The organism is Nonomuraea sp. B208 (genome assembly GCF_057536035.1).
Map to the genome: position 1 here is coordinate 1 of NZ_BAAJOU010000010.1, position 220,985 is coordinate 220,985.

The window sequence follows — 220,985 nt, forward strand, 5'->3', positions numbered from 1 at the left end:
GGCAGTCCGTGCTCCAGGTCCGCGCCGCGTTCGACGAGGCCGTCAGAGACCTGGAGGAGGCCGAGGCGCGGGCCGAGGAGACCGCGGCGGCGCTGGACGAGGCGATCGCCGGGGAGCAGCGCGCGCAGGCCGCGCTGGAGGCCGCCCAGGCCGGGGTCAACGAGGCCCAGACCGCCGTCACCACCGCCCAGTCCGGCGTGAGCGCCGCCCAGGGCGCGCTCGACCAGGTCAGGGGCCGCCAGCGGGAGGCCGACCAGCGCACGGCCGCCGCCGCCCGGCGGCTCGCCCAGCTGGAGGCCGCCGAGGGCGCGGCCCGCGCCGAGGCCGAGCGCCTGACCGCGAGCGTGACCAAGGCCGAGGCGGCCCGCGCCGAGGGCCTGGAGGAGCTGGCCGAGCTGGAGATCCGCCTGGCCGAGGCCGAATACGCCCAGGAGCTGGAGACCGAGCCCACCACCGACCTGCGCGACGAGCTGGCCGCCGCCTGCGAGGCGGCCAGGCAACGCGAGATGGACACCCGCCTCCAGGTCCGCACGGCCGAGGAGCGCGTCAAGGGCGTCGAGGGCCGCGCCGACGGCCTGCTGCGGGCCGCCCGCCGCGAGCGCGAGGAGCGCGCCCAGGCCGCGGCACAGCGGGCCAGGCGGCGGCGTCAGGCGGCGCTGGCCGAGGCCGTGAGCAAGGGCGCCCAGCGGGTGCTGGCGGCCCTCGCCGAGTCGGTGGCGCTGGCCTCCAGGGAGCGCGACGAGGCCGACCTCGCCCGCGTCGCGATCGACGCCGAGCTCAAGCAGGTGCGCCTGCGGGTGCGCGAGCTCGGCCAGGAGCTCGACAAGCTGGTCAACCGCGTCCACGGCAGCGAGGTCGCGCGCACCGAGCAGCGGCTGCGGCTGGAGCAGATGGAGCAGCGGGCGCTGGAGGAGGTTCGGCGTCGAGGTCGAGTCGCTGCTCGCCGAGTACGGTCCCGACGCCCCGGTGCCCGGCGACCCGCCCGTCCCCTACGTACGCGAGGAGCAGGAGAAGCGGGCGCGGGCCGCCGAGCGGCAGATGAACCAGCTCGGCAAGGTCAACCCCCTCGCGCTGGAGGAGTTCGCGGCGCTGGAGGAGCGGCACGCGTTCCTGACCTCGCAGCTGGAGGACCTGAAGAAGACCCGGCGCGACCTGCTGACCGTGGTCAAGGAGGTCGACGACCGGGTGGAGCAGATGTTCGCCTCCGCCTACGAGGACGTCGCCCGCGAGTTCGAGCAGATCTTCACCCGCGTCTTCCCCGGCGGCGAGGGCCGGCTGGTCCTCACCGAGCCGGACGACATGCTGACCACCGGCATCGAGGTCGAGGCCCGCCCGCCGGGCAAGAAGGTCAAGCGGCTGTCGCTGCTGTCCGGCGGCGAGCGCTCGCTCACGGCGGTGGCGTTCCTGATCTCGATCTTCAAGGCGCGGCCGTCGCCGTTCTACGTGATGGACGAGGTCGAGGCGGCCCTCGACGACACCAACACGCAGCGGCTGCTCACGCTCTTCGAGGAGCTGCGGCAGAGCTCGCAGCTGATCGTCATCACGCACAACAAGCGCACGATGGAGATCGCCGACGCCCTCTACGGCGTGTCGATGCGCGGCGACGGGGTGACGCAGGTCGTCAGCCAGCGGCTCAGAGAGCGCGAGTCGGCCTGAACGGTGTGGCCCTGGGCGTGACCATGACAGTCGATCTGGAAAACTGACATGTTGTGGAGAGTTACCTCGGCGTCATCGTGATCGTGGCCGTCGTCGCCCTGCTGGCGGCCGGCGGTCTCTTCCTGCTGCTGCGGCCGAGCCGTAAGGCCCCGCCGGTCAAGCCGCCCGAGACCCTCCCGATCCCGGAGGAGAAGGAGCAGCCGCCCGCGGCGGGCGAGGAGCGCGAGGGTGGCGCGACCACCACGCTGCCGCCGCCCGCCCCGCCCGCGGAGCCCATGGTCGTCGCCCCCGCGATCGAGGTGCCGCCGCCGTCCGCCGGCCGCATGGTGCGGCTGCGCTCGCGGCTGGCCCGTTCGCAGAGCGCGCTCGGGCGCGGCCTGCTGGAGCTGCTGTCCCGCGACCGGCTCGACGACGAGGTGTGGGACGAGATCGAGGAGCGTCTCATCACCGCCGACGTCGGCATCGCGCCGACGCAGGTGATCGTCGAGGAGCTGCGCACTCGCGTCAAGGTGCTGGGCACCCGCACGCCCGCGGAGGTGCGGGAGCTGCTGCGTGAGCAGCTGCTCGCCCAGATCGACCCCGATCTCGACCGCACCCTGCACGTGCAGAAACACGGCGAGCGGCCGGCCGTGGTGCTCGTCGTCGGCGTCAACGGCACCGGCAAGACCACCACCACGGGCAAGCTCGCGCGGGTGCTGGTCGGCGACGGCAAGAAGGTCATGCTCGGCGCCGCCGACACCTTCCGCGCCGCCGCGGCCGACCAGCTCCAGACGTGGGGCGAGCGCGTGGGCGCCGACACCGTGCGCGGCCCCGAGGGCGCCGACCCGGCCTCGGTGGCCTTCGACGCGGTCGCCAAGGGCATGGAGGAGCACGTCGACACGGTCATCGTCGACACGGCCGGCCGCCTGCACACCAAGACCGGCCTGATGGACGAGCTGGGCAAGGTCAAGCGGGTCATCGAGAAGAAGGCCACGGTCGACGAGGTGCTGCTCGTCCTCGACGCGACCACCGGGCAGAACGGCATGCGCCAGGCCCAGGTGTTCGCCGAGGTCGTCAACATCACCGGCATCGCGCTGACCAAGCTCGACGGCACCGCCAAGGGCGGCATCGTGATCTCGGTGCAGCGGGAGCTGGGCGTCCCGGTCAAGCTCGTCGGGCTCGGCGAGGGCCCCGACGACCTGGCGCCGTTCGACGCGGAGGTCTTCGTGGACGCGATTCTGGGTGAGTGATCGATTACGGTCAGGACCTATCAGGTCATGTAAGGGCCCTTACCAGAAGATGCCTTGATGGGTGAGTTTTGCGTGTGCTGACATGTACCGGTCATCAATGATCCTCTGGTCATGAGCACGTGAAAGGGCGCCACCATGAAGAAGATCGTCGTTCACCGGCCAGGAACCATGAAGGTCACGGCCGCGGCCGCGCCGAGGCACATGTCCTGAGCCGACCGCGCCGGCGCCTCCCCGCACAGAGGCGCCGGCCGCACCGGAAGAGGTCGCGTGAACACGATCGTCATCGACGCGGACCGCCGCGTCGCAGGCCCCTACACCTTCGCCGCCGCGCTCCTCGGCCGCCTCGTCCCCGAGGCGCTGGAGAGCGGGTCCGGGCTGCCCGCCGCGTACGACATCGAGATCAGGGCGGCGGCGCCCGCCCTGCGGCCCCTCGTGCCGGCCCGCAGGCGCTCGCTGGCCGACGCGCTGCCCCGGTCCCAGCGGGTGCTGGTCCCCGGGGCGCGGCGTACGCTCCGGCTGGCCAACGGGCTCGCCGAGTTCGTCCGTGACCACCTGGCGAGGACGGGCCCGCTCGCGGTCACCGTCACGAACCTGGCCGAGGCCGACCCCACCGACGCCGAGCTGGTCGCGGTGCTGCGCCGCCGGCTCGACCCCGCGTTGCTGCGGATCGAGGAGGGCCCGTCCGCGCCGTCGGCGGGGCCGCTGCCCGAGGACTTCGACCGCTACCGCGACGAGGGCTTCCACCACGCCATGGCGGAGTCGGGGCTGGCGAGGCTGCGCGCGACGGCGTACGAGGACGACCCCGGCGGCTGGGAGCGGCTGCTGCAACGGGTCGCCGGCGCGCTGGAGGCCGTCGAGCGCGAGGACGAGGCCCGTGCGCTCTACGACGAGGCCCGCCGCCGGGTCACCGACCCGAGGCACCGCGCCACGATGGCCTACGCCACGGCCATGATCCTCGTCCGGCACCACGACCCGGCCCGGCGCGACCCCGAGGAGGCGCTGGCCTGGGTCAACGAGGCCGTCACCATCACCTCCCTGCTGCCCGACCCGCGCGAGCGCGCCTTCCACCTGGGCTTCGACCTCAACGGCAAGGCCCTCGTCGAGGTGCGCAGGGGCCGCGCGGAGGCCGCCATGGAGCTCGTCGAGCGGGCGATCGACCTGGCCGAGACCGACCTCGCCGGCGAGCACCCGATCCACCGGCTCGTGCTGTACGCCAACCGCGCCCAGCTCCACGCCATGGCCGGTCGGCATGAGGAGGCGCTGGCCGACTACGGGCGGGCGATCGCGGCCGATCCCGGCTACCCCGACTACTACCTCGACCGGGGCAACCTGCTGCACAGGCTCGGCCGCCCGGCGGAGGCGCTGGCCGACTACGAGGCCGTCATGCGGCTCAGCCCGCCCTTCCCCGAGGCGTACTACAACCGCTCCGAGCTGCGTTACGCGGCGGGCGATCTGGCGGGCGCCCGCGCCGACCTGGACCACACGCTGGAGCTGGACCCGGCCTTCGCCCCCGCCTACGTCAACCGGGCCGGGATCCACGCGGCGACCGGGGCGTACGCGCTGGCCAGGAAGGACGCGCAGGCCGGGCTGGCGGCCGCGCCGCGCGACCCGCACCTGTTGTGCGTGCTCGGCCAGGTCGAGCAGGCCGAGGGCCACCCCGAGCAGGCGCGGGCCGCCTACGACCGGGCGCTGGAGCTGGACCCGCGCCTGGTGGCAGCGTGGGCCGGCCGCGCCGAGCTGGCCCACGAGCGCGGCGACCACGAGGGCGCCCTGGCCGACCTGGACCGCGCGCTCGCCGTGGAGGAGAGCGCGGAGCTGCTGTTCAACCGGTCGGTGGTGCTGCGGGCGGCGGGCCTGCCCGAGCGGGCGCGCCGGGATCTGCTGCGCGCCGCCGACCTGGCACCGGACGACGAGGACGTGGGACGCGCGCTGACCGAGGTGTGAGTCGGCGTCCGCACGGGGTACGTGGCGGCGATGGGCAAGATCCTCGTCGGCACCGCGTCGTGGACGGACAAGTCGCTGCTCGCCTCCGGCTGGTATCCGCCGGAGGCCAGGACCCCTGAGGCCAGGCTGGCCCACTACGCGAGCCGCTTCCCCCTCGTCGAGGTGGACGCCACCTACTACCACCCGCCCGCGCGGCGCACCGCCGAGCTGTGGCGCGAGCGCACGCCGGACGGGTTCACCTTCAACGTCAAGGCGTTCTCCCTGCTCACCCAGCACCCGACCCGGCCGGACGCGCTGCACAAGGACTTACGCGCGGCGCTCGGCGACAGCCCCAAGCGCACCCTCTACCAGCGCGACCTGCCGCCGGAGATCGTGGAGGAGGTGTGGGACCGGTTCCTGAGCGCGCTCGCGCCGCTGCACGAGGCGGGGCGGCTGGGCGCTTTACTGTTCCAGTTCCCGCCGTGGTTCCCGCCGGGCGAGAGCAACCGCCGCTATCTCCTGCGCTGCCGCGACCGGTGCCGGCCGATGCGGATCTGCGTCGAGTTCCGCAACGCCGCCTGGATGGACGACGCGCACCGGGAGGACACGCTCGACTTCCTGGCCGCGCACGACCTGCCGTACGTGTGCGTGGACATGCCGCAGGGGCACCCGTCGTCCGTGCCGCCCGTGCTCGCCGCCACCTCGGACCTCGCCGTCGTCCGCCTGCACGGGCACTCCGAGCGGTGGACGAGCAAGGTCATCGAGGAGCGGTTCGGCTACCTGTACGACGAGGACGAGCTGCGCGACTGGGCGCAGCGCATCGCCGGGCTGTCGGAGCGGGCGGCCGTGACGCACGTGCTCACCAACAACTGCTGCGGCGACAACTCCCAGCGCAACGCCGCCCGGCTGGCGGAGCTGCTGGGCGCGGACCGCTGAGCGGCGCTACTGGTCCAGCCAGGCGCGCAGCTCGGCGAGGTGCGGCTCGATGTCGAGCGACTGCGCGGCGAGCCAGTCCGGGTTGCCGTAGGTGCCCTTGTAGCGGTCGCCGCTGTCGCAGACGAGCGTGACGACGCTGCCGCGCTCGCCCGCCTGGCGCATCTCGTCCACGAGCTGCACGCAGGCGGCCAGGTTGGTGCCCGTGGAGCCGCCGACGTCGAGCCCCGTGACCTCGCGGGTCCAGTGCATGGCGGCGATGGAGCGGGCGTCGGGCACCGCGATCATGCGGTCGATGACCGACGGCTGGAACGACGGCTCGACGCGCGGCCGGCCGATGCCCTCGATCCGCGAGCCGGGCGCGGTGAGCGTGGCGTCGCCGGTGGTCCAGCTCGGGTAGAAGGCCGAGCCCTCGGGGTCCACCACGGCGAGGCGCGTGGGGTGGCGGCGGTAGCGGATGTAGCGGCCGATGGTGGAGGAGGTGCCGCCGGTGCCCGCCCCGACGACGATCCAGGCCGGCTCGGGGTGCGGCTCCATCGCCATCTGGGAGTAGATGGACTCGGCGATGTTGTTGTTGCCGCGCCAGTCGGTGGCGCGTTCGGCGTAGGTGAACTGGTCCATGAAATGACCGCCGGTCTCGGCCGCCAGGCGGTGAGATTCGTCATAGATCGTGGCGGGATCGCGTACGAGATGACATTTGCCGCCGTAGAACTCGATGAGGTGGATCTTCTCCGGCGAGGTGGTGGCGGGCATCACCGCGATGAAGGGCAGGCCCAGCAGCCTGGCGAAGTAGGCCTCGCTGACCGCCGTGGAGCCGCTGGAGGCCTCGACGACAGTGGTCGTGGGCCCGATCCAGCCGTTGGCCAGACCGTAGAGGAACAGAGAGCGAGCGAGTCGGTGTTTGAGTGAACCTGTAGGGTGCACCGACTCGTCTTTCAAGTAGAGGTTTACTCCCCAGTGCGAGGGCAGCGGAAAGACGTGAAGGTGTGTGTCGCAACTCCGGTTGGCATCGGCCTCCACCTTGAGTATGGCCTCCGCCACCCAGCGGCGCGTACGCGAGTCGTGACGGTCTACGAAAATCATGCTCTTACGCTATCCCCTGTGATGCTGGCCACTATTACTGCGGAATTGGGTGGGTAGTGTTATGATAACGAGACTTGTCCGGCCGTGGACGTGATGACGCACGCCGCGAGCAGATGGACGGAAACCCCTTCTGACCTTGGCGGACTCTCGCTAACGCGTCCCTTAGCAGGGACTTGCCATGATGAGAACGTCGGCAGACGGCCTTTGCCGAGACGGGGGACAGCGCAAGGGGGAATGAAACTTTGATCACCATGACCGATGAGCAGCGCCAGGACTGGTTCGAGCGCGATGTCGTGCCCGTGACGTCGCAGCTTTTCGCGTCCGCCATGCGCTTGACCCGGAACGCCGCCGACGCGGAGGACCTCGTCCAGGAGACGGTGGCCAAGGCGTACACGTCCTACCACCAGTTCCGTGAGGGCACCAACCTCAAGGCGTGGCTGCACCGCATCCTCACGAACAACTTCATCAACGACTATCGCAAGAAGCAGCGTTCGCCGAAGCTGTCCGCGGCCGAGGAGATCGAGGACTGGCAGCTCCACGCCGCCGAGTCGCACAGCTCGACGGGTCTGCGCTCGGCCGAGACCGAGGCGCTCGACCGGCTGCCCGACAGCGTGGTGATGAACGCGCTCCGTTCCCTGCCGGAGGACTTCCGGGTGGCCGTCTACCTGGCCGACGTGGAGGGGTTCGCGTACAAGGAGATCGCCGAGCGGATGGGCACGCCCATCGGCACCGTCATGTCCCGCCTGCACCGGGGCCGCCGCCAGCTCCGCGGCATGCTGGAGGACTACGCCCGCGAGGAGGGCGCGCTGCGCGTGCCCAGCCCGCGCGCCGCCTGAGCGCTCACGCGCCCAGGGACAGATGAAGGCGGACGCGCAGCACGCCGCCTTCCGCGCGCAGCTCCACCAGGTCGCAGAGCTGCCTGCTGATCCAGAGCCCGTATCCCCTGGGGGACTCGGGCTCGGGTGGTATGTAGCCGGGTAAGGGGTCGTCCAGAGCCCCGCCGGGGTCGGCGATCTCACAGATCAGCTCACCGCCGTCGTTCCACATCGTGATCGTGCCGAACCCGGCGCCGTGCTCCACGCTGTTCGCGGCGATCTCCGAGACGCTGATGACCAGCGACGTCACCAGTGCGTCGGCCATCCCGGCGGTCCGCGCCCACTCGCCGACGCTGTGGCGCAGCCGTCTCAGCTCGCGGGCGGTGAAGCGGATCGTCACCGCGCCGGGCCCCGGGTCGGGCAGCGGCGCGCGGTCGCCGCTCAGCACCAGCTCTCCCGGCGGGACGAAACCGGCGCTCGGCGTCTCGCCCGCCGCGTCGAGCAGCAGCGGATGGTTGGCCTCGCGGTACTCCAGCGCGGCCGGGGGAGCCCGGCGCAGGTCGTACATGCAGAACAGCAGCGCCGCGTAGGGGGCGAGCGCCGCGTTGAGCACCGACTCGTGGCGGATCAGCTCGCGGACCTCGCGCTCGCTCCTGCCCTCCCAGGCCGGCTCGCCGACGACGAGCGTGCGCCGGCCCCGGGTGTAGTCGTGCAGGGCGGCCACGGTGCGGTAGGGGTGCGCGTACCAGGAGGCCGCCACCCGCCGGTCCACGTGCCCGGCGTCCCGGCCCAGGGCGTCGGTCAGCCGGTCCAGGTTGTCGGGGCAGGCGATCACCAGGACGCGCCGGCCCTCGGTCAGGGCGGTCCGCACGCGCGGCACCACGAGCCGGACATAGGCGTCCTCGGAGTCGTACGGCACGCCGACGTGCCTCAGACCCTCGCCATTGATCCGTGCCCGGTCGGGCCGCACGGGCGAAACGTAACAAGCGCGCCGGGGCTACGCAACGGCTATCAGGGCCACCGCGCCGAGCGCGCATGCCACGCCCGTCACCTGGATGCCGTTCAGCCGCTCCCCGAGCACCCGCCTCGCCAGCAGCAGCGTGCTGGCCGGGTAGAGCGAGACGAGCACGGCCACGAGGCTGAGCAGCCCCTGCCGCTGCGCCAGCAGGTAGAGGACGTTGGCGACCATGTCCAGGACGCCCGCCGCCACGATCACGCGCAGCGCCCCCGCCCCCGCCCGAGGCCGCAGCGCGCGCCCGGTGGCGAGCGCCACCAGCGTCACCGCCGTCACCGACGACAGGCGCGCCCCGACCAGCGGCCACAGCCCGGCGTCCGAGGGGGCCATGGCGAGCAGGATGAAGAACCCGCCGAACCCGGCGCCGGCCAGCAGCGCGGTCGCGAGCCCGCCGGAGGGGCTCTTCTCTCCGCCGGCCGAGCGGTCCTGGCTGACCAGCAGCACCGAGCCGAGCGCCAGCGCCACGCCCACCAGCGCCCAGAACTCCGGCCGCTCGCCGGTCGCCAGCCCGAACAGCACCGGCAGCGCCGCCGAGGTCACCGCCGTGGTCGGCGCGACCACCGACATCACGCCCGTGGCGAGCGCCCGGTAGAACAGCGCCAGCCCGGCCGCGCCCGACAGCCCGGCGGCCAGGCCCCACAGCAGCGCCGGCCCGCCGGGCGTGCCGGGCAGCACCGGCAGCAGGACGAGGATCAGCGCCAGGCCGGCGAGCTGCGAGAGCACCACGACCGCGAGGACCTGGGTGCGCCGGGTGGCCAGGCCGCCGAAGAAGTCGGCGGTGCCGTACACCACCGCGCAGGCGGTCGCGAGGATCACCGCGGTCATCCGTCAGCTCCTTCCGGGAGTCCAATGTGTTGCTCATCCAGTACAACACATTGAGTGCAGTGCGTTGTCCCTGAATATCACTACACTGCACTGCATGGAAGACCCCGAGCTCATGAACCAGGCCATCGCCAGCAACGTCCGCTACCTGCGCTCCTACCGGGGGCTCACGCTGGACCAGCTCGCCGCCCGGTCGGGCGTGAGCCGGGGCATGCTCGTCCAGGTCGAGCAGGGCCGGACGAACCCCAGCGTGTCCACGCTCACCAGGATCGCCTCCGCCCTCGGCGTGACCGTGGCCCGGCTGGTCGAGGTCGGCGACGCGCCCGTGGTGCGCATCGTCGACAAGTCCGACGTGGTCACCTTCACCCAGGACGGGGTGCAGGCCCGGCTGCTCGTCGGCGCCGACTCGCCGATGATCCTGGAGCTGTGGGACTGGCGCATCGCCCCCGGCGACCACCACGACGGCGACGCCCACCCGCCCGGCACCCGCGAGATGGTGACCGTCCTGGAGGGCGAGCTGACCCTCACCGTGTACGGCAAGAGCCACGTCGTCGGCAAGGACGACGCCGTGCTGTTCACCGCCGACCGCCCCCACCGCTACGCCAATCAGGGCACCGCCGAGCTGCGCATCGTCATGGTCGTCGCCGAGCCGCGCGAGACGCATGACCAATAACGTCGAACGACCTGCGGATCACCCGCCGGAGTTTCATGATTACCCCGTGTCCTGGACGAGCCGCAGGTAGGAGGTGGCGTATGAGTGAGGCCCGAGCGGCGACGGAGAAGCTGCACGCCGAGCTTCATGGCCGGGGCGTCGTCAGCGCGTACGAACTGGGCGACGACGAGACCATCCCCGTGTGGATCGGACTGGTCGTGCGCTATAGAGATGGTTTTTACCGATGGCAGGAAGGACTGGTGAAACGTCGGCATCTGGGTACGGATCCGGTCGGATGTGCCATACGCGTGGCGCGCCGCTACCAGGAATTGCAGGCCGATATCCCACTCTGGTGGGACGACCTGGCCAGGGAGCTGCGGGGGACGCCGGCCCGGGACTATCCATGATGTGAGCCCCCCGCCTGTGGCGCCTCGGGGGGAATCATGCGTGTATGGGCCTTGCCGCTGGCCCTGCTCGCCCTGGTGGCCTGCGTCACCCAGTCGGCGGCGCACCGGCGCGCGGCCAGGCCGCCCGCGATCGTGCCGATGCGGGCGGCCCACGTCGATCCCGAGCGGCTCGCCAAGCGGCTGGCGGCCATCCAGCCCGGCTGGCCGCGCACCCGCTCGTACGACTGCGGGCGGATCAAGTGCGTGGCCCTCACCTTCGACGACGGGCCGGGCGAGCACACCGGCCGGCTGCTGGACATGCTCAGGCGGCGCGGCGTCCTGGCCACCTTCTTCGTGCTCGGCCAGATGGTGGCCGCCGACCACGGCCCGCATCTCGCCCGGCGCATCGTGCGCGAGGGCCACGAGATCGGCAACCACTCCTGGAGCCATCCGGCGCTGACCGGGCTGTCCGACGACGGGGTACGGCGCGAGCTGCGGCGTACCGGGGAGCTGGTGCGGCGGCTCACCGGGGTGCGGATGCGGCTCATGCGGCCGCCGTACGGGGCCACCGACGCGCACGTGGCCAGGGAGGCCCGCCGCGAGGGCCTGGCGCAGATCCTGTGGAACCTCGACACCCTCGACTGGCGCGACCGCGTCTCCGAGATCGTGGCCCGGCGGGCGGGGCGGGCCAAGGCCGGCTCGATCGTCCTCATGCACGACATCCACCCCACGACCGTCCGGGCCGTGCCCCACCTGCTGGACACGCTCGCCCGCAGGGGGTTCACCTTCGTCACGGTCTCCGAGCTGTACGGGCGGCCGCCCGTGCCCGGCAGGGAGTACACCGAGCGCCGGTGATCGGATTGCCGCCCTGTCGGTGCGGCGTGGCACTCTGGCGGCATGGGTTTCACCGGTTTTCCCGACGAGGCGTTCCTGTTCTACGAGGGACTTGAGGCCGACAACTCCAAGACCTACTTCGCCGAGCACAGACGCGGTTACGAGGAGGCCGTGCGGGCGCCCATGCTCGCGCTCACCGACGAACTGGCCGCCGAGTTCGGGCCGGCCCACCTGTTCCGGCCGCACCGGGACGTGCGGTTCGCCAAGGACAAGTCGCCGTACAAGACGCATCAGGGGGCGTTCGTCGAACGCCTGCCCGGCATCGGGCTCTACGTGGAGATCAGCGCGGCGGGCCTGTACGTCGCCGGCGGCTGCTACACGCAGGCGTCCGACCAGGTCGCCCGCTACCGGGCGGCCGTGGACGAGGACCTGTCGGGGAAGCCGCTCGCGGCCCTCGCCGACGCCCTCACCGCGGCCGGCTACGCCGTGGAGGGCGCGCGGCTGAAGACCCGGCCGCGTGGGTTCGACGACGACCATCCGCGCATCGGGCTGCTACGCCACAAGTCGCTGTACGCGGGCATCCGCTTCGACCCCGAGCCCTGGGTGTCCACGGTCGAGGCGCGGGAGCGGGTGGCGGCGGCGTGGCGCGACTTCGCGCCGCTGGTCGACTGGCTCTGCGCCCACGTGCGGGGCAGCGAACTGCCCCGCCGGTGAGCGTCAGGCCCGTTGTGCGGGCACTCAGCCCTGCGCGCGGGCGACAGGCCCGCTGACGTGCGGCTCAGGCTCGCTGTGCGCGGGTGTCAGGCGCGCTTGGCGCGGGCCGCGGCGCGGGCGCGGGAGGAGGCGTCGAGCACGACCTTGCGGATGCGCACCGCGTCGGGGGTGATCTCCACGCACTCGTCCTCGCGGATGAACTCGAGAGCCTGCTCCAGCGACAGCACGCGCGGCGGGATCACCTTCTCGGTCTCCTCCGAGGTGGAGGAGCGCATGTTGGTGAGCTTCTTCTCCTTGGTGATGTTGACGTCCATGTCGTCGGAGCGGGAGTTCTCCCCGACGATCATGCCTTCGTAGACGTCGGTGCCGGGGGAGACGAACAGCGCGCCGCGCTCCTGCAGGTTGAGCATCGCGAACGCCGTCACCGGGCCGGAGCGGTCGGCCACCAGCGAACCGCTCGCGCGGGTGCGCAGCTCGCCGAACCACGGCTCGTACGAGTCGAACACGTGGTGCACCAGGCCGGTGCCGCGGGTCTCGGTGAGGAACTCGGTGCGGAAGCCGATCAGGCCACGCGCCGGCACCACGAACTCCATCCGGATCCAGCCGGTGCCGTGGTTGGTCATGTGCTCCATGCGGCCCTTGCGCACCGCCAGGAGCTGGGTGATCGCGCCGAGGTATTCCTCGGGGCAGTCGACCGTCAGCCGCTCGACCGGCTCGTGCACCTTGCCGTCGATCTCCTTGGTGACCACCTGCGGCTTGCCGACGGTCAGCTCGTAGCCCTCGCGGCGCATCTGCTCGACCAGGATGGCCAGCGCCAGCTCGCCGCGGCCCTGCACCTCCCAGGCGTCGGGCCGGTCGGTCGGCAGCACGCGCAGCGACACGTTGCCGACGAGCTCCTTCTCCAGGCGGTCCTTCACCATGCGGGCGGTGACCTTCGTGCCCTTGGCCTTGCCGACCAGCGGCGAGGTGTTGGTGCCGATCGTCATCGAGATGGCCGGCTCGTCGACCGTGATCAGCGGCAGCGGGCGCGGGTCCTCGGGGTCGGCCAGCGTCTCACCGATCATGATGTCGGGGATGCCGGCGATGGCGATGATGTCGCCGGGGCCCGCCTCCTCGGCCGGCTTGCGCTCCAGCGCCTCCGTCATCATCAGCTCGGTGATCTTGACGCGCTGGATCGAGCCGTCGGTGCGGCACCAGGCCACCTGCTGGCCCTTGCGGATCTGGCCCTGGTGGACGCGGCAGAGCGCGATACGGCCGAGGTAGGAGGAGGCGTCGAGGTTGGTGACGTGGGCCTGCAGCGGGGCGCTCGGGTCGTAGGTGGGCGCCGGGATCGTCGACTTGATGATGTCGAACAACGGCTCCAGGTCCTCGGAGTCGGGCATGCCGCCGTCGTCGGGACGGTTCATGGAGGCCCGGCCGGCCTTCGCCGAGGCGTAGACGATCGGGAAGTCGATCTGCTCCTCGGTGGCGTCGAGGTCCATGAACAGCTCGTAGACCTCGTCCACGACCTCCCTGATGCGGGCGTCGGGACGGTCGACCTTGTTGATGCAGAGGATGACCGGCATCTTCGCGCCCAGCGCCTTGCGCAGCACGAAGCGGGTCTGCGGCAGCGGCCCCTCGGAGGCGTCGACCAGCAGCACCACGCCGTCCACCATCGACAGGCCGCGCTCGACCTCGCCGCCGAAGTCGGCGTGGCCGGGGGTGTCGATGATGTTGATGGTCATGCCGCCGTGCTGCACGGCCGTGTTCTTCGCGAGAATGGTGATGCCCTTCTCGCGCTCAAGGTCGTTGGAGTCCATGACGCGGTCGTCGACGTCCTGGTTGGCGCGGAAGGCCCCGGACTGCCAGAGCATCGCGTCGACCAGTGTGGTCTTGCCGTGGTCGACGTGCGCGATGATCGCGATGTTCCGCAGGTCGTCGCGGCTGTTCAGAGGCATGATGACTTCTCGCTCTTTGTCGTGGGGGCGGCCGCGCGAACTCGCGACCCACCAATTCTAGTTGATTCCCTTCTGTGGGCAGGTTCGGTCGCCCGTCCCTCCGGGGACGGACCTACATACCCGGCTGCACATTTGTACGCATGGCAAGCGCGGGCCCGCTCCCTAAATTGGCGGGCATGACGTGGACAGAGCTGGTGACGGCGTCGGCGCCGATCAAGGGCGACGATCCGGCGGTGAGCGACGTCAGGACCGGCGAGGTGCTGTCGTACGCGGGGTTCGTGCGGCGGGTGACGCGGGCCGCGGCCGGGCTGCGTCACCACGGCCTGCGGACCGGCGACCACGTGCTCGTCGACGTGCCGCTCGGGGCCACGCTGCCGGTCGCCGTCCACGCCGTGGCCTGGGCCGGCGGCGTCACCGTGCTCGGCAACGCCGGCAAGGCCCGCATGATGATCACCCAGGGCTTCCACGACCCGTCCGCCGTACAGGTCGAGCAGGTCTTCTCCTTCCAGCGCGCGCCGGGCGCCCGGCCGTTCGGCGACCTGCTGACCGCAGGGGCCGTCGAGTTCGGGCCGCTGGCGGGGCCGGCCGTCGCGTTCGACGGGGGGCGGGTGCTCGACCACCTGCAGCTCGCGGGCGACCTGCGGCGGCTGGCCACCCGGCTCGTCATCGACAAGGACGACGTCGTCGTCAGCGCGGTCAGCGAGCCCTTCCGCGGCCTGCGGGTCATCGATCTGGCCATGATGGCGGGGGCCCACGTCGTGGTCGCCCACGACCCCAGCTTCGTCGGGTGCCGCGTGCTCGCCGAGGAACGGCGGGCGACGGTGGTCGTGGCGCCGTACGACATGGCCAGGCGGCTGCTCGGCGATCCGCTGCTGCGGGTCGTGGACGAACGCGCGATCGTGAGCTCACTCGGCCTGTGAAAGTGCGACACTGCTGTGGGAGAGTGTGATCCTTCCGCGACACAGGGTGACCGCATGCCAGAGCCCCCCAGGCACAACCTTCCGGCAGAGCCCAACCGGTTCGTCGGGCGTGAGCGTGACCTCGACGACCTGCGCGGGCTGTTCGGGCGGACGCGGGTCGTCACCCTGTGCGGGGTGGGCGGCATCGGCAAGACGCGGCTGGCGCTGCGGGTCGCGGCGGGGTTGACGGGCGCGTACCCGGACGGCGTCTGGCTGGTCGAGCTGGCCCGGCTCGGGCGGGGTGAGCTGGTCGTCCCCGAGATCGCCCGCGTGCTGGGTGTGCGGGCCGAGACCGGGCGGCCGCTGCTCGACACCGTGACGGCCCGGCTGCGCGACCTGCGGTGCCTGCTGCTGCTCGACAACTGCGAGCACCTGGTGGACGCCTGCGCCGAGGTGACGGCGGGGCTGGTGGCCGCCTGCCCGCGCCTGAGCGTGCTCGCCACCAGCCGGGAGCCGCTGCGCATCGCCAGCGAGCTGATCTGGCGCGTCCCCCCACTCGACCTTCCCGACCCGGACCTCGACCTGGACGCTGACCCGGAAGCCGGCCCGGACCTCGCCCTGGATCCTGACCCGGACCCCCATCCTCACCTCGTCCCGGGTTCTGCCGCCGCCCTCGCCTGCCAGTACGGCCCCGCCGCCCCGCCCCCTGCATGGCCCCTTCCCGAGCGGGAACCCGGCTCCGCCGGTGCGGGCGACCGCGGCCAGGCACCACCGGGCAAGGCGCCCCCTGAGGCAGCCGGGGCCGCTGCCGGCGACGGCGGGAGCTTAGGAAGGGGAGGGCCGGCCGGCGGGGGGCCGGGTGCGGCGGCTCGTGGTGGGGAGGCCGCGAGCGGCGCGGAACAGGACGTGGGCGGTGGGACGCGGAGCAGGGCGGGCAACCTCGGCGGCGAGGTGCTGGGCGCCGGTGGTGGTGCGGCGCGCGAAGCGAAAGACGGCGGGAGCACGGCGCGCGGTGGGGTGGGCGCTGACGCCGGCGAAGGCGCGGCCGCTGAGGTGATGGGGCGGAGGGATGGGGTTGAGGAGGAGGGGGGTGATGGGGGGTGGAGGAGGTGGGGTGGGGTGGTGGAGGTGGAGTCGGTGCAGTTGTTTCTTGATCGGGCGGCGGCCGTGGGGACGCGGCTGGGGCCGGAGAGCATTGCCGACGCCGTACGCCTGTGCCGGGCGTTGGACGGGCTTCCGCTGGCCCTGGAGCTGGCCGCGGCGCGTACGAGTCTGCTCAGTCCCGGTCAGATCGCCGACCGCATCGACGACCGTTTCTCGCTGCTCACCACGGGTGGGCGGACGGCCCCCGCGCGGCAGCGCACGCTGCTCGCGGCCGTCGAGTGGAGTTACGACCTGCTGTCGTACAAGGAGCAGGTGGTGCTGCGGCGGCTGGCGGTGTTCGCGGGCGGGTTCGATCTCGGGCTGGCCGAGCGGGTGTGCGCGGTGCGGCCCGTCGCCGAGGCGGAGATCGTCGATCTGCTCGGCGGCCTGGTCGACAAGTCGCTCGTGCTGTGCGACGAGAACCGCACCCGCTACCGGCTGCTGGAGACCATCAAGCGTTACGCGCTGGAGCGGCTGCGGCAGGCGGGCGAGCACGAGCTGCTGCGCGAGCGGCACCTCGGCGTGATGTGCGAGCTGCAGGAACGTCTGTTCGCCACCGAGATGATGGACCCCGGCGTGCCCTGGCCGGAGCGGCTGCGGGCGCTGACCGCGAGCCGGAGCCTGCTGGACGACCAGCGGGCGGCGCTCGACTGGGCCGTCGAGTCCGGCGACGTGGCGCCGGGCCTGCGGCTGTGCACCGTCAGCACGGCCCTGCTGCCGCTGGGCGGCAACCCCGCGGAGATCGTCGGCTGGATCGAGCGGCTGCTGTCGCTGGACGTGTCGGCGGTGTCCCCGGAGCAGGTCGCCCACGCGAAGGCATACCTGGCCTACGGTCTGGAGGCGCGTGACGAGCTGAGCAGGTCGCTGGAGGCGGCCGAGGAGAGCCTGGCGGGCCTCGCGCCGGACAACGTGTTCCCGCGCTGCGTCATGCACAGCCTCGTCGTCGTGGTGCTGCTCCGCATGGGCCGCGCCGACGAGGCCGTACGCCACGCGGAGGAGGGGCTGGCCGCGGCCACCCGTACGGGCGATCCGTGGAACCAGGCGGCGGGCCTCGCCGGGCTGTCGGCGGTGGCGCTGACCCGCGGCCGGCTGCGGGAGGCGCAGCGGCACGGCGAGGAGGCGCTGGCCCGCGCCCGCGAGCACGGCCACCGGTGGATCATGGCTCGCTGCGCCGCCCAGCTCGGCGCGGTGGCCGAGGCGCGCGGCGATCTGGTGACGGCCAAGGCCAGGTACGAGATGGCCGTCCCCTGGCTGCGCGAGGTGGGCACCGACGCCGACCTGGCCCGCTGCCTGGCCCACGGCGGGCGGGTGGCGGCGATGCTGGGCGAGTTCGCCGTCGCGCGGGCGCGGCTGGCCGCGAGCCTCGCGCTGAGCAGGGAGACCGGCCAGCGCCAGGGCGTGGCCCGCTGCCTGATGGGGCTGTCGGTGCTGGCGGAGTGCGAGGGCGACCTGGAGGGCGCGCTGCCGGCCGCCGCCGCGGCCGCGGCGCTGCGCGAGTCCATCGGCCAGCAGCACGCCACGCTCCGCATCGAGGAGCTGCTCGGCCGGGCGCGCGCCCGGCTCGGCGAGGGCCGTACGGCCGCTCTGTGGTCGCGCGGCCGGGTCATGGGCCCCGACGACGCCGCCCGCCGCGTCCTGGAGGGCGAGCGGCGGCCGCGCCGGGAGCCGCCGGTGCCGGTCGAGCCGGTCGAGCCGGTACGCCGCCCGCTGCTCACCGCCCGCGAGCAGGAGATCGCCGGCCTGCTCACCCGTGGCCTGTCCAACCGCGCGATCGCCGGGGAGCTGGTCATCAGCCCCGCCACGGTGGCCCGGCATATCGCCAACATCATGGAGAAACTTGGCTATACCTCCCGCGCCCAGATCGCGGTGTGGGCGGCCGAGCAGGCGTCAGGTCCTTCTGCATAGGGATCTGCATATTCCGCCCCATGTACGCACGAGACGCCCTCCCTACGGTGGTCGGCATGGATGAGCGCTACGTGATCGTGGACGCGGACACCGGAGTGAAGTTCACCGAGGAGCAGCTCGACGAGCGGTCGGCCGTCGCGATCGTCCAGCTCCGCCGCCGTGGCGTGCGGACGGGCGACACCGTGCTCATCTGCCTGCCCGTCGGGCCCGACCTGCTGGTGGCGACCGACGCGGTGATCGCCGCGGGCGGGGTGGCCTACCCGATGCCCGCCGACCTTCCCGCCGCCACGCTGAGGGACCGCGTACGCGCCAGCCGCGCCCGCGTGCTGATCTCCGACGTGCCGCACGCCATCAGGGCCGCCGAGGAGTCGTGGGTGCGGATCGTGCTGGGCGTGGCGGACCTGGGCGTCCCCCGCAGGGACGACACGGCGGGGGAGGGGGACGCCGGTCACGGGCAGGGTGCGGGCCGCGCCTAAGCTCGCATCCATGCCTTTCGCGCCCAGTTTCCCCGTCATGCTCAGGACCGAGGACGGCGTCCGCATCGACGCCGCCCACACCCCGCACCGCCACAACGGCGGCGCGCCTGGGAACGGGGTCGGGATCGTGGTGGCGCACGGCTTCACGGGCTCGTGGCGGGAGCGCAGCGCGCGCCGCATCGTGCACGTGCTGAGCGGCTACGGCGGCGTGCTCGCCTTCGACTTCCGCGGCCACGGGCGCTCCGGCGGCGAGACCACGGTGGGCGACGCGGAGATCCTGGACGTCGAGGCGGCCGTCCGGCACGCGCGGACGATCGGCTACGAGAAGGTGGCGGTGGTCGGCTTCTCGATGGGCGCGGCGGTGGCCGTGCGCCACGCCGGGCTGCTCAAGGGCGTGGACGCGGTGGTGGCGGTGAGCGGCCCCGCCCGCTGGTACTACCGGGGCACCAAGCCGATGCGCCAGGTCCACTGGGCGATCGAGCAGCCGGTGGGCCGGTTCGCGGCGCGGCTGGTCAAGCGGACCAGGATCCGCCGCGGCCCGTGGGACCCGGTCCCGCTGCCGCCGTACGAGGCCGCCGCGCTCATCGCGCCGGTGCCGCTGCTGGTCGTCCACGGGGACGCCGACACGTTCTTCCCCCTGGAGCACGCGCACCAGATCTACGCCGGGGCGCGCGAGCCGAAGGAGCTCTGGATCGAGCCGGGCTACGGGCACGCGGAGGCCGCGGCGACCCCCGATCTCGTCCGCCGGATCGGCAAATGGATCTCCTCGAACTTTTCCTGAGTAATACACGTCGTACTGAGGCGTATGGAAGGAAACCGCCGGGAGAAAGTCCCTGGGGATGAAATCCGGCCACGGGCCGGACATGGGACATACTTCAGTAGTCAGGCGGTTGCCCAGCGTCGCGGGGGCGCGCTGGGTGGCCTTCGGCACGGGAACGGCCCCGCACTCGACGGGTGCGGGGCCGCTTCTCACGCGCGGGCTCAGCCCAGGCGGGCGATGCTCTTGTACTCCAGGTAGCCGGACAGGCCCTCGGGGCCGAGCTCCCGGCCGATGCCGCTGGCCTTGAACCCGCCGAAGGGCGTGTTCGCGCCGAGCATGTAGCAGTTGACGCCGTAGGTGCCGGTGCGGACCTGGCGGGCGATGTCCATGCCGTGCTCGGTGTCGGCGGTCCACACCGTGCCGGCCAGGCCGTAGTCGCTGTCGTTGGCGATGCGGACGGCGTCGGCCTCGTCCTCGTACGGGATCACCGCCAGGACCGGGCCGAAGATCTCCTCGCGGGCGATGCGCATGTCGTTGGTGACGCCGGAGAAGACGGTCGGGGCGACGTACCAGCCGCGGTCCTGGGGCCGGTCGAGGCCGCCGAGCACGACCTTGGCGCCCTCGTCCATGCCGATCCTGATGTAGCCCTCGACCCGCTCCTGCTGCCGCTTGGCGACCAGCGGGCCGATGCCGGTCGTGGGGTCGGCCGGGTCGCCGACCTGCTGGGAGGCGACCATGCCGGCGACGGCGTCCACGACCTCGTCGTAGCGGTTGCGCGAGGCGAGGATGCGGGTCTGCGCCACGCACGCCTGGCCGTTGTTCATGAGCGAGGCCATGGACAGGAAGCCCATGCTGGAGGCGAGGTCGGCGTCGTCCAGGATGATGGCCGCGGACTTGCCGCCGAGCTCCAGGCTGACCCGCTTGAGCTGCTCGCCGCAGATGGAGGCGATGCGGCGGCCGGCGGCGGTGGAGCCGGTGAAGGCGACCTTGTCCACGCCGGGGTGCGAGACCAGGTGCTCGCCGACCTCGCGCCCGGCGGGCACGATGTTGAGCACGCCGGCCGGGATGCCGGCCTCGACGACCCACTCGGCCAGCAGGTACGCGTCCAGCGGCGTCTCGGGCGCGGGCTTGAGCACGACCGTGCAGCCGGCCAGCAGGGCGGGCGCGAGCTTGGTCATGGTGACGAACTGCGGGACGTTCCACGGCACGACGGCGGCCACGACGCCGACGGGCTCGCGGCGCACGGTGACCGGCCCGAACAGGCCGGGCCGCTGCTCCTCCTGCTCGAACGTCCGGCCGAGCTCGGCGTAGAAGTTGAGCATCTCCAGCGGCTGCGGCGCCTGCGCGAGGTTGGAGAAGGTGATCGGCGAGCCCATCTCCTCGGTGATGAGCTGGGCCATCTCGCTCTGCCGCTCGTTGTAGATCGCCGCGAGCCTGGCGATGACCTCGGCCCGCTCGGCGAACGTCATGCGCGGCCAGGGCCCGTGGTCGAACGCCTCGCGGGCGGCGGCGACGGCGCGGTCCACGTCCGCGGCGGTGCTGTCGGGCACCCGGCCGACGACCTCCTCGGTGTGGGGCGAGATGACGTCGATGGTGCCGGTGCCCGCGGGGGCCACCCATTCGCCCCCGATGAAAAGCGTGTCGTGCTGGCGCATGTCGAGAGCCTCCTGCTGGACGGGATGGGTGTATGCCTCAAAGGCGACCGAATCATGTTCTGCTCGCGCACGCAAGAGGGGCGCGACCCGCGCCGCGCCCCTCCGCGTCGCGTCCGCTAGCGCCGGTCGCCGAGCAGGTGCCGCATGGACCGCTTGACGAGGTCCGTACGCGCCGCCTGGTCGGTCACGCTCTCGACGCCGAACCCGAGGTAGACGGTGTCCTTGGTGACGATGCCGCCGCCCTCCTCGAAGACCTGGTCCGTACGGAACCAGTTGTTGATGGAGACGGAGGTGCCGGCGGGCGGCGCACCGACGGCCCAGCCGCCGAGATCGCTCTCGAACGAGGTCTCCGCGGCCGTCGCGCCGTCCAGCGTCACCTTGGCGTCGTCCAGGAAGACGCCCGCGCCCTGGGTGGCCCAGTCGCTGATGTAGGAGATGGACAGCTCGACCCGCTTGCCCGCGTACGGGGTCAGGTCGATCCGCCACTGCTGCCAGCCGGCCGAGTTGCCCGAGGCCGCGTGCCAGGCGCCGGAGGAGCCGGTCGGCTCACAGGCCGGGCCCTGGTAGCGCTGCGTGAACGGGTGGATCACGCGCCAGCCGCCGCTGTTGGCGGTCTGGCAGCTCTCGCCGGTGCTCTGGCTGGTGTGCCCGTTGGCGTCGGGCAGCGTGGTCCAGTCGTCGCCGCCCGCCGTCCTCGCCTCCACGGTCAGGAAGTCCCAGTCGGCCTCGGTGTCGTACGACGTCCAGAACGTCAGCTCGCCGCTGCTCCTCCCGGTGAGGTCAACGGTCGTCGTCAGGCGCTTCCACGCCACGTCGGCGATGCCGCTGTAGACGTCCCAGGAGCCGGTGTGCGGGTCGAACGGGCCGCCGGGGCGTACCCACTTGACCTGGGCGGAGCTGGCGAACAGCGGGAACTGCGCGGCCGGCAGGATGGCCGAGGCGGCCACGAACGAGTTGGTGTGACTCGGCTCCAGGGTCGCCTGGAAGCCCTCGAACGCGCCGCCCTGGCCCCGCAGCGGGAACGGCTGACCGGTGTCGTGGTCGGTGCCCGCGTCGTCGAAGAAGACGTAGGCGCCGAGGTAGTACTGCTGGAAGTCGTTGAAGACGGGGATGCACGGCGGGTCGTCGGGCACCGTGCACTCGGGCTGGCCGGCGTCCGGCTCGTAGTAGTACGCGCCGTTGTTGTTGGCCGCGTACGACGGGTACTTGCCGGCGTGCAGCAGCTTGCCGCCCTCGTTGAGGTAGTCGCGCACGGCCAGCTCGGTCTGCACCCCGCCCTTGGACGTGGTGCCGGGGACCTGGCCCTGCGACCTCGGGATGACGTCGTCGCCGGTCTCCCAGACCACCGCCTTGTAGTGGCTGAGCACGCCGAGCGGATGCGGCGGCACCCGGCCCATCTTGTCCATGTCGTAGACGTCGGAGGTGTATCCGGCGGCCGTGAGCGCGGCGGTGTAGGCGGCGGCGTACTTGGCCTCGGTGGCGCCCTGGGCGGGGCTGAGGCCGGTGACGTCCTCGGTGGCGAGCACGAGCACCTTGCCGCCGATGTCGGAGGCGACGGTGTAGGTGAAGTCCGCGCTCTTCTTGCCGATCGCGGTGAACCAGACCTTCACCCGGTCACCCGGCCTGGTCCCGGTGATCTTGCCGCGCATCCAGTGGTAGTAGCGGTTGTAGCCCTTGCCGTAGCGCTCGCCGCCCTTCCACTCGCCGGTGAGCGCGGTCTTCGTACGCCCGCCGTTGACCTGCCAGTTGAGCAGCACCGGGCCGAGCTTGCGCTTGGCGTTGACCTGCACGACCTGGTCCTTGCCGTGGCTGACCTGGAACGGGTCGAGCACGAAGTCGGGGGTGGTGTTGCCCAGGTGGTTGACCGGCTCGACCGGGTTGACCGCCGAGTTCGCCACGTCGAGCGCGAACGGCAGGTTCTTCTCGAACTCCGCCTGCGCCAGGGCCTCGTCGTCGGGGAAGACGAAGCCGCAGCCGTCACAGCCCTCGTCGAGCTCCGGCGTCCAGGACAGCGTGCCGTACGTGTAGTGCGCGTGGTCGGTGGTCTCGCCGTTGGTGGTGTAGAGCTCGGCGCCGAGGTCGGGGTCGAAGCCGGGGACGGCCGGGTGCTCGTCGTCACCCGTGATCGCCTCGTAGATCGGGTTGTCGGCCGTGGGCGTGGCGATCTGGAAGCCGGCGGGGTAGAGCAGCAGCGGCCCGAAGGAGTGGTAGTTGAGCTGCATCTCGAACCCGACGCGCTTGAGCAGCCCGTCCAGCGCCCGGGTCTCCGGCTCGCTGGCCGGGCCGGAGCCGCGGTAGGTCTCGCTGCTCGGGATGCTGGAGGAGCCCTCCTCGTCGTAGTGGAAGTTCGTGGGGTAGTTGCGGTTGGGGTCCACGCCGTCGCCCACGGTGATCTGGCCGTCGCCGTTCACGTCGCGCAGGTTCTTGCGCCACAGGCGGTTGCCCTCGGTGAAGGTGAAGTCGTAGCCGTCGGGGTTGGCGACCGGGACGAACCACAGCTCGGTCCTGTTGAGCAGGTCGCGCAGCCGGCCCTTGTTGGCGAGGACGTACTTCAGCAGCCGCATGTCCACCTCGGTGGCGATCCACTCGCGGGCGTGCTGGGTGGCGGAGTAGAGCGCGGCCGGCTTGAGGCCGTCGGGCAGCAGCCTGGCCCCGGTGCTCACCTTGGCGGCGAGGATGTCCTGGCCCCGCAGGGTCTTGCCGATGGACTGGAGCTTGACCACGTCCTTGTTGGCGCCCGCCAGCGCCTTGAGCTGGTCGGCGATGCCGCCGGGCTCGGAGTAGGAGCGCCAGACGGTGTAGCCGCCGGACGCCTGTGACTTGGCGGCTTCGAGCTGGGTCTGGCCCTGTGGGTTGCGTACCGGTTCGGGTTTGTAGCCGAGCTTCCTGAGCCCCGCGAGCCCGGCCGCGGCGGCGGTCAGCTCGACGTGCTCCTTGCCCCCCTCGACCTGCTGCTGGACGACGTCGAAGCCCTTCTCCCTGAGCGTCTGCCCGGTGCCGGGCGCGCTGTCGAGCTCGTAGAGCTCGATGCGGTCCGAGGGCGGGAGCGGCGCCGCGGAGACCTGGGCCGGCAGGGCCACGACGGCCGTGGCCACGCCGAGCACGACGGCCGAGGCGAGGGTCGTTAATCGAGTCACGCTTGTTGCCCCCCTTGCGAGACGGATTCGACCGCCATCTCAGACCGTTGGAGCGATCCCTACAAGGCCCAACTTTTTACGTCCTCCTTAATTGCGACAAATCGCCGGAACCTCGCTAAAGGTGCAGCAGTTCGGTCGTTCGGATGACAGATATCAAGATCATCTTCTATAGTTTCGGACCGACCATGAAGGAGGGGACGGGTGTGAGAACCGGGCGCGTCGCCGTTCTGGTCGCCGTCCTCGCCGCGCTGCTCACCCTCCCCGGCGCGCCGCCCGCCTCCGCCGCCCCGAGCCCCGCCGAGCTGCGCAGGCTCACCAAGCAGGCGGCCCAGCTCAACGAGCTCTACCGTGGTCAGATCCAGAGCCTGGAGGAGATCAGGATCCAGGCCAAGAAGGCCACCGACACGAGCGGCGACCTCGAGGCGCAGCTGCGCGCCGCCCAGGCCGACGTGGGCCGGATCGCCCAGAGTTCCTACATCCTGGGCCCGCTCGACACCACCAAGCTCTTCGGCCTGCGCGCCCAGCCCCACCAGATCCTGGGCCAGGCCGCCAACCTCTCCTACATGGCCGTCGAGCGCACCGAGAAGGTCAAGAGCATCCAGCGCCTGATCAAGAAGTCGAAAGAGGCGAAGCTCAACGCCAACGACAAGATCCAGAAGATGAAGAGGGAGATCAAGCGGCTGCAGAGCAAGCGCGACGAGATCCAGCGCCTGCTCAACAAGTTCGGCTTCCAGCAGCCCGGCGGCGCCGACGGCCTGACCCCCCGCATGGTGGCGGTCCGCGCCGAGATCATGGCGAACTTCCCCATGAAGTACGGCGTCGGCTGCCTGCGCCCCGGCGACCCCGGCGAGCACGGCAAGGGCCGGGCCTGCGACTTCATGATGTCACGCGGCGGCACCATGGCCACGGGCGCCGACGCGGCCAACGGCGACGCCCTGGCCGCCTGGCTGATCAGCAACGGCGCCCGCATCGGCGTCATGTACATCATCTGGAAGCAGCGCTACTACGACATCCGCTCGGGCGGCGGCTGGGACATGATGTCCGACCGCGGCGGCGTCACCGCCAACCACTACGACCACGTTCACGTGTCGGTGTTCTGACTCCTCACGAACTCCGCGTACCACCGGTAGGACGCCTTCGGGGTGCGCCGCAGCGTCGCGTAGTCCACGTGCACCAGGCCGAACCGCTGGTGGTAGCCCTCGGCCCACTCGAAGTTGTCCAGCAGCGACCAGACGAAGTAGCCGCGCACGTCCACGCCCTCGTCCATCGCCTGCCGCATCGCCGCTATGTGGTCGCGCAGGAAGGCGATGCGGCCCTCGTCCTCGATCGTGCCGCCCGCGGTGAGCACGTCCTCCTGCGAGCAGCCGTTCTCGGTGATGTGGATCGGCGGGAGCGCCGCGCCGTAGCGGGCCTTGAGCCCGGTGAGCAGCTCGCGCAGGCCGTCGGGGACGACCGGCCAGCCGAAGGCCGTCGTGGGGTGGCCGGGCAGGCCGGCGTCGGCGAAGGGCAGCCCGGCCCCGGCCTCTGGCGCGGCGATCCTGGTGGGGTTGTAGTAGTTGACGCCGAGCGCGTCGATCGGCGAGGCGATGACCTCCAGGTCGCCGTCCCGCACGCAGTCCAGCCCCGGCGGGTACGCCGACAGGTCCGGGTACGCGCCCAGCAGCACCGGGTCGAGGAACAGCCGGTTGTGCAGGATGTCGTACGCTTCGGCCGCCCGCAGGTCGGGCTCCTCCCGCGAGGCGGGCCGCACGGGGGTGCAGTTGTTGGTGATCGCCACCTCGCGCGCCCCGGCCGCGCGCAGCGCCCGCACCGCGAGGCCGTGCCCGAGCAGCTGGTGGTGCGCGGCCGGCAGGGCCTCGGTGAGCAGCGCCCGGCCGGGGGCGTGCACGCCCATGGCGTAGCCGTAGGCCATGTGCACGAACGGCTCGTTCAGCGTAATCCACAGCGGCACCCGGTCGGCCAGCCGCGCGGCGACGACGGCCGCGTAGTCGGCGAAGCGCGCGGCCGTGTCGCGGCTCAGCCAGCCGCCGCGCTCCTCCAGCGCCTGCGGCAGGTCCCAGTGGAACAGCGTCGGCACCGGCTGGACGCCCTTCTCCAGCAGGGCGTCCACCAGCCGCTCGTAGAAGTCGAGTCCCTTGGCGTTCACCTCGCCCGCGCCGCTCGGCAGCACCCGGGGCCAGGAGACGGAGAAGCGGTAGGCGTTGACGCCGAGGCCGGCCATGAGGGCGACGTCCTCGGGCCAGCGGTGGTAGTGGTCGCAGGCCACGTCGCCGGTGTGGCCGTCGCGTACCCGGCCGGGCTCGTGGGCGAAGACGTCCCAGACGGACGGGCCGCGGCCGTCCTCGTCGGCGGCCCCCTCGATCTGGTAGGCGGCCGTGGCGGTGCCCCACAGGAACATGCGAGCTCCTCAGTCGGTGCGAGTGTGGCTCATGTTAACTCCGTCACCGTGGATTCCCTTTACCTGCAGGTAATAGGCAAGGATGGAGGCATGACGAGTGTGTTGCGCCGCCGTCCCGCCCAACGCCGCAGTGCGGTCCGCGTGGAGCGCATGCTCGACGAGTGCGCGCTGCTGCTCGACGAGGTGGGCTACGAAGCGCTCACCACCAAGGAGGTCGCGCGCCGCGCCGAGGTGCCGATCGGCACCTTCTACCAGTTCTTCCGCGACAAGCAGGCCCTGGTGCGGGCGCTCGCGCTGCGCAACCTCGACGCGTTCCTGGAGCGGATCACGCAGCGCGTCGCCGGCGCCGACCTCGGCCACTGGACCGACCTCGTCGAGCTCGCGGTCGACGAGTTCGTCCACATGAAGCGCACCACCCCGGGCTTCGGCGTCGTCGACTTCGGCGAGGTGCTCATCGCCCCCGGCGGGCCCGCGCTCGCCGGCACCCACCGGGCGCTCGACGAGGCCAGGGACAACAACGAGATCGTCGCCGACCGGCTGCGCCTGCTCACCAAGGAGCTGCTGGACGCGCCCGCCGGGTCCGGCCTCGACCGCGCGCTGCTGGTCGCGGTGGAGGCCACCGACGCGGTGCTCAAGCTCGCCTTCCGCGCCGACCCGGCGGGCGACCCGCAGCTCATCGCCGAGTGCAAGCAGCTCGTCCGCCGCTACCTCGCCGACCACCTGCCCTGAGGCGTCAGCAGGGGGCGTCCAGGCGGGCCTTCAGCTCCGCGTCCAGCTTGAGCCCGGCCCCGCCGATCGCCTCGTCGAGCTGGGCCATCGTCGACACCCCCACGATCGGCACGATCCCGTCGGCCATCAGCCACGCCAGCACCACCTGGTTCGGGGTGGCGCCCAGCTCCCCGGCCACCTCGCGCAGCGTGGCCAGCCTGGCCGTGGTGCCGGGGTGGTCGTAGATCTCCGGGATCGGCCGGTCGGCCCGCGTGTAGGCGCCGAACATCAGCGTGTTGTACGCCCACAGCGTCACGTCAGGCTCGGCGGCCAGATAGTCGAGCAGGTCGTCCGTGACCAGCCGGTGCCCGGCCTCGGCGGGGCTGGTGAGCGGCCGCGGGCGCAGGTAGGTGTGGCGGAGCTGCACGTACGTGTACGGCAGCCAGCCCCGCGCCGCCGACACGCTCCGCGCCCGCTCCAGCCGCCAGGCCGCCGTGTTGCTGGCCCCGATGGCCGCGACCTTGCCGGCCCGCGCCAGCTCGTCGAAGGCCCCCAGAGTCTCCTCCAGCGGCACCGAACGGTCCTCGATGTGCGCCCAGTACAGATCGACCCGGTCGGTGCCGAGCCGGCGCAGGCTGCCCTCCGCCGCCCGCGCCACGGCGGCGGCCGACAGGCCCTCGGCCGAGTCCAGGGTGGTGTCGCCGGGCACGGTGGGCCGCGCCCCCGCCTTGGTGCTGATGAAAACCTGGTCGCGGTTGCCGCGGGCGGCCAGCCAGGCCCCGATGGCCTGCTCGCTCTCGTCGCCGGTGCGGCCCTCGACCCAGAACGGGTAGTTGTTGGCGGTGTCCAGCATCGTGCCGCCCGCCTCGTGGAAGCGGTCGAGGAGGGCGAAGGTGTCCTCCAGGCCGACGCTGGTGCCGAAGGGGATCGTCCCGAGTGCGAATCTCATGGCTCCGACTCTCGGACCTGGAGCGCGCTCCATGTCAAACGGTTGACCTGGAGCACGCTCCAGGTGAAATCCTGGAGGGGTGAGCGTGTACACCCCCGCCGAAGCCGTCGAGGAGACCGGCTTCTCCCTCGACACCTTGCGTTACTACGAGAAGATCGGGCTGCTGGAGCGCGTCGACAGGAACGCCGCCGGGCAGCGCAGGTTCAGTGAGGAGGACATCGGCTGGCTGGGCACGTTGCGCTGCCTGCGCGAGACCGGCATGCCCATCGCCACCATGCTCCGCTTCGCCGAGCTCGTCCGGGCCGGCGACCACACCGTGCCCGACCGGATCAAACTGCTGGAGGAGCACGACCGGCAGGTCCAGGAGCAGATCGCCAACCTCGCCGAACGGCAGGACTACATCCACAACAAGATCTCCTACTACCGCAGCCTGCTCTAGCCCGCCCTTTGCGCTCCGGCTGTTAAACGAGAGCTATGGCGGGAGCGCGGGCCGGGAGGATCAACGAGTCGGTGGGCCGCGTGGCCCTGATGTGCGGCGGCCTGCTGTTCGCGCTGCTGGGGCAGGTCACCGTGATCCAGGCGTTCGGCACGTCCGCGCTCAACGCCGACCGCAGGAACGAGCGGCCGCTCATCGAGCGTTACTCCCACCCGCGCGGCGACATCCTCACCTACGAGGGCACGCCCGTCGCCGTGAGCCGCCCGTCCGGCGGCGGCCCCTACCGGTTCCGGCGGGTCTACCCGCACGGGCCGGTCTACGCGGCCGTCACCGGCCATCTGTCGTTGCAGCGGGCCACCGGCATGGAGCAGGCCGAGGACGGGGTGCTGTCCGGCGCCGACGCCCGGGTCAAGGTGCGCTCGCTGGTGCGGGCGGGCGAGGTCGAGGGGGCCGACGTCCGGCTGACGATCAGCGACCGGGCGCAGCGGGCGGCGTACGAGGGGCTGCGGGCGGCCGGGGTGCCGGGGGCGGTGGTGGCGCTGCACCCGGCGACGGGGGCGGTGCTGGCGCTGGCGTCGTACCCGTCGTACGACCCGAACGCCTTCACCACCTTCGACCGGCAGCTGCTCGACGCGACCGGCCGGCGGCTCAGGGAGGACCCCGGCCGGCCGCTGCTGAACCGGGCGCTGAACCGGCCCTATCCGCCGGGGGCCACGTTCAAGCTGGTCACCACGGCGGCGGCGCTGTCCTCGGGCGAGTACACCCCCTCCAGCCTGCTCGACGCGCCGGCGCTGCTGTCCCTTCCTGGCGGGCGGCAGACCGTGCGCAACAGCCCCACCTGCGGCGACGCCCACCCGACCCTCATCTACGCCTTCCAGGTCTCCTGCGAGACCGCCTTCGCCGGCATCGGGCTGCAGCTCGGCCAGGACCTGCTGCGCGACCAGGCGGAGGCGTTCGGCTTCAACGCGGGGCCGCTCGCGATCCCGCTGGCGGCCACGCCCAGCAGGTATCCGCTGAGCATGGACCGGGCGCAGACGGCGCTCGCCGCCATCGGGCACCACGACAACCGCGCCACGCCGCTCATGATCGCCATGCTGTCGGCGGCGGTGGCCAACGGCGGGGTGCTCATGCGGCCGTACCTGGTGGAGGAGGTACGGCTGCCGGACGGCTCGGTGATCAACCAGTCCGCGCCCGCGCCGTGGCGGGTGGCGATGTCGCCGGCGCTGGCCAGGCACCTGGCGGCGATGATGACGACGGTGACGCGGGCGGGCGGCACGGGGACGAGCGCGGCGCCGGCAGCGGTCCAGGCGGCCGCCAGGACGGCGAAGTCCGCGGCCCCGGATCAGGAGCAGGCGCTCGTCACCGCGTTCGCGCCCGCGGACCAGCCCGAGGTGGCCGTCGGGGTGGTGCTGGAGCGGCCGGGCGCGCGGGCCGCCGCCGTGGCGACGATCGCGCGGGCGGTCATCCAGGCCGCCCTCTCGTGATCACCGGTAGGCGGTGGCCTGGAGACTGTAGAGGTCGGCGTAGAGGCCGCCCCTGGCCATGAGCGCGTCGTGGTCGCCCTCCTCGGTGACCCGGCCGTGCTCCAGCACGTAGATGCGGTCGGCGTAGCGGACGCTGGCCAGGCGGTGGGTGATGAGCAGCACCGTGCGGCCGTCGGCGTGGCCGCGGATGCGCTCGAACAGGGCGTGCTCGGCGCGGGCGTCGAGCGCGGCGGTGGGCTCGTCGCAGATGAGCAGGTCGGCGTCGCGGTGGAAGCCGCGGGCCACGGCGATGCGCTGCCACTGGCCGCCGGACAGCTCGTGGCCGTCCTTGAACCGGCGGTCGAGCAGGGTGCGGTAGCCGTGCGGCAGCCCGGCGATCACCTCGTCGGCCCCGGCCACGGTCGCCGCCGAGTGCAGGGCCTGCTCGCCCTTGTCGGTGCCCATCGTGATGTTGTAGCGGGCGGCGAGCGGCCAGCGGGTGTGGTCCTGGGCGATCACGGCGGTGCGCAGGCGCAGCTCGTCGGGGTCCACCAGGCGCAGGTCGGTGTCGTCCCAGTGGACGGTGCCGGAGTCGGGCTCGTACAGGCCGGCGAGGATCTTGGACAGGGTGGTCTTGCCCGAGCCGTTCTCGCCGACGAACGCGATGATCTCGCCCCGTTTGATCTCGACGGAGACCTCGCGCAGCGCGGGCTCCTCGGCGCCGGGGTAGGTGAAGGTGACGTTCGCGGCGGTGATGCGCTGGAAGCCGGCCGGCATCGGGGTGGCCCGGCTGCCCGGCACCCGGCGCTCGGCGTCGGCGCAGAACTCCAGGAAGTCGGTGAAGTACAGGCCCTCCTCGTAGAGGCGGTTGGTGGCGTACATCAGGGTGGCCAGTGACTGCTGGGCCGACCGGATGGCGAGGACCGCGGTGCCCGCCACGGCCAGCGGGATGGCGCCGATCGCGAGCAGCACGCCGAGCGCGACGTAGACGGCGCCGGCGCCGAGGCCGCTCAGCGCCTCGCCCGCGACCCGCGCGTACGTCTGCCGCCGGGCCAGCCCGAGCATCACGTCCTGCTCGACCTTGGCGACCGCGTCGTACATGCGCAGCAGGAAGCCGCGCATGGTGAACGCGCGCACCTCGGCCGCGGGGTCGCGGTCGGCCAGCAGCTCGCCGATGATCCACTTGCGGCGGGCGGCGGGGATGAGGGCGTACAGGGTGGCGTAGCGCATCTTGGCGCTGCGGACCATGGCCCAGGCGTCCGGCAGCACCGCCAGCAGGAGCAGCGGCAGCAGGACCGGGTGCAGCACGCCCAGCACGCCGGCCACGGCGGCGATGCCGACGGCGGCGGTCAGCACGTCCACGGTCGCCGACACCACCGAGTCGGCCATGGCCACGCCGCGCAGCCGGGCCCGCTGGAGCGCGTCGTGGAAGTCGGGGTCGTCGTAGGCGGCCAGTTCGACGCGGCTGGTCAGCCCGTACAGCCGCTCCTCAGTGAGCCGGCTGACCTGCGGGTCGAGGCGGGCCTGCGCCCAGCCCGCGCCGGCCTGCACGGCCGCGCGCAGCGCCGCCGCCGCGCCCACCAGAGCCAGGCTGGGCAGCGCGGCCATCACCCGGTCGGCGGTCGGGCCCGCGCTGAACAGCGCGGTGAGCACGCCGGTCGTGGCGAGCAGCCCGAACGCGGTGAACACCCCGCCGAGCAGGTTGAGCGTGATCGCCAGCGCGGTGTCGCGCGGGCTCGCCCGCCAGGCGATGCTCATGGCCTGGGACACCAGCGACGGCAGCCGCCTGGCGATGGTGAGGAAGCCGACCTCGGCCAGTTTGCCGGTGTGGGCGTGCCAGTCCGAGAAGGAGATCTCGCCGAGTTCCAGGGGCTCGTCGGGCATGCCAGGAAGTGTGCCCAGCGTGAGCGCCGCGCCCCCCGGAGTGACAAGGAACAAGCGCCCGCGTCAGGGGGAGTATGCGGAGCTGTTACCACCTCATCCCTTGACGTCCTGTTAAGGAAAGTGGGTTGATAGCCCCGTTGACAACGTTGTCAAGAATCACCTGCTTCGGGGGACTTCGAAGGGATGGTGTGCGATGCGACGGTGGTTGGCAGCCGCCTCGATCATGATGGCGGGCGTCCTGGGATTAGCCGCGTGCGGCGGCGGTGGCGGCGGCGGAGAGACCTCCGAACCGCCCGCGGCCGGCGGCGGCAAGCAGCAGGTCGAGGTCTTCTCCTGGTGGACCGGGCCCGGTGAGGCGGACGGCCTCGCCGAGATGCGGAAGATCTTCGAGCAGCAGAACTCCACCTACTCCTTCTTCGACGCCGCCGTGGCGGGCGGCTCCGGCGACAAGGCCAAGGCGCTGCTGGAGTCCAAGCTCCAGGCCGGTCAGCCGCCGGACACCTTCCAGGGCCACGCGGGCGCCGAGCTGCAGGGCTACATCAAGGCGGGCAACCTGGAGGACCTCACCTTCCTCTACGACGAGCTGAAGCTCAAGGACGTCTTCCCGCAGCAGCTCGTGGACCAGATCAGCGTGGACGGCAAGATCTACTCGGTGCCGGTGAACATCCACCGCTCCAACGTGCTCTGGTTCAACCCGGCCGTGCTCAAGGAGGCGGGCGTCGCCGCCGCGCCGAAGACGATCGACGAGTTCATCGCGGCGCTGGAGAAGGTCAAGGCCACGGGCAAGATCCCGCTGTCCATCGGCTCGGAGTGGACCGTCACCCACCTGCTGGAGAACGTGCTGCTCGGCAGCCTCGGCACCGACGCCTACAACGCGCTGTTCAAGCCGGGCGGCAACTGGGCCGGGCCCGAGGTCGCCAAGGCCCTGGAGAGCTTCAACAAGATCATGTCGTACGCAGGCGACCCGCAGGACGACTGGCAGCCCGCGGCCAAGCAGGTGGCCGACGGCCAGGCCGCGTTCAACATCATGGGCGACTGGGCCTACGGCTACTTCCACAACCCGCCCGAGGGCGGCCTCGGCAAGACCTCGAAGACGGACTTCGACTGGGCGCCGGCCCCCGGCACCGAGGGCACCTACCTCTGGCTGTCCGACAGCTTCACCCTGCCCAAGGGCGCCAAGCACCGCGACGGGGCCATCGCCTGGCTCAAGGTCGCGGCCAGCAAGGAAGGACAGGACGCCTTCAACCCGAAGAAGGGCTCCATCCCGGCGCGCACCGACGCCGACAGGTCCCTCTACACCGACTACCTGGCCGACGCGCTGAAGGACTGGTCGGACAACAAGCTGGCCGGCTCGGTCCAGCACGGCGTCTCGGTGAACCAGCCGTGGCTGGCCGCCATCACCGAGGCGGTCGGGCTCTACATCAGCAGCAAGGACGTCAAGGCCCTCCAGCAGGGGCTCGCCGACGCGGCCACGGCCAACGCCCAATAACTCTCATCGGCTTATCGAGCGGGACGCGGCGGCCCGGCCGGCCGTCGCGTCCCTGGAGGGAAGAATCGTGAGGCGGGCACGTACGTGGCTGCCCGGGCTGCTCCTCGTCACCCCGTCGATCATCCTGATCGGCGTCTTCGTGTACGGCCTGCTGGGCTGGAACTTCCAGCTCGCCATGACCGACAAGCACAGCCAGGTGGCCGAGGGCGAGTTCGTGGGGCTGAAGAACTTCGTCGACATCTGGGACCAGCCCCGCTGGCACCTGTCCGTGAACCACACGATCCAGTTCACGATCGTGTTCGTGCTGGGGGCGCTGCTGCTCGGCTGGCTGCTGGCGTTCCTCATGGAGAAGGGGATCAGGGGCGAGGGGACGTTCCGGGCGATCTACCTGTTCCCCATGGCGATCTCGTTCGTGGCCACCGGCATCGTGTGGCGGTGGCTGATGAACTCGGGGACGGGGGAGCGGGCCGTCGGGCTCAACCGGCTGTTCGGCTACCTGGGGCTGCCGGAGTGGCAGTGGTTCCGTGACCAGGACTGGGGCATGGCCGCGATGGCGCTGCCGGCGATCTGGCAGATGTCCGGATACATCATGGCGTTGTTCCTCGCGGGCTTCCGCGGCGTGCCCGAGGAGCTGCGCGAGGCGGCGCGGGTGGACGGCTGCACCGAGTGGGGCGTCTACCGTCACGTTGTGCTGCCGCTGCTGCGGCCGGTGCTGCTGTCGGCGCTGATCATCCTGGGGCACATCTCGCTCAAGGTCTTCGACCTGATCGTGGCGGTGTCCGGCAAGCAGATCATCACCGACGTGCCGGCGGTGTTCATGTGGGTGGCGGTCTTCGACTCCCACGACCCGGCCAAGGGCGCCACGATCGCGGCCTACATCGTGGTGAGCGTGGCGATCTTCGTGATCCCGTACCTCATCTGGTCCGTACGCAAGGAGAGGACGTCATGACGGCGGTGGCCGGGCGGCGGGGAGCGGTGTTCCGGTGGACGCGGTTCGGCGTGCTGTGCCTGTTCGTGGTGGTCTTCCTCATCCCGATCTACGTGCTGCTGGTCACCAGCTTCAAGCCGCTCACCGAGGCCGACCCGAGCCAGGCGTGGAACCTGCCGCGCACGTGGACGGTCGAGGCGTGGCGGGTGGCGTGGGAGAAGCTCGCCCCTGGGTTGTGGAACAGCGTGCTGCTGGCCGTGCCGGGCTCGCTGCTGTCGTGCGCGCTCGGCTCCATGAACGGCTACGTGCTGTCGAAGTGGCGCTTTCCCGGGGCGGACGTGCTGTTCACGCTGTTCCTGTTCGGGATGTTCATCCCGTACCAGGGGGTGATGATCCCGCTGGTGCAGCTCCTCGTCGGGCTCAACGACCTGACCGGGCTGGACGGCGTGTTCTACGGCGGCATCCCCGGCCTGGTGCTCGCCCACGTCGTCTACGGCATCCCGATCTGCACGCTGATCTTCCGCAACTACTACGTGACGATCCCCACCACGCTCATCGAGGCCGCGCGGGTGGACGGGGCCGGGATGCTGCGGGCGTACCGGTCGGTGGTGCTGCCGGTGTCCGGGCCCGCGATCGCGGTGGTCGTCATCTGGCAGTTCACCTCGCTGTGGAACGACTTCCTGTTCGCCGTCTTCCTCACCGGGCCGACGAGCTGGCCGACGACCGTGATGCTCAACAACATCGCGGGCGCGCAGGCCACCCCGTACAGCCAGCAGATGGCGGCGGCGATCCTGGCGTCGATCCCCACGATGGTGATCTACGTCCTGCTGGGCCGGTTCTTCATGCGCGGGCTCATGGCGGGGGCGCTCAAGGGGTAGCGACGTGCAGGAGGGGTTCGCCGCGGACGTAGCGGGCCACGTCGGCCGCGACGATCGCGGCGGCCTTCGCCGCCGTCTCCTTGCTCGCCCCGGCCAGGTGCGGGGTCATGACCAGGTTCGGCGCCGTGAGCAGGCGCGAGCCCTCGGGGATCGGCTCCTCGGGGAAGACGTCCATCGCGGCGCCGAACAGGTGGCCGGACTCCAGCGCGTCGCAGAGCGCGTCGTAGTCGAGCAGCGCGCCGCGCGCGCAGTTGACCAGCACCGACCCCGGCGGCATGGCGGCGATCTCGGCCGCGCCGATCAGGCCGGCGGTCTCGGCGGTGGCGCGGGCGTGCAGGGAGACGAAGCGCGAGCGGCGCAGCAGCTCCGGCAGCTCCACCTTGCCGGGGACGTCCACGTACGGGTCGTGCACCAGCACCTCGGCCCCGAACCCCTCCAGCATCCTGGCCACCCGGCGGCCGATCGCGCCGTAGCCGACCAGGCCGACCGTGCCGCCCTCCAGCTCGGGGCCCACGTTGTCGTAGGTGTAGTAGTCGCCGCGCCACACGCCCCCGGCCAGGTCGGCGTGGGTCTGGGGGATGCGGCGGGTCGCGGCGAGCAGCATGGCGAGCGTGTGCTCGGCGGTGGCCACCGCGTTGCGGCCCGGCGCGAACGTCACCCGGACCCCGGCCCGCGCCGCCGCCTCCAGGTTCGCGTTCACAGGACCGCCCCTGCTGACGCAGAACAGCCGCAGGGCGGGGGAGGCGTCGAGGACGCGCTTGGTCAGCGGGGCCATCTGGGTCACGCAGACCTCGACGTCACGCAGCGCCTCGATCAGCTCGTCCTCGACGTCCGACGCCTCGTCCACCTCGCCGACGCGGCCGAACGGCACCACCGGCCACGGCAGCGTCAGCTCGCGGACGTCCACCTCGCCGGGGACCTCGCGCCGCAGCGCGTCCACCAGCAGGCGGTTGGTGACGAAGTGGTCACCTGCGGCAAGGACTCGGATGGTCAACGAACGGCTCCCATCGGGCAGTTGTAGTGAAGCAGCGCGGGCCGTCCGTCGTCGCGGAGCCGCAGCTCGGTCAGGGCGCAGTTGTCCAGGCGCGGGAACAGCCGCCGGTACTCGCCGAGCGGCACCCCGATCAGCGCGCAGAGCGCCAGCCTGATCGCCGTCGTGTGCGCCACGACCAGCACCCGCCCGCCGGGGTGCGCCGCCGCGGCGTCCCGCAGCGCGGCCACGAACCGTTCGGCGGCGGCGCGCGGGTCCTCGCCGCCGGGCAGCGGATGCGCGGCCGGGTCGGCCTCGAACGCGGCCCGCGCCTCGGGGAAGCGCGCCGCCATCTCCGCCGAGGTCAGCCCCTCGCCCTGGCCGAAGTCCAGCTCCACGAGGCGCGGGTCGGTGCGCAGCTCGCGGCCGGCCCGTTCGGCGGCGGCGGTGGCGGTGATCACGGCGCGGCTGAGCGTGGAGGCGAGGACGGCCGTCAGCCCCGCGTCCGCGGCCCACTCGGCGAGCCTGGCCGCCTGCTCGTGGCCGCGCGGGGTCAGCTCGACGTCGCTGACGCCCGCGTAGCGGTTCTCGGCGTGCCAGACGGTCTCGCCGTGGCGGACGAGCACGAGGTCGGTCATCGGGTGGTCCTCTCGCGGGCGTGTGCGGCGACGTACGGGTCCAGCCAGCCGCGCCGTTCGAGCTCGGCGACGAACCGCAGGTAGAGCTCCGGCCGCCCGGCCCCGGACGGCTCGACCACCGCCCTGGTCCTGATCATGCGGGCCGGGTCGCCGCCGGCCAGCACGGCCATGCCGAGCGCGGGCTCGGCGTTCTCGCGCAGCGTCACGGGACGTCCGAGGACGCCCGCGCGCAGCCGGGTCCAGTGGTCGCTGCGCGTGGCCCCGCCGGTGAGGATGATCTCGCCGTCCACGGGCGCGCCGAGCAGGCCCAGATAGTCGAAGCACAGCCGTTCCACGAACGCCGCGCCGAGCAGGATCGCGGCGTACCGTTCGACGTCGTCGGCGGGCTCGCCGAGCGTGAACGCCTCGGCGGCGGGCGCGTCGAACGGGAAGCGCTCCCCGCGCGAGACGAGCGGGTAGGTCACGGCGGCGACCGGCTCCCTGCGGGCGGCCGCCGCGCTGAGCGCGTCGAGGTCGCGGCCCGGCAGGTCGCGGGACAGGACCCCCGCGCCCGTGCTGGACGCGCCGCCCGGCAGCCAGGAGCCGTCGGGGGCGCGGTGGGAGTAGACGACGCCGAGCGGGTCGTGGATCAGCTCCTCGGTCACGCCCTTCAGCACCAGCGTGGTGCCGAGCACCGAGTTCCAGCTCCCGACGCTGGTCGCGCCCGCGCCGAGCTGGGCCGCGCAGCCGTCCGTGGAGCCCGCGACCACCGGCGTGCCGGCCGGGATGCCGGTCTCTGCGGCGGCCTCGGCGCAGACCGTGCCGAGGAGCGCGCCGGGCCGGACCACCTCGGGCAGCACGCCCGGGGGCAGCAGGCCGAGCACCTCGTCCGGCCAGCGTTCGGCTTCGAGGTCCACGCCGGTCTTGAGCGCGTTGCCGAGGTCGGTGGCGACCTCGTGGCCGACCAGCCGCCGGTTGACGAAGTCGCTCTGGTGGGCGGCGCGGGCGCCCGCCGGGGCGTCGCGGAGGAGCCAGAGCAGCTTCGGCAGCGCCCAGTTGGGCTGCATGCGCCGGTAGCCCAGGCGCTCCCACACGGCCGCGCCCGCCTCGTTGGCGCGCTCGGCGGAGGCGCGGCGGTCGTCGTACATGAGGGCGGGCGTCAGCGGGCGGCCGGCCGCGTCGGTGAGCAGGATCGTGCCGCTGGTCGCGGCGACCGCGACGCCCCGCACCCGCTCCGGGGCCACGCCGGCCAGCGCCTCGCGGGTGGCGGCGGCCAGCTCCCGCCACCACTGCTCGGGGTCCTGCTCGTGGCGGGGTCCTTCGCGCCGGCTGGTGAGCGGGCGGGCGGCGGCGCCGGCCACCTCGCCGTCGCCGCCGACGACCAGGGCGCGCACGCTCTGCGTGCCGAGGTCGACGCCGATCCACACGCTCATGCCCGGCCCCGCATCTCGGCCAGCAGCGGCCAGGCGCCCGCGTGGCCCGCGCGGAGCGTCAGGAAGTCCTCGAACAACCGGTCGTAGCGGGCGCGGCGGGCCGGGTGGGGCTCGACGGCGTCGCGCAGGCGTACGTGCTCGGCCGCCGCCGCGGCGAGCGACGGGGCCGCTCCCGTGGCCGCCAGCGCCGCCACGTACGCGCCGCGCGCCCCCACCTCGGCGTCGGCCGGCCGCCGCACGGGCAGCCCGGTGACGTCGGCGATCAGGCCGAGCCAGGTGGCGCTGGCCGAGCCGCCGCCGCACACCCGCAGCTCGCCGGGGTCCGTGCCGGTGGCGGCCAGGCAGTCGCGGATGACCAGGGTGAGCCCTTCGAGCGCGGCCCGCGCGATCTGCTCGGGCCCGTGCTCGAACGACAGGCCCAGCAGCGCGCCCCGCGCCAGCGGGTCGGAGAACGGCGCCCGCTCCCCGGCCGGCGACAGGTAGGGCAGGAACGCGAGCCCGCCCGCGCCGGGCTCGCTCCGCCCGGCCAGCTCGCCCAGCTCCTCCGGGCCGCCGAGGCCGAGCAGCCGGCAGGTCCACTGCACCACCTCGGTCCCGGCGAACGTGGGGAAGGCCCGCAGGTAGCCGCCGGGCAGCGCGATCGTGATGCCGGTCGGCTCGCCGTCCAGCGCCGGGGACTCGGCGACGACCTCGGTGCACAGGGTGGTGCCGAGGATGGCGCACGCCTGGCCCGGAGCGACCGCGCCCGCGCCGAGCGCGGTCGTCACGATGTCGTACGGGGCCATCACCACGGGAACGCCGGCGCGCAGGCCGAGCGCGTCGGCGGCCCGCCGCGTGAGCCCGGCGACCGGGCAGGAGCGCACCGGCGGCAGCAGCCGTCCGGCCCACTCCATGCCGAACAGGCTCAGCAGCTCCGGCGCGTACGCCCGCGCCCGCAGGTCCATGAACGGCGCGGAGGCGTCGGACTCCTCGGCCGCGAGCTCCCCGGTGAGCCGCGACCAGATCCAGCCGCCGCAGGTGAGCAGGGCGGCCGACCGGTCGAGCCTGGCAGGGTCGTGGGCGCGCAGCCAGGAGAGGACGGCGTGCGGCAGCCCGGAGGCGGCCGAGGAGCCGTTGATCTTGAAGGCCGCGGCGGCCAGGCCGTCGCGGGTCCAGGCGTCGACCGTGGCGGCGGCGCGGGCGTCGTTCCAGAGGACGGCGGGTCCCGTCGGCTCGCCGTCCGCGTCCACGAGCCAGCAGCCGTCGCCCTGGGCGGTGACGGCGACCAGCTCGACCGGCTCGGCGACGGCGGCGGCCACCTCGCGCACCGTGGCCGCGACCGCGTCCCAGACCGCGCCCATGTCCTGCTCGGCATGGCCGGGGGCGGGGCGGGAGACGGCGGTGGCGCGGCGGGCGAGCGCCGACTCCGCGCCGGTGTGGTCGTAGGCGACCGCCTTGATGACCGTGGTGCCGGCGTCCACGCAGACGACCGCCATCAGGTCCTGCCCTCGCTGCTCACGCGACGACGTTAGCGTGCCGTCAGAAACTTTGTCCAGCACACTTGTTCAGTGCGGCTAGAGCTGGTGGGCGGCGGCCACCAGCCCTTCGGCCGTCGGGGTGTCCGTGACGAGCTCGTTGAAGTAGCCGCCCCTGGCGCCGGCCACGATCGACAGGACCTTCTCCGCGCCCACCGCGACCGCGATGACGGACGGGATGCGGCGCAGCTCCTCGGGCTTGGCGGCCACCAGCCGCTCGCTCCCCGGGTACGTCACCGGCTCGCCGTCGCGGTCGTAGACCCGCATGCACACGTCGCCCACGGCCCGGCGCAGGCTCTCGGCGTCGCGCGGCATGAGCGAGGGCACCATCTGCCGCATGAGCGGCGCCGAGCCGACCCCGACCAGCGCGCACTTGGCCCGCGCCCACAGGTCCATCACCCGGCGCACGGACGGCTCGTGCTGGAGGGAGTAGAACAGCTCGGGGCCGGGCAGCGCGGGCGCGTAGAGGTAGGCGGGCACGCCGCCGACGCGCTCGGCCAGGATGCGGGTGGTCTCGTTGGTCTGGAACCAGGGCTGCGGCTCCTCCTGGCCGCCGACGGCCGGGGCGATCGTGACGCCGGGGAACTGGCCGAGCCCTTCGCGGGCGCACTCGTACACGGTGGTGCCGGAGGCGACCAGCACGACGTCGCCCGACTCCAGCCCCACGCCGGCGAGGGCGCGGGCCACCCCGGGCGCGAGCCACGGGCCGAGCGCCGGGCCGCTGACCTTGGGCACCAGGTGGACCCGGCGCAGGTCGAGCGCCTGGGCCACCTCGTCGGCCAGCGGACCGTCGGCCATGGTGTCGGGGCGGTGCACCCTGATCTCGACGATGCCCTGCCTGCGGGCCTCGGTGAGCAGCCGGCTCACGGTCGCGCGGGAGACGCCGAGCCGCTTGGCGATGTCGCCCTGGGTGGCGTCCTCCAGGTAGTACTGCTGCGCCGCCGCGTACATCAGCTCGTGCGGGAACCTGGCCTGCTGGGTGTCGGGGGCGGCGTCGGCGGCGTTCATGCGCCCTCCTTGAACAGGTTTGCAGAACTGATGCTCAACGAGCATACCTTTGATGTCCCAGGCTAGCCGTTGATCAAAGCGTCGCCGAGCGGCGTTCGGGTGTAGAGCACCCCGCGGCCCACGCGGGCCCCCGCGATCAGACCGGTGCGGCGCAGGGCCGCGATGTGCTCGCCCGTCGTGCCGGGGCTCTGGCCCAGCAGCGCGGCCAGCTGCGTGGTCGTCGCGGGCTCGGCCAGCTCGGCGAGGATGCGGGCCCGGCTGCGGCCGATCAGCAGCGCCAGGCCGGCGTCGGCCCGGGGCGGCGCCGCGCCCAGCCCGCGCGCGGGATAGAGCAGCGCGTACGGCCACGACTCGTCCAGATAGGTGGCGATGGACGTCATGAACGCCGACGGCAGGAACAGCAGGCCCCTGCCCCCGAGGTCGTGCCGCTCCTCGCGCCCGGAGAGCATCCGCACCTCGATGTGCCCGCTCCGCCGCCACCGGACCCGTGGGCTGAGGTCGTCCAGGGCCGCCGCCCAGCCGTAGGCGGCCAGCCGGCCCGCCCGATAGGCCACGTCCCGCTGCAGGATCGCGTGGAGGCGCGCCCAGTCGTGGACGAGGATGTCGGTCCACAGCGCCTCGTACGCCTCCGCGAACAGCTCCACCACCTCCGGGCCGAGCAGCAGGTCCCGTACCCAGCCGGTGACCGGCGGGCGCTGGGCCAGCACCCGCTCGATCTCGGCGTGCGCCCGCGCGACCGGGGTGGCGCGCACGGCGGCCAGCTCGTCGGCGAAGGCGACGTCCACGGCGGTCGGGGGAGGGGCGATGAAGTCGACGTTCGCCGCCCCGATGTTGCCGCTGACCGCGGCCGCGGCCCGCAGCGCCGGGTGGCGGGCGGCGAGCCGCGCGTACGTGCCCCGCCACCGCTCCACCCACTCCGCGTGCGGGCCCGCCTGGACGCGCCCGGCCAGCATCCACTGGGCGTGCATGGTCTCGATCAGCGGGGAGATGGCGAACCTGCTGGCCATCAGGTCCTGCGAGGTCACGTCGATGCGCACCGGCACCTTTCGGTTATATCCGAAGAAGTCGCGCGAGTGGCGGTGCGGTCCGCACCATCGGTCGGGTGAAGGGCGCGACGTTCGGCGAGGTGTTCGCCGTCAAGGAGTTCCGGGTGCTGTTCGGCAGCTTCGTGCTGCTCATCGCCGGGGACGTGGTCAAGATGCTGGCGCTGTCCGTGCTGGTGTACGCGCGGACCGGGTCGGCGGGGTTGTCGGCGGCGGCGTACATGGCGGGGTGGCTGCCGTTCATCGTGGGCGGGCTGTTCCTGCTGTCGCTGGCCGACCGGGTCGCGCCGCGGGCGCTGATGATCGCCGGCGAGGTGGTGCGGGCGGTGACCTGCCTCGTGCTGGCGTACGCGGAGCTGCCGGTGTGGGCGCTGCTGGCGCTCGTGCTGGTCACCGGGCTGTTCTCGCCGGTGTTCATGGCGGCGCGGGCCGCCATGCTGCCGGAGGTGCTGCCCGGGGACGCGTTCGTGCTGGGGCGGTCGGTGCTCAACGTGGCCTCGGCGAGCGCGCAGATCGTGGGGCTCGCGGCCGGAGGCGCGTTCCTGGCGGTCACCGGGCCGTCCGGGGGGCTGGTCGTCACGTCGGCGCTGTCCGTCGTGGCGGCCGTGGTGCTGCGCGTGGGCCTGCCGCATCGGCCGGCCCGGGTCGTCCGGGAGGCCGGGCGGGTGCTGTCCGGGTGGGGGGACGCGGTGCGCGAGACGCTGCGGGTGAACCGGCGGCTGGTCGGCGACCGGCGGGTACGGGGACTGCTGCTCGCCCAATGGCTGCCGTGCGTGTGCGTGGCCGGGGCCGAGGCCATGGTCGTGCCCTACCTCGGCGGCGAGGGCCAGGCCGGGATGGTGCTGGCGGCGGCCGCGGGCGGGATGGCGGTGAGCGAGTTCGTGGTGGGCCGCTTCGCCCGTCCCGAGCTGCGCGAACGGCTGTCGCTGCCGCTCGCGGTGCTGCTCGGGGCGCCCTGGGTGGGCTTCGCGCTCGCGCCCGGCGTGGGCTGGGCCGCGGTGCTGGCCGCGCTGGGGGCGGCGGGGCTGGCGTACCAGCTCGGGCTGCAGCGGCGGTTCGTGGACGCGGTGCCGGAGGAGACGCGCGGGCAGGCGTTCGGGCTGCAGTCGGCGGGGCTGATGACGGGGCAGGCGCTGGGCGCGGCGGCCGTCGGCGCGCTCGGCGAGGCCGCCGGCCCGGCGACGGCCATCGCGGTCGCGGGCGTCGCGGGCATCCTGGTGGCCCTGACCCTCACCGGCATCCTGCGCCCGCCGGCACTCACGGCGGAACCCCGCCCGAGTCACGCGCGCTGAGCATTCACGGCGGAAGCTCGCCCGAGCCGCGCGGGATGAGGCGGACCGGGAGCCGGATGTGCTCCGGCGGGCCCTCGTCGCCGAGCAGGCGGCGGAACAGGAGCTCGGCCGCCACCCGTCCCATCCACGCCGGGTCCTGCGCCACGACCGTCACCCCTGGCCGCAGCAGGTCGGCCAGCTCGAAGTCGTCGAAGCCCACCAGTGCCACCTTCCGCCCGGCGAGCGCCCGCAGCGCCGTCACCGTGCAGCGCCCGTTGCCCGTGAAGAGCGCGGTGGGCGGCCGGTCCAGGGCGAACATGCGCTCCAGGTCCGCCCGCATCGCCTCCTCGGCGGGCGGCCGCATCGCGACCAGGCGGGGGTCGTACCGGTCGCCCAGCGCGTCCCGGTAGCCGCGGTGGCGCTCGGCGGCGGTGTAGATGGCCGGGGCGTCCCCGACGAAGGCGACCCGCTCGTGCCCCTGCCCGAGCAGGTGGCGTACGGCCCGCCCGGCCCCGCCCGCGTTGTCGGCGAGCACGGTGTCGGCGTCGAGCCCCGCCCCCGGCGGCCGGTCGGCGAAGACCACCTTCGTGCCCGCGTCCAGCTCCGGCCGCAGATAGCCGTGGTCGGCCCCGGCCGGCACGACGACGATCCCGTCCACCCGCCGCGCGCAGAACGTCTCGACCAGCTCGCGCTCGCGCCCCGGCTCCTCCCCGGACGAGCCGCTGAGCAACAGGCAGTCGTGCGCGATCGCGACGTCCTCGACGGCCCGGCTGAGTCCCGCGTAGAACGGGTCGGCGACGTCCTCGATGACCAGCCCGATCGTCGCGGTCCTGCCCCTGCGCAGCACCCGCGCGCTCTCGTTGCGGCGGTAACCCAGCCGGTCGATGGCCGCGCGCACCCGCTCGGCCGTGGCCGGATGGACGCCGGGCTCGCCGTTGACCACCCGCGACACGGTCTTCAGCGCCACCCCCGCCGCCGTGGCGACGTCCTTCATCGTCGGTCTCACGCCTGGATCATGTCTCACCGTACGGGGGCGGACAACGCTGTCAGGGCGTGTGCCAGAGTGGACGCTTATGTCGTTGCGATCTGTGGTGCTCGTGGCCGGGTTCGTGCTGGCCGCGCTCAACCTGCGCCCGGCCATCGCGGGCGTCTCCCCCCTCCTCGACGAGATCATGGGCGACGTGGGCCTCTCGCCCGCGGGCGGCGGCGCGATCACCACGGTGATGGTGGTCTGCCTGGGCGTGTTCGGCTCGGTGGCGCCCGTGCTGGCGCGGCGGATCGGGCTCGACCGCACGCTGCTGGCCGGCCTGCTCGTGATCGCCTGCGGCGTGGCGCTGCGCGGGCTCGACGGCGCGCCGATGCTCTACCTCGGCTCGGCGCTGGCCGCCACCGCGATCGCCGTCATGAACGTCTCCATGCCCGGCGTCGTCAAGCAGCACTTCCCGACCCGGATCAACGTGATGACCGGCGTCTACGTCTCCGCCGTGGTGGCCGGCGCGGCCATCGCCTCGGCGGCGGTGATCCCGGTCGAGCGGCTCACCGGGTTCAGCTGGCGCGGGGTGACGGCGCTGCTGGCCGTGCCCGCCCTGCTGGGGGCGCTGCTCTGGCTGCCGCAGGCGCTGCGCGCGCAGCCCCCTCAGCCGAGCGGCCCGCGTCCCTTCCGCACGGTGCTGCGCAGCCGCGTCACCTGGTACGTCACCGCGCTCATGGGCTTGCAGTCCCTCACCTTCTACGTGGTCCTGGCCTGGCTGCCGACGATCTTCATGGAGCGGGGCGTGCCCGCCGAGCAGGCCGGCTACCTGCTCAGCCTGACGAACCTGGTGCAGGTCGCCGCCTCGCTCGCGGTCCCTGTGCTGGCCGGGCGGCGGGCCTCGCAGGTGCCGTACGTGGTGGCTTCGGGCGTGCTGACCGTGCTCGGCTACCTCGGCGTGCTGCTGGCGCCGACGACCCTCCCGTGGCTGTGGATGATCGTCCTCGGGCTCGGGCAGGGCGCGTCGTTCGCGCTCGCGCTGCTCATCATCGCGCTGCGCCCGGCGGACCCGGCCGCGGTGACGGCGCTGTCGGCCGTGGCCCAGTCGGTCGGGTACGTGATCGCCGCGCTCGGCCCGCTGCTCTTCGGCTACCTGCGCGAGCTGTCCGGCGGCTGGAACGTGCCGCTCACGGTGGCGCTGGGGGTGCTGGCGGTGCAGATCGTGGCCGGCTGGTTCGCCGGCCGCCCTGCTACTTTGGGGCCGGGCCGACCGTGAAGAGTACGGAAAGGGGTTCCGGGGTGCTGACCGACGTGCTCCAGCGCATGGCCGACGACCGCGGCGGCGTGCTCGGGGTCGAGCCCGGCCTGGTCATCGAGCCGGACGACACCTGGACACCGGTCACGGAGCTGATGCGGGAGCCCTACACGCTGCTGGACGAGCTGATCGACGAGACGGCCCGGCGCTGGAACGCGCCGCACCACGTCGGCGCGGCGCTGTTCTGGAAGACGTACGGCTACTGGCACACGCTGCCGATGGCGCTCGGCTGGGCGCTCGACGGACGGGTGCCGGTCATGCGGCCGGCCGAGACCTGGTTCAAGGTCTCCGAGGCCGGCGTGACGATCGCGGCCACCCGCGTCACCTGGACCGTGGGCACGGACGCCATCGGCGAGTCGCTGGCCGAGGCCCAGCAGCCGCTGGTGACCGCCATCAGCCGCCGGGCCAGGGTGGGCGAGCGCACGCTGTGGGGCTCGACGGCCGAGGCGTTCGCGCAGCCGCTGACCTCCGTCGTGCCCGGCGACTACATGGAGCTGCTCAGGCGGATCGGCCCGCCGGTCGACGGCCTGATCGAGCCGGCGGGCGACGGCTACTTCCGCAGGACCTGCTGCCTGTGGATCACACTCCCCGGCGTGGAGCCCTGCGCGAGCTGCTGCGTGCTGCGCCCGCGCTGACGTCAGGCCACCCCGATGGCCACCCCGGCAGCCACCTCGGCGGGCACCCCGGCGTCGTCGAGCGGCCGCAGCTCGTCGGCGTAGCTCACGGACACGCGCCGCATCACCCCGGTGCCGTCGATCGAGTACTGCCCGAGCCGCCAGAGCGGCGGCGAGTAGGCGTGGATGGAGACGCTGCGCTCCACCGCCCCGGTCAGCCGGTGGATGTGGTCGGGCCCGAACGAGAACGACTGCCCCTCCGTGACCACCGTCTCCAGGTGCTCGCCGCCGATGCGCGGATTGCACTCGCGCAGCGCCCCCTGCACCACGCGCACCGCCCCCGAGGAGATGTCGTGGTCGTGCCAGCCCGTGTCGTCCTCGGGACGCCAGCACAGGACCCATACGTCCACGTACGCGTCGCGGTGCAGCGAGGCGTAGTGCCGCCCGCCGTCCTCGGGGAAGTCCACCAGTTCCGCCCACTCCTGCGGGCTGGCGGCCAGCCGGTCCACCAGGTCGCGCAGCTCGCGCCGGTCGAGCGTGCGCTCGGGGAGGGCGTGGCAGGTCCCCCCGTCCTGCTGGATCTGGTCGGTGCTCACGTACGTGTCTCCTCTCTGGACGGTGGAACGGTCGCCCCGGGACGGATGCCCAGCAGGCGGCGGGGATTGGTGACGCGGATGGCGTGGGCGGCGGCGGCGCCGAGGCCCGGGTCGGGTGCGGTGGCGTAGGGGGCGTCGGAGCCGTTGACGACGACGTCGACGCCGAGCTCCCTGACGATCGCGTCGATCGCGCGGGGGCCGTAGGAGGAGGTCTCGACGAAGGCGCCGGGATCGACCAGGCCCCGGCCGGTCCCGCCCCTGGCCAGCAGCCGCTCCGAGTGCAGCGGCGCGAGGCCGGCGAGCAGCGCGAAGCACACGCGCAGCCTCGGGTGCCGGGGCCGGACGACGGCCTGGAAGTGGTGCCACGCCTGGTGCATCTGCTGTACGTACGGCACCACCGCAGGCCACCACGGCGGCGCTCCCTCGGGGACGCGCGCCGGGCCGGGGTGCACGAACAGCGGCAGGTCGCGGTCGGTCAGCACCTCCAGCAGCCGGTCGTCGGGCACGGCCGTCGCCGGGATCTGCAGCCCGGCGCAGCCGCGGTCGAGGTCGGCCGCCAGCCGGTCGGGATCGGGCTCGCTGTGGCAGGTGGCCGCCCAGACCCCGAACGGCTCGCCGAGCGCGAGCGCCCCTTCATGGTGGGCGTCGAGCAGCGGCCAGCTCTCCTCCGGCGGCAGGAACTCGATGCCGAGCGGGCTCGACAGCGACACGAGCGCCAGGTCCAGGCCGGTGGTGTCGCGGTGCTCGTGGTCGGCCGGGTTCACCTCGTAAGGCGGCTCGCCGTCGAGGATCAGCGTCCAGCCGTCGAGCCGGGGCGGGGCCGTGCGCGCCCGCAACGCCGCCACGAACGCACCCGTCCACAGATGCTGATGGACGTCGATCCCACCGCTCACGATCACCCCTCCCTTCATTTCCTACTGATATTACATACAAACCTGCTGTCCAGGGACACCGAGAGAGTGAAGCGATTCAGTGATACGGTTCAGTGAAACGCTTCACCTGATCGCTGTCAACGGCCGGCCCGTCGCGCTCACTCCCGGGGAAGCCCGATTCTGTCGGTGGCAGGCCATAGGCTGGTCCAATGCCTCGCAAGAGAGCGACGATCCGTGAGGTGGCCCAGGCCACCGGCCTGTCGCCGGCGGCCGTCTCCTACGCGCTGCGCGGCCTTCAGGTCTCGGAGGAGACCATGGAGCGCGTGCGCGCCGCGGCGGCCGAGCTGGGCTACGAGGCCGACCCCATCGCCAGGGCCCTGGCCAGCGGGCGCAGCGGGATGATCGGGCTGCTCTGCGGATCGCTCGAAGACCTCTGGCAGCAGTCGCTGGCGGTCGGCATCAGCAGGGGGCTGCGGGAGAAGGACCGCTACGCCCTGATCCTCGACGCCGTCGGCGACCCCGCCCGTGAGCGCGTCCTCGCGCAGCAGCTCCGCGACCAGCGCGTCGACGGCCTGATCGTGCAGCCGCTCGACCCGTCGGCCGGGTTCTGGAGCGAGCTGTGCGAGTCGCTGCCCGTGATCGCGATCGGCGACTCGCTGCCCGGCACGGCCGGCGAGGTCGTCTTCGACAACCGGCGCGGCGTCACCCTCGCCCTTGAGCACCTGCGCGACCTCGGCCACCGGCGCATCTCCGTCCTCACCCCCACCCGGCCCAGCACCCCCGACCGGCCCGCCGACGTCCACGTCACCGCCGAGGCCGAGCGCCTGGGGCTCGACATCGCGGTCACCACCGCGCCCCACGGCATGACCGCCGCCACCGCGGCCGCCCGCGACATCCTGCTCGACCGCAAGCCGAGCGCCGTCTTCTGCTTCGCCGACTCGATCGCCTACGGCGTCTACGCGGCGGCGCAGGAGCTCGGGCTGTCGATCCCCGGCGACGTGTCCGTCATGGGCTACGACGACCATCCGATGTCGGGGCTGCTGACGCCGGGGCTGACGACGGTCGACTGGGACATCGACGGGATCGTCCGCGCCGCCGTCCGCCTCACGGCCGCCGCCGCCGACGGGGCGACCCGCCGCCGCCGCGTCGTCCAGGCCCCGACCCTGCGCCCGCGCGCCTCGACCGCCCCTCGCCCCTGAGCTCCCTGGTCACCCGCCCGAGGTGAGGGCCTGGCGGGAGGCGGTGAGGTCGTCGGTCAGGGTGCGGTCGGGCGGCGGTGGATGGAGGGCGCGGGTGGCCGCCGTGCGCTCGCAGGCCAGGACGATCTCCAGGGGTTCGAGGCAGCGCAGCGCGTGCCGGGCCGCCTGGGTGGCGAAACTGGCGTGGTCCTCGACGCCGAGCGAGATGACCGCGGTGCCGGTCGTGACCGGGGCGGCGAGGTGGCGGAGCTCGGCGAGGGCGTCCTGGGCGACGTACTCCAGGATCAGCACGCCGGACGCGCCCGGCCGGTCGGCGAGGAAGCGGTGGCGGCCCGTGTAGTCCGGGTCCATGAGGGTGGCCAGGCGCGCGGTGCTGAGCTGCGCAGTCTGGGCGACCGCGGCGCGCAGACCGTCCAGGGCGAGGGCGACCGGGGCCGCGTGGAAGTTGCCGTTGTGCCAGGCGAGGGAGCCGGCGATGAGCGGGTTCTCGGCGGCGGCGTTCAGGTCGGTCTCGACGGCCTCGCGGGCGCGGCCGAGCGCGTCCAGCGCGGCGCCGTGGACCTGGGCGAAGGCGCGGAAGCCGTACGGGTCCTGGATGCGGGCGGCCTGCTCGCGGGCGAGGAGGCCGCGCAGGCGGGCCGCGACCGCGGCCTGCCCGGGATGCGGGCGGGCCTCCTGCACGACGGCGGCCAGTGGCTCGGCCGAGGCCCCGATGGCGGTGTAGGACAGGGCGGCCACGTCCACGGCGCCGTCGAGGAGGGCGCGGAGCCGGTGGCAGGCGAGGGCGGCGTCGGCCAGGGTGGCGGCGCCCGAGCTGATGAACGGCAGCGCGTCCTCGGAGGCGAGCGCGAACCGCGGCTCGGCAGGCGCGGGGGCGGGGACGGCCGGGGAGTGGAGCCAGGGGAGCTCGCCGAGCAGGCACAGGGCCGTCGTGGCGAGGGCGGTGAGGTCGCCGGTGCCGATGGCCCCGTACGTGCTGACCGGCGGGACGAAACCGTCGTTGACCGCCGCCGCCAGCACGGGAAGGACGGCCGGGTCGAGCCCCGAGCCGCCCGCGAGCAGTTGGTTGAGCCGGACCGTGAGCATCGCCCGCGCACGGGCCGGCTCGATCGGGGGACCGGCGCCGATGGCGTGGCTGCGCAGCAGGCCGAGGCCGGGCTCCCGGACCGGGACGTCCTTGTTGGCGCCCGCCCCGGTGCTGCGCCCGTACACCGGGCCGGTCAGCTCCTGGGCGGTCACCCACGCGGCCCGCGCCCGGTCCAGGGAGCCGAGCTCGACGCGGGCGCCGCCGTGGGCGACGTCGTGGACCTGCGCGCACGTGAGCCCGGAGCCGTCGAGCAGGACCGCCGTCGCCATCGGAGGGTCAGTCGCCGTCGGGAAGGATCAGCCCGAGCAGCCAGCTCACCAGGCTGACGATGATCGCGCCCCAGAACGCCGACGGGTAGAAGTCCTCCACATGGAAGGGGATGCCGAGCTGGCCGGAGATCCAGCTCGTCAGCAGCAGCATGGCCGCGTTGATCACGAGCAGGAACAGCCCGAGGGTGAGGGCGATGATCGCGCAGCCGAGCGCCTTCACGATCGGCTTGACGATGGCGTTGACGACGCCGAAGATCAGCGCCACGAGCAGCAGGACGCCCCAGTACTGTGCCGAGTTGGCGGGGGTGTTGACGTCGATGCCGGGGATGAACTGGACGGCCACCCAGAGGGCCACCGCCGCCGCGAGGGTTCGGATGATGAACTTCACGCTGGTTGATACTCCCACTTTGCGCTCGGCACCGCGATAGGGGCTGCCGGTGACTACGTGCCCGGCTTGATGGTCGCTGATCGGTTATCGCCGCCCCCGCGAGGGGAAGGGGCGGGCGGGGGAAGGAGCGAGATGAACGCGAACGGGCTCGAATCTCTGCCGGCACACGAGTTGCACGAGCGCGCGGTGCGCTACGCCGTGCGTCATGGCGATCTGGGGTTCCTGTGGGAACTGCTGAAGGTCATCCCGGCGGCGGAGGCCGCCTCCGGTCACGAGACGGACGCCGATCTGACCAAGGTGTCGGCGCTGCTGGCGGACGCCATCGCGGCCGGGGAAGGCGAGCTGGGCGAGGCGCTGCGCCCGGTGTACCTGAGCTATCTGCGCGAACACCCCGACGCCTAGCGTCCTTCACGGGAGAACGGTCACCTCGCCTCCTCGTCCATCGGGAGCGGCGGCAGCTCGGCGCCGAGTGCGGGCCGCGCCTTCAGCCGCGAGGTGAACCGGATCTGTGACCGGGGCACGGCCAGGCGGGACAGCGCGCCCCCGACATAGCGCTGGAACGGCCGGGGACCGGCCACCACGACGTCCCGCTCGGCGAGGTCGGGAATCTCGCGGGCCAGCCCCGAGGCGCTGATCCGCTCCTTGGCGCGCGGGTCGTGCTCGGCGCCCTCGACGAGCACGAGCCGGTGCCGGGCCGCGAGGTCGCGCAGCTCGTCGGTGACCCGGTCGGTACGGTAGATCGCGATCGTGTCGGCGTCACCGGCCCCGTCGCCGCCGAGGTCGCCGCCTGTGCCGCCGTCGAGCCGGGCCCGCAGCGCGCCGGCGTCGAGGCCGGTGGCGATCAGCAGGGTGCCCTTGGTGGTGGCGCGGGAGGGCGTGTGGCCGTGGAGCGCCGCCACCGCGGCCACGACGTACAGCAGGAGCGAGCCGGCCTGGACGGGGCCGGCCGTCCCGGTGAACGCGCCGGCCTGCTGGGCGACCAGCAGCGCGCCGGAGAGATAGCTGGCGAGCAGCAGCCGTTGCCTGGCCCGCGGGCTGCTGAGCCGTTCCGCGGCCTCGGCGGTGAGGAAGCCGATCGCGACGAGCAGCGCGGCGGCCACGTACGCCGTGGGCCGCCAGAGGAGACCGGGCCCCGGCTGGATCGCGCCGAGCTCGGCGACCGCGACACCGCACCAGAACAGGACGGGACCGTGATGATGAGCGTGCGCCTGGCTTGCCATGTCTCCACGGTGCTGAACGAACATGAAAGCTTTCTGAGTAGTGTCTGAAACATGGCTAACGTGTGGGTCGAACGGACCGAGGACGGCGGATTCCGGGCCACCAACGCCCGTGGGGCAGAGGTGCGGATCGGCGGCGGCGACGACGAAGGGGCGTTCACGCCCGTGGAGCTGCTGCTGGCGGCGGTGGGCGGTTGCAACATCGTCACCGTCGAGCCGCTCACCGCTCAGCGCGGGCACCGGCTGGTGCGGCTGGCGATGACGGTGGAGGCGCAGAAGGTGGAGTCCAACAGACTGGGCCCGGTGACGGTGACCTACGACGTGGAGCTGCCGTCGGAGGCGGCCGGCGAGGTGTTCCGCGCGGTGGCCGGGCGGGTGCACGAGAAGTACTGCACGGTGAGCACGTCGCTCCAGGACGGCACGGAGGTTCGGCTGGAGCTGCCCTAGTCGGGAGCTTCCTGAGTCGGATTAAACAGATATTCGACCCCGTTATGACGCGACCGTTGCATTCGTCTCGGTAGCGTTATAGCAGGTCAGGAGCACAGCACTGGGTTTCTGGCCGACCGACCTTCACCGAAGCGGACGCGGAGGGGGACCGCGAGCCGCAAGTGCGGGACCGCCGGTGTTTTTGGGGGAAGACACCGGCCTGGACCGCCACCGATCGGGCCGGGCAGATTTGGGGGAACTGCCCGGCCCGATCCATGCCCGCACCCGGGCGCCGAGCGCGCCCGGGTGCGTATCCTCCCGTTACGTGAAGAAAGTTCTGATCGACTGCGACCCCGGCATCGACGACGCACTCGCCCTCGCCCTCATCGCCGGCTCCCGCGACGCCCTCGACCTGGTGGGCGTCACGACGGTGGGCGGCAACGTGGACCTCTCCCTGACCACGGCGAACGCGCTGGCGCTGCGGGAGTTCCTGGACCTCGGGGACGTGCCGGTGACGCCGGGCAGCGCCGGCGCGCTGCTGCGGCACACCGTACGGGCCACCGTCCACGGGACCAGCGGGCTCGGGACCGTGGTGCTGCCCGCACCGCTGCGCGGCCCGTCGCCCGGTCACGCGGTCGACTTCATCGTGGACGCGCTGCGCGCCGCCCCCGGCGAGATCACGCTGGTGGGCGTGGGCCCGCTGACGAACCTCGCCCTCGCCGTACGCAAGGAGCCCCGCGTCGTCGAGTGGGCCCGCGACATCGTCATCATGGGCGGCTCCTACACGCGCGGCAACCACACCCCGGCCGCCGAGTTCAACATGCTCGCCGACCCGGAGGCGGCCGCGATCGTGTTCGAGGCCGGGTGGACCGTCACGATGGTGGGCCTCGACGTGACCCTGTCGGCCGTGGTCGACACCGCCGTGCTCGACCGGATGCGCCCGCTCGGGCGGCTGGCGGAGCTGCTGGTGCCGGGGGCGCAGTCGTACAAGGAGGTCACGGACGACGACGGGCCGGCCATCCACGACGCGTGCGCGGTCGCGTACGTGCTGGACCCGTCGCTGTTCACCTGCGTCCCCGCCGTCGTGAACGTCGAGACGGCCGGCATCCACACCCGCGGCATGACCGTGACGGACTTCGCCGTGACGGGCCGCCAGGCGAACGCCCTGGTGGCGACCGCGCTGGACGTGCCGCGCTTCTGGGACCTGATGATCGGCGCGTACGGGAGGCTGGCCGCCCGCCTCGGTTGATGTGCGGGCACCGCTCGGCGGCTGATACAGTTACTCGTGTTGCGCCGCTAGCTCAGTTGGTCAGAGCAGCTGACTCTTAATCAGCGGGTCCGGGGTTCGAGTCCCTGGCGGCGCACCATCTCAGATCAGGCCCGTCTTCCACGTGGAAGACGGGCCTGATTTTTTATGAGCCGCCTTCCGATCAAGCCGGAGTGATGGTCGGTGAACCTCGGGGATGTTTGCCATGATGAGGGGGGTCATGTCAGGCGAGGGAGGTGACGTGGGTGCCCTACAGTCCGAAACTGGCGGCGGCGTTGTCGGGCGCCACGCTTCGTCAGCTCGCGCACTGGCGTAAGGCCGGTTCCGGCCGTGGCGCGGTGCTGGTGCCTGAGGTCTCGCCGGTGCGTCCGGTGCTGTATTCGTTCCGTGATCTGGTGGCGTTGCGCACGTGTGTGAAGCTGCGCAACGACGCGTCCCTGCAGAAGATTCGCCGGGCGTTGGACACGCTCCGCGACGACCTGCAGGAGCGGGAGCATCTGTCGGCCTACCGGTTGGTTACCGACGGTTCGACGATCTACTTGGTCGAGCAGGGCCAGGCCACCGATCTGGTGCATCGCAGGGCCAACGTCGTCATCCATGACATGGTCGAGGTGCTTCGGCCGTTCTACCGTGACGGACGGCATATTCCGGACCTGCTACGTCCCCGGGAGCACGTCACGGTCGATCCGGCGGTCCGCGGTGGGATGCCGGTGATCGAAGGGACCCGCGTGCCGTACGACGAGATCGCGGCGCTGCTGCGGGACGGCGTTCCGGCCGAGCGGATCGCGGACTACTACCCGAGCGTGTCGGCCACCGCGGCGTTGGACGCCGCCGACTTCGCCGACTACGTCGACAGTTACGAGCCCTCCAGGGAGCAGCGTGCGGCTGCTGCTGGATGAGAACGTCCCCCGCCCGCTGCACCAGGTCCTGACGAGCTTCGTACTGAACCACGACATCGTCCACCTGTTGGATCTTCCTGGCTGGTCGGGCACCCGCGACGAGACCCTGTATCCGCGAGCCGCGGCCGAGGGGTTCCAGGCGGTCCTCACCAACGACGGCCGCCAGATGCAGCGACCGCGGGAAGTGGCCGCCATCGCCGCCTCTGGCATTCACCGGATCGAATACCCGCACAAGCACCCTGGTCTGGTCGGGATGGGGGCCGCGATCGCGACGGTCGCCGCTGGATTGCCGAGCGCGCTGGCGGTGCTGGAAGAAGCCGGCGGACCACGCCTGATCACTTTACGGGGCGTCGATCCCACGGCGGCGAGTCGGCTGCGGGTGATCGATCCTGCGCTGAGCTCGCCCAAATTCTGGCCTACGTCCCCGTAGTCGGGATGGGGTCGTTTCGGCGGCAACCGGATCGTCCGCTGCTCGTAACCGGCTCAACCCCGAAAGAGCGACGTACGTCACCCTTGATGTCATAGCCTTCCGCAATGCTCGATCAACTCTCCGACGAACTTCACCGCGCCGCGGCCGACCGGAACCCTCTTCGTCTCCTCGACACCCTGCCCCGGCTGTACGCCGCCGCCCGATCCGCCGACGAGCCGGCGTTGTCGGCCGTCCTCGCGCGGCTCGGGGACCTCTTCGAGCGGGTCCCCGTACGCATCGGCGCCCGCCTGGGCGTGCTCTGCGGCGCGCTGGCCGAGCTGGGCGGCGATCCCGAGCCCGTGGCCGCGCCGCTGGTCGCCGAGCTGGCCGACTGCCTGGAGCTGGCCGGCACGTTCGCGGCCCACTGGCGTACGGCGACCGGCGAGGCGCCGCCCGAGCCGGTGGCCGACGACCACGACTGGACCGAGGCCGCGGCCGACCGGCTGGCCGCCGCGCCGCTCACCCGCGAGGCCGCGGTGGAGCTGGCGGACGCCTGGTCGATGGCGCACCTGCGGAGCCTGCCCGTGCTGTCGATCCTGCAGCTCTCGCCCCGGCTGCGGCACGCGCTGCCGGGCCGCGAGCGGCTGATCGCCGCCCTCGGGACGGTGCTGGACGAGCGGCCCGACCTGGAGTTCCTGGCCGGGCTGCTGCGCGTGCTCGACGACGAGCGGCTGATCGTGCTGCACCGGCCCACCGGGCGCGGCTACGAGGTCGTGATCGGCGGGATCGGCGACAACGCCCAGCTCCACACGCTGCTCGCCGACGTGCTGAGCGGGCCGGAGGCCGAGGGCCTGCTGGAGGGGGTGCGGCCGGACCCGGCGTGGGTGCGGGCCGCGACCGACGGGCCGGCGGACCCGGCCGCGCCCACGGTGCGGGGCTCGTTCGCCCTGCTGGACGGCCGTGGTGGGCGGATCTGGGACGAGGGCCGCCCGGCCGACATCCCCCGCGTGGCCGGGGTACGCGTGCTCGTCCTGGACCGGCCCACGTACGAGGAGCGGTCGTGGCGCGCCGGCCGGATCTACCCGCTGATGCGGCCGGACGTGCGCCTGCGCCGGATCCTGCCCGCCGGCGAGGCCGCCGGCTGGCTGGCCAGGGTCGCCAGGGAGGCGCGCGTGCCGGCGTGAGTGGTCGGGAGGTGCGTAGCGGCGTGAGCGGCCGGGAGGCGCGTGCCGGCGTGGGCGGCCGGGAGGCGCGTGCCGACGTGGGCGGCCGGGAGGCGCGTGCCGGCGTGGGCGGCCGGGGGGCGCGTAGCGGCGTGAGCGGCGGGCGGGTCGGCGCTCACGGCGGACGCTTTGTCGTGATCGTCGCCGCGGGCGTTGACCTAGGCTGTGGACATGGCCGAGATCGCGATCCCCGACGGGTCATGGACGTTCGACGGTGACCTCCTGCGCGTGGTGCCCGGCAGCGGCAAGGAGGTGCACGAGCTCCGCCGCACGCTGGGCGCGGTCACCGTGCCGCGCGAGGCGATCGCGGGGGTGACGTTCGAGCCTGCCCGCAAGGGCGGTCACCTGCGGCTGCGGCTGCGCAAGGGGGCCGATCCGCTCTCCGACGCGGTGGCGGGCACGCTCGGGCCGCCCGCGGACCCCTACCGGCTCGCGGTGCCGAAGGCCCGCGCCGGCGCGGCCGAATACTTCGCCGACGAGGTGCGCGACACGCTGGAGATCTATCAGCAGCCCGCCGGCCCCTGCGAGGAATACCTGCTGCCCGGCCCCGACGTCCCCATCTCGGCCACCGCGGGCGACGGCACGGTGATCTTCGACGGCGAGCGGGTGCGCCTGGAGTGGACCGGCTTCGCCGCGTCGGAGAAGGAGAAGGCGGGGCCGCAGGAATACCCGCTGTCGGCGGTGACCGGCGTGGAGTGGAAGCCGCAGTCCGGCATGGGCTATGGCACGCTGCGTTTCCGCATCAAGGGCGAGGGCCCGGCGCAGCCGCCGCAGAAGGACCTGCGCTGCGTGTCGTGGGGCATCCAGCGCTTCGGCGGGGCGACCGCCCTGGTGGCCGCGGCGGTGCTGGCCCGCCTGCCGCGCGACCTGCCGAAGGAGCCGCCCGAGCTGCCGCCGGCCCCGCCGCCCGGTGGCGACGCGCACGACGCCGTTCTGCGCCGCCTCGCCGAGCTCGGCGAGCTGCACCGCGCGGGCGTGTTGACGGACGAGGAATTCGCCTCCGCCAAACAGGCCGTGATCCGCCGCCTGCACGAAATCTGACCTACCTGCTTGACCACGGAACGGCATTTTTGTAAAGGGCGACGTTCCGTCAATCACGGTGGGGAAATTGAGCACTTTCTGCTTCTGCGTTACCCGGTTTTCCCCTTCATCGTAAGGACGTCACGCGAATCTGATCGAGTCCTCACGTTTCCCGGCAGGAGAAGCAGATTCCCATGGTCCGACGTTGCCTCGCCACGCTCTTTTTCGCCGCGATCTCCCTGACCACCGTGTACGGGCTGCCCGCCCACGCGGTGACGCTGGAGCAGAAGCTCGCCGCGCTCTCCGGGTTCAGCCAGCCCACGACGCCGAGCGCCGTCGCGTGGCGCTCCGCCTGGGAGAACCAGGCGGCCTGGGCCGACTACGCCTTCGACTGGTCCACCGACCTGTGCTCGAGCAGCCCCGACCAGCCGCTCGGCTTCGACTTCCGCATGCCCTGCCGCCGGCACGACTTCGGCTATCGCAACTACAAGTCCGTGAGCCAGTTCCCGGCGAACAAGCCGCGGATCGACGACGCCTTCTACTACGACCTGCGGCAGGTGTGCGCCGGGTATTCCGGGGTCTCCAAGACGACCTGCGACGGGCTCGCCTGGACGTACTACCAGGCGGTCAAGCAGTTCGGCAGCCTCGTCGTCACCGACGAGCAGATCGCCGAGGTGGAGCGGACGGCCGAGCTCTCGGCCGCCTCCGACGCCTGATCAGCCCATGGAGGAGGCGTTGAAGAAGGCCACCTCGTGCTCGTCGCCGGGCGCGAGGAAGGCCAGCAGCGCCAGCGCCTCCTTCTCGACCTCGTCCCGCTCCTTGATCGGCTGCCAGGCGTGCACGTTGAGCGTCGCGACGCCCTGGGCGCGGCGGTACGTCCAGTCGCCGACGGTGAAGCCGTCGACCAGGATCATCCGGGGCTGGACGTTCGTCCCCGAGAAGCGGGTCAGCACGGCCCCGCCGAGGTCGCTGATGACCCGCGAGCGGTCGGCGTACGACAGGAACAGGTTGTCGAAGTCGTACATCAGCCGCACCGGCGCGGGGACGTCCTCCGGCGGGCGGGGGGCGTCCGGCAGGTCGTACAGGACGCGGCCGGACCCGTCGCCGAAGCGCCTGAGGTCGAGCGTCTCCACGACCTCCGACAGCCGGGTCAGCCCCGACCAGGTCTGCATGTCCATGACCGAGGCCGGCCCGAACGCCGCCAGGTAGCGCTCGACCAGCTCGCCCGCCGCCATCGGCGTGGTGCGGAAGCGGAGCCACGACTCGGCGTCGGCGTGGGCGACCGGCCCGCTGCGGCCCCACACGCCGCGGGGCGGCACCTGCACCAGCGGCACCAGCGAGCGCACGCCCTGGCCGAGCGCGTGCGGGTCGGCCTCCGGCCAGCGCGCGGCGAGCTCGCGTCCCAGCTCGGCGAAGGTCATCGGCCGCGACGCGAGCAGCTCGCGCCCGGCCTCGGCCAGCTTGTCCAGATCGACCCCCGACAGCCGCTTGCCGAACACGCTGCGCGTCATGCGCGTCGTGACCGGCTGCAGCAGCGGCCGCATCGCCAGGCAGTCGCGGGCGCTGACCAGGTGGATCGTGGACCGTTGCAACGCGATGCGGACCAGCTCGCGTTTGAGCAGCAGGTCCCCGGCCGCCACCGGGTCGAAGCCGGCGATCCTGTTCCACAGGCCGGTGTACCAGGTGTGCGGGGTCTGCGCCTGCAGCCCGGCGAGGTGCTCGACCACGTCGACCACGCCGCGGTCGGTGCGGCTCAGCAGGAGCTGGCGGTCCAGCGTGGCCCGGTTGAGCGCCCGGCGGCTGATGAGGGGATCCATGAGCACAAAGGTAGGGGCAATCGGTGTCGATCACAGGCCGCAATGACTCCTTTCCTCTAAGTGAATTCTCCCCGCGTCCGGCGATGCGGACGCGGGGCCCGGACGACGGAGGCGTGATGACGGGAGGAGCGTGGCGGCCCTACGCTGCTCCTCATGCAGAATCGGGTGATCGACGGCCGTTTCGAGCTGCTGGAGCGGCTCGGCGGCGGGGGCATGGGCCTGGTGTGGCGGGCCCGCGACGTGGCCCTGCACCGGGAGGTCGCGCTCAAGGAGGTCCGCCCGCCCGACCCCGCATACGACGACGCGCGCGACCCCGCGGCGGCGGCCGAGCTGCGCGCCCGCGTCCTGCGCGAGGCCCGCGCGCTGGCCCGGCTCAACCACCCGCACGTGGTCACCATCCACCACATCGTCGATCCCGGCGAGCACACCTATCCGTGGCTGGTGATGGAGCTGGTCACCGGCGGCTCCCTGCAGGACCGCCTCCAGCGCGGCCCCATGACGCCCGCCGAGGCGGCGAGGCTCGGGCGGGAGGTGCTGTCCGCGCTGCGGGCCGCGCACGCCGTCGGCATCCAGCACCGCGACGTCAAGCCCGCCAACGTGCTGTTGCGCGAGGACGGCGGGTCGGTGCTCACCGACTTCGGCATCGCGGCCGTACGCGAGTCCACGAGCCTGACGGCGACGGGATCGTTCATCGGCTCGCCCGAGTACATGGCGCCCGAGCGCATCAACGGCCACGAAGGGGATCCGGCCTCCGACCTGTGGTCGCTCGGCATGCTCCTGTACGTCGCCGTCGAGGGACGGCACCCGATGCGCCGGGCCACGCCGCTGGCGACGCTGGCCGCCGTGCTCAACCAGCCGGTGCCGCCGGCGGAGCGGGCCGGGGCGCTGACCCCGGTGCTCCAGGCCCTGCTCCAGAGCGACCCGCGCGCCCGCCCGCACCCGGACGTGCTGGACCGCATGCTGGCCACGGCCGCCGGTGCGCCCGGTCCTGCCGTTCCTCCCCAGCCGGGGCCGGTGGGGCCGCCCCAGGTCGCCACCGGTCCCGGGCAGGGCGGCTTACCGTACGGCTACGCCGCCACGCCGCCGCCGTACGGCGCGAGGCCCGTGTCGGAGAAGGACACCGTGCGCTCCCGGCGTTCCGGCCGCGGCGTCCGCAACGCGATCGGCGCGGCCACGATGGCGGCCGTGGTGGTGACGGGCGTCCTGGCCTGGCGGTTCCTCCCGCTCGACGACGCCGTCGGCAACACCGGGCCCACCACACAGGCCCTTTCCCCGCAGGCGAGCGAGGACGCCGAGCAGACCACCCCCGAGCAGACCTCGACCGGCGAGGCCGAGCCCGCGCAGGAGAACCTGCTCACCCCCGACGGAATGCGGGCCATGATCGCCAAGCTGAAGCCGGCGATCGGCGGCGGCAAGGTCGCCGAGATGGTGGTCTACCCGACCTACGCCGTCATCCAGGCCCCGAACAAGGACGACCCGGAGGTCTCCGACTCCTACGACTACCGCGGCGGCAAGGTCACTCTGTCACCCGGCTTCGGCAGGGAGATCAACGACCCCATCGTCGACCTGGACAAATACGGCTGGAACGCCCTGCCGGCCCTGCTGAGGAAGGCCGAGAAGGACCTCGGCGTCAAGAAGATCACGTCCCGCTACGTGATCGTGGGTCCCGACACCTTCTCCGCCAACCCCCGCCCGATCCTGCGCGTGTACGTCAGCGACGACCACCAACGTGGCGGCTACCTGGTCGCCGACGTCAAGGGCAAGGTGCTGAGGCTCTACCCGCACGACTGACCCCGGCGCGGGTCAGCACACGTCCCGGTAGCCGCTCTCCGGGATGAGCCGCGACCACTCGGCCCGGCTCAGCGACCCGCCCGCCCGGTCGCACACCTCCCGCGCGGCCAGCGCCGGGTCCACGGGGCTCTCGCGTACGGTGCCGTCCAGCGCCACGCCGCGCAGCCGCTTGCCGTCGGGGCTGAAGGCGAGCCCGGACGTCCACGAGGCGACCTGCCCGACCTCGCGCAGCGTGCGGACGTCCCAGAGCGTCGTACGGGCCGCCTCGACGGCGAGCAGGTCGCCCTTGGGGGAGAAGCGCAGCGCGCCGACGGCCGAGGTGCCCGTGTCGATCGTGCCGACGCGCTCGCGCTCGCGGGTGTCCCAGAGCAGCACCCGGCCGCCGTCCAGGCCGAACGCCAGCGTGCGGCCGTCGGGGGAGTAGGCGAGCGCGGTCGGCACCGGCGCGTCCGACGTGGCCCCGCCGGTCCGCAGGTCCAGCAGGGTGACCCGGCCGCTGCGCAGGTCGAGGAGCGTGGAGCCGGCGGCCAGTGTCGCGCCGTCCGGGCTGAACGCGAGCGCCAGGTCGCCCGCGCCCTCGTAGACCCTGACGCGGCGGCCCGTCCGCACCTCCCACGTCTCCAGGGTGCGGCCGCGCGCCGTGGCCAGCAGGTCGCCCTTGGGGGAGAGGGCCACGGCCAGGACGTCGCCGCCCGCGTCGACGGAGCTGACCAGCTCGCCGCCCGGCACCTGCCAGACGGTCACCGGGTCGCCGGCGACGGCCAGCAGCCGGCCGCTCGCGTCGAACGCCAGGTCGCCGTCGGCCGCGATCCTGCCCACTTTCGTACGGTCCTCGGTGTCGGTGACCTCGATCGCGTCGCCGACCGCCTTGGCGGCCACCTTGCCGTTGCCGGAGAACGCCGCCGCCTCGCGCGCCCCTGACGGGACCGGCAGGCCGGAGACGTCCAGCGAGACCACCGAGCCGGTGCCGCTCAGGTAGCGCAGGCAGTGGCCGTCGGCGGAGAAGGTGAGGCCGGGCTGGGGGTCGCGGAGGGGGTAGGAGCCGGACAGGCGGCGCTCCGCGACGTTCCAGACCCGCACTTCGCCGGCGCCGGGGAGGGCGAGCAGGCGGCCGTCGGGGCTGAAGACGGGTGGCCCGGACGGGGCAGCCCCGCCCACCGGGCCCTCCGGCCTCTCCACGCGCCCACCCCCGGCCCCGGACTCCGCCGTGAGCGTGGAGGTGAGGGAGGAGGTGGCTTCCGGGGTCGCGGAGGCGGACGGGGCCGCGTCCGCGGGCAGCGGGCCGGTAGGGGTCGCGTCCCTGGTCGGTGGGTCGCTGGGGGGCGCGTGCCTGGTCGGTGGGTCGCTGGGGGGCGCGTGCCTGGTCGGTGGTTCGCTGGGGGTCGCGTCCCTGGTCGGTGGGTCGCTGGGGGGCGCGTTCCTGGTCAGGGGGCCGATGGGGGTCGCGTTCCTGGTCAGGGGGCCGACGGGGCCGGGGGCCGGGGGTAGGGAGGCGGTGACGTCGGGGGCGGGGTGTGGGGGGAGGGGGCCGGTGACGGAGCTGCGGGTGTCCACGAGGGTGACGCCGGCCCGTCCCGCGACCGCGAGCAGCCGCCCGTCCGGGCTGAACGCCATCGGCGGCGCCGCCGGCTCCGGGGTCCGGGGCGGCCGGACCGTGACGGTGGCCGTACGGATGTGTCCCGCCAGCTCCCACAGCTCCACCCGCCCGTCCGGGAGCGAGAGCGCCGCCCGCGCCCCGTCCGGGGACAGCGCCACCTCGCGGCCGGTGACCTCCAGCAGCACCCGCCCGCCCCGGTACACGCGGGTGCGGTCGCCGCGGCTGATCACGTACACGGCGGCGTCGCCCGGCGTGCGGCCGGTGGCGAGCTCGAACGGCCGCCCGTCCACGCCCTCGGCGAAGCGCCCGTCCTCGCTCAGCGCCGGGTTGCCCGGCGGCAGCGCGTGGCGGGCGGTCTGCCGCCCGGCGACGACGTCCCAAACGGTCACGCCGTCGGCGTCCCTCTTGACGAGCTCGTCCCCGCGCAGCAGGTAGCGGGCCCGCGAGTCGGGCGCGGGATCGGTGAAGACGCCCAGCTCCGGCTGGACGAGCGAGGCCTGCAACGCGGCCCGCGCCTCGAACACCGGCGACAGCCGCCAGGCGGCCACGCTCAGCCGCATCGCGGTGCGCGGGTCCGACGACCGGAGCGCCTCCGCCCGCGCCGCCACCGCCCGCGCGTTCGCCTCGACGAGCCGCCCGCGCAGCTCGTGCTGCCCCAGCACGGACACCACCGCCATCGACACCGCGACGGCCAGCACCCCGGCGGCCACGCCGAGCCCCGGCACCAGCAGCCGCCTGCGCTGCTTGGACAGGGCGACGCTGCCCGCGATGAAGTCCCGTTCGAGCTGGCTCAGCCGCAGGTGGCGGCGTTTGACGGCGGCCCAGCCGAGCGCGGTGTCGAGCGCCTCGCCGCGCAGCAGGTGGCCGCGCCCGCGCCGGTGCGCCGACCAGCGCCCGGCGGCCTCGCGGATGCTCCGCAGCACGTGCAGGCTCTCGCGCTCGTCGGCCACCCAGCCGCGCAACCGGGGCCAGGCCCGGTAGAGCGCGGCGCTGGCCGGGGCCACCCGCCCGTCGCCGACCGCCACCAGCTTCCCTACGGGGGTCTCCGCGGGCGGCACGCGCACGCTGCGCCGCACCACCAGCCCGGCGGCCAGGAGCGGGCCCAGCACGTCCCCCTCGTCGTGCGGGCTCTCGCCGTCAAGCAGCCGCAGCAGCAGGCTGGGCACCTGCTCCTGCTGGGCGGGGGTGAGCGACTGGTACGCCTCCTCCGCCCGCTCCCCGAGCGACCGCGGCCCGACGTGCCCCTCCGGCGGGCGCAGCACCACGGACGCGCCGGTCCGCAGCCGGGACGCCTCGGGCCGCTCGGCCGGGTCCTTGGCCAGCGCGCTCCCGACCAGCTCACGCAGCCCCTCGGGCAGGACGTCCAGGTCGGGATCGACGGTCAGCAGCCGGTGCATCACCCCGCCGAGGCTCCCCCCGGCGAACGGGTCGTGCCCGGTGGCCGCGAAGAGCACCACCGCGCCCCACGCGAACACGTCGGCCGCCGCCCCCGCCTCCCCGCAGGTCAGCGTCTCGGGCGCGAGGTAGGTGAAGGTGCCGTCCACGGTGCCGGCGGCGGGCAGCCCCAGCTCGATGACCTTGGGGCCGTCGGCCGCCAGCAGCACGCTCTCCGGGTTGAGCCCGCGGTGCGTCAGGCCCGCCGCGTGCAGCGCCTCCAGCGCCTCGCCGAGGGCGTCGGCCAGCGCGAGCAGCTCCTCGCCCGCGTACGGGCCGTGCAGCTCGACCGCGCGCCGCAGGTCGGGGCCGTCGACGAATTCGGCGACCACGTAGGGGACCCGGCCGTCCACGCCGACCGCGACCACCTCGGCCAGCCGGGGACACGAGACCCGCTCGTAGCGCCGGCCGGGGGCCTCGCCGCGCGGCACGGTGACGACGTGGCGGCGGCCGTCGTCGTCGTAGGCGTCGTAGACGACCCCGCGCCCGCCCGCGCCGAGCCGGCCCGCCAGCCAGAAGCCGCCAAGCCGTTCGGGGTCGCCGGGCACCAAGCGCATACTCACTAGCGTTTAGATGCGTGGCGCGCGTGGATGGTTGACGAGAGGGACGCCACAGGCCCCCCGCGCGCCTCGGGGGGCCCATGTGTCATGATCATTATGCCAGGCCGCGCGAGCGCAACTCCCTCAGCACCTCGTCGCGCACCTGCTCCGGCCGCAGGACGCCCACGTCGCAGCGCACGTCGGCGATCTCCTTGAAATAGGGCTCGCGCCGGGCCCGCATGACCTTGGGGTCGAAGCCGGGGCGGTGGTCGCTCGACTTCATGCGCTCGGCGAGCACGGCGTCGTCGGCGTCCACCCACACCACGAACACCTCGCGCAGCGCCCGGCGCACCTCGGGGTCCTCGACGGTGCTGGCGGCCGCCGCGATCACCTTGGGCTCGCCGGCCAGCTCGATCAGGACGTGCTGGGCCTCGTAGCGGTGGAGGGCGTCGGCGCCCTCGCGGGCGACGATCTCTTTGGCGGTGCCGCCGTGGCGGGTCCGCAGGAAGGGGTCGCTGTCACTCAGGGGGAGGTGGAGGGCGTCCGCGATGAGGCGACCGGCGGTGGTCTTACCCGATCCCATCAGCCCGATCACCACGACTGGTTTGTTTTTCGACATGTGGATAGAAGTTCCTCGTGTCAAGGAGGTAAATCAGATGACCATCGCCGGAAGCATCATCCTCATCATGCTCGGCGCGATCCTCACCTGGGCCGTCGAGTTCGACCTCGCCGGTCTCGACATCAACGTGGTGGGGGTCATCCTCATGCTCGGCGGTCTGGTCGGTCTCCTGTTCGGAATCTACCGGATCACCGTGACCCGCAGGGCGGTCGGTCCGATCGACGAGCCGGTGCACCGTCACGACATCGTCGCTGAGCCGGAGACCCGCCGCACCACCGTGTACGAGGAACGCCGCCGCTACGACGAGCCGCCCCTGTAGGAGGTGACAGGAAATGCCGGGAGTCGAAGAGCTGCCGTCGACGATCAAGCGTTCGCCGAAGAAGGCGCAGCGCACCTGGATCAAGGCGCACGACAGCGCCGTGGAGGAGTACGGAGAGGGCAGGCGCGCTCACATGACCGCGTTCGCCGCGTTGAAGCACTCCTTCGAGAAGGTCGGCGACCACTGGGAGCCGAAGTCCGAGAAGGGCCCGTCCGACCAGGGCGCGAAGGACCGCTCCGGCCGCACGGCCGAAGGCGTGGACGCCAACGCCAGCAAGGAGCATCTGCAGGACGTGGCGAAGCGGCTGGGCGTGCCCGGCCGATCCAGGATGAACAAGAAGGAACTGGTCGACGCCATCAAGAAGGCCAACAGGAAGGCCACCGCGAAGTCGCGGTGACCTTCCCCCCACCGGGCCTGATCACAACAGCCGCTTGACCGCCGCGACTATGGCGCGGCGGTCAATGCGTGCGTCGGCCAGTTGTTCCTCCGGCGTCGCCGAGGCGGGCAGCCCGGTCACCCCGAGCTGGACCACGCGGGGCCCGAGCTCGCTGACGGCCTCCAGCACGGCGTCGCCGAGCCCGCCCTCCAGCCGGTGGTCCTCGACCGTGATCAGGTTGCCGGTGGTGGTGGCCGCCTCGGCCAGCGCGGCCGCGTCGACCGGCTTGATCGAGTACAGGTCGATCACCCCGACCGGGACGTCGGCCGCGGCCAGCTCGTCGGCCGCCGCCAGCGCCTCGTGGACGGTCACCCCGGCCGCGACGATCGTGGCCCGGTCCTCCGCCGAGCGGCGCAGCACCCGCGAGCCGCCCACGGGGAAGCGCTCGCCCGGCTCGTAGATCACCGGCGTGGCGCCGCGCGTGGTGCGCAGGTAGGACACGCCCTCCAGGTCGGCCATCTCGGCGACCAGGGCCGCCGCCTGGTTGGCGTCGCAGGGGTAGAGCACGGTGCTGCCGTGCACGGGCCGCATCATGGCGAGGTCCTCCAGCCCCATCTGGGACGGCCCGTCCTCGCCGATGGCCACGCCCGCGTGCGAGCCGACCAGCCGGATCGAGGCCCCGCTCACGCCGGCCATCCTGATGAAGTCGTAGGCCCTGGTCAGGAACGCGGCGAACGTGGCCGCGTACGGCCTCCACCCGCGCACCTGCAGCCCGACCGCGGCGGCGACGAGCTGCTGCTCGGCGATGTACATCTGGAAGAAGCGCTCGGGGAACGCCTCGGCGAACAGCTCGGTCTTGGTCGAGTCGCCCACCTCGCCGTCCAGGGCCACCACGTCGCCCCTGGCCGCGCCGAGCGCCGCCAGCGCCTCCCCGTACGCCGTCCGCGTGGCCACCGCCTCGCCGACCTTGTACGCCGGCAACTCCAGCGGCCCGTCCTCGAAGCGGAACGGCGCCGGGGCCTCGTCCGGCACGTGCACCTCGACCCGCAGGTCACGGACGCCGCCCAGCTCCTCGACGGCCTTGCCGGGATCCTTCAGCGCCTTGCCGTGCGCGCCCTCGCGGTTCTCCACCTCCAGCACGCCCTCGCCCTTGCGGGTCTTCGCCAGGATGACGGTGGGGCGCCTGCGGGTGTTGGAGGCGTCGGACAACGCGAAATCGATCTGCCCGGGATCGTGCCCGTCGATCTCGATCGTGTGCCAGCCGAACGCGCCGAACCTGCGGGCGTAGGCCCCGGTGTCCCAGCCGTGCCGGGTGGGGCCGCGCTGGCCGAGCCGGTTGACGTCCACGATGACGGTGAGGTTGGCCAGGCCCTCGTCGCCGGCGTGCTCGGCGGCCTCCCATATCGACCCCTCGGCCAGCTCGCTGTCGCCGCACAGCACCCACACCCGGTACGGCAGCCGTTCCATCCGCGCGGCCAGCGCCACCCCCACGCCGACGGGAAGCCCCTGGCCCAGGGAGCCCGTGGCGACGTCCACCCAGGGCAGGCGGGGGGTGGGGTGCCCCTCCAACCGGCTGCCACGCCTGCGGAAGGTCAGCAGCTCCTCGTCGTCGATGGCGCCGGCCGCCTTGTAGAGGGAGTAGAGGAGGGGGGAGGCGTGCCCCTTGGAGAAGATCAGGTGGTCGTTGGCCGGGTTGCCGGGGTCGGCGAAGTCGTAACGCAGGTGGCAGGCGAACAGCACCGCCATGAGGTCGGCCGCGGACATCGACGAGGTCGGATGGCCGGAGCCGGCGGCCGCGGCGGCGCGGACGGAGTCGACGCGTAGTTGCGCGGCCAGCTCGGCCAGGTATTGAAGATCGCGCTCGGGCATCTTGACCTCCTCGGAGACGGGTTCCGCCCCGTCTACCCGCGTCGGCCGCGTTAACGCCGTGCGCGGGCGGGCGTCAGGGCCACTTGGAGTCGCCGGAGGGCTCGACCGGGCCGTTGAGCACGCCGAGCCGCTCCAGCAGGGTGATGAACGTGGCCGCGTACGGGGAGTCCTCCGTCACGGCGGCCACCCGCGGCCAGTCCACCTGCTCGCGCAGCGCGCGCACCTGGGCCAGCAGCGCCCCGTAGTCGCAGGCGTGCTCCGACAGCGGCAGCAGCCACGAGATCACCAGGTCGGTGGCCTCCAGCACGGGCACGATCACGGCCGACGCCTTCAGCGGCTCGGCCCGGTCGAGCAGCTCCTCGGTGATGTCGAGATCGGACACACGGAAGATCAGATCCACCAGCCGGCCCTCGTCGTAGGCCTTGACCAGCCAGTCCTCCGGAGGCTTGGCCGTCTGGAAACCGAGCTGGCGCAGCGCGTCCAGGGCGGCCGGCACGTCGTGCTCGGTGAGGACGAAATCGACATCATGGAGGGAGGGGGCGGCGCCTCGGGCGTAAGCGGCGCAACCTCCGGCCAGCGCGAACTTGACCCCGGCGTCCTTGAGCCCGGAGCTGGCGCGCTTCAAGGTGTCGAGGATGGCGTCGGTGACCTCGTGACCGTGGCTGCTCATAGGTTCGGGCTACCCAGCGGATGGTCAAGTAGACGTTGGATGCGGTCCTTGCAGGGTAGTCACAGGCCCTATGACGGAAATCCTGGAGAAGACGCAAAGGGCCTATGACGGCGGGCAGAATCGTCCGCTCCGCGGTTACCTCGGCATCCTCGCCGCGTACGGCGGCACGGTGGCCGTCGCGGCCGCGGTGGCCGGCCTGGCGAACCGGCGCGTCCCCGACCGGATCGGCGTCCTGGACCTCGCGCTCATGGCGGCGTGCACGCACAAGGTGTCCCGGCGCATCGCCAAGGACCCCGTCACCAGCCCCATCCGCGCCCCCTTCACCCGGTACGAGGGCCAGGGCGGGCCCGCCGAGGTGCAGGAGAGCCCTCGGGGCGCGCTCGGCGAGCTGCTGGCGTGCCCGTTCTGCCTGGCGCAGTGGGTGGCGACCGGGTACGCCGCCGGGCTGGTCGTCGCGCCGAAGGCGACCCGGCTCATCGGCGCGACGATGACGGCGGTGGCGGTGTCGGACTGGCTCCAGCTCGCCTACGCCAAACTCATGAAGTCGGCCGAGTAGCCCCAGGCTTCCCCCACGATGAGCCCCGGCGCGGGCCCCGATGCGGACGGGGGCCCGCGCCGGTCCAGCTCTCCGCCTGTTCGACCTCTCCGCCTGTTCGACTCTGCCCGCTCACCGCTGCTCGTCCGGGGGCCCGCCCGCCTTCAGCCCCAGCTCGGCCAGCTCGCGGCGCAGCGCGTCCAGCTTGCCCAGCACCTCGTGACGGGCCGGCTCCAGATGCTCCTCGGCCTGCCGGGTCAGCTCGCCGACCTGCCGGCCGAGCGCCGTGAGCCCGTGGCTGACCTCGTTCCTGAGCTCAAGGAGCTCGGCTCTCGTCCCGGCCATCCGGCTCCAGAGGCCGTCCCCGCCGCCCGGCGGCTCCGTCGCTGCGTTCACGCGCTCCCGCCTTCGCGCTCGCATGAAGGGACCCCGGACCCGTCCCGGGCCGGGGTCCCGCCGTCCTGTGAGCATATGGTGGCAATCGCGCGCCATCCCTGGCGATCGGCGAACCGATCATGGGGTGTGCTTTCATCCCTCTGGGGAGGAAAAATCTGGACCTGTGAGCCGCTTACCTGCGGCGCAGCAGTGCCAGCGCGCCCGCCGCCGCCGCGCCTCCGGCCAGCCCCATCAGGACCGGGCGGCGGTGCTGCGACAGCCAGAGCTGCGGGCTGCGCGTGGTCGAGCGCCGGTCGAACGTGCCGTGCGCGCCGTAGTCGGTGTCGTCGTCGGCCGGCTCCCACAGGTTGGACACGCCGCTCGGCGGCTTCTCGTCGGTCTGCTGCGACTGGATGCCGGTCCGCGCCAGGTAGCGGTCGACCAGCGCGGGCGCCACCCGCTGCGCCATGAGGGTCGCGGCGGTCATGCCGCCCACCCAGTATTCCTTGCGCTCCGGATGCTCGGCCGCGAACACGACCGCCCTGGCCGCGACCTCCGGCTGGTAGATCGGCGGCACCGGCTGGGGGTGCTTGCGCAGCTTGCTCAGCACCCACTCGAACTGCGGGGTGTTGACCGCCGGGAGCTGGACCACGGTGATCCTGACATTGCTCCCGTCGGCCAGCAGCTCGGTGCGGACCGACTCGGTGAAGCCCTGGATCGCGTGCTTGGCCCCGCAGTACGCCGACTGCAGCGGGATGGAGCGCTGCGCCAGCGCCGAGCCCACCTGCACGATCGCGCCCTGGTTGCGCGGGCCCATGAGGTCCAGCGCCACCTTCGTGCCCCACACGTATCCGAGGTAGGTGACCTGGGTGGTCCGCTCGTACTCCTCCGGCGAGATGTCGGTGAAGCGGCCGAAGACGGTGGAGAAGGCCGTGTTGATCCAGACCGAGATGGGGCCCATCTCCGTCTCGATGCGCTCGGCCGCCGCGCGTACCTGCTCGTAGTCCGCCATGTCGGTCTCGTAGACCTGGCCGACGCCGCCCGCCGCGCCCACGTCGACCGCGGCCGCGCCCAGCCCGGTCGTCCCACGCGCCAGCAGCGCCACCTTCGCGCCCTGTTTGCCCAGCTCGCGCACGACCGCGCGGCCCACGCCGCCGCTCGCGCCCGTCACCACGACGACCCGCCCGCGTAGTGATGCCATGGAACCGATCAGCCCGCCTCTCCGTCTCGGCCCTGCTTCTGACGTCGTACGGCGAAGATCATGTCGACGACCGTGACCACGGCGAGCGCGACGGCGATGCCGGTGATGACCGGCGCCTGCGCGATGAGTCCCAGCACCGTGAAGGCGAACAGGAACACCAAAATGAACGAGCCCACCCGGATGTGCACCACGTCGCGCGGGGTCGCCGGCACCATGGCGTGGCCGCGCGAGGACCGTTCCTCGTGCCATTCTCCCTTATCAGCCATGCCCGCTCCTCTGCCCGTGTCGTTTGCCCATTAACGTCCTGGGTAGCCGGGCTGTCGTGCCCGAGCTGCGTCCTAGCGATCACAGTGAGCCGGGGATCGTCCGGCGACGGCGGGGACGCGGGTTCAGCTACGCCGACCCCGACGGCATGCCCGTCCGCGACGCCGAGACACTGGCCCGGATCAAGGCCCTCGCCATCCCTCCGGCCTGGACGGACGTGTGGATCTGCACCGACCCGCGCGGCCATCTGCAGGCCGTCGGCACCGACGCGGCCGGGCGGCTCCAGTACCGCTACCACGACCTGTGGCGCGAGCAGCAGGACCGGGCCAAGTTCGACCGGGTGCTGGAGGTGGCCGAGCGGCTGCCGGAGTTCAGGAAGACGGTGGACGAGCAGCTCCAGGGGCGCGGCCTGACCCGGCAGCGGGTCCTCGCCGCCGCGGCCCGGCTGCTGGACATCGGCTTCTTCCGCATCGGCGGCGAGAGCTACGACAGCTACGGCCTGGCCACCCTGCGGATGGAGCACCTGAGCTTTCACAAGGGGTACGTGGTCTTCTCCTACCAGGCCAAGGGCGACATCCCGCGCGAGGTCGAGGTGGCCGACCCGGGGGCGTGCGCGGTGCTGCGCTCGCTGAAGCGGTCCGGCCCCAAGGAGGGCGAGCTGCTGCGCTACCGCCGCGACGGCGACTGGTCCGACGTGCGCAGCGAGGACATCAACGACTACCTCAAGGAGATCATCGGCTACGAGGTCACGGCCAAGGACTTCCGCACCTGGCACGCGACGGTGCTGGCGGCCGTCGGGCTGGCGGTGTCCCGTCCGGCCGGCAGGGCGGGGCCGACGAAGAAGAAGAGAGCCGTCACCCGCGTCATGCGGGAGGTCTCCGAGTACCTGGGCAACACCCCCACCGTGGCCAGGGCGTCGTACGTGGACCCGCGCGTCATCGAGGCGTACGACCAGGACAGGACCATCGGCGCGGCGCTGACCGAGCTCGGCGCGGACGCCGACTTCGGGCAGCTCGCGACGGCGGGACCGGTGGAACGGGCGGTCATTGACCTTATTCGTACCGTTTGAGGCGTTAATGCACGGGCACGCGACGACAAAGCGAGGAGGAGAGACGATGGAAGCTCCGCAGTACGTCGCGGCCCGCGTCCAGGCGGCGCTGGCCGAGGACGGGCGCACGCACGAGCTGGGGATCCGCGTGGACATCCGCGGCGACCAGCTCTTCCTGCGCGGTCAGGTGAGCGGGGCCGAGCAGCGCGAACGGCTCGGCCTGGTGGCGCACGAGGCCGCACCCGACCTGCGCGTGCACAACGAGATCATGGTCGTGGAGGTCACCGAGCCGGGGGAGGACGAGCATCTTGACTGAACTGCGCATCGCGGCCGTCGGAGACATCCACCTGGGCGAGGACGTCCGCGGCCAGTACCGGAAACACCTGGAGGGCATCGAGGAGCGGGCCGACGTCTTCATGCTCACCGGCGACCTCACCCGGCACGGCACCCTCGAAGAGGGCCGGCTGGTGGCCGACGAGCTGCGCGGCCTGCCCATCCCCACGATCGCCGTGCTCGGCAACCACGACTACCACTCCGACCTCCAGTACGAGATCGCCGCGGCGCTCCGCGACGCCGGCGTCATCGTCCTCCACGACGACGGCGTGGTCATCCAGTGCGGCGAGGTCAAGCTGGGCGTGGTCGGCGGCAAGGGCTTCGGCGGCGGGTACGCGGGCAAGTGCGCGAGCGAGTTCGGCGAGCGCGAGATCAAGAACTTCGTGGCCCACACCCGCTACATCGCCGAGGCGTGGAAGGTCGCGCTGAAGGAGATGACCGCCGACCTGAAGGTGGTGCTCTCGCACTACTCCCCCATCAAGGAGACGCTGGAGGGCGAGCCCCACGAGATCTACCCCTTCCTCGGCAGCTACCTGCTGGCCGAGGCGGTCGACACGGCGGGCGCCGACCTGATCCTGCACGGGCACGCGCACAAGGGCAGCGAGAAGGGCATGACGCCGGGCGGCATCCGGGTGCGCAACGTGGCGCTGCCCGTCATCGGCCGCGCGTACGCGGTCTACTGCCTGGGCGAGAACGGCCACTGCTGAATTACCCGAGTATCGGACGGCGAGGGCGCCATAAGGCGTCCTCGCCGTCGTCCGGTGAAAAACGTGCGCTCTTATTTCAGCAAACAGGCAAGATGGAGCCGCTGGACCGGTCTCGGAGATCGGCCCAGCGGCGTTGCCGAACGGATGTGCGGGCGGCCTGCGCCCCTAGACATTGAAGATGCTGACGCCACCCGGGCCGACCAGGAACCCGAGGACGATGAGCACGATCCCCCAGAGAAGGTCGCGGCGGGCCAGGATCACATAGATCCCGGCGATGACGAGGATTACTGCGATGATCCAGAGCAAAGTAGCCATGGCCCCTCACTGCCCTCAGCCGCGACCCCATAACATCCTTTTTCCTCGCCTTGAAAGACTCGGGGATTAGCCGTGGCGGGTGGCGTTCTTGACCCGGCGCAGAATGCGGTCCCATTCGGTGCCGAACGGATTGTCCTGCACGAGATAGGTCCAGGTCGCGGAGGGCCGCTTGAGATCCGGCTCCGGCGACTCGAACGCCTCCAGCGAGCGCCGCTCCACTTCGGCCAGCAGCGATTTGTACTCGGCTACGGCCTCGCGGTGGAACTCGTCGACCGGGCTCATCCGGCCCAGCGCCCGCAGGTGGATGCCCTCGCGGAGGTCCTGGAGGAAGGCCAGGTGCTCGGTCCAGCACGTGTCGATGGCGTGCAGCACGATCTGCCTGGCGGTCTCGTCGCGGGTGTCCTCGGGCAGTTCGGCCCAGCGCTCGGGATCGGCCTGCTCCAGCGCCCTGGAGGCGGCGTCACCGTGCAGGACCTTGTCGCGCCACTCCAGGATCAGCTCGCGCTGCTGCTCAAGCAGGCGGGTGTAGCGCCAGGTGTTGCGGTGGATCTCCAGGTTGACGCCCTCGGCGACGCGCTGGGCGTGGCCCACGAGGTAGGCGCCGCGCCGGTGCCGCACGATCCCGTCGGGGTCGGCCGCGGGCGGCCGCTCGTCGGGGACGAACTGCGTGATCAGGTCGTCCGTCATGCTGACGAAGAACACCGAGGCACCGGGGTCGCCCTGGCGTCCCGCCCGGCCGCGGAGCTGGTCGTCGAGGCGGCTGCTCGCGTGCCGGCCCGAGCCGATGACGTAGAGGCCGCCCAGCTCGGCCACGCCCTCGCCGAGACGGATGTCGGTGCCGCGGCCGGCCATCTGGGTCGAGACCGTGATCGCGCCGCGCTCGCCGGCTCGCGCGATGATCTCGGCCTCCTCGGCGTCGTTCTTGGCGTTGAGCACGACCGGCTCCATGCCGCGCCGCTGCAGCAGCTTGGCGAGGTTCTCCGACTCGGCCACGTCGAGCGTGCCGATGAGGATGGGCCGGCCGGTGGCGTGCGCCGTCTGGATCTCCTCCACCAGCGCCGCGTCCTTGTCGGGGACGGTCGGGTAGACGCGGTCCGGCTCGTCCTCGCGCACGCAGGGCCGGTTGGACGGGATCACCGCGACCTTCAGCCCGTAGAACTCGCCGAGCTGCTCGCTCACCGCGACCGCGGTGCCGGTCATGCCGCAGATCTGCGGATAGCGGCGGATCAGGCCCTGCACGGTGATCGAGTCGAGGATCTCGCCCTTCTCGCTCGGCGGCAGCGCCTCCTTGGCCTCGACTGCCGCCTGGAGGCCGTTGGGCCAGCGCTGGAGCAGCGCCACCCGCCCGCGCGAGGGGTTGATGAGCTGGACCTTGCCGTCGCGCACGATGTAGTCGACGTCGCGGGTCAGCAGCGCGTGGGCGTGCAGGGCGAGGTTGAGCTCGATGAGCGTGCCGGGCTCGTTCTCGTCGTAGAGCTCGACACCGAGGAGGTTCTCCACGCTGTCGGCGCCCTTGGGCGTCAGGTAGACGTTGCGGGCCTGCTCGTCGATCTCGTAGTGGTAGCCGCGGACGAGCTGCCGGACCAGCGCCGCCATCTCCGGCACCGCGTCGCCCGCGTCGCCCGCGCCGGCCATCACCAGCGGCACGCGGGCCTCGTCGACGAGCACCGAGTCGGCCTCGTCGATCACCGCGACCTCCGGGGCCGGCACGATGATCTCGGCGGCGTCGGTGCGCAGCCGGTCGCGCAGCACGTCGAAGCCGATCTCGCTGACCGGCCCGTACGTCACGTCCTTCGCGTACGCCGCCCGCCGCTCCTCCGGCGTGGAGTTCTGGTCGATCCAGCCCACGCTCACGCCCAGCGCCGCGTAGAACGGCTCCATCCACTCGGCGTCGCGGCGGGCCAGGTAGTCGTTGACGGAGATCACGTGGACCCGCTTGCCCTGGAGGGCGTAGCCGGCGGCGGCCATCGCGCCCGACAGGGTCTTGCCCTCGCCGGTCGCCATCTCGGCCACCTTGCCGTCGAGCAGCGCGAGCGTCCCGAGGAGCTGCACGTCATATGGGCGCAGCCCCAGCGTGCGGTCGGCGGCCTCGCGCGCCACGGCGCAGAACTCGGCCAGGTCGTCCATCCCGGGCCGCGGCAGCTCGTCGAGCTTCTTGATCCGCTCGGCGCGCTCGCCGGCCGCCTTGACGACCTTCTGATAGGGGGTCAGGGGCACGCCGCCCGGACGGTCCAGGAGGTTCCTGAATATTCCCTTGAGTGAGGCCACAGTTCCTCCAACGCACGCTTCGCCGACACCGTTCCCCCGATGGCGGGGTGGGAGCGCAGCGACGGCACGGCACGCGCCGCCGTACCGGACCTTAACCCATGTTGCGGCCCGGACCGCCACAAGCGCTCCCACCGTGGCTCAGCCCGCTTCCGGCCGGGCCGCGAGCACCGCCACGGCGGCCAGCAGCAACGCGCAGCCGCACCAGGCCAGCGGCGTCAGCCGCTCACCGAACAGCAGCACGCCGAGCAGCGCCGCGCCCACCGTCTCTCCCAGCGAGATGACCGAGACGGTGGTCGCGCGCAGCGCGCTCAGCGCGCGGAAGAACAGCCCGTACGCCAGCGCCGTCGGCACCGCGCCCAGGTAGAGCAGCAGCGCCACCGACGTCACGCTGACCTCGGGCAGCACGTCGCCGGCCGTCGCGAACGGCGCCAGGCACGCCGCGGCCACGACGAACCCTCCGGTCGCCGTGGCCGCGGCGTCGTCCTGGTGACGCCGGGAGAACAGCCGGGACAGCAGGGTCACCCCGGCGTACCCGGCGGCCGAGGCCAGCGCCCAGCCGATCCCGGCCGCGGAGGCGTCCGCCTCCCGCGCGGTCCCCGCCGTGAGCAGGACCAGCCCGGCCAGCGCGGCGGCCAGCGCGCCGAGCGCGAACCCGCCGAGCCGCTCACGCAGCAGGAAGCGGCTGCCGAGCGCGGCGAACACGGGCGTGGCGCCCATGGTGACGACCGTCGCCACGGCCACCCCGGTGTGGGCGATCGCCGCGAAGTACGCGGTCTGGTAGAGGGCCATCCCCGCCCCGATCGGCAGGACCCGCCAGCTCAGCGGGCGAGGGGAGGCCGGACGGGGAGCGAGGAGGAGCAGGAAGGCGGCGCCCAGGAGATAGCGCCACAGGGACACGCCGACGGGGCCGAGCCCGCCGGTCTCGAACAGCAGCGAACCGGCCGCGCCGCCGGTGCCCCAGGCGGTGGCGGCCACGGACACGTAGACGGCGCCCCGCCGGGCGGAGACATGGGTCATGACAGGAGCTCTCCGGAGGAGGTGGTGGGAAAAGGGCCCGTACGCGGGCAGCAACCACCCCCGGATCGCCAGGACCCGGATGTCGCGTGAGAGGCCGCCCGCTAGCGGGCGGGGGGCGGAGAGCAGATCAGACGTCGCGGCACGCGGATCAGCGTAGCGGGGCCCGGGGCCGCACGCCGGACATTTACGGCTTGCGGGCGACGCCGCCGAGCAGCAGCTCCTCCCAGGGCGCGAGCGGCCCCGGCACGCGCTCGTCGGGCCGCCACTCGGGGAAGTGCACCACGCCGGGCTCCTCCAGCACGAGGCCGTCGAAGTAGGCGGCGATCGCCTCCCGCTCGCGGAACCAGCCGGTGCCCATCGTGGCCTGGAGCAGCACCTCCAGGGCCTTGGCCTTGGGACTCGGCGAGGCCATGAAGTTGGAGGCGGCCAGGTAGCTGCCGGACGGCAGCGCCGCCATGTAGCGGCGCACCAGCCCGTGCGGGTCCTCGTCGTCGGAGAACAGGTGCAGCAGCCCGATCGCCAGGATCGCGGTGGGCTGCGACAGGTCGATGAGCCGGGTCAGCGTGGGATGGCCGAGCACGGCGGCGACGTCGCGGGCGTCGGCGGTGAGGGCGTCCGCGTACAGGTTGCCCTTCATGATCGCGCGGGCGTGCGGCTCGACCATGGGGTCGAGGTCGACGTAGACCACCCGGCAGAGCGGATGGGCGAACTGGGCGACCTCGTGGGTGTTCTCCACGGTGGGCAGCCCCGCGCCGAGGTCGATGATCTGGCGGATGCCCGCCTCGCGGACGAGGAAGTCCACGACCCGGCCGATGAAGGCGCGGTTGCACCACACCAGGTCGACGACCTCCGGCACCGCGTCCTTGAGCCGGCGGGCGACCGAGCGGTCGACGGCGAAGTTCTCCATGCCGCCGAGCAGGGCGTCGTGCACCCTGGCCACGGACGAGCGCGAGGTGTCCACGCCGGGCGGTGCCCACTCCTGCGCGCCGTCGAGACTCACCTGGACCCCTTGTCATGGTCGGATGCGCGGATCGTATCCACACCCGTAGCTCCGCCGCTCTGCCTGGCCGAGGTTCGTCAGGAGAGTCAGGTCCGCTTGTCAATTCTTGGCACGACGTTTGGACCCCCGTTGCCGGGTAGTTGACGTGAGCCCGAGGAAGAAGACGACGAGGAAGAGAGAGGATGAGCTACCTCATGGAGCTCTGGGACTATCGTCCTGACGTCTACGACCGCGGCCAGAGCCTGGACCTCGTGGGTTACCACGTCCAGGCGACGGACGGCAAGATCGGGTCCGTCGATGAGGCGACGTACGAGGTCGGCGAGAGCTACATCATCGTCGACACCGGCCCCTGGATCTTCGGCAAGAAGGTCATGCTCCCGGCTCAGGTCATCACGAGCATCGACCCTCAGGAGCGCAACGTCCACGTGGCGCGCACCAAGGCCGAGATCAAGGACTCGCCCGAGTTCGACGAGGCCAGGTTCAAGGAGCCCGAGTACCGGTCCCGTCTTGGGGACTACTACGGCCGGTTCCCGCGGTGATCCCTGACCTGCCGTTCAGAGGGGCCGCGCCCGTGAGGGTGCGGCCCCTCGCCGTTTCCGTACGTGTACCTGACGGAAGATGACAGGTACGCCTGGAAGGCTCGAACCATGACGACAAAGGCGAAGCTCCTCGCGGTCTCCCTCGACTGCCAGGAGCCCAAGACATTGGCCGAGTTCTACCACGCGATCACGGGCTGGGAGATCACGTACGCGGAGGACGAGTACGCCGCCGTGAGCGACGGCACGACCAGCATCTACTTCGGCCGGATCGCCGAGCGCGAGCCGGTGGCCTGGCCCAGCCCGAACAAGCAGTTCCACTTCGACTTCCGGGTGCCGGACGTGGAGCGGGCGGCCGAGGAGTACGTCGCGCTGGGCGCGACCAGGCCCGAGTTCCAGCCCGGCATCACCGAGGAGGGGACGCGCTGGATCGTGCTGCAGGACCCGGCCGGGCACGCGTTCTGCGTCTGCCCCGAGCCGTCCTGAAGGAAAGAAGTTCCCCCAGGTGGCGGGCGATATCTAGCTGATGTTCCACCGAAAGTATGATTCGTCCGCTCCGCTGTCCTCCTAAGCTGGAGCAATGCTCGTGCAAGGATCTCTGCCCCCGCGTCGGCGCCCATGACCTGGGCCGGCCTGCTCATCGCCCTGGTGGGAGCGCTGGGCTACGCGCTCGGCGCCGCACTCCAGCAGTACGAGGCCGTGGCCGAGGGCGCCTCGCTCAAGCTGGTCCGGCGGCCCCGCTGGTGGATCGGCGGCGCCATCGGCTTCGCCGGCGCCTGCCTGCACGCCGTGGCGCTCAGCCTCGCCCCGCTGGTCGTGGTGCAGCCGATCAGCGTGGCCACGCTGGTGTTCGCGGTGCCGCTGGCCGCGTTCATGTACGGGCGCAAGCCCTACCGGGCGGAGATCCTCGGCTCGCTCGCCGTGGCCGTGGGGCTGCTCTGGCTCATGCTGCTGGTGCCCGAGCACAACGTGACGCCGCATCTCGGCAACGGCGCGGCGCTCGGGTTCCTGGCCGTGATCGGCGTGATCGTGCTGGTCACGCAGGTGGCGGCGGGCCGCATGAGCGGCGCGGGGCGGGCGATCGTACTGGCCATCGGGGCGGGCGTGGTCACCGCGAGCGTGTCGACGTTCGTCAGGGTCGTGGGCGGCGGCCTGGAGGGCGACTGGGGGCGGCTCGTCCACTGGTTCACCCTCGCCGTGCCCGTGCTGCTGGTCTGCGCCGTGGTGCTGCTCCAGCGCTCGTACGCGGTGGGCTACTTCGGCATCGCGTACGCGGGCGTGCAGGTCATCGACCCGATCACCTCGGTGCTGGCCGGGGCGCTGCTGCTCGGCGAGCCGCTGCCGACCGCCCCGGGCACGGCGGTCCCCGCGCTGCTGGCCGCCGCCCTGACCATCGGCGGCACGATCACCCTGGGCCGCCTGGCCCCCGACCACACCCGTCCGGTCGTCCCGGCGAACCCGGCCGCCCCGATCGAGGCCACCGCCGGCTCCGGGAGCGCGGTCACGGCCGCCTCGGACGCGAGCTGACCGTCTCCTCCGGGGGCCGCCAGCCCAGCACCTCGTCCATCGACCGGACGAGCAGGTCGGGCCGGGCCCTCGCCCCCAGGCTCAGGGCGGCGTCACGGGCGGCGACGAGCAGCGGGTTGCGCAGCTTCGTGGCCCGGCAGACGTCCCACGAGCGACGCATGATCCGCCGGGTGCGCGCCAGCCTGGCGGCGGTGTAACCGGCGAGGTCGCCGGCCGCGTGCGCCAGCACCACCGCGTCCTCGATCGCCTGGCAGGCCCCCTGGCCGAGGTTGGGGGTCATGGCGTGGGCCGCGTCGCCCACCAGCGCGATCCTGCCCCGGTGGTAGGCGGGCAGCGGCTCGGCCAGGTGGTACACGTCGTTCCGGATGATCATCTCGGGCTGCGCCGCTTGCAGCAGCGCGGGGATGGGCTCGTGCCAGCCGCCGAACCTGCGGATCAACTCCTCCCGCTCGTCGGCGCAGGCCACGCCCTCGGGCAGCACGTCGGTGGCGTAGACGTAGACGAGGTCGCCGGCCAGTGGGCTCACCCCGAACACCCGCCCCCTGCCCCAGCTCTCGCTGACCCCGACCTCCAGGCCGCCGCGCGGCACGAGGCCGCGCCAGGCCGTCACGCCCGCGTACACCGGTCCCGGATGTCCGGGGAACAGCGCCCGCCGGGTGCGGGAGCGGATCCCGTCCGCGCCCACGACCAGGTCGGCGGGCAACTCCTCGCCCGCCTCGGTGCGGACCACGCCGGTCTCCGGGTCCGCCTCCGCCACCCCGGTGCCGAGGCGCAGGACGTCCGGGCCGAGCGCGCCGGTCAGGACCTCCATGAGCGCCGCCCGCGGCAGGACCACCACCGAGTCGTCGTAGCGGCCCGCCGCGGCCTCGGGCGTGGTGTGCGTGAGCCAGCGCCCGTCGGCGCGCCTGATCCCCACCTGGCCCTGGATGCGCGACAGCGCGCGGACGCGGTCGCCGAGGCCGAGCGTGTCGAGCGCCTTGAGCGCGTTGGCGGCGATCGCCAGCCCCGAGCCGACCGGCTCGATCGCGGGCGCCCGTTCCAGCACCGTCACCTCCCAGCCGCGCTGCCGCAGCGCGACGGCGCTGGTCAAACCGCCGATGCCGGCTCCGATGACGACGGCGTCCGCCATGTCAGGACCTCCTGCTCACTACGTCTGTAGTGTCAGCGTACTACGGGTGTAGTATCGGCTGCCATGAGACGTTCGGAGCTCGTCGCGGACACGGCCATCACCCTGCTGGCCGAGCGCGGCATGCGCGGCCTCACCCATCGGGCCGTGGACGAGGCGGCGGGCCTGCCGCCCGGCTCCACGTCCAACCTCGCGAGGACGCGGGCGGCCCTGCTGGAGCTGACGCTGGCCCGGCTCACGGAGCTGGAGTCCGCGGTGTTCGACCCGAAGGCGCTCGACTCCACGGCGGGCGTGGACGTGGACAGGGCGGCCCGGGTGTTCGCGCGGGCGCTGCACGCGCAGCTCCTCGACCGCCGGCGTACGCTCGCCCGCTACGAGCTGGCCCTGGAGGCCACGCGCCGGCCCGAGCTGCGCGCGGTCTACGACCTCGCGGGCCGCCGCTTCCGCGAGGTCGCGGCGACGCTGCTGGCCGCGATGGGCTCGGCGGACCCGGCGCGGCACGCCGGCGAGCTCGTGGCCTTCGCCGAGGGACTGATGTTCTACGCCGTCGCGGGCGCCGGCGGCCCGTCCGCCGAGGACGACCTGCGCCGCGCCGTCGCCGACCTGCTCACCGGCATGCTCCGCCCGGTCAGGTGAGCGTGACCGGGCCGGCCCGGCCGGTCAGCTCGGCCACCAGGCGCGGCGCCGGCTCCTTCGTCAGGACGGCCGTGGCTCCGACGGCCGCCAGGGCCGGCCGGACCGCGCCGGGGTCGGGGTGGGCGACGGTCAGCGACACCAGCTCCACCCGTGGCAGGTCGTCCTCGGTCGGGTGCCGGGCGGCCCCCCAGTCGATGAGGAACGGCACCAGCCCGGCCCGCTCCGGCGGGGTGAGCCGCCAGGCCAGCAGGTCGCCGGAGGGGGTGCGGCGGGACATGTCCCGCGGCTCGCCCGGGTCGTACCCCTGGGCGCGGGCCCGCGCCACGGCCGCGTCGAGGTCCGCGACCGCCACGGCCCAGGTCACCAGCGCGGCCCGGTCCAGCTCGTCGATGAGGAACGGCCGCGGCCCGGCCGGCTCCTCCTGCTCGGGATCGGGCCCGATGACCTCCAGGTAGCTCCGGCCGCCGAGCCCGATGAGCCGGTTGCGGGTGCCGAGCCCCGGGTGCCGCCCGCCGACGGCGGCCCGGACGCCGAGCCGCCGCTCCAGCTCGGCCACGGTGGCGTCGAGGTCGGGGGTGGCGTACACGAGATGGTCCAGCTCCATGACCGGCATTCTCGCGCAGGGGGTCCTACGGGCGGCTCAGCAGCCGGGCGCGGTGCTCGGGCCACTCCTCGTCGAGGATGCCGAAGACGGCGGTGTCGCGCCAGGTGCCGTCCGGCCGCCTGCGGTGCCGGCGCAGCGTGCCCTCGTGCACGCCGCCGATCCGCCTGATGGCGTTCTGGGAGCGTACGTTGAGCACGTCGGTCTTCAGCATGACGCGGTTGAGCCCGAGCCCGAAGGCGTGCTCCACGAGCAGCAGCTTGCAGGCGGTGTTGACGGCGGTGCGCCAGACCGCGCGGCCGTACCAGGTCCAGCCGATCTCGACGCTGGCCTCGAACCCGGGCACGTCGCCGTAGGTCGTCCAGCCGACCGCCCGGCCGCTCTCCTTCGCGATCACGGCGAACGGGACGTGCTGGTCGTCGTGAATGAGGGACAGCGCCGTCTTGGCCAGCTCCTCCTCCGTACGCGGCGTGGTGACCGGCAGCCAACGCCACACCTCGTCGTCACCGCCGCCGGCGGCGAACAGGTCGGGGACGTGGGCGAGGGCGAGCGGTTCGAGCCGTACGACGTCGTTCTCGAGGACGACGGGCTGAGGGAGCGTGGCGGTCATGGGGCAACCCTAGGTGGCCCGGCTTGGCACGGATGATGGCCACATGACGGTTTTTATGAGGATCCACCTGTCGACACTCATACCGGCCGGTCGGTAGGCTCACGGCATGGACTTCGCCTATGACCAAGTCACCGAGGACCTGCGGGAACGCCTGCTGCGTTTCATGGACGAGTGCGTCTACCCCGCCGAGGCGGCCTTCGAGGAGCAGGCGGCCGACAGCGGCTGGAGCATTCCGCCCCTCCTGGACGACCTCAAGGACGAGGCCAGGAAGCGCGGCCTGTGGAACCTGTTCCTCCCCGGGGAGCACGGCGCCGGCCTGACGAACCTCCAGTACGCCCCGCTGGCCGAGATCCTCGGCCGGAGTCCCAGCATCGCCCCGGCGGCCACCAACTGCGCGGCCCCCGACACCGGCAACATGGAAGTGCTGGCGATGTTCGGCAGCGAGTGGCAGCGCAAGGAGTGGCTGCGGCCGCTGCTCGACGGCGAGATCCGCTCCGCCTTCGCGATGACCGAGCCGGACGTGGCCTCCTCCGACGCCACCAACATCGCCACCTCCATCGTCCGTGACGGCGACGAGTACGTCATCAACGGCCGCAAGTGGTACATCTCCGGCGCGATGAACCCCAACTGCAAGATCTTCATCGTCATGGGCAAGACCGACCCTGAGGCGCCGAAGCACCGCCAGCAGAGCATGGTCCTGGTGCCCCGCGACACCCCCGGCCTGCACGTCAAGCGCGGCATGCACGTCTTCGGCTACACCGACGCCGACCACGGCGGCCACGCCGAGGTCGTCTTCGAGGACGTCCGCGTCCCGGTGGCCAACCTCATCGGCGAGGAGGGCGGCGGTTTCGCCATCGCCCAGGCCCGCCTCGGCCCCGGACGCATCCACCACTGCATGCGCCTCATTGGCATGGCCGAGCGGGCGGTCGAGCTGATGTGCCGGCGGGCGCTGTCGCGCACCGCGTTCGGCAAGCCCGTCGCCCGGCAGGGCGTGGTCCAGGACTGGATCGCCGAGTCCCGCATCCGCATCGAGCAGCTCCGGCTGCTCGTGCTGAAGACGGCCTGGCTCATGGACACGGTGGGCAACCAGGGCGCCCACACCGAGATCCAGTCCATCAAGATCGCCACTCCGATCGCCGTGGAGTGGATCCTCGACAAGGCCGTGCAGGTGCACGGGGCGGGCGGCGTCTCCCAGGACTTCCCGCTGGCGGCGCTCTGGGCGCACGCGCGCACGCTGCGCCTCGCCGACGGCCCCGACGAGGTGCACAAGCGCTCACTCGCCTACCGCGAGCTCAAGAAGTGGATGTGAGGCAGAGGTGAACGAGGCGGAGATCAAGGAGCGGGTCGCGGAGTTCCTGGCCGGGCACGACCCGGCCGGGGACCGGCTGGAGTTCCTGCGGGCCAGGTTCGACGCCGGGCTCGCCTGGGTGTGGTTCCCCCAGGGGCTCGGCGGGCTCGGCGCGCCCCGCGAGCTGCAGCAGGTCGTCGAGCGGGAGCTGGCCGACACCCCGCAGATCAACGGCGGCAAGCAGGGCATCGGGCTCGGCATGGCCGCGCCGACGATCCTGGCGTTCGGCACCGAGGAGCAGAAGCGCCGCTTCCTGCGCCCGCTGTGGACCGGCGAGGAGATCTGGTGCCAGCTCTTCAGCGAGCCGGGCGCCGGGTCCGACCTGGCCACGCTCGCCACCCGCGCGGTACGCGACGGCGACGAATGGGTGGTGGACGGCCAGAAGGTGTGGACGTCCGGCGCCCACCACGCCCGCTGGGCCATCCTCGTCACCCGTACCGATCCGGACGTGCCCAAGCACCGCGGCCTCACGTACTTCGTGTGCGACATGCAGGCCCCCGGCGTCGAGGTGCGGCCGCTGCGGCAGATCACCGGCGAGGCCGAGTTCAACGAGGTCTTCCTCACCGGCGTACGGCTCTCCGACGACCTGCGGCTCGGCGAGATCGGCGACGGCTGGCGGGTCGCGCAGACCACGCTCATGAACGAGCGCGTGGCCATCGGCGGCGCGCCCACCCGGCGCGGCGGCGGCGTCATGGCGACGGTGCTCGACGCCTGGCGCGAGCGTCCCGAGCTGCGTACCCACGACCTGCACCAGCGGCTGCTGTCGCTGTGGGTGGAGGCCGAGGTCACCCGCCTGTCCGGCGCGCGGCTGCGCGAGCAGCTCGCCGCGGGGGAGCCGGGGCCCGAGGGGTCGGGGATGAAGCTGTCGTTCGCCAAGCTCAACCAAGCGCTGTCCGGCTTCGACGTCGAGTTCAACCGCGACCTCGGCTACGACGACTGGGCGTTCCGCCGATCCGAGGACGTCGACTTCTTCGGCCGCGGGCCCGGCTACCGCTACCTGCGGGCCAAGGGCAACTCGATCGAGGGCGGCACGTCCGAGATCCTGCGCAACATCATCTCCGAGCGGGTGCTCGGCCTGCCCTCCGAACCCCGCGTCGACAAGGACGTCCCCTGGAAGGACCTGCCGCGATGACCCTGCTGTACACGGAGATCGAGGAGGAGCTGCGCGCGAGCGTGCGGGCGCTGCTGGCCGACCGCTGCCCGCCGGCCGCCGTGCTCAAGCGGGTGGAGTCCGAGCCCGCCGACCTGGACCTGTGGAAGACGCTGGCCGGCGAGATCGGCGTGGCCGGGCTGCTGATCCCCGAGGAGCTGGGCGGCGCGGGAGCCGGTCCCGGCGAGGCGGGCGTGGTGCTGGAGGAGCTGGGCCGGGCCGTGGCGCCGGTACCGTTCCTCACCAGCGCGGTGCTCGCCACCCGGGCGCTGCTGCCGACCAGGGACGCGCTGCTCGGCGAGCTGGCCGAGGGCCGGCGTACGGCGGCGCTCGCGGTGTCGTTCGCGGCCTCGCCGTACCGGCCGCAGCGCGGCTCGGAGCTGCGGGCGGAGGGCGGCCGGCTGTCCGGCACGGCGACCGGCGTCGCCGGTGCGGACGTGGCCGACGTGCTGCTGGTGCCGGTGGACGGCGAGCTGTACGCGGTCGAGGCGGCGGCGGCCCAGGTGACGGCGGTCCCGTCGCTGGACCTGACCAGGCCGGTCGCCACGGTGGCCTTCGACCGGGCCGAGGCCCGGCACGTGGGGGCCTGCGATCTGGCCGCCGTGCTGCGGCTCGGCGCGGCGCTGCTGGCCAGCGAGCAGCTCGGCGTGGCGGAGTGGTGCCTGGAGACGACGCTCGGCTACGTCAAGGAGCGTCACCAGTTCGCCCGGCCCATCGGCTCGTTCCAGGCGATCAAGCACCGGCTGGCCGACCTGTGGCTGGACGTCGTACGGGCGCGGGCCGCGGCCCGCAACGCGGTGGCCGACCCCTCGGCCGTCTCGGTGGCCGTGGCGCAGGCGTGGAACGCCGGGGTCGCGGTGCGCGTGGCCGAGGACGCGCTGCAACTGCACGGCGGGATCGGGATGACGTGGGAGCACCCCGTACATCTCTATCTCAAGCGCGCGAAGTCCTCGGAGATCGCGCTCGGCACGCCGGGCGACCACCGGGCCGCCCTGGCCTCACTCGTCGACGTGCCCGGCCCCGAGGGAGGCGAGCAGTAGGTCGGCGAAGTGCCTGCCCACCTGGGCGCCGGTGAGCGGCCCGTCCGCGTGGAACCACGTGCCCAGGTGGTGCACCGAGCCGAAGAAGTAGTCGACGACCAGGTCGGCGGGGACCTTGCCGGAGAAGACGCCGGCGCGCTGCCCCTCGGCCACGAGGTCGCGGAAGCGCTCGTGGTAGCGGCGGCGCTCGGCGCGCACGGTCTTCTGGGTCTCCGGGGCGAGCAGGTGCATCGACCGGAAGAAGATCTTGGAGTCGTCGAGGTTGGCGGTCGTGGTCTCGACGACGTCGGCGGCGGCGCGGTGCAGGCGCTGCTCGACCGTGCCCGAGCCCTCCGCGATCGCGGTGAGCCGGTCCATCTGCATGCGCAGGACCCGGCCGTAGATCTCGCGCAGCAGGTCGTCCTTGGAGTCGAAATAGTGGTACATGGCGCCCTTGGTGACGCCCGCCGCCACGACGATCTCCTGCACGGAGGTGCCCTCGAACCCGCGCTCGGCGAACAGCCGGGTCGCCTCGGCGAGCAGTCGCTGCCGGACCGGTTCGTCTTTCCCATGCTGCCCCTTGGTCACCGGGACAGCATACCGACTGGTCGGTAGACGCAGGGGGAACCCCTGCTTGCCGGTGCCAATCGTCTCACCTTAGGCTTGCCTTGGTTGCGAGCCGGGTATCCCTTGACCGGCGAGGGATCTTCGGCGTGGCAGATCCTGCACATTTCCTACTCTTTTGGGGGAGTTTGCCGTGCCCGGTGGCTCGATCTACGTGCAGCCAAGCGACAAGTACACAGGAAACTCCGCGCAGTGGTGGTACGAAAAACTGTGGCGCGAGGACGCCAAGAACCGCCGCAGGTCCCGATACGTCAAGACGGGCGTGGGGTTCGTCGTCGGCGTCGCGGTGGCCCTGCGCTTCGACCTGTCCGGAGCCTCGGTCGTGGTGGGCCTGCTGGTCGCCGCCCTCGTGGCCGCGGTCGACTGGTTCCTCGACTGGCGCGCCTTCTACGCCACCGCAGTCTGGCGCGGGGCCAAGCACGGTGAGACCATCACCGCCCGCATCCTGCGCCGCTCCCTGGGCCGGCAGGGCTACACCGTGCTCGACGGGCGCGCCGTCAAGGGCGAGGCGTCCATCGACCACCTGATCATCGGCCCCGCCGGGGTGTGGATCGTGGACAACGAGTCCTGGAGCCCCGACACCGACATCAACGTCTACGGCGGCCGGCTGTTCTTCGGCGAGAAATACGGCTCCACGTACGCGAGCAAGCTCGTCAAGACCGCCGAGTCGTTCGGCGACCTGCTGACCCGCGAGACCGGCGTCCAGGTGACGATCTCGCCCATGCTCGCGGTCCACTGCGGCCTGCTGCCCAGGGGCGGCGTCTTCGTGGCCGAAGGGCTCACGGTGCTCAAGCCGCGCGTGGCCCCCAAGGTCATCAAGGCCGTCGAGGGGCGCGTCTACACCGACGAGCAGATCGAGCTGCTCACCCGCACCGCGGCCAAGGAGCTGCTCAAGGCCGCCGCCGTCTGAGACTCGCCGTCTGAGACCCGCCGTCTGAGACCTGCCTCCCCGCGATCCCGGCTCGGCCCCGGCCGGGATCGCCGCTCGTGCCGCCGGTCCATGGGCCGGCGGCACGACGGCTGCGCGGACCCTCAGGCCAGGGTCTCGATGAACGCGGTGAGCTGGGCGACGTTACGGCACTCGTGCATCGGGACGATCGTGGCGTAGTCGCTCGCCACCGAGTCGCCGGTGTCCCACTGCGGCCGGGGCTCCGGGTTCAGCCAGTAGGCGTGGCGGGCCTTGCCGGCCAGCGACTTCAGCAGGTCGAGCGCGGGCGGCTGGTAGTTGGAGCGGGCGTCGCCGAGGATCAGCAGCGAGGTCTTGGGACCGATCGCGTCGCCGTAGCGCTCGGCGAAGGTCTCCAGGCTGTGGCCGTAGTTGGTGCGGCCGAAGCGGACCATGTCGGCCTCGTTCGCGAGCCGGGTCATCGCCTCGACGACGTCGGCGCCGGGCTGGAAGAACCGGGTGATCTCGTCCACGGTGTCCACGAAGCCGAACGCCCGCACCTTGGTGAACTGCTCACGCAGCGCGTACGTCAGCAGCAGCGTGAAGTGCGCGAACGACGAGACCGAGTCGCTGGTGTCGCAGAGGATGACCAGCTCGGGCTTGTGCGGCCGGGGCGGCTTGAAGTGCGTGGTCAGCGGGACGCCGCCGCTCTGCAGCGAGGCCCGCATGGTGCGGCGGAAGTCGAGCCGCCCGCGCCGGCCCTTCCTGTGCTTGATCGTCAGCCGTGCCGCCAGCCGCCGCGCCAGCGGGTGCACCTCCCGGCGCAGCCGGGACAGGTCGGCCTTGGTGATGCGCAGGAAGTCGATCTGGTCGAGCGGCGGGCGTACGGCGGAGCGGGCGATGCGCTCCACGCCGGAGTCCTCGGCGATGCGGCGGCGGACGTCGGTCGCCACCTCCTCCTCGAAGCGCCGGATCCCGGAGTTGACCCGCTGCCGCACGGTCTTCTCCGCCAGCCCGCCGCGCTCCTGCCCGGCCAGGACCTCGCGCAGGATGCGGGCCATCAGCGTCTCGGGGGACAGGGCCCGCAGGACGCTGTAGGAGAACCAGTTCTGCCGGCCGGGCCCGGACGCCTGCTGCCGCCCGAACCGGCTCACCATCGCCTGCGCGAACGCCCGCATCTCGGCCTCGCCGCCGTCGGTCAGCAGCTGCGCGAGGTAGGCCCGCAGCTCCTCGACGGTCGCCGTCTCCGGGTCCAGGGGCTCCTCGCGCGGTACGCGCATGCCGGTCGTCGTGGCCGGGAACCAGAGGTCGAACAGCACGTCGAACCCCGGCCGGTAGGCGGGCTTCTTGACCAGCGTCGCCGCGTACGCGGCCCGCAGCGACTCCCGGTCGGCCAGCTCGACCACGCGCAGCGCGTTGGCGGCGTCCAGCCCCTCGGCGACCGACACGGGCACCCCGGCCTCGCGGAGCGCCCGTACGAACCCGACGTGCCGGTCGACCAGCGAGCCGGTCTCAGGCATCGGGAAGCCCCAGCTCCTTGACCGCCCGCGTGTGGTCGGCGGCGTGCTTGAGCACCACGCCCAGGGTGCCCGCCACGGTGGCCTCGTCCAGCTCGTCCCTGCCGAGGGCGAGCAGGGTGTTGGCCCAGTCGACGGTCTCGGCCACCGACGGCGCCTTCTTCAGCTCCAGCGCCCGCAGCGTCGCGACGGTCCGCGCGAGCTGCTCGGCGAGGTCGCCCCGGATGCCCGGCACCTGGCTGAGCACGATGTCGCGCTCGCGCTCCGGCGTCGGGTACTCGATGTGCAGGTAGAGGCAGCGCCGCTTGAGCGCCTCCGACAGCTCGCGGGTGGCGTTGGAGGTCAGCACGACGTACGGCCGCCGCCGGGCCACGACGGTGCCGAGCTCGGGGATCGTCACCTGGAAGTCCGACAGCAGCTCCAGCAGCAGGCCCTCCACCTCGACGTCGGCCTTGTCGGTCTCGTCGATGAGCAGCACGGTGGGCCGCTCGGACCTGATGGCCTTGAGCAGCGGGCGCTCCAGCAGGAACTCCTCGGTGAAGATGTCGTCGTCGGCGCTGGTCGCCTGGATGCGGAGGAGCTGCTTCTTGTAGTTCCACTCGTAGAGGGCGCGGGCCTCGTCCAGGCCCTCGTAGCACTGCAGCCGGATCAGCTCGGACCCGGTGGCCGCGGCGACCGCCTTGGCGAGCTGCGTCTTGCCGACCCCGGCCGGGCCTTCCACCAGCAGCGGCTTGCCCAGCGCCGCGGCCAGGAACACCGAGGTGGAGATGGCGTCGTCGGAGAGATAGTCCACGGCGGCGAGCCGTTCCGTCACGTCGGCGGGCGAGTCGAACATCTATGCTCCTGTCTGCGGGCCGAACTTTATTCTAGCAACAGAGCGTCGCAGATGACCGATTCGACCAGGATGAGGATGACCGGTATATTCCTTCTCGCAGGCGCCGCTAGCTCAGTTGGTCAGAGCAGCTGACTCTTAATCAGCGGGTCCGGGGTTCGAGTCCCTGGCGGCGCACCGCACCAAAACCCAGCTCAGTACGCTGAGCTGGGTTTTTTGTGTTGAGGGGGCAGGGCGGCTCATCGGGCGTGGCCGGCCGCCGCCGCCGCAGGGCGCGTCTGCTCGGCGATGCTCTCCTGCGCCGCGATGGCCTGGCACAGCTTCACCAGGTCGTCGGCATCGACCGTACGGTGCGCGCCCGCGTCCTCGACCGCCCGGGGGAACGCCCGCTCGCGCGTCGCCCACCACCGTCCGGCATCACTGCGCATGATCCGCCATCCCGCGAACACCGGACGAGGGGCGGCGACAGTCCTATCGTGGGTCATGGGTCAGGACCACCATCCTGATCAAGGGGTCCGTACGGCGGTGCCAGCGTCTACGGACCCTGGTTTCGGTCTCGTCACCTCCGATTACAGCGGTGAGTAATTCTTTGATCACAGATGTGATCGGGGGACACTAAGGGTGGTCAGCACGTCCCCCTGGTCTGACTGCGAGGTGTCAGCGGTGGTCACAGAACTCCCCGCCTGGGCCGTACGGCTTCGCGTCGAGCGCCGCAACCGGTTCTGGAGCCAGAAAGAGATGGCCCGACGCCTGGCCGAGGCCGCCGACGACGACGTACGAGCCCGACTCCCCTCGCGCGAGAGCATCGTCCGCCGCATCAAGGCGTACGAGGCCGGACACAACCAGCCCGACGACCCCTACCGCCTCCTGTACGCCCGCGCCCTCGGCCTCGCCGAGGACGAACTGTTCGAGCACAACCCTCGCAGCCTCGGGTTCGCCGGTGACGACGAGTGGGACGCTCTGGACCTGGCACGTCGCGCCGCCGCCACCGAGGTCGGACGGGAAACCCTCGAACGTCTGGAACTGGCGGTCGATGACCTAGCGGTGGCCTACCCGAGGATGCCGCCTCGCGAGTTGCTGGGCGGGTGCGCCGTCACCTCTCCTACGTCTCCCAACTCCTGGACGCCAAGAAGACGCTCACCGAGCATCGGCGGCTCCTGGTGGCCGGCGGCTGGCTCTCTCTCCTCGCCGCGACCTGCCTCATCGACCTGCGCCGGTTTCCGGCCGCCGCCGCACGGCTCCGAACGGCCGCCCAGCTCGCAAAGGAGTCAGAGCATCGGGAAATTGCTGCCTGGTGTCTGGAGACGGAGGCGTGGCAGGTCCTCACCGACGGCGAGTTCGGGCAAGCCCTGGCCCTCGCCCAGGCGGCGCAACGAGTCGCGCCCGGCGGCAGCTCGGCGTACATCCAGGCGACCGCCCAGGAGGGCCGGGCCTGGGCGCGCCTCGGCCGGCCCCGGGAGACCCACGAGACGCTGAACCGGCTGATGCGGCTCGTCGAACCTCTGCACGTCCCCGACCGGGCCGAACATCACTACCGGTACGACCCCGCCAAGTCCGACGCCTACCTCGCGACCACCTTGTGCTGGCTCGGTGATCCATCGGCTGAGCCGTACTCCCGGGGAGTGCTGGCCCGGCTGGAGTCGGCGACCGACGGCCCGCCACGGCCGCGCAGGGCCGTGGCCGCGCGGCTCGACCTGGCACTCGCGCTCCTGGCCGCCGACCAGCCCGACGAGGCGGGACATCTGACTCTCGCCGCGATGACCAGCGGACTCCTCGTACCCTCCCACTACTGGCGGGCAGCCGAGGTGGTCAGTGGCCTGGAAGCAAGGCGTGCCCCCGAGGCCGCCGAACTGCGCGAGGCGTACCGCGAGCTCTGCGGAGGCTCGGTAGTGCAAAACCGCTCGTAAATAAACAAATGTCGATAAGGGGGGTTATCGGAATTAATTTAGCGCTCATCAAGGAGCCTGAACCACAGTTCTCTCGTCAACCCCTTCGGGCTCAGAAGTCCGACCGCGAGAGGACTCGACATGACCAACCAGAACCTCGGCACGGGTCCCCACCCGCAGCCGCCGTACCAGCAGTCCTTCGCCCAGCCCGGCTGGCAGCCGGCCGCCCCCGTGGTGCCCCTGGCCCGGCCCGGCCGGCGTTTCCTGGCTTACGGTCTGACCGCGATCGTCTCGTTGACCATCGGCGTGGCGATCGGCGCGGGTGGCGACACCGGGACCTCGGCCTCCCCGCGCCCCGTCGTCACGGTGACCGAGACCACGCAGGCCGAGTCGGCGCCTGCCGCAACCAAGACGGTCACCGCAGAGCCCGTGGTGGACCCGGAGGAAGAGGACGGCCCGCAGACCGTGTTCTCCGGTGACGGTCAGTACCTCGTCGGCGAGGACATCAAGCCCGGCACCTACAAGACGGCCGGGGCGGACGGCTCCAACTGCTACTGGGCCCGCCTGAAGAACGCCTCCGGCGAGCTCACCGCCATCATCGCCAACGGCAACGTCCAGGGGCAGACCAGAGTCGCCGTCAAGAAGGGCGAGTTCTTCGAGACCAACGGGTGCCAGGACTGGAAGCGGGTGGCCTGAGATGACTCCCGTCTCCCTTGTCGTACTGGCGATCGTGCTTGTGCTGGTCAGCGCCACGATCGCGTATCTGGTCGCCCGTGGCCGCGCGGCGGACGAGCGGGTCGCGTTGAAGCTCGCCGAGGAACAGCGAGCCCAGGCCGCCGAGCAGGCGGCCGCGCTCCGTGCCGAACTGGACAGGGCCCAGCGGCAACTGGCCGATTTGAGCCAGGCACACACCACCGCCCTGACCGAGCGCAGAACACTGGACGAGCGACTCGGCCGGCTCGGCGCCGAGGTGGAGGCGACTCGGAGCAGCCTCCAACAGAAGGCGGCCGACGCGGAGCGGCTGCGAGCGGAACTCCAGGCGGAGCAGGCGCGAGGAGCGGAAGCGGGTCGTCTTCTCCGCGGCACCGAACTCTCGATCACCGAGCTGAGGGCGAGGGAGTCGGTCCTGCGCTCGGAGATCCAGGACCTGAAGACGCAGCTTGCCGAGTTGGTCATGCAGAAACAGGCGCTGCTGGAGCAGGCCGCGACGGTGCAGGCTGTCCGCCAGGAGCTCGATCAGACCCGCTCGGACAACAACCGGCTCCTGGAGGAGACGCTGCGCGCGGCGACCAACCAGATGCTGAAGCAGTCTCAGGCCGAGCTGGTGACCAAGGCCGAGGCGACCCTGAACGCGGCCAGCAAGCCGGTCCGTGATCAGTTGGCGGAGATGGACCGGCAGCTCAAGGAGTTCTCCACCACCCGCGTGGCGGCCGAGGCCACACTGAGCCAGCAGCTGCTCACCCTGACCGAGGAAGGCCAGCGGACCCGGAAGGAGACCCGGGCGCTCGTCGAGGCGCTCAAGAAGCCGCAGGTACGCGGATCCTGGGGCGAGATGCATCTCAAGAGGGCCGTGGAGCAGGCGGGCCTGGTCGAGCGGTGCGACTTCGACACCCAGGTCCACTTCGCCGACAGCGAGGGCTCACTCCGGCCCGACATGCTGATCCATCTGTCGGGTGGCAAGCACGTCGTCGTGGACTCCAAGGTTCCGATGGCCGCGTTCATGTCAGCGGTCGAGGCCGACGATGAGGCCGAGACGGACAGGCACTGGGCCGACCATGCCCGGCAGCTGCGCCAGCACGTGGATGCGCTCGGGGGCAAGGAGTACTTCCGGAAGGTCGCCGCATCACCCGAGTTCGTCGTGCTCTTCGTGCCCAGTGACGCCTTCCTCCAGCCGGCGCTGGAGAAGGAGCCGACCCTGCTCGAGTACGCGATCGCCAAGAACGTCCTGATCGCGACGCCGACCTCGCTCATCGCCCTGCTCCGCACCGTGGCGTTCGCGTGGACCCAGGCGGCGCTGCAGGACAACCTCAAGCAGGTGTACGAACTCGGCCGGGAACTGTACGAGCGGCTTTCGGTCATGGGCTCGCATTTGAACGCTCTGGGCAGGTCCCTCGACCGGTCGGTCAAGGCGTACAACGACACGGTCGGGTCGATGGAGGGGCGGGTCATGGTGACCGCGCGCAAGTTCCACACGCTCAAGGTCGTGGAGAGCCAACTGGTCGAGCTCAAGGCGGCCGAGCAGAGTACGCGACCGCTCGGCAGCCCCGAGCTCGTGGAGTCGGCCAGCGCCACGACGGGTGTCCGGGCGATCCCGCCGGCACCTGGCACGGAGAACGGGCTCGCCGGTTGAACATCGCGGGGGTCCTTCCCTCGATGGGCGCCGGATGCGAATTGACAATGCAGCGCACGTACATCGACTATCCCTGTAGAAGTTCCGCCTGGATTGGTACTCTCCGACAACCGGACCACGCGGAGGTTGAGAGCATGGCGCATTGCAACGGTTGCGGCAAAGAGGTGTCGGAGGGAAGCCTCTGCGCATTGTGCGCCGCGAAGATGGTCGCCTACCACGACGGGGATTACGACGACGAAAACGATCCCGCCGTGAAGCTCTACCACCGGACCGCTGCCAAAATGAACTCGAATTCATCCTCGTCGAGCGGATGCGCTCTCGTCGTGCTCGCCCTCACGTCGGTCTCCGCCGCCCTCACGGCCACGGGGATCGGCATAGAACACCTCATCGGTTGATCGAGAAGAGCCAGGGTTCCCTCGACCGGGTGGTCGCCCAGCACGATGTGGTTTCGCGCGAGATCGTGCCGGTCGGCATTCTTGAGAGCGCCGCCGACAATTCAGTCTTCCGCTATTTTCGGCGGGCGGCGAGCTGAACGAAATGCCGCCAGAGGAAATTCTGCGGGAGCTTCACTAGGTGGCGTCCGGTGGTGGGCCGAGGATCTGGTAGCCGTGGCGGGCGGCCACCTCGGCCAGCAGGGCGGGGTCGGGGCCACCGCCGGCGATGTCGGCCGCGAAGTGTTCGAAGCCGGCCGGCCAGGTCAGTTGCAGCAGGCGGAGCGGGGAGTCCTGGCGGTTGGCGAAGGCGTGGGGCAGGTGGCGGGGGAGCAGGACGAAGTCGCCGGGTCCGGCCTGCCAGGTCCGGTCGCCGCAGTACAGCTGGACGGTTCCCGACAGCACGTAGAACGCCTCGTCGTCGTTCTGGTGCACGTGCCAGGGGGTGGCGAAATCCGGCGGGCATTCCTGTTCGATGAGGGTCAGGGCGCCGGCGGTCTCCGGCGTTCCCGCTTTCACGGTCATCGTGGTGCCGAGGAAGTGATGGGTGGCGCCGGTGCCGGCGGGGAGGTGGAGTGCGCTCATGGTCGCCTCTGCTGGGTGTAGAGCCGGATCTCGATGCCGTCGGGGTCGGTGATGCCGCTGATCAGCCATCCCACGCTGCCTTCGGCGATGCCGGAGTGGCTGATCTCGAGCGCGTCCAGGTGGTCGGACCAGGTGCGGAGGGCTTGGAGGGTCGGCACGGCCAGTGCGACCGGGTCGAACCCGTACCAGCCTGCGGCCCGATCGGGCTCCTCGCGCAGCGCGAGCATGAGCGTCCGGCCCGCGTCGGTCAGCGCGACGCCGCGCAGCACGCCGTCCTCGACGAACTCGATCTCCACCTTGAGGCCGAGCGTGCGGCGGTACCACTCCAGGCTCTTGTGCACGTCGGAGACCGGCAGCTTGACGTGGTGGAACCCACCTAAGAGCGCCATGATTCACCTCTTGTAGTGAGACTCTAAGGCCACACTTTAAGGTGCTACTCTAAACAAATGGAAGAGGCCAGGAGTCCGAAACGCCGTTCGGCGGAGACCAGAAACCGCATCGTGAGCGCCGCCCACGAGCTGTTCGTCGTGCGCGGCTACGCCGGGACGACGTTCCAGCTGGTCGCCGACGCGGCCGAGGTTTCGGTGCAGACGGTCTACTTCCATTACGGAACCAAGAGCGAGTTGCTCAAGCACGTGGTCGACGTCGCCTCCGCCGGGGACGACGAGCCCGTCCCGCTCCTGGAACGGCCCTGGTTCGCGGCCTTGCAGGCGACGGTGGACCCGGCGAAGGTCGTAGGAGGATGGGTTCACGAGAGCGGGGTCATCCTCGACCGGGTCGCCCCCGTCCTGGCGGTGGTGCGGGACGCGGCGGCCGGTGACGCTGGCATGGCCGCCCAATGGGCCGCCAACAGCCGGGAGCGGCACACCGCCCACGGCACGGTCGTCGCCATGCTGGCCCGTCTGGGGACCCTGCGGCCCGGCCTGACGGAACGCCGGGCCACCGACATCACCGTGGGGATCCTGTCGCCGGACCTGTTTCTGGTGATGCGGCGCGAATGCGGCTGGACGACGCCGCAGTGGGAGGACTGGGCCGCCGACCAGCTCTCCCACGGCCTGCTGACGCGCTGATCAGCGGGTGCGCAGGCGTTGGAAGTCGGTCAGGCTGCGGCGGTAGAAGGTGAGGTCGCGTTCCAGTTTGTCGCGGGTGAGACGGGCGGGGTCCGAGGCCCGCAGGGCCTGGCCCTCCTCGGTCCAGAACGCCTCCGGGGGCAGCTCGGTGGCGCCCTCGGGGAAGAATTTCAGGGCCTCGGCCAGGGCGTCGGCGGCGAAGCGCCAGTTGGTGGTCACCTTCGTGTAGGCGTCCTCGCCGGCCGCCACGCCGGCGGCGTACATCAGCCCGCCCTCCAGCGCGCGGTCGGCGTAGGTGGCCGCGACCAGCGTCCACTGGCCGGGGTCCAGGAGCTCCGACAGGCCCGCGCCGAAGGTCAGCCCCTCCGCGCGGGCCGCCTCCTCCGCCTCGTACGGCACCAGCACCTCGGCGGCGCCCAGCCGCAGCACCAGGCCGTCCGGCTCGTGCGTGACCTCGGCCGCCGCCGAGCCCTGCGGCTGGAGCAGGTCGAAGTGCACGTACGCCTCCACCAGCGAACGCGCCAGCCCGCGCTCAGACATAACGGCCCGCCAGCTCCTGGTAGGTGTCGCGGACGATCAGCAGCCGGTCGAGCGCGAACCTGCCCGGCTCGGCCGCCCGCACCAGCCGCCCGCGCTCCGACCAGAACCCGTCGTCCGGCACCGCGTCCGCGCCCGGCGGCACGAACTTGACGGCCTCCTCGACGGCCGCCGCCGCGACGCGCAGCGACCGCAGCGCCTCGTCCCGGTCGTCGACGGGGACGTTGCCCGCCGTGAGATCGGCGACCCACAGCCATTCGCCCGCGTCCAGCAGCTCTGAAGGCTCGGGACCGCCGAACGTCGGGTAGCCGGACGGCATCACCGGCTGTTCCGGCAGCCCGAACACGTACTCGCGGGCCGCCCCGCACCCCTCGCACACCCCCGTGTAGCGGTTGGCCAGGGCCCCCTCGACATTCACCAGGCCGCTGCGCCAGGTGGTGTCGACCGACCCGCAGGCGCACGGATGCAGGTCGAAGTAGAGATGGGCCTCGTCCCTCGTCCGGGCCACCGCGAATGCCATACCCGTCCTTTCTTCGGCGGAATTTCCATGATGCCCGACCCCGTGGGGGCGCTCATGCTCCTATTCGCTGCTGCTCGCCGGGACGCTGCCAGAGGTTCGGGCGCAGGCCGCAGCGGCACGGCTCGTTGTCGGGGCAGATGCACTCCGGCGGCGGGTTCCAGCCGGTCGTGTCCGCCAGCCTGCGGGCCCGTGCGTAGCGGGCGGGGCGGTCCACCGGACGGGGGCCCGCCGTCAGGGTGCCCAGCTCGGCCGCGACGGGTTCGGCGATCAGCCGCCACACGCCGGGGCCCGCGGCGGCGAGCAGGTCGTGCAGCACCCCCAGCCGGGCGGGGCGCTGCGCGGCGGTGGCGGAGCGCACCTGGCGGACGGCCTCGTGCACCTCGGCCAGCGCGGCCAGGTCGACTTCCGGCCGGCCCTGGGCGCGGGCGACCGCGGCGGCGGCGGCCGCGGCGGCGGCGCGCTCGTTCGCGCCGACCGTGCGGGTGGGGTCGATCCGTACGGTGAGTACGCCGGGATCGGGCGTTCCTGGGTTGTTGTCCGGGCGGATCTCGACGGGGATCGGCGGGCGGCCGGGCAGCACGAGGTCGGCCAGGTCCGGGCCGTACAGGTGGACGCGGGCGCCCATCAGCGCGGCGCCGCGTACGAAAGCCTGGGCGGCGGCGGCCTCCGGCAGCGCCGGGCGGTTCCTGATCGCCGCGACGTGGGCGGAGGTGAGCGCGCCGGTCCGCGCGAGTGTGAGCAGCGCGGCCGCTGCGCCCGGCTGTCCGGGCGCGAGTCCCGCCCGCTCAGCCTCGGCCCGCAGCGCCGCTTGCGCGTCGCGGTTCCCTCCCTGGTTCACCGCGACCGCGAGGCCCCGGATGCGCGCCAGCGTCGCTGCCCCGGCCGGGCCCTCCAGCGTCGTGGCCGCCGTCCCGCTCGTGGCGGCGGCGGGCTGGGGAGCGGCGGGCTGGGTGGTGGTGTGGGTGGCCAGGTGTTCGGCCACGGACACGGTGGTCCTGTGGTCGGGGTTCGCCGGGACGTGGAGGGTCAGGCGGCCCGGTGTGGCCTCGGTGGCACGCACGTCCGTCGTTCCCGCGGGTGCCGGTTCCAGGGTCAGGGTGAAGGCGCCGCCTCGGGTGGTGACGGTGAACTCGCCGGGGCGGCCCGGCACCGGGGACAGGTCGGCGACGCCGGCGATCTCGGCCAGCCGGGACAGCCCGGCCGCCGAGGTGTCGAGGCCCGCCGTGATCTCGGCGTTGAGCAGCCGCGCGATCCGCCCCTGCGACCGGTCGGCCACGGGCACGCGCGGCCCCGTGCCCCACGGCGGCGGTGGCGGGGTGTGGCCGCGGCGTTCGAGGTCGGTGGCGACGGCGTCGATCGCGTCGGCGAGCAGCGCCCGCCGGGCCGGGTCCGTGGCCGCGCGCCATTTGTCCGACAGGTGGGCGTGCTCGTCCAGCCGGGGGACCACGCAGAGGTCCGTGCCCTCCGCCTGGCCGGGGGACAGCGACGGCCTGATCACGCCCTGCGGCGCGCCCGCCGCGGTCGCCGCGACCTCCTGCGCGATGTGCGAGTACTCGTGCACGAGGACCGACGACACGACGTCCTGGTGGACGCGCGGCCAGACGCGCAGCACGTGCGGGTGGTCCGGGTTGCCCGCGCGCAGCTCGGTGGAGGCGTTCAGCCCCTCGCCGGGCTCGCCCACCACCAGACGGACGTGCTGGTCGGGCGCGGTGGCGAACCGCAGGGTCACCGTGTCGTCCCCGGTCCAGGTCACGCTGGAGACGGCGCCGCCGAGGTCGGCCGCGGTGACGTTCTGCGCGCGCAGCTCGTCCAGGGTCAGGTCGGGGTCCCCGTCGGGGCGTCCCGACCTGGACAGCGGCGTGTTCTCAATGGCGGGCGAGGCCACGCCGGCCGAGATGCCCTGGCCGACGCTGCCGCCCACCGCCGCCTGCCCGCTGACGTGCTGGACGGGCCACGCCGGCTTGTCGGCGTCGACGACGAAGGTGCCGCGCGCCACCAGCTCGGCCACGACCTGCTGGGTGAACGTGCCGGGCAGGCCGGGGTTCATGAAGACCTCGCGCAGGTTGAGGCCGATCCGGTCGGCGGCGGTCAGCACCGCGGGCGGGACGGTGGCGAGCGCCTCGGCGAACCCGCCGTCCGGGGTCTGACTGAGCAGGGAGCCGTCGGGGAAGGCCAGGAAGCGGTGGACGCCGTCCGCCTCGCGGACCGCCACGCGGACCACCTCGCCGCGCTCGCGGGCGGCCAGGCGGGCGAGCTCCACGAGCTGGACGAGGCCGCGCACGTTCTGGGCGGGCACGAAGGCGACCGTCCGTTCCGGTACGGCGGGCGACGGGGTGAGCCGGACGCCGTTCTCCATCCGGGAGCGCAGCTCCGCCAGCTCGTTCTCCGTCAGCGTCACCTCGACCTCGCCGCTCGTGGCGCCGGTCAGGTGCACGGGAACGCCGACGACCCGCTCGTCCTCGCCGCGCGGCCGGGCCACGTACTGGAAGGTGAGGTCGTAGTCCACCCGGAGGCGCACGTTGTAGAGGCGGCCCTTCTCGAACTTGCTGCGCTCGCGGCGGGCACCGTGGTGGTCGGACACGCTCTCGGACGACTGCTCGCCCACCCGCATGCCGCCGTCCAGGCCGGTGTCGGCGTGACCGGCGTTGCCGCCCACGCCGACGGGCAGCGCCCGGCCCCGCGAGACGGTGGTGTTCGTGGCGTCGGCAGCGCGGTCCACCTCGCCCTTCTCGGCCTCGTACGGCCCGGCGACGACGGTGAGGTCCGACAGGCGGGCCCGGATCCTGACCTGGGCGCCCTGGTCCTTGAACTTCAGCCGCGACACCCGTTCGACGTGCCCCTCCGGCCCGGTCATCCGCTCCAGCGCGGTCACCAGCCCCGACGGGGACAGCCGCCTGACCAGCTCGTTCCGGCGCTCCGCGACCGCGGCCTCGCCCAGCATCTTCGTGAACTGCGCGGTGACGACCTTCAGGAGGGTGGGCTTGTGCGGGTCTTCCCACACTCCCTGCGGGAAGTGGCCGGGATGCAGCTCGACCCGTCGCGGGTCGGGCGTGAGGACGACCGGGCCCGGGTCCTGGGCCGCGTTGACGATCATGCCGGTCGGGATGCGCCGGATGATGCGGGCGCGATAGGTGGCCTTGGCGTAGCGGACCCTGCGCAGGAGCTTGGCGGTGGTCCGGGCCACCTTGTTCTTGCGCACCTGCCGCCGCTCGACCTCGATGACCAGCCTCGGCCTCTGCTCCACCCGGTAGTGCCCGGCGAACTGGCTCATCCGCTGGAGCCGCACCTCCTGCTGGTTCACCGCCACCGCGTACGACCGGTTGCGGTCCGTCGACAGGCCGAGACCCTGGCCATCGCCGTTCTCCGCGCTGCTGACGTCCACGCCTCCCGAGTAGGAGCCGTTGTAGGACGCGGACCTCGTCCGGTCGAAGTAGCGGTAGTGCTGGAGGATGGTGCCGGCCTGCGAGGTGTGCGAGAGCATCCTGCCCCTCCGGGAGTCGCCCTCGTTGTCGTAGACCAGCCGCGCCCTGACCGTCACCTCCTCGGCCCGGGCGTTCTGCGCCCCGGCCTGTACGTGGTAGGTCCTCTCGTAGCCCGTCCGCGACCACATGTCGGCGAGGTGGATGATCACCGCTTCCCGGGAGAAGTCGATGCTCACCTCCTCGCGCAGCGTCGGGCTGACCTCCGCCATGCGGGGGTAGGCGGTGTCCACCGTGTCGAGCACCGCGTCCAGCGGGTCGACCGGGTTGCCCTGTTCGTCGGACAGCTCCAGCGACTCGGTGGCGCCGATGCCCGGTGACCGGTCGTAGGAGGAGGCGAGCACGACGTCCCTGGAGTTCTCGACGTGGGTCGCCGCGTCCCGCAGCGCCTCGTCGAGCTGCTGGTCCGCGCCGCCCTGCCGGGCGGTGGTCGCCGCCGGGCCGAGCCCCGTCACCTCCCTGATCTTGGCGAGCAGGACCTCCGGGGTGTGCCGGGCGGCGTACCCCACGTCCGCGCCCGCCGCCCGCGCGGCGGTGAGGTCCTGGAGGTAACGCTGCACCAGGGGCACGGCGAGGGTCTGGTCGAGGGTGAGGCTGCCGTTGACGAACCGCTCGATCGCGTCGCCCACCAGGCGGCCGGGCAGCGCGATGTCGCCCTCGGCGTACATGAGCAGGGCGTCGTACTCGGGGAGCGAGAACAGCGCGGTGCCCTGCGCCTGGGAGGTGCGGATCTCGCCCACCGGCTGCCGGCTCTCCGTGGGCAGGGCGTTCATCCTGCTCTCCGCCCCCGTCAGCGTGAGGTCGACGGGAGCGCGGATGATGTACTGGCGGCCGTGCTCGATCGTCAGCTCCTCGGTGCCCCAGATGTCGAGGAGCGAGGTGGACTCGGAGGTGCCGCCGGAGCGGGAGGGCAGCCCGAGGGTGCCGCCGTCGCGGGAGGCGCCGTTGTCGTCGAGGTCGGACCCGCTGACGGAGGCGCCGACGTTCACGCCGGAGGAGCCGCCCCAGGAGACGCCGGCGCTGTTCAGCCCGAACAGGATGTTGCCGCTCACATGGTCGACGACGGCCAGCACCTCCGCCTCGCCGGTCTCGGCGGACACCGACAGCGCCGACCGGGTCGGCACCCCCTGGGGGCGGACCGCCAGAGCGGTGGCGAGCGGCCGGTTCAGCAGCTTGGGGTGGCCGACGAGGTTACGCACGTTCAGGAACGCCACGAGGTGCTGGTAGGCCGCCGAGTCCGCGCGCATCCCCTCCGGGAGCACCCGCTGCGCGGCGGAGACCAGCCCCTGCACGTCCATGTGGAGCAGCCGGACCCGTGACAGCAGCCGGCCCCGCAGCGGGCCGAGCGGAGCCGGCACGGAGGTGGGGCCGCCCGCGCTCGGGTCCGACGGGAGGAGGTCCGCGGCGAACAGGAGCTTCGCCCGCCCCTCGGCGGTGGCCAGCGTCTCGGCCTGACCCTTGTGCACCAGGTCGGCCTGGATCTCGTGGCCCAGGGAGAAGATCGAGCTCGGGCCGCCGTTCTCGTCGAGGTTCACCAGGTTGGTGGTGCCGCCGGCGCTGGAGCCCACCGTGAGGGTTCTGTTGCCGCCGCCGTTGACGCCCGCCTCGTGCGCCAGGCCGTCGTGGCCCTCCTCCGGGCCGTCGCTCATGGCGACGGAGCCGCCGCCCGCGTACGTGCGGGATTTGCTGATCCCGCGCGCCGAGGTGTCGGAGCCGATGTCGAGGTTGACCACCGTCTCGGAGTCGGTGTAGCCGAGGTACTTCACGTCGCGGAAGTCCTGCCGCAGCGACAGGCGCAGCAGGTAGTGCTCCGGGGCGCTGTTGCGGCCGTGCAGCACCAGGTCGATGCCGAGGCCGCCGGTGCCGTCCGGCTCGGCCTGGGCCAGCACGTCGTACGCCGACCTGATCCGTTGCTCGGAGAGCTGCTCCAGGACCTCCTGCCGGTTGAGGATCTGGCTGGCGCGTTCGAGGCGGTTGGAGGAGTACTGCGGCACGCCGTTCACGGTCTTCGGGACGATGCCGCGTTCGGCCAGCTCGTCCATGACCTTCGTACGCAGCTCGTCCAGCCCGTCGATGTCCTGCACGAGGGCGGGGCCCGAGCCGCGCATCTGCCCCGGGCCGTCGCCGAGCCACTCCGGCAGCACCGGCAGGCGGCCGGGCGGCGGGCCGGGCCGCGGATCGCCCCGCAGCACCGGGACGCCGTCCGGGCCGATGAGCGGCTGACCGTTCCGGTACACCAGCGCCGACCGGGCCACGGGCAGCCCGTAGCGGTAGGCGGCCGACTCCCTCATGCTGACCACCACCGAGCTCCGCACCGGCGGCAGCTTGACCGGCCGGCGGCCGATCCGCTCCACCGTGAACGTCGTCCGCGTCTCCAGGCGGTAGGCCTGCTTCGGGCTGGTCTTGCGGTGCACGCTCGGATGGATGGCCTGCTTGTTCGCGGTCGTCGCGTACGATCGGCTTCCCGACCTGGAGCCCTTGACCTTCGGGCCGATGTTCGGCGCGTAGTCGCCGGGGCCGTCGACGCCCTGCAAGGCTGCGATGGTGGGGCCTGCGGAGACGCTGAAGTCCAGCGACCTGCCGGCGGAGGTGCCGCCGGGCACCGCGGCGAAGTCGACGAGCACCTCCTCCTCCCACTCCTCGGCGGTGCGCCCGCCCACAGGCTCGGCGGCCACCAGGACGACCTCGGTCTTCGCGTGCACCCGGAGGTCGGGCTCGCCGTTGACCGTGAAGACGCCCTCCAGCCCCTCCGGCCTGGTCGCGTCGCGCAGCCGGTGGGACAGCCTGGTCATGAACGTGCGCAGCTCGCCGTGGGCCTTGCTGCCCACCTGGGCGTACTCGCCGCCGGCCTCCTCCATGATCTCGGTGAGCGCGTCCTCCATGCCGGTCATGGCGCTGACCAGGACATGGTTGGGCATCTTCGGATCCCGCTTGTCGTCGTCGATCCAGGTCAGCTTGTCCGGGGCGGCGTCGGTGTAGGAGTGGGAGACCCACAGCCGCTGCGTGGCGGAGTCGCCGGGCGCGCCCGAGTCGATCACCTTCGTGCCCCGCCAGCCGCCGCTCTCGCTGGTCTGGATGTCCACGGTCCAGCGCGCGGCGGCGTCGAACAGCAGCGACTCGCTCCGGTTGTCGGCGACCGAGCCGCCCTGCGCGAACATGCCGGCGCCGCCCGTCGCCGACACGTTGCGCCCGCTCCCCAGGCCGAGGCCCACGCCCGCCAGCTTTATCGCGTTCTGCAGTGATTCGCCGTCCGGCATGAGCTGCGCCAGGGCCGCCGTGTCCACGCCGAGGCCCATGCCCGCCAGCTCCATCACGGCCCGCGGCCAGTCGCCCTCCGGCAGGAGCTGCGCCAGGACCGCCGTGTTGAAGCCGCGTGACAGCCCGAAGCTGCCCGCCTCCGTGGCCGACACGATGTGGGACGCCTGGAAGAACAGGCCCACCATCATCTCCGACGCCTTGACGCCGGGGTCCAGCACCTCCGCCAGGTCGCTCAGGCTCAGCCGGACGCGCACCTCCACCGCCTTGGCGCCCTGGCCCACGCGCAGCACGAGGCCGTCGGGGGAGGCGGCCTGGTGGAAGTCGGCGCGCAGCGCGCGCTCCAGCCCGTCCGGAGTGAAACGGTAGGTCGCCCCGTGGCTCGCCAGCAGATCGTTCACCGAGGCGGTCAGGGCCGACAGGTGGGCGAGCCGTCCTGTGGGCATCGCGCCGGGCAGGGTGTCGGGGTCCGGCAGGGCGGCGGCCATCGCGTCCAGGTAGTTCTGGTGCAGGCCGAGGGCCTCGGCGGTCAAACTCTGGGCGATCGTGGCGTGGGGGACACCGCCAGGCGGCGTCGGGGGGCCCTGGGCGGCGTACCTCATCGCCGACAGCGCCTGCTCGTACTTCAGGCGCGTCGCCGTCGCCCGCAACAGGGCGGCGCTGTACGCCTCGGCGATCCTGGTGTGGCGGGCCTGCGTGGCCCGGTGCACCCGGTTCTCCTGCCTGGCCTTGCGCGCCCGCTCGAAACGGGCCTCGTCGTGCTGCTTGAGCGCCTTCTTGGCCTGCCGGGTGGCCTTGCGGGCCTCCACGCGGGCCTCCTCGGCGCTCTGTTGCTTCGCGGTGATCTGGAGCTGGAGCTGCTGCTCGGCGCGGCGGAGCGCGTCGATGGTGTCGCTCACCTGCTGGAGGGTCGGGTCGGTGCCCGGTAACGGCGGCGTCTGCGGCGTCCGGGTGTCCTGGGTGGGAGCCCAGGGCGGGGGCGGCAGGGTCTGGCCGCGCAGCGCCAGCTTGCGGCCCAGGCCGTCGATGTCCAGGGCGAGCAGGCGCTTCTCCTGGAGCGTCGGCGCCTGGTGCCACTTCTCGGTCAGCAGGGCCAGCTCGTTGAGCTGTGCGTCCACGCACAGGTCCGTGGTCGCCTCGGTCCTGGCGGTCCTGCGGCGGCCACGGTTGCCGCCGGCCTTGACCTCCTGGAGGGTGTCGGTGATCTCGTGCAGCCAGACCCGGGAGAGCTGGTCGTCGGCGACCCGCGGGTTGAAGTGGACCACGTGCGGGTTGTTCGCGTCGTTGCCCCGGGCGAGGTTCTCGCCCTCGGCGAGGTCGGTCTCGCCCATCAGCTTGGACGACGACAGGCCGCCCACGACCGGGCGGAAGTGGTGGGTGCCGTGCTCGCGGGTCTCGACCACCAGCGTGCTGCCGTCCTGCGACCAGGTCAGGCTGAGCACCCCCTGGGTCAGGAAGTGGCGGGCCAGGAGCTCGGCGACCGCGTTCTTCACCTCGTCGAGGGTCAGGTCGGGGCCTGTGCGGCCGTCGGTGACGTACCGGGTGCCGGGAATCGGGTGGGAGGTGACCGTGCCCGGCTTGCTGGTGGCGGGGACCGGGCCGGTGGCGGGGTCCGCGGCGGTGTCGGTCGCGGGGGGCGTGGCCAGGTCCGCCCTGGCTTGGGAGACCAGGAGCAGGGCGGACGCCTCCACCTGGAGGTCCGCAAGGTTCGCCACCTGTTCGGCGCGGGCGTTGAGGACGGTGCGGATGCGGTTCATGGTCGCGGCCGGGATGGCGCGCACGCCGTCGGCCGTGGGGACGAGCAGGTCGCCGGTCGGGCCGAGCACCGCGCCGGGGAACTCGGCGGTGAGCGCGCCGATCAGCGCCGTACGGGCCCGCGCGGCCGGCGTCACGGAGGCGACGGGGGCGTCGGCGGGTCCCACGTCATCGGCCAGGCGCGTGGCCGTCCCGGCGGCCGGCGCCCCGCCGGCCGCCGCCGGTTGGACGCCGGCGGCCTCCGGCTGGACGTCGGCGGCGCTGTCCGGTTGTGGCGCGGCGGCGGCGTCCGGTTGCGGTGCGGTGCCGGCCTCTGGCTGGGCGGGGGTGCTGTCCGGTTGCGGGGCGGCAGCGGGCTCCGGCCGCGACGCGGCGTCGGGCTGTTGCGCGGTGGTGGCGTTCGGCTGGGAGGCGGTGGTCGCGTCCGGTTGCGGGACGGTGGCGGCGTCCGGCTGCGATGCGGTCGCCGGCTGCGGCGTCCGGGCCTCCGGGCGGGCGGGGGACGCGTCCGGCTGGGCGTCGGGGGCCGGTTGTGAGGCGGTGGCGGGGTCGGGCTGCCTCGACTGCTGGTGCTGCTGCCCCGTGCGGCGGGATTCGGAGCCGTCCGTGTGCGCCTGGGGCTGGTGGTCGGGGGTCGAGGGCTGGGAGGCGGTCCTGGCGGGGCGGCGCTGGGTGGACGGGTCGGCGTCCGGAGCGCCGGTCGCCGTACGCCGGGCGCCGTCGTCCCCCGTGAGGTCGTTCGTGGCGACGGGGCTCGCCGGCGCGCGGCCGGGCGTGGAGACGGTGCTGCGGACCTGCGCCGGATCCGCGCCCCCAGGGCGGCCGACGGCGGCGGCGGCCGGGTCGCCGCCGCTCGGCCCGCTGCCGTTGGGCCCGCCGTTGACCGGGCTCCCGGCGGCCGGGTCACCGGGCGGGGCCCCACCGGCACGGGCGGCGTCGGTGCGGGCGGCCGCGTCGTACGCGGAGGCGAGCGAGGTGATCGGATGCGCGAGCGCCGTGTACACGTCCGGGTTGAACGGGCTGATCGTGCCGGTGCGCCCGGCACCGCCGAAGAAGCCCCCCAGCAGGGCGTCCGCGGTGAACGGGTCCTGCCACTGGTCGTACACGATCCTGTTGGCGATCACGCTGCCGAACGGCGAGGCGATCGTGTTCGTCAGGCCGGTGGTGAGCGCCCGCCCGGCGAACCCCGGCACGCCGCTGGTGACGCGGGACATCGGCCCGGCCAGCCTGGTGCCGATGATCGCGCCGCTGCCCGCGCCGATGGCCGCGGCCCTGGTCTTCTTCCAGTCCCACTCCTGCCGGGTCCCCATCTTCATCTGCTGGTACTGGGCGGCCGCGTCGATGAAGACCTCCTCGCCGATCTCCTCGATCAGCTCGCGGCCGATCGAGGAGGCGAGCAGCCGGGTGATGAGGCCGCGCCCGGTCGCGCCGTTGAGCACGGTCACCCGGGCGAGCTGCCGGGCGGCGAGCGGCCTGCCGCCCGCCATGGCCAGCCGGACGAGGATCCGGCTGATGGCGGCGCGGGCCGCCGCCGCGTACGGGCCGATGATCGCGGTGCTGGACCCGGCGGTGAAGAAGGCGGCGTACAGGGCGATGGCGATGGCGACGACGGTCACCCAGAAGGCGACGTTGACGGAGAGCTTGGAGTATTGCGTCTCGACGGCGAAGTCGCTCGCCTGCTGCGTGTACGCCTTCGCGTTGTCCGACACGCCGGTCAGGCCGCCCTCGTGGCCGTACAGGAACTGCGCCCTGGAGACGAAGTCGGCGGTGGCGGGCGCGGCCCAGCCGGACGCGACCACGCGCACGGCGGCCCCGGCCTCCGGCGCGGAGGAGACGGCTGCCGAGCCGAGCGCCTGGTACGCCTGGGCCAGCTTCGACAGCCCGCTCTCGCTGGCCTCCGGCCACTTCTGCCCGGCCGACAGCATGGGGATGAGCCAGGTGACCACCCATTCGGGCAGCGCCTCGGTCTCCCAGGCCGGTTCGACGTCCCGGTCGATGCGTACGGCGGCGACCGCGCTCGGCAGTCCGCCGCCGTTCTGGCTGCCGGGGTTGGTGAGGCCGCCGGCGTTGTTGGTCGCCACGTCGCCGGGGTCAGACCTGCATCGTCAGGTTGGCCTGCAGGTCGTTCTTGATGTCGGCGTCGGTGAGCAGGGTGTTGTCGACGTTCGCGCGCACTCTGGTGCCGGCGTCGACGATGGCCTCGGCGAGGTCCTCGTACTGGGTGAGCATCCGGTTCGGGCCGTCGCCCCGGAAGTGGGCGGCGTAGAAGGACCGGCCCTCGGCGCCCGCGCCCCACGGCTCGGCCGCGAGCGCGGCCTTGACCTGGGCGATCAGGCGGGTGGCCTCCCCGCTCAGCTCGTCGGCCATCGTCGTCCACTGCGTGATGCCGCGGTAGACGACGGGCTTCGCGATCTGCGTGCCGTCCCAGAGCCTCACCTTTTGCCCTCCATCCGTTCGGCGAAGCGGGCCATGGCGGTGTCGAGGTCGCCGTCGAGGTGGGCGAGGAGCTCGTCGCGTGGCACGACCGGCTCCAGGATCTCCACGACGCGCTCGCGCGCCTGGTCCGTGGCCCGCTGTACGGTGTCGAGGATCGTGCCGGCCAGGCGCCGCGCGTCGGGGTGGCGGTAGATGCGCGGATCGAGGTCGAGCCCGACGAGCTCGCCGCGGGCGCCGACGGTCACGGTCACCAGGCCGTCGCGCGACTTCGCGGTGGTCCGCAGGGTTCTGGCCTTCTCGTGCAGCTCCTGGCCGGCGTCGGAGATCTGCCGGAACATCTCGCGCAGTTCGTCGGCGTAGGCGCGCATCGCCGCGGCGTCCGGCCGTTCCGACGACTCCACGCGACAAACCCCCGTTGCCAAGCTCACACGTCCCCGACGTCACTCACGTGTTACGGATCAGTTTCCGTCACATGAACAGCAGAAGGCAAGAGATCTATCAAAAGTGTTGAATCCCGACATCTAGCGGCATGGCGTGCTCACGCAGATCCGACACCTCCTCCCGGGGAACCCATCGCCGGTAGACCCCGCGCTCGATCCGCTCCAGCCCGAGCCCACGCGCCGTCAGCACGGAACCGCCGAGGTACTCCAGGCACAGCTGCCCGTCCCGCTCCTCCCGTACGAGGAACGACTCCTGCCGCCAGCGGCAGACGGTCCGCACCAGGTGCAGCGCCTCGCACTCCGGCGCCGGCACCGTACGCACGTGGCAACCGGGCTCGACCTCCTCGAAACCGTCCAGCGGCTCGGGGCTCCGCAGCCGGATCCACAGCTCCATGGCGTGCGGCTCCGGGCTGGCCGGGTAGTCGGCGCCCTGCCAGCGGGCCAGGTAGAAGCTCCCGCTCATGCCGCCCGCGTCCCGATGAGCAGCCATCGCCGCAGGTCGCCGTGGTACATCGCGCGCCGGTGCTCGGTGCCCCCGGCGGTCAGCTCCCAGATCTCCGCGCCGTGGGGGAGCGGCACGTCGTACACCTTGTACTCGCGGATGACGTGGTCGACGCTCGGCACCAGGCCCATCCCGACGAACGGCGGCTCCTCGACCACCCAGCCGGCGACCGCCGCGCGGCTCTCCTCGTCGGTCCCGCCGTAGGGCGTGAGGTAGAGCTCCAGGCCGGCGGGCCGCCAGCGCAGCACGTTGAGCGAGCCGTCGTCCGTCAGCATGCCGGGCTGCCCGAGCGCCGCGGCGAGCACGTCCGGCGTGGCGATGTGCGAGACGTCCAGCGCGTGGTGGCAGTAGCCGGAGATCCGCGGCTCGCCGCCGGTCAGCAAATCGTGGACGTCGGCGGGCGCGAGCAGCTTCTGCACCGCCGGCACCCCCGAGTCGGGGGCCAGCCGCAGGTCCTGGATCAGCGTGGGGACCGCCAGCCTGGCGACCGTACCCGGCTCCAGCAGGAAGGCGGCGGACAACCCGGGGTTGACCGCCAGCCCCCACCGGGGGTCCGGCCAGCCCGCCGCCAGCTCGGGCAGCGCGGCGATCCGGCCGTGCTGAGCCGCCCCGCCGGTGGCCAGCCGCATGCCCTCCACCGACGTGTACGCCACCACCCAGGTACGCGGACCGTCCGCGACCGTCGCCCACGCGGGCGGCTCGTCCCCGGCCGCCGCGGCCGCGGTGATCGGCAGCGCCAGCTCCGTGTCCCGCAGCAGGGCGAGGCACAACGCGGTCTGGCCGTCCTGGTGGGCCGCCCACAGCCGCTCCTCGAACGGGCTGACCGGTCGATGATCGGTTGATGTCATCCGTCCAGTCTGCCCCGGCCCGCGGCGTGCGCCTCAGCTCGCGTCGGCCTGGGCGCGGGCCCGCCAGAGCAGGTAGACGAAGTACGGCGTGCCGATCAGCGCCGTCACCAGGCCGGCCGGCACCTGGGCGGGGGCGATGACCGTACGGCCCAGGGTGTCGGCGAGGCTCACCAGCAACGCGCCGAGCAGGGCCGCCACCGGCAGCACCCGCGCGTGCCGCGAGCCGACCAGGGCGCGGGCGGCGTGCGGCGCGACGAGGCCGACGAAGCCGACCACGCCCACCGCCGACACCGCCGTGCTGGTCAGCACGACCGCCGCGCCCAGCGCGGCCAGGCGGACGGGCTCCAGGGGCACGCCCAGGACGCGCGGGGTGTCCTCGTCCAGCGCGAGCAGGTCGAGGTCGCGGCGCAGCCAGGCCAGCAACGGAACGGCCACCAGCAGCGCCAGCACCACCGGGACGAGCTGGGCGGGCACCCGGCCGTACGTGGAGCCGGACAGCCAGGTCAGCGCCAGCGCGGTGTTCCACGGGTCGGACTTGACGATGATCAGCACGGTGACCGACGAGCAGGCCGCCTGCATGGCGATGCCGATCAGGACCAGCCGGTCCGAGTGCAGCCCGCCGCGCCACGACAGCGCGTACACCACGGCGAACGCGACCAGCGCGCCCACGCCGGCGGTGACGGACATCATCCAGACGCCGGCCAGCGGCGCGGCGGCCAGCAGCGAGATCGCCCCGACCCCGGCCCCGGCCGTGACGCCGAGCACGCCGGGCTCGGCCAGCGGGTTGCGGCACACGGCCTGCACCGCGGCGCCCGCGACGGCCAGCGCGGCCCCCGCCAGCACGGCGGCCAGCACCCGGGGCCAGCGCTGGTCGAGCACGAACGTGAGCGCCCGCCCCGAGCGGCCCTGCAGCCAGTTGAGCACGTCGCCGGTGAGCAGCCACCGGTCGCCGCCGAGCAGGCCGGCGACCAGCGCCGCGACCAGCAGCGCGGCGCAGACCGCCACCACGGTGAGGAAGGCCCCGCGGCCGCGGGCCCCGCCGGTGCGTACGGCAGGCGGCCTGCGGGTCGGCCCCGCGTCCCGGTAGCGCCGCGCCAGCCAGATCATCACGCCCGCGCCGAGGATCGTCGTGACCACGCCGGGCGGCACCTCGACCCCGGCCTGCCCGCCGAGCGCGGCCCGCAGCAGGATGTCGGAGCCGAGCACGATCAGCGCGCCGGCCAGGCCGGACAGCGGCAGCAGCGCCCGGTTGCGGTGCAGCCCGGGGATGGTCCTCGGCAGCAGGCGCACGATCACCGGCGCGCAGAGCCCGACGAACCCGATCGGCCCCGCGATCGTCACGGCGGCCGCCGCCAGCAGCACGGCCATCAGGACGAGCCAGCCGCGCATCCGGCGCACGTTCACGCCGAGCACCGCGGCGGTGTCGTCGCCGAGGCCGAGGATGTCCACCCGCGGCCCGATCAGCACGGCCGCCACCAGCACCGCCGCGATGAGCGGCCCGAGCTGGGCGACGGCGCCGAAGTCGCTCTGCACGAGCGAGCCGCTGCCCCAGGCGTACAGCCCGGTGGTCTCCTGCTCGAACAGGATCATGACGAGGTTGGTGAGCGACTGGAGCGCCAGGGCGGTGGCGGACCCGGCGAGGATGAGCCGGGTCGTCCCGGCGCGCCCGCCCGCCGACAGCGCCATCACCAGCCCGGCCGCGGCGAGGCCGCCGACCAGCGCGAGCCCGCCCGACAGGGGCAGCGGCAGCGCCAGCCCGAACGCCGCCGCCGTCGCCACCGCCAGGTACGCCCCGGAGCTGACGGCCAGCGTGTCCGGCGCGGCCATCGGGTTGCGCGCGACCGACTGCAGCAGGGAGCCCGCGACGCCGAGCGCGACGCCCACGGCCACCCCGGCGAGCAGCCGGGGCAGGCGGGAGGCCAGCAGCACGCGGGCGGCCTCCTCGTCGCCGCCGAACGGCAGCGCCAGCAGGTCGAACGCGCCGATCGACGAGGTGCCCTGCGTCACGTGGACGGCCGCCACCACGACGACGGCGGCCAGCGCGAGCACGAAGACCCCGGCGGCGCCGAGCCGCCGGAGCGGCGTGCCCGGCGGCTCGGGCGCGAGAACCGGCCCGGCCGGCGCGCCCGAGCCGGGTCGTGGCGCGTTGCTCAACCCGCGTACGCTTTCACCAGCGCGTCGGCGAACTGCTGGCCCGACAGCGGCCCGCCGAAGGTCCAGATGCCGTTGGGCAGCTTGTGGACCTGCTGGCTCTTGACGAACGGCAGCGACTTCCAGATGGCGTTGGAGGCGAGCCCGTCGGCGAAGACGTCGTCGCCGTCGGAGGCGTTGTAGAAGAAGCGGATGTCGGGGTCCTTGAGCGCGGTCAGGCCCTCGACGTCGGTGGTGCCGAGGCCCCACTGCTCGTCCACCTTGCCGGTCCAGGCGTTGGTGAGGCCGAGCTGCCCCGCGATCTCGGAGACCAGCGAGCCCTTGCCGAACAGGCGGACCGAGATGGTGCTGCCCTGCTTCCACCCGTCGGCCATGACGAACGGCTTGCCCGCCGCGCCCGCGTCGGCCAGCTTCTGCTTGCCGGCGGCCATGGCGGCGTCGAAGTCGGCCATCAGCTTGGTCGCCTGGTCGGACTTGCCGACCGCCTTGGCGATCATGTCGAGGTCGTCACGCATGCGCTTGATGTTGTCGCTGCCGTCGCTGCCCTTGGTCACCAGCACCGGCACGAACTTCTCCAGCTGCCCGATCAGCGGCGCGTCCCGCGCGGCCTCCATCACGACGAGGTCGGGCTGGAGGGCGCTGATGGAGTCGACGCTGGGCTCCTGCCGGGTGCCGACGTCCTTGACCGAGTCGTCGAGCTTGGCGGCGGTGTCCCAGGTGGCGTAGCCCTTCACGTCCGCCGCGCCCACCGGCATGACGCCGAGGGAGGCGAGGATCTCGGTCTCGGCCCACTCCAGGCTGACCACCCTGGTCGCCGGCCGGTCCAGCGTGACCTCCTTGCCACGGCTGTCGGTCACGGTGATCTTGGTGGCGGCGGAGGGACTGCCGCTCGGCCCCGCCTGTTCGGTCACGGGGGCCTCGGTCGTCCCGCACGCGGTGGCGAGCAGGACGGTGGAGGCGAGGGCGAGCAGGGTCTTGCGCATGGTCTTTCCTGACGTGTGGTGAATCGGGGGAGAGGGTGCTGAGAGAGATCAGACGGCGACCGGGACCGCGCGGGTGTGCCGGCCGACCGGGCGGGTGCTCACGGTGCCCGTACGGGGGTCGCAGGCGACCTCGATCCGGATGCCGTAGGCGGCGGTGAGCAACTCGGTCGTGAGGACCTCGGCGGGCGTGCCCTCGGCGCGGACCCGGCCGCCCTGCAGGAGGACGACGTGGTCGGCGATCTCGGCGGCCTGGTTGAGGTCGTGCAGCACGACGCCGATGGCGACGCCGTGGTCGTCGGCGAGGTCGCGGACGAGGTCCAGCAGCTCCACCTGGTAGCGCAGGTCCAGGAACGTGGTGGGCTCGTCGAGCAGGAGCACGCCGGTGTCCTGGGCCAGGCAGGTGGCCAGCCAGACGCGCTGCAGCTCGCCGCCGGACAGCTCGTCCACGGGACGGTCGGCCATGACGGCGACGCCGGTGAGCTCCATCGCGCGGGCGACGGCCACCTCGCCCTCGGGGTCGCCGGACTGCCAGCGCCGGCGGTAGGGGTGGCGGCCGTAGCCGACGACGTCGCGTACCTGGACGCCGCCCGGCGTGGGGCGGCTCTGGCAGAGCAGCGTCACCCGCTGGGCGAAGTCGCGGGGCGTGAGGTCCAGCGCTGAGGAGCCGTCGGCCAGGGTCACCGCGCCGCTGTCGGGGCGGTGCAGCCGGGCCAGCGCGCGCAGCAGGGTCGACTTGCCGCTGCCGTTGGGGCCGACGAGGGCGGTGACGCGGCCGGGACGGAGTGCGATGCGGGCGTCCTGGACCACGGGGGTGCCGTGGTAGCTCAGGCACAGCTCCGCGCCGCGGAGGGAGATCTCCTCAGTCATGAAGCTAAGGTTAGGCTAACCTTCGCAGCCGGGGAATACCGGGGCCCCCTCTCGGGCACGTGCTCCTGGTCACAATCGCGATCACGCTCACGCCGGCAGCCGGCGGCGGCGCAGGACGAGGCCCGTGCCCCCGGCCAGCAGCAGCAGGGAGCCGGTCAGGATCAGCACCCGCCCGTCTGGGCCGGCCTCGCCGCCGCCTCCCGTGGAGACGCCCCCGGACGGCACCGCCGTGGAGCTTTCCGTGGCGTCGTCCTCCGGGTCCTCCTCCTTGTCGTCGTCGGTGGGAGTGGGGGTGGGAGTCGGCGTCGGGGTCGGGCTCGGGGTGGTGCTCGACGTCGGGGTCGGGCTGGGCGACCCGCCCGTGGCGCTGATCGTCAGCGGGTGGTCCACAGGCTTGGCGGTGCTCGGCAGCTCGCACTCGATCACCGGATCCTGCGGGCTGGGACCGAAGTTGACGGACGCCGCGTGCACCTTGCCCGTGCCCGCCTGCGACGGGGTGGTCGTCAGGTTGACCGTCGTCGTGGGGAGCGTGATCGGCGCGCCGGGGGAGACGCCGGTGAGCTGGGCGACGCCCGTGGCCGAGGTCAGGCCGGGGATGCCGCTGATGCCGGCGTAGGCGTACAGGTTGAGCCCGGCCTCCAGGCCGGTCGCGGGCGCGAGGAGCTGCGCCGACCCGGAGTAGGAGCCCTTCCAGGTGATCGTCAGGTGCTGCTGGACGCCGCCGGTGGCCGGCACGGTCAGCTCGACGCTCAGCTTGACGTTCTGCTTGTCGCCGGTCGCGGTCGTGGTGCACGTGTAGTCCAGCACCTCGGGGGCCGCGGCGGCCGCGGGGGCGCTTCCTAACAGCAGGGCGGCGAGGGGGACGAGCAGGGCGACACGCACGGAAGGCTCCCGGACGGGTGGGGACGAAGGGTTCAAGTTTCCACTATCCGTGCGTGTCGGCAAGGTCTCGCCTAGCGGGTCTGGCGCACTCCTCGACGCCAGACGTCCACGATGGAGGCGGTGGCGGTGATGTCACGGGTCGGGTCGCCTTCGACCAGCACCAGGTCCGCGCGGAGACCGGGGGCGATCCTGCCGCGGTCGTCCAGGCCGAAGTGCCGGGCGGGCACGCTGGTCGCGGCGGCCAGCGCCTCCTCGGGGCTGAGCCCGGCCTCGGTGAGCAGCTCCAGCTCGCGGTGCAGGCCGGCGCCGTGGGCGGGCGTGAACGGGGTGGCGTCCGTCCCGGCGAGCAGGGGCACCCCGGCCCGGTGCAGGTCCCGCAGCGCGCCGGCGGCGTTGGCCGAGCTGCCGGGACGCGCGCAGTCGGCGGTCCTGACGTGCTGAGCGGTGATCGCCTCGAAATAGGCGAGCGTGGTCACCACGAAGACCTCCTGGCGGCGGGCCCGCTCGGCCAGCCGCCGGGAGGCCGGGTCGCCGGGCGCGAGGTCGGTCCACACGTGGGCCAGGCCGTTCACGCCGGCGTCGAGCGCGATCTCCACCTCGGGCGCGGTGATCGCGTGGGCGACGACCCGCAGCCCGGCGTCGTGCGCCGCCCCGGTGAGGGCGGTGGCGACGTCCGGCGTCATGGCCGGCAGGTCGGCGCCGTGCACCCTGCCGTCGTCGATGACGATCTTGAGGTAGTCGGCTCCCTCGGCCAGCCGGGCCCGGACGAACGCCGGCGCCTGCGCGGGGTCGGACACGAAGTCGATCTCCGGGGCCTCCAGGCCGGCGAGCACGGTGCCGGCCAGGGCCGCCAGGAGCTGGGTCGGGTGCCCGCCCGGCGCGGTGGCCAGGGTGCCCGCGCTGCGCAGGTCCGCCACGTCGTCGCTCTCGGAGGCGAGCCGGCGCTGCTCGCCGAGGATCTGCGGCAGGCAGAACATGTCGAGCTCCGTGGTGACCCCGTGCCGCAGGGCCTGGGCCAGGCTGCCGTCGAACACGTGCGTGTGGGCGTCGATCAGCCCCGGCAGGAGCGTCCTGCCCGCGCCGCTCACCTCGGCGTCGGCCGGCCGGCCGGCGCCGACCGCGGTGATCGACCCGCCTTCGATCATCACGTCGGTCCTCGCCACGGACCGTTCGCCGTCGAACAACCGGACGTCGCGGATCAGCGTACGCATCGAAATCTCCTCCATCAGTCGTGACGCCACCAGAGAGGAGTCCCGGCGGACGGATGTGACATCGGGCGTCGATGTCACACTTCGGGCGTGACGGCGCTCTTCGGCGGCGGATGAGGAGGTTCGCCATGACATCGACCCCAGGGGACGCGACCGCCACGGAGCAGTTCCTCGGCCATCGCGAGCTGCTGTTCTCGGTGGTCTACAACATGCTCGGCAGCGTCGCCGACACCGAGGACGCGCTGCAGGAGGTGTGGCTGGCCTGGTCCGCCCGCCGCGCCAGGCCGGCCGCGGGGCCGGTCGAGAACGCGCGGGCCTATCTGGTGCGGATGGCGGTGAACCAGGCGCTGGCCCGCCGCGCGGACCTGAGCCGCCGGCGGGAGACGTACGTGGGCCCCTGGCTGCCGGAGCCGCTGATCACGGTCGAGGAGGACGCGGCCGCCGCCGCCGAACGGGCCGAGTCGTTGTCGATGGCGATGCTGGTGGTCCTGGAGACGCTGTCACCGCTCGAACGGGCGGTGTTCGTGCTGCACGAGGTGTTCGGGTACGGCCATCCGGAGATCGCGGGCATCCTGGGCCGCACGCCGGCGGCGGTCCGCCAGCTCGCCGCCCGTGCCCGCCGCCACGTGCACGCGCGGCGCCCCCGTAGGCGGGCCGAGCCGGACGTCCACGCCCGGGTCACCGAGCGGTTCGCCGAGGCCGCGCTCGGCGGGGACCTGAGGGCCCTGCTGGAGGTGCTGGCGCCGGACGTGACCCTGTGGACGGACGGCGGCGGCAAGGGGCCGGCCACCAGCCTGCGTCCCGTGCACGGCCGCGACCGGGTGGCCGCCCTGTTCGTGTCGGTCGCCGCGACGCTGCCCGACGGCGGCCTGGACCTCCGCTACCGGCGGGTGGCGGGCGACCCGTGCGCGCTCGTCTTCTCCGGCGACAGCCCGCTGGCCGTCGTCGTCGTGGAGCTCGCGCCCGACGGTGAGCGGATCAGCGGCATCTACTCGGTGACCAACCCCGACAAGCTGGCCGGGATCGGCTCCCGCTAGGCCCGGTCGGGAACCCGGCGGCGCGGCGTGTACGGCGGCAGCCCGCCGAGATCCCGGTCCGCGTCCGGCCAGCGGCGGCGGAGCAGTCCGGCGGTCCGGTCCGCCCAGCCCGCCAGGTGCGGCAGCGCGCCCTTCGAGACGCCGGCCGCCGCCTCCAGGGTCGCCACGAGCTGGGCCCGGCTGTCGTCGCCCGGCGGTCGGGCGTCGAGGGCCGGCAGGCGTTCGGCGCGGACGAGGGCGTACCAGAGGCAGGCCGCGGCGAGGCCGAAGCCGTAGCGGTGGTCGTCCTCGGCCTCGGGCACGCCCGCCGCCAAAGCCCGCCGGTACGCGGCGGCCGGCCCCGGATCGGCCACCGAGAGCCAGCCGGGTCCGGGGACGTGCAGGCAGACGGCGTCGTGCAGGCAGTGCGTGTACCCGGCGAACTCGAAGTCGATGAGCCGGGCGTCCGGCTCGCCGGCGGCGTGGACGAGCACGTTGTTGCTCTCCGGGTCGCCGTTGCTCAGCGCCAGGAACGGCCCGGGCTCGCGCAGCTCGGCCACGGCGGCGGCCAGCTCGTCCGCCGCGCGGCCGGAGACCGGCGCGCCGAAGTCGGCGGACGCCCGCAGCCCCCGCTCGTGGTGCCCGGCGAGGTGCCCGGCGCGGTCCTCGGCGGGGGAGACCGGGCCGAGCGCGGCCCGCCGGGCGTAGTAGGCGGCGGCCCGGCCGGCGGTGGCGGCGCTCAGGGTGCCGCGGGCGCGGCCGAAGGCGGCGAGCCGGGCGGCGTGCGGGGCCGGGCCGTCCGCGTGCAGCAGCCCGTCCAGCGGCGTACGCGGGGACAGGTCCTCCAGCACCACGAGGCCGCCGTCCAGGTCGGCGGCGAGGACGCGCGGCGCGAGGTCGAGACCCAGGTCGTCGGAGAGGAAGCGCAGCGCGGCCACCTCGGTACGGGTCCGCCGGCCGTCGTCCCGCGCCTGGAGCACGTGCGGGCGCGTCCACTTGACGATCGCCGATCCGCCCGCGCCGAGCCGCGCCCGCGCCACGGACCAGGGCGGCACCGGCTCCCAGCGGACGACGGCGGCCGACAGGAGGGACTCCACCCGGGCGGCACGGCTGATCACGCGGGCAGCCTACGACCCGGACGCCCCAGATTCGCGACATATTGCCTAATTCGGACGGAAGCCTTATTTTCTCACCAGTAGTTACTTAAGGGGCGACGATGGGCGAGCGGATCTCACCGGTCCAGGACGTGCGCAGGCATCACCTGCGGCTCGTGCTGCGCAGCCTGCGCGACGACGGCGTCCAGCCGCGCGCCGACCTCGCGCGGCGGCTCGGCCTGTCGGCCACCACCATGACCAAGGTCGTCGGCCAGCTCCTCGACGAGGGCCTGGTCGCCGAGGGTGCCGTGGAGGGGGCCGGCCAGCGGGTCGGCCGGCCGTCCACGGGCATCGGCATCAGGGCCGACGCGCGCAACGTCATCGGCGTACGGGTCGGCGCGGGCACCGTCGAGCTGGGGCTGTGCGACCTCAGGGCCCGGGTGACGCGGAGCGCGTCGTTCGCCTTCGACCCCGCCGAGCGGCCCGGAAGGGTGGTCGCGCGCATCGCCGAGGAGGCGTCCCTGCTGGCCAAGGGCCTGCCCGACGGGCGGCTGCTCGGCGTCGGGGTCGCCGCCCCCGGCCCGGTGGACGCGGAGCACCGCCGCAACGTCCTGTCGGTCAACCTCGGCTGGCGTGACGTGCCCTTCGCCGACCTGCTGGAGCCCGCGCTCGGCGTCCCCGCGGTCGTGGACCACAACGTACGCGCCATGGCGCTCGCCGAGAGCCGCTACGGCGCGACCGGCGGCGCGGACCCGCTCCTCTACGTCCACGTCCGCACCGGCGTGGGCGCCGGGCTGGTGATCGGCGGGCAGCCGTTCCGTCCCGGCGCGTACGGCGTCACCGAGCTCGGCCACCTGCGCGTGCGGGAGCAGGGCAGGACCTGCGCCTGCGGCGCCACCGGCTGCCTGGAGACCGTCGTGTCGGAGGCGTACCTCGCGGAGCGGCTCGGCCGCCCCTCGCCCGACCCGCTCGCCGAGCTGGACGACGAGCTGCTCGGCGAGGTCGCGGGCCACCTGACCACGGGCCTGGCCAGCGTGGTCAACCTGCTCAACCCCGAGCTGATCCTGCTCGGAGGCATCTTCCGCACGGCTCCCGAGCCGGTCTTCGACCGGGTGCGCGCCGCGCTGCGCGCCAAGGTGTTCCCCGTGCTGCGCGACATGGTACGGGTGGAGCGTCCGACCCTCGGCGGCGACGCCGGGGTCGTGGGCGGAGCCGCCGTCGCCCTGGACAGTTTCTTGTACGAAAGGTAGACAAAGTGGCAAATCGTGTGTTCGCTCCGCTGTCCGCGTTCGATCCGGTGGCGGGCTCCGTGGTGATGGAGCCGGAGAAGGACGAGCCGGGCTACTGGAGCGGCGCGGCCGGGGTCCTGCACGACGGCGAGCGGTTCTGGCTCACCTACCGCCGGCGCCGGCCGAGGGGCGCGGCGGCCGAGCGGGGCTGGCAGTGCGCGGTGGCCGTGAGCGACGACGGCCTGCGGTTCACCGACGTGTGGAGCGTGCACAAGGACGAGCTCGGCACCCCCTCCATGGAACGCTTCTGCCTGATGCCGGTCAGCGGCGGCTACCGGCTCTACCTGTCGTACGTGGACCCCGCCGACAACCGGTGGCGCATCGACGCGCTCACCGCCGAGCACCCGTCGCGGTTCGACGTCACCCGGGCCCGGCCGGTCCTGACCGCGGCCTCCACCGGCACCGAAGGGGTCAAGGACCCGTTCGTGCTGCGGGCCGGGCCGGTCACGTACCTGTTCGCCAGCTACGCCGCGCCCTTGGACCGCCCGGACCCGGAGGCGCACGCCACCGCCGACATCTACAACGTCGGCGCGACCGTCCACCCGACCGGCCTGGCCACCAGCCTCGACGGCGAGTCGTTCACCTGGCGCGGCGCGGTCCTGCCCGTCGGCACCGGCTGGGACCGCTACCAGGCCCGGCTCAACAGCGTCGTCCCCGTGCCCGGCGGCGGCTACGTCGGCTTCTACGACGGCTCGGCCTCCCACACCGAGAACTACGAGGAACGCTGCGGCGTCGCCGTCTCCGCCGACCTGTTCTCCTGGCGGCGGCTGTCCGAGTACGGCCCCTGGGTCACCTCCCCGTACGGCACCGGCTCGGTCCGCTACCTCGACGCGCTGCTCCACGACGACCACTGGTGGCTCTACTACGAGATGACCCGCGCCGACGGCGCGCACGAGCTGCGCGTCCACCGCGTTCCCGTCACCCGGACGGGCGGCTGAAAAGGGGTACCGGCGGCCGAATGAGCCGGACGCACCCCGCCCGCCCTACTACCCTCCTTGGGAAGGGCGTTGGTTGGGGGCGGAGGGATTGGTGACGGTCAACGGAGCGGCGAGCCCGCAGGCGGCGACAGCGGCAGGCGGGGCGCAGGTGACCGGTGAGGTGGTCGGGCGGGTCCTCGGCACGCAGGCGGCCTCGCCGCTTTCGTTCTGGGTGGGCCTGGAGCCGGGCAGGGTCCTCCAGCTCGACGACGTGGTGGTGACCAGGCGGGAGGTGCCCGGCCACGGCCCGGTGCTGGTCGCGGGCGTGGTGACCACGGTGGAGGCCCGGCACGAGGGCGCCGCGTACGACTCCGACGTGTTCCTCATCGCCGACGGCGCGCTGCCGGCCGCCGTGGTCGAGGTGGCCGAGGTGCGGGTGACCCGGGTCGAGCCGGAGGTGTTCGTGCCGCCGCTGCCCGGCTCCCAGGTCTACCTGGCCGGCTCCGGCGACCGCGACCAGGCGCTCTACTTCGACGTCATGGAGCGCCGCATCCCGCTCGGCATGGGCCGCGACGGCCAGCCGCTCTACGTGAACTTCGACTTCCTCGACGGCACCCGCGGCGCCCACGTGTCGATCTCCGGCGTGTCCGGCGTGGCCACCAAGACCTCCTTCGCCACGTTCCTGCTCTACTCGATCTTCAACTCCGGCGTGCTCGACGCCGAGTCCGCCAACACCAAGGCGCTCATCTTCTCCGTCAAGGGCGAGGACCTGCTCTTCCTCGACCACGACAACACCCGCCTCGACCAGCGCGCCCGCGACGGCTACGCCAGGCTCGGGCTGCCCGCGCGGGCCTTCGGCAGCGTCCACGTCTTCGCCCCGCCGCGCCCCAACGACCCCAACGGCGTCCCGCACGTCGCCGCCCGCACGCAGGGCGTCAGCGCCTTCTACTGGACGCTGGTCGAGTTCTGCCAGGAGGAGCTGCTGCGCTTCGTCTTCGCCGACGCCGACGACGAACGGGCCGGCTACTCCCTGCTCGTCGGGCAGGTCGCGGCCCGGCTGAAGTCGTGGGCCGAGCCGATCGGCGACGGCGGCGCCGTACGCGTGCAGGGCACCACCTGCCGCACCTTCGCCGACCTCGTCGAGATGCTCTCCGACCAGCTCCAGGAGGAGGACACCCGCAGGGACTGGACCGGCGCGCAGACCCCGCTCGGCACCGTCAACGCCTTCCTGCGCCGCCTGCGCAGCGCCGTGCGCCCGCTGTCCCCGATCGTCCGCGGCGACCTGCCCTTCTACCGCAGCCACTCGGTCAGCACCTCCGACGCCCAGGTCTCCATCGTCGACCTGCACAACCTGCCCGAGCGGGCGCAGCGGTTCGTGGTCGGCGTGGTGTTGCGCGGCGAGTTCCACCGCAAGGAGTCCTCGGGCAGCGCCAAGCCGCTGCTGTTCGTGGTGCTGGACGAGCTCAACAAGTACGCGCCGCGCGAGGGCGACTCCCCGATCAAGGAGATCCTGCTGGACGTCGCCGAGCGGGGCCGCTCGCTCGGCGTCATCCTCATCGGCGCCCAGCAGACGGCCTCCGAGGTGGAGCGGCGGATCGTCTCCAACAGCGCCGTCCGCGTCGCCGGGCGGCTCGACCCGGCCGAGGCCGCCCGCTCCGAGTACGGCTGGATGCCCCCGGCCGTCCGCGAGCGCGCCACGATCGCCAAGCCGGGCACCATGTTCGTGGCCCAGCCGGAGATCCCGGTGCCGCTGGCCGTGGCCTTCCCGTTCCCCGCCTGGGCCACCAGGCCCGCCGAGGCCGCGCCCCGGGCCGACGAGAGGCCGGGCGCGAGGACGGGCGGCGACCCCTTCCAGGGCCTCCCGTCCGCCATCGAAGACGACATCCCGCCCTTCTGACACACAGGTGGTCTCGTGAAGATCCTGCACACCGCGGACTGGCACGTGGGCAAGGTGCTCAAGGGCCGGTCCCGTCTCGACGAGCACCGGGAGGTGCTGCGCGAGCTGGTCGCCGCCGCCCGCACCCACGACGTGGACGCCGTCATCGTGGCCGGCGACCTCTTCGACACCTCCGCGCCCACGCCGGAGGCGCAGTCGCTGGTGCTCGGCGCGCTCATGGCGCTGCGCGGCGACAACCGCGACGTCGTCGTGCTGGCCGGCAACCACGACAACGCGCAGCTCCTCGAGGTCTACCGGCCCGTGCTGGGCAAGCTCGGCCTGCACGTGGTCGGCGTCTTCCGCCGCCCCGACGCGGGCGGCACGCTCGCCTTCACCGCGCGCACGGGCGAGCCGGTGCGCCTCGCGGTGCTGCCGTTCCTGTCGCACCGCTACGTCGTACGCGCCGCCGAGGTGCTGACCGGCACCGCCGCCGAGCACAACCGCGACTACGCCTCCCGCATCGGCGAGCTGATCGGCGCGCTCACCGCCGGCTTCCACGGCGACACCGTCAACCTCGTCACCACCCACGGCACCCTGCCCGGTGGCGCGTTCGGCGGCGGCGAGCGCGAGGCCCAGTCGATCTTCTCGTACTACTTCGAGCCGACCGCCTTCCCCGCCACCACCCAATACGCCGCGCTCGGTCACCTGCACCGCCGCCAGCAGATCCCCGGCCCCTGCCCGATCTGGTACAGCGGCTCGCCGCTCAACGTCGACTTCGGCGAGGAGGGCAACGTGCCCGGCGCGCTGCTGGTCGAGGTCTCGCCCGGCCGGCCCGCCGTGGTCCGCGAGCTGACCTTCTCCTCCGCCCGCCGGCTGCGCACCGTACGCGGCACGCTGGAGCAGCTGGAGGGCATCGACCCCGGCGACGACTGGCTCAAGGTCGTCGTGGAGGAGAAACCCCGGGTCGGGCTCGCCGACGACGTACGCGAGCTGCTCGCGGGCGCCGCCGTGGACGTCATGCTGGACGAGAAGTTCCGCCCGGTGCCCGCCACGCGCCGGGCCGGCACGGCCGGCCGCAGCCCCCGCGAGCTGTTCCGCGACTACCTCGCCGCCACCGGACGCCACGACGACCAGGTGGCCGGCCTGTTCGACCGGCTCTACGACGAGGTGACCGGCTGATGCGTCCCCTGCTGCTCCACCTCGACCACTTCGGCAGCTTCCGCGAGCCGGTGGTCGTCGACTTCTCCGACACCGACTACTTCGCGCTCGTCGGCCCCACCGGCGCCGGCAAGAGCACGATCATCGACGCGGTCTGCTTCGCCCTCTACGGCACCGTGCCGCGCTGGGGCAGGGAGGGCGCCGTCGCGCACGCCCTCGCGCCGTCCGTCGCCGCCGGCAAGGTCGCGATGGTCTTCGACAGCGACGGCCGCCGCTACGGCGTGGTCCGCGCGATGGTGCGCGACGCCAAGGGCGCGGTCCGCACCAAGGAGGCGCGGCTCGACGAGCTGGACCCGGCCGCGCCGCTGGAGCAGGCGTTCGAGGCCGTGGTCAAGCCGCTCGCCGAGGGCGAGGGCGTCACCCCCGAGGCGCAGCGGGTCACCGGACTCGAATACCGCTTCTTCACCCAGTGCGTGGTGCTGCCGCAGGGCCGCTTCGCCGAGTTCCTGCACGCCGCCCCGCGCGAACGCCAGGACCTGCTGGTGCAGCTCCTCGACGCCGACGTGTACGAGCTGATCAGGCAGCGCGCCGCCCGCGAGGAGGAGAGCGCCAGGCAGGAGGCGTCCTTCGCCCGCGACCAGCTCGCCAAGCTGTCCGGCGCGAGCGAGGAGGCCGAGCGCGAGCTGGCCGAGCGCATGGAGGCGCTGCGCCGGCTCTCCGACGCCATCGGCGCCGACCTCGACCTGCTGCGCACCCGCGAGGGCGACATCCGCCGCGCCGAGCAGGAGCGCGCCGCCGTCGCCGAACGGCAGGCGGTGCTGGCCAGGCTGGCCATGCCGGAGGCCGTCCCCACCCTGGCCTCGGCCCGCCGCGCCGCCGCCGAGGCCGTCGAGACGCTGGCCCGCGAGGTCGCCACGCTGGAGGCCGACGAGCACGAGGCGTTCGAGGCGCTGGCCGCCCTGGGCGACCGCGGCGCGCCTCGGGCGGAGCTGGCCGCGCTCGACGCCCGCGAACGGCTCGCCGCCGACGCGGCCCGCACCCGCGCCGAGGCCGAGGCCGCCGTCGCGGGCCTCGCGGACCTCGCCGCCGCCGCCGAGACCGCCGAGCAGGCCGCCGACGCGGCCGAGGAGCGGCGCGAACGCCTGCGCGACGCCCACGCCGCCGCCCACCTGGTGCACCGGCTGGCCGTCGGCGAGCCGTGCCCGGTCTGCCACCACCCGGTCGCCGAGCTGCCGCTGCACCGCTCGCCCGCCGACATGCGCACCGCCGACCGCGCCCTCGCCCAGGCGCGCGAGCAGGCCCAGCGCGCCCGCGCCGCGCACGCCAAGGCCGAGACGTCGGCGTCGCTGCTGGCCAGGCAGGCGGAAGGGCTGGAGTCCCGGCTCGCCGGGCTGCCCGCGCCCGGCGACCGCGCCGAGCTGGAGGCCCGGCTCGCGGAGATCGCCAAGGCGGACGCGGTGGCGGGGGAGGCCCGCGCCGCCGTACGCGCCGCCCGCGGCCGGCTGCAGCGCGCCCGCGACCACGCCGACCAGGTCGAACGCCAGACGGCGTCGGCCTGGCAGACGCTGGAGTCCGCCCGCGACCGCCTCCTCGTCTCCGGCGGCCGTTTCGGGCCCGAAGCCCCGTCGGGTAGCGGCGAGGAGACCCAGGGAGACGAGCAGGTCCAGGGGGACGCGCCGCCGCCCCTCGTCCGCGACGACCTGCACCGGGCCTGGAGCGAGCTGCTCGCCTGGCGCGACCGGGCCGCCGAGACCGCCCGCGCCGCACTCGCCGCCCGGGAGAAGCAGCTCGCCGACGCCCGCGACCGCCTCGCCGCCGACCGCCGCAGGCTCGCCGAGCGCCTGGCCGAGCACGGCGTCGTCCCGCCCCGCGACGCCTCGCCCGACCAGCTCGGCGCCGCCGTCGCCGGCGCGCTCGCCCGCGCCGAGAGCGACCTCGACCGGCTCAGGGAGGAACGCAAGCGCGCCGCCGACCTGGAGCAGCGGGTCGCCATGAAGGAGCACGAGGCCAAGGTCGCCCACGAGCTCGCGCTGCGGCTGCGCGCCAACGCCTTCGAGCGCTGGCTGTGCGCCGAGGCCCTGGCCGTGCTCGTCGCCACGGCCTCGGAGACGCTGCGCGAGCTGTCCGACGGCCAGTACGAGCTGGCGCTCGCCGACCGCACCGGCGACATCGAGGTCATCGACCACGCCGAGGCCGGCCTGCGGCGCAGCGCCCGCACCCTGTCAGGCGGCGAGACCTTCCAGGCCGCGCTCGCCCTCGCCCTCGCGCTGTCCGGGTCCGTCGCCAAGAGCCTCGACTCGATCTTCCTGGACGAGGGCTTCGGCACCCTCGACCCGGCCACGCTCGACACCGTCGCCACCACGCTCGAACGCCTGGCCGCCGGCCAGGACCGCATGATCGGCCTGGTCACCCACGTGCCCGCGCTGGCCGAACGGGTGCCGGTGCGCTTCGAGGTCAGCCGCGACGGCAAGGGCTCCCACGTCCGCAAGGCCGGGATCGCGTGAGCGGCTTCACGGTCGACCCGTGGGACCCGGGCTACGCCGCCGCGCTCGCCGTCGAGAACATCGCCGAGATGGGCGCCACCAGTGCCGAGCTGGTGCTCGACGTCGAGCTCCAGCCCGCCGCCTGGCAGCCGGTCACGCCCGCGCCCGACGCGGTCCCGCCGACGACGCTGCTGGTCGCCGACGGGGTACGCCGCGTGGACGCGCGGGTCTGGGTCGAGGACCCCGGGGCGCCGATGCCGGTGCCGGGGATCGCGGCCTCGTACGCGGCCGGGATCGTCCGCTGCGGCCCGGAGGGCGCCGACCTGGCCGCGATCGAGGTCAGCAGGACGCTCATCTCCGCCTCCCCGAACACCCCCGAGGTCAAGACGCCGCACGCCACCTACCACCCGAGCAAGGCCGCGGACGCCAGCTTCGAGGAGCTGTCCCTGGCGTTGCAGCGGCAGGTCACCCAGCTCGAAGTGGACCTGGCGGTGCGCCACCGCACGGAGAGCGACGACCTGCTGCTGGTGGACGGCCCGCTGCGGGGCCGCACCCACCTGCCGCGCACGGTCGGCTACATCAAGACGCACCACACGGCCTACCTGCCGCCGCCGCAGTCCTCGGTGGTGGCGGCGCTCGCGCCGGGGCAGCGGACGCCGGTGTTCCTCATGGGCACGAGCTGGCGGCGGCACGCCTGGTACGTCCGGCTGCCGGTCCGCTCCTCCGCCCCGTGGGCGGGGGTCGCGCGCTGCGAGGCGAGCGCCGAGCTGGAGCCCGCCCAGGTCGTACGGCTCGCCGACGCCGTGACCCTGGCGCTGCCGCCGCTCGCCGGCGTCGACTACAAGGACCCGCGCGCGCCGCAGAACCTCGTGCCGATCGGCGGCCTGGAGAAGCTGCTGCGCCACCACCTGGGCGACGCCCGCCTGCTCTACCGCTCGCTGCGGACGGCCGCCCTCGGCTAGTGGACCGCGAAGATCTGCGCGTCGTCGGCGAACGCCTTGAACTCCAGGGCGTTGCCCGCCGGGTCGAGCAGGAACATCGTCCACTGCTCGCCCGGCAGGCCCGCGAAGCGCAGGTACGGCTCGATGACGAACGCGACGCCGGCCGTCCTGAGCCGGTCCGCCAGCCGGTGGAACTCCGGGATCGTCAGGATCAGCCCGAAATGCGGCACCGGCACGTCGTGCCCGTCCACCGGGTTGCGCGCCCGTTCCCCGGCGGCGCCTGGCGCGAGATGGGTGACGAACTGGTGCCCGTACAGGTTCCAGTCGATCCACCTGTCGGAGCTGCGGCCCTGGGCGCAGCCGATGAGCTCGCCGTAGAAGTATCGGGCGGCGTCGAGATCGTCCACGGGCACGGCCAGGTGGAAGCGGGGGATCGAGGGAGCGGACATGAGCGACTTCCTCCCGTGCGTTTCCGCGATCACTACCCGCGCCCCCGGCCCCGATACCCCGATTCTGTCGGCCCGGCCTGGCAGGGTGGTGCCCGCACAGCGCGAGCCGCGAGGGAGAAAGGCGCCCGAGGTGAGTGGTCGACCAGCCGATGAGAGCCCGCCGGTGCTGCACGTGCTGCTGGTGCGTTACACCGCGCCGCCCGCCGAGGTCGCGCCGCACGTCCCCGGCCACGTCGCCTACCTCCAGCGGTGGCATGCCGACGGCATGTTCCTGCTGTCCGGGCAGACGGTCCCTGACGACCTCGGCGGCGTGATCCTCGCCGTCGGCGACCGGGAGCGGGTCGAGCGGGCGGCGGCCGAGGATCCGTTCGCGGTGGCGGGGGTGGCGGCGTACGACATCGTCACCGTCGAGGCCGGGCGGGCCGACGCGACGCTGCGGGCGCTGCTCGGCGGGGCCTGACCAGCCGGTCAGTGGCGGGCGCGGGGGAGGGTGGCGGTGACGACGAGGCCGCCGTCCTCGCGGGGGCGGGCGCTCACGTCGCCGCCGTGCGCCACCGCGATCGAGCGCACGATCGACAGGCCGAGCCCCGCGCTCCGCGCCGTCACCACCCGCTCGGCGCCGTGCCGGTGGAAGGGCTTGAAGAGCGGCGGCACCTCGTACGGCGGCACCTCCGGCCCGGTGTTGCTGACCTCGATCTGCGCCTTGCCGTCGGCCACCGTACGGCTCACCACTCGCACCCACCCGCTCCCGTCGTCCAGGTTGTACCTGATGCCGTTCTCGACCAGGTTGTGCACCAGCCGTTCGAGGAGCAGCGCGTCCCCCGTGACGGGCGCCTGGCCGGCCACCTCGTACACCGTGACCTTGGCCGCGGCGGCGTCGCCGGCCGTCTGCCGCACCACGTGCGTCACCACGTCGGCGAGGTCCACCGGCGAGCGGTCGGCGATCTCCTGCTCCGAGCGGGCCAGCAGCAGCAAACCGGAGATGAGCCGTTCGTGCCGGGCGTTGATCTCCAGCAGGCTCTCGCCCAGCTCCTTGACGTCCGGCGAGGCCGTACGCCGGTGCATGGCCAGCTCGACCAGCGCCCGGTTGAGCGTGAGCGGCGTACGCAGCTCGTGGGAGGCGTTGGCGACGAACCTGCGCTGCCCGTCGAAGGAGTGGTCCAGCCGCTCGACCATCGTGTCGAAGGTGTCGGCGAGCCGCTTGACCTCGTCCGCCGGGCGGCCCTCCAGCGCGATCCGCTCGTGCAGCCCGCGCTCGGCCAGCGGGGCGGCGGCGATCCGGCGGGCGGTGTCGGTGACGCGGTGCAGCGGGGCCAGCATCCGCCCGGCCACCACCCAGCCGAACGCGACCGCCGCCCCGCCGACCACGGCCAGCGCGAGCACGCCCTGCGCGAGCAGCGAGGTGCCGGCGGCCCCGCGCAGCTCCGCCTCCTGCCGCCGCAGCCACTCGACGGCCGCGTCCCCGGTGAGCTGCACGTCGCCCGCGACGATGATGAGCTGCTTGTGCCGCCCTGGCGGCGCGGTGGTGAACCGGTCCTCGAACGACCGCGTGAGCTGCTGGTCGAACAGCACGTACGTGACCCCGAGCAGCGCCAGCCCGGCCACCACGAAGATCGCGCCGTACCCGAGGGTGAGCCGCAGCCGCAACGTGCGCGGCCCGCGCGGCCTCCAGTGTCCGGTCATCCGATCCGATACCCCACTCCCGGCACGGTCTCGATCACGGGCGGGCCGGCGAGCTTGCGGCGCAGCTTGAGCACGGTGAGCCGGACCGCCCCCGTGAACGGGTCGGCGTGCTCGTCCCACACCTTCTCCAGCAGGTGCTCGGCCGAGACCACGCCGCCCTGCGCCCGCAGCAGCTCGGCGAGCACCGCGAACTCCTTCCTCGCCAGCGGCACGAACCGCCCGTCCCTGAACACCTCGCGCCGCGCCGGGTCGAGCGTGATCCCGGCCCGCCGCAGCACCGGCGGCGCGGCCGGCCGCGACCGCCGGCCGAGCGCCAGCACCCGCGCGGCCAGCTCGGGGAACGCGAACGGCTTCGGCAGATAGTCGTCGGCCCCGATGGACAGCCCCGTCACCCGGTCGTCGAGCTGGGCCGCGGCGGTCAGCATGAGCACCCGCGCGGCCGAGTCCGAGGCCACCAGCTCCTTGCACACGTCGTCGCCGTGCACGCGCGGCAGGTCGCGGTCCAGCACGACCACGTCGTAGTCGTTGACCGCGAGGCGTTCGAGCGCCGCCTCGCCGTCGTGCGCCAGGTCGACCGCGTGCGTCTCCTCACGCAGCCACTCGGCTATCGCGTCGGCGAGCACGTGCTCGTCCTCGACCACCAGCACCCGCATGGCTTCTCTCCGGCCCTTTCCTTCGGCTACGGAGCCGAGTGTGGCTCAGACGGCGTTCGGCGAAGGTAAGCGGCAGGGCGCGACACCAGGAAACGCGGAGGAAACAGCCCGGCCTATTGCATCTCCCATCGAAGACCCACATGACGTACCAACCAGATGGGGGAGACCACTCATGCGAGGACGAGCCCGCAGTGCCCTGGCCGCCGCGCCCGTCGCGTTCGCCCTGCTCCTGACCGGCTGCGCGGCCGGCGGAAACGGCGGCTCCGAGGTGGCGTCGGTCACCGGCACCCAGGCCGCGACCAGCGCGCCGCCGAGCGCCGATCCGCAGGAGAAGGGCATCAAGTTCGCCCAGTGCATGCGCGAGCACGGCATCGACATGCCCGACCCCGAGCCGGGCAAGGGCGTCACGATGAGGATCGGTCCCGGCACGCCGAAGGAGAAGGTCGACCAGGCCGCACAGGCGTGCAAGCAGTGGGCCCCGGGCGGCCAGCTCAAGGGCGGCGGCGATCCCAAGCGCGCCGAGGCGCTGCGCAAGGCGGCGCAGTGCATGCGGGACAACGGCGTCGAGAAGTTCCCGGACCCCGACGGCGGCATGATGCGCATCACCCGCGACGTCGGCGAGGACCCCGACTTCAAGACCGCCCAGGAGAAGTGCCAGAAGGAGATGGCCGAGGCCGGCATGGGAGGTCTGGGATGAGAGGCCGGTGGGCCGCCGGGCTGCTGGTCGTGCTGGCCGCCGCGGGCGGCGCCTTCGTCACGATCAACGCCGCCGGGCCGCTGACGGGCGGGGCCGGCCCGACCGGCACGGCCGCGATCCTGCCCCCGGCCACCGCCACGGTGACCAGGCAGACCCTCGACGACACCGTGGACGCCGACGGCGAGCTCGGCCACGGCCCGGTCACCGGCGCCGTGGCGAGAAGGCCGGGCACGATCACCTGGCTGCCCGCGAGCGGCGCGCGGATCGCCCGTGGCCGCTCGCTCTACCGGGTGGACGACGAGCCCGTGACCCTCATGTACGGCGACACGCCCGCCTACCGCGACCTCAAGGTCGGCACGGAGGGCTCGGACGTCGAGAACCTGGAGCGCAACCTCCGCCGCCTCGGCTACGACGGCTTCACCGTGGACGACGAGTACACCTACGGCACGGCCGCGGCCGTCAGGGAATGGCAGGCCGACCGCGGCCTGGAGGAGACCGGGGTGGTGGAGCTGGGGCGGGTCGTGTTCGCGCCGGGGAAGGTGCGCGTGGAGAGTCTGGAGGCCGAGAAGGGCCAGCCGGCCCAGCCGGGCCAGAAGATCCTGACCTACACCGGAACGTCCAAGGTCGTCACCGCCGAGCTGGACGCCGAGGACCAGCGGATGGCGCGGAAGGGCGCCAAGGTCCGGGTCACGCTGCCCGACGGCACGACGGTGCCGGGCAAGGTCACCGAGGTCGCCACGGTCATCAAGCCGGGCGAGGGCCAGGGGGCCGACCCCGAGACCCGGGTCGAGGCCCTGGTCTCCCTCACGTCCGCGAAGGCCGTGAAGGCCGCCAAGGGCCTGGACCGGGCGGCGGTGGACGTGACCTTCACCGCCTCGCGGCGCGAGAACGTGCTCACCGTGCCGGTCGCGGCGCTGGTCGCGTTGCGGGAGGGCGGGTTCGGGCTGCAGGTCGTCGAGGGCGGCTCGGCCCGGTACGTCGCCGTCGAGACCGGTCTGTTCTCCGGCGGGCGGGTCGAGGTCGAGGGCGAGGGGCTGCGTGAGGGCATGACGGTGGGGATGCCGCGATGACGTACCCGATGATCGCCCTGACGGAGGTGTCCCGCGCCTACCCCGGCGGGGTGGCGGCGCTGCGGTCGGTGTCGCTGCGCGTCGAGCACGGCGAGCTGGTCGCGGTCGTCGGCCCGTCGGGGTCGGGCAAGTCCACGCTGCTCAACGTCGTCGGCACCCTCGACCGGCCGACCTCAGGCGCCGTCCGGATCGACGGGCACGACGTGGCGGCGCTCTCGGACGGCCGGCTCTCGGCGCTGCGCGCGACCACGATCGGCTTCGTCTTCCAGCACTTCCACCTGGCCGCCAGGGTCCCGGCGCTGGACAACGTGGCCGACGGGCTCATCTACACGGGCCTGCGCCGCTCGGAACGCCGCCGCAGGGCCGCCGAGGCGCTGGAGCGCGTCGGGCTGGGGCATCGCCTGGACCACGAGCCGCACGAGCTGTCCGGCGGGGAGCGCCAGCGGGTCGCCATCGCCCGCGCGGTGGCCGGCGAGCCGCCGCTCCTGCTGGCCGACGAGCCGACCGGCGCGCTGGACTCGGTGTCCGGCGCGGGCGTGATGGAGCTGCTGCACGAGCTCAACGCGGCCGGCACCACCATCGTGATCATCACGCACGACCACGAGATCGCGGGCAGCCTGCCCCGGCAGGTGAGCATGCGCGACGGCCGCATCGTCGCCGACTCGGCCGCAGGCGTCCTCGCGACGGAGGGGCGGGTGACCCGATGAGCGCCCTGGAGCCTCCCGGGCCCGCGCCGGAAAGGATGCGGCCGATGCCGGTGAGGACGCCGCCGGTGCCCGCCAGGATGCGGCCGGGGGACGTCGTGCGGGTCGGCGCGGTCGGCCTGCGCACCCGCCCGCTGCGGGCGTTCCTGTCCGCGCTGGGCATCGCCATCGGGATCGCGGCCATGGTGGGCGTGGTCGGGCTCTCGTCCTCCTCCGGGGCCGAGCTGGACCGTACGCTCTCCGCCCTCGGCACCAACCTGCTCACCGTCTCCGCCGGTGCCACGCTGACGGGGGAGGCGGCGCGGCTGCCGGTGGAGTCCGAGGCCATGATCGAGCGCGTCGGCCCGGTGCAGGCGGTCTCGTCCGTCGGCAAGATCCCCGAGGCGAAGGTCTACCGCTCGGAGCGGATCCCCGAGGTCCAGACCGGCGGGCTCAGCACGTACGCGGCCCGCCTCGACCTGCCCGCCACGATCGGCGCGACCCTGCGCGACGGCACCTGGCTCAACGCGGCCACCGAACGCCTTCCCGCGGCCGTGCTCGGCGCGTCAGCGGCGCGGCGGCTCGGCGTCGGCGCGGCGGGACCGGACACGCAGGTCGTCGTCGGCGGGGTGCGCTTCACCGTGGTGGGCGTGCTGAACCCGGTGGCCCTCGCCACCGACCTCGACAACGGCGTGCTGGTCGGCTGGCCGGTCGCCGAGGAGCGGCTGGGCTTCGACGGGCATCCGACGACCCTCTACACCCGCGCCGAGGAGTCCGGTCTTGAGGCGGTGCGCGAGGTCCTGGCCGGCACCGCCAACCCGGAGGCGCCGAACGAGGTGGACGTCTCCCGCCCGTCCGACGCGCTGGCCGCCAAGCAGGCCACCAGCCAGGCGTTCGCCGGCCTCCTGCTGGGCGTGGGCGCGGTGGCGCTGCTGGTGGGCGGGGTCGGCGTGGCCAACACGATGGTCATCTCCGTCCTGGAACGCCGGGCCGAGATCGGCCTGCGCCGCTCGCTGGGTGCGACGAGGGGGCAGATCCGCACCCAGTTCCTGGCGGAGTCGCTGCTTCTGTCGCTGCTGGGCGGGGCCGGCGGCGTCCTGCTGGGCACGGCCGTGACCATCGGGTACGCGCTCTACAGCGGCTGGCCGCCGGTGGTGCCCGTCTGGGCGACGGCGGGCGGCCTCGCGGCGACGCTGGCGATCGGCGCGGTGGCGGGCCTCTATCCGGCCGTACGCGCCTCGCGCCTCTCGCCGACCGAGGCCCTTTCCACCCCGTAGAAGCGTTGCGCGCCGGCACAAAAGTGGACTACAGTCCGTTTATATGGAGGAGCTGGAGATGCTGGGCGCGCGGCCGCCCAAGGAGCGCGCGGACGCGGCCCGCAACCGGCGTAAGGTGCTGGCCGCCGCGGCCAGGCTGTTCGCCGAGAAGGGCGTGGAGTCGGTCTCCATGGACGCGGTCGCCGCCGCGGCCGGGGTGGGCAAGGGCACGCTCTTCCGCCGCTTCGGCGACAAGTCGGGCCTCGCGGCGGCACTGCTCGACGAACGCGAACGCGACCTGCAGCAACGCATCCTGTCCGGCGTGCCGCCGCTGGGGCCGGGCGCGCCCGCCCGCGACCGGCTGGCCGCCTTCTTCGCAGCCTACCTGGAGTACGTGCTCGGGCACCTGGACCTGGTCAGGATGTCCGAGACCGCCAGCCCCGGCGCCAGGTTCCGCATCGGCGCCTACCGGTTCTGGCACCGCCACGTCGCCATCCTGCTGGCCGAGGCCCGTCCGGACGCCGACGCCGAGCCGCTGGCCCACGCCCTCCTGGCGGCCGTGAGCGCGGAGGTGACGGGGGTCCTGCGGGCCGAGTACGGCCCCGGCCGCGCCGCCGCCGCCGTGACCTGCCTCGTGGAGTCGGTCTCTCACCAGCCGCGGGCGACCCACGACTCCAGGTGAGGGCGTTCCGCCGCGACCGTCGTGTCAGGGCCGTGGCCGGGGTGGACGCGGGTCGTGCCCGGCAGGTCCAGCAGCCGGCGTACGGACCGGATGATCGCCGGGAAGTCCGACAGCGGCGGCCCGGTGAGGCCGGGGCCGCCGGGGAAGAGCGTGTCGCCGGTGAGCAGGTGCCCGTCCACGGCCAGTGACACGCCGCCGGGCGTGTGCCCGGGGGTGTGCAGCATCCGCACCTCCAGCGGCCCCACCCGCAGGATCTCGCCGTCCGCCACCGGCGTGACCGCGCCGTCCCACAACACCGTCCCGGCGGGGAAGGCCAGGGACGCCGGGTCGCGGGCCAGCAGCTCGGCGGTCGCGGTGCCCGCGTCCCAGTGGCCGGCGCGCCGCGCGGCGGCGACCTCGTGCGGCCACACCGGCGCGTCCGCCGGGTGCGCCAGGACGGGGACCCGCCACGCGGCGGCCAGGTCCGGCACGGCCAGCACGTGGTCGAAATGGGCGTGCGTGAGCAGCACGGCCACCACGTCGAGGCCCCGGGCCGCGGCCAGGATCCGGCCCGGCTCGTCCCCCGGGTCGACGACCAGGGCCCGGCGGTCGCCGCGCGCGTGCAGGATCCAGCAGTTGGTGGCGAGCACCCCCACCAACACGCGCTTGAGCACGAGCCCGCCGCTCACCGGGCCGCTCACTGGGCCGCGCGCTTGAGCAGGTCGTCGTAGGCGCCGGCGTCGAAGGAGTCCACGACAGGGAAGCCGGCCGCCCACGGCCCCTGCCAGGAGACGCTGATGCCGGGATTGTGCGCGCTCGTCCCGTCGGCGAAGCGCAGCGTGGGGCTGCCGGTGATCGCGTCGGTGCCGGAGATCGCGAAGTCCCGCATGACGTCGGCGCGGTGGCGGCCGTCGTTGAGGGCGGCGCGCAGCGCGGCCACGTCCACGACCCCGCCCGGCACCCCGGCGGCGACGTCCAGGATGACCTGGCGGTGGCTGATCGAGCGGGAGTGCGTCCAGAACGCCTGGCGCAGCGCGAGGTCCAGTTCCTCCCCAGCCTCCAGGCTCTGCGCGCTCGCGGCGTGCACGGCCTCGGCGGCCAGGAGCACCGTGTGGGGGTAGAGGTCGTCGGGGGTGGTCCAGACGCGGAAGTTCGCGTCGGGCTCGATCTGTCCGAGCCCGACGGCCTCGGTGTCGGTGCCGCGCCGGGGGTGCGGGCCGTTGAACAGTTCGAGGGGGAATACGCGGTGCTCGACCCTGACCCGGCCGTCGAGCCCGAGCCGTGCGCGGGCTCGGCGCAGCCAGATCAGCCCGACGTAGGCGAACGGGCACAGCAGGTCGGACCAGATCTGGATGGTGCCCGCCGCGACCGGCGGCGCGGCGGGATCGAGGTCGTCCGTCATGGGTGCTCCTGGTGCTCGGTGCCCGGCGGGTTGGTGGTGAAGCGCTCCGGGCGCAGCAGGACGGCGGCCCGTCGCTCGGCGGCCATCGCCCGGTCGTACGCGCCGAGGTCGGGATGCTCGCCCCCGGCCGCGTGGTAGATGTCGCGCAGCAGCGCGGGCAGCGCGGCCGGGCCGAGGCCGGGCAGCGGGTCGTCCGGGCCGGCCAGCTCGACCGGCCCGCGGACCGCCGCCCACTCCCAGCCCGACCGGAACACGAGCGTGGCCCGCGGCAGGGCGCGCAGGTTCGCGAGCTTGGCCGTGCCGCCGCGCGCCACGAACGCGACCACCGTCTCCCCGCTGACCGGGTGCGGCAGCATGCCCGCGTTGACCACGCTCACGGACGGCTCGCCGTCCGCGCGGGTGGTCACCAGGACCGCCAGCCAGTGCTCGGCGGCGCCGTAGCGGCGGATCAGCCGCAGCCCCTCCTCGCCGAGAGCCATCAGAAGCCCTTGGCCAGCTCTCGGGCGTGCGCCTCGGCCTGCCGGCGCGTCTCGTCACGGTCGCCGGTGAGCGTGGGATGGAAGCGGATCTCGCTGATGTCGGTCAGGCCGGTCCAGCGCAGCCAGTCGGTGAAGTACGTGGACTGGAAGTCGCTGCCGAACTCCGGGCCGAGCCCCGGCCCCCACACGGCGCTGGTGTAGACGACGGCGACGCGGGTGCCGCGCCCCTCCAGCAGGTGGCTGTAGCCCTTCTCCGGGTCGACGCCGAAGATCCAGCCGGGCTGGCTGACGACGTCGATGAGCTGCTTGAGCACGTACGGCACCGATCCGTTCCACATCGGGACGCTGAACAGCAGCCGCTCGGCGGAGGCGAAGCGCTCGAACGCGCGCCGGGCGGCGGCCCACGCCGCGGCCTCCTCGCCCTGCGGCTCGCCGCCGCCGAAGACGGTCATCTTGGCGCGCGCGCCGGCGGCGAAGTCCGGCAGGGAGCCGTCCCACAGGTCCCAGTGCTCGATCTCGTCGTCCTCGTGGGCGTCGCGGTAGGCGTCCGTGAAGGTGCGGGCGATGCGCAGCGAATCGGAGTTCTCGCCGCGCGGGGAGGCGGAGACGTGCAGGAGCTTCGGCATGGGAGCACCTCTTTCTCGACAGTATCGGACCGTGGTCCGTTTAGTTGCGAGAACTATATGGACCACGGTCCGGTTAAGTCAAGCGGTCAGGTGCGGGTCCAGCGCTGGTTGGCGGCGCCGTTGCAGGACCAGATCTGGAGCCTGACGCCGTTGGCCGTGGAGTAGTTGGGCACGTCCAGGCACTTGTTCGCGCCGACCGCGGTGATGCTGCCGTCGGCGTTGAAGCGCCACTGCTGGTTGTTCTGGCCGTTGCAGTCCCAGATCAGCACCTGGGTGCCGTCCGCGGTGCCGCGGCCGGACACGTCCAGGCACTTGCCGCCGTAGACCCGCAGCTCGGCCGCGCCGGTGGCCTCCCAGCGCTGGTTGGCCTGGCCGTTGCAGTCGTAGATCTGCACCGGCGTGCCGTTCGCCTGCGACGCGCCGGCCACGTCGAGGCAGCGGCCCGAGCCCACGCCCCTGATCGCGCCGGCCGTGGAGCCGGGGTCGCCGGGCTCGCCGATGCTGCCGGGCGCCGACTGCAGCGCGGCGTACCAGGCGGCGGCCATCTTGTCGTAGCCGCCGGCGGTGGGGTGGATGCCGTCGATCAGGTCGGCGGTGGTGAGCTTGCTGTGCATGTCCACCAGGCGGACGCGCTTGCCGGCGCTCACCTTGCTCTGGACGATGCCGGGGATCGCCGCGTTGAAGGTGCGGGCGGCCGACTCCTGGCCGGCGTTGGACAGCGGGATGATCGTCGCGACGAGGACGTCCGCGTTCGGCGCGCCCGCGGTGATGCGGTCGATCAGCGTGGACAGCCGCTGCGGCGCGCCGGCCAGGTTGTAGTTCTGCAGGACGTCGTTGGTGCCGATGTGCAGCAGCACCGTCCGCGGCGTGTACGAGCGCAGCCAGCCGGCGATGTTCGCGTCGATCTGGTCGATCCGCCAGCCCGGATGGCCCTCGTGGTCGTGGTCGCCCAGGCCGGCGGGCCCGTTGAACTGCGAGCCGACGAAGTCGACCGTGTACCGGCCGCCGAGCAGGCGCTGCCACAGCCCGATCCGGTACCCGCCCGGCACCTGGGTGCCCTCGGTGATGGAGTCGCCGAGCGGCATGACCCGCGTCCCGCCGTTGGACTCGGCGGCGGCGGTGCCCGTCCCCGTCGCCAGGGCGGCCAGGACGAGCGCCAGGGCCGTGAGCGCGGCGGCGCAGCCGCGTCTCCAGGCGCGCGGGCCCGCCGTCCGGACGGGGGCCGAATCGATAGGGGTCAAGGGAGCCTCCTGACGTGTTGTTAGCGCTAACATTTCGCGGCCCGATGCGGCGCTCCTTCCGCGTGGGCTGCTGGGGTGGTGGTGTGTGGCGGAGCAAATACCTCGCGGCGGCATCCGTCAAGCGCCCGCCCCCGCCTGTGACGGCCCCCGCCGGCCCGCCGGGACGCCCCCACCAGGCATGACCCGGTGACAAGCGCGCGGCGGCGTTCGATGAAACGTTCACGCCGCGGCGGCCGGTCGTCGCACCGATCCGCTCACCGCCTTGACGGCGTTCGTGGGGGTTTTGGCTGTCGTGCTAGGAGGCCGCGTAGCAGGTGGTCATGCCGACCAGGCGGACGCCCGTGGCACGGGCGACCGTCAGCTCGAAGGTCAGCAACGTCCTGGGGTCGCGCAGCACCGTCACGTCCTGGTGCCCGTCGCGCAGGTCCAGGTCGTCGGCGATCTCGGCGTACCCCATGGCCTGGAGCTTCTCCCGCAGGCCGGAGGAGGCGTCCACCCGCTCGCTCTCCGCGCGCAGCGACCCGCGCACCTCGCCGGGCAGGCAGGAGCCGTCGTCGATGTGCTGCGGCGCGGAGCGGCGCAGGCTGGAGGAGCGGAGGAGGAGGTCGGCGTCGGCGGCGAGCCGGCTGGTGGCCTCGTCGAGCGTCGGGAGGCCGCGGCCCGCCGTGCACGCGCTGATCGCCGCGGCGCAGGCGAGCGCCACGGAGGCTGCGTATCGGCGGGTACGCATGCTCCGGACCCTACCGGAGGCCCCGCGCCTCCGGCAGGCCGCACGGGATCAGTGGATGATCGACTTGAGCCGGCTCACCAGGTGCTGGTCCTCCACGCACCGGCCGAGCCCGAGCGCCACCGAGTACAGGGGCCGCTCCGCCCGCCGCACCGGCATGTACAGCGCCGCGCGCAGCCGCCGGCCCAGGCCGCGCAGCAGCGCGCCGCCCCCCACCAGCACCGCGCCGCGCTCCCCGAGGTCGGCCACCAGCTCGGGAGGGCATCCCTCGACGGTCCCGACGGCGGCCCGCACGATAGCCTCGACCGGCTGCCGGGTCGCCTCGTAGATGAGCTGCACGGGCAGCGACACGGCCCGCTCCTGGCCGGTCTCGGCGTCCCGCCCCTCGACCGTCACGTGCCGCTGCAACGGCTTCCAGTCGGTGCCGGCCCGGCGTTTGGCCTCCTCCGCCTCGGCCTCGTCGAGCAGCAGCCCGTGCTCGCGCTCGACCATGCGGACGATGGCGAGGTTCATGGCCCGGCCCCCGAAGGGCACCGTCGCCGAGGCCACCACCGCGCCGTGGGACAGGACGGCCACGCGGGCCACGTCCCGCCCGATGTCGATGACCATCCGCCCGGTGCCGTCCCGCACCTGGACGCCCGCGCCCAGCGCCGCCGCGAGCCCGTGCGGGACGAGCAGGAGCCCGCGGGCCTCGGCGTCGTAGGCCACGTCCCGGAGGGCCGCCCTGTCGATGGACGTGGCGCCCTCCGGCAGCGCCATGACCAGGCGTGGACGGATCGCGAAGGGCCGCCGGTGCACCTTGCGCAGGAAGTGCCTGATCAGCCGCCGGGTCAGCTCGCCGTCGGCCGGCAGGCCGGCGCTGACGGGCCAGCAGGTCTCGTGGCCGCTCGCGGTGTCGGCCTCCGCGCCGTACTCCACGATCTTGCCTGTCCTGGCGTCGCGGACGACGGCGGAGGGCTCGTCCAGGACGATGCCCTTGCGCTTGACGTAGATCCGGGTGCGCGCGGCCCCCAGATCCACTGCCAGGTCCAGCCCCAGGATGCTCATGGCTGTCCAGGCGATATGTCCACCATGTCGGGATTTGTTTCCGGCGGACCATCAACGCAACACCACGAGCAGAACGTTGTCCTTTTACCCGGCCGAGTCCCTGAGCTCCGCCAGGACCTCGTCGGCCCACTGGAGGCTGACCCGCGCCTGCGCCAGCCCCAGCCTCAGCGCGTACACGCCGAACGAGGTAGGGGACTGGCCCTCCAGCATCGCCAGCCGCCTCTGGAACCCGGCCCGGATCCGCTCCATCACCGCGATCGCGTCGTCCCGGCCGAGCAGCGGCAGCATGAACGCCTGGAGCGCGACCTCGCTCCGCGTCACGCCCACCGCCGCGTGCTCGATCATCCACTCGTGGAGCCGCCGCGTCCCTTCGGGGGTGATCGTGTACGTCTTGCGCCCCCTCGCGCCCTCGGAGCCGGCGTCGACCAGCCCGTCGGCCGCCATCTTCACGAGCTCCGGATAGATCTGCGTGTGCCCGGCCTGCCAGACGTGGTTGAGCGAGATCTCGAACTTCTTCGCCAGGTCGTAGCCGCTCGCCGGGCCTTTCACCGAGAGCAGCCCCAGGAGCGCCATCCGCAGGGACATGGCCGTCAGCCTATCGAAGACTTGACATGTAAGAGCTTACATATCAGTCTTCACATGTGAATGATGACATGAAGACGCGGGACGGCGGCGCGCTCGTCCTCGTCGCCGCGCTCGGCGGCATGTTCCTCGCGATGCTCGACCAGACGATCGTCGGCACGGCGCTGCCGCGCATCGTCGGCGAGCTGGGCGGCGGCGAGCTCTACACGTGGGTGGTGACGGCCTACCTGCTGACCTCGACGGTCACGGTGCCGCTCTACGGCAGGCTGTCCGACCAGCACGGCAGGAAGCCCTTGCTGCTGGTCGGGATGGTGGTGTTCGTGGCGGGCTCGGCCCTGTGCGGACTGGCCCAGGACATGACGCAGCTCATCGCCTTCCGCGCGCTCCAGGGGCTCGGCGCGGGCGCGCTGGTGCCGTTGTCGCTCGCCCTGGTGCTGGAGATGTTCCCGCCCGGCAGCCCGCGCGGCGCGCGCACCCAGGGGGCGCTCGGCGGCGTGATGGCGCTGGCGTACCTGGCGGGGCCGTTCCTCGGCGGGGTGTTCACCGACCAGGCGAGCTGGCGCTGGGGTTTCTACGTGAACGTGCCGCTCGGCGCGGTGGTGATCGCCATCGTGGCGCTGCGCCTGCCCTGGCGGCCGGGCACCGGCGGCGGCGGGCGTCCCGACTACGCGGGCATCGCCGTCTTCACCGTGGCCATCACCGCCCTGCTCGTGGGGCTGACGGAGAAAGGGCTCGACGGCCACACCTGGACCGACGCGCCCGTGGCGGGGCCGATCCTGCTGGCGCTGGCCGGGCTCGCGGCGTTCGTGGCGGTGGAGCGGCGGGCGGCCAACCCGATGATGCCGATGCACCTGTTCGGCAACCGGACGTACACGCTGGTCAACGTCACCTCCTTCGTCACCGCGTTCTGCCTGTACGCCGGGGTCGTCTTCCTGCCGCGCTACTTCCAGGAGGCGCTGGGCGCCGGCGCCACCGAGTCGGGCCTGCGGATCTACCCCATGACGCTGGCCATGGTCGTGGGCAGCGGCGTCATGGGCCTGCTGATGTCCCGTACCAGGGTCTACAAGCCCTGGCTGCTGGCTTCGCCGTTCCTGCTCGCGGCCGGCACCCTGCTCTGCGTCAACCTCGCCCTGGACACCGGCGGCCTGGCGCTCGCCGGGTGGATGCTGCTCATCGGGCTGGGCATGGGGCCGATGCTGTCGGGACTGACCGTGGCCGTCCAGCAGGCGCTGCCGCCCGCGTACCTCGGCACCGCCTCGGCCAACCTCACCTTCTTCCGCCAGATCGGCGGCTCCGTGGCGCTGGCCGTGGGCGGCGCGCTCTACACCTCCACGGTCACGGCGGAGGCTCCGGCGCAGGGCCTCGCCGCCGCGCACGCCTCCGCCGCGGCCGTCGCCGTGCCGTCGATCGGCGTCGCCGGGGCGGTGATCGCCCTGGTGGCGCTGGCGGCCATGCCGGGCCGGCGGCTGGAGTTGCCGGCCGTACCGCAGACCAAGATTGACGCCGGTTTCGCGTCGTAAGGGACCCCGTGCGAAGCTGGGGGTGTCCCAACACCATGGAGGTCCTCAATGGCGGAATCACCGGAGCCGGAAGTCAGCGAAACTCCCGAGGACGAGATGAAGCGCAAGTTCCGCGAGGCGCTTGAGCGCAAGCGCGGCCAGCAGGCGGCCGGCGGCGCGGGTGGCAGGGGCGGCGATCCGTCGAAGATCCACGGCACGCACGGCCCGGCCGCGAACAAGCGATCCTTCAGGCGCAAGAGCGGCGGCTGAGTCAGACAGTTCCGGCAGGTCCAGAGGGGCGCGGTTATTCCGCGTCCCTCTTTTCTTTGCGCGCGGCCAGGTAGATCTTTTGTCCGATTCATGACGATTCGTTTGCGTTCGTCCCGGCATGCGTGGTTTAGTCTTGCCATTCAACCAGCCGAATCCCGAACCACTCGGGAACCGGGGACCCACTTCGTTGGGGTGAATCCGGCAGCACGCCGGTAGGGCATCTCCTCGTCCGAACCCGTCAGCTAACCCGGTAGGCGTGATGGAGAGGACCCCCGCATGTCGTACCGCGTCACACCCCCGGACGCCGGCTCCCCACCGGTCGAGATTCCCGAGAGCGTAGTGCCGGCCGCCGGCTGAGCGGCCCTTCACCCCAGGCTCTTTTCCGCGCTCCGCGCAGCCTCCCCCGTCAGGTGCTCACCCCTGGCTGCGCCCTTCTCCCCTGAGCGCGTGTCCCTGTCCCCTCGCAAAGGACTCACTGCTTCATGTCTCCCCGCTTTGGCCTGCGTTCCTGCGCCGTGCTCGCCGCCTGCTCGTTCGGCGTGCTCACCGCCGTATCCACCCCCGCCCACGCCGACACCGACGAGAAGATCCTGCTCAAGGGCTCGACCACGGCCTCCTACTTCTGGGACGACGCCTCCGGCCGGGCCGGGGACACGGGCCTGCCGGCCAGCGGCAAGCCCATGCAGAAGGGCCTGGCCGCCAGCCCGAGCTGGCCCCTGCTGACCGAGGGCTACGTGATGTACAAGGGCAAGAAGATGCCCTTCTTCGTGGGCGACCGCGGCCCCGGCGTGCCCTCCAACTCGGGCATCATGCTCGACCTGGACGCCAAGACGTTCGCCGAGCTGACCGGCGGCAGGTTCAACCCCTCCACGCTGTACGTGGACGGCAACGGCGGCCAGGGCCACATCAAGGTCGACTACGTCATCACCAAGTGGGGCCCCGGCGTCGGCAAGAAGAACTACCCGGTGCCCTTCTCCACCGGCGCCTGGTCGCGCCGCGACAACAACCCGGCCGAGCCCCCGAAGGTCGCCGAGAAGCCGAAGACGACGCAGACCGCGCAGCCGGCGAAGACCGTGGAGAAGACGGCGGTCGCACCCCAGGCCAAGACGCAGGACCAGGCCGGCGCTTCCTCCGGCGGCGCGGCCGTCGAGCTCGCCGCCGGAAGGACCGTGCCCGCCCCCGCGGCCGAGTCCGAGCAGGTGAGCACCGGCGTGAGAGGCGCCGTGCTGTGGTTCGTCCTGGCCCTGGGCGGCGGGGCCGTGGTGGTGGCGGGCACTCGGCTCCGGCGCCTGATCAAGGGCTGACCTCGGCCCTGACGCTTTACGTCACCGGACCAGAATGAGATTCTGGCCCGGTGACGACCCGCGTAACCGCCAACGGCATCGACATCGCCTACGAGAGCTTCGGCGCCCCCGGAGGCCGCCCGCTGCTCCTCATCATGGGTCTCGGCGCCCAGCTCATCCATTGGGACGAAGGGCTCTGCGAGCTCCTGGCCGAGCAGGGACACCACGTCGTCCGGTTCGACAACCGCGACGCGGGGCTCTCCACGCACTTCGACGAGGCGGGCGTGCCCGGTCCGGGGACGGCTCCGCCGTACCTGCTGGACGACATGGCCGACGACACCGCCGGCCTCATGGACGCCCTCGGCTGGCCACAGGCCCACATCGTGGGCGCCTCGATGGGCGGGATGATCGCCCAGACGCTGGCCATCCGCCACCCGGAGCGCGTGCTGACCCTCACCTCGATCATGTCCACCCCCGGTCCGGAGGTCGCGCCGCCGACCGCGGAGGCCTCCGCGATCCTCATGGCCCGGCCCCCCGCCGACCGTGACGGCGTGCTGGAGCAGGCCGTACGGACCTGGTCGGTGATCGGCTCACCCGGCTACGAGCTGGACCACGAGCGCGTCACCACCCTCGCCGGCCTGGCCTACGACCGCTGCTTCGACCCGGCGGGCACCGGCCGGCAGCTCGCCGCCATCATGGCCTCGGGCAGCCGCGTCGAGGCGCTCGGCCGGCTGGACGTGCCCACCCTGGTGGTGCACGGCGAGGCCGACCAGCTCGTCCCCCTGGCGGGCGGCCAGGCCACCGCGGCGGCCATCCCGGGCGCCCGCCTGGTGACGTACCCGGGCATGGGGCACGACCTGCCCCGCCCGCTCTGGCCCGACCTCGTGGCCGAGATCACCAAGCTCACCACCGCCTGAACGCGCCGCGGCCCGCGCCCCCCCTCATGGGCGCGGGCCGCGCCGGTGGTCAGACCTCCAGCTTCTCCTCGATGCCCCGGAGCTGGTGCCGGGACATCGCGAGGTTGGCCCGGGCGCGGTCGAGGGCGAGGTAGAGGAACAACCCCTTGCCGCCGCGTCCGGTGATGGGGCGGATGATGTGGTACTGGCCCCCCAGGGTGATGAGGATGTCCTCGATGCTGTCCTTGAGGCCCAGCGAGTCCATCGTGCGCAGCTTGGCCTTGACGACCTCGGTGTTCCCCGCGGCGGCGACCTGGAGGTCCAGGTCCTTCGATCCGCCGAGGGTGCCCAGCGCCATGCCGCTGCCGTAGTCGACGACCGCCGCTCCGACCGCGCCGTCGATGGTCATCATCTCCTTGAGAGAGACGTCCATGCCCGCCATGACTCCTCCTTCTCTGCCGGGTTCACTGCTTGTGTGCTGCGACGGCCGCCACGGCGGCGGCCGTCTTCCTGCCCTCCAGCCGCAGGAGCCCGACGTTCGTGCCGGGTCCGGCCAGGACTGTGAGGACGACGGTGGGGCCGGCCGCGTAGAAGGCCACGAAGCCGGCGGTGCCGGAGATCAGCGTCTCCTCGAAGGCGCCGTGCTGCGTCATGATCAGCATGCGCCTGCTCATGGCGAGCAGGGCCGCCGCGAGGGCCGCCGCCTGCTCGCCGATCTCCTCGGGCAGGTCGCAGGCCACCTGCAGGCCGTCCACGGTGCATGCGACGCTCCCGCGCACGTCCGGCGTGCGCTCGCGCAGGAGCCTCATCTCCTCCAGGACCTCGTGCGTCGGTTCCACCCGTGGCCTCCTCCTGAGTGAGGGAAACCTCACGACAGCTCCTCTAGCGCTTTCTTCAGCCGCAACAGCAGCGCTATATCGGTCGGGTCCCCCGTGACGGGCGGCCCGGCGGGCAGCCGCGGGGCCTCCGGATGGTGGGGCGGGCGCGGCAGCTCGCCGCGGGCCCGCCTGGGCAGCGTCCGCTCGTCCTCCACGGAAGGCGGGTCCGGGTCCCGGCCGGGCGGATCCGGCGGGCACAGCAGGCCGGCGGCGGCCAGCCGGCGCACCGCCAGCAGCACCGAGTAGCCCGACCGCCCGATCTGCTTGGCCAGCTCCAGCGGGGTCGCCCTCCGGTCGGCCCGGACGAGCACCTCCCACTGGACCCGGTCGAGCGTCACCCCGTGCCCGGCCAGGGCGGTGGCCGGGCGCACCGGGCTGGTGTCCACGTCGGCGGAGGGCCAGATCCCCGCGAGCTGGGCCCGCCGCCTGGCGCACTCGCGCACCAGCCCCGCCACGTCGAAGAACCACTGCCCGCCCAGCCAGTGCTCCTCGCCGGGGCGGAACTTCGGCCGCGTCCCGCTCATCGGCAGCAGGAAGAAGGCCGCGTCGAGCACCACGCCGAGCACGGCGTACTGGAGCTCTCCCTGCGTGATCGAGCCCTCGCGCAGCAGCCGGTCGCAGCCGCCGTCGGACTGCGCGCCCCGCAGGGCCGCCTCCGACATCCGTCCCCTGGCGGTGAGCAGCCGTTCGAGGCTCGGGGTCTGGGCGCACTCCATGTACGTCACCCGCCCGTCCGACAGGAAGACGGTGCCGCTCCGGCCGACCCGCAGCGCGCCCGTCGAGCGCTCTCGGGCGAGCCCGGCGAGGAGGGAGTCCAGCTTGGTCATGGCTCACGTCGTCAGACGGCCGGCGATGGACTGGAGGCGGTGCCTGGCCAGGGCGAGGTTGGCCCGCTCCAGGTCGAGGCGTACGTAGATGACGAGCGGCCCCTCGAAGACGGTCTCCATCAGCCGGAGCAGATGGTGGCCTTTGTCCGTGGTGACCATCATGTCGTCGATGCGTACGACGTCACCGGGACGGGTGCGGGCCAGCCCGTCGGAGGTGGCGCGCAGCGCCTCGGTGAGCGCGGCGGCGGAGCGGTCGGCCTCGACGCCGGACGCCTGGCTGAAGGCCACGGCCATGCCGCTGGTGTGGTCGACCAGCATGGCGTCCAGCGCGCCTGGTATGGCCATGACCTCCGCCAGGCAGGTGTCGATCCCGAGCACGGTACCTCCCTCGCCATCGGTGGGACGGAGACAGCGTAGAGGTACGGAACCGCCGCGAAGCGTGATCAGTCGCTGGAGTTAATGTTTTGTACGGCGATGGCGGAGAAAAACAACACCAGTGCAGATAAATATGCGATTTACGAGAATTTCTCGCGGCAGCGGAGGATTTCCGCGACGTTCTGCTCGGCCCATTCGGCCACCACCGACAGCGGCCCGTGCAGCGAGCGCCCGAGCCCCGTCAGCGTGTACTCCACCCGCGGCGGGACCTCGGCGAACACCTCCCGCGTCAGCAGCCCGTCCTGCTCCATCGCGCGCAGGGTCTGGGTGAGCACCTTCGGCGTGACGCCGCCGATCCTGGTGCGCAATTGGGTGAAGCGCATCGGCCCGTCGCGGAGGCTGAGCAGCACCAGCATCGACCATTTGTCGCCGATACGGTCCAGGACCACGCGGGTCGGGCATTGGGGGTCGAATACGTCACCGGTATCCACAAGGTACTTATAGCACGATGAAGTAACCAGTATCCAACAGATACTGTTGCCTCATGAAGATCCTTGTCTTTGGCGCGACCGGCATGATCGGGCAGCGCATCGTGGCCGAGCTGACCGGACGTGGGCACGAGGTCACCGGCGTCAGCCGCTCGGGAGGCCCGGTCAAGGGCGACGTCCGCGACACCGCCACCCTGGCCAAGGGGCACGACGCGATCGTGCTCGCCATCTCGCCGCCGCGCGACGGCAGCGACCCGGAGGGCCCGTTCCTGGAGGCCAACCGAGCCGTCATCGACGGCGCGCGCGAGGCCGGCACGCGGCGGCTGATCGCCGTCGGCGGCGCGGGCAGCCTCAAGACGCCCTCGGGCGACGACCTGGTCGACACGCCCGGCTTCCCGGACATCTACAAAAAGGAGGCGCTGGCCGGGCGGAAGGCCCTCGGCCTCTTCCGCGAGGTGGACGACCTCGACTGGACCTACATCTCGCCGGCCGCCGAGATCGCGCCCGGCGAGCGCACCGGCGTCTACCGGATCGGCCGCGAGGACCTGCTCGCCGACGCCGACGGCCGCAGCTTCATCACGGCCGAGGACTACGCGGTCGCCGTCGCCGATGAGCTGGAGCGCGGGGCACACCCGCGCACCCGCATCACCGTCGCTTACTAGGTCAACTCGCCTACTAGGTCACTCGTCCGGTTCGTCCGGGAGCAGCGCCTTCTCGTCGGGCTTGTGCACGAGCACGTTGTCCACGTACGACTTCGCCGCCGTGGCGAGCCCGACGTCGGCGCCCGCCTGCTCGGACAGATACCAGCGGTGGTCGAGGATCTCGTGGAAGATCTGCGCGGGCTCCAGCTTCCCGCGCAGCCCGGCCGGGATCGCGTCCACCGTCGGGTTGAACACCTCCGCCAGCCACCGGTGCGCCACGATGGCCTCGTCCTCGTGCCGCAGACCCTTCGCCACCCGGAAGCCGTCGAGGTCGTTGAGCAGCCGCCTGGCCTGGTTCTCCTCGACGTCGAGGCCGGTCAGCCTGAGCAGCCGCCGCTGGTGGTGCCCCGCGTCCACGACCTTCGGCCGGACGATGAGCCGGCCAGTGCCGACCTTGCGCCGCACCATCATCTCGGCCACGTCGAAGCCGAGCAGGTTGAGCCGCCGGATGCGCTGCTCCACGCGGTGCCAGTCCAGCTCCTCGATGATCTCGCTGTCGTTGAGCTCGGCCCAGAGGCGGTGGTAGCGGGCCACGATGTCCTCGGCGGTCTCCATGGGGTCGATCGACGGGTGCAGCAGCCCGCCGGCCTCCAGGTCCAGCATCTCGCCGAAGATGTTGGTGTGGGCCGTGTCGATGTCGGCCAGCCGCTGGCCCTCGCTGATCATCGGGTGCAGCTCGCCGGTCTCGGCGTCCACCAGATAGGCCGCGAACGCCCCCGCGTCCCGCCGGAAGAGCGTGTTGGACAGCGAGCAGTCGCCCCAGTAGAAGCCGTTGAGGTGCAGCCGCACCAGCAGCACGGCCAGGGCGTCCAGCAGGCGGGTGAGCGTGTCGGGGCGCAGGGTGCCGGACATGACCGCGCGGTAGGGCAGCGAGAACTGCAGGTGCCGGGTGATCAGCGCGGCGTCCAGGCCGTCGTCCCTGCCGGTGACGTACGCGACCGGCTCGACCGACGGCGCGTCGAGCCTGGCCAGGTCCCAGAGGAGCTGGTACTCCCGCCTGGCGTAGCGCTCGCTGATCTCCTTGATCGCGTACACCTTGCCGCCGAGCCGGGCGAAGCGCACGATGTGCCGGGAGATGCCGCGCGGCAGATCCACCAGATGGTGCTGCGGCCAGTCTTCGAGTGGGACGTCCCAGGGGAGGCGGAGCAGGTCGGGATCGCCGAGCGCGCCAGTGATCTGGAGGGGCATTGGCTCAGGATAAGGTGCGTCGGTGGACGAGTTTCTCAAGTGGTACTTTTCCGACCATCCCGTGCTCGCCAGCCTCCTTGGGGCGGACGGTTACGATCACACCCTCGGCGACTTCACGGCCGCCGCCTGGGCCGCCCGCGAGCGCGAGGAGATCCGCTGGGCCGAGCGGCTGCAGGCGCTCCCCACCGCCTCCCTCGACGACGAGATCGACAGGGACCTCGTCCTCTCCCAGCTGAGAGGCTCGATCGCGATCGCGTCGTCCTGGCCCGAGTGGCGCCGCGACCCGGGCGTCTACCTCTCGCCGGTCTTCGGCGCGATGTACACCCCGTTCCAGCGGCGGCTCAAGCCCGAGCCCGAGCTGGTGGCGGCCGCGATCTCCCGGCTGGCCGAGGTGCCCGGCGTGCTCGCCGCCTGCCGCGCCAACCTCGACCCCGACCTCGCCGCGCCGCTGCTCGTCAAGCGCGGCCTCGGCCAGGCCAGGACCGGCCGCAACTTCCTCACCCGCACCATCCCCGGCATGGTCGGGGACGACGCGCTGCGCGCCCGGCTGGCCGAGGCCGCCGAGCCCGCCGCCCGCGCCTTCGACGAGCTCGTGACCTTCCTGGAGGGCTTCGAGTGCGGCGGCACCTGGCGCATGGGGGAGAAGCTCTACTCCACCCTGCTCCGCGAGCGCGAGCTCCTCGGCTACGGCGCCGCCGAGCTGCACGAGAAGGGCAAGGCCGCCTGGGCCGAGCTGGACGCCAGGATGCACGAGGTCGCCGTCCGGGTGAACGGCGGCGAGGACTGGCGGGCGGCCATGGAGTCCCTGATGGACGACCACCCGCCTACCCTCGCCGACATGCGGGCCGAGTACGAGGCCGAGACCCTGCGCGCCCGCGCCTTCGTCGCCGAGCGCGACCTGGTCACCTTCGCCGACGGCGAGGAGTGCCTGGTGCTGCCCTCGGCCGAGTACACCCGGCCGGTGCTGTCCGTCGCCCACTACCTGGCGCCGCCGCCGCTGGCCGGCTCGCGCACCGGCGTGTTCTTCGTGCCGTACACGCCGGACGACTTCACCGAGGAGCAGGTGCGCCAGCGGCTGCGGACGAACTCACGGGCCCAGATGCCCTCGATCGCCGTCCACGAGGCCTACCCCGGCCACCACTGGCACCTGTCGTACATGGCGGGCAACCCGCGCACGGTCAGGAAGGTCTTCCGCACCCCCTACTTCAGCGAGGGCTGGGCCCTGTACGTCGAGAAGCTCCTGCACGAGCAGGGCTACTTCGACACGCCCGCCACCGAGCTGGCCCACCTGGACTGCCGGATCTTCCGCGCCGCCCGCATCGTCGTCGACACCGCGCTGCACTGCGAGGACATGTCGATCGAGGAGGCCGAGACGTTCATGGCCACGAAGGCGTCGCTGTCGCCGGGGACCGCCCAGGGGGAGGTCAACCGCTACTGCGCCTGGCCCACCCAGGCGCCCTCGTACCTGACGGGGGCCATCGAGATCGACCGGATCCGGCAGTCGTTCCAGGGGTCGCTCAAGGAGTTCCACGACCGCATCGCCGGCTCCGGCGGCCTGCCGCTGGGGCTGGCCGAGAAGGCGGCGCTGGGATAGCGGCGGGCTCAGCCCTTCGGGGGAGCGGGGTCGTTGCCGGGGGCGATGGTGCGCTGGTCGCGCACCTTGCCGTCGGTGCCGTGGACGCGCAGCTCGCCGCCGCCGTCGCGGTGCAGCAGCTCGCGGGCCCGCTCCACCGCCTCGGCCTGGGTCGCGGCCGTGTGCAGCGCGCGCTCGGAGCCGGGCTTGGTGACCGCCCAGGTGCCGTCGGGGCGCTGGACGACGTCTCGGGAGTTGGCCTGTCCGGCCATGATCGTTCCTTTCTCGCGACTGACACTGGACCGGGCGTCTACCCATTGATCCGCCCGGCAGTCACGCGTCAGCCGCGCCGGGGGAACGACGGGGGGTTGAGCGCCCGCTCGACCACGGCGGCCAGCTGCTCGTCCGTGAGGACGGTCGGCCGCCCGACCGACAGCCCCCTGACGTAGACCTCGCACAGCCACTCCAGCAGCCGGGTGGCCTCGAACGCCTGCTCCAGGCCGGGCCCGACGGTCACCCCGCCGTGGTTGGCGAGCAGCGCGGCCTGCTTGCCGGCCAGCGCCTCACGCACGTTGGCGGCCAGCTCGTCGGTGCCGTACGTCGCGTAAGGGGCGACCTTGACCACGCCGCCGAGCAGCAGCGCGTTGTAGTGCACCGGCGGCAGCTCGGTCATGGTCGTGGCCACGACCGTGCCGAACACCGAGTGCGTGTGGACCACGGCCCGCGCGTCGGTGCTCGCGTAGATCGCCAGGTGCATGGGCGTCTCGCTGGACGGCTGCAGCTCGCCCTCCACCAGGTAACCCTCGACATCGACCAGGGGGCACATCTCGGGCGTGAGCCGGTCGAGCGCCACGCCGGACGGGGTGACCGCGACGAGGTCGCCCTCGCGCACGCTGAGGTTGCCGGACGTGCCGATGACCAGGCCGAGCTCGACGGCGCGGCGGCCGTACGCGCAGAGCTGTTCGCGAGGGTCCATGAGGGCGCAATCTAGTCGGTCGTCCGAATACGCACAATCGCTCCGTTCACAGGCGGTCGAGTGCGCGCAGCATCAGCCGTTCGACGTCCACCCGGTTCAGCCGGTCGGGGTAGAGCAGCAGGTGCAGGCTGAGCCCGTCCACGAGGGCGAGCAGGTGCTCGGCCAGGTCGTCGAGGCCGTCGTCCGGATGGTCGCCGCGCAGCTCGCCGGCCGCCCGCGCCTGGCCCAGCAGCTCGCGTACGACGGCGCGCAGCTCGTCCGCCTCCGCCCGCTGCACCCCGGCCAGCCGCTCGGAGGCGAGGCTGCGGCTCCAGAAGCTGACCTCCAGCCGCGACTCCTGGGTGCGCTCGGCGTCCAGCGGCAGGTTGTCCAGCAGCAGCTCGCGCAGCGCGGCGAGGCCGCTCGCGCCTCCCACCTTGCCGGTCAGCCGCTCGCGGATGCGCTGGTGCGACTGGCGCAGCGCCGACAGCAGGATCTCGTCCTTGTCGGCGAAGTAGTGGGCCAGCACGCCGTTGGAGTAGCCGGCCTCCTTGGCGATGGCCCGGGTGGTCGCGGCGTCGATGCCGTCCCTGACGATCACCCGGCGGGCCGCCGCCAGCACCTCCCGCCTGCGCTCGTCGTGATCGACGATCTTCGGCATCGAAACCTCCTCTTGACGTTTTATTCGGACGTCTGTCTATTTAGACTATGACCGTCGTCACCGTCGGCGTCCACATCGTCGACATTCTCGCCAGGCCCGTCGAGCACATCCCCGAGGGCCAGGACACCGTGCTGGTCGACCAGATCCGCCTCACGGCCGCCGGCGCGGCGGCCGGCACCGCCGTGGATCTGGTCAAACTGGGCAACGACGTGGTCACCATGGGCGCGGTCGGCGACGACGAACTCGCCGACTTCCTGCTCATGGTGCTGGCCAAGCGCGGCGTCGACACCTCCTGCCTGCGGCGCAGGACGGGAGAGGCGACCGCCGCCTCGATCCTGCCGATCCGGCCGGACGGCGGGCGGCCCAGCTTCCACGTCCCCGGCGCGAACCTCTCCGTCGTCCCCGCCGACCTCGACGCCGACGTGCTGCGCCGCGCCAGGGGCGTGCACCTCGGCGGCATGGACGTCACGTTCGGCCTCGGCGACCCGGCCTTCTTCGCCCTCCTGGACGAGATCCGCGCCGCCGGCACCGTCGTCACGATGGACCTGCTGTCGGAGATGCCCGACCTGCTCGGGATGGCGCGGGCCTTCCTCCCGCACGTGGACTACGTCCTGCCGAACGAGTCCCAGGCCCGGCTCATGACCGGGGCCGCGGACGCCGAGGAGGCCGCCCGCGCCCTGCTGGCCGACGGCCCGCGCGGCGTGCTCGTCACCCTCGGCGAGGAGGGCAGCCTCGTCGTCACCGGCGACGGGGCCGAACGGGTGCCGGCGCTCAAGACCGAGGTCGTCGACACGACCGGGTGCGGCGACGCGTACTGCGCCGGCTTCCTCACCGGCCTCCTCCACGGCGAGGACGTCCTCGCCGCCGCCCGCTGGGGCACGGCCGCCGCCGCCCGCGTCGCCACCGGGCTCGGCTCCGACGCCGGCCTCACCGACCTCGACTCGACCCTAAGGATGCTCCGATGAACGACGCCGACCTCCGCGCGCGGGCCGCCAAAGTCGTCCCCGGCGGCATGTACGGCCACCTCAACGCGGCCCTGTTCGCCCCCGGCTTCCCCCAGTTCTTCGAGCGGGGCGAGGGCTGCCGCCAGTGGGACGTGAACGGGCGCGAGTACATCGACTTCATGTGCAGCTGGGGCCCGGTCGTGCTGGGTCACCGGCATCCGCGCGTGGAGGAGGCCGCCGCCCGCCAGGCCGCGCTCGGCGACTGCCTCAACGGTCCAGGCCCGATCATGGTGGAGCTGGCCGAGCTGCTCGTGGACCTGATCCCGAGCGCCGACTGGGCGATGTTCTCCAAGAACGGCACCGACGCCACCACCCAGGCCCTCATGGTCGCGCGGGCCGCCACCGGCCGGAACAAGGTGCTGATGGCGCACGGGGCGTACCACGGGGCCGACCCCTGGTGCACGCCCTCGCCCGCGGGCACCACGCCGAACGAGCGGGCCGACCTGGTGGAGTTCGCGTACAACTCGCTGGAGTCGCTGGAGGCCGCCGCGGCCACCGTCGAGGGGGACGTGGCGGCGATCATCGTGACGCCGTTCAAGCACGACTCGTTCGAGGACCAGGAGCTGGTCGAGCCGGCCTTCGCGCGCGGGGCCCGCGCCCTCGCCGACCGGATCGGCGCGGCGCTGGTGATCGACGACGTGCGCGCCGGGTTCCGCATCGACCTGCGGGGCTCCTGGGAGCCGTACGGGGTGCGCCCCGACCTGACCGCCTGGTCCAAGGCCATGGCCAACGGCTACCCGATCGCCGCCGTCACCGGCACCGACGCGCTGCGCGGGCCGGCCCAGACGTTGTACTCGACCGGCTCGTTCTGGTTCTCCGCGGTCGCGATGGCGGCGGCCAAGGCCACCATCGAGACGCTGCGCGACACCGACGGCATCGCCGCCATGGAACGCGCGGGCGCCCAGCTCCGCGAGGGCCTCCACACCCAGGCGAAGGCGCACGGGTTCGTGGTCAACCAGACCGGCCCGGTGACCATCCCGTGGCTCAGCTTCGACGGCGACGCCGACCTGTCCGTGGCCATGCACTGGAGCGACGCCTGCCTGCGCCACGGCGTCTACCTGCACCCGTGGCACAACTGGTTCATGTCGGCGGCCCACACCGAGGAGGACGTGGCCAAGGCGCTCGAAGGCACCGACCTGGCCTTCGCCGAGACCCGCGCCCACTTCGGCTGACCCGGCCCGCCCCGGCGCGCCGCGCGATGGCGGCCCTCCCGGCCTGGACCGGGGGCCGGGGCCTCAGCCGGTGATGCGGCAGCGGTCCTCGCCGTGGCCGCCGGGGCCTCAGCCGGTGACGCGGTAGTGGCCCTCGCCGTGGCCGCCGAGCACCCGCGCCGTCGCCGGGAACAGCGGCGACGGCAGGTCGCCGACGGCGAACCAGCGCCACGACCGGAACACGTGCGGCTCGGTGACCACGGGCTCGCCCGAGCGCAGCTCCATCGTCACCGCCGCGGTCACCCGCACCACGCCCTCACCGGGATGGTCGAGCACCACGGCGGTGACCCGGGGCGGCCCGGCGTCGGACAGGCCGGTCTCCTCGCGCAGTTCCCGCGCGGCGGCCGCCTCGAACCCCTCGCCGGGCTCCACCGCCCCGCCCGGCAGGCACCACGACGGCGGCTCGCCCGCCTTGACCCGCTCGCCCAGCAGGATGCGCCCGCCGGGCGCGGTGAGCACGACGCCGACACCGATGATCCGTTCCACGGGACATCACCGTAACGGCTTCAAGCCCGCTTCCTGGACTCGGCGGCGGCCCAGGCGAAGACGCCCTTCGCCATGAGGGAGCGCTCGCTCGCCGCGCGGGCCGCGAACACCTCCGCCCGCACCCGGTGCACCCCCGCGTCGTCGGGCGCGGCCAGGGCCGCCATCTCGGCCAGGTGCCCGGCCAGCCGCTCGTCGCCGTCGGACAGCGCCTTCAGCGCCGCGTCCGCCAGCGCCGCGGGGCCGCCCGCCAGCCGGGCGACCGCCTCGGCCACCACGGCGTCGGGGGCGGGTTTGAGCGTGGCCGGGTTGCCGTCGTACCAGCCGCCGTAGAGCCGCCACAGATTGCGTACGACGAACTCCGGCTCGTCGTAGCGCGCCCGCAGGTAGGGCCGGTCGGCGAGGTGCGCGGGCGGGCGCACGGTGTGGATGATCTCGTCCAGCCTGGCCCCGGCGTTGAGCAGGACCAGGGTCTGGCCGACCAGCGACTCCAGCCACTCGGCGGTCTCCAGCAGGGCCTGCCTGATCCGGTCGCGGCCGAAGATCGGCGCGCCGTGGCTGGGCAGCATGATCTCGGCGTCCATGGCGGCCATGCGGTGCAGGGCGTGCACCCACTCGCGCGGGTAGCGCTGCACCTTCTGCGGGTTGCCGCAGTTGGGCGTCACCCAGATGAACAGGTCGCCGGGCAGCAGCAGCCGGTGCTCGGGGACGTGGCCGATCGTGGCGTCGTCGGTCTCGCCCTTGGCGTGCGTGAGCTCGAAGGTCACCCCGGCCCGCCGTACGGTCAGCGCGTCGCGGTAGGTCACGTCGGGATGGCGGTACTCCGCCGGCCAGCGCAGGTCGTCCGCCTGGAACTGGCGCTGGTTGATCACCGCGTTGTAGCCGTTGGTGAGCACGTAGCGCCGGAAGCGGTCGCCGACCGCCTCGTGGGCGTAGACGGTGGCGCGCGGCCCCGACTCCTCGAACGGCCCCAGCCCGAAGACGTGGTCGATGTGCCCGTGCGAGTAGAACGCGGTGGTGAGCGGCGCGCGGCTCCAGGCCCGTACGTCCTCGTGCAGCCGCCCGGCCGAGAACGGGCTGCCGGTGTCGAAGAGCGCGAGCTCGCCCTCGCCCGCGAAGGCGATCGCGTTGCCGAAGCCCTGCCACCAGCCGACCCCGTCGGCGATCGGGTGGACGCCGCCGCCGGCCAGGCCCGCGTCCACGATGCTGTCGTCCGACTCGCCGCGCCAGACGCGGTCCGCGTACTCCTCGATCATGTGACCACTCTGCGTCCGGGGGATCGTCCCCGGCAAGGACCCGGCCCTACCGTAGGGTGACCTCATGGACGTCGAGAGCAGGCTCAAGGACCTTCCCGCCTGGCGGCGCGAGGGCGAGGAGATCCGGCGCACCGTCGAGGCGCCCGACTTCCCCACGGCCATCCGCATCGTGGACGCGATCGCGGTCAAGGCCGAGGAGCTCAACCACCACCCCGACATCGACATCCGCTGGCGCACCCTGCACCTGGCGCTCACCACGCACGACCAGGGCGGACTCACCGAGCTCGACTTCACGCTGGCGGCCCTCATCGACGTGATCGCCGCCGAGCACGGCGCCTGACGCGCCGTTTCCCGTCAATACTCTCCGTGGTTTCGCGGTCACTCGTTAGAGTGGGTGGCCTCTCGGCAGCCGCCGGCTCCGGACCTTGGGGGAGTTCACATGCGTGTGCCCGCGTTCCTGCTCGTTCTGCTCGCCGCCGCCGGTTGCGCGGGCTCGCCCCCGCCCATGCACGCCGAGGGTCCGGGCGAGCGCGCCGCCGCGCAGGCGGGCGAGGTCAACCTCTCCTCCGCGGGTGAGTTCACGACCACCGACACCGGCGTCATCGCCTACGACCGCACGCTCGTCCCCGAGGGCGCCCAGGTCAGCGTCACCGTCGAGTCGTCGGCGGGCACGACCCGCACCTCGCTCGTCGCCGAGGGCCTGCTGCCCGACCGCCATTACGGCGCCCACCTGCACGCCAAGCCCTGCGGCGGCAAGCCCGACGACGCCGGTCCGCACTACCAGCACCACCCCGGCCAGATCACCCCGGCCAGCGAGGTCTGGCTCGACTTCACCACTGACGCCGACGGGGCGGGCCGCTCCACGGCCAAGCAGGACTGGGCGTTCGACCCCGCCCGCCTGCCCGGCTCGCTGGTGATCCACGCCAAGCCCACCGTGACCAGCGGCCCGCAGGCCGGCACCGCGGGCGACCGGGTCGCCTGCCTGACCCTGCGCTGATCGCGAAAACCCGGGAAAAGGGCGGCGCAGTAACCAGCCAGCCGCAGGTAGGCGAGCTGGTCTCGGTCCGTACGAGCGACGCCGTGATCTTCTACCACGCGCGGCCTGGGCCGGTCCCGGCGGGAGCGGCCCAGCCGCCCACACCCAGGTGTACGGGCCGAAGCACCCTACTTCGGGATCGCCCTCACAATCGCCAGAGCCGGGCTGGGCTCCGTTTTGGGCTGCTGGGGGCAGGACTTCGTTCCTCGGCCCTGGCCCCCGCACCAGCCGCCGGCCTGCTAGCGAAGCTCTGCGCGCGCGATCTCAAGCATCGTCCACTCGTCGAACGACATCTTGTAGACAGAAGAAAGTGCCTTCAGGGTTTGGGCACTGGGAACGGCCAGCGCACGTTCGAAGTCGTTGATCGTCGCTTCAGCGATCCCCGCCTAAGCGGCGGCCTCTTCCTGCGAAAGGCCGGCCCTCTCGCGTGCGCTCCGAAGCTGCGCGGCCAGTTTTCCTTCAGGACCCTGAGGCAACTTGGACGGTCCAGAGGTCGCTGACTGCGACTTCTTGTTCGTCTCGGAAGCGACCGGCGACGAGTCCACCAAGGCCGCAACCCCGCCGGACAGCAACCCGAGGAAAAGCAGCAACAGCGCTAACAGGAACACACCAGACAAACCAGTGTCGGAACCGACGGCAGGTGCGGGAGCGGCAACGGCAGAACCGCGTCGCGTGTGAGCTTTAACCCGAACGATCTTGCCGCTCCTGAGGCGCCGCAAGTGGGGCCGGACGGAAACCATGGAGCGAGGGTAAATGGCGCATCCGACACTTCTTGCCGAGAACCACAAAGGGGTAAGTAAGATGCATCCATTTGGAGAACTGAACCTTACTGTACAGAAAGCCTGGGACGTGTTAAGGAGCGTCCTCTAATACCATTAAGGCGTACCTGCACGAAGGGATTGTTCTTGCAGGTCTCGCTTCCCCAGCTCTGACTCGCCGGACTGCCGACAAACCTCGGTGAGGTCGTCCCAGTGGATCACCCAGCGTCTTATCCCCTGCGGCAGATCAGACTCCGGCCCGTCGAGTCGAACGAAGGCCAAGAGGCCGTCACGCATAAGGGAGATCACCACGCCCGTGTGCCTGGTCATTGTGGACCCGTACACGCGTGTCGTCATCGGACTGTGCTCCATGCTGGAGATCGCGACGCGACAACCCGGCAGCCGCCACCGACTCCAGCCGCTCATGCCGTCCTCAGACCGCGAGCGAGTCCAGGTGCGGCGTCCGCCTCGCGCATGAGCTCACGCAGCTCCGCGGTGCCCTCGGCATCCAGGACGATTGGGGATGGAGAGGGCCAGGCGGCGATGGCGTAGAAGCGCCGGGTGTATGGCCCGTAGAACACGACCCACCGGGGTTCGGAGCGGTCCAGTTCCCACGCGGCGTGCCTCTGGTCGGAATCCCAGTTCCGGGATCTTCTCGGCGACTGGCGATCACTTCGGTCCGCGTCGCCGGTTGACGTCGTACGCCGTCTCACCCGTCCTCCAGGGTCGCCATGGCTCTCGCATCACGGCGACCGTAGAAACAGGAGAGGGGGTCAGTGTGCACGACCTGTGCACAGTGACCCCCTTGACAATCTGACGTCTACACGCCCATGCGCTCCGCCAGCAGGCGCAACGAGTCCGGCGGCCTCCGGTAATGGCGCTGGAGTTGCCGGACGGTCTCCCTGGCGGAGGGGTGGAATCGGGTCATCTGCGGAGCGACGCGTTCGGCGTGCAGGATCCGCTTGAGGGATCTGTCATGGTCGCTGCTCCACAGATGGACGCGAGACATGTCGAGGTCGTGATGCGCCCGCCGTTCACCGCCGATGCCCTCCGGTCCTAGATCCATCTCGCGATCCAGTTTGATCGCTTCGTCGACGTCCCCCAGTTCGACGGCGACCGCGCATCCGTGGATGGCGGCGTTCTGAGGGTTCATCTCCAGCCCGTAGGGGTCGCGGCGGTCTCGGGGGCTGATCCGGGCTGCAGCGTCCGCAGCCGTGCCGTGGTGGTCCCAGGCGTCCGACGCCTTACCTGCTCTCGCGGCAGCGATGGCGGCGCTGAGATGCAGAGAGCCGAAGACCTCGGTGGAGGTTGGGCTGTTCTGGTCGATCTTGCCGGCCGCCTTCTTGATCATATTGAGGGAGACGTCCCAGGCGCCGAGCGTCATGAGCAGCCTCGCCCTGCCGAGCGAGACGAGACAGGGAAGGTACGCATCCTCGGCGTGCTGCGCGGAGACGGACGTTCGCTCGACGATGACCTGAGCGAGATCGTTGTAGCCCAGTCGGCGCGCGAGCGACCCGGCCAAGGCTTGAGCGCGGTTGAGCATGCGCCATGCCCGCGCCGCGTCCGTCTCCATGGCATGGACGGTCAACTCCTCCAGCACGGCAGGCAGGCGAGCGCCGAGACGGACATGCGATGCGGCCTTCTGGAGCCGCCGCAACTCGGTTATCTCGCTGCGCAATTCGTCCAGCGTCCGAGGGGGCGCGTCGAGTTCGGGAGCGATATCCACATACGCCAAAGCCATACGAATTGCCGGAATGGTCGCGTGTATGGCATCGCTGTTCTTGTCGTTGCCTCGATATGGCTGGCCATTGATCTCCGCAGGGTCTACGGCGCACGCCCTCGCGACGGCGGCGACAAGAGAGGGGGTGGCGGGTCTCGCGCCCGTCTCGACTTTGGCGAGCAGGCTTCGGGAGACGTTCGCCCGCATGGCCAGGCCCTCTTGCGTGAGTCCCCGCAGGTTTCGGGCTCGGGCTATTCGGATGCCCGTGTGTTCGCTAGGAGGCGTGGCCGCCGGTTCGGGATTCCAGTCCAAATCGGGCATGTTGCTGCCTCTTTTCGGTTGCGCGACTTCTCCACGATAAACCGTTCGCCCAGCCCGGAGAGGCGGATCTCCGGCTTATCCGGTCGGCCCCGTTCAGATCCACAAGCCGCCACTCATGTGATGTTCGCTAGATACCCGCTCATATTTAGACTGACCCTCCAGCCTCTGAAGCGACTAGCCGAAGACGGCGGGCGGCGGGACCGGCGCCAGCACGTGGTCGCCGTCCCTGATGGGGGCCGCGCCCGCGACGAAGTTCGTCAGCGCCTCCCCGTGGACGCACCGGGCCTGGGTCAGGCCGCCCGCCGCGCGGCGGGTCAGCAGGTCCACCGGCAGCTCCGCGCGGGAGGCGGCGACGATGAGGTTGCCGAAGCGCCGCCCCCGCAGGATGCCGGGCTCGGCCAGCAGCGCCACGTGCCGGAACGTCTCCATGACGGTCGCGACCAGCCGCCGGGCGAAGGCGAGGCCCTTGCCGTCGGCCAGGTTGACCAGCAGGGTGCCCTCCGGGCGCAGGACGCGGGCCAGGTCGCCCATGTACTCGGCGGTGGCCAGCTCGATGGGCATGGTCGCGCCGGTGAAGGCGTCCAGCACCACCAGGTCGGCGGTGTCGTCCCACACCTTGCCGGTGCCCGTGCGCCCGCCCTCCACGATCACCTTCAGCCGCGGCACCGAACGCAGGTCGAGCTGTTTGCGTACGAGATTGACGAGGAGGCCGTCGGGCTCGACCACGATGTGGCGCGAGCCGGGGCGGGTGGCGGAGACGTAGCGCGGGATCGAGCAGGCGCCGCCGCCCACGTGGAGACAGCTGAGCGGTCCCTCGTCGAGGAGGTCGATCACGTCCGCCATGAGACGTACGTACTCGAATTCCAGAAATGTGGGGTCTTTGAGATCCACATAAGACTGAGGTACGCCATCCTTGGACAGCACCCAGCCGTCCTGCCTGTCCAGGTCCCGGAGAAGTTCGACCTCGCCGAACGTCACCGGATAGACCCCAGGCGCCGGTTCCCGCTGTCCACGTGTCACGCTGATCCCTCCCGGGAGAAACCGTATGCGACGCCGGAAGCTGATTGTGCTCGTTGTCGCGGTGGCCGCGATAGTCGGGGCCGGCGCGTTCGCCGTCTTCGCGGCGGACCGGGTGAAGGGGAGCGCGGCCGATACGGCGGCGGCCTACTTCGCGGCCTGGCGCAAAGGAGACGTCCTGGGCATGGAGCGGCTGGTCCACCAGCCGCCGGCGGACTTCGTGACCCGCCACCGGGCGCTGTCGGAGGAGCTGCACGTCGAGTCGCTGGCCCTGACACCGGGACCGCTGAGGCGGACGGGGGAGGAGTCGGCCGAGGTGCCGTTCGCGGGCGTGCGGCGGCTCGCGGAGTTAGGGGCCTGGCCGTTCGACGGCACGCTGCGGCTGGCCGTACGCGACCGGGCGTGGAAGGTGCTGTGGACGCCCGAGACGCTGCACCCGCTGCTCAAGGACGGCGCCCGGCTGGAGCTGGGGGAGATCGAGACGACCTCGGCCGAGTTCGTGACCAGCGAGGGCGACCGCATCCCGCACGACAGCTACGCCGACGCCTATCTCGACCCGCTCAAGCCCGAGTTCGCCGAGGCGCACACCGGCTGGCAGCTGCTGCTGAAGACGCCGGGACAGCCGGACCGGTCGCTGCTCAGCAAGCAGCCGGCGGCGAACGTCGAGCGCACCACCCTCTCCCGCCCGGTCCAGGCCGCCGCCGCCCGCGCGCTGGACGCCGTGGACGACTCCACCATCGTGGTGGTCCGGCCCAGCACCGGCGAGATCCTGGGCCTGGCCGACCGGCTGAAGGACAACTACAGCGCCGTGCGCGACGTCTTCCCGCCGGGCTCGATCTTCAAGACGGTCACCGCGGCGGCGCTGGTGCAGCATGGTCTCGATCCGCAGGCCGAGGTGCCGTGCCCCGGCTCGTACACGGTGCCGGGCTTCCGTACGATCCGCAACGACGGCGAGGTGGACCGGGGGATCATCACGTTCACCGACGCCTTCGCCCATTCCTGCAACACCACGTTCGTCGAGCAGGCGACCAACCGGCTGACCTCGGCCGCGCTGGCGGAGACGGCGGCCGCGTGGGGCTTCGGCCGGCAGATGGTGACCGGGATCGGCGGGAGCTGCGGCACCGTCCCGGCGACCGACAGCGTCGACACCTTCGCCGAGGACGTGATCGGCCAGGGCGAGGTGGTGACGACACCGCTCTGCATGGCCGCGCTGGCCGCCGCCGTGGAGAACGGCACCTGGCGCTCGCCCCGGCTGCTGTCGAAGGAGCAGGTGCGCCGCGTGGACGGCGTCACGAGCGAGGACGTCCGCATGGACCAGCGCGTCGTGCAGGCGCTCAGGGACATGATGGCGGCCGTCGTGGACCACGGCACGGCGTCGGGGATGGGGCTGCCCGCGGGCGTGGCGGGCAAGACCGGCACGGCCGAGACGCCGGACGGCCGGCCGCACGCCTGGTTCATCGGATACCGCGATGACCTGGCCTTCTGTGTGTTCGTCCGGCACGGGGGATCGGGGCGCGGCGCCGCCGTGCCCATCGCCGTCCGCTTCCTCAACGGCCTCTAACCTACGGTACCGTAGGTTTCATGACGACCTTGACCGTTAAGCCCAGGCTGCGCGGTTGGCTGCATGCGGGCGCGCTGCCCGTGGCCCTGGTCGCGGGCTTCGTGCTCGTGGCGCTCGGCCCGACGCTGCAGGCCCGCCTGGCCTCCGCCGTCTACGCGATCACCTCGGCGCTGCTGTTCGGCATCTCGGCGACCTATCACCGGAGCACGCTCGGGCCGAGGCTGGCGGCCGTCCTGCGCCGCTTCGACCACGCGAACATCTACCTGATCATCGCGGGCACCTACACGCCGTTCGCGCTGCTCGCGCTGGAGGGCGCGGCGCGGGTGGCCGTGCTCGGCGTCATCTGGGGCGGGGCGTCGGCGGGCGTGCTGTTCCGGCTGTTCTGGCTCAACGCGCCGCGCTGGCTGTCCACCGCGCTCTACCTGCTGCTCGGCTGGACCGCGATCTTCGTGATGCCGCAGCTCCTGGAGGGCGCAGGGGTGGCCGCCGTGGTGCTCGTCGCGGTGGGCGGCGTCTTCTACTCCGCCGGCGCGGTCGTCTACGGGCTGCGCCGCCCCGACCCCTCGCCCCGGTGGTTCGGCTTCCACGAGGTCTTCCACGCCTTCACCCTCGCGGCGTACCTCGTGCAGTACATCGCGGTGTCGATCGTGGTCTACTCGCACGGCTGAGCGACTTGGCGCTGGCTGTTGAAGAACTTCACTTGATGGGTACATATACCGTAATTTTTACGTGTGGGTCGGCGCTTCACCGGAGATGCGCGCGACCTGTCCGCCCACAGTGGAGGCGACATGGACGTACACACCCGCCTTGCCCGCCACCTGCTCGTCGACGGCTACCGCCTGGTGCTCGACCTGGAGCTGAGCCGCGGATCCTGGCTCGTCGACGCGCGTGACGGCCGCCGATACCTGGACTTCTACACCTTCTTCGCCTCCGCCCCCCTGGGCGTGAACCCGCCCTTCGACCCCGACTTCGTCCAGCTGCTCGGCCAGGTCGCGCGGAACAAACCGGCCAACCCCGACATGTACACCGAGCACCTGGCCGACTTCGTGGAGACCTTCGTCCGCGTGCTCGGCGACCCCGCCCTGCCGCACCTGTTCTTCGTCGAGGGCGGCGCCCTGGCCGTCGAGAACGCGCTCAAGACCGCCTTCGACTGGAAGAGCCGGCGCAACGAGGCGGCCGGCCGCTCCCGCGACCTCGGCACCCAGGTCATGCACCTGACCCGGGCCTTCCACGGCCGCAGCGGCTACACCATGAGCCTGACCAACACCGAGCCGGGCAAGACCGACCGCTTCCCCGCCTTCGACTGGCCGCGCGTCGAGGTGCCCGCCACCCATCTCGGCGATGTCGAGGCGGCCGAGGAGCGCGCCCTGGCCCAGGCCAGGGCCGCGTTCGAACGGCATCCGCACGACATCGCCTGCTTCATCGCCGAGCCCATCCAGGGCGAGGGCGGCGACAACCACATGACCCCCCGGTTCCTGCAGGCCATGCAGCGCCTGTGCCACGAGCACGACGCGCTGTTCGTCCTGGACGAGGTCCAGACCGGCGGCGGCACGACCGGCACGCCCTGGGCCTACCAGCAGCTCGGGCTGGAGCCCGACATCGTGGCGTTCGCCAAGAAGGTCCAGGTCGGCGGCATCATGGCCGGCCGCAGGGTCGACCTGGTGCCCGACAACGTCTTCCAGGTGAGCGGCCGGATCAACTCCACCTGGGGCGGCGGGCTGGTGGACATGGTCCGCAGCCGCGGCATCCTGGAGATCATCGAGCGCGACGGCCTGATCGAGCGCGCCGGGACGCTCGGCGCCGTGCTGCTCGAACGGCTCGTCAAGCTGGAGGCCGAGCATCCGGAGACCGTCTCCGGCGTGCGCGGACGCGGCCTGATGGCCGCCTTCGACCTGCCCTCACCGGCTGCCAGGGACGCCCTGGTGTCCCGGCTCAGGGAGGATCACGGCGTGCTCGTGCTGGCCTGCGGGCCCCGCTCGGTGCGGCTGCGCCCGGCGCTCAACATCCCGGAGGCCGACCTCGACCACGGGCTGAGCGCCCTGGCGGCCGCGATCGACACCGGGACGCCGGTCACTGGGTGACGCTGGTGGCGGTGCGGCGCGGCCCGAGGTAGCGCCAGAAGAAGTTGAGCAGCACGCTTGCCCGGTTGCGCCCGCCCAGCAGGTAGGCGATGTGGACGAAGATCCAGATCAGCCAGGCGGGGAACCCGCGCACGGTGAGCCCGCTGGGCCGCTCCAGCACCGCCTCCGCCTTGCCCACCGTCGCCATGATGCCGGGGTCGCTGTAGCGGAACGGCCGCAGCGGCTCGCCCTTGGCCGCGGCGAGGATCTGCCGCGCCGCGTGCTTGCCCATCTGCAACGCCGGCTGGGCGAGCTGGGGGAGCGGCTTCGGCGGCGCGGCCAGGTCGCCGGCCACGAAGATCTCCGGATGGTCCGGCACGTTCAGCGCCTCGGTGAGCGTGATCCGCCCGCCCTTGCCCTGCGGCAGCCCCCAGTCGGCGACCTGGTCGGGCGCGGTGACGCCGAGCGCCCACACGGTCACGTCGCTCGGCAGCCTGGTGCCGTCCTTCAGCACCACCGCGTCCGGCTCCACCGAGGCCACCGTCGAGCCCAGGCGCATCCGCACGCCGCGCCGGCGCAGCGCGTTCTCCGCCGCCTGGCGCAGCCGCGGTTTGTACGGGGCCAGCACATAGTCGAAGCGCTCCACGAGGGTCACGCTCGTCTGGTCCGGCCGGATCTCGGGATGCGTCAGCGGCAGCGTACGGCGGCGCAGCTCGGCCAGCGTGCCCGCCACCTCGACGCCGGTCGCGCCCGCGCCCACCACCACGACGTCGGTGCTCTCGCGCCGCCCGGCCGCCGTGTCCTCCAGGTAGTGCTGGAGGCGCCGCCGCAGGGTGGCCGCGTCGTTCAGCGAGTAGATGGGCAGCGCGTTCTCCTTGGCGCCCGGCACGCCGAGCCAGTTCGTGGTCACGCCGGTGGCCAGCACGAGGTAGTCGTACTCCAGTGAGCTGCCGTCCTCCAGCTCCACCCGCCGCTCGTTCGGCAGCACCTTGCTGAGCGCGGCCCGGCGGGCCCGCACGTTCCGCCACCTGGCGGCGAAGGTCCTGATCGGGTACGACACGTCCGCCGTGCCCATGCCGGCCGTGGCCACCTGGTAGAGCAGCGGCTGGAAGGTGGAGTACGGGTTGCGGTCCACCACCGTGACCAGCGCGCCGCCCTTGGCCAGCTCCCGGGTGGCCGCGAGACCGGCGAAACCGGCCCCGACCACCACGACCCGCGTTCTCCGTACCATGACCGGTTTCCTCCCCCTCGACGGCGCCATGGACTCCTATGACTCCGTCAGCGTCGGTTAAACCACCGTGCGAAGAAAGGCCCCCTTTCCCTGCGCGCCGGGAAATGGGGTTACGGTGATCCCTGGGAGGAGATCACCGATGTCGCAGCAAGTGACCACCATCGAGCGCCTCGGCCACCGCATCGCCGAACGGCGCGAAGCGCTCGGCCTCAGTGGCGAGGAGCTGGCCGAACGCGCGAAGGTCGAGGCCGGCTACGTCGCCTACCTCGAAGGACGGGCCGGGCTGCCGCTGCGCGAGGCGCTCGCCCGGCTGGCCGGAGCCCTGGAGACGACCGTGGAGGAGCTGCTCACCGAGCCGCCCGCGGGCGCCGGGCCCGCCGCCGCGCACCCCGAGCTGGTGACCCTGGACGAGAAGGAGAGCCTGCGTCTCCTGGAGCCCGGCGGCGTGGGCCGCATCGCGTTCGCCGGCCGCTACGGGCTCACCGTCCTGCCGGTCAACTTCCGGCTGCTGGACGGCGCGATCGTCTTCCGCACCGCGACCGGCGGCTCCACCGACGAGGACCTGCGCACCGGCGTGGCCGACGTCGAGTACGTCGTGGCCTTCGAGGTCGACAGGATCGAGGAGGCGACGCGGGGCGGCTGGAGCGTCCTGGTGCAGGGTTCGCTGCACCACGTGACGGACGAGGAGGAGCGCGCGGCGGCCGCGGCCACGGGCGTCGAGCCGTGGGCGGGCGGCGACCGCGGCCAATACCTCAAGATCAGGCCCACCCGCGTGACCGGCCGCCGCATCGACCCGGGCGCCTGAGGCGCCGCCCGCACCCCGCCCCGGCGGCCGGAGGCCAGGCCGGCGCAGGGCGGCCGTGGAAGGGCGGCGTCGGGGCAGCCTGCCCCGGCCGACGGCGGGCCAGCCGGGGCAGGGCGGCGTCGGGCAGGGCGGCGTCGGGCCGACCGTGGAAGGGCGGCGGCGGGCCGGCCGCGGAAGGGCGGACGCGGGCCGGCCGTGGCTGGAGGCCGCGGCTTTCCGCGCGGCGCCCCTGGCCGGTGGCCGGTTACTGGCGGCGGGACCTCCAGAGGCCGATGGCGGTGACCCGGCTGTCCACGCCGAGTTTGGCGTAGATGCGGTTCACGTGGTTCTTGACGGTCTTCTCGCTGAGGAACAGGCGCCGCGCGATCTGACCGTTGGACTCCCCGTCGGCGATGAGGTCCATGACCTCGATCTCGCGTTTGCTCAGGGACGTGAACACGCTCTCGAACGCTGCGTCGTCGACTCTCATCCGGCCTCCGGGGGCGCGAAGACGGTCAGATCGCCGAGGCCCCCGCGCTTCCGGCGTTAGCGGTAGACAGCGAGCATAACCTGCATTGTCGTGATTTGGTGGCGATTGTCGGGAGAAAAACGACGACGGCCGGTCCATCAGGACCGGCCGTCGTACGCTTGGGGTGAGTGAAGGGACTTGAACCCTCGACACCCAGGACCACAACCTGGTGCTCTGCCAACTGAGCTACACCCACCATGGCCGCCCGCGCGAGGCGGCACAGGAAAAGTGTAGCGGGGTTCGGGAGTCTTTACGCCACTCCTTATCCGCGGACACGCCCGGCTGAGCCGCTGAACCGCTCCGGCTGAGCCGTGGACCCGCCCTGGCTCAGCCGCTGACCCGCTCCGCGAGTCCTCGCGCGGTCACCGAATCGGGCCCCGGCTGCTCCACGAAGATCGCCGCCCGGTAGTAGCGCAACTCCCTGATGCTCTCGGTGATGTCGGCGAGCGCGCGGTGCCCGCCCTGCTTCTCCGGCGCGGCGAAGTAGACCCGTGGATACCACCGGCGGGCCAGCTCCTTGATCGACGACACGTCGATCATCCGGTAGTGGAGATGGCCGTCCACCGCGGGCATGTCACGGGCCAGGAACGTGCGGTCGGTGCCGATGGAGTTGCCGCACAGCGGCGCCTTCTTCGGCTCGGGCACGTGGTGGCGGATGTAGTCGAGCACGAGCGACTCCGCCTCGGCCAGCGTCATCCCGCCGGCCAGCTCGGGCAGCAGCGCGGAGGCGGTGTGCATCTCGCGCACCACCTGCGACATCTGCTCCAGTGACTCCGGCGGCGGCTTGATGATCACGTCGACGCCTTCGTCGAGCTGGTTGAGCTCGCTGTCGGTGATGATGCAGGCCACCTCGATCAGGGCGTCGCGCCCGAGGTCGAGCCCGGTCATCTCGCAGTCGATCCAGACCAGCAAGTCACTCATACGATCTCCTCGCCCAGCGGCTCGGAGCGATCCGCCCGCTTGTTACCCCCACCAGCCTAGTGCCACTGGTCACGCGGGCTTGAGCGAGCCGACGACCTTGTCGACCACGCCGGTGCCGAGATTGTCCGGCACGGAGACGTAGAGGAGGGCCGGCCGCTCGTTCGCGCCGCGGTCCATGAGCACGATGGCTCCGGTCTCCTTCTTCCACTTGTAGCCGTTCTCCTTCGCCGCCTTCGTGAAGTCCAGCTCGAACTGCAGCAGCCAGCCCTCGCGGTCGCCGATCTTGATGGCCTTGTCGGCCGCGATCTTGGTCTCGTGCGCGACCGAGTAGAACTGCGCGAAGTCCATGAAGACGGCCTGCGCGGTCGCGCGGAGACCGGAGGCCCCGGTGTACGGGTAGAGCTCGTTGAGCAGGCCCGTGTTGACGTTGCCGACCCAGGTGCCGCCCTTGCCGTCGTAGTTCTCGTGCGAGGTCTTCTCCACGCTCGACGACCAGAGCTGGCGGGTGGGCGGCGGGTTGTCCGGGTTGAGCTGCGGAGGCACCGACCAGCCCTCGGGCACCTCGTACGAGATCCCGGTCCGGGTGTCGGCGATCCGGCCGTCGGCGGGCTGCGGCGGCGGGGAGGCCTGGCCGGGCGACGGCTGCCCAGAAGGGGGCTCTGCGGGCGGCTCCTGGGTCGGCTGCTCCGGCGGCACGTAGGTGTCGCCCGGGGAGGGCAGCGCGCTCGACTCGCCGCGGTTGACGAGGAAGATCCCGCCCGCGACGAGCAGCGCGACCACCACGAGCGCCGCCAGGCCGCCGAACACCCACGGCATCGGGTTGCCCTGCCTGGGCGGCGGGCCGTAGCCTCCGGGCACCTGGGGCGGACCGCCAGGCCCCTGGGGCGGGCCGCCCGGGCTCCAGTGCGGCTGCGTGGGCGCCGGCTGGCCGTAGGCGGACTGCCCGTAGGTCGGCCCGCCGTACTGCGAGGTCGGGTTCGCGGGTGTCGCCGACCAGTCCGGCCGCGCCTGCTGCTGCGGGCCGGAGGCCGGCTGCTGCTGCTGCTGGGGGTGGGGCTGGGACTGCGGTGCGGGCCCCTGCTCCTGGACGTGGGTGGCGTCGGTCCACTGGTTGCCGTCCCACCAGCGGAGCTTGGGCTCGCCATAGGGGTCCGGATACCAGCCCGCGGGGGTCTGGGTGGTCATGTTGGCCAGATTAGTAAGAAACCGCTCCGGTATGCAGGCCGAGCGGCATCAGCACTTGTACGTGAAGCTGACCTTGTCCGTACGCACCGGCTCGGGGCTCACGATGCGCAGCGTGGCGGTGGCCTTCTCGGTGGCCTTGCCGTTGAGCGACCAGCGCAGCGGCAACTGGTACGACGTCTGGTCCGACCGCGTCTGGACGGTGCCCTTGACGACCTCGTCGTCCAGGTTCTTGTGCCACTCGTAGGTGATCACGCCGGACCCGCCGTTGGTGACGACCACGCCGGTGACCAGGGCCGTGGCGTCGCATCCGTACGACTTCTTGGCCACCTTCACGTCCACGGACCCGATCGCGAGGTCCGGCGCGTCGCTCAGCCTGAACCAGGCCAGGATCGCCCCCACCATGATCACCGCGAAGAGCGCCGTGGAGCCGATCGTGCGCCACCGCCGCGACCGGGCCGCCTTGACCCGGCGCCCGCCCGCGCCGCGCTGCACGGTGTCGGCCTCCGGCCGCCCTGAGCGCCAGATCTGCTCGGCCGTGGTCGCCGGCCGCTGCTCCTGCGTGCCCACACCGGGCCCGAACTGCACAGCCCCTGACGGCCCCGCCTGCCCCGGCCCCGCTTGTCCCGGCCCCGACTGCCCCAGCCCTGCCTGCCCCGGCCCTGCCTGCCCCGGCCCTGCCTGCCCCGGTCCCGCTTGTCCCGGCCCCGCGTGCAGCGGCCCCGCATGCCCTGGCCCCGTCTGCCCCGGTCCTGGCTGTCCCGGCCACACGCGGCCCGGGCCGAGCAACGTCACGATGTCGCCCTCGTCGCGTGGCAGCGCCGGAAGGGCCGCCGCCGCGGCGGCGTGCGCGGGCGGCTGCGCGAACGCCGAGCGGCCCCGCGCCGCCCGCGCCAGCCCCTCCCTGCCGATCGTCCCGCCGGGCAGCGACGCCTGCTCGGCGAGCAGCGCGCCGCGCGCGGCGGCGAGGCCCAGCGTTCCGGCCAGCCCCGCGGCCCGCTCGAAGAGCTGCGCCGCCTGCGGCGCCCACGCCACGAACGACGCGGCGAGCCCGCGCGCCAGCGCCGCCCATCCGGCGGCGTCCCGCTCCGGCGGCGACACCAGGCCGCGGATGGCGTCGGACAGCCCCCGCTCCGACAGCAGCGCCGCGCCCTCGGACGTGACGACCACCGTCCCGGGGTGCACGGAGCCGTGCGTGACCCCGGCCGCGTGCAGCGCGATCAGCGTCTGCGCGGTCTCCACCAGGGCCGAGGCCGCGCCGGCCGGCTCGATCGGCGCGCTGGTGAGCAGGTCGGCCAGCGTCGGGCTGACCGCCTGGCCGGTGAGCAGCCACACCTGGTCGCCGGCCGCCACCACGTCCGCGACCGGGATGAGCCCGGTCAGCCCGCCCAGCACCAGCCGCTGATCGGTGAGTACGGCCGCCACCACCCGCTCGCGCACGCCGGGCAGCCCCATGCGCCGCGCGTCGAACAGCAGCGCGCCCGCCCTGCGCCCGTCCGGCGAGATGGCGTCGATCCAGTTGCCCAGCTCCGTCATCCACGTGTGCTCGGTCAGCCGGAAACCGGCGATCCCGTGCTCAGGATTGTTCATCGCCGTTCGCCCCCCGGCGCGTCTAGCGCTTCCTTCTGTGGCGGCCCGCCATGCGGCCCCGTACCGCAAGTGTGACCGGCACGACGCCGGACGTCATCAGGCCGAGCGCGAGCAGCGCGCCCGGGGCCGCCTCCGCGCGGTTGATCCGCGGGTCGTCGCTCGGCGTGGTGTCGCCGGTCGGGCTGGACGGGTCGGTCGGCGGCGTGGACGTGGGCGGCTGGGACGTGCTGGGCTGCTCCTGCGTGGGCCGCGTCGGGCGGGTGGTGGCCGGCGGGTTGCTGCTCCTGGTCGGGGCGGCGGAGGTCTGGGGGCGCCGGGTGTTCGACGGCACCTCCACCCTGCCGGTCGGCTCGTCCTCGTCGGTGTCCGTCGCGGTCGGGGACGCCTTGCGGGTCCGCGTCGGCGTCCTGATCGGGCTGCGCGTGGGCCGGGGCCGGGCGGTGGTCCTGGTCGGCGCGGCGGTCGGCCCGGCAGTGGGCCCAGTGGTGGGCACGGTGGTGGGTGCGGTGGTGGGCGGCGCCTGGCTCTGCGTGGCGGTCGGCGTCGTCTCCGGCGTGGTCTCCTCGGGGGTGCTCTCCTCCGTGGGCTCCGTGTCCTCCTCGACGGGCTCCTCCGTGGCGGGGACGACCGCGCTCGGGGTGACCGGGGTGGAGTCCGCGGAGAGCTTGGTCTCGCCGGACGACGACAGCGCGAACACGGCCGCGCCGATCACCACGACGGCGCCGACCGTCGCCACGGCGATCTTCGCCGGGATCTTGCGCAGCAGCCCGGCCGCGTCGGGGAAGCGGCTCTCGGTGAACGAGGTCTCGGTCTCGACCGGCTCGTCCAGCGAACTCGGGAAGACCATGATCAGCATGCCGGCGAGCGCGGCCAGGCGGCGGCGGCCGCGCTCCTCCCAGTCGGGGCCGTACGCGCCGGCCGCGACCGCCTCCAGCTCGGTCAGGAACGCCTCCGCCGACGGCGGCCGCTCGGCGGGGTCCTTGGCCATGCCGCGCTCGACCAGGCCCTGCAGCGGGGCCGGCACCTCCTCGGCCGGGACCGGCGCGCTCTGGTGCTGGGCGGCCAGCGCGACCAGGTTGGTGCCGCGGTACGGCCGGCCGCCGGTCAGGCACTCGAAGAAGACGACCGTGGCGGCGTACACGTCGGTGGCGGGGCCGGCGGGCGCGCCCGACCACTGCTCGGGCGCCATGTACGGCGGCGTGCCCGCGGCTCCGGCGTCCTCGCCGGCCCGGACCGCGATGCCGAAGTCCACCAGCTTGCTGGTGCCGTCCTCCTGCACCATGACGTTCTCGGGCTTGTAGTCGCGGTGCACGACGCCGATGGCGTGCGCCGAGGCGAGGCCCCGGAGCGAGCCCTTCAGCACGGTCAGCGCCGCCTCGGGGCCGGTCGGGCCCTGGGAGCGGAGCAGTTCGCGTAACGAGACGCCGTTGACCAGCTCCATGACGATCGCCGCGCCGTAGCCGGACTCGACGTAGTCGATGAGGCGGGCGTGGTACGCGCTCTGCAGCGTGCCCAGCAGCCGGGCCTCGTGCCGGAAACGGGCCACGAACCCCATGTCGGACCTCAGCTCGTCACTGAGGTACTTGATGGCCACCTCGGCGCCGTCGTGGTCGCGCGTGGCCAGCACGACTCGCCCGGCGGCTCCCGAGCCCAGCTCGCGAACCTCGGTATAGCCGGGGACCCCCCATTGGCCCTCGCCGTACATACGGTCTCCTCTGGAGTTGTGTGGGCCCCCACCCGTATCAAACGGTCCGTAGCTTAACGGGACCTAACCGGATTCCCTGCCGATATGGCGATAAGTGTGACGGACGACTTCAGTCGATCTCCACCGGTGTGTCGGAAGTCTCAGGCGAAACCTCAGGTCGCGGGGTCTTCGACGGCCCCTCACCGGGCTCCTCCTCGCGCGGCTCCTCCTCGCGGGGAGGACAGGCGGCGGTGGTCCCGCTCGCCGAGTCGCCGCCGTTGCCCGCCGCCGGATCGGTCGAGGCGGTCACCGTCCACCGCGTGCCGCAGGCCAGTTTGACGGGGAAGGTGAAGGTCCGCACGTACGAGGTCTCGCCCGACAGCGTCGCCGTGTCGGAGCCGCCGCCCTCGCCGCCGGTGGTGTACCTGACGGTGAGGCGTACGGGCTGGGTGCCGGCCGTCAGCACCCGGACCGTGGCCGTGAGGCCGTCGCCCGCGCTCGCCCGCAGCACGGTGACCTGGCGCACCTCGGGCGGGCAGGTCACGGCGGCCCGCGCGGTGGCCGTACGGCCGCCCGCCGTCACCCGGACCGAGACCGTCGAGCCGCACGGGCGGGAGCGGAAGGCGTGCGTGAGCACGCGGCTGTAGGAGGTGCGGCCCGACAGGGTGAGGTCCCTGGCGGAGATCTGGTCGCCGTTCACCGCGAAGCGGGCCGTGACGGGGATCTCGCCGGTGCCGCTCGCCGTCACCCTGATCGCCGCCCGCGCGGCGCGGCCGGGCGCGGCGGGCATGTCCAGGGACACGCGCAGGCCGGTCACCCGGGCCGGGCAGGGCGGCACGGACACGGACGCGGTCCGCGCGCCGCCGGGGGCGGCCGGGGTGGTGGTGACGGTCAGCGTGACCGTACGCCCGCAGGCGCGCTCGCCGGGGGTCCAGGTCAGCGTGCGCGTGTAGGAGGTCGAGCCGCGTAAGGCGAGGCGCTGGGTCCTGCCGGGGCCGCCGGGGACCGACCAGACGGCGGTGGCGGCGACGGGCGCGGTGCCGCTCGCCCGGACGGTGATGGTCGCGGCGGCCACGCCGTCGGCGCCGATGGTCGGCTCGCCGACGCTCACTCCGAGCACGGACGTGGCCGGCGAGGGAGTGGTCACCGTCGGGGTGGGAGTCGGGGTCGGTGTGGGGGTGGGGGTCCTGGAAGGGCCGCGCGTCGGCGGCGAGGTGACCGGGCGGGGGGTGGCGGGACGGGAGGTGGCCGGCCGGGGAGTGGCGGGACGGGAGGTGGCGGGCCGGGAGGTGGCGGGCCGGGAAGTGGCCGGGCGGGAAGTGGTCCGCGGCGGGTCCGAGGGCTCGTCCACCGGCACGACGGCCTTAGGCGTGCCGGCCGGGGTGCTCTCGGGAAGCACCTCGGGCGTCGGCTCGGGCGAGAGCTCCGGAGTCGAGGTCGGTTCAGGGGTCGGCTCAGGGGTCGGTTCGGGCGTCGGCTCCAGGGGCGGGGTCGCCGCGGCGGCCTCGGGCGTGATGGTGGTCGGCGGCACGACCACCGCCGCGCCGATCGGCCCGGCGGGCGGCGGCTGCTCCCGGTTCGCGAGCAGGATCACCGACGCCACCGCCACCGCCGTGGCCAGCCCGCCGCCCATCGCCACCCGGGCCGCGTTGGCGCGCAGGCCGCGGAAGACCGTACGGGCGAACGACGTGGTCACCTCCGGCGTGGCCGCGGGCGGCGTGGGCAGCAGCAGCGCGAGCAGGCCCACCAGCGCGGCCAGCCGCCGCCGCCCGCGCTCCTCCCAGTCCTCCCCGTACGCGGCCACGGCCGTGGCCTCCAGCTCGGCCACGAACGCCTCCGCGCCCGCCGGCCGCCGCGCCGGGTCCTTGGCCATGCCGCGCCGGACCAGCTCGCGCACCGGCGCGGGCACCTCGTGGAACGGCACCGGGGCGTGGACGTGCTGGTAGCCGAGCACGCTGGGCTCGGTCGAGCGGTAGGGCCGGTGCCCGGTCAGGCATTCGAAGAAGACGGCGGTGGCGGCGTACACGTCGGTCGAGGGCGAGGCGGGCCGGCCCTCCCACAGCTCCGGAGCCATGTACGGCGGCGTGCCCTCGGGCACCCCGGCCGAGCCCTGCCGCACCGCGATGCCGAAGTCGACGAGCTTGCTCACCCCGTCGTCGCGGACGAGCACGTTCTCGGGCTTGTAGTCGCGGTGCACGACGCCGCGCGCGTGCGCCGCGCCGAGGCCCAGCAGCGAGCCCTTGAGCACGGCCAGCGCCGCCTCGGGCTCGGCCGTGCCGTTCTCGCGCAGCAGCGCCCGCAGCGGCACGCCGTTGACCAGCTCCATGACGATGGCCGCGCCGCCGGCGTCTTGGACGTACTCCCACATGGTGGCGATGTGGGGGTGGCGCAGCGTGGTCAGCAGCCGCGCCTCCGACTGGAACCGGGCCACCGCCGCCGGGTCCTGGAGCAGGTGCGTGGCGAGGTACTTGATGGCGACCTCGACCCCGGTCTCGTCGTGCACGGCCAGCACGACGCGGCCGCCGGCGCCGGCGCCGAGCTGTCTGATCTGGGTGTAGCCGGGGGCGGTCCAGTCCATATGCCAACTCCCATCAGGATCCGGCCCACCTGATGAGACGTACGATCAAGAGCGCGGGTTTGCCAGGTGGCCCTGATTCATGGAACTACTCCCGATGGAGGATGTGAACGGGGGGATCGATACCTTCTGGGAGCACCGGATCGGGTTCGGGCGCGCCCCACGTCGTGACCAGCGGCAGCACGCCGGCCCACACCGGCAGGTCGTAGTCCTCCTCCTCGTCCGACGGCCCGCCGCGGCGCGTCTTGACCGACGCCTCCTCCAGCGACAGGGCGAGGACGGAGGTGGCGGCGAGCTCCTTGCGGTTCGGCTGCCTGACGTAGTCCCACTGGCCGGGCGCCAGCCGTTCCGACAGGGCCCGCAGGCCCGCCAGCCGCTCGTCGGGGTCGGTCACCAGCCGGGCCCGGCCGTAGACGATCGCCGAGCGGTAGTTGACCGAGTGGTGGAAGATCGAGCGGGCCAGCACGACGCCGTCCAGGTGCGTGACCGTCACACAGACCTCGCCGCCGTCGGCCGCGCGCAGCGACCGGGCGCCCGTGGAGCCGTGCAGGTAGAGGGTGTCGTCCAGGCGGCCGTAGCCGGTGGGCACGACCATGGGGCAGCCGTCCACGACGACGCCCAGGTGGCAGATCAGGCCGGAGTCGAGCACGTCGTACAGGTCGTTCCTGTCGGTGCTGCCGCGCTCCTTGGAGCGGCCGAGCGTGGTGCGGGGAGTGGCGGAGAGCATGATTCGACCGTACGCAGGAAGTGGACCTAGTCTGGATGGCCACTGTCGACCCCTTCGTAGGGACCACTTTCGTGCGTAGCTCCGTCGACCTGCCGGTTTCCCTCTCGCGGGAGGCCGCCGTGCCGCTCACCGCCCAGCTCGCCGGCTGGCTGCGCCGGGCCATGCTGGACGGCACGCTGCCGCCCGGCGAGCGGCTGCCGTCGAGCCGGGCGCTCGCCGCCCAGCTCAAGGTGAGCAGGACCGTCGTCACGGAGGCGTACCAGCAGCTCTACGCCGAGGGGTGGCTGGAGGGCCGGCACGGCTCCGGCACCTTCGTGGCGGACATGGAGAGTGTGGCGGACATGGAACGGGTGGTCACGCCGCCGCGCGAGGCCCACCGCGACCAGGGCCCGCCCGAGCCCGCCGCCGCCTTCATCGACCTCACGGCGGGCCGGCCCTGGGTGCGCGACCACGACCGGGCCGCGTGGAAGCGCGCCTGGCGCAAGGCGGGCGAGTCGCCGCCCGGCGCAGAACCCGACCCGTACGGCCTGCCGCGGCTGCGCGAGCTGCTCGCCGACCACCTGCGCAGGGCGCGCGGCATGGCCGTCGGCCCGGAGAACATCCTGGTCACCAGGGGCACCGGCAACGGCCTCGACCTGTGCGCGCTCGCCCTGCTCGGCGCGGGCGCCCGCGCCGGGGTCGAGGACCCCGGCTACCACGTGGCCCGCACGGTGTTCGCGGCGCGCGGCGCCGAGATCGTGCCGTGCCCGGTGGACGCCGACGGCGTGATCGTCGACGGCCTGCCCGGCGATCTCCGCGTGCTCTACACGACACCCGCCCACCAGTTCCCGCTGGGCGGCCGGCTGCCGATCCCGCGCCGCGAGCGGCTGCTGTCCTGGGCGCGGAGCACCGGCGCGACCATCGTCGAGGACGACTACGACGCCGAGTTCCGTTACGACGTCGCCCCGCTGCCCGCCCTCTACGGCCTCGACCCGTCGCGGGTGGTGCTGCTCGGCACGCTGTCCAAGACCCTGTCGCCGGACGTCGGCGTCGGCTGGCTGGTCGGCACGCCGGAGCTGGTCGGGCGGATCGCCGGGCTGCGCAGCGCGGTCGCCGACCGGACCAGCGGCCCGGTCCAGGAGGCGGTGGCGACCCTGCTGGAGCGTGGCGACCTCGACCGGCACCTGCGCCGCATGCGCCTGGAGTACGCCCGCCGCAGGGCCGTCGTCGTCGAGCTGCTGGGGCCGGTGTGCCGGCTGCGCGGCGACACCGCGGGGCTGCACGTGCTCGCCGAGCTGCCCGCCGCCGTGGTGCCCGCCGTGGTCGAGCGGGCCAGGGAGCGGGGGGTCCTGCTGGACGCCACCGGCCGGCACCATCACGGCCGCGAGCGGCTGCACGGGCTGGTGATCGGCTACGGCTCGGCGTCGCTGGCCGACGTGCGCCGGGGCTGCCGGGTCCTCGCCGAGATCGTCAGGGAAGCGGCGGCGGGGGCGCCGTAGCGGGCTCCAGGGCGCGCAGGACGGGCAGGGAGCGGTGGACGTACATCGGGTCCACGGGAAGGACGTGGCGGGCCCACCAGCGCGCCTGTGTGGGGTCCGGCGACGGCTCGGCGAAGCCGGGGGCGTAGTCGTCGTAGGCGGGGGCGTACAGGTAGCCGGTGGACACGCCGTGGCGCTCCAGCTCGGCGATGGCCGCGTCCCGCTCGCGCACGAGCAGGGGGACGCGGAACAGCGGCTGGTCCAGGTGGTCGCGCACGGCCGGCGCGACGGCGGGCAGCTCGGCCAGCCGGGCCGTCCCCGCGAGCCGCCGGGCGCGCTCGCCGGGCACCTTGGCCGTCCGGCGCGCCTGGTACCAGCGGGCCAGCGGGCCGCGGCGCGACCGGTAGGCGTGCAGGTCGGCGCGGACCCACGGGTCGAACGGCGGCAGCTCGGGGATCTCCTTGAGCGCCAGCTCCAGCGCGTCGGGGTTGAGCGGGATGCGGAAGCCGTCGCGCGGCTCCTCCAGGCCGATCGCGCGCGCGACGGCGAGCGCCGGGCGGACCAGGCCGAGTCTGAGCGCGACCTGGCGGGCCATCGAGGTGGACACCGACAGCAGGTCGGCGCGGAGCGAGCCGGGGGCCAGCACCTCGTCGCGGGCGCGTTCGAGGGCCCGCAGGTCGGCGGCGTGCTCGACGGCCAGCACGCCGCCCGAGCCCGCCCCCGGGTGCTTGGAGAGGCTGAAGACGCCGGCCTGGCCGAACGTGCCCAGCGGCCGCCCGCCGAGATCGCTCTCCATGGCGTGCGCGACGTCCTCGATGAGGATCTTGCCGGTGAAGGCGGTGACGCGGTCGGGGAGGCCGTAGAGGTTGGTCGTGAGGACGGCGTCCACGGTGGCGAGGTCGACGCGGGCGGCGTCGATGTTGCCGTCGCGCGGGTCGAGCGGGGCGATCACCGGGCGCAGCCCGGCGGCGAGCACCAGGAACAGGATCTCGTCGGCCGAGATCGGCGACATCAGCAGCCGCTGCCCGGGCGTGCACCAGTGCCGTAGTGCCAGGTAGAGACCGAGACGATTGGAAGGTAACGACAGACAGTGACGGCCCGTGCGCTTTTCGATGTGTTTCACCGGGAGATAACGCTACGGAGTCGTCCGTACGTTTTCAATGCTTTGTCGGCACTGCGCAGAAGAAGCGGGTGGGCCATCACCGTCGCGCGGGCCTTGCGCACCGGGACGCGCATCATCCAGTGCACGCCCGCTCCCGCGCTCGCCCTGGCGACCCGGCCCTCGGCGACCTCGAGCTCGCCGTTCTTCAGCTTCTCCTTGTACTCCTTCTGCCCGCGCCCCATGTCGATCACCTCGATCCCGGAGGCGGCCGCCCGCTCGGCCATCGCGAGATGGTGGATGAGGCCGGGGGAGTACTTGGCGAACTGGGTGTCGTAGGCGGGGAACCAGCCGGCCAGCGTGGTGCGGGTGCGCACCCCGAAGTGCCCGGCCACCGGCCGGTCGTCGACGTAGATCATGTCGAGCACGCCGGCGAAGGAGTCGGTCCGGGTGGCGAGCAGCCGCTCGACCAGCTCGACGATCCACTGATGAGCGAACCTGTCGGTGCGGCCGGTGCGGCGGTACTGGTCGGTCTTCCAGCCGAGCAGCGTGTGCAGCGGCTCCAGGTCGGTGACCGCGAAGTCGTGGCGGAGCTCGCCGGCCTCGCGCTGGAGCTTGCGCGACTTGGCCAGCGTGCTCTTGTACGTCTTGCCGGAGTTGTCCTTGAGGAAGCGCGTGTAGTTCTCGTAGCCGTCGCGCAGGTCGATGATCGGCGACGGGTGGCGCTCGGCGCGGGCGGTCATCAGCGGCTGCCCGGCGACCAGGTGGTCGAACTCGTAGACGGCCAGCCCGCAGTCCTTGATCAGCCGCTGCGCGTCGATCTCCAGGTCCTTGGCGCACACCAGCCCCTGCGCGTCGGTCAGCCCCGCGGCGACCGGCTTGCCGATGCCCAGCGGGTGGCGTTCGAAGGGGAAGAAGCCCACGATGTCGGGGCCGTCGTGGAGGACGGCGACCTGGACGACCTCGCGCAGCTCGCCCACCGTGATCGTGAACTCGGGCGACAGGAAGGGGTTGTCGTAGACCGGATCGGACTCCTGAAGAGCACGCCAGCGGCTCACTTCGGAGGGTCCGAGCTCACGGGGGAGGGCGAGGGTGACGCGCATGTGCTCCTACAGACGGCCGCACTCTGTGTGTAGCAAGGAATCGGACCAGGTAACTGCCAGGGTAAGCGAACCTGCCGAATGCTCATCGTCGCAGGTCCGGAACGTTACAAAACTCTCAGGTATCGTTCAGGACCGAGTGACGTTCTAATGTGGGTCCATGACCGTACCTGGCATCGAGTGGCCCCGGCTGGTCGAGTGGATGGGCCGGAACGTGCCCGACGCCGGCGAGCCCCTGTCCGTGTCCCTGATCTCGGGCGGCAGGTCGAACCTGACCTACCTCGTCGAGGCGCGCGAGCGCCGGCTGGTGCTGCGCCGCCCGCCGCTCGGCCACGTGCTGCCCACCGCCCACGACATGCGGCGTGAGTGGCGCGTCATCTCCGCGCTCGCGCCGACCCCCGTGCCGGTGCCCGAGCCGGTCGCCTTCTGCGGCGACGAGGACGTGATCGGCGCGCCGTTCTACCTCATGGGGCACGTGCCGGGCACGGCCATGCGCACCAGGGAGGAGCTGGGCGACCCGCCGCCCGAGCACGTACGCCGGCTGTCGGAGCAGCTGGCCGAGGTGCTGGCCGCCATCCACGCCGTCGACTACCGCGAGGTCGGGCTCGGCGACTTCGGCCGGCCGGAGGGATACATGACCCGCCAGCTCGACCGCTGGTGCCAGCAGTGGGAGCGGTCGAAGACGGCCGACCTGCCGGAGTACGACCACCTCGTACGCCGCCTGCGCGACCGGCTCCCCCCGGAGACCCCCGGCACGCTCGTCCACGGCGACTACCGGCTGGACAACACCCTCGTCCGCGCCGGCGACCTGGAGATCCTGGCCGTGGTCGACTGGGAGATGTCCACCCTCGGCGACCCGCTGGCCGACCTGGGGCTCACGCTGACGTACTGGCACAGCCGCGGCGACGACGAGCGGGCGGGCATCCCGGTGGCCGGCGACGCCACGCTCACACCCGGGTTCCTCGACGCGCCGGAGTTCGCCGAGCACTACGCGAAGGCGTCCGGCAGGGAGATCACCGACCTCGGCTTCTACGTCGCCTTCGGCAACTTCAAGCTCGCGGTCATCATCGAGGGCATTCACGCGCGCTTCCGCCAGGGTAAGACCGTGGGGGAGGGGTTCGACCGGATCGGCGCGGCCGTGCCGACGCTGATCGCGCGCGCCCACCGCACGCTCGACCAGGTCTGACCCGGCCGCGAGGCCCGACCCCCAGGGGAGTGTCATGAGCACTGTCGCATTGATCACCGGCGCGGCGAGCGGCATCGGCGCCGCCACGGCCCGCCGCCTGTCGGCGTCCGGCGCCCGGTGCGTCCTCGTCGACCTCGACGCCGAGGGCGTCGAACGGCTGGCCAAGGAGGTGGACGGCGCGTGGCTGGCGGCCGACGTCGGCGACCCGGATGCATCGCTGGAGGCCGTGGCCCTGGCCGAGCGCCGCTACGGGCGGCTTGACCTCGTGCATCTCAACGCCGGGGTCACCGGGCGGGTGGACCTGGCCGACTTCGACCTCGACCGCTACCGCCAGGTCATGGGCGTGAACGTGGACGGCGTGGTGTTCGGGGCGCGGGCCGCCGTGCCGCTGCTCGAACGCTCCGGCGGCGGGGCGATCGTGGTCACCGCGTCGCTGGCGGGGCTGGTCGGCTTCGCCGGCGACCCGATCTACACGATGACCAAGCACGCCGTGGTCGGCCTGGTGCGCGCGCTCGCCGAGCCGCTCGCGGCGCGCGGCATCCGCATCAGCGCGGTCTGCCCCGGCTTCACCGACACGCCGCTCGTGGCGGCGGCCAAGGACATGTTCGCCAGCGCCGGGTTCCCGCTCCTCACGGCCGAGGACGTGGCCGCCGCCGTCGAGTCGGCCTTCTACACCGACACGCCCGGCACGCTCCTCGTCGTCCAGCCGGGACGGCAGCCGGTGCCCTACCGCTACGCCGGTGTGCCCGGCCCCGCGAGCGGTCAGCGGCCCCCGCAGGTGGAGTAGCAGGTTCGCGCACGGCAAGCCACATGCAAGCGGAGCTATTACTTTAAAGAGGGCCGGGCCTGTCGCCCGGCCCTCGAACGTTCCGCGACCATCCGTGAGGAGCCCTCCGTGATTCCGACCGACGGCCGGCACGCGCGCCGACGATCGCCCTGGCCCATCGCCGTGGGAGCGGGAATCCTCGCGGTGGTCCTGGTGGCGGGCATCATGGTCTACGCCTCGATGCGCTCGAAGTCCCGCGAGGGGTTCTCCGGCAGCGACGTGGCGACGGCCCAGCCCGAGGCGCCCGCCCCCACGCTGGAGGCGCCGCCCCAGCTCGACGCCTGGCCGCGCTGGGGCGTCACCCACACCCAGTACAGCGCCGACAACGAGCCCGAGGAGGTCGCCGAGCAGGCGAAGGGCGTGCTCGGGCGGGTGCCGATGCTGCAGAACCAGCACATCATGGGCTGGGGCGTGGGCAACCCGGAGCCGAGCCCCGGGCGGTTCAACTTCCGCGACCTCGACCGGCGGCTGACGTTCATGTCCTCGTCGCGGGCGGTGCCGGTCATCACGCTGTGCTGCGCGCCCGACTGGATGAAGGGCGGGCAGCCCGGCCGCACCGACTGGAGCAAGAACCACACGGTCGCGCCCGAGCCCGAGCACTTCGACGACTTCGCCGCGCTGGCGGCCCGGGTGGCCAAGCAGTACCCGACGGTCAAGCACTACATGGTGTGGAACGAGTTCAAGGGCTTCTGGGACACGACCACCAACAAGTGGGACGCCCGCGGCTACACCGAGATGTACAACAAGGTCTACGACGCGCTGAAGAAGGTCGACAAGGACATCCAGGTCGGCGGGCCGTACATGTCGATCGGCAACAGCGCGAGCCCCGACGCGCGCTCCGAGCTGAGCGGGCCGTGGGGCACGGTGGACCAGCGGGCGCTCGACGCGATCAGATACTGGCTGCAGCACAAGAAGGGCGCCGACTTCATCGTCGTGGACGGCGCCTCGATGGCGAACGACAAAGGGAACGTTCCCGACGACTTCGCCGCACTCGGCAAGTTCAGCGCGATCACCGGCTGGCTGCGGCAGCAGAGCGGCGACCTGCCGGTGTGGTGGGCCGAGTGGTACGTCGAGCCGGAGAACTCCGGCTGGAGCGAGGACAAGCGCACGGCGGTCCAGGCCGCGGCGCTCATGGAGTTCGCGCGCAGCGGCGTGACGACGGCCCTCTACTGGAACCCGCAGCAGAAGGACGAGGGCGAGTGCCCCGGCTGCCTGTGGTCGCCCAAGGTGGGCGGCGAGCTGCCGATGGCGGGGCTGCTGAGCGGCTTCACCCGGTGGTTCCCGAACGGGACTCAGCTGACCGACGTCCAGTCCTCCGACCCCAGGGTGAAGGCGCTCGGCCAGGAACGCCAGGTCGTGATGGTCAACACGACGGGCGAGCAGCTGACCGCCACCGTGGACGGCCGCCAGGTCTCCTTCGCCCCCTACGAGATCAAGTGGGCCGGCCGGGGCGGCGCGTAGCCCCGTCGCTATCGTGGGGCGCGTGCCACAGGAGCCGCGTGACGTCCACTATTCGGTCTCGACCTGGCGGCAGCCGGTCCCGCCGCCGGCCTCGGCCGAGCGCGCCCGGCTCGTGGCCGACCTCGCCGGCCGGGTGCTCGCCCGGGGCTCCGGCCGGCTGCTGGTGGGCCTCGACGGCCTCACCGCGGCCGGCAAGACCAGCTTCGGCCACGAGCTGGCCGCCGAGCTCGCCGCCCGCGGCCGCACGGTCCTGCGCGCCACGCTCGACGACTTCAAGAGGCCGTGGAAGGACCGCCACCTGTACGACCGCGAGTCGGGCGAGGGCTACTACCGCAACGCCTACGACTACGACACGCTGAAGCGGGTCCTGCTCGACCCCTTCCGCTCGCCCGGGGCCGCCGAGTGCGCCCTGTGCTCCATCGACCCCCTGACCCAGGTCGACCACTCGGCCACCACGACCCCGCTGACCGCCGACGCGGTGCTCGTCGCCGACGGCGTCTTCGCCTTCCGCCCCGAGCTCGACGCCTACTGGGACTACCGGATCTGGATCGACGTCGACGCCGAGCTCTCGGTCCGCCGCGGCGCCGCCCGCGACCAGGACTGGGCCGGGCCGGCGGCCGAGGCGGTGCACCGCGACCGCTACCTCGTCGCCGCGCGGGTCTACCTCGCCGAGGCCGACCCGCTGGGGCGCGTGGACGCGATCGTCGACAACACCGCCTTCGACCGCCCCCGCCTCATCCGCCCGGCTGCATGACCGTGGAGGTGGGGCGGCGCCAGTAGGTCAGGTGCCGCAGCCACCACTCCACCGGCCCGTACCTGTGCCGGCCGAGCCACCACCGGCTGTAGCCGACCTGGGCGGCGAAGACGGCGCAGGCGATCAGCACCTCCATCGGCGGGCTGACCCGGTCCATGAGCGCGAAGCCGTACCCGGTGAAGATCAGCGAGCAGATCAGCGACTGCGCCAGGTAGTTGGACAGGGCCATCCGGCCGGGAGCGGCGAGGACACGGCCGAGGCCCGGCAGGCGCGGCAGCAGCCGCAGGAACGTGGCCGCGTACGCCGCCGCCAGCAGCGGGGCCGTCACCAGGTCCACCGCCTCGCCCCAGAACTTGTGCGCCATGCCGGTCCAGGCCGAGACGGTGTAGAAGAGCGCGCCGGACAGCCCCACGGTGAAGCCGATCCACTGGAGCTTGCGCAACGCGTTCCAGTGGGCGGTGTGGTCGCGCAGGAGGCCGAGCTTGCCCACCGCCAGCCCGATGAGGCAGGCCGCCAGCACCGCCGGTCCCTGGAAGAACACCCGCAGGACGAGGATCAGCGACAGCTTGCGTACGTGTTCTTCGACGATCTGCCCGAACCCGCCGACCAGCGCCGCGTCCGATCGGGCGGCCTCGGCGGCCGTGTCCGCGACCGTATGGCTCATGTCGAGCCCGGCCGAGGTGAGGACGGCCAGCAGCACGAACGCCAGCGCGAGCAGCGCCGTCAGCCCGGCGGCCAGCAGGACCGCCGCCCGGGGCGTGATCCGGCGCAGCACCAGCAGGGCGACGCCCACCGCCGCGTATGTCGTCAGGATGTCGCCGGGGAACAGCAGCACCGCGTGCGCCAGTCCCAGCACGAACAGCCCGCCGAGCCGGCGGAGGAACATCGGCGTGAAGCGCAGGCTCTTCTGGGCTGCCGAGCCCAGCTGGAGCGTGAAGCTGTAGCCGAACAGGAAGGAGAACAGGAGATAGAACTTGTTCTCCAGGAACAACGTGACCATCCAGCGCACGGCCCAGTCGAGTGGGCCGTTGAACGCCGGTTCCGCCTGCCCGGCCATCCGGTAGCCGGAGGCCAGGAAGGCGATGTTCACGAGGAGGATGCCCAGCAGCGCGAAGCCCCTCAGCGCGTCGACTGAGGCGATCCGCGTGCCTCTACCCATTACGGGTGCTGCGTCCGGGATGGTGGAACGTGCCTGCTGTGATCTCATCACGGGTCATCATTCCGCAGAACCTGTGGGTTTCCTGTGAACGAAGTTAGTTATTTGCCGCGATATAGAGGAACCTCTCAATAATCACGGCGAACGCCACCACGAACGAGGGGATCGCCAGGTAGAGCAGCCGCCGCCTGGCCTTCCTCGCCCGGTTCGGGCCGTTGAGCCGGATGACCTCGTACCCGAAGAGCGTGGCCCACGTCAGGCCCAGCGCGGCGATGCCGACCGGGGTCCACGGCGAGGTGGGCTCGCCACGCGGCGTCTTGTACGGCCTCGGCTCCGGCGTCTCCGTGCCGCGGACGAACTTCTTCCAGGTGTAGAGCGCCGCGTCGGCGTTGGAGTAGACACGCTTGAGGTCGGGCGAGGCGTCCAGCGCCGCGCGGAACCGCTCGCCCCAGTCCGCCGGGTAGCCCTCGTTGAGCTGCAGGTAGCTCACCTGGCCGCGACTCACCATCAGGTAGGAGTTGCGCGGCTGCTCCTGCAGCGCCTTGACGGCGTCGGCGATCTGCGTCGGGTCCTTGTGGACCAGCGCCTGCACGTTGAAGCTGACGATCTCGACGTCCCGCTCGCCCCACGGCATGGTGGGCGTCACCTCGGGCCCCAGCTTGGGCACCAGGTAGAGCACGCGGGCGCTCGGCTTGTCGTTCGCGTAGACGTGGTGCAGGGCCTCCACCTCGCCGGTGGTGACCCGCTCGAACTTCTCGTTGCCGTAGCGGGCCATCAGGAACGCGAAGGCGAACAGCACCGCGAAGCAGGCCGCCAGCACCACCGAGAGCTTCTTGGTGAGCTGCGGGTTGAAGCGCACGTTGCGCCTGCGCAGCGGCACGGTCTCCTCGCGCACGTCCGCGCTGTCGGCCGGCAGGTTGGGGAAGAAGGCGTACGCGGCCAGCAGACACGCACCCGGCAGCGCGAACATGTAGATGCGCAGCCCGATCTCGCCGCCGTAGCTCTGCAGGCCGAGCGCCAGCACCGGCACGCAGAGCAGGATCAGCGCCGAGCGGTCGAACACGCCGCGCCGCAGCCGCCGCACCAGGCCGGTCGCGGCCAGGCTGAGGATCACCACGAGGATGCCGAGCCGGGCCTGCAGCACCCTGGCGTGCGCCGGGTCGCTGCCCTCGATGCGGTCGCCGGTGTTGCTGCGCAGGTTCTGCAGGATGTTGCCGAGGCCGCCGAAGATCGCGTCGATCTGGCTCGACCAGAAGCCGACCGTCATGTAGCTGATCCAGGCCAGCACCGCCAGCCCGAGGAAGAACGGCAGCGCCCACGTCAGCGACGTCCGCTTGAAGATCAGGAACGCCGTCAGCACGCCCAGCATCATGAACGGCGTGATCTGGTGCGAGGCCACCGACGCCAGGAACAGCGCCACCAGCAGCATGAACATGAGCAGCTTGTCGGCGCGGAAGGTCCCCGTGTTGGCCAGCTCGCCCGGCGTCATCGCGTCCAGCCGGCCGATGAGCCTGCGCAGCCCCTTCGGCGGAATCGGCTTGGTGCGCGGCTCCACCCGCCCGAACCAGCGCAGCAGGATCGCCACCCACGCCAGGTAGAGCGCGAACGTGAAGCCCTGGGGCGAGAAGTAGTCCTGGCCGATCCACTGCACCAGCACGAACAGCAGCGCCGCGAACCAGCGCGCCCGCGTCGTCGCCACCACCTGACGCAGGATCAGCACGAACGGCAGCAGGTAGAGCAGGTTGGACAGGAGCGGCGTCCACTGGAGGATCGTCGTCATGTCCTGGATGCCGGCCGCCTTCGTGACGAAGGCGAACAACGCGAAGAAGCCCGGCCAGCCCATGCGGGCGTCGATGCTGATCGCCGACTCGCCGGTCCTGCTGATGAACTCCACGAACCCGGCGTGGATGTACGCGGTCGGGAACCGCGGCTCCGACGCGACCAGCGCGCCCGCGCCGTGCAGCGCGAACGTGATGGCGGCGATCTGGAACAGCAGCAGGAACTTGCGGTCGGTGCTCTGGGCGACCGTGACGAAGAACGACACGATCATGATCAGGATCGCCAGGAACGCCGTGGCCGGGAGGGCGGAGATCAGCCCGAGGCCGTCGATGTCGGCGGGATCCACGCCACGGAAGGGCCCCGGGGGGACCTTCAGGGCGAGGACGTACATGACCAGGCCCTCCAGCACCAGCAGCACGGGCAGCCACTTGGGCGCACTGGCCACCAACGCGCCGATCCGCCCCATGACACCACCGGCCGCCCCGGCCCTCTTGGGCGGCGCGGCGACGGGCACGGGCTCGGGCTCGGGCGCGGGCGCGGCGGCGGGTGCCGGCGCGGCAGCGGTCTCGGGCTCGACGACGGGCTCTGGCTCGACAGCGGGCTCGGGCGCGACGGCGGGAGCGACGGTGGACGCGGTCGCGGCACCGGGCGCGGTCGCGGCACCGGACGCGGTGGCGGCACCGGGCGCGGTGGCGGCACCGGACTCGGGCGCGCGCTCAGGCGTCGCAGCGGGAGCGGAAGAGGGAGCAGGAGCGGGCGTGGGCGCGGGCTTGGGCGCGGGCTCCGCGACGGGAGCCGCCGCGCTCGACACGTCCTCCGCCTGCGCCCCGCCGGGCGCGTCCGCACCGAGAGCGATGGACGTCCGCGACACAGCCCGCGTCGCCCCCGCCGCCTCCGCGGCGGTGTCGTCCTCCGCGGCGGGGCCGTCCCCGGACGTCTCCGGCTCGGAGAGAACGGGCATGGACACCGTTCCGGCGGCCGACAGTTCGGCCGCCTCCTTCACCGTCGGCGGCCGGCCGATGTGGAGAGCGGAGGGGATGCGGAAAGTGGCGGTCTGATCCGCCGCACGCTCGTCGTCATCCGCGTCGTCGACAGGGGCCTCCCCGTCGGAGACACCCCCGTCGCCATTGCCGTCAGCGGGGGCGCCGTCGCCGGCGGGTTCGCCGGAGCTCGGCCCGGGACCACGGCCGGAAGGTTCCTCGTCGAACGTCAGCCTGGGGATGACCCCCGTAGCGTCCGGGTCGAAGGGCACCTCCGACTCCTCCTTGTCCCCACGCACGTCCGAGGAGCCGCCGCTCACCATTCTCACGCCATCGCCGTCCGGTTGCCTCACGCTGACCATCATGAGGCCCCGGACAACCCCTGGGTGACAGTCTCGCGCCCGGTCTCGTCAATTTTGAGAATCTTACGTAGCTTTCCAAAGATCAAAAGAGCCATGAGGATCTCGCTGAGGAGCAGTCCGTACCCAACCGCGTTCACATTAGCGAACGGGAACAGGGCCATCGTGGAGACCAGCACCAGCGCGGCGAGCCCGATCTGCACGGCCGCGAGCGTGCGCGCCTGGCTCTGCGCCCGCAGCGCGCTCAGGTACACCTCGATCAGCACCCGGGGCAGCACGGCCAGCGACATCAGCCGCAGCAGCAGCGTGCCCTCCTCGGCGAACTCCGAGCCGAAGATGGTCAGGATGAGCGGCGCGCCCAGGATCACCACGGCGATGATCGGCGTCACGATCATGAACGCCCGCCGCAGCGCCCGCCGGCAGTTCTCGGCGAGCCGCGCCCGGTCGAAGGAGCCCTCGACGGTGAGCGAGACGGCCATGTTCATGGCCAGCAGCTCGATCATGCTCGCCAGCGTGTGGGCCATGGAGAAGCGCCCGAACGTGGCCTCGCCCACTTGCGTGGCGACCACCACGGGCACCAGGTAGACGATCGCCAGGATCGACAGCGTGCCGGGGAAGTCGCCGGCCAGGAACCGCCCGACCTCCCGCAGCTGCGGCGGCTCCTGCGCCGGATCGGCCTGCTTGACGTGCCGCGGCACGACGAAGCCGAAGATCAGCCAGTTGATCGGGATGAGCGCGAGCGCGGTCGGGATCATCCAGGAGACGAAGATCCCGCCCGAGGGCAGCGCGCCCGCCAGCGCGACCAGCAGCCCCATCTTGACCAGGCCGAAGACGAGGTTGTTGAACGGCACGATGGTCGCCCGCCGCAGCCCGGTCAGCACCACGTCCTGGAGCGTGAACACCGCCCACACGAGCACGGACCCGAGGAAGAACAGCCCGGGCCCGAACCCGCCGAGCACCTGGTACGTCTGCCCCCACATCGGCAGGGTCAGCAGGAAGCCGAGCGCCGCCACCCCCCCGGTGGCGGCGGCCAGCCCGTACCCCCTGAGGATCAGCTCAGGGGTGCGGCGGCCCGCCACCGGCAGGAAGCGGGCCAGCGCGCCGACGAAGCCGAGCGCGGTCAGGGACGCGAACAGCCGCATCGCGGTGATGACGGCCTGCCCGCGGCCGAACTCCTCGGGCGTGTAGTAGTGCGCGGCGAGCAGCCAGTAGCCCATGCCGAGCACGCCGGTGACGACGGTGTTGGCCATGAGGGCGTAGCCCTGGCGGAACAGCGGGTTGCGCAGGTCGTGGAGGATCCTGGCCCGGACGCTAGACATTTCCGCGCACCCGCTGCAGCCCGTACCTCGTGCGCCGCACGACCGCGTACCCCTTGGTGAGGATGCGCTCGCGCAGGTAGATGAGGGGCACGGCGTTGCCTTCGACGGCGCGCTTGAACATGCCGATGGTCTGGCTCTTGCCGACCGTCAGCCGGGGGATGGCGAGGATGTCGTGGCGATCGGCGGCGATCGAGTTGCTGACGGCGCAGGCGGCGAAGTAGCCCGCCTTGCGCACCTCGCGGCGTACGCGGGCGCTGCTGTAGCCGTAGGGGTAGGCCATGGTGGCGACCGGCGCGCCGATCTTCTCCTCCAGCAGGCCCTTGTTCTTGCGCAGCTCCTGGCGCAGCTCGTCGTCGCGGAGCTGGTCGAGCTGGGGGTGGCTGTGGCTGTGGCCGCCGATCTCGATGCCGGTCTGCGCGGCCTCGCGGGCCTGCCCCCAGGACAGCATGGCGTCCAGGGGGCGGCCCGCGGCCTCGGCTCCGGCGTCGGCGACCCAGCCGCTGGTCAGGAAGACCGTGGCGGGGAAGCCGTAACGCTCCAGCAGCGGCAGCGCGTGGCTGTGGAAGTCGGCGTAACCGTCGTCGAAGGTCAGCACGACCGGCTTGGCCGGCACGGTGTGACCGTCGATCCCGTTGAGCGCGGCCACCAGGTCGCCCAGGGTGAGCGGGGTGAAGCCGGCGCCCTTCAGGTGGTCGAGCTGCTCCTCCAGGTCGCCGGGACGCACCGCGTGCGGCTTGGTCTCGTCATTGGGCGCGTCTGTGACGGAGTGGTACATAAGGATCGGTACGCGGGTCATGACCGCGCCGCCTTCAACCGCGCGGAGCCGACCACGTAGCCCCAGGTCGTCCAGGCCAGCCCGATGACGATCGCGAACGCCCGGCCGAGCCCGCCGAGGTCGCCGCGCAGCGCCTCGCCGAGGCCGCGCAGCGCACCCAGCGGCAGCGTCTTCATGGCGTGGGCGCGCTCGCTCGACAGCCCGTCCTGGGTGCCGACCTCCTTCGTCACCAGCGCCTTCGACAGCCCTTCCGCGTAGCACCGCGACCGGAAGTACGCGAACCGCTCCCGCTGCAGTGACACCTTGTGACCGATGAGCGCGCGCGGCTCGAACAGCATGACCGAGCCGGGCTTGCGCTGGCTCAGCCGGATGCAGAACTCGGTCTCCTCGCAGCCCAGCGGGCGCGACTTGCGCCCCTGCACGCTGCGCCCGATGCCGCTGTGGAAACCGCCCACCTCGGACACGGCGTCGCGCAGGAACGCGGCGTTTCCGCCCATGACGTTGCGGATCGGCGCGCGCACCGCGGGCATGCCGCGGTAGCTGCAGCCGACCGTCCAGTCGAACTCGTACGGGAACCACCCCGGCCGCCGCCCCGAGGCCCAGATGGGCTCGGTGCGGCCGCCAACGCCCACCACGCCGGGTTCCTGGAAGCCCTCCTCCAAAGCTTCCAGCCATCCCGGGTCGGCCACCGCGTCGTCGTCGAGGAAGGCGACGATCTCGCCTGCCGCGGTCGCGACGCCGGTGTTCTTGCCACCGGACAGGCCCTTGTCGTGCGTGTTCTCCACGACGACGGCCTGCGGGTATTCGCGCTTGAGCTTGAGATGCAGCTCGGGGTTGTGGTCGACCACCAGGATCAGCTCGTGTGCCGGGCGTGTCTGGTTCTCGACCGACTCGACTGCTTGCCTGATGTCCTCCCACCGGTCCTCGGTGTAGACGCAGATGACAACAGACGTGTTCACAACAGGCCTCTTAACGGAAAATTACGCGACGCCCCGGTCGGCGGCGGGCCGGGCCGTGGGCTCGGGCTGCGGAGCGCTGGGCTGGCGGCGCCACTCCTTCAGGATGGTCTTGAGCACGCGGAAGCCGTCCCGCACGACGTGCAGGTTGCTTTCACCGTGGATGCGGTTGCGCTCGTGACTGGGCACCTCATGAACCTTAAGCCCCGCCTTGGCCGCACGCACGTTCATCAGCGTCTCGACCTCGAAGCCGTCGCAGTCGAGGTTGAGCACGTCGAGGTGCCGGGCCCAGAAGGCGTTGTAGCCGTAGCACAGGTCGGTGTACTTGGTGTTGTACATCACGTTGACGATGCCGGTGAGGACCTTGTTGCCCAGACGGCGGTTGACCGTCAGGTCGTCGCTGCCGCCACCCGAGGCGTAGCGCGAGCCCTTCACGAAGTCGGCGCCGGTGACCAGCGCGCCCACGAAGTTGATGATCTCGCGGCCGTCGGTGGAGCCGTCGGCGTCGATCATCACGATGATGTCGCTGGTGCAGGCGGCGAAGCCGGCGGCCAGGGCGTCGCCCTTGCCCTTGCCGGTCTGGGTGACCACCTTGACGTTGGGACGCAGGCGCTTGGCCACGGCCACCGTGTCGTCGGTGGAGTTGCCGTCGACGAGGACGATCTCGTCGATCCACTGGGGGATCGTGGCGAAGACGTGCGGCAGGTTCTCCGCCTCGTTCATGGCCGGCACGACCACGCTCACCGTCGGAGAGATGGCGAGGTGCGGGGTGACGGGCGTGAAGCTGCTGGGCGGTGGCATGGAACGGAGGGGCGAGGTGTGTGCCTTGCCGTTGTGCTTGGTGATCTCGGGACTCATGGCGAGGGATATCCTTCCGTGGCCCTCCCCTGCGAGCCGGCCTGCACCGTTCCCGGGTGCTGCGGAAACGGCGATGCCGGTGAAGGGTGCATCGGAGGTGCCTGTGGAGTGAGGGTGTGTACGGGATGCCGGACTGCTGGGTGGGAGCGGTCAGCGCGCTCCCGTCGCTTCGTTCGCTACTGCGTTGGGTGACTCCTGTTGCTGCTGCATCGAGGTGCGCACCCGACCGAAGCCCTTGAGGACGCGGTCGGCCGCTCTATAGAGAGACGGCCGATCAAGGACAATTGTTCGGGCTTTGTTCAAAGGAGTTCGGCCCATCCAGTGCACGGCCGCTGACGCGGACGGCCGTGACACCCGGCCCTCGGCGACGTAGAGGGTGCCGCTCTTGAGCCAGTCCTTGTACTCCTTGCCGCCCTTGCCCATGTCGACCATGTGCAGACCCGACTTCGCGGCGGCCTCGGCCATCTGCAGATGGTGGACGATGCCGGGGGAGTATCGGGCGTACTCGGTGTCGTAGGCGGGGAACCACCCTACAAGCGTGGTCGCCGTACGGAGGCCGAAATGCCCGGCCACCGGTACGTCACCGGCATAGAGCATGGTCAGGACGCCCCCGAAGTCCGATGCGTTCTCGGCATGCATCATCTCGGTCAGCTCGACGATCCACGGCTGGGCGAAGCGGTCCACCCGGCCGGTGCGGCGGTACTGGTCGGACTTCCAGGCCAGCAGGATCCGCAGGACCTCCGGATCGGGCGTGGACCACGCGAAACGCAGCTCGCCCTGCTCGCGGCCGAGCTTGCGCTCCTTGTAGCGAACGGTCTTGAGGTTCTTGGGCGAGTTGGACTTCACCTGCTCCAGCCAGGCGTCGAAGCCCTGGGTGAAGTCCATCACGGGGGCGGGGCGGACGTCCTGCTCGTAGGGAGCGAACGTCGGCTGCCCGGCCACGAGGTGGTCGAAGTCGAACACGCTGAGCTTGCAGGCGCGCAGCAGCGCCTTGGCGTCGAGCTTCAGCTCCGGGCTCGCGATCAGGCCGTGGCACGTGGTCAGGAAGCCGCCGAGCGGCTTGCCGATGCCGAAGCTGTGCCGCTCGTACGGGAAGAACCCGGCGATGCGGCCGCCGTCGCTGATGACCGCCACCCTCACGTAGTCGCGCAAGCGGTCCATGGCGACGGCGAACTCGACCGACAGGAACGGGTTGTCCAGACTCGGGTCGGCCTTCTGCAGCTCACGCCATCGGTCGCGCTCGGCCTCGCCGAGCTCTCCCGGCCGAACTACCTGGATTTTCACCTTGCCCTGGCCCCCTGTTCGGTCTGCATGCTCTTCCCCCGGTACAAGACGCGCAGCACGTACATGAACCCGCCGAGCACGGCCACGGTGGCGACACCGGCCCTGGGGGACCAGGCTCCGAACAGGAGCATGGCCTCGGCGAGCAGAACGTTCATGACGAGACTTGCCGCGGCTCCCACGGATAGTGCGGCGAGGGGGTCACGATCGCGCAACAGTCCCACTACCGCCGCTCCCGGCACGACCAGGAGGAACAAGGAGATGAGGAAGGGGCGCAGCGGCGTCTCGATGTCGAACAGCGCCACCGCTGCTCCGGCGACGCAGGCCAGCCCCACCAGCCAGGCGAGGGCCTTACGGCGTTGCTTGAGCATTTCCTTGACTCTCTCCTGCTCTCGACTGGTCACAGCACGATTGATCGCAGTTCATGGGACCAATCCGTGCCCGGACACGTCAATGCCGACGCTTGGCGACGCGCCTCGGTTTACCGGCAGGAAGAGGTTTCTTGTGTGACCTTCGGCACACACTTGAGCAATCTCCGGCCCCGACGCGGTCTCCAAGCACACCAGAATGCCCTATGCGGCACAGGATCCACGAGTCGGGGTCCGTTACATCCCCGTTTGTCGATTAAATTCCAATCTGCTGTCGGTAGATGCCCGCTTTATTCCCGATTCATGCCATCCGATGTAGAACTCGCCATTTCTGTAGGAGTGGCGACGGGTTCTGTGGAGGTCGGCACGGGATCGTGGTCGGGCTGTCCCGGGTCGTCCGGCTGGCTGCCCTCCCAGCTCAGCGAGCAGGTCGAGGTGCCGCCGTTCGAGGTGAACGACACCCGCCCGTCGCCCGCTTCCTCGGGGTCCGTCACCGTCACCCGGACCCGCACCGAGCCGCCGGCCTTGATCGACCCGCTCGCGGGGGAGACCTCCAGCCCCTGGGAGGCGGTCGCCACCCAGGACACGGCGGCGCCCCTGGCGCTCAGCCCGATCTGCGCCACGCCGTCGATCGCCTTCGGGCAGGACGTGCCGAGCCGGGGCGCGGGGGCGGGGCGGCGGGTGTTCCGCACCGGGGCCCGCCTCGGCGGAGTGGAGGGCAGGGTCGCCGGCCGGGTGGTCGGCCGCGTGGCCGCCGGCCGGTCGTCCGGCGTGGTCCGGCGCGAGGCCGACGGGCTCGGCTCCGGCGACGGCGTCACCTCGTCCTGGTCCGGCACCGGGTCCGGGCTCTCGTCATAGGCGGGCGGCACGGAGGACGCGGACGGCACGGCGGACGCGGTCGGCGCGGGCGCGAACCGCAGCGACGTCTTGTCCGCCGCCTCGCCTCCGTTGATCACGACCACCGCGCCGGTCGCCGCCAGCACGCACGCGCCCGCCAGCACCACCGGCGCGAGGCGGCGGGGCCTGCGCCGGCGGGAGCGGCGCTCGCCCGCCACCGGGAACCCGGCCCGGTCGAAGCCCTCGCCGCGCTCCAGGATCAGGGTGCGGGCCTGGTCGCGCCCGGGGCTCACGCTGGTCTCGATCACCCGGCGGCGCAGGGAGAGCGGCGGGTACCCGACCGGCACCAGGTCGAGCAGCCGCCCCCCGTCCACCTGGCCGCGCCGTCGCTCGCCGCACACCTCGCAGCCGCCGATGTGCCCGGACAGCCGCCGGCGCAGCAGCGGCGTGAGCGGGCCCTCCCAGGAGTCGACCATCGCCGACAGGTCCGGGCAGTGCGCCCGGCCGGTCCTCGCCAGCACCACGGCCGCGACGGCGATCTCCAGGTGGTCGCGGGCCCTGGCCAGCCGGGCCACGGCCTGCCGCGAGGTCAGCGCCAGCACCGCGCCGACCTCGGACGGGGTGAGGCCGTGACGCAGCGACAGCTCCAGCACCTCGCGGTCGACGCCGGTCAGCTCGCCCAGCGTCTCGTGCACCAGGTCGGCCAGCTCGGGATCGGGCTGCCCGTCCGGGTCGGGCAGCGGCGGGCCCTGCGGCGGCGTGCCGCGGTGCGCCAGCCGGGCTCCGACCTGGGACCTGGTCAGCGCGTACAGCCAGGGGCGCAGCCGGCCCGGCTCCCGCAGCCGCTCGATCCAGCCCTGGGCGCTGACCAGGGCGTCGTGCACGGCGTCGGCCGACAGGTCAGGCTCGCCCGTCAGGCAGTAGGCGTAGTCGTGCAGCCGTTCGCCGTAGGAGTCGAAGAGCGCGGCGGGGGCGTCGGCGTCCGCGCGCCGCAACGCCTCCACCAGGTCGTGGTCAGCGGCGCGATCGACGGTCGGCCATCCAGGCACGGATTCCCTCCCCGCGGGTAGACGGGCCCTTGAGCCCCACGCGGAGAGGACGCGCCCTTGTTCGTGGGGGTTCGCCCGTCATGCCCGATGGGCATGAAACGTCAGCCGTCGCAGTTGGGCGTGCAGAGGCGGCGTTCCATGCCCTGGAGGAAGAAGTCGCGGACCTGGAGGACGTCCTTGGCGATGTACGCCTCGCCGCCGGTGGCCTTCGCCACCGCGTCCATCTGCTGCTTGCCCTTCTCCGCCTCCGGCCCGAACGCGATGAGCAGGATGCTGATCGGCCGCTTCGGGTTGTAGGTCTTCTTGAGGTAGTCCAGCAGCCCGGCGTTGGACAGGCCGCCGTCGGGGTCGTCGTTGCCCGCGCCGTCCGTCAGGATCAGCAGCGTGTTGATCTTGTCTTCCTTGTACGTCTTCGTGAGCTGCCCGTAGGCCGCCTTGACCGTGTCGTTCAGCCCGGTGTCGCCGGTGGCCTTGGCCTGCACCTGCGCGAACGTCCTGACCAGCGTCTCCTTGCGCAGCACGCCGTTGATCGACTCGCTGACCGGGCCGACCGACACCAGCTCCCGCCAGTCCTTGCCCTGCCCGTCGAGGTGCGTGGAGAACGTCCACAGCCCGAGCTCCGAGTCGGCGGGGAACAGCGCCAGCCCCTCGGTGGCGATCTTGTTGATGGCCTGCATGCGGGTCATGCCCGTGCCCGGCACCGGCAGCGCCATCGTCCCCGAGACGTCGAGCAGCGTGAGCAGCCGGGTGCCGAGGTTCAGCCGGGACCAGGTCTGCACCATCCGCGTCACGGTCGCCGCGTCCGGCGGGGTCAGCGCCTGCGGCGTCTCCTGCGCGAAGCCCTTCTCCTTCGACAGGTTGTCGCCCGCCTTGCCGTCGGCGCTGCGGAACCCGGCCTCGCGCAGGATCTTCTTGGCCGAGTCGCCGGACAGCTCCTTCTTGAAGCCCGCCGCCGCCTTGAGCGTCGCGGCGTCCTTGGTGAGGACCGTCATCGGGTAGTCGAGGCTGAGCGTGCCCTCCTCGGGATAGAGGGCGACGATCGGCGCCTCGGGCTTGCGCGTGTTGTGGACGTAGACCGCCTGCTCGGAGGCCACGCCCACCGGCACCCGGCTGCCCGACTTCACGGTGAGGCTGGCCAGCAGCGCCGAGGAGTCGGAGGCGAGCTGGCCCGACAGCTCCTTGAGCGCTCCCACGAGCGCCTTGTCCTGCTTGGCGGCCTTGGCCGTGCCCGCGGCGGCGAGCAGCGCGGTGAGTCCTGCCGAGTTCTTCTGCGGATCGAGGGCGAGCACCCGGACCTTCCTGCCGGGTCCGTCCACGTTGGCCACGTTCGCCGCCGCGATGAGGGCGGTCCAGCTCGGCTTGAGCGTGCCCTCCAGCTTCGCCGCGGACGTCTTGGCCGTCGCCAGCACGACGGGGGAGAGCGCGACGGAGCCGTCCGGGCGCGGCAGCGCGTCCCCGCCGCCGGCGGCCGCGCGCATGCTCTCCAGCAGCAGGCTGGAGTCGGCCACCCAGAAGTCCGCGTTCGACTTGCCCGCGGCGATCGCGTTGGCGGTCCTGGCCGCCGACTCCTTGGTCACCGTCACGTCCACGCACTTGCTGTCGACGGAGTGCATGGCCTTGTTATAGTTGCCAGCGATCTTGTTGAGCGCCGGCTGGATGTCCGGCGTGGCGACGACGCGCAGCGCGAGCTTGCCGTCCGAGCAGTCGTGGTCGCGGTTGAAGATGACGAACGCGGCCACACCGAGGAGCACCGCCAGCGCCACGGCGCCGGCCAGCGGCACGAGCACGCGGCCCCGGCTGCTGCGCGCCCTGCGGCGCGAGGGGGGTTCGGCGGCCCGGTATCCGCCGTCGAGCTCGTCTGTGCGGTGTCGCCCCACGATGTCCTCTTCGGTGTGTCGTGACCTTCCGGAGACCCTAGCGGGAGTTGCTCCGCAATACTCCGGGAACGATACTCGGTGCGGTCAGTGGTGCAAAACAGCCCTTTTGGTGCGGTGATGACGCACGGTGACCAAACCAAGTCGCTGCGGGACCGGTGACAGGGGGTGCGAGAACCTTCGACCGTACGCGGTCAGTGGCAGCAGGCGTGGCCGCGCCAGGCCCGCGCGCCCTCCCGTACGCCCACCGCCGCGAGTGCCAGCGCCATCGCCGGGTCCGCCCACCACCAGCCCAGCGTGTTGAGCCAGAGCCCGGCGAGCACCCCGGCCGCCATCGCGCCGCAGATGAGGTTCTGGGTGCCCTCGCCCGCGGTCGCCGCCGAGCCCAGCCGGCGGGCGAGCCTGCGCTTGACCAGGCCCAGCACCGGCATGCCGATCAGGCTGACGGCCGTCACCACGATGCCGAGCGCGCTCGGCGCCGCCCGCTGCCCCTCGCCCAGGTCGTACGCCACGTGCGCCACGAGATAGGGGGCCAGCAGCCAGAAGCTCACGGCGACCGCCCGCCTGGCCGTGCCCTCGGCCCCCGGCGACAGCGTGCGCGAGCCGGTGAACCGCCACAGCACGATCAGGCTGGCCGCCGCCTCGACCAGCGCGGACAGCGCCCAGCCGATGAGCGCCACCGAATGCGCCGCCATCCCGGCCACCAGGCCGAGCGTGCTCTCCATGCCGAGCCAGCCGAGCGTGACCAGGGAGAGCGCGCGGGCCGCGCGGGCGTCGCCCAGCCACTCGGCCGACACCACGGGAAGCTCGTGGATCCGCTGCTCAGACATGACGAACCTCCCGGTGACCCTGAGTTACCTACCCGTCACCGTACGCGAGAAAGGCGTCCGCCCCGCCAAGGAATGGCCAAGATCGGCCGATAATGGGAGCCGACGAGGGGGAGAAGCCGATGCCGTTCACGCCCGCGCACATCGCGGCGGTGCTGCCGCTGGTCTCGGCGGCCCGGGTGCGCCGCTTCGCCGACCCCTGGGCGCTGGCCGTGGGCGCGATGGTGCCCGACCTGCCGATCTTCCTGCCGTTCCTGCCCGACTACACCGACTGGCACTCCTGGACCGGCGTGCTCACGCTCGACCTGGCCGCGGCGGTGCTGCTGGTGGCGCTGTTCCACCACGTTCTGCGCGATCCCCTGACCGCCCTGCTGCCGCCCGCGCTCGCCGGGCGGGCCGCGCTGCTCGCGCCCGCCCGGCTCCGGCCGGCGCCCATTGTGGCCGGAGCCCTGATCGGCGCCGCCACCCACATCGGCTGGGACTCCTTCACCCACTCCACCGGCCCCGCCCTCTGGGGCGGCTGGCTCTCGGTGGAGGTCCTCGGGGTGCTGCCGCTCTTCCGGGTCCTGCAGTACACCTCCTCGGCGGTCGGCCTCGCCGCCGTCGTGTGGTGGGCCTGGCGCGGACTCGCGAGGATGGCGCCCGCGCCGGTGCCCGAACGGCTCGCCGTCTCCGCCCGCGTACGGGCCGGCGTGCTCGGGGCCTGCGCGGCCGGCGTCGTCGCGGGGGCGCTCGTCTGGCCCCTGGTGGACGAGCCGACCCCGGCGCTCGGCCTGCCCAGCGTGCTCACCAAGACCGGCGCGGGCACCGTCGTCGGCCTGTGCCTGGTCCTCGCCTGCTACGCCGCGCTCTGGCAGCTCAGGCGCCGCCGCCCGGCCGTCCCTGACCGCGCCTGACCACTGGCACTATCGAGAGGTGCTTGAGTACGTCACCGACGCCGACGACCCCCGCCTCTCCGACTACACCCGGCTGCGGGACGTCGAGCTGCGCAAGAGCCTGGAGGCCGAGCGCGGCCTCTTCCTCGCCGAGGGCGAGAAGGTCATCAGGCGGGCCATCGGCGCCGGCTACCCCATCCGCTCGGTCCTGACCACCCGCCGCTGGCTCCCCTCACTCGCCGACGTCCTCGGCGACGCCCTCGTGTACGTCGTCAGCGACGAGATCATGTCCGGCATCGCGGGTTTCCAGGTCCACCGCGGCGCCCTCGCCTCGATGGAGCGCCTCCCGCTGCCGTCCGTGGAACACCTGCTGACAGGCGGGGCCCGCCGCCTGCTGGTGCTGGAGGACCTGGTCGACCACAGCAACATCGGCGCGATCTTCCGCTCGGCGGCGGCGCTCGGGGTCGACGCGGTCATCCTGTCCCCCCGGTGCGCCGACCCCCTCTACCGGCGCGCGGTGAAGGTGTCGATGGGGGCGGTGTTCTCGATCCCGTACGCGCGCATGGACGACTGGTTCGAAGGACTGTCGCGGCTGCGGGAGGCGGGCTTCCAGACGCTGGCCCTGACGCCGGACCAGCAGGTCACGCCGATCGACACGGTGAAGCTGTCCGACCGGGTGGCGCTGCTCCTGGGCTCCGAGGGGGACGGCCTGTCGTCCCACTGGCTGGAGGAGGCCGACCAGGCGGTGTGCATCCCGATGAGCGCGACGGCGATGGCGGCGGGCGTCGACTCCCTGAACGTCGTCGCCGCGGCGGCCATCGCCTGCCACGGCCTGATGAGACGTTGACCTTGCCGCTGGCGGCAGGGTTGGACGATGACGGCATGGACATCACCGCACCCCTGAACAGCAGGATCGTCGTCATCACCGGAGCCGGCACCGGGATCGGCCGGGCGACGGCCCGGGCCTTCGCCGCGGAGGGCGCCCACGTGGTCGCGATCGGCCGGCGCGTCGAACCGCTCAAGGAGACCGCGGCCGGGCACGACCTGATCACCCCGCTGGCCGCCGACATCACCGCCGAGGGCGAGCCCGAGCGGATCATCCGTGCCGTGCTGGAGACACATGGCCGGCTGGACGTGCTGGTCAACAACGCCGGCATCGTACGCAGCGGCGCCCTCGGGACGATCACGCAGGAGGCGATCACGGCTCAGCTCGCCACCAACCTCGTCGCCCCCGTCCTGCTGGCGCAGGCCGCGCTGCCGCTGCTGGAGACGTCGGGCGGAGTGATCGTCAACGTCAGCACGTCGATAGGGCAGCGGGCGTTCCCGGGCAGCTCGGTCTACGCGGCGACCAAGGCAGCACTGGAACTGCTCACCCGCACCTGGGCGGTCGAGCTGGCGCCGCGCGGGGTCCGGGTGGTGGCCGTCGCTCCCGGCGCGATCGGCACCCCGATCGGTGAGCACCAGGGCCTGACGCCGGAGCGCCTGGCCGCGCTGCGGGAATGGCAGCTGGCGCACACCCCGCTGGGCCGGATCGGCCGGCCCGAGGAGGTGGCCTGGGCGATCACCCAGCTCGCCGCGCCGGCCGCGTCGTTCGTCACCGGAGTGGTCTTCCCGGTCGACGGCGGAGCGGTCGTGGCGTGATAAAAGTGGCCCGGGAGGTGGGACGCGTGCGGATCGGCGAGCTGGCCAGGATGACCGGCACGACCGCTCGGGCGCTGCGGCACTACGAGCAGGCCGGGCTGATCTCCTCCGAACGGGCCTCCAACGGCTACCGCCGCTACGACGAGCGGGCCGTGGTGCGGGTGCGCAACATCCGCTACCTGCTGTCCGCCGGGCTGACCCTGGATGACGTGCGCGCGTTCCTTCCCTGCCTGGACGGCGACGTCGCCGCCGTACCACCCTCGGACAAGGGCCTGCGGATCGCGCTGGAGCGGCTGGCGATACTCAACGAACGGATCGCCACGCAGACCGAGGCCCGCGACCGCCTGGAGAAGGCACTCCGCGAGAAGGCCGGCCACCGCATCCGCCCGGTGGCCTGACGCAGGTTTGCCCGGCACGGGGGCCGGTCGGGCGAGGGCTCTTGGCCATTTCCAGTGAACGGGTTTAGGCGGCTCCCAGGGGGCACGGGCAGACAGCATCGTCGAGGAGAGGTGAGATGCACTCCGTAGAGAAAGCACTGTCGCTCGGAATGGGCATGCTCAGCGCCGCGCTGGCCGCCGCGATGTTCAAGCGGGTGTGGACGATGGCGTCGGGGGAGGAGGACGCGCCGGACGCCGACGACCTGGAGCGCGGCTGGACGGAGATCCTGGTCGCCGCCGCGCTGCAGGGCGCGATCTTCGGCCTGGTCAAGGCCGCGGTGCACCGCGCGGGCGCGCAGACCTTCCACCGCCGGGCGGTCAGGAACGGCGCGAAGGGTTGAGCCGGGTCAGGGGTGGCCGGGCATCCAGTCGGGGTAGCTGTCGACGTCGTAGGTGACCGGCCTGCTCTCGACCGGGCCCGTGTGGCCCGCCGCTCTGAGCAGCGCCTCCATCGCGGGAGCGTGCGCGTCCGTGGTGATCAGGGTGAGCCGCCAGGCTGACGTCCCGGCGGGTGAGCCCGGCACCTCGTCGATGTCGATGGACGTGGCGAGATCCGCCCCCAGGATCTCGTGCGCCAGGACGGCCGCCTTCTCGTGGCCTTCGACCGTGGTGCGGACCTCGATGAATGCCGCCATCGGTTTTCCTTTGTCCGTGGGGAGGCCCACCCTACCTGTGGAGCGCACGAAGCGAACGGGATTCGGCATATGCTGCTCTCTGTGACATCGCCATGACGGTGAGTGACAGGGAGGGTGCATGGACCTGGGGTGGATCATCGTGACGGCGATCGGGGCGGGTGCCTCGCCCGCTGCTCCACCGGCCGCGCTGACCTGCGCGGTCGCGACCCCGCCCGCCCGGCCGCTGAGCTTCACGCCGAGCGTCGGGCTGACGCCCCGCCCGGTCACCGTGCGGGGCAACCTCCAGCTCACCGGCTGCGTCTCGCCGGACGGCTCGGCCTCCGCCCTGCGGTCCGGCTGGGTGTCCCTGCGCGTCACCGCCGACGCCTCCTGCACCAGCACCGCCCGCGTACGCGGCCGCGCGACAGTCGTCTGGTTCGGCGCGGACGGCCGTCCCCTCGGCACCTCCACGATCACCGGCGGCCCGGGCAGCCTGGCCACCCATCGGCCCGCCGACAGCCTGCTGTCGGGCACCGTGACCTACGGCCCGCTCAAGGGCCGCCGGGCGAGCGGCGGCCTGACGCCGGACGCGGGTCTCCTCTCCTGCGCCACCGACGGGCTTAGCCGCCTGGCCGGCACGGGGACGATGAGGTTCGGCTGATCAGCCTTCCGCGATCCGCCTCTCCGCGTAGTCGAGCAGCTGCTCGGCCGTGGTGAAGCGGCGGTTCTTGTCGTCGTGCAGCAGCGCGCCCACGATCTGGACGCCGTTCCGCTCGGCGGCGAACAGCAGGCAGTAGCCGGCCGCCCGCGTGTAGCCGGTCTTGACGCCCAGCACGCCGGCGGAGCGGGAGAGCAGTTCGTTGGAGTTGCGCCAGGTGTGCGCCCGGTGCACGGCGGTCTTGCCCACCTTGTACGTCTTCGTCCCCACCATGGACTGGAACGTGCTGTTCGCGAGCGCCCGCTGCGCCAGCTTGACCTGGTCGGCGGCCGTCGAGTAGCCGCCGTTGCCCGGCGTGGGCATGCCGTCGGCGTTGGTGTAACGGGTGTCGGCCAGGCCGAGGGCGCGGGCGGTGCGGTTCATCTTCGCGACGAACGCCGCCTTGCCCGGCCCGTAGCGCCGGGCGAGGGCGCTGGCCGCGTCGGCGCCCGACGGCAGCAGCAGCCCGTGGAGCAGGTCCCTGACTGTGAGGCGTTCGCCCGCGCGCAGCCCGGCCGTGGTGGCGCCGTCCTTGACGGCGTCCTTCACGTCGGCCTCGGTGACGGTGATCGTGTCGGTCAGCCGGGCCTCGCGCAGCACGACGTACGCGGTCATGACCTTGACCAGGCTGGCGACGGGCACCCGCCGGGTCTGCCGCTTGCCGAAGTGGATCGTTCCCGCCGAGTCCACCACGTACGCCTCCGCCGCCTTCACCTTGGGGGCGTCGGCCGCCACGGCTGGGGTGGTGAAGCCGACAAGCACGGCGAGCGCGGCAGAGCCCATCAATCCCGCAATACGCATGCCAAACATGGTGGCAGGAGATCAACGGTTCGTTTGCCTGACTTCGCCATAAAGCCCCATCGGGTGGGGGTAAATGAATGCTAGATCGAAGGGGGAACAGCCGTGGCGGGCAGGTTCATCATCACCGAGGACGGGCAGGGCGGTTACCGGTTCGCGCTGGTCGCGGGCAACGGGCAGACGCTGGCGGTGGGCGAGGGCTTCACCAGCAAGGCCGCCTGCGTGAACGGCATCGAGACCGTGCGGAGGAGCGCCCCGGAGGCCGTCATCGACGACCGCAGCCAGGCGCCGGCCTAGGCGATCACGGCCTTCTCGTCCGCCGTGGCGCGCCGCCGCCTCCTGCGCCACACCACGAACCCGGCCACCGCGCCGACGACCAGCACGGCCACGGCCGCCGCGGCGACGGGCGAGTGCGAGGCGAGCTGCACGTAGCCCCAGATGGCCGCCGCGCCGCCGAACCACCACAGCGGCGCCCAGGTCAGGCAGCCGAGCGCGCTCGCGACGACGTACCAGGGGTAGGAGACCCGCAGGGCGCCGGCCACCCAGGGCAGGGTGTGACGCAGCCCCGGCACCCAGAAGCACCCGTAGACGGCGAGCGCCCCCCACTTCTCGACGACCCGCTCGACGGCCTCGATGCGGGCCCGGCCCACCTTGCGCCCGATCCGCGAGTCGTAGAGCTTCTCGCCGAGCCTGCGGCCGACCCAGTAGTAGACCTGGAACGCGCCGAACAGGGCGATGATGAGGATGACGCCCACCAGCCAGTAAGGCAGGTTGAGCCAGTAGGGCGTGTCGGGGGCGGGAACGGCGATCATCGCGGCCGACATGTCCACCACCCCTCCATTAAGCGTTAGGTAATCCTCACCTTATTCGCGCGTCAAGCCGAGTGCCACACCCGCCTGCAAGCGGCCCGCATCGGGTGCAACCAGGGGACAAGCAGCGATCAACCGCCCCGCTCCACTCTAGGTGTGAGCAAGAAGGGGTGTTGACGATGTCGACGACGAGAAGCAGGGCCGCCCTGGCCGGTGGCACCGCGAACGCGGCCAGGTTGTTCGTGGCCGCGCTGGCCTTCACCAGCGCCTACGTCGGCCTGTCCGCCTACGGCAACGCCCGCTCGGCCGCCGCCCCGGTGCAGACCGTGACGCTGTCGGCCCGCGAGATGCCGATCGCCCGCCCCCTCAAGGTCGCCACGTCCACGTCCACGTCCACGTCCGCGCGGGCCGGCACGGTCGCCGTCACCCCCGGCGACGCGGACGGCTGCGCCACCTCGTACGTCGCCCGCAGCCTGCTCGCCGAGGCCACCCCCGGCCAGGGCGTGGCCTACCGCTGGCGGCTGTCCCGCTGGAGCCCCGCCACCAGGACCTGGCGTACGTTCCTCGCCGAGCACGGCGGCTTCGCCGGGAGCGAGCGCGAGATCGAGTGGCGCCCCCGGATCTCCGGCAACCCCGGCTGGTATCGCGTCGAGGTGCTGGCCGAGGGCGCCGGAGCCGTCAGGAGCGAGCGTTTCCAGGTGAGCTGCTGACCGAGCGCCGCGCCGCCTCGACCCAGCGCGGCACGCCGACCCGCTCGGCCACCTCCAGCGCCTTCTCGTAGTGCTCGCGGGCCGCGTCGGGCTGACCGAGGCGGACCGCCAGGTCGCCGAGGGTGAGCGCCACCGGCCACAGCGCGACCACGCCGGTGCCCGCGCCCGCCACCCGGTCGGCGAACGGCTTGAGCTTGTCGTAGCAGTCGACCATCCGCTCGCGGTCGTCGAGCAGCATCCCGGCGAGGGCCCGCCAGGTCATCGCCAACTCGTACAGGAAGTCGGGGCGCACCGGCGGGCGGACGGAGGCGACGGCCTTGGCGTCGGGGACGTGCCCGGCGGAGGCCAGCGCGAGCGCGTAGGCGTCGAGCGTCCACTTCGCGCCCCGGTGATGGGCGTCGGCCAGCACGTCGACCATCTCGGCGGCCCGGCCGTCGACCAGGTGCAGGCAGAACATGGTGATCAGCGGGAGGTCCTGGCGGCCCTCCAGCATGCCCGCGCGCTGGGTCATCCTGGCCGCGTCGCGGTAGGCCCGCTCGGCGCCCGCGTAGTCGCCGGAGATCATGAACCGCATGCCGCGGTACCAGACGACCACCGCGGCGGGGGCGGACAGGTCGTACTGTCTGGCCAGCTGGTCGGCCGCGGCCGCGTGCGTGTCGGCCACGGCGAACTCGCCGCGCGCCGCCGCGCACTCCAGCAGCACCAGGTGGGCCAGCGCCTGCGTGGCCATCTGCCCCGAGCGCTGCGCCACTTCCAGCAGCTCCCTGCCGATGCTCTCGCGCGCGTCCACGGCCGGGATGTCGTACGACTGCCGCAGCCGCCCGCTCAGCGCCGCCGCGATGAGCGTCGGGTCGCCGCTCTCCCTGGCCAGCTCCAGCGCCTGCAGCGACGCCTCCCGCCCGCGCTCGGGCGAGGAGGAGCCCTCCAGCTCCAGGGCCAGCGTCGTCAGCAGGCTGGCCCGCAGCCGCTGCTCGCCGGCCGGCAGCTCGACGAGCGCCCGCTCGGTGACGTCCACGATCTCCCACGCGGTGCGGGTGAAGTCGCGGGCCATGCCCTTGTGCGGCACGGCCAGCGAGGCCGCCACCTTGGCGGTGAGCTCCAGGTCGCCGAGCGGCAGCGCGGCGTCCATGGCCTGGCGGCGCAGCAGCCGCGCCGCCGTCATGTCGCCGCACACCGCGAGCGCCCTGATCTGGCGCAGCATCAGCCGCAGCCGCTCCTTGGCCCGCTCGGGCTGCTCGGTCTGCTCGTCGCCACGGGACCGGTCGAACGCGGCGATCGCCTGCTCCCACAGCGAGGCGGCCTCGCGGTGGGCGAAGCGCCGCTCGGCCTGCTCGGCGGCGAGGCCCGCGTAGCGCACCGCCTTGTCGGCCGCGTCGGCCAGGAAGTAGTGGTGGGCGAGCGCGGCCACGTCGGAGGACGTGCGCTGCTCGATGACCGCCGCCACGGCCGCGTGCAGCCGGGCGCGGCGCAGCCGGGAGGCGTCGGAGTAGATCGTGTCGCGCACCAGGTCGTGGTCGAAGCGCAGCAGCCCGGGGCCAGGCTCGGTGACGAGCCCGGCGAGCAGCGCGGCCTCGACGGCCTCGATCACCGCGTCCTCGTCGCCCGCGACCGCGATCAGCACGTCGAGGTCGACGTCGCGGCCGATCACCGCGGCCTGCAGCAGGATCTGCTGCGCGCCGGACGGCAGCCGCGAGATGCGCCGCCGCAGCACGTCGCGGACGCCGGAGGGCACCCGCGACAGCACCTCGGTGGCGCTGGCCCGGTCGGCCGCGCCCTCGGCGTCGAGCAGGCGCACGGTCTCGCGCACGAAGAACGGGTTGCCCGCGGTGCGCTCGACGATCGACTCGACCGCGTCCTCGTCGATCTCGCGTACGCAGGTCGCCCTGACCAGCTCGGCCACGGCCTTCGGGTCGAGCCCGGAGAGGCCGACGCGGACCGGCCCGAGCCGGGCCAGCGAGGCCAGCACGTCGGACTGGGCGTCGTCCAGCTCGCTCTCCCTGCACGTCACCACCAGCAGCACCCGGCTGGTGGCGAGCAGGCTGGGCAGCGCGCGCAGCAGCGCGAGCGTCTGGTCGTCGGCCCAGTGGAGGTCCTCGACCGTCAGCAGCACCGGGGCGCGCTTGGCCACCCCTGCGAGGTAGCCGCCGACCGCGCGGTGCAGGCGGAAGCCGCCGGAGACCTCGTCCTCGTCGGGGTCGGGGGCGGCGTCGTCCAGCAGCGGGGCGAGGAGCTGGGCGTATTCGCCGGCGCCGGTCATGCCGACGAGCGTGCGCAGGATCTCCACCCAGGCCCAGCCGGGCGGGGTGGCGCTGGAGTCGGGGCAGGCGCCGGAGGCGGTGATCCAGCCGTCGCCGCCGAGCTGGCCCTCCAGGCGGCGCAGCAGCGTGGTCTTGCCCGCGCCCGCCACGCCGGTGACCACGGCCACCTGGAAGCGGCCGGTGCGCGAGGCGGCCGTGGTGAGCCGGGCGAGCTCGGCTTCGCGGCCGACGAACGGCTCGGGGTCGAGCGGCGGCGGCTCGACCGCGGCGGCCGGCCGGGGCGGCCAGGTGTCGCCGGCGGCCGGGACCGGGCGCGCGGGCCGCGCCGGGAGCGCCAGGTCCAGCTCGGGCGACTGGGCGAGGATGTCGGACTCCAGCTTGCGCAGCGCGGGGCCGGGGTCGATGCCGAGCTCGTCGGCCAGGATGTTCCTGGCGCGGCGCAGGGCCGCCAGCGCGTCGCCCTGCCGGCCGCAGCGGTAGAGGCCGAGCGCCAGCAGCCGCCAGCCCTCCTCGCGCAGCGGATGCTCGGTGGTCAGCGCCTCCAGGTCGGGCACGGTCTCGGCGTGCAGGCCGAGGCGCAGCCCGGTGTCGGCGTGCCGCTCACGGGCCACCAGCCGCAGCTCGGTCAGCCGGTTGACCTCGGCCTCGGCCCACTGCTGGTCGGCGAAGTCGGAGTAGGGGGTGCCGCGCCACAGGCCGAGCGCCTTCTCCAGGCGGCCGCGCGCCGACTGGGGGTCGCCCTCCTCCAGGTGCTCGCCCGCCGCCCGGACGAGCTGCTCGAACCGGAGCGCGTCGACCTGCTCGGAGGCCACCCGCAGGGCGTAGCCGGAGGCGACGGTCACCAGCAGGCGGTTGGGGCCGCCGCGCGGGCGGCCGGGTTCGAGCACCCTGCGCAGGCGCGAGATGTAGACCTGCAGGCCCGACTGCGCGCCCTTGGCCGCGTCGTCGTCCCACAGATCGTAAAGAAGAGTGTCAACCGGGACGACCTGACCCCTGGCCACGAGGAGTCGGGCGAGGACGGCTCGCTGCCGCAACCCGCCCAGGTCGAGTCCGTCGTCGTGTTCGTACGCCTCGACTGGCCCCAGAACTCGGAACGCCACCATGTCAGCCGCCACGCTATGCGGGCCTACGAATCGCGCACAAGGTCTTTGAGGGGTTTGGGATTGTCACTGGGGGGCCTTCGAGATCGCTGACGGGGACTCCGCGCCGGTGCCCCGGCCGCCGCGCCTGCGCAGCAGCGCCCACGCGCCCAGGGCCAGGCCACCGAACGGGATCTCGATAGTGTAAGTCCAGAAGCCGAAAAGCAGTGCGGTCGCGGTGGCCGGAGCGGCCGGCACGTGGAAGGCGGCGGTGAGCAGGAACACCACCCCGCTCTCCATGATCCCGGCCCCGCTGGGCGTGACCAGCGCGCTGGTGAGCACCCGCGACAGCGCGAAGACGGCGATCGACTGGGCGAGGCCCGGCCAGGCGCCGGTGGCCCACATGCAGGCGGCCATGATCGCCCACTGGAAGCCGAGGAAGAACACCATGCCGAGCGACAGCCCGAGCGAGCGGGTGCGGACGATTTCGGCGGTGTCGGCGCGCAGCTTGTGGAAGTGCTCGCCGGCCCTGACCCGCAGCCGCAGCAGCTCGGTGATGCGGTCGAGCGCGCGGCCGAGCAGGTCGGCGGCCCGGTCCCAGTAGAGGGCGGCGGCCACGGCCGCGCAGATCGCCAGGATGGCGAGCGCGCCGGTCCAGCCAGCGTTGGCGACCGTGGCGTTGGGCGCCTCGCCCGCGACGAGCAGCGCGATGATCCCGACGGCCGGCAGGATGAACCGGAACAACGTGTTCCAGATGCCGCTGACCAGCGTCATGACCACGATCGACCGGTTGCCGAAGCCCCAGCCCCTGGTCATCGCGAACGACAGCGCCACGCCGACCGCGCCGCCGAACGGCAGCAGGTTGCTGACCGCGCTGCCGGCCGCGTTGAGCGTGAGGCCCTGCAGGTTGGTGAGGCCGGGCAGCGAGTTGGTCAGCACGAACGTGTAGGCCAGCAGGCTCAGCAGCCACAGCGCCGTCATCAGGGCGATCTCGCCGAGCCCGAGCCCGCCGAACACCGCGCCGATCTCGGCCCACGACACGGGCTTGCCCGTGAGCGCCCGCACGATCTCCGGCAGGTAGACCACGAGCAGCACCGCCAGCCCGAGCGAGAGCACGGAAAGGACGATCTGCAGCCACTTGTTCTTCATCGGCACCCAGTCTGCCCCCTCGCGAGGGGCCGATCATCCCTCGGAGGGACTACTCGGGCCACCGCTCGAAAGGATGACGCAGCCGGGCGCCGGGCGGCAGGTCGCGGCGGACGTACCACTCGGTGCCGAAGACCAGGCGGTAGAGCGGGCCGGGGACCTTCAGCATGACGGCGAGCGTGCGGTCGCTGTCGCCGCCGCTCGCCTGGGAGACGTGGGCGGACATCGAGGCGCGTTTCTGGCGGGCGTAGCGGCGCACGTTGACCCGGTGGGTGATGGCCTCGCCCGGGGAGTAGGCGCTCTCGAAGGTGCGTACGTCGAACTCAGGAGGAAACCGGTAGAACTTGGTCGCCAGCCTGAGCAGCCGGACCAGCGGGTCGCGGTTGACCGTCGCCTCCAGGACGATCTCGGTGCCGGCGATCTCGGCGGCCCGCCTGCCCACCCGGTGCACCTGCACGTGGTCGGGGTGGCCGTAACCGCCGGCCGGGTCGTAGATCGCGAGGAGGTCGGCCCGCTCCTCCTGGAGGATCGCGGCCAGCGCCTTGGCCGCCTCCTCGATGTCGGCGTCCATGAACGCGTTGTCGGGCCGCTCCTCGGCGCTGCCGCCCTTGGGGCTGAGGCCGGAGTCGCCGTAGCCGAGGCACTCGACGCGGGCGCAGCCCAGCACGGCGGCCGACTGGTAGAGCTCCTTGAGCCTGGTCTCGCCCAGCGCCTCGCCCGGCGCCATGTCGGCCAGGCCGCGCTCGCCCGCGGTGGCGGTGACCAGCACCACGCGGTGTCCCTCGGCCGCGAGCATCGCCATGGTGCCCGCCGTCAGCAGGGCCTCGTCGTCGGGGTGGGCATGGAAGAACACAGCGGTACGTGGAGGCACACGCCCAGATTAGTCTGGGAGGGGTGCGGATCTTTCACGTGAGCGACTGTTACCTGCCGCGACTCGGGGGGATCGAGGTCCAGGTGGCCGATCTCGTGCGGATGCAGCGCGCGGCCGGTCACGAGGTGACGGTGGCCACGGCGACCAGGGGCGAGCCGCTGGAGGGCGTGCGCAGGATCGTCGCCAGGATGCCCTTCGACCTGCCGGTCCACCCGCGCGGCGTGGGCCATCTGACGCGGTGGATCGCCGCCGGGCGGCCCGACGTGGTGCACGTGCACACCGGGGCGGTCTCGCCGTTCGCGTGGATGGGCGTGCGGGCGGCGGCGCGGGCCGGGGCGCCGTGCGTGGTGACCGTCCACAGCATGTGGGACCCGCTGACCCGGCTGCTCTACCGGCTGCTGCGGGCGGCGTACGGCTGGCAGCGGTGGGGGCTGGTCGCCACCACCGTGAGCAGCGCGGCGGCGGTGCCGATCCGCGCGGTCGCCGGGCCCCGGGTACCGGTCAGGGTGGTCTCCAACGGCCTCGACCTGTCGGGCTGGGCGCCCCCGCCGGGCACCCCGCAGCCGCGCGAGGAGGTCCACGTCGTCGCGGTCGGCCGGCTGGCGCCGCGCAAACAGCCCGTACGCCTGCTGAAGCTGCTCCAGGCGGCCCGTGCCCGGGTGCCCGCCGAGATCCCCGTCCGGGCCACGATCGTCGGCGACGGTCCCGCCAGGGGGCAGATGGAGCGCTTCCTGGCCCGGCACGGCATGGCCGGCTGGGTGTCGCTGCCCGGCCGCTACTCCCGCGAGCAGATCGCGAAGGTCCTGGAGTCGGCCGACGTCTTCGTGGCGCCCGCGCCGCGCGAGTCGTTCGGCATCGCGGCGCTGGAGGCGCGGGCGGCGGGGGTGCCGGTGGTGGCGCGGGCGCAGAGCGGGGTGGCCGACTTCGTCGCCGACGGCGTCGAGGGGCTGCTCGGGCGGAGCCTCGGCGACCTGGCGCGGGCGGTGGCGCGATTGTGCGCCGACGCCGGGCTGCGCGAGACGATCGCGGCGCACAACCGGGCGACGCCGCCCACGGCAGGGTCGTGGCCGGCGGTGCTCGCGGGGTTCGAGTCGGCGTACGAGCGGGCCCGCGCTCAGCGGCGCAGCACCACGTAGCCGTCGCGTTCGAAGACGATCACATAGCCCTGGGCCTGCAGCTCGCCGACCTTGGCGACCTGCTGGTCGAACGAGCCGAACGGGAACTCCCAGCGGGCGGTGTCGGCGATCACCCAGGGCGCGTTGTGCGAGGTGGGCCCCCACAGCAGCACGGTCGTGCGGTCGGTGAGCGCCGGCCCGACCGAGTTGGGGGCCTCGACGAGCACGCCGTCAGGCACCTTGCTCACCGCCTCGGCGGCGGCGGCCGCCTTGGGCTCCTTGTAGAAGGACGGATGGTAGAGCTGGTCGAAGGCGAACCTGGGCACCAGCGTGAGCGCGACCACGCAGGCGGCGGCCGACCAGAGCAGCTTGAGCGTGGCGTCGTCGGAGCGTTCGAGCCGGCGCAGCAGCCGGGCCATGCCGTCCACGCCCGCGCAGATGATGATGACCACGGTGAACGCGCTGTACTGGAAGTCGGCCTGCCACCACTGCGGGCGGTCCGACAGCATGCGCTCCAGCACGTGCGGCAGGGCCGCCAGCGACAGCGGCGACAGCAGGCAGAGCATCAGGGTGGGCCAGGTCAGCAGGAACAGCGTGTCGACCTTGGCCTCCTCGCTGAACGGCAGCAGCAGGGCGGCCAGCGGGTCGCGGGCGATGCCCACGAGCGCGCCGCCGATGTCGGGGCCGAGGTGCCCGTAGGCCCAGAAGTCCCGCGGATTGCCGCCGAAGACCGTGGTGACCAGCCCGCGGATGAGCAGCACGGCCCCGATGCCGAACGTGACGCACAGCGTCCCCCGCCACCGCTCGCCCATGACGAACAGGCACAGCCCGACCCCGGCGATCATGAGCCCCATGTCCTCCTTGACCAGGAGGAGGGCGAGCATCGCGAGGAACGCCGTGCGCTCCTTGCCCGCGTGGTAGCGCTCGATCATGATCGCGGTGAGCACGGGGACGAACATGACCTCGTGCGCGTCGAACGCGACGGCCTGCGCGACCGGCCACGACAGCGCGTACGCCGCCGCCACCAGATAGGCGGGCGCGACCCCGAGCACCCGCCTGGTGTAGTTCCACAGGAACGGCACGGCCCCGGCGAACAGCGCCGCCTGCGCCACGATCAGCGTGCCCGGCCCGTCGTGGATCCAGTAGAAGGGCGCGAGCAGCGCGTAGATCGGCGAGAAGTGGTCGGCGAGCTGGACGTAGTCCAGCCCGCGCCCGTGGAACATGCCGAGCACGGGGACGTACGGCGGCCGGAACGCCGCGTAGTTGCGGACCGCCTGGTCCACGATCACCAGGTCCAGCGTGGTGGCGCGGAAGGAGGCCAGCTTCACCAGCCCCAGCACCGCGTAGGCCACCGCCGCGAGCAGCGTCATCACGCCCACCCGCAGCCGGTGGCCGCTGAGCGAGACCCTCCAGGCCCGCCGTGCGGGGGGAGCGGCGCCGTCCGGCGCGAGGTCGGTTCCAGCCGTCACGGGCGACAAGACTAGAACGAATCTGCGCGAAAGTGGCGCGGCCGCCGCGCCGACCTGCCCCCCGCAGGCGGTACGGCGGCCGCGCGGCCGGCCGTCAGGAACAGGCCGAGGTGATCTTGCTGGAGAAGCCGTTCATCTTGCCGGTGAACTCCGACACCTGGGCCAGGTCGCCCTTCTCCAGGCTCTCGAACCCGGCGGCGAGGTCGTTGAGCGCGGCGGCGACCTCTCCGTCGTACTTGCCGGCGAGCGTCTTGGTCTTGTCGGCGGCGCTGGCGGAGGCGGTGCCGACGGCCTTGGTGTCGGCGGCGTTCTTGGTGACCTCCGAGCTCCAGTCCGTCATGATCTTGCTGGCCTCTTGGGCAGCGGAGTTGCAGTCGACCGCCTGGCCCAGCGCGCCACAGGCGGTGGTCAGGACGGCAAGGGAAATCGTCGCGGCCGCGATGGCCAGGCGACGGCGAGGGGGAGTCATCTTCCGGTGCCCTTCGTTGGTTGAGCGAACACCGAGAACATTAGGGACAGGAGCTTGATCTTCGCTTGCACGCCGCTAACACCCGCGCCGTCAAGCCGGTGTAAAGCCGTGGAGCAGGACCTGGACGATCTCCTCCGGCTCGGGAAGCGGCAGGTCGAGCAGGCCGCGGTAGGTCACCAGGCCGGTGAACAGGTCGGTGAGCAGCCACAGGTCGGCGTCCGGGGGCAGCTCGCCGCGCTCGACCGCGCGTTCGTAGACCACCCATGACCGCTCCATCCTGGTCCGCATGCCGGTGCGGATGATCTCGGCCACGGCCGGGTCGCGGCCGGCCTCGCCGTAGATCTGCCGAGCCGTGCGGGCGACCCCGGGCTGGTGCCAGAGGGCGAGCGTGTCGGTCACCACCACGCGCAGGTCGCCCTCCAGCGAGCCGGTGTCGGGGATGGCGACGTGCGTGTCCATGAAGCCGGCGAGGGTCTGGAGGAGCATGTCGCGTTTGGTGGGGTAGCGACGGAACACGCTCGCTCTGCCCACACCTGCCTCCTCGGCGACGTCGTCCATGGTGAAGTCGAAGCCGTGGGTGAGCACCAGCCTGGTCGCGGCCTGTCTGATGCGGTGGTCGACCGTGGGATCGGGCTTGCGGCCGCGCGCGGACATAGTGATACTCCTAGTATCTGATACCCCAAGTCTCACAATCAGGGAACACCATGAGAGTAATAGTGGTGGGTGCGGGCGTGGCGGGTCTCGCCCTCGCGCGCGGCCTGCTCGCCGCCGGTCACGAGGCCGAGGTGTACGAGGAGTCCCCCGAGCCGCGCACCGCCGGCGGCTCCGTCACGCTCTGGCCCGGCAGCACCGGCATCCTGGAGGAGCTGAAGGCCGACCACACCCGCGTCGGGCGGCGGCTGGAGACCCTGGAGTCGTGGAGCTCCGACGGCCGCAGGCTGGTCACCGTCGACCTGACGGCCGCCGAGCGCAAGTACGGCCACCCCACCGTCCACGTGGCCCGCGGCGAGCTGGTCGAGCTGCTGGCCGAGGGCGTCCCCGTCACCTACGGGGCCCGCGTGGAGCACGTGGACCCCGACCGGGCCGAGGTGCGCCTGGCCGACGGCACCGCCGTGCGCGGCGACGTCCTCGTGGGCGCGGACGGGCGGCGCTCGGTGGTGCGCGCCGCGCTGTGGGGCGAGGACCGGGCGGAGCTGACCCGCTGGGTGACCTGGCAGGGCTTCATCACCACGCCCACGTCGCTCAGCGGGGGCGGCGCGGCCGTGATGATGGCGGGCCTCGCCGGGCTGTGCGGGCTCATCCCGGCAGGGGAGGGGCGGCTGCTGTGGTGGTTCGACGTGCGCTCGGCGCCCGGCGAGCCGTTCTGGGCGGACGACCCGCGCCTCGCCGAGCGGCTGCGCGAGCGCTTCGGCGGCTGGGCCGACCCGGTGCCGGCCGTCCTGGACTCCCTCGCGGGGCCCTCCCCTGTGACGCCCGACTTCTTCCCGCACCACCGCCAGCCGATCCCCGAGGTGTGGGGGAGGGGTCCGACGACCCTCGCCGGCGACGCCGCCCACACCATGCCGCCCACCATGGCCCAGGGCGCGAACCAGGCGCTGGAGGACGCCTGGCTGCTCGCCCGCTCGCTGGACGACCTGCGGGGCTACGAGCGCGCCCGCGCGCGGATCGCCCGCCGCCCGGCCCGGCTGGCCGCCACCGAGCTCACCGACATGCACCGTCCGGCCGCCGGGCTGATCCCCGACCGGCTGGCCACCTGGCTGAACACCGCCTGGCTGCGCAGGGCCAGCACCTACCTCTTGACAGCCTCATGAACGCCAGCCGACGATGTCGCAGATAGAGCAACTCGGTGCGTCATACGCAACAAGGCGGTGTCGGTTGACCACCACGTCGAGCCTCATCCCCACGCTCCCCGGCCGCTCCTACTCCGACCCCGACGTCTTCGCCGACGAGCAGGCCAAGATCTTCGAAAGCCTCTGGTTCTGCGCCGTGCGCGGCGAGGACGTGCCGCGGCCCGGCGCGTTCCGTACCGTCCAGGTGGGCAGGGAGAGCGTCATCGTGGTCCGGGGCCGCGACCACCGGCTGCGCGCCTTCCTCAACGTCTGCCGGCACCGCGGCGCCCGGCTCTGCGAGGAGCCCGCGGGCGAGGTCAGGCGGACGATCAGGTGCGCCTATCACGCCTGGTCCTACGACCTCGACGGCCGGCTGGCCGCCGCGCCCAACCTGGCGAGGATGCCCGACATCGACCGTGTCGCCCACGGCCTGATCCCCGTCCACCTGCGCGAATGGCTCGGCTACGCGTGGGTGTGCCTGGCCGCCGAGCCGCCGTCGTTCGAGGAGAGCGTCACCGGGGCCGCCACCGAACGGCTCGGGGACCCCGCCGCCATCGAGCGCTACCACGTCGAGGAGCTGGCGCTCGGCCGCCGCATCAGCTACGACGTCAGGGCCAACTGGAAGCTCGTCGTCGAGAACTTCATGGAGTGCTACCACTGCGCGACCATCCACCCCGAGCTGGTCGCCGTGCTCCCCGAGTTCGCCGGCGGCTACGCGGCGCAGTACTACGTCGGCCACGGCGCGGAGTTCGCCGAGCGGGTCGAGGGCTTCACCGTGGACGGCGGCCCCGGCTTCGGCAAGCTCCCCGACGTCGCGCGGGAGCAGGACCGCCGCTACTACGCGATCACCGTCAAGCCGCAGGTGTTCGTCAACCTGGTGCCCGACCACGTGATCGTGCACCGGATGTTCCCGCTGGCCGTGGACCGGACGCTGGTGGAATGCGACTGGCTCTACCACCCCGACGTGGTCGCCTCGGGGGCGGACCTGACGCGGTCGGTCGAGCTGTTCCACCGGGTCAACGAGCAGGACTTCGACGCCTGCGAGCGGACCCAGCCCGGCATGTCGTCACGGGCCTACCGGGAGGGAGGGGTGCTCGTGCCGAGCGAGCACCACATCGCGCTGTTCCATCAGTGGGTGAACCAGCGCTTGCGCGGGTAGCGCACGGTCAGCCCGCCGTACTTGGTGACGCCGGTGACCACCACGTGCGGGACACCGGGCCTCGGGCGGCCCGGCACGTCGGCGGTCGAGACATGGCCCCAGCCGCTGCGCAAGCCGTCCACGTTCGCCGTGCCGCCCTCCGGCAGGGTGATCCTGGCGGAGCCGTAGGTCAGGTCGACCTCGATCTCCACCACCGGATGGGGGATGACCGCCTGGGACAGGTCGCGGTGCGCTCACGGTCCTCGTCGGAGACCCGCATGTGCAAATCCGACATGCCCCGAGCCTAGGTTCGGCGCGCTCAGAACGGGAGCCGTCGTCCGGAGGGGGTCCGCAGATCGAGGGGTTCCGGTTGCCGGACCGGACGGGGGCGGAGGATCACCTGCACTCTCTTCACACCTATGTGGTACCCAACCCTTTCCCATGAACTCCTCAACCTTGGGTAGCGTGAGGCGTGATGAAATCGGCCGGACCGTTCTCCCACCCCGCGCTGCTCTACCGCACCGCGGACGAGTACGTCTCCGCCACCACGGCCTTCGTCCGCGAGGGCCTGGCGGCGGGAGAGCCCGTGGCCGTCGCCGTCCCCGCGCCCAACCTCGCGCTCATCGCCGACGGGCTCGGGCCCGACGCCGGCGCCGTACGCATGCTCGACATGGGCGTCGAAGGCCGCAATCCCGGGCGCATCATCCCCGCCGTCCTCCGCGAGTTCGCCGACCGGCATCCCGGCGGCCGGGTGCGGATCATCGGCGAGCCGATCTGGGCCGGCCGCCCGGCCACCGTCTACCCTGCCTGCGCGCAGCACGAGGCGCTGATCAACCTGGCCTTCGCCGGGCGCGAGGTCACCATCCTGTGCCCGTACGACGTCGCCGCGCTCGCCCCCGCGATCGTCGAGGAGGCCGCGCGCACCCACCCCGTCATGCGGGACGCCCGGGGCGAGTGGCCCAGCGAGGACTACGCGCCCGAGCGGGTCATCGACGCGCACAACCGGCCGCTGGAGGAGCCCGGCGAGTGCGTCTCCCTGCGCTTCGACGGCGACAACCTGTCGGCCGCGCGGCGCCTCGCCACCGGGCAGGCCGCCCTGCTGGGCTTCGCCGGCGACCGGCTCGACGACATCCAGCTGGTCGTGGCCGAGCTGGGCGCCAACAGCCTCGACCACGGCGGCGGCTCCGGCACGATCAGGGTGTGGGCGACGGACGACCGGCTGGTGTGCGAGGTCAGCGACCGGGGTCACATCCGCGATCCGCTCGCCGGGCGGATCCCCGTCGACCCGCGCGTTCCGGGCTCGCGCGGGCTGCTCATCGTCAACCTGCTCGCCGACCTCGTCCGCGTCCACACCCGGCCGGGCGGCACCGTCGTACGCGCCTACTTCGACCGGCCCTGACGCCCGGCCCTACCGATACTGCTCGATCTCGGCCATGCTCGGGTAGCGCTGCCCGGCCACCGCGTCCGCCGGGACCGCCGCGGCCAGCGCGTCGAGTTGCTCGGCGGTGAGCGTGATGTCGGCGGCGGCGGCGTTCTCCTCCAGATACTTCAGCCGCTTGGTGCCGGGGATGGGCACGACGTCCTCGCCCTGGGCGAGCACCCAGGCCAGCGCGAGCTGCGCCACCGTGACGCCGGCCGCGTCGGCGATCCGCTCGACCTCGGCGACCAGCCGGGCGTTGTGCTCGGCGTTCTCGCCTGAGGTGCGGGGGAAGTTGCGGCGGAAGTCGTCCGGGGCCAGCTCGCCCGAGGTGGGCGGCGCGCCGGTCAGCAGGCCGCGGCTGATCGGCGAGTACGCCACCAGCGCGATGCCGAGCTCGCGTGCCGCCGGCAGGATCTCCGCCTCCAGGTCCCTGGTGAACAGGGAGTACTCGCTCTGCAGGGCCGCGATCGGGTGCACGGCGGCCGCGGCGCGCAGGGTCGGCGCGCTCACCTCCGACAGGCCGAGGTGGCGGACCTTGCCCGCGCGCACCAGCTCGGCCATGGCGCCGACGGACTCCTCGATCGGCACCTCCGGGTTGCGGCGGTGCATGTAGTAGAGGTCGATGTGGTCCACGCCGAGGCGGCGCAGCGAGGCGTCGCAGGCGGCCCGGATGTACTCGGGGCTGTTCTCGATCGTGCGGGTGCCGCCGTCCCGCTTGACGCCGAACTTGGTGGCCAGCACCACCTCGTCGCGCCGGTCCTTGATGGCCCGGCCGACCAGCTCCTCGTTGGCGCCCCTGCCGTACATGTCGGCCGTGTCGAGAAAAGTGATGCCGAGGTCGAGGGCGCGGTGGATGACCGCGATGGACTCGCTGTCGTCGGCCGGGCCGTAGAACTCGGACATGCCCATGCAGCCAAGGCCGAGCGCGGAGACCCGCGGGCCGCCGACGCCGAGAGTGCGCTTGTTCATATGTCCAGGTTGGACCCTAGAGCGCACTCTAAGTCAAATCAGGGACAACCCTGCCCACCCTGAGGGGGCAAACCCTACCCAGGGTCACTTCCTTCCAGGTCAACGCATTGATCCGGAGCCGTCGATACTTAAGGACTAAGGGGAGCTTCAGGGCTCCTTCGGGTTGATCTCGGATACTCCGCGAAGCCGTGTTCCACGAGCTTAAGAGGCATGAAGGCATTGCTCGTCAGCGGATTCGCGACCATCGGCGCCGGGGCAGGCGCCATGCTCACCCTGCACGCCGAGGCGGGGCTCGACCCCATGCACACCGTGATCAGTGAGTACGCCTGGCAGCGGTCCGGCTGGCTGCTGCCGGCCTCGCTGACCCTGTTCGCGGTGGGCGCGACGCTGATGGCCGAGGCGCTGCGCCGGAGCGGCGGCAACCGCTGGGTCGTGGGGCTGCTGGTGGCGTGGGGCGCGAGCATGTTCCTCATCGGGGCCTTTCCCACCGACCGGCCGGGCGTGCCTTTGTCGTTGTCGGGAGGCATCCACCGCTATGCCGCCTTCGCCGCCTTCCTCATGATGCCTGTCGCCGGGTTGCTGCTGGCCAGGGCCCGGGTCCGGTACGCCCGCGCGATGCGGATCCTCTGCCTGGTCGCCCTCGGGGCGCTCGTGCTGGTCGTGATCCCGTACGTGGTGCGCATGTTCGGCCTCCCGCTCACCAACGACGACATCCCCGCCGGGCTCATCCAGCGGACCGTCGTGGTGACCGAGATCGCCGTGCTGGCGCTGGCCGGGCTGTCGATGCTGCGGCCGGCCGCCCGGCGCGCGCTCGCGGCCCGTCCGGTGATCGGGCAGGCGTGAAAGGCGCGGGCCGGGAAAGAAGTGCTGGCATGACGATCCTGATTGCGTACGACGGCTCCGACGACGCCAAGGAGGCCATCGCCTTCGCCGGGCGGATGTTCAAGGGCGAGCAGGCGGTCGTGCTGACGGTGTGGGAGCGCCTGGCGATGAGCTCGGCGCGGGCCTCGGCGGGCCTCATGATGACCATCGACACCGACGCCGCGGGCGACCAGGCCATCGGCAAGGCGATGGACGAGCTGGCCAGGCGCGGCGCGGACCTGGCCAGGCAGGCGGGCCTCGACGCGACGCCCCGCTGCGAGGCCGACGCGGTGGCGGTGTGGGCGGCCATCGTGGACGTGGCCGACGAGCTCGACGCCACGCTCATCGTGACCGGCACCCGTGGGCTCGGCGGGGTGCGCTCGCTGCTGCTGGGCAGCACCTCGGACCGCGTGCTGCACCACGCCCACCGCCCGGTCCTGGTGGTCCCCTCCCCGAAGACGGACCCCGAACCCGCGTAGGCCCCTGCCGCCAGCCGGAGGCGGTCCGGTGTCGCTCATTGACGGCCGGTCTTCCCGACGTCTAGGTTGACGCCAACCGACCAGCCGGTATGGAGGCAGGATGCCCACCGTGCAGACCGTCCGCGGGCCCGTGAACGTCGACGACCTCGGCCAGACCCTGATGCACGAGCACGTCTTCGTCGTGGCCACCGAACATCTCGACAACTACGGCAAGGGCTCATGGTGGGACGAGGAGCACCGGGTCGCCGACGCGGTCACCAAGCTCCGCGGGGTGGCCGCCAAGGGCGTGCGGACCATCGTGGACCCCACCGTGTGGGGGCTCGGCCGCTACATCCCGCGCATCCAGCGCGTCGCCGAGCAGGTGCCCGAGCTGAACATCGTGGTCGCGACCGGCATCTACTCCTTCGAGGAGCTGCCCCACCAGTACGAGCACCGCGGCCCCGGCCTGTTCTTCGACCTCCCCGACCCGATGATCGACGACTTCGTCCGCGACCTGACGGAGGGCATCGCCGACACCGGCGTCAAGGCGGCCTTCCTCAAGTGCGTGGTCGAGCACAAGGGGCTGACGCCCGGCGTGGAGCGCATCTGCCGGGCCGTCGCCCAGGCGCACGTCCGTACGGGCGCGCCGATCACCGTGCACACCAACTCCTTCACCCAGAGCGGCCTCATCGCGCTCGACCTGTTCGCCAAGGAGGGCGTGGACCTGACGAAGGTCGTCGTCGGCCACGCCGGCGACAGCAACGACCTCGACTACCTCATGCGGCTGGCCGACACCGGCGCGACCCTCGGCATGGACCGCTTCGGCCTCGACATCTACAACCCGACGCCGCAGCGGGTGGCCACGATCGCGGCCCTGTGCGGGCGCGGCTACGCCGACCGGATGGTCCTCAGCCACGACGCGGCCTGCTTCATGGACTACTTCGGCGGGGCCTGGGACGAGGCGCACAGCACGCTCGCGCCGAACTGGCGCTACGATCACATTCACGACGACGTGCTGGCCGCGCTGCTGGACTCCGGCGTGACCGACGGCCAGATCGAGCAGATGCTGGTGTTCAACCCGAAGCGCTACTTCTCGTAAAGTGAGTGGATCGGGAGAGCGACGCGGGTAGGTGGAGCTGGGTGACTTCGGAGCAGGCCTTGTCGATCAGCCTCGGACTCCAGGGACCCTGCGTCATCGCGAGGTTGACGGGGGACTTCGACTTCGGCTCGGCGGCCGAGGTGCGTGACCGTGTCACCAAGGCGCTCGATCTCACCCAGCCCCCGATGCTCGTCATCGACATGCAGGCCGTGAGCGTGTGCGACTCCTCAGGGCTGTCCGTGCTGGTCTATCTGCACAAGGCCGTCACCGCCTCCGGCGGGCGGCTGCTGCTGTCGGGGCTCAACGGGCGGTGCGAGCACCTGTTCGCGATCACCGCGCTCGACAAGTTCTTCGACATCCGCCGCACGGCGGAGCTGGCCATCGCCGAGCTCAACGAAGCGGGCGACGCGCCGCCGTTCACCGGGTAGACAGCAGAAGAGCCGGCCCCCCGGGCAGGGGACCGGCTCTTCGTGTGGGGGCTCAGCTGGTGACGAGGAGTGCCAACCCGATGAGCACGACGACCGGGACGAGCCACATCACGGCCTCGAAGGCGAACTCCTTGTACATCGCGTAAGTCTCCTCTGTGTCGCTCTCATCAGGCACGAACGCCTATAAGGCATGACCGAAACGTCTCTGCGCAGCATAGCCGCCGTCAAGCGGTGACCGCGCCGTCGGAGGCGGAACCCACGGTCCTGACGTACTTCGCCAGCACGCCCCGCTCGACCGCGCGCTCCGGCCGCCGCCACGCGGCCCGGCGCGCGGCCAGCTCCTCCTCGGGCACCAGCAGGTCCAGCGTGCCGGCCGCGCTGTCGATCACCACGGTGTCGCCGTCGCGCACCAGCGCGATCGGGCCCCCGTGGTACGCCTCCGGCGTCACGTGCCCGATCACCAGCCCGTGCGAGACGCCGCTGAAGCGCCCGTCGGTGACCAGCGCCACGGACGTGCCGAGCCCGCGCCCGACGAGCGGCCCGGTGATCGAGAGCATCTCGCGCATGCCGGGACCGCCCGCCGGGCCCTCGTAGCGGACCACGATGACGTCGCCCGCCACGATCCGGCCTTCCTGGATGGCGGCGTAGCAGTCGTTCTCGGAGTCGAAGACCCGGGCCGGGCCCTCGTGCCGGAAGTCGTCCTTGCCGCCCAGCTTCAGCACGCAGCCGTCGGGGGCGAGCGAGCCGCGCAGGATCGCCAGCGCGCCGCGCGGCTTGAACGGCCGCGTCACGTCC

214 protein-coding genes, 3 tRNA genes, 2 pseudogenes and 1 riboswitch (1 of these 220 running past the window's edge) are annotated in these 220,985 nt (G+C 72.6%); of the genes and pseudogenes, 103 read left to right on the plus strand and 116 right to left on the minus strand.

What is annotated here, in order from left to right; translation table 11 throughout:
- The 4 genes and pseudogenes from AC27IY_RS05545 to AC27IY_RS05560 all read left to right on the plus strand — a co-directional run.
- Positions 1–1,656, plus strand: a pseudogene (locus tag AC27IY_RS05545) (AAA family ATPase); the annotation flags it as partial.
- A 53-nt stretch (positions 1,657–1,709) separates the two neighbouring features.
- Complete coding sequence (gene ftsY, locus AC27IY_RS05550; protein WP_344206504.1) at positions 1,710–2,885, plus strand: signal recognition particle-docking protein FtsY; 1,176 nt, start codon at positions 1,710–1,712, stop codon at positions 2,883–2,885.
- 267 nt (positions 2,886–3,152) lie between these two features.
- Positions 3,153–4,829, plus strand: a complete 1,677-nt coding sequence (locus AC27IY_RS05555) for a tetratricopeptide repeat protein (RefSeq protein WP_487177300.1) — start codon at positions 3,153–3,155, stop codon at positions 4,827–4,829.
- A gap of 30 nt (positions 4,830–4,859) precedes the next feature.
- Entirely contained in the window at positions 4,860–5,744 is an 885-nt protein-coding gene (locus AC27IY_RS05560; RefSeq protein ID WP_487177301.1) for a DUF72 domain-containing protein, read from the plus strand.
- Positions 5,745–5,750: 6 nt separating this feature from the next.
- Here AC27IY_RS05560 and AC27IY_RS05565 read toward each other — a convergent pair whose 3' ends face one another.
- Complete coding sequence (locus AC27IY_RS05565) at positions 5,751–6,824, minus strand: PLP-dependent cysteine synthase family protein (RefSeq protein ID WP_344206507.1); 1,074 nt, start codon at positions 6,822–6,824, stop codon at positions 5,751–5,753.
- 251 nt (positions 6,825–7,075) lie between these two features.
- Between AC27IY_RS05565 and AC27IY_RS05570 the strand changes: the two genes are divergently transcribed.
- Complete coding sequence (locus AC27IY_RS05570) at positions 7,076–7,660, plus strand: sigma-70 family RNA polymerase sigma factor (RefSeq protein ID WP_344206508.1); 585 nt, start codon at positions 7,076–7,078, stop codon at positions 7,658–7,660.
- A gap of 4 nt (positions 7,661–7,664) precedes the next feature.
- Here AC27IY_RS05570 and AC27IY_RS05575 read toward each other — a convergent pair whose 3' ends face one another.
- Both AC27IY_RS05575 and AC27IY_RS05580 read right to left on the minus strand, forming a co-directional pair.
- Positions 7,665–8,609, minus strand: coding sequence for an anti-sigma factor RsbA family regulatory protein (locus AC27IY_RS05575; RefSeq protein ID WP_487177302.1), 945 nt, complete (start codon positions 8,607–8,609; stop codon positions 7,665–7,667).
- A 27-nt stretch (positions 8,610–8,636) separates the two neighbouring features.
- Positions 8,637–9,479: an EamA family transporter gene (locus tag AC27IY_RS05580; RefSeq protein ID WP_487177303.1), complete on the minus strand. Its 843-nt coding sequence runs from the start codon at positions 9,477–9,479 to the stop codon at positions 8,637–8,639.
- Positions 9,480–9,573: 94 nt separating this feature from the next.
- Here AC27IY_RS05580 and AC27IY_RS05585 point away from each other — a divergent pair, with 94 nt between their 5' ends.
- The 4 genes from AC27IY_RS05585 (at position 9,574) to AC27IY_RS05600 (ending at position 12,062) form a co-directional block, all read left to right on the plus strand.
- Positions 9,574–10,149, plus strand: coding sequence for a helix-turn-helix domain-containing protein (locus AC27IY_RS05585; protein ID WP_344206511.1), 576 nt, complete (start codon positions 9,574–9,576; stop codon positions 10,147–10,149).
- Positions 10,150–10,229: 80 nt separating this feature from the next.
- A complete protein-coding gene (locus AC27IY_RS05590) occupies positions 10,230–10,535 on the plus strand; it encodes a hypothetical protein (protein ID WP_344206512.1) in 306 nt (101 codons plus the stop codon).
- 36 nt (positions 10,536–10,571) lie between these two features.
- Entirely contained in the window at positions 10,572–11,369 is a 798-nt protein-coding gene (locus AC27IY_RS05595; protein ID WP_344206513.1) for a polysaccharide deacetylase family protein, read from the plus strand.
- A 42-nt stretch (positions 11,370–11,411) separates the two neighbouring features.
- Complete coding sequence (locus AC27IY_RS05600; protein WP_487177304.1) at positions 11,412–12,062, plus strand: DUF2461 domain-containing protein; 651 nt, start codon at positions 11,412–11,414, stop codon at positions 12,060–12,062.
- A gap of 86 nt (positions 12,063–12,148) precedes the next feature.
- On the opposite strand, the gene typA is transcribed toward AC27IY_RS05600, so the two are convergent.
- A complete protein-coding gene (gene typA / locus AC27IY_RS05605; protein WP_344206515.1) occupies positions 12,149–13,999 on the minus strand; it encodes a translational GTPase TypA in 1,851 nt (616 codons plus the stop codon).
- 176 nt (positions 14,000–14,175) lie between these two features.
- Here typA and AC27IY_RS05610 point away from each other — a divergent pair, with 176 nt between their 5' ends.
- From AC27IY_RS05610 to AC27IY_RS05625, 4 genes are read left to right on the plus strand one after another with little or no spacing between them, the layout of a single operon-like run.
- A complete protein-coding gene (locus AC27IY_RS05610; protein ID WP_344206516.1) occupies positions 14,176–14,919 on the plus strand; it encodes an AMP-binding protein in 744 nt (247 codons plus the stop codon).
- Positions 14,920–14,973: 54 nt separating this feature from the next.
- Positions 14,974–17,946 carry an ATP-binding protein gene (locus tag AC27IY_RS05615; protein ID WP_487177305.1) on the plus strand — a complete coding sequence of 991 codons (2,973 nt, stop codon included), beginning with the start codon at positions 14,974–14,976 and terminating at the stop codon, positions 17,944–17,946.
- A gap of 56 nt (positions 17,947–18,002) precedes the next feature.
- Positions 18,003–18,422 (plus strand): AMP-binding protein, encoded by a 420-nt coding sequence (locus tag AC27IY_RS05620; RefSeq protein WP_487177306.1) that lies wholly within the window; start codon positions 18,003–18,005, stop codon positions 18,420–18,422.
- A 10-nt stretch (positions 18,423–18,432) separates the two neighbouring features.
- Positions 18,433–19,203, plus strand: coding sequence for an alpha/beta hydrolase (locus tag AC27IY_RS05625; protein ID WP_344206519.1), 771 nt, complete (start codon positions 18,433–18,435; stop codon positions 19,201–19,203).
- Positions 19,204–19,403: 200 nt separating this feature from the next.
- Here the strand turns inward: AC27IY_RS05625 and AC27IY_RS05630 are convergent, their stop codons facing one another.
- On the minus strand, positions 19,404–20,837 hold the full coding sequence (locus AC27IY_RS05630) for an aldehyde dehydrogenase (protein WP_344206520.1): 1,434 nt from the start codon (positions 20,835–20,837) through the stop codon (positions 19,404–19,406).
- Between the two features lie 116 nt (positions 20,838–20,953).
- Positions 20,954–23,974: a M14 family metallopeptidase gene (locus AC27IY_RS05635; protein ID WP_487177307.1), complete on the minus strand. Its 3,021-nt coding sequence runs from the start codon at positions 23,972–23,974 to the stop codon at positions 20,954–20,956.
- A gap of 203 nt (positions 23,975–24,177) precedes the next feature.
- On the opposite strand from AC27IY_RS05635, the gene AC27IY_RS05640 reads away from it, so the two are divergent.
- Positions 24,178–25,074, plus strand: coding sequence for a coiled-coil domain-containing protein (locus AC27IY_RS05640; protein WP_423475367.1), 897 nt, complete (start codon positions 24,178–24,180; stop codon positions 25,072–25,074).
- On the opposite strand, the gene AC27IY_RS05645 is transcribed toward AC27IY_RS05640, so the two are convergent.
- Positions 25,056–26,372: a GH1 family beta-glucosidase gene (locus tag AC27IY_RS05645; RefSeq protein ID WP_487177308.1), complete on the minus strand. Its 1,317-nt coding sequence runs from the start codon at positions 26,370–26,372 to the stop codon at positions 25,056–25,058. The genes AC27IY_RS05640 and AC27IY_RS05645 overlap by 19 nt on opposite strands.
- A gap of 90 nt (positions 26,373–26,462) precedes the next feature.
- Here AC27IY_RS05645 and AC27IY_RS05650 point away from each other — a divergent pair, with 90 nt between their 5' ends.
- A complete protein-coding gene (locus AC27IY_RS05650) occupies positions 26,463–27,101 on the plus strand; it encodes a TetR/AcrR family transcriptional regulator (protein ID WP_364453907.1) in 639 nt (212 codons plus the stop codon).
- Positions 27,102–27,105: 4 nt separating this feature from the next.
- Here AC27IY_RS05650 and AC27IY_RS05655 read toward each other — a convergent pair whose 3' ends face one another.
- A complete protein-coding gene (locus AC27IY_RS05655; protein ID WP_487177309.1) occupies positions 27,106–28,029 on the minus strand; it encodes an aldo/keto reductase in 924 nt (307 codons plus the stop codon).
- A gap of 79 nt (positions 28,030–28,108) precedes the next feature.
- On the opposite strand from AC27IY_RS05655, the gene AC27IY_RS05660 reads away from it, so the two are divergent.
- Both AC27IY_RS05660 and AC27IY_RS05665 read left to right on the plus strand, forming a co-directional pair.
- The gene (locus AC27IY_RS05660) at positions 28,109–28,468 is read left to right on the plus strand and encodes a MerR family transcriptional regulator (RefSeq protein WP_344206526.1); all 360 of its coding nucleotides are present in this window, start codon (positions 28,109–28,111) and stop codon (positions 28,466–28,468) included.
- A 35-nt stretch (positions 28,469–28,503) separates the two neighbouring features.
- Positions 28,504–29,949, plus strand: coding sequence for a penicillin-binding transpeptidase domain-containing protein (locus AC27IY_RS05665; protein WP_487177310.1), 1,446 nt, complete (start codon positions 28,504–28,506; stop codon positions 29,947–29,949).
- On the opposite strand, the gene AC27IY_RS05670 is transcribed toward AC27IY_RS05665, so the two are convergent.
- Positions 29,950–31,812 carry an ABC transporter ATP-binding protein gene (locus AC27IY_RS05670; RefSeq protein ID WP_423446366.1) on the minus strand — a complete coding sequence of 621 codons (1,863 nt, stop codon included), beginning with the start codon at positions 31,810–31,812 and terminating at the stop codon, positions 29,950–29,952.
- A 193-nt stretch (positions 31,813–32,005) separates the two neighbouring features.
- Here AC27IY_RS05670 and AC27IY_RS05675 point away from each other — a divergent pair, with 193 nt between their 5' ends.
- The 3 genes from AC27IY_RS05675 to AC27IY_RS05685 all read left to right on the plus strand — a co-directional run bounded on the left by AC27IY_RS05675 (position 32,006) and on the right by AC27IY_RS05685 (position 35,107).
- Complete coding sequence (locus AC27IY_RS05675; RefSeq protein WP_423475357.1) at positions 32,006–33,301, plus strand: ABC transporter substrate-binding protein; 1,296 nt, start codon at positions 32,006–32,008, stop codon at positions 33,299–33,301.
- A 67-nt stretch (positions 33,302–33,368) separates the two neighbouring features.
- Positions 33,369–34,250, plus strand: a complete 882-nt coding sequence (locus AC27IY_RS05680; protein ID WP_344206530.1) for a carbohydrate ABC transporter permease — start codon at positions 33,369–33,371, stop codon at positions 34,248–34,250.
- Positions 34,247–35,107 (plus strand): carbohydrate ABC transporter permease, encoded by an 861-nt coding sequence (locus tag AC27IY_RS05685; protein ID WP_344206531.1) that lies wholly within the window; start codon positions 34,247–34,249, stop codon positions 35,105–35,107. Before AC27IY_RS05680 ends, AC27IY_RS05685 begins: the two co-directional genes overlap by 4 nt.
- Here the strand turns inward: AC27IY_RS05685 and AC27IY_RS05690 are convergent.
- The 6 genes from AC27IY_RS05690 to AC27IY_RS05715 form a co-directional block, all read right to left on the minus strand.
- The gene (locus tag AC27IY_RS05690) at positions 35,097–36,101 is read right to left on the minus strand and encodes a 2-hydroxyacid dehydrogenase (RefSeq protein ID WP_449953575.1); all 1,005 of its coding nucleotides are present in this window, start codon (positions 36,099–36,101) and stop codon (positions 35,097–35,099) included. The two genes, AC27IY_RS05685 and AC27IY_RS05690, sit on opposite strands and share 11 nt — an antisense overlap.
- Positions 36,098–36,715: a histidine phosphatase family protein gene (locus AC27IY_RS05695; protein WP_487177311.1), complete on the minus strand. Its 618-nt coding sequence runs from the start codon at positions 36,713–36,715 to the stop codon at positions 36,098–36,100. Before AC27IY_RS05695 ends, AC27IY_RS05690 begins: the two co-directional genes overlap by 4 nt.
- Positions 36,712–38,127 (minus strand): FGGY-family carbohydrate kinase, encoded by a 1,416-nt coding sequence (locus AC27IY_RS05700; protein ID WP_487177312.1) that lies wholly within the window; start codon positions 38,125–38,127, stop codon positions 36,712–36,714. The genes AC27IY_RS05695 and AC27IY_RS05700 overlap by 4 nt, the downstream gene beginning before the upstream one ends.
- Complete coding sequence (locus tag AC27IY_RS05705; protein WP_487177313.1) at positions 38,124–39,602, minus strand: FGGY family carbohydrate kinase; 1,479 nt, start codon at positions 39,600–39,602, stop codon at positions 38,124–38,126. Before AC27IY_RS05705 ends, AC27IY_RS05700 begins: the two co-directional genes overlap by 4 nt.
- A gap of 78 nt (positions 39,603–39,680) precedes the next feature.
- Positions 39,681–40,649, minus strand: coding sequence for a sugar-binding transcriptional regulator (locus tag AC27IY_RS05710; protein ID WP_344206536.1), 969 nt, complete (start codon positions 40,647–40,649; stop codon positions 39,681–39,683).
- Between the two features lie 62 nt (positions 40,650–40,711).
- Complete coding sequence (locus AC27IY_RS05715) at positions 40,712–41,686, minus strand: helix-turn-helix domain-containing protein (RefSeq protein ID WP_423475346.1); 975 nt, start codon at positions 41,684–41,686, stop codon at positions 40,712–40,714.
- Between the two features lie 65 nt (positions 41,687–41,751).
- On the opposite strand from AC27IY_RS05715, the gene AC27IY_RS05720 reads away from it, so the two are divergent.
- Positions 41,752–42,984 (plus strand): MFS transporter, encoded by a 1,233-nt coding sequence (locus AC27IY_RS05720; RefSeq protein WP_487177314.1) that lies wholly within the window; start codon positions 41,752–41,754, stop codon positions 42,982–42,984.
- Between the two features lie 4 nt (positions 42,985–42,988).
- Here AC27IY_RS05720 and AC27IY_RS05725 read toward each other — a convergent pair whose 3' ends face one another.
- Complete coding sequence (locus tag AC27IY_RS05725) at positions 42,989–43,969, minus strand: LacI family DNA-binding transcriptional regulator (RefSeq protein WP_423446356.1); 981 nt, start codon at positions 43,967–43,969, stop codon at positions 42,989–42,991.
- 67 nt (positions 43,970–44,036) lie between these two features.
- Between AC27IY_RS05725 and AC27IY_RS05730 the strand changes: the two genes are divergently transcribed.
- Together AC27IY_RS05730 and AC27IY_RS05735 are read left to right on the plus strand one after the other, a co-directional pair.
- Positions 44,037–45,209, plus strand: a complete 1,173-nt coding sequence (locus AC27IY_RS05730; RefSeq protein ID WP_487177315.1) for a CynX/NimT family MFS transporter — start codon at positions 44,037–44,039, stop codon at positions 45,207–45,209.
- Positions 45,210–45,232: 23 nt separating this feature from the next.
- Positions 45,233–45,883, plus strand: coding sequence for a hypothetical protein (locus AC27IY_RS05735; RefSeq protein ID WP_449953590.1), 651 nt, complete (start codon positions 45,233–45,235; stop codon positions 45,881–45,883).
- A 2-nt stretch (positions 45,884–45,885) separates the two neighbouring features.
- Here AC27IY_RS05735 and AC27IY_RS05740 read toward each other — a convergent pair whose 3' ends face one another.
- Positions 45,886–46,458, minus strand: coding sequence for a cysteine dioxygenase (locus AC27IY_RS05740; RefSeq protein ID WP_487177316.1), 573 nt, complete (start codon positions 46,456–46,458; stop codon positions 45,886–45,888).
- On the minus strand, positions 46,455–47,351 hold the full coding sequence (locus AC27IY_RS05745; RefSeq protein ID WP_423475334.1) for an amidohydrolase family protein: 897 nt from the start codon (positions 47,349–47,351) through the stop codon (positions 46,455–46,457). Before AC27IY_RS05745 ends, AC27IY_RS05740 begins: the two co-directional genes overlap by 4 nt.
- Before the next feature lie 188 nt (positions 47,352–47,539).
- Between AC27IY_RS05745 and AC27IY_RS05750 the strand changes: the two genes are divergently transcribed.
- On the plus strand, positions 47,540–48,529 hold the full coding sequence (locus AC27IY_RS05750; RefSeq protein WP_344206543.1) for a LacI family DNA-binding transcriptional regulator: 990 nt from the start codon (positions 47,540–47,542) through the stop codon (positions 48,527–48,529).
- Between the two features lie 9 nt (positions 48,530–48,538).
- On the opposite strand, the gene AC27IY_RS05755 is transcribed toward AC27IY_RS05750, so the two are convergent.
- A complete protein-coding gene (locus AC27IY_RS05755) occupies positions 48,539–49,885 on the minus strand; it encodes an aromatic amino acid lyase (protein WP_487177317.1) in 1,347 nt (448 codons plus the stop codon).
- Between the two features lie 7 nt (positions 49,886–49,892).
- Positions 49,893–50,273, minus strand: a complete 381-nt coding sequence (locus tag AC27IY_RS05760; protein ID WP_344206545.1) for a phage holin family protein — start codon at positions 50,271–50,273, stop codon at positions 49,893–49,895.
- Between the two features lie 132 nt (positions 50,274–50,405).
- On the opposite strand from AC27IY_RS05760, the gene AC27IY_RS05765 reads away from it, so the two are divergent.
- On the plus strand, positions 50,406–50,675 hold the full coding sequence (locus AC27IY_RS05765) for a hypothetical protein (protein WP_091078274.1): 270 nt from the start codon (positions 50,406–50,408) through the stop codon (positions 50,673–50,675).
- A 20-nt stretch (positions 50,676–50,695) separates the two neighbouring features.
- On the opposite strand, the gene AC27IY_RS05770 is transcribed toward AC27IY_RS05765, so the two are convergent.
- Entirely contained in the window at positions 50,696–51,493 is a 798-nt protein-coding gene (locus AC27IY_RS05770) for a hypothetical protein (protein ID WP_487177318.1), read from the minus strand.
- A gap of 51 nt (positions 51,494–51,544) precedes the next feature.
- On the opposite strand from AC27IY_RS05770, the gene AC27IY_RS05775 reads away from it, so the two are divergent.
- The 8 genes from AC27IY_RS05775 to AC27IY_RS05810 all read left to right on the plus strand — a co-directional run bounded on the left by AC27IY_RS05775 (position 51,545) and on the right by AC27IY_RS05810 (position 57,450).
- The gene (locus AC27IY_RS05775) at positions 51,545–51,937 is read left to right on the plus strand and encodes an OsmC family protein (RefSeq protein WP_344206547.1); all 393 of its coding nucleotides are present in this window, start codon (positions 51,545–51,547) and stop codon (positions 51,935–51,937) included.
- A gap of 304 nt (positions 51,938–52,241) precedes the next feature.
- Complete coding sequence (locus AC27IY_RS05780) at positions 52,242–53,165, plus strand: nucleoside hydrolase (RefSeq protein WP_423475329.1); 924 nt, start codon at positions 52,242–52,244, stop codon at positions 53,163–53,165.
- A 41-nt stretch (positions 53,166–53,206) separates the two neighbouring features.
- Positions 53,207–53,283: transfer RNA gene (locus AC27IY_RS05785), tRNA-Lys, on the plus strand.
- 145 nt (positions 53,284–53,428) lie between these two features.
- The gene (locus AC27IY_RS05790) at positions 53,429–54,082 is read left to right on the plus strand and encodes a DUF433 domain-containing protein (protein ID WP_487177319.1); all 654 of its coding nucleotides are present in this window, start codon (positions 53,429–53,431) and stop codon (positions 54,080–54,082) included.
- On the plus strand, positions 54,063–54,512 hold the full coding sequence (locus tag AC27IY_RS05795; protein WP_449953616.1) for a PIN-like domain-containing protein: 450 nt from the start codon (positions 54,063–54,065) through the stop codon (positions 54,510–54,512). The genes AC27IY_RS05790 and AC27IY_RS05795 overlap by 20 nt, the downstream gene beginning before the upstream one ends.
- Positions 54,513–54,616: 104 nt before the next feature.
- Positions 54,617–55,675: a hypothetical protein gene (locus AC27IY_RS05800; protein ID WP_487177320.1), complete on the plus strand. Its 1,059-nt coding sequence runs from the start codon at positions 54,617–54,619 to the stop codon at positions 55,673–55,675.
- Positions 55,676–55,885: 210 nt separating this feature from the next.
- Positions 55,886–56,755 carry a DUF4429 domain-containing protein gene (locus AC27IY_RS05805; RefSeq protein WP_487177321.1) on the plus strand — a complete coding sequence of 290 codons (870 nt, stop codon included), beginning with the start codon at positions 55,886–55,888 and terminating at the stop codon, positions 56,753–56,755.
- 173 nt (positions 56,756–56,928) lie between these two features.
- Positions 56,929–57,450 (plus strand): phospholipase, encoded by a 522-nt coding sequence (locus tag AC27IY_RS05810; RefSeq protein WP_364453848.1) that lies wholly within the window; start codon positions 56,929–56,931, stop codon positions 57,448–57,450.
- On the opposite strand, the gene AC27IY_RS05815 is transcribed toward AC27IY_RS05810, so the two are convergent.
- Complete coding sequence (locus tag AC27IY_RS05815) at positions 57,451–58,551, minus strand: winged helix DNA-binding domain-containing protein (protein ID WP_371252870.1); 1,101 nt, start codon at positions 58,549–58,551, stop codon at positions 57,451–57,453.
- A 153-nt stretch (positions 58,552–58,704) separates the two neighbouring features.
- Between AC27IY_RS05815 and AC27IY_RS05820 the strand changes: the two genes are divergently transcribed.
- Entirely contained in the window at positions 58,705–60,342 is a 1,638-nt protein-coding gene (locus tag AC27IY_RS05820; RefSeq protein WP_487177322.1) for a serine/threonine-protein kinase, read from the plus strand.
- Positions 60,343–60,354: 12 nt separating this feature from the next.
- On the opposite strand, the gene AC27IY_RS05825 is transcribed toward AC27IY_RS05820, so the two are convergent.
- Positions 60,355–63,930 carry a protein kinase domain-containing protein gene (locus tag AC27IY_RS05825; protein WP_487177323.1) on the minus strand — a complete coding sequence of 1,192 codons (3,576 nt, stop codon included), beginning with the start codon at positions 63,928–63,930 and terminating at the stop codon, positions 60,355–60,357.
- A 97-nt stretch (positions 63,931–64,027) separates the two neighbouring features.
- Entirely contained in the window at positions 64,028–64,531 is a 504-nt protein-coding gene (locus AC27IY_RS05830) for a shikimate kinase (RefSeq protein ID WP_364453837.1), read from the minus strand.
- 37 nt (positions 64,532–64,568) lie between these two features.
- On the opposite strand from AC27IY_RS05830, the gene AC27IY_RS05835 reads away from it, so the two are divergent.
- Together AC27IY_RS05835 and AC27IY_RS05840 are read left to right on the plus strand one after the other, a co-directional pair.
- On the plus strand, positions 64,569–64,850 hold the full coding sequence (locus AC27IY_RS05835) for a hypothetical protein (RefSeq protein WP_020543898.1): 282 nt from the start codon (positions 64,569–64,571) through the stop codon (positions 64,848–64,850).
- Positions 64,851–64,863: 13 nt separating this feature from the next.
- On the plus strand, positions 64,864–65,247 hold the full coding sequence (locus AC27IY_RS05840; RefSeq protein ID WP_423446336.1) for a ChaB family protein: 384 nt from the start codon (positions 64,864–64,866) through the stop codon (positions 65,245–65,247).
- Between the two features lie 21 nt (positions 65,248–65,268).
- Here the strand turns inward: AC27IY_RS05840 and AC27IY_RS05845 are convergent, their stop codons facing one another.
- On the minus strand, positions 65,269–67,095 hold the full coding sequence (locus AC27IY_RS05845; protein ID WP_487177324.1) for a transketolase: 1,827 nt from the start codon (positions 67,093–67,095) through the stop codon (positions 65,269–65,271).
- A gap of 73 nt (positions 67,096–67,168) precedes the next feature.
- A complete protein-coding gene (locus tag AC27IY_RS05850; RefSeq protein ID WP_344206559.1) occupies positions 67,169–67,765 on the minus strand; it encodes a nucleotidyltransferase in 597 nt (198 codons plus the stop codon).
- Between the two features lie 70 nt (positions 67,766–67,835).
- Here AC27IY_RS05850 and AC27IY_RS05855 point away from each other — a divergent pair, with 70 nt between their 5' ends.
- Positions 67,836–68,321: a DUF1360 domain-containing protein gene (locus AC27IY_RS05855; RefSeq protein ID WP_423446334.1), complete on the plus strand. Its 486-nt coding sequence runs from the start codon at positions 67,836–67,838 to the stop codon at positions 68,319–68,321.
- A gap of 111 nt (positions 68,322–68,432) precedes the next feature.
- On the opposite strand, the gene AC27IY_RS05860 is transcribed toward AC27IY_RS05855, so the two are convergent.
- From AC27IY_RS05860 to AC27IY_RS05870, 3 genes are all read right to left on the minus strand, one after another.
- Positions 68,433–68,696, minus strand: a complete 264-nt coding sequence (locus tag AC27IY_RS05860; protein ID WP_344206561.1) for a hypothetical protein — start codon at positions 68,694–68,696, stop codon at positions 68,433–68,435.
- 172 nt (positions 68,697–68,868) lie between these two features.
- Positions 68,869–69,876: an SDR family oxidoreductase gene (locus AC27IY_RS05865; protein WP_487177325.1), complete on the minus strand. Its 1,008-nt coding sequence runs from the start codon at positions 69,874–69,876 to the stop codon at positions 68,869–68,871.
- An 8-nt stretch (positions 69,877–69,884) separates the two neighbouring features.
- Positions 69,885–70,142 carry a hypothetical protein gene (locus tag AC27IY_RS05870; RefSeq protein WP_344206563.1) on the minus strand — a complete coding sequence of 86 codons (258 nt, stop codon included), beginning with the start codon at positions 70,140–70,142 and terminating at the stop codon, positions 69,885–69,887.
- 56 nt (positions 70,143–70,198) lie between these two features.
- On the opposite strand from AC27IY_RS05870, the gene AC27IY_RS05875 reads away from it, so the two are divergent.
- Genes AC27IY_RS05875 through AC27IY_RS05885 form a run of 3 tightly spaced genes read left to right on the plus strand, consistent with a single transcriptional unit; the run spans position 70,199 to position 72,228 of the window.
- Complete coding sequence (locus tag AC27IY_RS05875; protein ID WP_423446331.1) at positions 70,199–71,209, plus strand: DNA topoisomerase IB; 1,011 nt, start codon at positions 70,199–70,201, stop codon at positions 71,207–71,209.
- 46 nt (positions 71,210–71,255) lie between these two features.
- Positions 71,256–71,504: a BON domain-containing protein gene (locus AC27IY_RS05880; RefSeq protein WP_329590726.1), complete on the plus strand. Its 249-nt coding sequence runs from the start codon at positions 71,256–71,258 to the stop codon at positions 71,502–71,504.
- Positions 71,497–72,228: a metallophosphoesterase family protein gene (locus AC27IY_RS05885; RefSeq protein ID WP_364453816.1), complete on the plus strand. Its 732-nt coding sequence runs from the start codon at positions 71,497–71,499 to the stop codon at positions 72,226–72,228. Before AC27IY_RS05880 ends, AC27IY_RS05885 begins: the two co-directional genes overlap by 8 nt.
- A 165-nt stretch (positions 72,229–72,393) precedes the next feature.
- Here the strand turns inward: AC27IY_RS05885 and AC27IY_RS05890 are convergent, their stop codons facing one another.
- The 4 genes from AC27IY_RS05890 to AC27IY_RS05905 form a co-directional block, all read right to left on the minus strand.
- Complete coding sequence (locus AC27IY_RS05890; protein WP_020543887.1) at positions 72,394–72,543, minus strand: GPGG-motif small membrane protein; 150 nt, start codon at positions 72,541–72,543, stop codon at positions 72,394–72,396.
- Positions 72,544–72,609: 66 nt separating this feature from the next.
- Positions 72,610–74,811, minus strand: a complete 2,202-nt coding sequence (gene secA2 / locus AC27IY_RS05895; protein ID WP_487177326.1) for an accessory Sec system translocase SecA2 — start codon at positions 74,809–74,811, stop codon at positions 72,610–72,612.
- Positions 74,812–74,949: 138 nt separating this feature from the next.
- Complete coding sequence (locus AC27IY_RS05900) at positions 74,950–75,828, minus strand: DMT family transporter (protein WP_487177327.1); 879 nt, start codon at positions 75,826–75,828, stop codon at positions 74,950–74,952.
- A gap of 184 nt (positions 75,829–76,012) precedes the next feature.
- Positions 76,013–76,828, minus strand: coding sequence for an SAM-dependent methyltransferase (locus AC27IY_RS05905; protein WP_449953644.1), 816 nt, complete (start codon positions 76,826–76,828; stop codon positions 76,013–76,015).
- A gap of 182 nt (positions 76,829–77,010) precedes the next feature.
- On the opposite strand from AC27IY_RS05905, the gene AC27IY_RS05910 reads away from it, so the two are divergent.
- The 3 genes from AC27IY_RS05910 to AC27IY_RS05920 all read left to right on the plus strand — a co-directional run bounded on the left by AC27IY_RS05910 (position 77,011) and on the right by AC27IY_RS05920 (position 78,891).
- Positions 77,011–77,367, plus strand: coding sequence for a PRC-barrel domain containing protein (locus tag AC27IY_RS05910; protein ID WP_344206569.1), 357 nt, complete (start codon positions 77,011–77,013; stop codon positions 77,365–77,367).
- 108 nt (positions 77,368–77,475) lie between these two features.
- Positions 77,476–77,850 (plus strand): VOC family protein, encoded by a 375-nt coding sequence (locus AC27IY_RS05915; protein ID WP_344206570.1) that lies wholly within the window; start codon positions 77,476–77,478, stop codon positions 77,848–77,850.
- 132 nt (positions 77,851–77,982) lie between these two features.
- Positions 77,983–78,891: a DMT family protein gene (locus tag AC27IY_RS05920; RefSeq protein WP_487177328.1), complete on the plus strand. Its 909-nt coding sequence runs from the start codon at positions 77,983–77,985 to the stop codon at positions 78,889–78,891.
- Here AC27IY_RS05920 and AC27IY_RS05925 read toward each other — a convergent pair.
- Entirely contained in the window at positions 78,866–80,020 is a 1,155-nt protein-coding gene (locus AC27IY_RS05925; RefSeq protein WP_487177329.1) for an FAD-dependent oxidoreductase, read from the minus strand. The genes AC27IY_RS05920 and AC27IY_RS05925 overlap by 26 nt on opposite strands.
- 63 nt (positions 80,021–80,083) lie before the next feature.
- Between AC27IY_RS05925 and AC27IY_RS05930 the strand changes: the two genes are divergently transcribed.
- Complete coding sequence (locus AC27IY_RS05930) at positions 80,084–80,653, plus strand: TetR/AcrR family transcriptional regulator (RefSeq protein WP_487177330.1); 570 nt, start codon at positions 80,084–80,086, stop codon at positions 80,651–80,653.
- Here the strand turns inward: AC27IY_RS05930 and AC27IY_RS05935 are convergent.
- Positions 80,646–81,257: a VOC family protein gene (locus AC27IY_RS05935; protein WP_487177331.1), complete on the minus strand. Its 612-nt coding sequence runs from the start codon at positions 81,255–81,257 to the stop codon at positions 80,646–80,648. The genes AC27IY_RS05930 and AC27IY_RS05935 overlap by 8 nt on opposite strands.
- Before the next feature lie 25 nt (positions 81,258–81,282).
- A complete protein-coding gene (locus AC27IY_RS05940) occupies positions 81,283–81,864 on the minus strand; it encodes a GNAT family N-acetyltransferase (RefSeq protein ID WP_344206576.1) in 582 nt (193 codons plus the stop codon).
- 106 nt (positions 81,865–81,970) lie between these two features.
- Between AC27IY_RS05940 and AC27IY_RS05945 the strand changes: the two genes are divergently transcribed.
- Genes AC27IY_RS05945 through AC27IY_RS05955 form a run of 3 tightly spaced genes read left to right on the plus strand, consistent with a single transcriptional unit; the run spans position 81,971 to position 85,402 of the window.
- Positions 81,971–83,173: an acyl-CoA dehydrogenase family protein gene (locus AC27IY_RS05945; RefSeq protein WP_371248667.1), complete on the plus strand. Its 1,203-nt coding sequence runs from the start codon at positions 81,971–81,973 to the stop codon at positions 83,171–83,173.
- Between the two features lie 7 nt (positions 83,174–83,180).
- Positions 83,181–84,344 (plus strand): acyl-CoA dehydrogenase family protein, encoded by a 1,164-nt coding sequence (locus tag AC27IY_RS05950; protein ID WP_487177332.1) that lies wholly within the window; start codon positions 83,181–83,183, stop codon positions 84,342–84,344.
- On the plus strand, positions 84,341–85,402 hold the full coding sequence (locus AC27IY_RS05955) for an acyl-CoA dehydrogenase family protein (RefSeq protein ID WP_487177333.1): 1,062 nt from the start codon (positions 84,341–84,343) through the stop codon (positions 85,400–85,402). The genes AC27IY_RS05950 and AC27IY_RS05955 overlap by 4 nt, the downstream gene beginning before the upstream one ends.
- Here the strand turns inward: AC27IY_RS05955 and AC27IY_RS05960 are convergent.
- Entirely contained in the window at positions 85,361–85,969 is a 609-nt protein-coding gene (locus AC27IY_RS05960) for a TetR/AcrR family transcriptional regulator (protein WP_344206581.1), read from the minus strand. The genes AC27IY_RS05955 and AC27IY_RS05960 overlap by 42 nt on opposite strands.
- 169 nt (positions 85,970–86,138) lie before the next feature.
- Here AC27IY_RS05960 and AC27IY_RS05965 point away from each other — a divergent pair, with 169 nt between their 5' ends.
- On the plus strand, positions 86,139–86,915 hold the full coding sequence (locus AC27IY_RS05965) for a nuclease-related domain-containing protein (protein WP_423446309.1): 777 nt from the start codon (positions 86,139–86,141) through the stop codon (positions 86,913–86,915).
- A 122-nt stretch (positions 86,916–87,037) separates the two neighbouring features.
- Here the strand turns inward: AC27IY_RS05965 and AC27IY_RS05970 are convergent, their stop codons facing one another.
- Both AC27IY_RS05970 and AC27IY_RS05975 read right to left on the minus strand, forming a co-directional pair.
- Positions 87,038–88,411 (minus strand): vWA domain-containing protein, encoded by a 1,374-nt coding sequence (locus tag AC27IY_RS05970; protein ID WP_487177334.1) that lies wholly within the window; start codon positions 88,409–88,411, stop codon positions 87,038–87,040.
- A complete protein-coding gene (locus AC27IY_RS05975) occupies positions 88,404–89,243 on the minus strand; it encodes an AAA family ATPase (RefSeq protein WP_364453772.1) in 840 nt (279 codons plus the stop codon). Before AC27IY_RS05975 ends, AC27IY_RS05970 begins: the two co-directional genes overlap by 8 nt.
- Before the next feature lie 100 nt (positions 89,244–89,343).
- Here AC27IY_RS05975 and AC27IY_RS05980 point away from each other — a divergent pair.
- Positions 89,344–89,417 (plus strand) — tRNA-Lys (locus AC27IY_RS05980).
- Positions 89,418–89,479: 62 nt separating this feature from the next.
- Here the strand turns inward: AC27IY_RS05980 and AC27IY_RS05985 are convergent.
- A complete protein-coding gene (locus AC27IY_RS05985; protein ID WP_487177335.1) occupies positions 89,480–89,668 on the minus strand; it encodes a hypothetical protein in 189 nt (62 codons plus the stop codon).
- A 229-nt stretch (positions 89,669–89,897) separates the two neighbouring features.
- Positions 89,898–90,155: a hypothetical protein gene (locus AC27IY_RS05990; RefSeq protein WP_487177336.1), complete on the minus strand. Its 258-nt coding sequence runs from the start codon at positions 90,153–90,155 to the stop codon at positions 89,898–89,900.
- Positions 90,156–90,322: 167 nt separating this feature from the next.
- Here AC27IY_RS05990 and AC27IY_RS05995 point away from each other — a divergent pair.
- The 5 genes and pseudogenes from AC27IY_RS05995 to AC27IY_RS06015 form a co-directional block, all read left to right on the plus strand.
- Positions 90,323–91,147, plus strand: a pseudogene (locus tag AC27IY_RS05995) (NsdA family TPR-like regulatory protein); the annotation flags it as partial.
- A gap of 120 nt (positions 91,148–91,267) precedes the next feature.
- Entirely contained in the window at positions 91,268–91,822 is a 555-nt protein-coding gene (locus AC27IY_RS06000) for an Rv1352/Rv1906c domain-containing protein (protein WP_487177337.1), read from the plus strand.
- 1 nt (position 91,823) lies between these two features.
- Positions 91,824–93,476, plus strand: a complete 1,653-nt coding sequence (locus AC27IY_RS06005; RefSeq protein ID WP_487177338.1) for a DNA recombination protein RmuC — start codon at positions 91,824–91,826, stop codon at positions 93,474–93,476.
- A 134-nt stretch (positions 93,477–93,610) separates the two neighbouring features.
- Positions 93,611–93,871 (plus strand): hypothetical protein, encoded by a 261-nt coding sequence (locus AC27IY_RS06010; protein ID WP_423446299.1) that lies wholly within the window; start codon positions 93,611–93,613, stop codon positions 93,869–93,871.
- The gene (locus AC27IY_RS06015; protein ID WP_487177339.1) at positions 93,868–94,008 is read left to right on the plus strand and encodes a hypothetical protein; all 141 of its coding nucleotides are present in this window, start codon (positions 93,868–93,870) and stop codon (positions 94,006–94,008) included. Before AC27IY_RS06010 ends, AC27IY_RS06015 begins: the two co-directional genes overlap by 4 nt.
- Positions 94,009–94,045: 37 nt before the next feature.
- On the opposite strand, the gene AC27IY_RS06020 is transcribed toward AC27IY_RS06015, so the two are convergent.
- Positions 94,046–94,492 (minus strand): cupin domain-containing protein, encoded by a 447-nt coding sequence (locus AC27IY_RS06020; RefSeq protein ID WP_487177340.1) that lies wholly within the window; start codon positions 94,490–94,492, stop codon positions 94,046–94,048.
- Complete coding sequence (locus tag AC27IY_RS06025) at positions 94,489–94,881, minus strand: VOC family protein (RefSeq protein WP_487177341.1); 393 nt, start codon at positions 94,879–94,881, stop codon at positions 94,489–94,491. The genes AC27IY_RS06020 and AC27IY_RS06025 overlap by 4 nt, the downstream gene beginning before the upstream one ends.
- 111 nt (positions 94,882–94,992) lie before the next feature.
- Between AC27IY_RS06025 and AC27IY_RS06030 the strand changes: the two genes are divergently transcribed.
- Positions 94,993–95,562, plus strand: coding sequence for a helix-turn-helix domain-containing protein (locus AC27IY_RS06030; protein WP_487177342.1), 570 nt, complete (start codon positions 94,993–94,995; stop codon positions 95,560–95,562).
- On the opposite strand, the gene AC27IY_RS06035 is transcribed toward AC27IY_RS06030, so the two are convergent.
- The 12 genes from AC27IY_RS06035 to AC27IY_RS06090 all read right to left on the minus strand — a co-directional run bounded on the left by AC27IY_RS06035 (position 95,563) and on the right by AC27IY_RS06090 (position 115,428).
- Positions 95,563–96,102 carry a hypothetical protein gene (locus AC27IY_RS06035; RefSeq protein ID WP_487177343.1) on the minus strand — a complete coding sequence of 180 codons (540 nt, stop codon included), beginning with the start codon at positions 96,100–96,102 and terminating at the stop codon, positions 95,563–95,565.
- Entirely contained in the window at positions 96,095–96,619 is a 525-nt protein-coding gene (locus tag AC27IY_RS06040; protein WP_487177344.1) for a hypothetical protein, read from the minus strand. The genes AC27IY_RS06035 and AC27IY_RS06040 overlap by 8 nt, the downstream gene beginning before the upstream one ends.
- Before the next feature lie 52 nt (positions 96,620–96,671).
- Complete coding sequence (locus tag AC27IY_RS06045; RefSeq protein WP_487177345.1) at positions 96,672–107,189, minus strand: WXG100-like domain-containing protein; 10,518 nt, start codon at positions 107,187–107,189, stop codon at positions 96,672–96,674.
- A gap of 10 nt (positions 107,190–107,199) precedes the next feature.
- The gene (locus AC27IY_RS06050; RefSeq protein ID WP_449953698.1) at positions 107,200–107,544 is read right to left on the minus strand and encodes a hypothetical protein; all 345 of its coding nucleotides are present in this window, start codon (positions 107,542–107,544) and stop codon (positions 107,200–107,202) included.
- Positions 107,541–107,945 carry a YbaB/EbfC family nucleoid-associated protein gene (locus AC27IY_RS06055; RefSeq protein WP_344206596.1) on the minus strand — a complete coding sequence of 135 codons (405 nt, stop codon included), beginning with the start codon at positions 107,943–107,945 and terminating at the stop codon, positions 107,541–107,543. The genes AC27IY_RS06050 and AC27IY_RS06055 overlap by 4 nt, the downstream gene beginning before the upstream one ends.
- Positions 107,946–108,042: 97 nt before the next feature.
- A complete protein-coding gene (locus tag AC27IY_RS06060; protein ID WP_344206597.1) occupies positions 108,043–108,447 on the minus strand; it encodes a hypothetical protein in 405 nt (134 codons plus the stop codon).
- Complete coding sequence (locus tag AC27IY_RS06065) at positions 108,444–109,334, minus strand: SseB family protein (protein WP_487177346.1); 891 nt, start codon at positions 109,332–109,334, stop codon at positions 108,444–108,446. Before AC27IY_RS06065 ends, AC27IY_RS06060 begins: the two co-directional genes overlap by 4 nt.
- A gap of 33 nt (positions 109,335–109,367) precedes the next feature.
- The gene (locus tag AC27IY_RS06070; RefSeq protein ID WP_487177347.1) at positions 109,368–111,488 is read right to left on the minus strand and encodes an iron ABC transporter permease; all 2,121 of its coding nucleotides are present in this window, start codon (positions 111,486–111,488) and stop codon (positions 109,368–109,370) included.
- On the minus strand, positions 111,485–112,468 hold the full coding sequence (locus tag AC27IY_RS06075; protein ID WP_423475282.1) for an ABC transporter substrate-binding protein: 984 nt from the start codon (positions 112,466–112,468) through the stop codon (positions 111,485–111,487). The genes AC27IY_RS06070 and AC27IY_RS06075 overlap by 4 nt, the downstream gene beginning before the upstream one ends.
- A gap of 48 nt (positions 112,469–112,516) precedes the next feature.
- Entirely contained in the window at positions 112,517–113,335 is an 819-nt protein-coding gene (locus tag AC27IY_RS06080; protein WP_487177348.1) for an ABC transporter ATP-binding protein, read from the minus strand.
- A gap of 87 nt (positions 113,336–113,422) precedes the next feature.
- A complete protein-coding gene (locus AC27IY_RS06085) occupies positions 113,423–114,217 on the minus strand; it encodes a hypothetical protein (RefSeq protein WP_487177349.1) in 795 nt (264 codons plus the stop codon).
- Positions 114,218–114,288: 71 nt separating this feature from the next.
- Positions 114,289–115,428 (minus strand): amidohydrolase family protein, encoded by a 1,140-nt coding sequence (locus AC27IY_RS06090; RefSeq protein WP_449953717.1) that lies wholly within the window; start codon positions 115,426–115,428, stop codon positions 114,289–114,291.
- Between the two features lie 125 nt (positions 115,429–115,553).
- On the opposite strand from AC27IY_RS06090, the gene sigJ reads away from it, so the two are divergent.
- Complete coding sequence (gene sigJ, locus AC27IY_RS06095) at positions 115,554–116,462, plus strand: RNA polymerase sigma factor SigJ (protein ID WP_487177350.1); 909 nt, start codon at positions 115,554–115,556, stop codon at positions 116,460–116,462.
- On the opposite strand, the gene AC27IY_RS06100 is transcribed toward sigJ, so the two are convergent.
- Positions 116,459–117,559 (minus strand): hypothetical protein, encoded by a 1,101-nt coding sequence (locus AC27IY_RS06100; protein ID WP_487177351.1) that lies wholly within the window; start codon positions 117,557–117,559, stop codon positions 116,459–116,461. The genes sigJ and AC27IY_RS06100 overlap by 4 nt on opposite strands.
- A 98-nt stretch (positions 117,560–117,657) precedes the next feature.
- Here AC27IY_RS06100 and AC27IY_RS06105 point away from each other — a divergent pair, with 98 nt between their 5' ends.
- The 6 genes from AC27IY_RS06105 (at position 117,658) to AC27IY_RS06130 (ending at position 126,220) form a co-directional block, all read left to right on the plus strand.
- Entirely contained in the window at positions 117,658–118,785 is a 1,128-nt protein-coding gene (locus AC27IY_RS06105; protein WP_487177352.1) for an ROK family transcriptional regulator, read from the plus strand.
- Between the two features lie 5 nt (positions 118,786–118,790).
- Positions 118,791–119,762, plus strand: coding sequence for a glycoside hydrolase family protein (locus AC27IY_RS06110; RefSeq protein WP_487177353.1), 972 nt, complete (start codon positions 118,791–118,793; stop codon positions 119,760–119,762).
- A 91-nt stretch (positions 119,763–119,853) separates the two neighbouring features.
- Positions 119,854–121,638, plus strand: coding sequence for an ATP-binding protein (locus tag AC27IY_RS06115; protein ID WP_487177354.1), 1,785 nt, complete (start codon positions 119,854–119,856; stop codon positions 121,636–121,638).
- Positions 121,639–121,653: 15 nt separating this feature from the next.
- Positions 121,654–122,796 (plus strand): exonuclease SbcCD subunit D, encoded by a 1,143-nt coding sequence (locus tag AC27IY_RS06120; RefSeq protein ID WP_487177355.1) that lies wholly within the window; start codon positions 121,654–121,656, stop codon positions 122,794–122,796.
- Positions 122,796–125,279 (plus strand): AAA family ATPase, encoded by a 2,484-nt coding sequence (locus tag AC27IY_RS06125; protein WP_487177356.1) that lies wholly within the window; start codon positions 122,796–122,798, stop codon positions 125,277–125,279. Before AC27IY_RS06120 ends, AC27IY_RS06125 begins: the two co-directional genes overlap by 1 nt.
- Positions 125,276–126,220 carry a hypothetical protein gene (locus AC27IY_RS06130; protein WP_344206611.1) on the plus strand — a complete coding sequence of 315 codons (945 nt, stop codon included), beginning with the start codon at positions 125,276–125,278 and terminating at the stop codon, positions 126,218–126,220. The genes AC27IY_RS06125 and AC27IY_RS06130 overlap by 4 nt, the downstream gene beginning before the upstream one ends.
- Here the strand turns inward: AC27IY_RS06130 and AC27IY_RS06135 are convergent.
- The gene (locus AC27IY_RS06135; protein ID WP_487177357.1) at positions 126,217–126,648 is read right to left on the minus strand and encodes a VOC family protein; all 432 of its coding nucleotides are present in this window, start codon (positions 126,646–126,648) and stop codon (positions 126,217–126,219) included. The two genes, AC27IY_RS06130 and AC27IY_RS06135, sit on opposite strands and share 4 nt — an antisense overlap.
- Positions 126,649–126,778: 130 nt before the next feature.
- Between AC27IY_RS06135 and AC27IY_RS06140 the strand changes: the two genes are divergently transcribed.
- A complete protein-coding gene (locus AC27IY_RS06140) occupies positions 126,779–127,108 on the plus strand; it encodes a YciI family protein (protein WP_487177358.1) in 330 nt (109 codons plus the stop codon).
- Positions 127,109–127,116: 8 nt separating this feature from the next.
- Here AC27IY_RS06140 and AC27IY_RS06145 read toward each other — a convergent pair whose 3' ends face one another.
- The gene (locus tag AC27IY_RS06145; protein WP_423475266.1) at positions 127,117–128,331 is read right to left on the minus strand and encodes a sensor histidine kinase; all 1,215 of its coding nucleotides are present in this window, start codon (positions 128,329–128,331) and stop codon (positions 127,117–127,119) included.
- Positions 128,328–128,984: a response regulator transcription factor gene (locus AC27IY_RS06150; protein ID WP_423475264.1), complete on the minus strand. Its 657-nt coding sequence runs from the start codon at positions 128,982–128,984 to the stop codon at positions 128,328–128,330. Before AC27IY_RS06150 ends, AC27IY_RS06145 begins: the two co-directional genes overlap by 4 nt.
- A gap of 172 nt (positions 128,985–129,156) precedes the next feature.
- On the opposite strand from AC27IY_RS06150, the gene AC27IY_RS06155 reads away from it, so the two are divergent.
- Genes AC27IY_RS06155 through AC27IY_RS06175 form a run of 5 tightly spaced genes read left to right on the plus strand, consistent with a single transcriptional unit; the run spans position 129,157 to position 133,372 of the window.
- Positions 129,157–129,681 carry a hypothetical protein gene (locus tag AC27IY_RS06155; protein ID WP_423446249.1) on the plus strand — a complete coding sequence of 175 codons (525 nt, stop codon included), beginning with the start codon at positions 129,157–129,159 and terminating at the stop codon, positions 129,679–129,681.
- Complete coding sequence (locus AC27IY_RS06160) at positions 129,678–130,751, plus strand: efflux RND transporter periplasmic adaptor subunit (RefSeq protein WP_487177359.1); 1,074 nt, start codon at positions 129,678–129,680, stop codon at positions 130,749–130,751. The genes AC27IY_RS06155 and AC27IY_RS06160 overlap by 4 nt, the downstream gene beginning before the upstream one ends.
- On the plus strand, positions 130,748–131,458 hold the full coding sequence (locus AC27IY_RS06165) for an ABC transporter ATP-binding protein (RefSeq protein ID WP_423446245.1): 711 nt from the start codon (positions 130,748–130,750) through the stop codon (positions 131,456–131,458). The genes AC27IY_RS06160 and AC27IY_RS06165 overlap by 4 nt, the downstream gene beginning before the upstream one ends.
- A 44-nt stretch (positions 131,459–131,502) precedes the next feature.
- Entirely contained in the window at positions 131,503–132,711 is a 1,209-nt protein-coding gene (locus tag AC27IY_RS06170; protein ID WP_423446243.1) for an ABC transporter permease, read from the plus strand.
- Between the two features lie 43 nt (positions 132,712–132,754).
- Positions 132,755–133,372, plus strand: a complete 618-nt coding sequence (locus AC27IY_RS06175; RefSeq protein WP_487177360.1) for a TetR/AcrR family transcriptional regulator — start codon at positions 132,755–132,757, stop codon at positions 133,370–133,372.
- Here AC27IY_RS06175 and AC27IY_RS06180 read toward each other — a convergent pair.
- The 8 genes from AC27IY_RS06180 to AC27IY_RS06215 all read right to left on the minus strand — a co-directional run bounded on the left by AC27IY_RS06180 (position 133,339) and on the right by AC27IY_RS06215 (position 139,458).
- The gene (locus AC27IY_RS06180; protein ID WP_423475258.1) at positions 133,339–134,040 is read right to left on the minus strand and encodes an MBL fold metallo-hydrolase; all 702 of its coding nucleotides are present in this window, start codon (positions 134,038–134,040) and stop codon (positions 133,339–133,341) included. The genes AC27IY_RS06175 and AC27IY_RS06180 overlap by 34 nt on opposite strands.
- An 8-nt stretch (positions 134,041–134,048) precedes the next feature.
- Positions 134,049–134,753, minus strand: a complete 705-nt coding sequence (locus AC27IY_RS06185; RefSeq protein WP_487177361.1) for a DsbA family oxidoreductase — start codon at positions 134,751–134,753, stop codon at positions 134,049–134,051.
- Positions 134,750–135,232, minus strand: a complete 483-nt coding sequence (locus AC27IY_RS06190; RefSeq protein ID WP_487177362.1) for a pyridoxamine 5'-phosphate oxidase family protein — start codon at positions 135,230–135,232, stop codon at positions 134,750–134,752. Before AC27IY_RS06190 ends, AC27IY_RS06185 begins: the two co-directional genes overlap by 4 nt.
- A complete protein-coding gene (locus AC27IY_RS06195) occupies positions 135,232–135,858 on the minus strand; it encodes an FMN-dependent NADH-azoreductase (RefSeq protein WP_487177363.1) in 627 nt (208 codons plus the stop codon). The genes AC27IY_RS06190 and AC27IY_RS06195 overlap by 1 nt, the downstream gene beginning before the upstream one ends.
- A gap of 86 nt (positions 135,859–135,944) precedes the next feature.
- Complete coding sequence (locus AC27IY_RS06200; protein WP_449953761.1) at positions 135,945–137,099, minus strand: lectin; 1,155 nt, start codon at positions 137,097–137,099, stop codon at positions 135,945–135,947.
- Between the two features lie 295 nt (positions 137,100–137,394).
- Entirely contained in the window at positions 137,395–137,829 is a 435-nt protein-coding gene (locus AC27IY_RS06205; protein WP_423446231.1) for a hypothetical protein, read from the minus strand.
- Between the two features lie 48 nt (positions 137,830–137,877).
- Positions 137,878–138,873: a rod shape-determining protein gene (locus AC27IY_RS06210; protein WP_423446229.1), complete on the minus strand. Its 996-nt coding sequence runs from the start codon at positions 138,871–138,873 to the stop codon at positions 137,878–137,880.
- Positions 138,874–138,957: 84 nt separating this feature from the next.
- The gene (locus tag AC27IY_RS06215; protein WP_423446227.1) at positions 138,958–139,458 is read right to left on the minus strand and encodes a PadR family transcriptional regulator; all 501 of its coding nucleotides are present in this window, start codon (positions 139,456–139,458) and stop codon (positions 138,958–138,960) included.
- A gap of 56 nt (positions 139,459–139,514) precedes the next feature.
- Between AC27IY_RS06215 and AC27IY_RS06220 the strand changes: the two genes are divergently transcribed.
- The 4 genes from AC27IY_RS06220 to AC27IY_RS06235 all read left to right on the plus strand — a co-directional run bounded on the left by AC27IY_RS06220 (position 139,515) and on the right by AC27IY_RS06235 (position 143,424).
- A complete protein-coding gene (locus AC27IY_RS06220; protein WP_487177364.1) occupies positions 139,515–140,975 on the plus strand; it encodes an MDR family MFS transporter in 1,461 nt (486 codons plus the stop codon).
- Positions 140,976–141,023: 48 nt separating this feature from the next.
- Complete coding sequence (locus tag AC27IY_RS06225; RefSeq protein ID WP_329590838.1) at positions 141,024–141,224, plus strand: DUF5302 domain-containing protein; 201 nt, start codon at positions 141,024–141,026, stop codon at positions 141,222–141,224.
- Between the two features lie 136 nt (positions 141,225–141,360).
- Positions 141,361–141,496: riboswitch (cyclic di-AMP (ydaO/yuaA leader) on the plus strand.
- A 210-nt stretch (positions 141,497–141,706) separates the two neighbouring features.
- Positions 141,707–142,528 (plus strand): hypothetical protein, encoded by an 822-nt coding sequence (locus AC27IY_RS06230; RefSeq protein ID WP_423475244.1) that lies wholly within the window; start codon positions 141,707–141,709, stop codon positions 142,526–142,528.
- A gap of 50 nt (positions 142,529–142,578) precedes the next feature.
- Positions 142,579–143,424, plus strand: a complete 846-nt coding sequence (locus AC27IY_RS06235) for an alpha/beta fold hydrolase (RefSeq protein WP_364453652.1) — start codon at positions 142,579–142,581, stop codon at positions 143,422–143,424.
- Positions 143,425–143,473: 49 nt separating this feature from the next.
- Here the strand turns inward: AC27IY_RS06235 and AC27IY_RS06240 are convergent, their stop codons facing one another.
- The 5 genes from AC27IY_RS06240 to AC27IY_RS06260 form a co-directional block, all read right to left on the minus strand.
- Complete coding sequence (locus AC27IY_RS06240; protein WP_020541337.1) at positions 143,474–143,845, minus strand: hypothetical protein; 372 nt, start codon at positions 143,843–143,845, stop codon at positions 143,474–143,476.
- A 22-nt stretch (positions 143,846–143,867) separates the two neighbouring features.
- A complete protein-coding gene (locus AC27IY_RS06245; protein ID WP_487177365.1) occupies positions 143,868–144,242 on the minus strand; it encodes a roadblock/LC7 domain-containing protein in 375 nt (124 codons plus the stop codon).
- Positions 144,243–144,271: 29 nt separating this feature from the next.
- A complete protein-coding gene (locus tag AC27IY_RS06250; protein ID WP_423475241.1) occupies positions 144,272–145,108 on the minus strand; it encodes a hypothetical protein in 837 nt (278 codons plus the stop codon).
- Positions 145,109–145,111: 3 nt separating this feature from the next.
- Positions 145,112–145,486 (minus strand): roadblock/LC7 domain-containing protein, encoded by a 375-nt coding sequence (locus tag AC27IY_RS06255; protein WP_487177366.1) that lies wholly within the window; start codon positions 145,484–145,486, stop codon positions 145,112–145,114.
- Positions 145,487–145,623: 137 nt separating this feature from the next.
- Positions 145,624–145,932 (minus strand): winged helix-turn-helix transcriptional regulator, encoded by a 309-nt coding sequence (locus AC27IY_RS06260; RefSeq protein WP_344206635.1) that lies wholly within the window; start codon positions 145,930–145,932, stop codon positions 145,624–145,626.
- 95 nt (positions 145,933–146,027) lie between these two features.
- On the opposite strand from AC27IY_RS06260, the gene AC27IY_RS06265 reads away from it, so the two are divergent.
- Positions 146,028–146,633, plus strand: a complete 606-nt coding sequence (locus AC27IY_RS06265; RefSeq protein ID WP_449953781.1) for an NAD(P)-dependent oxidoreductase — start codon at positions 146,028–146,030, stop codon at positions 146,631–146,633.
- Positions 146,634–146,651: 18 nt separating this feature from the next.
- Here the strand turns inward: AC27IY_RS06265 and AC27IY_RS06270 are convergent, their stop codons facing one another.
- A complete protein-coding gene (locus AC27IY_RS06270) occupies positions 146,652–147,860 on the minus strand; it encodes a DUF4032 domain-containing protein (RefSeq protein WP_344206637.1) in 1,209 nt (402 codons plus the stop codon).
- Between the two features lie 22 nt (positions 147,861–147,882).
- Between AC27IY_RS06270 and AC27IY_RS06275 the strand changes: the two genes are divergently transcribed.
- The gene (locus AC27IY_RS06275) at positions 147,883–149,454 is read left to right on the plus strand and encodes a DUF885 domain-containing protein (protein ID WP_487177367.1); all 1,572 of its coding nucleotides are present in this window, start codon (positions 147,883–147,885) and stop codon (positions 149,452–149,454) included.
- An 8-nt stretch (positions 149,455–149,462) separates the two neighbouring features.
- On the opposite strand, the gene AC27IY_RS06280 is transcribed toward AC27IY_RS06275, so the two are convergent.
- The 3 genes from AC27IY_RS06280 to AC27IY_RS06290 form a co-directional block, all read right to left on the minus strand.
- The gene (locus AC27IY_RS06280) at positions 149,463–149,705 is read right to left on the minus strand and encodes a DUF2188 domain-containing protein (RefSeq protein ID WP_364453631.1); all 243 of its coding nucleotides are present in this window, start codon (positions 149,703–149,705) and stop codon (positions 149,463–149,465) included.
- 68 nt (positions 149,706–149,773) lie between these two features.
- A complete protein-coding gene (locus tag AC27IY_RS06285) occupies positions 149,774–150,409 on the minus strand; it encodes a class II aldolase/adducin family protein (protein WP_364453628.1) in 636 nt (211 codons plus the stop codon).
- Positions 150,410–150,455: 46 nt separating this feature from the next.
- A complete protein-coding gene (locus tag AC27IY_RS06290; protein WP_344206640.1) occupies positions 150,456–151,049 on the minus strand; it encodes a TetR/AcrR family transcriptional regulator in 594 nt (197 codons plus the stop codon).
- Positions 151,050–151,096: 47 nt separating this feature from the next.
- Here AC27IY_RS06290 and AC27IY_RS06295 point away from each other — a divergent pair, with 47 nt between their 5' ends.
- Both AC27IY_RS06295 and AC27IY_RS06300 read left to right on the plus strand, forming a co-directional pair.
- Positions 151,097–152,014 carry a carbohydrate kinase family protein gene (locus AC27IY_RS06295; protein ID WP_344206641.1) on the plus strand — a complete coding sequence of 306 codons (918 nt, stop codon included), beginning with the start codon at positions 151,097–151,099 and terminating at the stop codon, positions 152,012–152,014.
- Positions 152,011–153,225, plus strand: a complete 1,215-nt coding sequence (locus AC27IY_RS06300) for an aminotransferase class III-fold pyridoxal phosphate-dependent enzyme (RefSeq protein ID WP_371248622.1) — start codon at positions 152,011–152,013, stop codon at positions 153,223–153,225. The genes AC27IY_RS06295 and AC27IY_RS06300 overlap by 4 nt, the downstream gene beginning before the upstream one ends.
- Positions 153,226–153,333: 108 nt before the next feature.
- Here AC27IY_RS06300 and AC27IY_RS06305 read toward each other — a convergent pair whose 3' ends face one another.
- On the minus strand, positions 153,334–153,750 hold the full coding sequence (locus tag AC27IY_RS06305; protein ID WP_344206643.1) for a nucleotide triphosphate diphosphatase NUDT15: 417 nt from the start codon (positions 153,748–153,750) through the stop codon (positions 153,334–153,336).
- Positions 153,751–153,770: 20 nt separating this feature from the next.
- Complete coding sequence (locus AC27IY_RS06310; protein ID WP_487177368.1) at positions 153,771–155,003, minus strand: alkyl sulfatase dimerization domain-containing protein; 1,233 nt, start codon at positions 155,001–155,003, stop codon at positions 153,771–153,773.
- A 64-nt stretch (positions 155,004–155,067) separates the two neighbouring features.
- On the opposite strand from AC27IY_RS06310, the gene AC27IY_RS06315 reads away from it, so the two are divergent.
- Entirely contained in the window at positions 155,068–155,343 is a 276-nt protein-coding gene (locus AC27IY_RS06315; RefSeq protein ID WP_371248620.1) for a 4a-hydroxytetrahydrobiopterin dehydratase, read from the plus strand.
- Between the two features lie 99 nt (positions 155,344–155,442).
- Entirely contained in the window at positions 155,443–156,000 is a 558-nt protein-coding gene (locus tag AC27IY_RS06320) for a superoxide dismutase family protein (RefSeq protein ID WP_487177369.1), read from the plus strand.
- A 278-nt stretch (positions 156,001–156,278) separates the two neighbouring features.
- Here AC27IY_RS06320 and AC27IY_RS06325 read toward each other — a convergent pair whose 3' ends face one another.
- From AC27IY_RS06325 to AC27IY_RS06335, 3 genes are all read right to left on the minus strand, one after another.
- Positions 156,279–156,419, minus strand: a complete 141-nt coding sequence (locus AC27IY_RS06325; protein ID WP_487177705.1) for a hypothetical protein — start codon at positions 156,417–156,419, stop codon at positions 156,279–156,281.
- A gap of 1,198 nt (positions 156,420–157,617) precedes the next feature.
- Positions 157,618–158,838: a helix-turn-helix domain-containing protein gene (locus tag AC27IY_RS06330; protein ID WP_487177370.1), complete on the minus strand. Its 1,221-nt coding sequence runs from the start codon at positions 158,836–158,838 to the stop codon at positions 157,618–157,620.
- A gap of 174 nt (positions 158,839–159,012) precedes the next feature.
- Positions 159,013–159,858, minus strand: a complete 846-nt coding sequence (locus tag AC27IY_RS06335) for a spermidine synthase (RefSeq protein ID WP_487177371.1) — start codon at positions 159,856–159,858, stop codon at positions 159,013–159,015.
- A 61-nt stretch (positions 159,859–159,919) separates the two neighbouring features.
- Here AC27IY_RS06335 and AC27IY_RS06340 point away from each other — a divergent pair, with 61 nt between their 5' ends.
- The 3 genes from AC27IY_RS06340 (at position 159,920) to lat (ending at position 163,497) form a co-directional block, all read left to right on the plus strand.
- A complete protein-coding gene (locus AC27IY_RS06340) occupies positions 159,920–161,416 on the plus strand; it encodes a penicillin-binding transpeptidase domain-containing protein (RefSeq protein WP_487177372.1) in 1,497 nt (498 codons plus the stop codon).
- Between the two features lie 20 nt (positions 161,417–161,436).
- Positions 161,437–162,084, plus strand: coding sequence for a PAQR family membrane homeostasis protein TrhA (gene trhA, locus AC27IY_RS06345; protein WP_344206653.1), 648 nt, complete (start codon positions 161,437–161,439; stop codon positions 162,082–162,084).
- 120 nt (positions 162,085–162,204) lie between these two features.
- On the plus strand, positions 162,205–163,497 hold the full coding sequence (gene lat, locus AC27IY_RS06350) for an L-lysine 6-transaminase (RefSeq protein ID WP_487177373.1): 1,293 nt from the start codon (positions 162,205–162,207) through the stop codon (positions 163,495–163,497).
- On the opposite strand, the gene AC27IY_RS06355 is transcribed toward lat, so the two are convergent.
- Complete coding sequence (locus AC27IY_RS06355; protein ID WP_487177374.1) at positions 163,487–164,707, minus strand: NAD(P)/FAD-dependent oxidoreductase; 1,221 nt, start codon at positions 164,705–164,707, stop codon at positions 163,487–163,489. The two genes, lat and AC27IY_RS06355, sit on opposite strands and share 11 nt — an antisense overlap.
- A gap of 139 nt (positions 164,708–164,846) precedes the next feature.
- On the opposite strand from AC27IY_RS06355, the gene AC27IY_RS06360 reads away from it, so the two are divergent.
- The gene (locus AC27IY_RS06360; protein WP_371248615.1) at positions 164,847–165,512 is read left to right on the plus strand and encodes a helix-turn-helix domain-containing protein; all 666 of its coding nucleotides are present in this window, start codon (positions 164,847–164,849) and stop codon (positions 165,510–165,512) included.
- Between the two features lie 244 nt (positions 165,513–165,756).
- On the opposite strand, the gene AC27IY_RS06365 is transcribed toward AC27IY_RS06360, so the two are convergent.
- The 8 genes from AC27IY_RS06365 to AC27IY_RS06400 form a co-directional block, all read right to left on the minus strand.
- A complete protein-coding gene (locus AC27IY_RS06365; RefSeq protein ID WP_344206657.1) occupies positions 165,757–165,981 on the minus strand; it encodes a helix-turn-helix domain-containing protein in 225 nt (74 codons plus the stop codon).
- A 159-nt stretch (positions 165,982–166,140) separates the two neighbouring features.
- Positions 166,141–166,216: transfer RNA gene (locus AC27IY_RS06370), tRNA-His, on the minus strand.
- Positions 166,217–166,347: 131 nt separating this feature from the next.
- A complete protein-coding gene (orn, locus tag AC27IY_RS06375) occupies positions 166,348–166,941 on the minus strand; it encodes an oligoribonuclease (RefSeq protein WP_364453591.1) in 594 nt (197 codons plus the stop codon).
- 69 nt (positions 166,942–167,010) lie between these two features.
- A complete protein-coding gene (locus AC27IY_RS06380) occupies positions 167,011–168,126 on the minus strand; it encodes a DUF2510 domain-containing protein (RefSeq protein WP_487177375.1) in 1,116 nt (371 codons plus the stop codon).
- Positions 168,127–168,174: 48 nt separating this feature from the next.
- A complete protein-coding gene (locus tag AC27IY_RS06385) occupies positions 168,175–169,713 on the minus strand; it encodes a protein kinase family protein (protein WP_487177376.1) in 1,539 nt (512 codons plus the stop codon).
- 22 nt (positions 169,714–169,735) lie between these two features.
- Complete coding sequence (locus AC27IY_RS06390; RefSeq protein WP_487177377.1) at positions 169,736–171,418, minus strand: serine/threonine-protein kinase; 1,683 nt, start codon at positions 171,416–171,418, stop codon at positions 169,736–169,738.
- Positions 171,419–171,527: 109 nt separating this feature from the next.
- On the minus strand, positions 171,528–173,975 hold the full coding sequence (locus AC27IY_RS06395) for a protein kinase domain-containing protein (protein WP_487177378.1): 2,448 nt from the start codon (positions 173,973–173,975) through the stop codon (positions 171,528–171,530).
- An 85-nt stretch (positions 173,976–174,060) separates the two neighbouring features.
- The gene (locus tag AC27IY_RS06400; protein ID WP_364453578.1) at positions 174,061–174,699 is read right to left on the minus strand and encodes a pyridoxamine 5'-phosphate oxidase family protein; all 639 of its coding nucleotides are present in this window, start codon (positions 174,697–174,699) and stop codon (positions 174,061–174,063) included.
- A gap of 35 nt (positions 174,700–174,734) precedes the next feature.
- Between AC27IY_RS06400 and pdxR the strand changes: the two genes are divergently transcribed.
- Positions 174,735–176,177, plus strand: coding sequence for a MocR-like pyridoxine biosynthesis transcription factor PdxR (pdxR, locus tag AC27IY_RS06405; RefSeq protein WP_487177379.1), 1,443 nt, complete (start codon positions 174,735–174,737; stop codon positions 176,175–176,177).
- Here the strand turns inward: pdxR and AC27IY_RS06410 are convergent.
- On the minus strand, positions 176,149–177,279 hold the full coding sequence (locus AC27IY_RS06410) for a DegT/DnrJ/EryC1/StrS family aminotransferase (protein ID WP_487177380.1): 1,131 nt from the start codon (positions 177,277–177,279) through the stop codon (positions 176,149–176,151). The genes pdxR and AC27IY_RS06410 overlap by 29 nt on opposite strands.
- Positions 177,276–178,358 (minus strand): GNAT family N-acetyltransferase, encoded by a 1,083-nt coding sequence (locus AC27IY_RS06415; protein ID WP_487177381.1) that lies wholly within the window; start codon positions 178,356–178,358, stop codon positions 177,276–177,278. Before AC27IY_RS06415 ends, AC27IY_RS06410 begins: the two co-directional genes overlap by 4 nt.
- A 157-nt stretch (positions 178,359–178,515) precedes the next feature.
- Between AC27IY_RS06415 and AC27IY_RS06420 the strand changes: the two genes are divergently transcribed.
- The 4 genes from AC27IY_RS06420 to AC27IY_RS06435 all read left to right on the plus strand — a co-directional run bounded on the left by AC27IY_RS06420 (position 178,516) and on the right by AC27IY_RS06435 (position 182,582).
- Positions 178,516–179,541: a phosphotransferase family protein gene (locus AC27IY_RS06420; protein ID WP_487177382.1), complete on the plus strand. Its 1,026-nt coding sequence runs from the start codon at positions 178,516–178,518 to the stop codon at positions 179,539–179,541.
- Between the two features lie 34 nt (positions 179,542–179,575).
- A complete protein-coding gene (locus tag AC27IY_RS06425) occupies positions 179,576–180,328 on the plus strand; it encodes an SDR family oxidoreductase (protein ID WP_487177383.1) in 753 nt (250 codons plus the stop codon).
- A 108-nt stretch (positions 180,329–180,436) separates the two neighbouring features.
- Positions 180,437–181,828 (plus strand): GH39 family glycosyl hydrolase, encoded by a 1,392-nt coding sequence (locus AC27IY_RS06430; protein WP_364453562.1) that lies wholly within the window; start codon positions 180,437–180,439, stop codon positions 181,826–181,828.
- A gap of 22 nt (positions 181,829–181,850) precedes the next feature.
- Positions 181,851–182,582, plus strand: a complete 732-nt coding sequence (locus AC27IY_RS06435) for a nucleoside/nucleotide kinase family protein (protein WP_423475202.1) — start codon at positions 181,851–181,853, stop codon at positions 182,580–182,582.
- Here AC27IY_RS06435 and AC27IY_RS06440 read toward each other — a convergent pair.
- The 11 genes from AC27IY_RS06440 to AC27IY_RS06490 form a co-directional block, all read right to left on the minus strand.
- A complete protein-coding gene (locus AC27IY_RS06440; protein ID WP_344206671.1) occupies positions 182,563–183,741 on the minus strand; it encodes a DUF418 domain-containing protein in 1,179 nt (392 codons plus the stop codon). The two genes, AC27IY_RS06435 and AC27IY_RS06440, sit on opposite strands and share 20 nt — an antisense overlap.
- Before the next feature lie 94 nt (positions 183,742–183,835).
- Positions 183,836–186,850, minus strand: a complete 3,015-nt coding sequence (locus AC27IY_RS06445; protein ID WP_487177384.1) for a hypothetical protein — start codon at positions 186,848–186,850, stop codon at positions 183,836–183,838.
- Positions 186,851–186,858: 8 nt separating this feature from the next.
- A complete protein-coding gene (locus AC27IY_RS06450) occupies positions 186,859–188,175 on the minus strand; it encodes a lipopolysaccharide biosynthesis protein (RefSeq protein WP_364453552.1) in 1,317 nt (438 codons plus the stop codon).
- Positions 188,168–188,971, minus strand: a complete 804-nt coding sequence (locus AC27IY_RS06455; protein ID WP_423446168.1) for a polysaccharide deacetylase family protein — start codon at positions 188,969–188,971, stop codon at positions 188,168–188,170. The genes AC27IY_RS06450 and AC27IY_RS06455 overlap by 8 nt, the downstream gene beginning before the upstream one ends.
- Complete coding sequence (locus tag AC27IY_RS06460) at positions 188,968–189,909, minus strand: glycosyltransferase family 2 protein (RefSeq protein ID WP_344206676.1); 942 nt, start codon at positions 189,907–189,909, stop codon at positions 188,968–188,970. Before AC27IY_RS06460 ends, AC27IY_RS06455 begins: the two co-directional genes overlap by 4 nt.
- 21 nt (positions 189,910–189,930) lie before the next feature.
- Positions 189,931–190,764, minus strand: coding sequence for a glycosyltransferase family 2 protein (locus tag AC27IY_RS06465; protein ID WP_329590913.1), 834 nt, complete (start codon positions 190,762–190,764; stop codon positions 189,931–189,933).
- 150 nt (positions 190,765–190,914) lie between these two features.
- Complete coding sequence (locus AC27IY_RS06470) at positions 190,915–192,048, minus strand: GNAT family N-acetyltransferase (RefSeq protein ID WP_344206677.1); 1,134 nt, start codon at positions 192,046–192,048, stop codon at positions 190,915–190,917.
- A complete protein-coding gene (locus AC27IY_RS06475) occupies positions 192,045–192,416 on the minus strand; it encodes a hypothetical protein (protein ID WP_091078002.1) in 372 nt (123 codons plus the stop codon). The genes AC27IY_RS06470 and AC27IY_RS06475 overlap by 4 nt, the downstream gene beginning before the upstream one ends.
- Positions 192,417–192,703: 287 nt before the next feature.
- On the minus strand, positions 192,704–194,299 hold the full coding sequence (locus tag AC27IY_RS06480) for an RNA polymerase sigma factor (RefSeq protein ID WP_423475198.1): 1,596 nt from the start codon (positions 194,297–194,299) through the stop codon (positions 192,704–192,706).
- A gap of 101 nt (positions 194,300–194,400) precedes the next feature.
- On the minus strand, positions 194,401–196,176 hold the full coding sequence (locus AC27IY_RS06485; protein WP_344206679.1) for a substrate-binding domain-containing protein: 1,776 nt from the start codon (positions 196,174–196,176) through the stop codon (positions 194,401–194,403).
- Between the two features lie 191 nt (positions 196,177–196,367).
- The gene (locus tag AC27IY_RS06490; RefSeq protein ID WP_487177385.1) at positions 196,368–197,003 is read right to left on the minus strand and encodes a cation efflux transmembrane domain-containing protein; all 636 of its coding nucleotides are present in this window, start codon (positions 197,001–197,003) and stop codon (positions 196,368–196,370) included.
- 92 nt (positions 197,004–197,095) lie between these two features.
- On the opposite strand from AC27IY_RS06490, the gene AC27IY_RS06495 reads away from it, so the two are divergent.
- From AC27IY_RS06495 to AC27IY_RS06515, 5 genes are all read left to right on the plus strand, one after another.
- Positions 197,096–197,896, plus strand: coding sequence for a DUF4184 family protein (locus AC27IY_RS06495; protein ID WP_487177386.1), 801 nt, complete (start codon positions 197,096–197,098; stop codon positions 197,894–197,896).
- A 19-nt stretch (positions 197,897–197,915) separates the two neighbouring features.
- The gene (locus AC27IY_RS06500) at positions 197,916–198,722 is read left to right on the plus strand and encodes a TrmH family RNA methyltransferase (RefSeq protein WP_364453532.1); all 807 of its coding nucleotides are present in this window, start codon (positions 197,916–197,918) and stop codon (positions 198,720–198,722) included.
- Between the two features lie 35 nt (positions 198,723–198,757).
- Positions 198,758–199,516, plus strand: a complete 759-nt coding sequence (locus AC27IY_RS06505; RefSeq protein WP_487177387.1) for an SDR family NAD(P)-dependent oxidoreductase — start codon at positions 198,758–198,760, stop codon at positions 199,514–199,516.
- A gap of 26 nt (positions 199,517–199,542) precedes the next feature.
- Positions 199,543–199,914, plus strand: a complete 372-nt coding sequence (locus tag AC27IY_RS06510) for a MerR family transcriptional regulator (RefSeq protein ID WP_364453527.1) — start codon at positions 199,543–199,545, stop codon at positions 199,912–199,914.
- Between the two features lie 116 nt (positions 199,915–200,030).
- Positions 200,031–200,294, plus strand: a complete 264-nt coding sequence (locus tag AC27IY_RS06515) for a DUF4235 domain-containing protein (RefSeq protein WP_344206685.1) — start codon at positions 200,031–200,033, stop codon at positions 200,292–200,294.
- A 6-nt stretch (positions 200,295–200,300) separates the two neighbouring features.
- On the opposite strand, the gene AC27IY_RS06520 is transcribed toward AC27IY_RS06515, so the two are convergent.
- Positions 200,301–200,588, minus strand: coding sequence for a hypothetical protein (locus AC27IY_RS06520; RefSeq protein ID WP_423475185.1), 288 nt, complete (start codon positions 200,586–200,588; stop codon positions 200,301–200,303).
- A gap of 118 nt (positions 200,589–200,706) precedes the next feature.
- Between AC27IY_RS06520 and AC27IY_RS06525 the strand changes: the two genes are divergently transcribed.
- Positions 200,707–201,228, plus strand: a complete 522-nt coding sequence (locus AC27IY_RS06525) for a hypothetical protein (protein WP_423446151.1) — start codon at positions 200,707–200,709, stop codon at positions 201,226–201,228.
- On the opposite strand, the gene AC27IY_RS06530 is transcribed toward AC27IY_RS06525, so the two are convergent.
- Positions 201,229–202,065, minus strand: a complete 837-nt coding sequence (locus tag AC27IY_RS06530; protein WP_344206688.1) for a D-alanyl-D-alanine carboxypeptidase family protein — start codon at positions 202,063–202,065, stop codon at positions 201,229–201,231. It lies immediately after the preceding gene.
- Positions 202,066–202,167: 102 nt separating this feature from the next.
- Between AC27IY_RS06530 and AC27IY_RS06535 the strand changes: the two genes are divergently transcribed.
- Positions 202,168–202,359: a YegP family protein gene (locus AC27IY_RS06535; RefSeq protein ID WP_344206690.1), complete on the plus strand. Its 192-nt coding sequence runs from the start codon at positions 202,168–202,170 to the stop codon at positions 202,357–202,359.
- Here the strand turns inward: AC27IY_RS06535 and AC27IY_RS06540 are convergent.
- On the minus strand, positions 202,356–202,886 hold the full coding sequence (locus AC27IY_RS06540) for a DedA family protein (RefSeq protein WP_344207148.1): 531 nt from the start codon (positions 202,884–202,886) through the stop codon (positions 202,356–202,358). The genes AC27IY_RS06535 and AC27IY_RS06540 overlap by 4 nt on opposite strands.
- A 164-nt stretch (positions 202,887–203,050) precedes the next feature.
- Here AC27IY_RS06540 and AC27IY_RS06545 point away from each other — a divergent pair, with 164 nt between their 5' ends.
- Positions 203,051–203,581 carry a hypothetical protein gene (locus AC27IY_RS06545; RefSeq protein ID WP_487177388.1) on the plus strand — a complete coding sequence of 177 codons (531 nt, stop codon included), beginning with the start codon at positions 203,051–203,053 and terminating at the stop codon, positions 203,579–203,581.
- On the opposite strand, the gene AC27IY_RS06550 is transcribed toward AC27IY_RS06545, so the two are convergent.
- The 3 genes from AC27IY_RS06550 to AC27IY_RS06560 form a co-directional block, all read right to left on the minus strand.
- Complete coding sequence (locus AC27IY_RS06550) at positions 203,550–206,942, minus strand: ATP-binding protein (RefSeq protein ID WP_344206694.1); 3,393 nt, start codon at positions 206,940–206,942, stop codon at positions 203,550–203,552. The genes AC27IY_RS06545 and AC27IY_RS06550 overlap by 32 nt on opposite strands.
- Before the next feature lie 63 nt (positions 206,943–207,005).
- Entirely contained in the window at positions 207,006–208,067 is a 1,062-nt protein-coding gene (locus AC27IY_RS06555; RefSeq protein WP_487177389.1) for a lysylphosphatidylglycerol synthase domain-containing protein, read from the minus strand.
- A 49-nt stretch (positions 208,068–208,116) separates the two neighbouring features.
- Positions 208,117–208,935 (minus strand): PIG-L deacetylase family protein, encoded by an 819-nt coding sequence (locus AC27IY_RS06560; protein ID WP_344206696.1) that lies wholly within the window; start codon positions 208,933–208,935, stop codon positions 208,117–208,119.
- 23 nt (positions 208,936–208,958) lie between these two features.
- On the opposite strand from AC27IY_RS06560, the gene AC27IY_RS06565 reads away from it, so the two are divergent.
- A complete protein-coding gene (locus AC27IY_RS06565) occupies positions 208,959–210,071 on the plus strand; it encodes a glycosyltransferase family 4 protein (RefSeq protein WP_487177390.1) in 1,113 nt (370 codons plus the stop codon).
- Here AC27IY_RS06565 and AC27IY_RS06570 read toward each other — a convergent pair.
- From AC27IY_RS06570 to AC27IY_RS06580, 3 genes are all read right to left on the minus strand, one after another.
- Entirely contained in the window at positions 210,050–211,519 is a 1,470-nt protein-coding gene (locus tag AC27IY_RS06570) for a DUF2079 domain-containing protein (protein ID WP_487177391.1), read from the minus strand. The two genes, AC27IY_RS06565 and AC27IY_RS06570, sit on opposite strands and share 22 nt — an antisense overlap.
- A 94-nt stretch (positions 211,520–211,613) precedes the next feature.
- A complete protein-coding gene (locus AC27IY_RS06575; RefSeq protein WP_371248592.1) occupies positions 211,614–211,988 on the minus strand; it encodes a hypothetical protein in 375 nt (124 codons plus the stop codon).
- Positions 211,989–212,078: 90 nt separating this feature from the next.
- Positions 212,079–212,642: a TetR/AcrR family transcriptional regulator gene (locus tag AC27IY_RS06580; protein WP_344206700.1), complete on the minus strand. Its 564-nt coding sequence runs from the start codon at positions 212,640–212,642 to the stop codon at positions 212,079–212,081.
- 50 nt (positions 212,643–212,692) lie between these two features.
- Here AC27IY_RS06580 and AC27IY_RS06585 point away from each other — a divergent pair, with 50 nt between their 5' ends.
- Both AC27IY_RS06585 and AC27IY_RS06590 read left to right on the plus strand, forming a co-directional pair.
- On the plus strand, positions 212,693–213,799 hold the full coding sequence (locus tag AC27IY_RS06585) for an FAD-dependent oxidoreductase (RefSeq protein WP_487177392.1): 1,107 nt from the start codon (positions 212,693–212,695) through the stop codon (positions 213,797–213,799).
- A gap of 64 nt (positions 213,800–213,863) precedes the next feature.
- Positions 213,864–214,976, plus strand: coding sequence for an aromatic ring-hydroxylating oxygenase subunit alpha (locus tag AC27IY_RS06590; protein ID WP_423446134.1), 1,113 nt, complete (start codon positions 213,864–213,866; stop codon positions 214,974–214,976).
- Here the strand turns inward: AC27IY_RS06590 and AC27IY_RS06595 are convergent.
- Positions 214,946–215,170 carry a hypothetical protein gene (locus AC27IY_RS06595; protein WP_487177393.1) on the minus strand — a complete coding sequence of 75 codons (225 nt, stop codon included), beginning with the start codon at positions 215,168–215,170 and terminating at the stop codon, positions 214,946–214,948. The two genes, AC27IY_RS06590 and AC27IY_RS06595, sit on opposite strands and share 31 nt — an antisense overlap.
- A 260-nt stretch (positions 215,171–215,430) precedes the next feature.
- Here AC27IY_RS06595 and AC27IY_RS06600 point away from each other — a divergent pair, with 260 nt between their 5' ends.
- Positions 215,431–216,354: an anti-sigma factor RsbA family regulatory protein gene (locus AC27IY_RS06600; protein ID WP_487177394.1), complete on the plus strand. Its 924-nt coding sequence runs from the start codon at positions 215,431–215,433 to the stop codon at positions 216,352–216,354.
- A gap of 9 nt (positions 216,355–216,363) precedes the next feature.
- Here the strand turns inward: AC27IY_RS06600 and AC27IY_RS06605 are convergent, their stop codons facing one another.
- Positions 216,364–217,344, minus strand: a complete 981-nt coding sequence (locus AC27IY_RS06605; protein WP_487177395.1) for an aldo/keto reductase — start codon at positions 217,342–217,344, stop codon at positions 216,364–216,366.
- A gap of 210 nt (positions 217,345–217,554) precedes the next feature.
- On the opposite strand from AC27IY_RS06605, the gene AC27IY_RS06610 reads away from it, so the two are divergent.
- From AC27IY_RS06610 to AC27IY_RS06625, 4 genes are all read left to right on the plus strand, one after another.
- Positions 217,555–218,187, plus strand: a complete 633-nt coding sequence (locus AC27IY_RS06610) for a DUF998 domain-containing protein (RefSeq protein ID WP_344206706.1) — start codon at positions 217,555–217,557, stop codon at positions 218,185–218,187.
- Positions 218,188–218,216: 29 nt separating this feature from the next.
- The gene (locus AC27IY_RS06615) at positions 218,217–218,684 is read left to right on the plus strand and encodes a universal stress protein (protein ID WP_344206707.1); all 468 of its coding nucleotides are present in this window, start codon (positions 218,217–218,219) and stop codon (positions 218,682–218,684) included.
- A 100-nt stretch (positions 218,685–218,784) separates the two neighbouring features.
- Positions 218,785–219,762, plus strand: a complete 978-nt coding sequence (locus AC27IY_RS06620) for a phosphotriesterase family protein (protein ID WP_423475164.1) — start codon at positions 218,785–218,787, stop codon at positions 219,760–219,762.
- A 41-nt stretch (positions 219,763–219,803) separates the two neighbouring features.
- Positions 219,804–220,190, plus strand: a complete 387-nt coding sequence (locus AC27IY_RS06625) for an STAS domain-containing protein (RefSeq protein WP_364453472.1) — start codon at positions 219,804–219,806, stop codon at positions 220,188–220,190.
- 52 nt (positions 220,191–220,242) lie between these two features.
- Here AC27IY_RS06625 and AC27IY_RS06630 read toward each other — a convergent pair whose 3' ends face one another.
- The gene (locus tag AC27IY_RS06630; RefSeq protein ID WP_364453470.1) at positions 220,243–220,365 is read right to left on the minus strand and encodes a hypothetical protein; all 123 of its coding nucleotides are present in this window, start codon (positions 220,363–220,365) and stop codon (positions 220,243–220,245) included.
- A 49-nt stretch (positions 220,366–220,414) separates the two neighbouring features.
- On the minus strand, positions 220,415–220,985 hold the final stretch of the coding sequence (gene ilvD, locus AC27IY_RS06635; protein WP_487177396.1) for a dihydroxy-acid dehydratase. Its footprint extends 1,079 nt past the window's final position; 571 of the gene's 1,650 nt are visible here — the last part of the coding sequence; its start codon lies beyond the right edge, outside the window; the stop codon is at positions 220,415–220,417.

What these genes read in the sequence shown, in the direction of transcription:
- AC27IY_RS06465 (WP_329590913.1), bottom strand. Translation starts at nt 190,764, where the DNA reads ATGAGTCCCGAGATCACCAAGCACAACGGCAAGGCACACACCTCGCCC.
- AC27IY_RS06355 (WP_487177374.1), bottom strand. Translation starts at nt 164,707, where the DNA reads ATGGTACGGAGAACGCGGGTCGTGGTGGTCGGGGCCGGTTTCGCCGGT.
- AC27IY_RS06075 (WP_423475282.1), bottom strand. Translation starts at nt 112,468, where the DNA reads ATGCGCAAGACCCTGCTCGCCCTCGCCTCCACCGTCCTGCTCGCCACC.
- AC27IY_RS05610 (WP_344206516.1), top strand. Translation starts at nt 14,176, where the DNA reads ATGACGTGGACAGAGCTGGTGACGGCGTCGGCGCCGATCAAGGGCGAC.
- AC27IY_RS06145 (WP_423475266.1), bottom strand. Translation starts at nt 128,331, where the DNA reads ATGACCGGACACTGGAGGCCGCGCGGGCCGCGCACGTTGCGGCTGCGG.
- AC27IY_RS05820 (WP_487177322.1), top strand. Translation starts at nt 58,705, where the DNA reads ATGCAGAATCGGGTGATCGACGGCCGTTTCGAGCTGCTGGAGCGGCTC.
- AC27IY_RS06170 (WP_423446243.1), top strand. Translation starts at nt 131,503, where the DNA reads ATGCCGGTGAGGACGCCGCCGGTGCCCGCCAGGATGCGGCCGGGGGAC.
- AC27IY_RS06230 (WP_423475244.1), top strand. Translation starts at nt 141,707, where the DNA reads ATGTCTCCCCGCTTTGGCCTGCGTTCCTGCGCCGTGCTCGCCGCCTGC.
- AC27IY_RS05840 (WP_423446336.1), top strand. Translation starts at nt 64,864, where the DNA reads ATGCCGGGAGTCGAAGAGCTGCCGTCGACGATCAAGCGTTCGCCGAAG.
- AC27IY_RS05685 (WP_344206531.1), top strand. Translation starts at nt 34,247, where the DNA reads ATGACGGCGGTGGCCGGGCGGCGGGGAGCGGTGTTCCGGTGGACGCGG.
- AC27IY_RS05880 (WP_329590726.1), top strand. Translation starts at nt 71,256, where the DNA reads ATGGAAGCTCCGCAGTACGTCGCGGCCCGCGTCCAGGCGGCGCTGGCC.
- AC27IY_RS05625 (WP_344206519.1), top strand. Translation starts at nt 18,433, where the DNA reads ATGCCTTTCGCGCCCAGTTTCCCCGTCATGCTCAGGACCGAGGACGGC.
- AC27IY_RS06360 (WP_371248615.1), top strand. Translation starts at nt 164,847, where the DNA reads ATGTCGCAGCAAGTGACCACCATCGAGCGCCTCGGCCACCGCATCGCC.
- AC27IY_RS06060 (WP_344206597.1), bottom strand. Translation starts at nt 108,447, where the DNA reads ATGAGCGGGAGCTTCTACCTGGCCCGCTGGCAGGGCGCCGACTACCCG.
- AC27IY_RS06425 (WP_487177383.1), top strand. Translation starts at nt 179,576, where the DNA reads ATGAGCACTGTCGCATTGATCACCGGCGCGGCGAGCGGCATCGGCGCC.
- AC27IY_RS06040 (WP_487177344.1), bottom strand. Translation starts at nt 96,619, where the DNA reads ATGGCATTCGCGGTGGCCCGGACGAGGGACGAGGCCCATCTCTACTTC.
- AC27IY_RS05600 (WP_487177304.1), top strand. Translation starts at nt 11,412, where the DNA reads ATGGGTTTCACCGGTTTTCCCGACGAGGCGTTCCTGTTCTACGAGGGA.
- AC27IY_RS06575 (WP_371248592.1), bottom strand. Translation starts at nt 211,988, where the DNA reads ATGACTCCCCCTCGCCGTCGCCTGGCCATCGCGGCCGCGACGATTTCC.
- AC27IY_RS06495 (WP_487177386.1), top strand. Translation starts at nt 197,096, where the DNA reads ATGGGAGCCGACGAGGGGGAGAAGCCGATGCCGTTCACGCCCGCGCAC.
- pdxR (WP_487177379.1), top strand. Translation starts at nt 174,735, where the DNA reads ATGGCCACTGTCGACCCCTTCGTAGGGACCACTTTCGTGCGTAGCTCC.
- AC27IY_RS05945 (WP_371248667.1), top strand. Translation starts at nt 81,971, where the DNA reads ATGGACTTCGCCTATGACCAAGTCACCGAGGACCTGCGGGAACGCCTG.
- AC27IY_RS06125 (WP_487177356.1), top strand. Translation starts at nt 122,796, where the DNA reads ATGCGTCCCCTGCTGCTCCACCTCGACCACTTCGGCAGCTTCCGCGAG.
- AC27IY_RS05585 (WP_344206511.1), top strand. Translation starts at nt 9,574, where the DNA reads ATGGAAGACCCCGAGCTCATGAACCAGGCCATCGCCAGCAACGTCCGC.
- AC27IY_RS06185 (WP_487177361.1), bottom strand. Translation starts at nt 134,753, where the DNA reads ATGACGGACGACCTCGATCCCGCCGCGCCGCCGGTCGCGGCGGGCACC.
- AC27IY_RS06450 (WP_364453552.1), bottom strand. Translation starts at nt 188,175, where the DNA reads ATGTCTAGCGTCCGGGCCAGGATCCTCCACGACCTGCGCAACCCGCTG.
- AC27IY_RS06610 (WP_344206706.1), top strand. Translation starts at nt 217,555, where the DNA reads ATGAAGGCATTGCTCGTCAGCGGATTCGCGACCATCGGCGCCGGGGCA.
- AC27IY_RS06320 (WP_487177369.1), top strand. Translation starts at nt 155,443, where the DNA reads ATGCGTGTGCCCGCGTTCCTGCTCGTTCTGCTCGCCGCCGCCGGTTGC.
- AC27IY_RS06385 (WP_487177376.1), bottom strand. Translation starts at nt 169,713, where the DNA reads ATGAACAATCCTGAGCACGGGATCGCCGGTTTCCGGCTGACCGAGCAC.
- AC27IY_RS06090 (WP_449953717.1), bottom strand. Translation starts at nt 115,428, where the DNA reads ATGCGTACGCTGATCCGCGACGTCCGGTTGTTCGACGGCGAACGGTCC.
- trhA (WP_344206653.1), top strand. Translation starts at nt 161,437, where the DNA reads ATGACGACCTTGACCGTTAAGCCCAGGCTGCGCGGTTGGCTGCATGCG.
- AC27IY_RS05570 (WP_344206508.1), top strand. Translation starts at nt 7,076, where the DNA reads ATGACCGATGAGCAGCGCCAGGACTGGTTCGAGCGCGATGTCGTGCCC.
- AC27IY_RS06475 (WP_091078002.1), bottom strand. Translation starts at nt 192,416, where the DNA reads ATGCTCAAGCAACGCCGTAAGGCCCTCGCCTGGCTGGTGGGGCTGGCC.
- AC27IY_RS05925 (WP_487177329.1), bottom strand. Translation starts at nt 80,020, where the DNA reads ATGGCGGACGCCGTCGTCATCGGAGCCGGCATCGGCGGTTTGACCAGC.
- AC27IY_RS05560 (WP_487177301.1), top strand. Translation starts at nt 4,860, where the DNA reads ATGGGCAAGATCCTCGTCGGCACCGCGTCGTGGACGGACAAGTCGCTG.
- AC27IY_RS06175 (WP_487177360.1), top strand. Translation starts at nt 132,755, where the DNA reads ATGGAGGAGCTGGAGATGCTGGGCGCGCGGCCGCCCAAGGAGCGCGCG.
- AC27IY_RS06455 (WP_423446168.1), bottom strand. Translation starts at nt 188,971, where the DNA reads ATGACCCGCGTACCGATCCTTATGTACCACTCCGTCACAGACGCGCCC.
- AC27IY_RS05815 (WP_371252870.1), bottom strand. Translation starts at nt 58,551, where the DNA reads ATGGATCCCCTCATCAGCCGCCGGGCGCTCAACCGGGCCACGCTGGAC.
- AC27IY_RS06310 (WP_487177368.1), bottom strand. Translation starts at nt 155,003, where the DNA reads ATGATCGAGGAGTACGCGGACCGCGTCTGGCGCGGCGAGTCGGACGAC.
- AC27IY_RS06150 (WP_423475264.1), bottom strand. Translation starts at nt 128,984, where the DNA reads ATGCGGGTGCTGGTGGTCGAGGACGAGCACGTGCTCGCCGACGCGATA.
- AC27IY_RS05645 (WP_487177308.1), bottom strand. Translation starts at nt 26,372, where the DNA reads ATGTTCCTGTGGGGCACCGCCACGGCCGCCTACCAGATCGAGGGGGCC.
- AC27IY_RS06615 (WP_344206707.1), top strand. Translation starts at nt 218,217, where the DNA reads ATGACGATCCTGATTGCGTACGACGGCTCCGACGACGCCAAGGAGGCC.
- AC27IY_RS05705 (WP_487177313.1), bottom strand. Translation starts at nt 39,602, where the DNA reads ATGGCGGTCGTCTGCGTGGACGCCGGCACCACGGTCATCAAGGCGGTC.
- AC27IY_RS06290 (WP_344206640.1), bottom strand. Translation starts at nt 151,049, where the DNA reads ATGCCGAAGATCGTCGATCACGACGAGCGCAGGCGGGAGGTGCTGGCG.
- AC27IY_RS06250 (WP_423475241.1), bottom strand. Translation starts at nt 145,108, where the DNA reads ATGACCAAGCTGGACTCCCTCCTCGCCGGGCTCGCCCGAGAGCGCTCG.
- AC27IY_RS06105 (WP_487177352.1), top strand. Translation starts at nt 117,658, where the DNA reads ATGGGCGAGCGGATCTCACCGGTCCAGGACGTGCGCAGGCATCACCTG.
- AC27IY_RS06265 (WP_449953781.1), top strand. Translation starts at nt 146,028, where the DNA reads ATGAAGATCCTTGTCTTTGGCGCGACCGGCATGATCGGGCAGCGCATC.
- AC27IY_RS06280 (WP_364453631.1), bottom strand. Translation starts at nt 149,705, where the DNA reads ATGGCCGGACAGGCCAACTCCCGAGACGTCGTCCAGCGCCCCGACGGC.
- AC27IY_RS05935 (WP_487177331.1), bottom strand. Translation starts at nt 81,257, where the DNA reads ATGGAGCTGGACCATCTCGTGTACGCCACCCCCGACCTCGACGCCACC.
- AC27IY_RS06330 (WP_487177370.1), bottom strand. Translation starts at nt 158,838, where the DNA reads ATGCCCGATTTGGACTGGAATCCCGAACCGGCGGCCACGCCTCCTAGC.
- AC27IY_RS06225 (WP_329590838.1), top strand. Translation starts at nt 141,024, where the DNA reads ATGGCGGAATCACCGGAGCCGGAAGTCAGCGAAACTCCCGAGGACGAG.
- AC27IY_RS06390 (WP_487177377.1), bottom strand. Translation starts at nt 171,418, where the DNA reads ATGTACGGCGAGGGCCAATGGGGGGTCCCCGGCTATACCGAGGTTCGC.
- AC27IY_RS06395 (WP_487177378.1), bottom strand. Translation starts at nt 173,975, where the DNA reads ATGGACTGGACCGCCCCCGGCTACACCCAGATCAGACAGCTCGGCGCC.
- orn (WP_364453591.1), bottom strand. Translation starts at nt 166,941, where the DNA reads ATGAGTGACTTGCTGGTCTGGATCGACTGCGAGATGACCGGGCTCGAC.
- AC27IY_RS05730 (WP_487177315.1), top strand. Translation starts at nt 44,037, where the DNA reads ATGTCGTTGCGATCTGTGGTGCTCGTGGCCGGGTTCGTGCTGGCCGCG.
- AC27IY_RS05750 (WP_344206543.1), top strand. Translation starts at nt 47,540, where the DNA reads ATGCCTCGCAAGAGAGCGACGATCCGTGAGGTGGCCCAGGCCACCGGC.
- sigJ (WP_487177350.1), top strand. Translation starts at nt 115,554, where the DNA reads ATGACATCGACCCCAGGGGACGCGACCGCCACGGAGCAGTTCCTCGGC.
- AC27IY_RS06550 (WP_344206694.1), bottom strand. Translation starts at nt 206,942, where the DNA reads ATGGTGGCGTTCCGAGTTCTGGGGCCAGTCGAGGCGTACGAACACGAC.
- lat (WP_487177373.1), top strand. Translation starts at nt 162,205, where the DNA reads ATGGACGTACACACCCGCCTTGCCCGCCACCTGCTCGTCGACGGCTAC.
- AC27IY_RS06620 (WP_423475164.1), top strand. Translation starts at nt 218,785, where the DNA reads ATGCCCACCGTGCAGACCGTCCGCGGGCCCGTGAACGTCGACGACCTC.
- AC27IY_RS05810 (WP_364453848.1), top strand. Translation starts at nt 56,929, where the DNA reads ATGGTCCGACGTTGCCTCGCCACGCTCTTTTTCGCCGCGATCTCCCTG.
- AC27IY_RS06080 (WP_487177348.1), bottom strand. Translation starts at nt 113,335, where the DNA reads ATGACTGAGGAGATCTCCCTCCGCGGCGCGGAGCTGTGCCTGAGCTAC.
- AC27IY_RS06240 (WP_020541337.1), bottom strand. Translation starts at nt 143,845, where the DNA reads ATGGCGGGCATGGACGTCTCTCTCAAGGAGATGATGACCATCGACGGC.
- typA (WP_344206515.1), bottom strand. Translation starts at nt 13,999, where the DNA reads ATGCCTCTGAACAGCCGCGACGACCTGCGGAACATCGCGATCATCGCG.
- AC27IY_RS05845 (WP_487177324.1), bottom strand. Translation starts at nt 67,095, where the DNA reads ATGCCCGAGCGCGATCTTCAATACCTGGCCGAGCTGGCCGCGCAACTA.
- AC27IY_RS06160 (WP_487177359.1), top strand. Translation starts at nt 129,678, where the DNA reads ATGAGAGGCCGGTGGGCCGCCGGGCTGCTGGTCGTGCTGGCCGCCGCG.
- AC27IY_RS06380 (WP_487177375.1), bottom strand. Translation starts at nt 168,126, where the DNA reads ATGACCACCCAGACCCCCGCGGGCTGGTATCCGGACCCCTATGGCGAG.
- AC27IY_RS06505 (WP_487177387.1), top strand. Translation starts at nt 198,758, where the DNA reads ATGGACATCACCGCACCCCTGAACAGCAGGATCGTCGTCATCACCGGA.
- AC27IY_RS06005 (WP_487177338.1), top strand. Translation starts at nt 91,824, where the DNA reads ATGACTCCCGTCTCCCTTGTCGTACTGGCGATCGTGCTTGTGCTGGTC.
- AC27IY_RS05710 (WP_344206536.1), bottom strand. Translation starts at nt 40,649, where the DNA reads ATGAACGCCGCCGACGCCGCCCCCGACACCCAGCAGGCCAGGTTCCCG.
- AC27IY_RS06000 (WP_487177337.1), top strand. Translation starts at nt 91,268, where the DNA reads ATGACCAACCAGAACCTCGGCACGGGTCCCCACCCGCAGCCGCCGTAC.
- AC27IY_RS05870 (WP_344206563.1), bottom strand. Translation starts at nt 70,142, where the DNA reads ATGGCTGATAAGGGAGAATGGCACGAGGAACGGTCCTCGCGCGGCCAC.
- AC27IY_RS05955 (WP_487177333.1), top strand. Translation starts at nt 84,341, where the DNA reads ATGACCCTGCTGTACACGGAGATCGAGGAGGAGCTGCGCGCGAGCGTG.
- AC27IY_RS05890 (WP_020543887.1), bottom strand. Translation starts at nt 72,543, where the DNA reads ATGGCTACTTTGCTCTGGATCATCGCAGTAATCCTCGTCATCGCCGGG.
- AC27IY_RS05830 (WP_364453837.1), bottom strand. Translation starts at nt 64,531, where the DNA reads ATGTCGAAAAACAAACCAGTCGTGGTGATCGGGCTGATGGGATCGGGT.
- AC27IY_RS05975 (WP_364453772.1), bottom strand. Translation starts at nt 89,243, where the DNA reads ATGTTCGACTCGCCCGCCGACGTGACGGAACGGCTCGCCGCCGTGGAC.
- AC27IY_RS06600 (WP_487177394.1), top strand. Translation starts at nt 215,431, where the DNA reads ATGAAATCGGCCGGACCGTTCTCCCACCCCGCGCTGCTCTACCGCACC.
- AC27IY_RS05595 (WP_344206513.1), top strand. Translation starts at nt 10,572, where the DNA reads ATGCGTGTATGGGCCTTGCCGCTGGCCCTGCTCGCCCTGGTGGCCTGC.
- AC27IY_RS06545 (WP_487177388.1), top strand. Translation starts at nt 203,051, where the DNA reads ATGTCGACGACGAGAAGCAGGGCCGCCCTGGCCGGTGGCACCGCGAAC.
- AC27IY_RS05590 (WP_344206512.1), top strand. Translation starts at nt 10,230, where the DNA reads ATGAGTGAGGCCCGAGCGGCGACGGAGAAGCTGCACGCCGAGCTTCAT.
- AC27IY_RS05865 (WP_487177325.1), bottom strand. Translation starts at nt 69,876, where the DNA reads ATGGCATCACTACGCGGGCGGGTCGTCGTGGTGACGGGCGCGAGCGGC.
- AC27IY_RS06490 (WP_487177385.1), bottom strand. Translation starts at nt 197,003, where the DNA reads ATGTCTGAGCAGCGGATCCACGAGCTTCCCGTGGTGTCGGCCGAGTGG.
- AC27IY_RS05915 (WP_344206570.1), top strand. Translation starts at nt 77,476, where the DNA reads ATGACGACAAAGGCGAAGCTCCTCGCGGTCTCCCTCGACTGCCAGGAG.
- AC27IY_RS06285 (WP_364453628.1), bottom strand. Translation starts at nt 150,409, where the DNA reads ATGGACCCTCGCGAACAGCTCTGCGCGTACGGCCGCCGCGCCGTCGAG.
- AC27IY_RS06515 (WP_344206685.1), top strand. Translation starts at nt 200,031, where the DNA reads ATGCACTCCGTAGAGAAAGCACTGTCGCTCGGAATGGGCATGCTCAGC.
- AC27IY_RS05615 (WP_487177305.1), top strand. Translation starts at nt 14,974, where the DNA reads ATGCCAGAGCCCCCCAGGCACAACCTTCCGGCAGAGCCCAACCGGTTC.
- AC27IY_RS05620 (WP_487177306.1), top strand. Translation starts at nt 18,003, where the DNA reads ATGGATGAGCGCTACGTGATCGTGGACGCGGACACCGGAGTGAAGTTC.
- AC27IY_RS05755 (WP_487177317.1), bottom strand. Translation starts at nt 49,885, where the DNA reads ATGGCGACGGCGGTCCTGCTCGACGGCTCCGGGCTCACGTGCGCGCAG.
- AC27IY_RS05565 (WP_344206507.1), bottom strand. Translation starts at nt 6,824, where the DNA reads ATGATTTTCGTAGACCGTCACGACTCGCGTACGCGCCGCTGGGTGGCG.
- AC27IY_RS06555 (WP_487177389.1), bottom strand. Translation starts at nt 208,067, where the DNA reads ATGAAGAACAAGTGGCTGCAGATCGTCCTTTCCGTGCTCTCGCTCGGG.
- AC27IY_RS06295 (WP_344206641.1), top strand. Translation starts at nt 151,097, where the DNA reads ATGACCGTCGTCACCGTCGGCGTCCACATCGTCGACATTCTCGCCAGG.
- AC27IY_RS06155 (WP_423446249.1), top strand. Translation starts at nt 129,157, where the DNA reads ATGCGAGGACGAGCCCGCAGTGCCCTGGCCGCCGCGCCCGTCGCGTTC.
- AC27IY_RS05970 (WP_487177334.1), bottom strand. Translation starts at nt 88,411, where the DNA reads ATGCCTGAGACCGGCTCGCTGGTCGACCGGCACGTCGGGTTCGTACGG.
- AC27IY_RS06210 (WP_423446229.1), bottom strand. Translation starts at nt 138,873, where the DNA reads ATGAGCATCCTGGGGCTGGACCTGGCAGTGGATCTGGGGGCCGCGCGC.
- AC27IY_RS05805 (WP_487177321.1), top strand. Translation starts at nt 55,886, where the DNA reads ATGGCCGAGATCGCGATCCCCGACGGGTCATGGACGTTCGACGGTGAC.
- AC27IY_RS05855 (WP_423446334.1), top strand. Translation starts at nt 67,836, where the DNA reads ATGACGGAAATCCTGGAGAAGACGCAAAGGGCCTATGACGGCGGGCAG.
- AC27IY_RS05770 (WP_487177318.1), bottom strand. Translation starts at nt 51,493, where the DNA reads ATGGCAAGCCAGGCGCACGCTCATCATCACGGTCCCGTCCTGTTCTGG.
- AC27IY_RS06215 (WP_423446227.1), bottom strand. Translation starts at nt 139,458, where the DNA reads ATGTCCCTGCGGATGGCGCTCCTGGGGCTGCTCTCGGTGAAAGGCCCG.
- AC27IY_RS06065 (WP_487177346.1), bottom strand. Translation starts at nt 109,334, where the DNA reads ATGACATCAACCGATCATCGACCGGTCAGCCCGTTCGAGGAGCGGCTG.
- AC27IY_RS05580 (WP_487177303.1), bottom strand. Translation starts at nt 9,479, where the DNA reads ATGACCGCGGTGATCCTCGCGACCGCCTGCGCGGTGGTGTACGGCACC.
- AC27IY_RS06580 (WP_344206700.1), bottom strand. Translation starts at nt 212,642, where the DNA reads ATGTCCGCGCGCGGCCGCAAGCCCGATCCCACGGTCGACCACCGCATC.
- AC27IY_RS05665 (WP_487177310.1), top strand. Translation starts at nt 28,504, where the DNA reads ATGGCGGGAGCGCGGGCCGGGAGGATCAACGAGTCGGTGGGCCGCGTG.
- AC27IY_RS05835 (WP_020543898.1), top strand. Translation starts at nt 64,569, where the DNA reads ATGACCATCGCCGGAAGCATCATCCTCATCATGCTCGGCGCGATCCTC.
- AC27IY_RS05985 (WP_487177335.1), bottom strand. Translation starts at nt 89,668, where the DNA reads ATGCGCAGTGATGCCGGACGGTGGTGGGCGACGCGCGAGCGGGCGTTC.
- AC27IY_RS05700 (WP_487177312.1), bottom strand. Translation starts at nt 38,127, where the DNA reads ATGAGCGTGTGGATCGGCGTCGACCTCGGCACGCAGAGCGTGCGCGCC.
- AC27IY_RS05655 (WP_487177309.1), bottom strand. Translation starts at nt 28,029, where the DNA reads ATGAGATTCGCACTCGGGACGATCCCCTTCGGCACCAGCGTCGGCCTG.
- AC27IY_RS06025 (WP_487177341.1), bottom strand. Translation starts at nt 94,881, where the DNA reads ATGGCGCTCTTAGGTGGGTTCCACCACGTCAAGCTGCCGGTCTCCGAC.
- AC27IY_RS06420 (WP_487177382.1), top strand. Translation starts at nt 178,516, where the DNA reads ATGACCGTACCTGGCATCGAGTGGCCCCGGCTGGTCGAGTGGATGGGC.
- AC27IY_RS05930 (WP_487177330.1), top strand. Translation starts at nt 80,084, where the DNA reads ATGAGACGTTCGGAGCTCGTCGCGGACACGGCCATCACCCTGCTGGCC.
- AC27IY_RS06525 (WP_423446151.1), top strand. Translation starts at nt 200,707, where the DNA reads ATGGACCTGGGGTGGATCATCGTGACGGCGATCGGGGCGGGTGCCTCG.
- AC27IY_RS05800 (WP_487177320.1), top strand. Translation starts at nt 54,617, where the DNA reads ATGCTCGATCAACTCTCCGACGAACTTCACCGCGCCGCGGCCGACCGG.
- AC27IY_RS05825 (WP_487177323.1), bottom strand. Translation starts at nt 63,930, where the DNA reads ATGCGCTTGGTGCCCGGCGACCCCGAACGGCTTGGCGGCTTCTGGCTG.
- AC27IY_RS05920 (WP_487177328.1), top strand. Translation starts at nt 77,983, where the DNA reads ATGACCTGGGCCGGCCTGCTCATCGCCCTGGTGGGAGCGCTGGGCTAC.
- AC27IY_RS05850 (WP_344206559.1), bottom strand. Translation starts at nt 67,765, where the DNA reads ATGAGCAGCCACGGTCACGAGGTCACCGACGCCATCCTCGACACCTTG.
- AC27IY_RS06365 (WP_344206657.1), bottom strand. Translation starts at nt 165,981, where the DNA reads ATGAGAGTCGACGACGCAGCGTTCGAGAGCGTGTTCACGTCCCTGAGC.
- AC27IY_RS06020 (WP_487177340.1), bottom strand. Translation starts at nt 94,492, where the DNA reads ATGAGCGCACTCCACCTCCCCGCCGGCACCGGCGCCACCCATCACTTC.
- AC27IY_RS06165 (WP_423446245.1), top strand. Translation starts at nt 130,748, where the DNA reads ATGACGTACCCGATGATCGCCCTGACGGAGGTGTCCCGCGCCTACCCC.
- AC27IY_RS06195 (WP_487177363.1), bottom strand. Translation starts at nt 135,858, where the DNA reads ATGCCGAAGCTCCTGCACGTCTCCGCCTCCCCGCGCGGCGAGAACTCC.
- AC27IY_RS06135 (WP_487177357.1), bottom strand. Translation starts at nt 126,648, where the DNA reads ATGTCCGCTCCCTCGATCCCCCGCTTCCACCTGGCCGTGCCCGTGGAC.
- AC27IY_RS06205 (WP_423446231.1), bottom strand. Translation starts at nt 137,829, where the DNA reads ATGCGTACCCGCCGATACGCAGCCTCCGTGGCGCTCGCCTGCGCCGCG.
- AC27IY_RS05910 (WP_344206569.1), top strand. Translation starts at nt 77,011, where the DNA reads ATGAGCTACCTCATGGAGCTCTGGGACTATCGTCCTGACGTCTACGAC.
- AC27IY_RS06530 (WP_344206688.1), bottom strand. Translation starts at nt 202,065, where the DNA reads ATGCGTATTGCGGGATTGATGGGCTCTGCCGCGCTCGCCGTGCTTGTC.
- AC27IY_RS06540 (WP_344207148.1), bottom strand. Translation starts at nt 202,886, where the DNA reads ATGTCGGCCGCGATGATCGCCGTTCCCGCCCCCGACACGCCCTACTGG.
- AC27IY_RS06440 (WP_344206671.1), bottom strand. Translation starts at nt 183,741, where the DNA reads ATGGGTAGAGGCACGCGGATCGCCTCAGTCGACGCGCTGAGGGGCTTC.
- AC27IY_RS06035 (WP_487177343.1), bottom strand. Translation starts at nt 96,102, where the DNA reads ATGTCTGAGCGCGGGCTGGCGCGTTCGCTGGTGGAGGCGTACGTGCAC.
- AC27IY_RS06190 (WP_487177362.1), bottom strand. Translation starts at nt 135,232, where the DNA reads ATGGCTCTCGGCGAGGAGGGGCTGCGGCTGATCCGCCGCTACGGCGCC.
- AC27IY_RS05650 (WP_364453907.1), top strand. Translation starts at nt 26,463, where the DNA reads ATGACGAGTGTGTTGCGCCGCCGTCCCGCCCAACGCCGCAGTGCGGTC.
- AC27IY_RS05670 (WP_423446366.1), bottom strand. Translation starts at nt 31,812, where the DNA reads ATGCCCGACGAGCCCCTGGAACTCGGCGAGATCTCCTTCTCGGACTGG.
- AC27IY_RS06605 (WP_487177395.1), bottom strand. Translation starts at nt 217,344, where the DNA reads ATGAACAAGCGCACTCTCGGCGTCGGCGGCCCGCGGGTCTCCGCGCTC.
- AC27IY_RS05765 (WP_091078274.1), top strand. Translation starts at nt 50,406, where the DNA reads ATGAACGCGAACGGGCTCGAATCTCTGCCGGCACACGAGTTGCACGAG.
- AC27IY_RS06315 (WP_371248620.1), top strand. Translation starts at nt 155,068, where the DNA reads ATGGACGTCGAGAGCAGGCTCAAGGACCTTCCCGCCTGGCGGCGCGAG.
- AC27IY_RS06300 (WP_371248622.1), top strand. Translation starts at nt 152,011, where the DNA reads ATGAACGACGCCGACCTCCGCGCGCGGGCCGCCAAAGTCGTCCCCGGC.
- AC27IY_RS06010 (WP_423446299.1), top strand. Translation starts at nt 93,611, where the DNA reads ATGGCGCATTGCAACGGTTGCGGCAAAGAGGTGTCGGAGGGAAGCCTC.
- AC27IY_RS06415 (WP_487177381.1), bottom strand. Translation starts at nt 178,358, where the DNA reads ATGCGCGTCACCCTCGCCCTCCCCCGTGAGCTCGGACCCTCCGAAGTG.
- AC27IY_RS05900 (WP_487177327.1), bottom strand. Translation starts at nt 75,828, where the DNA reads ATGACCCATGTCTCCGCCCGGCGGGGCGCCGTCTACGTGTCCGTGGCC.
- AC27IY_RS05630 (WP_344206520.1), bottom strand. Translation starts at nt 20,837, where the DNA reads ATGCGCCAGCACGACACGCTTTTCATCGGGGGCGAATGGGTGGCCCCC.
- AC27IY_RS05940 (WP_344206576.1), bottom strand. Translation starts at nt 81,864, where the DNA reads ATGACCGCCACGCTCCCTCAGCCCGTCGTCCTCGAGAACGACGTCGTA.
- AC27IY_RS06270 (WP_344206637.1), bottom strand. Translation starts at nt 147,860, where the DNA reads ATGCCCCTCCAGATCACTGGCGCGCTCGGCGATCCCGACCTGCTCCGC.
- AC27IY_RS06520 (WP_423475185.1), bottom strand. Translation starts at nt 200,588, where the DNA reads ATGGCGGCATTCATCGAGGTCCGCACCACGGTCGAAGGCCACGAGAAG.
- AC27IY_RS06585 (WP_487177392.1), top strand. Translation starts at nt 212,693, where the DNA reads ATGAGAGTAATAGTGGTGGGTGCGGGCGTGGCGGGTCTCGCCCTCGCG.
- AC27IY_RS05675 (WP_423475357.1), top strand. Translation starts at nt 32,006, where the DNA reads ATGCGACGGTGGTTGGCAGCCGCCTCGATCATGATGGCGGGCGTCCTG.
- AC27IY_RS05695 (WP_487177311.1), bottom strand. Translation starts at nt 36,715, where the DNA reads ATGACCGACCTCGTGCTCGTCCGCCACGGCGAGACCGTCTGGCACGCC.
- AC27IY_RS05775 (WP_344206547.1), top strand. Translation starts at nt 51,545, where the DNA reads ATGGCTAACGTGTGGGTCGAACGGACCGAGGACGGCGGATTCCGGGCC.
- AC27IY_RS06400 (WP_364453578.1), bottom strand. Translation starts at nt 174,699, where the DNA reads ATGCTCTCCGCCACTCCCCGCACCACGCTCGGCCGCTCCAAGGAGCGC.